Genomic DNA, 230,686 nt, shown 5'->3' with positions numbered 1-230,686 from the left:
AAGTAGATGGCAATTTACCGGCCGATATGTACGATGACTTCCAGCTAGCTATTCAAGAAAAACGTCATGTTTTTTCAAATCAGCATAGTATCTTCTTCTTCCCAGCAACCATTGCTGAAGGCACTCACTATATTACCCTGGTAAAATCAGATAACCCAATTAGTGAAGAAAATGAATATTTATTAAAAGTATTTAGTGAAAACGTAAGTAGCGGGTTTGCTAATATTTCATTATTAAATAGATTAACCGAGCTTGCCTATACTGATGTTTCATTAAATTTACAGAATAGAAACTGGTTAACTCGCGAAATTAAAAATATGAACGTATATGAGCAATCAAAAATGCGTTTGATTATTTTTGATATTTACCAGTTTGATGAAAAAGCTTTTACCTTTGGTTACGATTTTTGTAAAAAAATCATAAAACTCGTTCATAAAAGTATTGTAGATGTTTTTTCAATCTATGACCCCAGAATTGCGATTATTAGTAATCGTAGCTTTGGCATGCTCATCAATGTTGATTTTGATATTGCCGATGATATTACGCATTTTCATAATAAACAAAAGTACGAAATTGAAAATGTTAAGCAATTTATTGACGTAAGAGTATTGGAGTTAAAGTTAAGTTGCGCATCAAATATTACTCCCGAAAAAGTAATTAGCCTAGCAGAGTCGAGTTTAAATTACATGCAAGTAACTCAAACGAAGTTTATTTTGCATACTGATGAAAAGACAGTGGCAATAACAAGGCGTTATGAGTTGATGGCGCACCTTAGGACGGCTATTAGTACCAAAGAATTGCGTATCGCTTTACAGCCAAAAATGTGCTTGAAAACATTAAAACCAATTGGTTTTGAAGCGCTAGCTAGATGGCAGTTGGCTGATGGCAGCTTTGTAAATCCTGAAGAGTTTATAGAGCTTGCTGAAACCGCTGGTTTAATTAATGAGCTTGATAATGTTATTTTTGAAAAAATACTACAAACTATTAATCAACTAAAAAGCTGTGGCATAAACTTACCCATTGCATTTAACGCATCATCTTATGACTTGATCGAGCCTTCTTACTTTGAGTCTATCAAGAGTCGGATTGAGGAATATAAAGTATCCCCCTCGATGCTGGAACTTGAAGTGACAGAAACGCAAGCGATCAGTAATTACAACTTTATTAAAGAGGCTTTATCACGATTTATGGCATTGGGTATTAAAGTGAGTATTGATGACTTTGGTACGGGTTATTCATCATTAGCACACATTAATGAAATACCGTCGAATGCGATAAAAATTGATCGCTACTTTGTCAGCAACCTTGAGCATAATATAAATAATCAATACATGATAAAAATGATCATCAGTCTCGCAAAGCAATTTGATTTTAAAGTTATTGCTGAGGGTGTTGAAAACGAATTTGAGGTGCAATGGTTAAAACAAGCTGGTTGTGAAATGGCCCAAGGTTACTTTTTTCAAAACCGCTGTTTTATGATGATTTACTGATCTGGTTAGCACAGTTTGATAATGTAAATGACTAAAAAAAGTAACTCATTTTATAGCGACAAAAAAGGCGTACTCATAAAGTCGCTGTTCATTTTATTTGTTGCGATATTAATTGGCTGGCTGGTATACGAGCAAGTTTATCAGTCAAAAGTAACCATAATAAAAGAGCGCCAAGATGAAAAACTAGTGCTTGTGAGTACTGATTTATCTAAAGAGCTAAGCAGTATTAAAAAACTCACTCAGCTGTTAGCAAATGGCCAAGTATTAAAAAGTAATACAGGTTTAAATACATTGAGCGCTCAACAAAGCGACAAGCTCATAAATGATTATTTTTTAAATTTTGCTTCTGTATCAACCAATATCTCACAAATACGTTGGCTTGAACGCAGTGGTAAAGAACGTTATAGAATTAATTTCAGCAATAAAAAAAGCGAAATTGTTGAGGTATCACAATTACAAAATAAGCAAAATCGTTATTACTTTAAAGAAGGGATGTTAGTTGCACCACCGAATACATTTATTTCAGAAATTGATTTAAATATTGAGCGTGGAAAAGTTGTTGTCCCGCATGAGCCAACAATTAGGGTGACTTACAGAACGCAAGGTGGTGATTATTTAATAGATGGCTTGTTAGTAGTGAATTTTAATCTGGATTATTTATTTAGTAATATTCGACAATATGATGAAAAAAACACCCAAGTAAATATTCTAAATCATGATGGTTATTGGTTGTATAATAAGGATCCCGCATTACAGTTTGGGTTTATGTATAATCAAGTTAATAACTCGCTAGCAAATAACTCTCCAGCGCTTTGGCAGCATATCATTGAACATGACGTACAAAGCACCTCACGTATTTTTCATGACAGTTTATATACTTTCAGGCGATTCTCTATTGTTTCACTACGTGAATCAACACAAAGAACCGCAGATTCAGATAAAGAGATTATTATACTTATCGGTAGCCCTAAAGAGCTGCTGTATAATGCAAAAATGACTGCTTTTCAATATGCTGCTCTGTGTAGTGTTATTTTATGTATTTGCGGTTTTGGTTTTAGTTACCGTGAATATTTATTCCAACAGCAACTAATTACTTTATCTTATAAACTACAGCGTGAAAAAGTAGAGTTAGATAGCGTCAACAAACAGCTCGATTTAACTATAAGGCAGCAGCAGCAATTACAAACAAGCTTACTCGAAGCTCGAAAACTATCGTCTTTAGGGTTGTTGGTGGCGGGGGTTGCTCATGAGATGAATACACCCATTGGCGGTGCTATTATCTCAGTATCTAACGCGAATGTGGTTATTAATAAGTTGAGTGACGCGATAAAAACCGGATTAACTAAATCGCAATTAGATAAAAGCACACAGAGCATTGAGGAAAATTTAGGGTTAGCTAAAATTAATTTAAATAAGGCAGCGGTATTAGTTAAAAGTTTTAAAAAAATGGCGATAGACCGTCATAATGATGATGTCATCACATGTAATATAAGAAAAATAACTGAAGATTTACTGATCTCCCTTAATTCAAGATTAAAAAACTCAAACGTAAAAGTGAAAACCTTAGTTGATACTGACCAAGATATAAAAAGCCGACCAGGAATTATTTCCCAAGTGCTAGAAAACCTGATAATGAACGCACTAACCCACGGGTTTGCCAAAAATCAAGTCGGTGAAATTGAGATAAAAATAGCACAAGCTGCTAGTCAATCCATTAAATTAACCATTTCAGATAGCGGTGTTGGGATTAAAGCAGAGTCTCAACAGTACATCTTTGAGCCTTTTTACACCTCAGCTCGTGGTATTGGCAATACTGGGCTTGGCTTATATATGGTGCACCAATGGGTTACACACATTTTGCAGGGGGAAATTAAATTACAGTCCAATCCACACTCTACAGAGCGCTTTAAAACTGAGTTTACTATTACTATACCCAAACTATCTTAAGATGCAGAATTCGTTGCTTGGAGTGATAGTCATATAAGCATTTGTGTTTTAACGTTTTAAAAATTGTAGGTATTGCTCAGTCTTAGCTTCTGAAAAGCCATGGCGTAGGAGAACTTGTGCGGCCTCACCATTATTTACAATGGTGTTGAAACCGTTTTCTAATTGTATTAATTGTTGCTTACTTTGCACAGCAGATTTGGAAAAAATAATATATAGGTAGTGGGACGCTAAATGAGGAGGGATATATACGATTGACTGTCCTGTTTGTAATTGTGGATGATTGTTTAACCAGTACTCACCGACTTCTTTGGTACCAGCTACTAAATCAACGCGGCCAAGCTGTAACACGCGTAAGCTGCTGATCAAGTCATTAGTCGCTGTAATAGCTAAATTATGTTCACTACTAAAACCCTCGCTAACTATATAATTACTACCTTTACTTATGCTGTATGGCTGTAATGACGTTAAACTGCCATCGTAATTTATTTTGCTACTTTTTCGTTTAAATAATCCAGTAAATGACTTTGCTAATGGTCGTGAATAGTGGAATGTTTTTTCTCGCTCGGCGCTATAATAAGCCCCTAAAAGAGCTGTTCGCTTATTTTTTTCAAGTAATCTTAGTGCACGAGCCCAAGTTGTAAACTCAATGCTAGCTTCAATATCTTGGCTTGCTAATGCAGTAATAATAATATCAGCTAACCAACCTTGTTGCGGCAGTTGCTCTGAAAAATACGGGGAAAAGGCTCGGTAACAAAAAGCCATTTATCTTGGCTGTATGTATGGCCTGCGTAAAATAAACAAATAAGTATGAAAAATAATTTAAGCATTACGACCAGTACTAAAAACTATCAATATCGTAAGCGTAGACAATATTTTATATTTGTGCGAATGGTTCACTCACTAGTTCTTGTGTCTGTGCGGTAACAACTAAATAAGAGCCTTGAGTATACCAATCACCCAGCACTGTGCGAGTGAGTGTTTGCTTATCTACTTCATAATGATGCACATTAGGGCGATGGGTATGGCCATGGATCATATGTTTTACTTGGTGTTTTGCAAATGTTGCTAGTACCGCTTGTTCAGTAACATCTAATATTTCAAGCGCTTTACCGGTTTGATTTTGCTTTGATTTTTCTCTGGCATTTTGCGCAACTTTACGACGATACCAAAGTGGCATAGCAAGCATTAATCTTGGCCACCACCAACTGCGGCCTTTTTTACGAAACTTTTGATATTCAATATCTTGTGTGCACATTTCATCGCCATGCAAAATGACAGTGGGAGTGCCATATAAGTCAATTACCAGCTGTTCGGGTAATAAAGTCATTCCTGCTTGTTTGGCGTATTTATCGCGCATAATGAAATCACGATTGCCATGCACAAAATATACTGGGGTGCCGTTATCACTCACTACTTTTAAATGCTTTGCAACTTCAGTTGAGAGTGCAGTTACATAGTCATCACCAACCCATACTTCAAAAAAGTCACCAAGTATATATAGCGCGTCTACATCCTTATTAATAATATGCGTATTTAAAAACTGATAAAAAGCTGCACTGATATCTGGGCGATTTTCACTTAAATGGAGGTCGGCAATAAAGTAGGTTTGGCGAGTCATAGGTAAGTCTTTTAAAAATAAATAAAGCGGGCATATACGTATAGCATAGATACCCGCTAAAACGCCACGTTACGTGGGTAAGCGTACTATTAGTTTACAGTTACGCTTGTGATGATAACGTCATCAAGAGGTACGTCTTGATGAAAGCCTGTGCTACCTGTAGCAACGGCTTTAATTTTTTCTACTACGTCCATGCCTTCAACAACTTCAGCAAATACACAGTAACCCCAGCCTTGAGATGTTTCGCTGTTGAAGTTTAAGAAGTCATTGTTATTCACGTTAATGAAAAACTGTGCTGTTGCTGAATGTGGATCAGGAGTACGTGCCATAGCAAGTGTACCAATCTTATTAGAAAGGCCATTGTTTGCTTCATTTTGAATAGGATCATGCACTTCTTTTTGTGTCATACCTGGTTCAAAACCACCGCCTTGTACCATGAAACCATCAATTACACGGTGAAAAATAGTGCCGTCGTAAAAGCCTGCGTTAGCATACTGTAAAAAGTTTTTAACTGTGTTTGGCGCATCTTCTTTGAGCATGTTAATGGTGATATCACCAAAATTTGTGTGTAGAACAACCATGTGGTTTCCTATTAGCTGATTTATTTGCCGCTATTTTATCTTAGTTAGCTAAGATTAACAAAGTGCTTATTCAATTGATAAAGCGCTAGAGCAGGGGCTTTTCAAGTGTTAACATAGCGATTCAAGTAAATAGTCAAGGACTTAAAATAAATGGTAAATATATACAACACACTCACGCGTCAAAAAGAGCAATTTAAACCTATGGTCGACGGCAAGATCGACATGTATGTGTGTGGTATCACCATTTATGATTATTGTCACATTGGTCATGCCCGCACATTTGTTAGCTTTGACGTGATCGTACGTTATCTTCGTCACATTGGTTATGATTTAAAGTATGTACGCAATATCACCGATGTTGATGACAAAATCATTAAGCGTGCGAATGAAAATGGCGAAGCGATTAATGACTTAACTGTGCGTATGACAAAAGCAATGCATGAAGATTTTGATAGTCTAAACATGTTGCGTCCAGACATTGAACCTACAGTCACAGGTCATATGGACGAAATTATCGAAATGGTTGAACGACTAGTTACTAAAGGCCACGCCTATGTTGCAGCCGACGGCGATGTTTTATTTGACGTCTCAACGTTTGAGCAATACGGTGCATTGTCACAGCAAGATTTAACTATGCTACAAGCCGGTTCGCGTGTTGAAGTAGCACAAGATAAAGATGATCCACTTGATTTTGTGTTATGGAAAAAAGCCAAAACGGGTGAACCATCATGGATATCACCGTGGGGCGAAGGTCGTCCAGGTTGGCATATTGAATGTTCGGCAATGAGCTCAAAGCATTTAGGTGAGCATTTTGATATTCATGGCGGTGGTTCAGACTTACAGTTTCCACACCATGAAAATGAGATTGCGCAATCATGCTGTGCAAATAACGGCAAGTACGTCAATACCTGGATCCATACGGGTATGGTACAAGTAAATAAAGAGAAGATGTCAAAATCATTAGACAACTTCTTTACTGTTCGTGATGTACTTAAAGAATATGATGCTGAATCGGTTCGTTATTTTTTAATTTCTGGTCATTACCGCAGCCAGTTAAATTACTCGCAAGAGAACTTAGATCAAGCACGTTCGTCGCTTGAGCGTATTTATACGGCACTTCGTGGTGTTGAGCCTATCAGTTGTGATTTAGCAACAAATGAACATGTGGCTAAATTTAGAAAAGCAATGGATGACGACTTTAATACACCAGAAGCATTACCGGTGTTATTTGAATTAGCCAAAGAGCTAAACCGTGTAAAAGACGTTGATGCTGAGCAAGCGGGTAAGTTAGCATTTGTTCTGCGCAGTCTTGGGGAAGTTTTAGGGGTTGCTCAACAAGCACCAGAGGCATTTTTACAAGGTGGCCAAGCAGATGACGAAGTTGCCCAAATAGAAGCGTTAATAGTTAAGCGTAATGAAGCGCGCGCGAGTAAAGATTGGGCTGCGGCTGATGAAGCGCGTGATGCTTTAAATGCACTTGGGGTGATACTGGAAGACTCTGCAGGTAAAACTACATGGCGTAAAGCGTAATTAATTACCTTACTAGTGCCAGTCAAATAGGCATTGCTAAATAAGACATATTTTAGTAAGTATTATTTTAGTAAGTATTTTATTAGTAAGTATTACAAAGGGTTGCCAATTTGGCAGCCTTTTTATTTTTTCTAGCTTGACCTCAACTTAACCTTAGGTTTTACCTTTGCGTTTCTTAGTTATTTTGAAAGGAATGAAATGAATATTTTTCTTGCCATGATCCCTGCTTTTTTATGGGGCACCACCTATGCGGTCACTAAATATGCCACCCCAGATTGGCCGCCAATATTACTTGGCGCGTTACGAGCATTACCTGCGGGTTTACTGTTATTTGTGCTTAAACCATCATGGCCTAAAGCAAAACAGTGGCGCGGTTTAGTATTATTAGCTGTGGTTAATATTGCCCTGTTTTTTAGTTTTATTTTTATTATGGCGGTTAATTTACCAGCGGCAATTGCCGGTGTTGGTATGGTCTCTGTGCCTGTGGTTGCGTTGATTTATGCGTGGGTTTTTAAAAGGCAGCGTCCAGCGTTTTTGCAATCGGTGTGCGCACTTATATTAGTGATTTTGGCTTGGCGATTATTTGATCCCCAGCATGTCACGATTAATGCCTTAGGAGTATTCGCTTTAATTGGTGCGTTGTTAACAATTGTTGTTGGTAGTACTTTAGTGCAAAAAATGTCTACCCACACTCATTGGTGGACGGTATTAACATGGCAGCTGATCATTGGCGGATCATTGTTATCATTAGTAGCAATGACTCAAGCTATTTACTTTGATCCACAACAATATCAAGTACTTGCTAATGGTGTCAGTTCAATACAGTGGCTTGCATTATTTTGGTTAATTGTGCCAAATACAGCGCTTGCGTATATCTTGTATGTTTGGTTACTTGGCCGCATGACGGTGGTTGAGTTTACTTTCGGTACGATTGCTAATCCGATCGCAGGTATTATTTGCGCCGTTGTATTACTAAGTGAGCACTATCAAGTTTGGCAATATACGATAATGGTTTTAATGATTTTCTTCTCTGTGCTGCCGCAATTGTTAAAGCTAACACGGCGCCAGCGCTCAGCTAAAATAGTCTAACAAATAACAACAAAGGGTTGCTAAACAGCAACCCTTGTTAATTCTTGATGCGACGTTAGAGGCTAATTAGCTATGGTATTTTTCACAGGCCTCAAGAGTATTTTCAATCAAGCTTGCTACTGTCATTGGGCCAACGCCGCCAGGTACTGGCGTGATGAAATGTGCTTTTTGCTCAGCGATATCATACTGTACGTCACCGACTAATTTGCCGCTATCTAAACGATTAATGCCTACATCGATCACAATTGCACCTTCTTTAACCCAATCCCCAGGAATAAACTCAGGTTTACCAACTGCCACAACTAACAGATCAGCACGGCGTACATGAGTTTCTAAATCTTGCGTAAATTTATGACACACAGTGGTTGTACAACCAGCAAGTAATAGTTCCAATGCCATAGGACGACCAACAATATTTGAAGCGCCAACAACAACTGCATGCATGCCTTTGTATTTTACACCGGTCGAATCAAGCAGTGTAATAATACCTTTTGGCGTACAAGGGCGAAGAGCAGGCATACGCTGTGCTAAACGGCCAATGTTATAAGGATGAAAGCCGTCAACATCTTTGAGTGGAGTGATATGTTCAAGGATTCTTTCAACATCAAGACCTGCGGGAAGAGGAAGTTGTACTAAAATACCATCAACTTGTGCATCGTTATTGAGCTCATCAATTAAATCTAATAATGCTTGCTCGTTTGTATCTGCTGGTAAATCAAATGATTTAGAAATAAAGCCAACTTCTTCACAGGCTTTACGTTTTGAACCTACATAAACTTGGCTTGCAGGATCTTGCCCTACAAGTACAACTGCAAGTCCAGGTGCTCGCAAACCGTTTGCAACACGTTCACTTACTCTTTGTGCGACTGCACTGCGTACTTGTTTAGCTATTGCCTTACCATCGATGATGTTTGCCGTCATGGGTGACCTTTAATTGGGGTTAGTTAACTTAATACCGATACTTTAAAAACGAATGCATACAGAAATAGGGGTAATATAATGCTAATAAAGAACACGTTCTTTATTATTCGTTTTTAATATGCTTACTATTTTCGCAGAAAAGCGCTAATGCGCCAAGTTGCTTTTCTGATATACCCGCTAATTATATAAAACAGTTGAAATTTTAGTTGATCCTCACAATATTTAACCATTATGAACTAAAAATGACCGATTGATTTATTTTCTTAAAAAAAGGTTTGACCTGACACGGTCAAATCACTATTATGCACCCCGTTGTCAACGAGGTCACTCGCTAACAATAGTAAGCATCGGCGATTAGCGCAGTTTGGTAGCGCACTTGGTTTGGGTCCAAGGGGTCGCAGGTTCAAATCCTGCATCGCCGACCACTTTCTCAATTATAAAGAATGGTAGTGATTGGTTTGGGTATGTCCCATGCAGTCACAGGTTAAATGCTGAAAAGCAGACCACTTTCTATTATAATAGATTGGCTTATTGGTAAACTATGAAGTTTTCGATGCGCCCATAGCTCAGCTGGATAGAGCAACGCCCTTCTAAGGCGTCGGTCGAAGGTTCGAATCCTTCTGGGTGCACCATTTGAAAACATGTAAATATAGCGGTGGTTGTAGCTCAGTTGGTAGAGCCCTGGATTGTGATTCCGGTTGTCGTGGGTTCGAGCCCCATCAGTCACCCCATTTACAAAAGAATATCGGCGATTAGCGCAGTTTGGTAGCGCACTTGGTTTGGGTCCAAGGGGTCGCAGGTTCAAATCCTGCATCGCCGACCACTTTCTCAAAAAGTGGTCTCAAATACAAAGTTTGAGTGTTCAATGAAAACGAAGTTTAATACTTCAATATCGGCGATTAGCGCAGTTTGGTAGCGCACTTGGTTTGGGTCCAAGGGGTCGCAGGTTCAAATCCTGCATCGCCGACCACTTTCTTAAAATCTATAAAAATTCTAAAAATTATTTATTAACTTAAAATTTCATTTATTCTCTTCTTGATAGCTGATAGCTGATAGCTGATAGCTGATAGCTGATAGCTGATAGCTGATAGCTGATAGCTGATAGCTGATAGCTGATAGCTGATAGCTGATAGCTGATAGCTGATAGCTGATAGCTGATAGCTGATAGCTGATAGCTGATAGCTGATAGCTAAAACGCCTACTTTTCATTCGCTATGCTTGCTTAATCCGCTATCTGACCAAATAATTGCCCCCTAGACTCGACTATCATAAATATTAGGTTATAATGCCGCGTCTATTGTTTAACATAGTGCCCGAAGGGCAGAGCAGCATTGGTATCTTATAGTGAAGATGGGGTTGATAAGTCGCTTAAATGACTTTAAACGTGCCAAAACGCATAGTGATTACCGTGTTTGTAAGGAAGGCGAACAGTCGCCAAAATTGAAGATTGAGGTATATCATGCAAGTTTCTGTTGAGACGACTCAAGGCCTTGAGCGCCGTCTGACCATCACCGTTCCTGCAGAGAACGTTGAGACCGAAGTAAAAAAACGCTTACAACAACTGTCTAAAACCCAGCGTATTGATGGTTTCCGTCCTGGTAAAGTACCAACGTCTGTAATCAACAAACGTTACGGTGGCGCAGTTCGTCAGGAAGTTGCTGGTGAATTAATGCAACGTAATTACATCGAAGCAATCGTTTCTGAAAAAATTAACCCAGCTGGCGCACCAACATTTGCTCCTAAAGCACTTGAAGCGGGTAAAGATTTAGAGTTCTCAGCAACATTTGAAGTTTACCCTGAAGTTGAAGTTCAAGGTTTAGATAAAATTACTGTAGAAAAACCAGCTGTATCAGTTACTGATGAAGATTTAGCAAACATGCTAGAAACACTTCGTAAGCAACATGCATCATGGGCTGAAGTTGATGTGGCTGCTGGCGAAAAAGACCGTGTAACGGTTGATTTCGTAGGTACTATCGACGGTGAAGTATTTGAAGGCGGAAAAGCTGAAGACTTCCCATTAGAACTTGGTCAAGGTCGTATGATCCCAGGTTTTGAAGATAACATCGTAGGTAAAAAAGCAGGCGAGGAAGTTGTTTCTGACGTAACTTTCCCTGAAGATTACCATGCTGAAAATCTTAAAGGCAAAGCAGCTCAATTCACTATCACAGTGAAGAAAGTTGAAGCGCAAGAGCTACCTGAACTTAGCGAAGAATTCGCAACTAAGTTTGGTGTAACTGAAGGCGGTGTTGACGCTCTTAAAGAAGAAGTTAAAAAGAACATGACACGTGAACTTGACCAAGCGGTTAAAGCTAACGTGAAAGACCAAGCAATTAAAGGTCTTTTAGCTAACAACGAAATCGAAGTGCCTAAAGCCCTAGTAGATCAAGAAATTGATGCACTACGTCAACAAGCTGCACAACGTTTTGGTGGCGACGCTAAAAACATGCCTGAGCTTCCAGCAGAATTGTTCCATGAACAAGCAGTAACACGCGTTAAGACTGGCCTATTATTAGGTGAAGTAATTAAAGCGAACGAGATCAAAGTTGATGATTCAAAAGTTGAAGCATTAATTGCAACAGTGGCTTCTGCATACGAAGATCCAACTGAAGTTGTAGAATACTACAAAGCAAATGATCAACTTATGCAACAAATGCGTAATGTAGCAATGGAAGAGCAAGCTGTTGAAGCTATTTTAGCTAAAGCAAATGTGACTGACGTTGAAAAAGCATTTGATGACATCATGAATCCACAGCAAGGTGCTTAATAAGTCATTGACTTAAGCCCTCGCTAACGATTAAATGGCTCGTGTTACTCTGTATTATGCAGTGTGCCCGAGCCATTTTAGTTTGTGGCCTTCAATTTCGCCAAAAAATAACTATGCTTCCTTATAATAAGGATAAGTATAAGCGCATAAGGAATTAGATAAATATGAACACTGGTATTACAGATCCACTCAATGCATTAGTACCTATGGTTGTTGAACAAACAGCGAAAGGCGAGCGCTCGTATGATATTTATTCGAGACTATTAAAAGAGCGAATCATTTTTTTAACAGGTCAAGTTGAAGACAACATGGCTAATCTGATCTTAGCGCAAATGCTATTTTTAGAATCAGAAAACCCAGAAAAAGATATCTTTTTATATATTAATTCGCCAGGCGGTTCAGTGACTGCGGGTATGGCGATTTATGACACTATGAATTTCATTAAACCAGATGTAAGCACTATTTGTGTTGGCCAAGCGGCGAGCATGGGGGCATTTTTATTGACTGCTGGTGCAAAAGGTAAACGTTATTGTTTACCTAATTCACGCGTGATGATCCACCAACCATTAGGCGGTTTCCAAGGTCAAGCATCTGATTTTGAAATACACGCCAAAGAAATTTTGTCTATTAAAGATAAACTAAACCGTTTAATGGCAGAGCATACCGGCCAACCATTAGATGTGATTTCAAAAGATACAGACCGTGATAACTTCATGAGCGCCAGCCAAGCTGTTGATTATGGTTTAGTTGATGCGGTATTTACTAGTCGCGACAGCAAGTAACAAATACAAGCTGGTAACTAACGGTGCTAGCTTGAGCTGTTTACACTGTGAAAACCAATATTTTTTGGTATAGTTAAGCGTATTAAAATAGCTGCTAAGTAGTTTGGCAGCCAACGAATAAGATGAGGTAGCTGAATGTCTGACACTCCTACAGACGGCGACAAAAGTAATAAATTGTTATACTGCTCTTTTTGTGGCAAAAGCCAGCATGAAGTTCGTAAGTTAATTGCTGGCCCTTCAGTATACATTTGTGATGAATGTGTTGAGCTATGCAACGACATTATCAGGGAAGAGATCAAAGACATTGCGCCAAAGCACAATACCTCTGATAAACTGCCTGCACCAAAAGAAATTCGTAATCATTTAGATGATTATGTTATTGGTCAAGATCACGCCAAAAAAGTACTGTCAGTAGCGGTTTACAATCACTACAAACGTTTGCGTAATCAAACCGGTAAAACGGATATTGAGTTAGGCAAAAGTAATATCTTACTTATTGGCCCAACCGGCAGTGGTAAAACATTATTAGCTGAAACGTTAGCGCGTTTATTAGATGTGCCGTTTACAATGGCCGATGCAACCACACTAACTGAAGCTGGTTATGTGGGCGAAGATGTTGAAAACATCATTCAAAAGTTGCTACAAAAATGTGATTACGATGTAGAAAAAGCGCAACGTGGTATTGTTTATATTGATGAGATTGACAAAATTTCACGTAAATCTGATAACCCGTCGATCACTCGTGATGTATCTGGTGAGGGCGTGCAACAAGCACTGCTTAAACTAATTGAAGGTACTGTGGCATCTGTGCCACCACAAGGCGGACGTAAACACCCACAGCAAGAGTTTTTACAGGTAGACACCTCTAAAATCTTATTCATCTGTGGTGGCGCATTCTCTGGTCTTGATAAAGTGATCGAGCAGCGTAGCCATAAAAATACCGGTATCGGTTTTGGGGTTAACGTAAAAGAATCTGCGGCGAGCCGTTCTTTAAGTGAAACATTTAAAGATGTTGAGCCAGAAGATTTAGTAAAATATGGTTTGATCCCAGAATTCATCGGTCGTTTACCTGTTGTGGCAACGTTAACTGAACTCGATGAGTCGGCTTTAGTGCAAATATTAAATGAGCCTAAAAACGCCTTAACGAAACAGTACGGCGCATTATTTGGTATGGAAGACGTTGAACTTGAATTCCGTGATGATGCACTGCGTGCTATCGCTCATAAAGCGATGGAGCGTAAAACAGGTGCCCGTGGTCTTCGTTCAATCGTTGAAGCGGTGTTACTCGATACTATGTACGAACTTCCTTCAATGGAAAACGTCAGTAAAGTCGTGATTGACGAAACCGTGATCAAAGGTGAATCAGATCCTATTTTGATTTATCAAAGCGCTAGCCAAGATAAAGCAGCGTCTGAGTAAAATTTACTCATTTTGATAATAAAAAGGAGCCTAGTGCTCCTTTTTTTATAATTTATTTAATCCAGTTGCGTTAAATTGTTGAACTTTACTTAGGTTATCCCCATATACTTGAGTAATCTTTAAAATAAATGAAGAGCGAAGAGAAAAATAATGACGCTTGAGAGAACAGATCGAGTCGAAATCCCGGTGCTAGCACTGCGCGATGTCGTGGTATATCCGCACATGGTGATCCCGCTTTTTGTAGGCCGTGAAAAATCAATAAAATGCCTTGAAGCGGCAATGGATAAAGACAAACAAATTTTCCTTGTTGCGCAAAAAGACGCGACCGTGGATGAGCCTGAGCAAGATGATATTTACCGTGTTGGTACCATAGCCACGGTATTACAATTGCTTAAACTACCTGATGGCACAGTCAAAGTACTGGTTGAAGGCACACAGCGAGCAAAACTAGAAAGCTTTATTGATAATGAAGACTTTTTTGTTGCTAATGCGCAGTTTATTGGTTCAGAAGAAATCGATGAGCAAGAGCAAGATGTATTTATTCGCAGTGCCATCAGTCAGTTTGAAGGCTATGTAAAGCTAAATAAAAAAATACCACCAGAGGTGTTAACCTCGGTCAGTGGCATTGATGAAGCGCCGCGCCTTGCCGATACTATGGCAGCGCACATGCCGCTGAAAGTGCCTGAAAAGCAAAAAGTACTCGAAATCACCAATGTTACAGAACGTCTTGAATATTTAATGGCGTTGATGGAAGGTGAAATTGATTTACTGCAAGTTGAGAAAAAAATTCGTACCCGCGTTAAAAAGCAGATGGAAAAGTCGCAACGTGAGTATTACCTCAATGAGCAAATGAAAGCCATTCAAAAAGAATTAGGCGAGCTTGACGACGTACCAGATGAATTCGAAGCACTGAAAAAGCGCATTGAAGAATCAGGTATGAGCAATGACGCGCAAGAAAAAGCGAACTCTGAACTTGCTAAGCTTAAAATGATGTCGCCGATGTCGGCAGAAGCCACGGTTGTGCGTTCATACATAGACACATTAATTAATGTGCCATGGAAAAAACGTTCGAAAGTGAAAAAAGACTTAGCGGGCGCACAAAAGATTTTAGACAGCGACCATCACGGTCTTGATAAAGTCAAAGAACGCATCATTGAATATCTCGCCGTGCAACAGCGTACCAATAAACTCAAAGGACCAATTTTGTGCCTTGTGGGTCCACCAGGTGTTGGTAAAACGTCATTAGGTCAATCGATTGCTCGCTCGACAGGGCGTAAGTATATTCGTATGGCACTAGGTGGTGTTCGTGATGAAGCAGAAATTCGTGGTCACCGTCGTACTTACATAGGTTCAATGCCAGGTAAGTTGATTCAAAACATGAGTAAAGTGGGCGTTAAAAATCCATTATTCTTGTTAGATGAAATCGATAAAATGTCATCTGATATGCGTGGCGATCCTGCATCGGCACTACTAGAAGTACTTGATCCTGAGCAAAATAGCCATTTTGCGGATCATTACTTAGAAGTCGATTATGACTTATCTGACGTAATGTTTGTTGCTACATCAAACAGCTTTAACATTCCTGGTCCGTTATTGGATCGGATGGAAGTGATCCGGTTATCGGGTTATACCGAAGATGAAAAGCTGAATATTGCCAAAGAGCATTTAATTGTTAAACAAGTTAAGCGCAATGGCTTAAAAGATGGCGAATTAATCATCGAAGACAGTGCAATCATCGGCATTATTCGTTATTACACCCGTGAAGCGGGCGTACGTAACTTAGAACGCGAAATATCTAAGTTATGCCGTAAAGCGGTGAAGAATATCTTGCTTGAAAAAGGCACTAAAACAGTCACTATTAATGCTGACAACCTTGAAGATTTCTTAGGTGTGCAGCGCTATGATTATGGTAAAGCTGAAGACGGCGATCGCATTGGCCAAGTTACAGGTTTAGCGTGGACTGAAGTGGGCGGTGATTTGCTGACCATCGAATGTGCCGCAGTACCAGGCAAAGGTAAACTAAGCTACACCGGGTCACTAGGCGATGTAATGCAAGAGTCGATTCAAGCAGCTATGACAGTTGTACGTAATCGCGCTGATGCATTTCGTATTAACAGTGATTTTTACGAAAAACGTGATATTCACGTTCACGTACCTGAGGGGGCAACTCCAAAAGATGGACCAAGTGCTGGCGCCGCGATGGTAACAGGTTTGGTATCAAGTCTTACAGGTAACTACGGTACGTGCTGATGTGGCGATGACGGGTGAAATCACCTTACGTGGTGAAGTATTACCAATTGGTGGCTTAAAAGAGAAACTATTAGCCGCTCATCGCGGTGGAATTAAAACGGTCATTATTCCAAAAATTAACGAACGCGACTTAAAAGAGATCCCTGACAATGTATTGGCAGGACTTGATATTCACCCAGTTACGTGGATTGATGAGGTTTTAAAACTGGCTTTAGTACACCCAGTTGAGAGTTTTTCAGTCGAAACATCAAAAAACCAGTAAAAAAGCGAAAAAAAGTGCTTTAAAGGGCTTTTCAAATCTAGATGGTATGATAAGTTAAGCACTGGTTTTCAAGCCGAGGCCTTATGTGGCCTAGGCTGAAGAAAAATTACAATCGTATGAGCATGAAAAAGTTTGCTCTAAAATTTTCAAAATAGTGATGTTAGTTTAAAAAACAATCGCTCTTGATAATAACAATGAAAGAGGATGATATTGTGAATAAATCTCAATTAATCGATCAAATCGCAGCTGATGCTGACATTTCTAAAGCGGCTGCGGGTCGTGCACTTGATTCATTCATCGAGGCTGTTTCTGGCGCTCTTAAAGATGGCGATTCAGTAGCATTGGTTGGTTTCGGTACTTTCTCAGTACGTGAACGTGCTGCACGTTCAGGCCGTAACCCACAAACTGGCGAAACAATTCAAATCGCTGCAACGACTATCCCAGCTTTTAAAGCAGGTAAAGCGCTTAAAGATGCATGTAACAGCTAATCACTGCTCTTTAGTGAGTTAGTTTGGTAGTGTAAGAAGTTAATCGCTTTTACAGCTTAATTAACGTTCTTTCTCGCCAACTGCTTCAAGTAAAAAAGCGTATCTGGTAAGATACGCTTTTTTTACATAAGCAAGGCGATTTCTGCCTCGAATAGAATAGAGATAAATAAATGCTTGAGAAAATCAGAGAAGGTTCACAAGGACCGGTAGCTAAAATTATTTTAGGCGCGGTGATTTTATCTTTTGCCTTAGCAGGGATCGGTGGTTACTTAGGTCAAACCACAGAGCAGCCCGTAGCTGAAGTAAATGGAGTTAAAATTAGCCAAACCGAGTTTAGCCGTGCGTTCCAAAATGAACGTGCACGTTTAGAGCAACAATTTGGCGAATACTTTGCACAAATTGCTGCTGATCCAAATTACATGGCACAAATTCGTCAAGGCGTCGTTGACCGTCTAGTACAACAAGAATTGCAAACTCAACTAGCGGCCGAACTTGGTTTACGTGTTAGTGACGACAGTGTTCGTAAAGCGATTTTAGAATTGCCATACTTCCAAATTGGTGGGCAATTTAACAACGATCGTTACTTACAAGTTATCCGTCAAATGAACTTCCAACCTGACGCATTTCGTGAATATTTACGTGAAGAAATGACCCGAAGCCAGCTAATTTCAGCGGTTGCAGGCACCGATTTCGCTCTAAATAGCGAATTGGCTAATGCCGTTGCGCTACAACAGCAAACGCGTAGTATTGACTATGTCGTGATCAGCAAAGAGTCTTTACAGCAAAACGTGACGGTAACAGAGCAAGAAATTGCCGATTACTATGACCTAAATATGTCGCAGTTTTTAGCGCCTGAGCAAGTATCAGTAAACTACATTGATTTAAATGCAGCTAACCTAACACTTGAAACTCATGTTAGCGAAGCTGACGTTAAAGCATATTATGATCAAAACAAAGCACAATACGCCGAACCTGAAAAACGCCGTGTGTCGCATATCTTAATTGATAACAGTGAAGACGATGATGCAGCAAAAGCCAAAGCAGAAGACTTGTTAGCACAATTACAACAAGGCGGTGACTTTGCAGCGTTAGCAGAATCATCATCTGATGATATCGTTAGTGCTGAAATGGGCGGTGATTTAGATTGGATCGAACGTGACATGATGGATCCTGCTTTTGAAGATGCGGCATTCGCATTGGCAAACAAAGGGGATTTTTCAGACGTTGTACAATCTGAGTTTGGTTACCATATTATTCAGTTAACTGATATTCAGAGCCAACAAGTAAAAGCGTATGACACTGTTAAAGCTGATTTACGTGCTGAGCTTGAGCGTACTGAAAAAGTAAATGCATTCTATGAAAAGCAAACAGAAATGGGCGCTATTGCATTTGAAATTTCAGATACCTTAGTTGATGCTGCAGAAGTTGCCGGTGTTGAAGTACAAACAACAGCATTAGTTGACCGTAATTCTCTACCTGCGCCGCTTAATACACCAGCGGTATTAGCTGCAATCTTCTCACCAGATGTGCTTGAAGATAAAATGAACTCTGAGGTTATCGAAGTGGGCGATGAGCATGTTGTGTTAGTGCGTGTTAAAGAGCATGTACCAGCTGCAACAAAAGCACTTGCTGATGTATCAGAGCAAATTAAAGCACGTTTAGTTAGTGAAAAAGCATCAGAGCTTGCGAAAGAAAAAGCAACAACGCTGTATGCTGAGATTGAAGCTGGCAAGAGCTTAAATGACCTAGTAACTGAGCAAAGCTTAGAACTTCGTCAAGAAGCGGCACTAACCCGTCAAGCTTACACTGTTTCGCCTGCAATCGTTCAACATGCCTTTAAAATGGCACACCCAACTGACACACCAGTAGTTGAAAAAGTTGACCTAAACAACGGTGATGCGGCAATCGTAGCACTTAAAACAGTGACTAACGCTACTGTTGAAGGCGAAATTGACGCACAGCTTAAGCAAAATATTACTATGGCCCAAGTTAACAAAAACTACATGGTATTCATTGAAGCTTTAAAAGCAAATGCAGAATTAAACTTACCTAAAGCGCAAGCCGCCACAGAGTAATGCTTAATTAAATAATGAAAAGGCGCCATTGGCGCCTTTTTTTATTTTTTAACAGGCAGATATCTGAGTTCAAGTATAAATAAATTCCCCCCCAATCTACCGAACCTATTTTGATTACTTTTTAGCAGACTTAGTATAAGCTCAATAGCATTACCTCTATATTATTAAGGGAACATCATGAAATTCGAGCAGTTATTAAATAACTTTGATATGGGTATCTGTGTTGAACAGTTACAAAAAGAATCACTGTTAGACCTTGCGTTATTATTTGTCGCTGTTGATGGCTCTATTGCACAAGAAGAGTTGAGAGTCGTCGAAACCTGGGCACATAAAATTGAGTGGAATTCTGTCATTGCTCTTGATAACTATATAATTGATATGACAAGCAAATGTGTTTTGGCAGTGCAAAGTGGTGACATCGAGTCATTTATTCAGCATCGAATGACACATATTGTCGATCAATCCATGAGGGAGTTTGTATTAGAGCTGCTTAAACAAGTCATTGAAGCTGATGGTATTACCGATGAAAATGAAATTAAAGCGTTAAAAATTGTTGAATCATTAATTCAACCGGCTTAACGGGGATATTTCTGTTTCTGCGCGGGACATCTCGCGCTTATACCATTGAGTAACGGCATAAAAATATTTTATTGCTATATATCAAAACTTTGCATTGTCGGTTGTTTTAATTATTCACAAAGAGGTTAAGAAACGTTACGCTTAGAAGAAGATATTAAATACTCACAAAAGAGTTAGAGATTAGACATTTTTGTGCCATGAACGGGCATTAAAGTGACTTGTTATATGTTCGCTTTTAGCAGTTTGGGTTTCGTTGCTATCAAGCCAACCAACGCGATAAATTTAATGCCGAGCTACTCTGGCTTTTCCTAGAATCTAGCACCTATACAATTCTTTTCGCTAAAACTTACCGCTTAAAGTTCTACCTTCAGCAACTTAGCAACTTCTGAGTGACTTTTGATTGTGGCTTTTGGAATACATCCTCTGTTCTACCGTATTCAACAATTTCACCGTGATCGAGTACTACAAGTTGATCGCTGATGTGGCGTACTAAACTTAAGTGGTGAGTGATCAAGATATAACTGAGACCCGTGTCCTGTTGAAGCTTGAGTAGCAGGTTGACGGTTTGTGCGCGTACAGAAGGGTCCAGAGATGATAATGCTTCATCAAGTACTACAACCTTAGGGTCGAGTATTAATGCACGTGCTAGAGCGACACGTTGCAGCTGGCCGCCACTAAACATATGTGGGTAGTAATACTGATGGTCGTTTAATAAACCTACTTTAGACAGTGTTGCGGTGATTTTTTCAGCGCGAGTTACTTTATCCAAAGAAGTATTATATTGCAGGCAATCGTCGAGCATATCGCCGATCGTTAAACCTGGGTTTAGCGAGGCTTCGGAGTCTTGAAAAATCATTCTAATATGGCGGCATTGCTGATCGCGAACGCCTTTGTTTTCGATGATGTTGCCATCGAGTAGGATTTGCCCAGCATCTGCGCTGTCTGCTCCAGCGAGTAATTTTGCTAGGGTACTTTTACCTGAGCCAGTTTCGCCAATAATAGCCAGTGTTTCACCTTGCTCTAAACAAAACGAGATGTTTTTTAATACCTCAAAACGCTTACGTGAAAATAACCCTGCACGCAGGTTAAAGCTCTTTGACAAGGCTTGCACTTTTAACAGAGGTTGCATTATTTCATCACCTTAATGAGAGGGAAATGACACGCATAACTATGACCATGTTGTTTAGTTAAAGGCGGTGTTACCACACAAGCTTTTTGTGCCTGCGGACAGCGAGGACCAAGGCGACAGCCTATAGGTAAATGCTGTAAGGTTGGGATTGTCCCTTTTAGTGCATAAAAAGGTTCTTTATGGGCAAGCCCTTGCTCATAATCCGGTAAGCTTTTTAATAATGCTTGTGTATAAGGGTGGCGAGGCTGGGCAAAAATACGCTGGGTTGGACCTGCTTCAACCATTTGCCCGCAGTAAAGTACATGCATGCAATGAGACCAATTAATGATTTCTTCAAGTTCATGGGAGATCATTAAAATTGACATGTTTTTAAGTTGATTTAAACTTTTTAATAACCGGAATACCTGTGCTCGTGTGGTACTTTCAAGAGCTGTAGTTGGCTCATCGGCAATCAGTAACTTAGGTGTACGAGCAATGGCCATAGCAATCATGACCTTTTGACAAACGCCTTCTGAGAGCTCGTGAGGATAGCTCGATAGTACTTTTTCGTGATCTTTAATGCCCACTTTGTGGATCAGCGCTTTTACTCGGTCCTTACGTTCACGGTTTCGCTTTAAGAAAAACCCGGAGCCTGTTATTTCTGGGAGCGTTTCGGCTATTTGCTCAAATATTTTTGCGGTAGGATCAAGACAACGACTAGGATCTTGATAAATCATTGCGATGTCACTGCCTACAATTTTACGCCGTTGTTCGCTTGATAAGCGCATTAGATCCACACCGCGCCAATGCATACGGTCGGCGGTGATGTGCCAGCGTTTATTTAATACACCCACAATGGCTTTAGCAATTAAGCTTTTACCTGAGCCAGATTCGCCCACTAATGCATGTACTTCACCTTCTTTGAGGCTCAAGTTCACTCTATCTACGGCGCGAATAACGGTATCAGAGGTGCGCAGCTCTATGGTCAGATTTCGTATATCAAGTAATTGCATTTAGTCAGCCTTACGTGCTTTGAGCACTTGGCGTAGTCCGTCGCCCACTAAGTTGGTCGACAGCACCGCTAAAAAGAGTAATACCCCAGGCAAGCCAACGGTCCAAGGTGCTAAATAAATTAAACCCAGATTTTCAGCTAAAATTGCACCCCACTCTGTGGTTGGTGGTTGTGCCCCTAGTTTTAAAAAGCCCAAAGCGGAAATATCTAAAATAGCGGTTGATAATGCCATAGTAAAAATAACCACAATATGCTCATAAATATTTGGAAAAATCCCTCTGGAGAGAATATGCCAGTTCGATGCGCCATCAAGTTTAAATGCAGTAATGTAATCTTTATTAAGCTCAGTGACGATGAGGTTGCGCACCGAGTGAATAAATTGCGGTAATAGCGCTAAAATAATTGCCCACACGGTATTCATCAGGCCTGGGCCTAATATCGCAATAATAATAATCGCTAATAATAAAGACGGTATTGATAAGGTTATATCAAGTAGATGATTTAAAAAGCTTGAGCGAATACCTCGGCTAATGCCGGCAAATGTGCCTACTAACACACCTATGATGGTGGTGATCAGCGCAGCAATGACTGATAAGCCAAAGGTATAAGTTGCGCCATTCATAAGCCGTGAGAGTACATCGCGACCTAAGTCGTCAGTACCGAGTATAAAACGTACATCGCCCATTTCATGCCACGATGGAGGAATAAGTAACGCATCACTGTGTTGCTGGTTTACCCCATATGGTGCAATCAGTGGTGCAGCCGCAGCTAAAATAGCAAAGGCGATAAAAATCCATAACCCCACTAAGGCAGGATGATTGGATTTAAATTTGCGCCAAAATCGCGCTAATGGCGATTTGTTTGACTCTTCTGAAAATAAATTAAACTTTGCCATGCGCTTGATTCCGTGACAGCGGGTCGAACAAGGTATAGGTTAATTCTGCAATAATAGTCGCCAGAATTACAAACATCGATACCGCTAATAAGCCACCTTGAATAGCAGGGTAGTCTCGTTGATAAATACTATCAATTAACCAACGGCCAACACCGGGCCATGAAAAAATCACCTCGGTGATCATCGCCAGAGTGATCAAGGTACTAAACTGCAAACCAATTTGTTTTATAACCGGTAATAAGGCATTACGTAAGGCATGATGCATAATTAATTGGGCACGGTTTAAGCCTTTGGCTCGGGCAGTTTTAATAAAACTTTGCTCAAGCACATGCAACATTGACTCTCGTGTAAAGCGCACTAATACAGTGGTTGGGTACATTGCCAGAACAATGGTCGGCAGGGTTAAATGATGCAGAGCATCAAGCATAGCCAGACCAGAATAAGGAAAGTCTGCTAATACAATATCAATCAAAATAAAGCCAGTTTGGGAGGGGATCTCGTACAGTAAGCCCATTCGCCCTGACATCGGGAACCAACCTAGTTGTAATGAGAACACCATGATCAGCAGCAAAGCTAACCAAAATACCGGCATTGAGTAGCCCACTAACGTTGTGGAGTTAATCAGTTTATCTGGCCAGCGCCGATGATAGGCCGCCGCCAAGATACCTGCCGGAACGCCAACCACAACAGAAATAATTAACGCATAAATACTCAGCTCTAACGTGGCTGGGAATAGCTCGATAATATGAGTAAATACGCTGTCGCCCGAAGCGAACGACACGCCCCAGTCGCCTTGCACAATACGCGCAATAAAAGCAAAATATTGCATTAAATAATTATCGTTAAAGTGATATTTTTCTTGTAGTTCACTGGTTTGTGAAAAACTGGTATTACTGATACCACTTAAATTACTAAGCGGATCGCCAGGAAATAAATAACTGAGTGAAAATGTAAATACACTCAAGGTAAACATCATAAATAACAGTAAGCCTAAACGGCGTAAAATATAATTTAACACCATTATTTTTTCCTCGCGTTGGCTAAGGAAATTGCGCCAAATGGGCCAAGTGGAATACCTTCTACATCGGCACTACTTGCTTGAAAACGCATACCGTGGGCAAGTGGTAATAAAGGTAGTTCACGCACTATCATCGCTTGTGCTTGTTGATAATAGGCTTTTCGTTTGGCTAAATCGGTGGTATCAAGCGCTTGTGTCAAGAGTAAGTCAAACTCAGGATCACACCAATTCGCAGGGTTTTTACCACTAAATGCCGCGGTGCAACTGAGTAGCGGGCTAAAAAAGTTATCTGGATCCGGTGTATCTGCAGCCCAACCTAATAACACGCTGTCATGGCGGTGTTCACCTATTCGTTGAATAAAGGTGTTCCACTCATACTCAACGATACTGACGTTTACACCAATTTTTCGTAAATCGCTTTGCATTAGCTCGGCCATTTTACGTGCGTTAGGATTATAAATTCGGCTCACTGGCATAGCCCAAATGGTCATATCAAAGCCATTAGGAAGGCCAGCCTCAATCAGCAGTTTTTTAGCTAGATCAGGGTTAAATCCGGGTAGTTTAGCTTGTGGTTGATATGCCCATGATGTTGGCGGTAATAACGATTGCGCACGAATACCGTTGCCGTAATAAACTGCTTGCATGATTTTTTCAACGTCAATGGCATGGGCCAGTGCTTGACGTACTCTTAAATCGTCAAATGGTGGGCGCTCGGTATTAAACGCCCAATAACCTACATTAAGATTGGTTTCTTTTTGTACGTTAATGTCGTCGCGTTGGGCTAAAATACTTAACTGTGCGCTACTTGGGTGTGCGGTTACATCGCACTCTTTAGTGAGCATTTTTGCAATTCGGGTGGTGCCATTTGGGGTGATGTCGTAAACCAACTGCTCCAGCACTACATGGTGTTTCCAATAGTCAGGATTACGATAATAACGTACTAAGTGATCGCGACGATACTCTTTATAAACATAGGGGCCAGTACCAACAGGGTATTGATCAAAAAGATTAACTTGGTCGCGCTGTTTTAATTGCATGGCATATTCGCGAGACAAAACCACTGCAAAATCAGTTGCCATATTGGCTAAAAAGCTGCTTTCGGCATTAAATAATTCAAAGCGCACTTGGTAGTCGGACACGCGAACAATTTGCCGAATTAGCTGGTCAATGCCGACACTTTGAAAATAAGGGTAATTGGCATCCCCAACAAAGTGATAAGGATTATACACATCGAATAAACGGCTAAAGGTAAAGATTACATCATCAGCGTTAAACTCTCTGCTTGGGGTAAAGTATGCAGTAGTATGAAACTTCACTCCTTTGCGCAAGGTAAAGGTAACTGACTTGCCGTCTTTACTTATTTTCCAGTCAGTGGCCAGTTCACTTTTAAATTCAGCGGTCACGGGATCGATACTGATCAAACGGTCATACAATTGATTTGCAATAATATCGATCGTCGAACCTGTGGTCGTCACTTGGGGATTGAACGACACAGGGTTAGCCTCAGCGCAATAAACTAAGCCCTGATTCTTTTCTTCTAGTGTTTTTTCTTTGGTATCTAAGCAACCCGTTAGGCATACCGTTAAGATACCAAGTAATAATTTATACACTCGTTTAGCCTCTGACTATTATTGTTGATCTAACAAGTTGTATTTTTTCAAATAGCCTCGTAGTTGATGATACGTTAAACCAAGTACTTCTGCAGTTTTCTTTTGATTAAATTGACTATATTCAAGCGCTTTTTTTATTAAATCAATTTCAAATTCATTTGAGAGGTCTTTTAAGCTACATGGAAACTGAAATTGCGGGGTACTTGTTGCAACTATCGGTTCATTGGCGACAACTGCAACAGGAGCTGCTTCTACGGCTTTAGTGGGGAGTTTTTTAATTCGTTGCTTGGGTCTAAAGCGGCTTTCAAATGGGTCTAAAATAATCTGGTGAACGGGAATATGTTCACTGCCATGGCGATATAAACTTCGTTCCACGACATTTTTAAGTTCACGTATATTACCTGGCCAATCATGCCCTTGCAGTATTTCCACAGCACTGCGGGTGAAACCACTGAATAGTTGCCAGTCCAAATCACGGGCCATATTCATCGCAAATTGCTCAGCGAGTAACATGATGTCTTCCTGACGTTCGCGCAGTGGCGGTAAAGTGATTACATCAAATGCGAGCCTGTCGAGTAAATCGCTTCTAAATTCACCTTGCTCGGCTAAATAAGGAAGGTCTTCATTGGTTGCGCAGACTAAGCGAGTATCGACCTTGACGGTTTGTTTGCCACCGACTCGCTCAAATTCACCGTATTCAATTACCCGTAATAGTTTTTCTTGCACCATGGCAGAGGTATTTGCTAGTTCGTCTAAAAATAGCGTACCGGCATTGGCACGTTCAAAGCGTCCTTCGTGGCGTTTACTTGCGCCGGTAAAGGCACCACTTTCATGGCCAAACAATTCGCTTTCAAGCAAGTTTTCGTTAAGTGCCGCGCAGTTGAGCTTAATGTAGCTTTGCTCCCAGCGCTTTGATAAAAAGTGTAAACGGGCGGCGATCAGTTCTTTACCTGTGCCACGTTCACCAATAATCAGTACTGGTTTATCTAAACTTGCCAGCTGTGAAACTTGATCAAGTACCGCTAAAAAGCTGTCTGATTGGCCGAGTAAATTATCTTGTTGGCGAAATTGGCTCATATTCCCTAACTCTTAGTCATTTTTACTAACAGTTAGTGTATTTCATAATTAGGGAGAACTAAAGGAATTTGTATTTTTAGTTTAACATTATGAAAATATTACTGTATTTTATGTTTTATAAAGTTGGCAAGCATATTGTAACAGTAACAGCAGACCAATTAAGTTAAACACTACAGAGGTAAATGTTATGGGAATTTTTTCGCGTTTTGCAGATATTGTTAATTCTAATATCAATGCCATTTTAGATAAAGCAGAAGATCCTGAAAAAATGGTACGTCTGATCATCCAAGAGATGGAAGACACATTAGTTGAAGTACGTTCAACCTCTGCGAAAACATTAGCAGAGAAAAAAGAATTAGTACGTCGTGTCGATACATTAAAAGAGCAAGTCGCTCAATGGCAAGATAAAGCCGAGCTGGCATTGAGCAAAGACCGTGATGATCTAGCCCGTGCTGCATTGCTTGAAAAGCAAAAGTCAGCACAAGCGGTTGCTGCTGTTGAAGATGAACTCAGTCACATAGAATCTCACATTGATAAGCTGCAACAGGAAGTAAGTACGCTACAAGACAAGTTAGCGGATGCAAAAGCACGTCAAAAAGCGATTATTTTACGTCAACGCTCAGCTGAGTCACGCCTAGAGGTGAAAAAAGCATTAGACAGCTCTAAAGTTGAAGATGCATTAAATCGCTTTGAGCGCTACGAAACTAAGATTGATGGACTAGAATCACAAGTAGAATCGTACGACTTAGGCAAAAAGTCATTGGCTGATGAAATTGCTGAGTTACAGCAAAACGAAAAAATCGATGATGAATTAGCAGCACTTAAAAAGAAGCTTGCTGATAAATAAAGATAATAAATAAAGGGGGAGTCATCCCCCTATGCTTGATAAATTAATGGATGTGTAGGAGAGGGTTATGTTTGATGCAGAAGTGTTTGTTGCTCCAATTATCATTTTTATGGTTGTGGTAGCACCCCTTTGGTTAATTTTACATTACCGAAGTAAAAAGCAAGTAAGCCAAGGCTTGAGCGAACACGAACACCGCCAGTTACTTGAGCTTGCTCAAAAAGCAGATAAAATGGCTGACCGAGTAGAAACTTTAGAAGCACTACTTGATCAAGAGGCCCCACAGTGGAGGCGTAAGGTATGAGTGCTAAACGTGAACTGCTAAGAGATCCTGCACGTGGTAAAATAGCCGGTGTATGTGCAGGGCTCAGTGATTATTTCAATATGGAATTGTGGTTAGTACGTATTATCGTAGTAACGGCAGTGTTACTAGCTGGTGGCCCGTTGTTTGTTGTGGCTTACATCGCAGCGTGGTTTATTTTAGATAAAAAACCTGCCAATGCACAAAGCAAAACTGATGCGGCAAAACACGAAGATCCTCTTGAAGTAAAATTTAAAGTATGGCAAAAAGGTGAGCCACCACGTCGTGCTTTACAAGATTTAAAAGACCGTTTGGGACGTGTTGATATACGTTTACAAGATATGGAACGTTATGTTACTTCAACCGAGTTTACGGTTAGCCGTGAAATCAATAAGCTGTAAAGGACTTAATAGCACTTTAGCCACCTAATTTATAATGGCGCTGAAGTGCTAGCTCATTATGATAAACACTTCATCTGCAAAAAACGCCTTTAATAAACTCAAAGGTAAGGCTGAAAAAGCTGTTCACCGTAGTTTAGATCAACACGTAAAATTAGCGGTAACTGGCCTCAGTGGCAGTGGTAAAACCGCTTTTATTACCGCTTTAGTAAAGCATTTAACCAGCCAAGCAACAGACAAAAACTTACCGTTTTTTGATGTTATGCAGCAACAGCGCCATATCGCCACAAAAATAGTGCCACAACAAGCGCTGACCATTCCTACATTTGATTACCCTAAAGCCCTGAGTGCTTTATTGCCGCTTGAAGGGCAACCACACTGGCCTGCATCAACCGAGCGCATAAATACTTTACGTCTAGCAATTAAATACCGGAGTGACGCAGGCTTACGTGGTCACTTTGCACCGCAATCAACCTTGTATTTAGACATTATTGATTACCCTGGTGAGTGGCTGCTTGATTTACCCATGCTAGAGCAAAGCTATCAACAGTGGAGTGAGCAGCAATATGCATTACTACAACGCTCGCCTCGGGTTGAAAAGTCGCAGGCATTTTTAACTGCACTGAGCGAGCTTGATTTAACAGCACCAGTAGATGAAAGTGCGCTAAGCGCTATTGCTACGCACTATCAAACACTGTTAGTGAGTCTTAAAAAAGACACTAAATTGGCGATGCTACAACCTGGACGCATGCTGATGCCAGGTGAATTACAAGGTGCACCGTTATTACTGTTTTTCCCAGTTGCGCAGGCTAATGATGAGATGGTTGCAGGGTCTAACTTGGCGCACTTGCAAAAGCGCTTTAATGCTTATGTGAAAGAAGTGGTTAAGCCATTTTATACACAACACTTTCGCAACTTTGATCGGCAAATAGTGCTTGTTGATGTGCTCAGTGCGCTCAATGAAGGGCCTGAGACGTTGCAAGAGCAAGGAGATGTGATCAAACAATTACTTGCGCATTTTAACTATGGCGAAACTGGCTTTTTAAAACGCTTGTTTAAACCCAATATAGATAAACTATTGTTTGCTGCGAATAAGTCAGATCATATTAGTAGTGCACACCATAAAGATTTAGCGCTGTTGTTGGACTCATTAGTGCACGAGCAAAGTAATCACTTAAAATTTGATGGCGTTAAAATAGAAACTATGGCGATGTCATCTATTACGGCAACCATGCCAAAACAAGTGGTTGAGCAAGGTAAAACCCTCAATTGTATTTATGGTAAGCCGTTATCAGAGTCGCAATGGTTGACCTACTTACCACCGCAGCCACCAATGCGCATGCTCAATAAAGATGAGTGGCCAAGCCATGGTTTTGAGTTTTTATCGTTTGCACCAATGCCAAGTCCAGACAAGCAACTAAAACACATTCGTTTAGATCATGTCATGCAGTACCTTTTAGGAGACAAACTAACATGAGCAAGACCGCTTCAGGCTTTCAAGCCGGCAGACGTATTGATACTAGTGAACAGCCAATAGACAATGAACTTACCTTGACCCCAGCTAAAGTGATCGATCAAGGGGAGTATGAATATGAGCACGTTATCGATGAGCCCCAAGATGAAGAGATTGATTTAACCCCTGTTTATAAAAAGTCAAAATGGCAAACTCTGAAAGGGGTGTTTGCGATTAGCTTTATAACTTTAGTGTTAGCTGAATTTATATTTTCTATGGTTGTGACATTTCAGCAATCCATCATCTTAGGCAGCGTATATTTAATTGCAGTGCTCAGTGGCGTGTTGTTATTGGGGCGCTTGTTATGGCGCGAATATAGAATGTTGCGCAGCTTAAAGCGCAATCAATTACATCGTCATGAAGCGGATCGCTTGCTCAATAGCGAACAGGTTGGTGGGGCACTACCTTGGCTTGAAAAACTCAATAAACATCAGCAGTTAACCGGCTTTGATGAGTTTAAAGCAAGCATTGATAGCCATCATAGCGATAAAGAGATCATGACCTTGTACGCCGATAGTTTGTTAGTGAAACAAGATACTCAAGCTAAAAAGCTGATCAACCGTTTTGCCACTGAATCAGGCTTGTTAGTGGCATTAAGTCCATTAGCGCTGGTGGATATGATGGCAGTGCTTTGGCGGGGCACAAAACTGATTGAGCAAATAGGTAAGATTTACGGTATCGGATTTGGTTATGCTAGCCGGATCAAGCTCTATCGTATGTTGATCAAGCAAGTGATGTTTGTTGGCAGTGCTGAGTTAGTATCGGATTTAGCTGCTACAGCGCTCAGTGCTGAATTACTAGGTAAATTATCAGGACGTGCAGCACAAGGCTTAAGCGCGGGTATATTTACCGCACGCATTGGTTATAAAGCGATGGAACTAAGCCGTCCTTTACCACGACTTGAGCATAAGCGCAGCTTGCTTAAAGGTACTGCGCAATTGATTGCCAGCAAAATTATGAGCCGCAAAGCTTCGCCGTCAGGAGCTGGCACGAAAGAAACGAGCTGACAATAAATCTGTACAGTGGTGAACGGCCACTGTACTAACTACATCCAAATTTATAGCCATCTGAGCATCTGGCATGCTTGTGCTTTATCCTGCGATACGTTTTGATTATGGGATCAATAATAATCAAAAAAGATCAGACAATGAACAAACTCCACATCGACAGCCAATGTATCCATGGACCAGAAAAAGCCAATGATCCGCATGGTGCACTTACTGCTCCTTTATACCAAACTTCAACGTTTCATTTTAGCAGTGCCGCGCAAGGTGCAGCACGTTTTGCTGGTGAAGAACCGGGCTATATTTATACCCGTTTAGGTAACCCGACGACGACAGAGCTTGAACAAAAAGTCGCACAACTTGAAAGTTGCGAAGCCGCTGCAGCAACAGCCACAGGAATGGGCGCGGTTTCTGCATCGGTATTAAGTTTTTTATCGCAAGGCGATCATTTAGTCGCATCAAGCGCTTTGTATGGCTGTACGTTTGCTTTCTTCGCACATATGTTGCCGCGTTGGGGGATTGAAGTGACGTTTGTAGATATGACCGATGAGCAGCAATTACGCGATGCAATTAAACCAAATTCAAAAATGATTTTTGCCGAAACCCCAGTTAATCCAACTATGGCGGTAATTGATTTAGCGTTAATAGGACAAGTGGCAAAACAACACAATTTGATCAGTGTAATAGATAACACCTTTCTCACGCCGTTACTGCAAAAGCCAATTGATTATGGCATTGATTTAATTGTTCACAGTGCTACTAAATATTTAAATGGTCACGGTGATGTTGTGGCTGGTTTGGTGTGTGGCAGTCAAGAGCACATTACATTAATTAAAATGACCGTACTTAAAGATATTGGTGCAACAATCAGTCCACACGATGCATGGCTTATTAATCGTGGTTTAAAAACCTTAGCGATACGAATGCAGCGTCATTGTGAAAGTGCGCAAATTATTGCTGAATTTTTAGAGCAGCATCCCCAAGTTAATACCGTTTATTACCGGACTTGCATCTCACCCAGGGTTTAAGTTTATCGGTAAGCAAATGAAAGCCTCTGGTGGCGTTATTGCCTTTGAATTAAAAGGCAGCCTAAAAGATGGCGAGCAGTTTATTAATAATACCCAATTGTGCACACTCGCCGTGAGTTTAGGAGACGCCGAAACACTCATTCAACATCCGGCATCGATGACTCATTCACCGTATTCACCCGAAGAAAGAGCAGCTGCGGGTATTAGCGATGGTCTGATCAGACTATCTGTTGGCCTTGAAGATGTTAACGATATAATTAACGACCTTAACCGCGCTTTTACTTTTATTGTATAGGCTGTAAATTTAATCTTACAATTTACATTGCTTCTAGCCCTTTAAAAATAGCACTGTAAACTTTTTGATCTTAAGGTGTAATGTTTGGTGTACAAAAGGCGGTTTGGTGCTAATAGCTGATATTGTCTCAGCTATTAAACTTTGCCTTACATTTGCTTAGTATCTCCTTAACAGGTTGACACCGATATCGGTTTAACACTAAGAAGGTTATTATGGCTAAAGCAAGTAAATACACCTCCAAGACACCAGATGAAAATGGCGTTATCCATTGGAGCGAAGCAGAAAATAAAATATGGTCAGAACTAGTCGCACGCCAACTAAAATGTATTGCAGGCAAAGCTTGCAATGAATACATGGAAGGGCTTGAAAAAATAAACCTGCCTCATGACCGTATTCCGCAGTTAAGTGAGCTTAATGAAGTATTACTAGCGACTACCGGCTGGCAAGTTACGCCTGTGCCAGCTTTAATCGACTTTGATGAATTCTTTCGTTTATTAGCAAATAAGCAATTTCCAGTCGCAACCTTTATTCGTAGCCGTGAAGAGTTTGATTACCTGCAAGAACCTGATATTTTTCATGAAATATTTGGTCATTGTGCAATGCTTACTAATCCTGATTTTGCCAAGTTTACGCATAAATATGGCCAGTTAGGTTACGCTGCCGAGAAAAAAGATCGGGTTTACCTTGCCCGTATGTATTGGTTTACGGTTGAGTTTGGCCTAATGCAAACAGATGATGGCCTGCGTATTTATGGTGGCGGTATTTTATCAAGTCCAGGTGAAACACAATACGTGTATTCAGATAAGCCCGAGATCAACCCGATGAATGTATTGGATGTATTACGCACGCCGTACCGAATTGATATTATGCAGCCTTTGTACTACACCATTAATTCTATCCATGATTTATTTGATATTTCACAGCTGGATATTATGGCGTTAGTTGCGCAAGCAAAAGAATTAGGGTTACATGACCCAAAATTTCCTCCTAAAGAAAAATTAGCAAGTTAAGGATTTAAGATGTCATCATTAAGCGCACAAAAATGTGAAGCCTGTCACGTAGACGCTCCACAAGTATCAGATATCGAGTTAGCTGAATTAATTAAAATGATCCCAGATTGGGTGCCTGAAGTACGCGACGGTATTATGCAATTAGAGCGTGTTTATAAATTTAAAAACTTTAAACAAGCCATCGCTTTTACTAATAAAGTAGGTGATATGGCTGAAGATGAAGGCCATCACCAGGGCTTGCTAACAGAGTGGGGCAAAGTAACGGTAACGTGGTGGAGCCATTCAATTAAAGGCTTACACAAAAATGATTTTATTTGCGCTGCCAAAACAGATGAAGTTTTCGCTGCTCTATAAATAAAACACAGCAATTGTTCTGCCCAAAGAACATGAAAGGCGCTTAATTAGCGCCTTTTTTATTGTTTTAAGCTTTGGTTATTACATTTTATATCGCAGCAAAGTTAACCCCTGCGGCGAAGTTTGCTACAATCGCTCGTCTTTACTCAAATTTTATAAGGTAGTCGCGGGTGGTTAACCTAGGTCAATTGTTTGGTGAACTAAAAACGTGTTTAAGAAAAGATCAATTCATCTTTAAAAAACGCCTTCACGGCATAAAAAAATAACCGATGAAACAAAACAAGCAGCCGTGATTGAAAAAATCACTGCAGATATAGCACGTAGCCAACAATTGCGAGAGGTGCGCTTAGCTCAGTTACCTAAAGTAACTTACCCTGAGCAGCTCCCCGTCAGTCAGAAAAAAGACGACATTAAAGAGGCTATCGCCAATAACCAAGTGGTTATTATCGCGGGTGAAACCGGCTCAGGTAAAACCACGCAAATTCCTAAAATGTGTTTAGAACTTGGCCGTGGCGTTGATGGTTATATCGGTCACACCCAACCAAGACGTTTGGCTGCGCGCAGTGTCGCGGATCGGATTGCTCATGAAATGCAATGTGAACTTGGCCAGCAAGTGGGTTTTAAAATTCGTTTTAGCGATCAAGTATCAAATAACAGCTATATAAAGTTGATGACTGACGGTATTTTACTGGCGGAAATTCAACAAGACCGATTTTTAAACCAGTATGACACCATTATTATTGATGAAGCTCATGAACGTAGTTTAAACATTGATTTTATTTTAGGTTATTTGAAAAACCTATTACCAAAGCGTCCTGATTTAAAAATAATTATTACCTCTGCGACCATTGATCCAGAGCGATTCTCAAAGCATTTTAATGATGCACCGATTATTGAAGTGTCAGGACGAACATTTCCGGTGGATGTGCGTTATCGTCCTTTGGTTGAAATTGATAAAAATGATATGGAGGCTGAAGGCGACCAGCTGCAAGGTATTTTTGATGCCGTTGATGAGCTGTGCCAAGAAGGCCCAGGCGATATTTTAATCTTCTTAAATGGTGAACGGGAAATACGCGATACTGCTGATGCCCTTAGTAAACGTAATTTAAAAGGAGCGGATGTTTTACCTTTGTATTCGCGCCTTTCTAACGCAGAACAAAACCGTATTTTTGCTCCCCATAGTCGTCGTCATATTATTTTATCGACCAACGTTGCTGAAACCTCACTTACTGTGCCGGGTATTCGATACGTTATTGATCCTGGTACCGCGCGCATTAGCCGTTATAGTTATCGTACTAAAGTGCAGCGTTTACCGATTGAGCCAATATCACAAGCCAGTGCCAATCAGCGAAAAGGCCGCTGTGGCCGTGTGGAAGCGGGTATTTGTATTCGTTTATATGCTGAAGATGATTTTAATTCGCGCCCAGAGTTTACTGATCCAGAAATACTACGTACTAACTTAGCCTCCGTTATTTTAAAAATGCTTGGCTTAGGGTTGGGCGATATGGCCGAGTTCCCATTTGTACAAGCACCAGATAGCCGTAATATCAACGATGGCTTAACGTTACTAGAGGAACTTGAAGCGGTTAAACCCACTCGTCATAATAGCAATACACAGCTTACTAAATCGGGTATTGAACTGAGCCGCTTACCGGTTGACCCGCGTTTAGCTAAAATGGTACTAACAGCACAAAAGCTGGGTGCGCTGCGTGAAGTGATTATTATTGTGGCGGCGTTATCGATTCAAGATCCACGCGAGCGCCCGCAAGAAAAACGCGCTGCTGCAAACGAAAAGCATGGCCGTTTTGACGATCCTGATTCAGATTTCATCGCCTTTTTAAATTTATGGAATTACTTAGAAGAGCAGCAAAGTGAGCTAAGTAACAGCCAATTCAGAAAGCTGTGCCAAAAGGATATGCTCGCTTATATGCGTATTCGTGAGTGGCAAGATATCGTTTATCAGCTCAGTACTGTGTGCAATGAAATGGGCATGAAAGCGACCAGCAATGTTGCCGATGGCGATAAAATCCATCAAGCGCTATTGAGTGGCATGCTCAGTCACATTGGTTTTAAAGATGAAAAGCAAGTATATAAAGGCGCTCGCAACAGTCAGTTTCATGTATTCCCAGGCTCTGGATTATTTAAGAAAAGCCCAAAATGGTTGATGTCGGCAGAGCTGGTTGAAACCAGTAAATTATATGCACGTATTAATGCCAAAATTAACATCGATTGGGTTGAACCATTAGCACAACACTTAGTAAAACGCAGTTACAGTGAGCCGCATTGGGAGAAAAAGCCTGGCGCAGTGATCGCTTTCGAACAGCAGGTATTATACGGGCTGATCATAGTGTCAAAGCGTCGCTGTGTGTACAGTAACATTGACCCGAAAGTTAGCCGCCAGTTGTTTATTCGCAGTGCCTTAGTAGAGCAAGATTTAGGTCAAAATGAAGGGTTTTTGCAGTTTAATCGCGAACTGATTGAAGATATTCAAACTCTAGAAAATAAAAGCCGCCGTCGTGATATTTTAGTTGATGAGCAAACCTTATATGAGTTTTACGATAAGAAAATTCCTGCTCAAATAAACAGTCGTGCAGCATTTAATAAATGGTATAAAACGCAAAAGCAGCAGGATAAACATTACTTGCAAATGACACGTGATGATTTAATGCAACACGGTGCTGATAGTGTTACTGAGTTTGATTACCCCGATGTATGGCAACAAGGTAATTTAATGTTGCCGTTGAGCTATCATTTTGATCCAGGCCAAGCGGTCGATGGGGTTGCAGTGCAAATTCCGGTGGCCTTACTAAACCAAGTAGAAGAAGCTGGCTTTGACTGGCATATTCCTGCATTTCGTCATGAGTTGATCACCGGTTTAATTAAATCTTTACCTAAATCACTACGTCGTAATTTTGTGCCTGCGCCAAATTACGCAGATGCGGTTCTTGCAGCAATCGAGCCTATGCAAGGTAACTTCATTGAGGCACTCAGTACGCGTTTATTACGTATGACAGGTGTAAAAGTTGATCCAGAGGCCTGGGATTTAACCACCCTTGCGACTCACTTAAGACTGCAGTTTGAAGTTCGTGATGAAAAAGATAATGTACTTGCCCGAGGTATGGATTTAGCGAAACTCAAAGCGCAATTGCAGGGTAAAGTGACGCAAACGCTGTCTAAAGTGGCAGATAAAGGCATTGAAAAAGCTGACCTATTGCAATGGGATTTTGGCAAGTTACCGGTATCCTATGTGAAAAAACAAGGCCAGTATGAAATCAAAGCGTATCCTGCGCTGGTAGATAAAAAATCATCGGCGGCAGTGGAGCTATTTGATAACGAAGTTAAAGCGCAAACTGCCCATCAGCAGGGGTTACGCCGTTTGGTATTACTGAATGTACCTTCGCCGATAAAATATTTGCAACAAAACTTACCCAATAAGGCTAAATTAGGTCTATATTTTAATCCGTTTGGTAAGGTTGCTGATTTAATTGATGACTGTATTGCCGCAGGTGTTGACAGTTTATTGGTAAAATTAGGCGATGTACGCACCGAACAAGCGTTTGAGCAAGTAAAAGAGCACGTGCGCGGTGAGCTCGGCGATGCGGTTGTTGCTATTGCAACCCAAGTTGAGCAAGTGTTGAGTATTGCGCATGCGTTACATAAAAAAATGAAAGGGCGAGTTGATTTAACCATGATCACTGCACATGGAGATATAAAAAGCCAACTGGGATCTTTGGTATTCAAAGGCTTTGTTTCAAATCATGGCGCAGACAAACTTAGTGATTTAATTCGTTACTTAAAAGCAATAGAAAAACGCTTAGAAAAGTTGCCAGTTGATCCAAATCGTGACAGATTATGTGTACTTGAGTTAGAAAAGGTTGCTCAAGAGTATCAAAAACAGCTGAAAAAAGTGCCGCCTGGAATGCCTGCTCCGCAACAATTGCAGGATATTTTTTGGATGCAACAAGAGCTTAGAGTATCCTTGTTTGCGCAAACGTTAGGGACACCGTATCCGATTTCAGCTAAGCGTGTATTGAATGCTCTGAAAGAAATTGATTGAGTTTGGTATTTAGTAAACATCGAATACCTTGGAAGGAAATATTTGTTAGATGAGAAGGAACTGATATTAACCATGCGCTCATCCGCTAATACACACCCGCGTTTACTAGTTGTAGATGACGAGTACTTTAATTTTGAAATGCTCAAAGTCGCTTTATCAGCGGATTTTGAGCTCAGTTATGCTGAATCAGGTAAGAGCTGTTTATCGTCGGCTATTGCAAATCCACCGGATGCGATTTTACTCGATGTATGTATGCCTGGCCTAGATGGTTACGACACGTGTCGAATGTTGAAGAACACCCCTGAAACTCGTAATATTCCTGTTGTTATGGTGTCAGGCTTAGAATCCGTACAGGAACAACAAGCTGGTTTTGATGCCGGTTGCGATGCCTATGTGGTGAAGCCTTTTTCGGTCGTGGGGTTATTAGAAAAAATCAATACGGTTGTTTAGGAGTTATTATGCTAAATGAAGATAAACGTAATTTTAGACGTATGCAATTAAATGCACAGGCAAAATTAACCACACTTGAGCCAGTCGCTGATCAACATTTTGATGCTGTATGTGTCGATTTAAGTGCAACTGGGTTGTCACTGCAGTTGGATGAATTACTTGAACTGGGCACCATTGTGAAGGTGAATATTGATTCGACCAGCCCTGCCATTGCACCACTTGATGCAACAGCAAAAGTCGTTCGTGCCAGCAAAGAAAGTGATGGCACGGTAACCGCTGGGCTAGAAATAATGCAGTTTAATTAACCTGATGAACTCAGGTTAATTAGTTGCAGTCAGTTTAGTAAACTTTACAGATCAGGCCTTTTAGGTAAAAACCTTCAGGGTAACTGCCTGCGATTGGATGATCAGCAGCTTGGTTTAAACGCTCCATGATCAACAAATCCTTACCAGCATCAAGGGCTGCATCAGCAACCACTTTTTGAAATAAATTTTGCTCCATTAAACCTGAACATGAGAACGTAAGCAACGTACCACCTGGTTTAAGAATTTGCATGGCAATCATATTGATATCTTTATAGCCACGACACGCACCCGTTAGTTGTGCTTTGTTATCAGCAAATTTAGGTGGGTCCATAACGATAGTATCGAATAACACCCCATCTTCACGGTATTGGCGTAGTAATTTAAATACATCTTGTTTTATGAAGTCAACTTTATCTAAATCAAGATTATTGTGCTCGACATTACGTTTTGCGGTATCAAGCGCGGGTTGCGATACGTCAACGTTAGTAACATGCTCGCAGCCGCCACGCAGTGCATACAATGAAAAGGTACCTGTGTAGCTAAAACAGTTAAGTACTCTTTTATCTTTTGAAAAACGCTCTAATGCAGCACGGCTATCACGTTGATCAAGGTAGAAACCGGTTTTATGACCTTCGAGAATGTCTACTTCAATTTTAAAACCATTTTCTTCAATTAATACTGGCTGCTCAGGCTTATTACCCCATAACACGCCCATAGTCGGCTCTAAGCCTTCTTTGGTGCGCACATCGACATCAGAGCGCTCATACACGTTACAGCCTGGGAAAATAGCGATTAAAGCGCCAACTATTTCACCTTTATGGCGCTCAGCACCGGCACTTAATAACTGACACACTAAAAAGTTGTCAAATTTATCAATGGTTACACCTGGTAAAAAATCAGACTCGGCGGCACATAACCGAAATCCCGTTAAGCCACCTTCAGTAATTACTTGCTCGCGTGCCGCAAAGGCACGACGTAAGCGACGTTCAAAAAAAGCTTGGTCGATGATTTCTGTTTCATCAAAGCTCCAAACACGCGCGCGGATCTGTGAGTGCGGACTGTAAGCCGCTGTAGCTAAAAATTTACCATTACTATCGTGAATGGTCACTGTGTCACCTAAACCTGGCTTACCTTTTATTTTTTTGATGGCTTTTGAAAACAACCATGGGTGTTTTCTTTTTAGTGATTTTTCACGACCAGCTTCTAGGTATACGACAGATGACATTAGGCTTCTCATTACGGATAAATTAAGAGCGTATTTTAGTGAAGCAGGCTCGAACATACAATGAATGTTTTGCACAACAGCCTATAACCGCGGTAAAGTAACAGTAATTCAATGCATTAATTTGAAATTACAGGATTTATGGAACAACGTTTGCCCGTTTTAGTATTATCTGAGCCGTTGCAACAGCTAGAAAATCATTGCCGTGCTTTTATTTTGTCGTTAGTGAGTGCTGATGTCGCCCACGATATTACCCATATTGAACGAGTCGTGCGTGTTGCAAAACAGCTCTGCTTTGCTGAAGATGCTTCGATGGACGTGGTGTTACCCGCAGCATGGTTGCATGACTGTGTTGCAGTGGCTAAAAACCACCTGGATCGCGCTAAAGCTTCAACAATGGCCGCAGATAAAGCAATTTCATTTTTAGCGTCAATAGGGTATGACTCGCAATATTTTGATGCCATTCATCATGCTATTGTAGCCCATAGTTTTAGCGCTAACATTGCAATTGAAAGTGTGGAAGCACAAATCGTTCAAGATGCTGATCGTATGGATGCCTTAGGAGCAATTGGTGTCAGCCGCTGTATGAAAGTAGGGGGCTCAATCGGACGCAATTTATATCACCCTGACGATCCATTTTGCGCCCACCGCAGTCCGGATGACAGCTTGTATACATTAGATCACTTCTTCATCAAGCTATTACATATTGCACAGAGTATGAATACACCTTCAGCAAAAGCAGAAGCGGTGCGTCGTACTGAATATATGCAGGTATTTATTGAACAACTTAAGTCGGAGATTGGCTAATGGCAATGCCTACTTTATCTGGTGTCGATCATTGCCATTTAAATGTGACTAACCTTGCGCAAGCCGTCACGTGGTACAAAACAGTCCTTGGATTTAATATTGTGCCAGAGCTTGCTTTTTGGGATGAGGGTACTGGGCCTTTAACACTAGAAGATCCTGCGGCAACTATTCGCTTAGCGTTATTTGAGCGAGAGGGCAGTAGTAAAGGGATTGCATTTGGCGCATCTGGAGAGCAGTTTATCGCTTGGCTTAAGCATTTGGCTGACTTAAATATTAAAACCGTGGTTGCTGATCACAAAGTTACATACTCTGTTTATTTTCAGGATTTAAGTGGTAATAGTCATGAAATCACCTCTCATGACTATGCATATATCTCGGCCAACATCTAGCATATGGTTAGCCTTGGTAGGCAGAGTACACTGCTAAAACAGCATCTAGCTGGCCTTCAAATAGTGCGATAAGCTGAGGATCAAAGTGTTTACCAGCTTGCTCGCGCATATGACTTATGGCTTCATCAACGCTCCAAGCTTGCTTATAGGGACGTTTAGAGGTAAGTGCATCGAATACATCGGCGATTGCCACAATACGTCCTTCAATCGAAATTTCCTCACCTTTAAGACCGTTTGGATAACCTGATCCATCCCATTTTTCATGATGCTCCATCGCAAGTATATAGGCGAGCTGCAATAACGGCGATGACGAGTTTGCCTAAAATTTTAGCGCCGATTTTGGCATGCTGTTTCATGTGTTCAAATTCTTCGGCTGTTAATTTCCCTGGTTTAAGCAAGATTGCATCGGGAATGCCGATTTTACCAATGTCATGCATCGGTGCTGCTTGTTTGAGAAGCTCAGCATGTTGTTCAGTCATTCCATAGGCTAGTGCTAAAATTTTACTGTATTTACTCATGCGCACAATATGCTCGCCAGTATCGGTGTCTTTATACTCGGCAGCGCACCCTAAACGATGGACTAAATCAACGTGAGCCAACTTTAGCTGCTCAGCCTGAACTAGGGATAAATGAGTTTTAACACGCGCTCTTACGATTGCAGGACTAATAGGCTTGGTTATGTAATCTACCGCGCCAATTTCAAAACCTTTAAACTCATCACTTTCATCCGCAAGTGCAGTCACAAAAATGACTGGAATATGCTCAGTAGCAGGGTTTTGTTTAAGCAGCTGACATACTTCAAAACCACTCATATTTGGCATCATAATATCGAGTAGAATGAGTTTGGGTGGCTCTTTTTCAACTAACGCGAGCGCGGCATCACCCGATTTAGCAAAAGAGAGGCGATATTGATTCCCTAATACTTCGCGCATGACTTTAAGGTTGGCGGGTTCATCATCAACAATAAGAATTCGTGGGCGTTCGGTTATTAAGTCCATCAGTGTGTTTCCAAATTTGCTGCCTGACTGAGCAGCTCTATTAATGCAATAAGAGTACTCTGGGCATTGTCAAAGTCAAACTGGTCGAAATATTCGATTAATGCATCCACATCACTTTGATAAGTAGCGGGGGCATTGTCTGCTAATGTTGCTAACAACTCATCATTGAGCTCTGCATTTTCTGCGTCTTTACGCAGTTGTTCACACAGTATTTTAAATTCGCTGAGCGATAGTACTTGGGTATTTTTTTCGCTGCTTTGCACTGCTATACAGCTGCTGGTTTTTCTAGCTAACAACTCATTGACCGCATTAAACTCTATCTGCAATTGCTGAATTATTTGCGCCTGCTGCTCAGGGGCTTGGCTGTTTTCTAAGGTTGAAAGTAGGGCCATCATAGTCGGTAAACCTAAATTACCAGATAAGCCTTTAAGGGTATGTAATGTGCCATTAATATCTTTTAAGGCATTTAGTCCATCATTAAAGATAATGTCACATGTTGCCTGCTGCTCTTTAAAAAAACGGTGTATTTCGCTCAGCTGTTTACACTTACTGCCCCAAAGTTGCTGTCCTTTTTTAAAATCAATATGCTGTGCTGCGGGATCAATGTGAGCAATTTGCGTTTCTATATTTAAACCAAAGCCAAGCACTTGCGCAATCTCTTGATTCAATTGATTGATATCAACAGGCTTATTGGCGAAGCCATTCATACCCGCTTTTCTAGCCGTTAATTTATCTTGCTGTAAGACACTGGCGGTGAGCGCAATGATCGGAGTCTTTTTTAGCTGTCGTTGTTGCTCAATTTCACGAATTTTTTCGGTCGCGGCAATACCGTCACATTCAGGCATATGGATATCCATTAAAATGACATCAAAATCTTGTTTTTCAAAAATAGCGATCGCTTCTAAGCCGTTGCTTGCAGAGCTAATCGTATGCTGATCTCGCGACAATAATAACTGTAGTAGCTCAACATTTTGTGCTATATCATCAACGACTAAAATGCGCAGCTTAGGTAATTGCGTATGCAACTTATCAAAGTAATTGACTTGGGTTTCATCACCGACCTCTAAAGGCAATGAAAAATAAAAGCAGCTGCCTTTATCTTCTTCACTGACTACGTTGATTATGCCACCCATCAGCTCAACGAGTTGCTTACTGATAGTAGTACCAAGTCCAGTGCCACCAAAACGACGTGTAGTAGTCCCGTCAGCTTGTTCAAAAGGCTGAAATACCGCTTTAAGACGATCTTTAGCAATACCAATACCGGTATCTTGTACTTCAAAAAATAAGTAATTATTTTGTGTCGTACTGACAGTGACATTCACTGAACCCTGAGCTGTAAACTTAACTGCATTACCAATTAAATTTGTTAAAACTTGGCGAATTCGGTCTGGATCACCGTAATAAGTAGGGTGAACAGACTCTTTGATGGTAAGTGTTAGTTCTAGATCTTTCTTTTTTGCTTCTAACCAAAATGTAGAAATAATACTATCAAGCACCGCTTGAAGATTAAAATGCACTAATTCAATGGTCAGCTTACCTTTTTCAAGTTTTGCAGAATCCAATATTTCATTTAATAGCCGTAACAGCGAGCGAGCCGCATTATTTACGATAATTAAGTGCTTTTGTTGGTCTTGATCAAGTGGGGTATCCATCAATAAATCACTAAAGCCAATAATCGAATTCATCGGTGTGCGAATTTCGTGACTCATATTCGCCATAAATGACTGTTTGGCTTGAGCTGCATCTTCGGCGGCTATTTTCGCCAACTTTAATTTATCTTCGTATTCACGACGTTCACTAATATCGATAATAACGCCGTCGATCCAAATCGCTTCACCTTGCTTGTTGAACTCAAAGCTACCTTTCTCAAGCACCCAAATTAGCTTGCCACTTCGATGACGTAGTCGGTATTCAATTGAGTATTGCGATTTAGCAGCGATCGCTTGCTCGACCGATTTATTGATGCGTTTGTTATCATCTTTAAAAATCAAATCACTAAACTGAATATGCTGATTGATAAATTCCGATGGGACATAGCCAGTTACTTCATTAATGCTAGGGCTAATAAAAATCATGCTCCAGCTTTTATCCAACTGGCAGCGAAATACCACGCCAGGCATATTATTCATCAGCGAGCGGTATTGTTGTTCTTTCGCTATGAGGTTTTGTTGTAGTTTGCGTTGCTCAGTCAAGTCAGTAATAAAGCCAACAAATATTGACTCTTGTCCTGGCTGGTTTGCTTCACCAATACCTAAGCGAATAGGAAATAGGTGACCTTGTTTATGTTTAGCAAGAACATCACGATTGACGCCAATGACTTTACCTAAATCGATGTGATGTGCCTTTAATAGATATTCATCATGCTCGGCTGCGATATCATCTGCCATCAGCATTTTTATGTTTTTACCCTTTACATCAGTGCTATGCCAGCCGAAAATATTCTCTGCAACGTTATTAAAGCTTAAGATAATACCGCGATTGTTAATTGTTACTATGCCATCTATAGCGGTCGATAAAATAGCCTCTAAGCGAGATTCATTCCCTGTTTTTTCTTCAAGTAACATGCGATAGCGTACCATACCGTTAATGATAGCAACTATCGCGGTTAGAATAATGGTGGCGAACACTACGCTAATAGCAACAAATGTAAGTTCTGAGCTGGCGCTGTCATTACCAATTAATGGCGAGGTTGCAACAAACCGTGTTGCCGCCATTCCCATGTAATGCATACCTGCAACAGCAAAACCCAAAATGATTGCGCTGATCAACCGCGTCTGCAAAGAATTTAGTGTTGGGAGGTGCTTTTTAATATTAAAGCGAGCATATAAAGATATAAACGCCAGTACAACGGCAACGATAATTGACAACCCAAACATCAATGGATCGTAGCGTAGCAGCGGGCTCAATTCCATTGCTGCCATACCACTGTAATGCATAGTGCCGATACCTGCGCCGAGTAGTACCGAGGGCAGTATTAAACTGAAAATAGTGGCGTTATTTTTTACTAATAATGACACGCCAGTTAGGCAGGCTAAAAATGCTGGAATGAAAGATAAAAAGGTGAGTGTTGGGTCGTAGCTGATATTTGTACACAGTGAAAATGCCAACATACCAATAAAATGCATACTCCAAATACCGCCAGAAAGTACCAAGGAAGCCGTTGAGTTGGCTAATTTTTGATAACTTTTGAAGCGTGTTTCTTTGGCCAGATCGATCATGTAAGTTGCAAAAAATGCAGAGAAAATAGCCGTTAAAACAGACAGAGCGACTAAAAATGGGTCATAAACACCATTAATAAGAAGGCTCGGATCGTGATCGGTAATAAAAAAAGCGGTAAGCATAACGGCTCAATACACTGTTATTTCAGTAATAACTAATATCACCTGAAATATATGTTAAGACAATTAATTAATTTTGCGCAAATGCCTGTTATTTGTTTACATATTTAGCTGCAAAATTTAACAAAATCAAAAACTTTTTAAAATCAATTCGCTAAGTTTCATTGTGCGTAATGATAGCATCATTTATAACCAGTTTTATAGCAGGTATTTAGCTGAACTATTTATTTTCGCAGATAAAGTAATCGGTAATTATCGGGTCATACGTTTGACAAATACGACTACGAATAGTGCCAGAGAGAAACTCCCGCAAAACGCTTCAACTGCAGCAACGAATCGGGAGAAACCAACCGGAGTAATATCGCCATATCCTAAGGTTGTAAAAGTAACCACGCTAAAATAAAAGCTATTAAGTAGGGCTAATAAATTATCACTTAATGTTGCCGCCGGATTGAACTGCATAATACGACCAGCATCCATCACCCCAAAAATAAAATAACACAGGGCGCAGCAGATGATCAGTGACAAACTAAAACGGATCACATTTTCAGGCTTTTCACCATACCCGCACAACATATCAATACAGCTCGAGGCTAATCGTTTTTTTGAACCCCGTGGATATTGTGCGTGACGCATCCGCAGTTCTTTGTACGTGAAATTACCCGCCAGTTCAAATAAGCCTTGTTGTTCTGATGCTTTACGTAAATTGCGAAATATTTCTTCTGATTGTTCAAATAAGTCAAGGGCTGCGCTTTTATCTGTATGTTTAAGCGCTGCTTTAGCTTGTTTTTCCTGTAATAGTTCAGCGCCTAGCTCAATGTTATCAATACGGGTGTTGTTTAGTTTTATACCCAATAAATTTGTATCTTGTAGGTTGCAGTAATGCAGGCTTGCTTCGTGCAAGTTGGCTTTCATCAGTGAACTGTGGGCTATTTTATTATTAAACAGGTGAGCGTTGGTGAGCGTTGCACGATAAAAATTACTGTAAGATAAATCAAAACCATCCTCATCATCTTGTTTTATCAAATTAAGCCCATTGAGGTTAGCGCGTTTTAATTGCAATCCCTGTAATAATCCTCCCTTTTTTGCATAGCGCTCTAATTTTTGGGTCAGATCTAAGCCTGACTTATCAAATTTGGCATCATGCCAAAAACAAAAACCTGAGCCCATGTCTGTTTCTTGACAATGATGGCCATCGGGAGAGGTATAACGACAACAAGGCTTATCAGGCATGTTTGATATCGCTTTATTTAATTCTACTTAGTTATAGATTAGCAGTTATTTTGCAAGGTATTATAGTGACCTGTTAATTAGTTCAATGACTGTCGGTCAATTACAAGAGTTAGGTTTGTTTGAATATACATTAAAACGTAGTCGCCGCCGCAAAACTGTCGCTATCAAAGTCCAGCAACAAAGTGTCACAGTTTATGCGCCTGTTGGGGTTGCTAAAAAGGAACTTGAAAGCTGGCTGCTAAGTAAAACTGACTGGATCAATGCGCAAATTAATAAGCAAAGTCAAATGCTTGATACTCGCCAATACCCATTACAAGATAATCGCGTACTGGTTTTTTCACAACCTATGATACTGACTTATGGTGTCAGCTCGCGCAGCGCATGGCAGCTAGTAAAAAATCAGCAGGGGAATGTGTTACAGCTAAATCTTTCTGGACGGGTTAAGCATCAGCAGCCAATGTACCAAACCTTGCTCGAAAGTTTTTTACATGAGCAATTAGAAAATTATATTGAAATGCGTGTACATGCTTATTGCCTAAAAATGGCAGAGGCTTTACCTAGCAGTATTCGCATTCATACTTATAAGCGTCGTTGGGGCAGTTGTAATCGACGACGAGAATTGACCTTTAATTTGTTATTAGCCAGTGCGCCGCAGAGTATTATTGATTATGTAATTGTGCATGAACTAGCTCACTTGAAATATTTAAATCACAGTGCCGCATTTTGGCAGCGCGTCAGTGAGTTTTATCCTGATTATAAGCAAGCAACAAAATGGTTAAGGCAACACGGTGCGAGTTTACAATGGGTAGTCGAATGAGTTAGCGAGGATAAAGTTACCGAGGGTAAAGTTAGCGAGGATAAAGTTACCGAGGATAAAGTTACCGAGGATAAAGTTACCGAGGATAAAGCCCCCTGTGTCAGGATAGTTGTCGCCTCTAACTTTTTAATAGAGGCAGATAAAATGAGACGTCGATTTACTCAAGAATTTAAAGTTCAAGCTGTTGAAAAAGCATTATCTCAATGTGATGATGTTCGTCTAGAAGATATTGCTGATGATTTAGGCGTCGGCTATTCAACACTACAACGGTGGATTGCACTTGCTAAAAACCATGAACTTGAAACTAAAAATAACGGTAGTCACATGACAACAGAAAAACGCCCTCATGACTGGAGCTTAGAAGACAGGCTCAACGCCATTATTGAATGTGCGAGTTTAGATGAAACAGCTCTTAATGAATATTGTCGTGCTAAAGGACTTTACCCGCATCATATTCAACAATGGAAGCAAGATTTTGCTAAAGGGCCAGCAACGAAGCCTGTAAAATCAGACAGCAAGCAGCTCAAACAAGAAATTAAGCAGCTTCAAAAAGAGCTTAATCGTAAAGATAAAGCATTAGCAGAAACAGCCGCTTTACTTGTACTCAAAAAAGCAGATGCGCTTTGGGGTTTCAACGAGGACGATTAACCAGCTCAACTGAACGCCATGAATTGATAAAGCTCATTAAAGACGCTCAGAAATCAGGGGCAAGGCAAGCAAAAGCATGTGAGTTACTTGGTTTAACGACAAGAACAATCCAACGCTGGATTGAAGCTGAAGATATGATAGATAAGCGGACAAGTACGATAAAACGACCACCTAATAAGCTAACTGAATTAGAGCAACAGCGTATAATTAAGACGGTTAATTCAATAGAGTACGGGCATTTACCACCCTGCAAGATAGTCCCTAAACTATTGGATAAAGGTGTGTGGATAGCATCAGAAAGTTCGTTTTATCGCGTTATGAAATCACATAACTTACTAACACACAGAGAAAAAGTAAAACCAAATAAAAAGATAAAAAAGCCAAAAGCGCTCAAGGCAACACGTGCAAACGAAATTTATACATGGGATATCACGTATTTGCCGACAGCAGTTAAAGGTCAGTTTTTATACTTATATTTAGTGATGGATATTTATAGTCGAAAAATAGTTGGTTGGCAGGTTCATGACACACAACTAAGCACACTGGCGGCTGATTTAATGGTAGATATTTGCAGGCGAGAGCAGGTAAAACCTGAGCAAGTCACGTTGCACTCAGATAATGGCAGTCCAATGAAAGGAGCAACGTTATTAGCGACATTGCAGGAGTTAGGGATTGTGCCTTCATTTAGCCGACCATCTGTGAGTAACGATAATCCGTATTCTGAGTCATTATTTAAAACATTAAAGTATCGCCCAGAATACCCTGAAAAAGCCTTCGAAGATATCGCGAGCGCAAGGAAATGGGTTAACGGATTTGTAGATTGGTACAACGATGAACATTTACATAGCGGTATTAAGTTTGTCACGCCAAATCAGCGTCATTTAGGTTTAGATAAAGCGATCCTAGCGGAACGTCATCGGGTTAATGAAATAGCGAAATTACAGAATCCAAGTCGTTGGTCAGGAAAGTCTCGAAATTGGACAATGATCAATGAAGTAAATTTGAATCCAGAGAAAAAAGAAGAAGTGCGGGCGGCATAAAATTTAACTTGATGCGACAACTAACTTGAAAAACTCCGAAAGTTACCGAGGATAAAGTTACCGAGGGTAAAGTTAGCGAGGGTAAAGTTAGCGAGGATAAAGTTAGCGAGGATAAAGTTACCGAGGATAAAGTTACCGAGGATAAAGTTAGCGAGGGTAAAGTTAGCGAGGATAAAGTTACCGAGGATAAAGTTACCGAGGATAAAGTTACCGAGGATAAAGTTACCGAGGATAAAGTTAGCGAGAATAAAGTTAGCGAGAATAAAGTTAGCGAGAATAAAGTTAGCGAGAATAAAGTTAGCTAGAATAAAGTTCGAAGAATGAAGTTTTGCTGATAGATAAGAAAAGTGGTGGAGGGAGCTGGATTCGAACCAGCGAAGGCTGAGCCGTCAGATTTACAGTCTGATCCCTTTGGCCGCTCGGGAACCCCTCCACACTAATTTTGTCGCATTTGGCCCACTTAACTTAGCGGTAAGAAAAGTGGTGGAGGGAGCTGGATTCGAACCAGCGAAGGCTGAGCCGTCAGATTTACAGTCTGATCCCTTTGGCCGCTCGGGAACCCCTCCAATGCAACGGCGCTGATAATAGCAAAGTGAGCATTTAAGTAAAGAAAAAGCTAAAGAAATATTAAATAAAGCCGATAAATATCTATTACTAACTGCAATCGGCTAAAGTCTATGCAAATCGATGATTTGTTAATCACAGAGAGTCAACTTAACAATCGTCTTGCCAAAAGTGTCTCAGAACACCGTCGTGGCGAGTTTGCATTATTATTGGCAATGCTTTCTCATGACGTGTTAGATTTTAGTCAATTTCATCTCCCTAAAACCCCATTTGATGCACATGCTTCAACACCAAATGAAGCGCAATTACGTGAACAATTAGGGGCAGGGCCTGAGCAAGCATTGGCTCCAGATGAATTTGATATGCTCATTGGCCAACATAATGCACAGCTATTACAACAAGGCAGCATGGCAGATATTCGTTTACGTTCGTGCCTTGCGCCGGAACCATTAGTGATCAGAGATGATAAAAACCATATTCCACTAATGGTGATTGATAATTGCGAACTAGTCGTGCGAAAGCGTCATTTAGATAAAGAAACACAGCTGGATCATCCGCAAATGGATGCGGCTGCATTTTACGATAGCCTTAATAATGCAGATCTTCATCAACCCTTACACCTTGCCCAAGCGTGATATTAAGCTGTAATAATTATCGGTAAAAATATTTTATTTATTTTAGTGTAAAAAAAGCATCCACAAACTAAATGCAATTGCTATAATGACCCCAAATGGCATTTCCAATTTACTTGGTATTATTGCCATCATCATTAAATCAAGGTAATTAGGAACGTAATGAAGAAAACATTCACGCTGAATCACGAGAAAATCAAATACCCTCGCATGGTAGATGCTGCAAAGCATGAAGTAAAAAAGTATTTGAAAAGAGAGCGTAACAAAACGTTGCCAATTGATGCTGATTACTGGGCATTTGATTGTAAATTTGGTAACACAGCTGAAGATGCCCAAGTGGTGCACGTTGCTGAAATTAGCAACTCAATCAGCGAAATTGAAAAACAAGGCTTAGAGTCGTTTTATGTTGAAATCATTGCTAGAGCTGCACAACGTCAAGTGCAAGACTCTGATGATGAAATTTAAAAGTAATTGATTTAATGAAAGAATGGGCTAAGTAGCCCATTTTTTATGCTTGCAAAAAAGTAAGTCCAGCAGTTTATTTTGCACCTGGTTGGTGCGAAATAGATTTTTTATTTTATTTAAATAATGCAACTAATTGATTTATAAGTTTTTGTAAAGTTGGTTCTGTAATTGCTATTACTTTTAATTATGCAGTTAGGAGCAAACACATGGCAAGAATGAGTTATATCAGTAGCGTCGAACGTTACCAAGAATATCAAACCGTGATCCACGACTTACTTGACTCAGTGCTAGCAAGCTTAGAAGACGGTGTTAAAAAACAACAAGATAATCGTTATTTAATCGCTCAATACCCATTTTTAGAATTACAATACTGTTTAGATAAAAATGGCGTGCAGCTAGGTAACAATGTCTGCTTTAAACGTCAGTATATGAAAACCTTAAATAATCGTGGCGATTCACAGGATTTGAGTGAACGGCCGTATTTTCAAGGTATCCAACAACAGCAACATACTCGTTTTACGCCGCCCTATATTTCGATCGCGACCAATCACTTATGTATTTCAGCAATAAAATCGTTACATGCTTCATATGGCGAAAATCGCTATTTAGTGATTGATGTATGTCTAACGCAATTAATCGAATTTATTATGGGGGATCGTACTCGCGCCACGATGACGCCATTTTTTAAAGCGGGTTATGGCATTATTGTCAGTTGCTTATTTATCTTAGTGTTATTTTTACTTGGTAGGGTGTTTGGTGATATTTATAGCTTACTGTTTGTCCGCTCTATAGAAAATGATCCGCTCGAACCGTTTACGATCATCATTTTTATCACCCTCGCGTTAGCAATATTTGATTTAGGTAAAACGATTCTCGAAGAAGAAATTTTAATGCATAAAGATATCTTTAGGCACAGTTCAACGCGGCGCACTATCACACGGTTTATTTCAACTATTTTAATTGCAGTGTCTATTGAAGCGTTATTAACGATGTTTAAGGCAGCGCTGGGGCAGTCGCAGTATTTATTACCGGCAATTTATATGATGTTGGCGGTTGTAGGGCTATTGATTGCGTTGGCTATTTATGTGTATTTAGGGGCAAAAGCCGAAACCTTATTATTGAGCGCACAACGCAATAAGAAAGGGCATTAATAAAAATGGGGTAGGCGATGAATGCCTACCCCAACTCAACTTAATTTATTCTGCGCGGTCTTGGGCGCGACGAGTTTTAAAATCTGAATCGGCTTGCCATTTTGGCCAATCACCGTTGTTTGCCAATTGTGATGCGATATCAACAATTAACTCGATGTCTTGTTTTACACCACCTAATGACCACTGAGCAGAGTAATCATCAGCTTCTTTATGGTATTTATGAGCAATATAATCTGGATCTGTATCACCTAAACTCATAAACAGTAAACCAGGTACGCCTTGTTTAGCTAGTGAGAAGTGATCTGATCGGAAGAATAGGCCGTTTTGTGGCACGGGATCCATTTTTACATGACGGCCTTGTTTGCTTGCGGCTTTGCTAAGGTAGTCTTCCATTTGTGATAAGCCTTTGCCGTATTGCAGTATGTAATCGGTGCCATCTAGCACATTCATACCATCAATATTTAACAGAGCGACCATCTGCTTGGTAGGGATAAGTTCGCCACTGGCAAATTGCTCTGAGCCAATTAACCCTGTTTCTTCGGCGGTAAAGTTTGCAAAAATAATCGAGCGCTTAAACGGTTTTTGTTTATGCATGTTACTTAATATACGAGCGATTTCAATTGTGGCAGCACTGCCTGAGGCATTATCAACTGCACCATTATAAATTTTTGGCCCGCTATCAGTTTGCTTAGTGCCAAAATGGTCCCAATGTGCGCTGACCACAATATATTCATCAGGCGCTTCACTGCCCGTTAATTGCGCAACAACATTGTGTGATTTAGCGTGTGACACTTCGTTTTTAAATGCAAGGTTTGCTGTTAAATTAAGCGCAGTAGCTTTAAAGTCGTCGTTAAGTGCTTGTTGCTTTAATTGTTGATAGCTCAAGTTTGCTGATTTAAATAGCTGCTCGGTTGCATCGAGTGTTAGCCAACCCATTACCGGTAGTTCTGATGCGTTTAGGTTGTTATCCATCAAGGTATATTTTGTGCCTGTATTTGAGCTTTCAACTACGCCCCAAGGATATGCAGCTGGCGCTGTTTCGTGCACAATAAATACTGCGGCTGCGCCTTGGCGAGCGGCTTCTTCGTATTTGTAAGTCCAGCGACCGTAGTAGGTCATGGCGTTGCCGGTAAATAGCGCATCGTTTTGCGTAGCAAACCCAGGATCATTTACTAACACAACAACCGTTTTACCCGTTACATCAATATTTTTATAATCATTCCAATTATACTCGGGCGCATTAATGCCATAACCAACAAATACTACCTCTGAATTACGAACATCAATAAGTGGCTGTAATTGTTTCGTTCGCGCCGTAAAATCTTTTCCAGCGGTAAAGCTCAAGTCGCCAATTTTTAATTGCATGTTTTGATCAGCGGTTACCATCGCCATTTTTACCGGCTGTAAAAACTTATTATTATATGCGCCAGTTAATCCAAGCGCTTGGTATTGGTCACTTAAGTAACCCACAGTTTTTACTTCACCGCGCGTTAATGGACCGCGTCCTTCAAATTCGTCTGAGGCAAGGGTTTTAATATGTTGTTTAATATTGCTTAAATTTACACTGGTTGTATTGTCAAGCGTTGCCTGTTCTTGAGTAGGCTCTGAACAGCCAGTTAAGCCCAATAATAGAGTTATACTGAGTGATTTAAAAAGAGGAGACATAATTGCAGGTTTTTAAGGATACATACTGTGACTATATGGGGTGTCGGTTTTGCTGTCTAGTTTTTTGCCATGAAGCGCAGATATTTTTATAAAATACAATTAGTTGATTTTGGGTACTATGATTTAGTGATTGAATTAAATTTCGTTGGGTGAAAGGGACTGGCGCAGAAGTTGTGTGGGGAAAAGCTAAAAGCCAGCGAAGAGTGCTGGCCTTTTGCAACAAAATAACACGTTTAAGCGTCAGCTTTCTTTACGCGGATCTTGCTTTTATCAACAGTACTTTGATTCAATGCTTTTATTGCTACAGCAGCTTCTGCATCGTTTGGCATTTCTACAAAGGCAAAGCCTTTCGATTGGCCGGTTTCTTTATCTAGTACTAAATTACAATCGGCTACTTTACCGTGTTCAGTAAAAAGTACGCGGATCTCATGTTCAGTGATAGTACGTGATAAGTTTCTAACTAATAGTTTCATAAAGAACCATGTTTTAAAAATAACAGTGTGGATTGTCTCAAGGAAAAGCCGTTTGACCTAATGATTAATTGCAAACCGCAAAAATAGTTTTAAGCTGATAGCCAAAGAATAAAAAACAATTGAGAATCGCGTAATGAGAGCAGCGACGAATAGCGAAATTAAAACGGCACTGATTGTTTTAGGTGGGCCAAATAACAACGATGGTAGTTTATCAGTAATAGCAAAAAGCCGTTGTCAGCGAGCTTATCAAATATACCAAGCAAACCCCTCTGTTAAGGTATTGTGCACTGGCGGGTTTGGCGCACATTTTAATACCACTAACCACGCCCATGGTGAATATACTAAAAGTTACTTAATTGAACTTGGCATACCCGAATCTGCTTTTTTACCGGTGGCACTAAGCCGCTTTACCTTTGAGGATGCGTTACTCACTAAGCCAATACTTATAGCGGAACATATAACCGCGGCCATTTTAGTCAGTTCAGAATTTCATATTGCGCGAGTTCATTATGTATTTAGTCATGTGCAGCCTAATTTAGAGCTAACTCTGGTAAGTGCTAAAACGCCATTGTCAGAGATTAAATTAGCGCAGTTGTATGCCCATGAACGTCAGGCAATGCAGCGTGAGGAAGCGAATGTGCTTAAGCTGCTCAGCGCTTAAATAAGTCCGTTAGTTACTTGTAATCGATTGAAGAGCCTCTTTATTTGATGTTTATTCATAATCAACTATGAATTTGTCATGCAAGTTTCATTGAAAGTTCAAGTTAGTAATTATTAGGCATTAATTGCTGTCATTTTTACTGCTTACTATGACCACTCTAATTATAAAAAGTATAAATGGAGTTGTTGTGAAAAAATTTAAACTAAACCTATCGTTCGTTTTAGTAACAGTATTACTAGGCGCATGTAGTGATGGTAAAGACGGTGCTAATGGGACAGATGGCACGAATGGTAATGGCGGTATAGACGGTGCTGTTGGATTAAACAGCTTAGTTATGCAAACAGAGTTGAATATGGGCGATAGCAACTGTTGGATGGGCGGCATAAAAATTGATTCGGGTTTGGATGCCGACCGCAATGGTGCTTTAGCCACAACAGAGGTTACAAGTACGTCCTTTCTTTGTAACCCTGATAATTTTGGGAGTACCGGTGAGCGTCTATCTTATACCGTAATGCGCAACGAACTAGAAAATTATTATTACCCAGGATCTACTTTTGAGGTACGCAATGGTGGTTACGGCTCTGATATGGATGGTCACCCGATGAATACGACACAATTTTATGCTTTAACTGATCGTGGTCCTAATTCTAATTATCGAACCTCTCAAGAGGGCGCACCTCACGGTAATGGTAAGAAGTTCCCAACACCTGACTACACGCCGCGTATTGGTTTATTTGCAGTTCAGTCAACGGGTGATATCGCTAAGATTAAAGATATTTTGCTCAAAGATCGTGATGGTAACAATATTAGTGGCCTACCAAATTCAGCTGCATTAGGTGGAACAGGTGAAGTACCGTATACGACTGATGGCGAAGTTATTCGCGCAGATATGACGCAGCCGTATGACGAAGTTACTAACCCTGCAGTTTATGATGATTATGGTTTGGATGCCGAAGGTTTAGCTGCTTTAAAAGATGGTACTTTCTGGGTTAGCGATGAGTATGGTCCACACATGGTGCATTATGATGCTAACGGTAAAGAAATTGGCCGTATTAATGCATTTACCGCAGACATACGTACAGATGCTATTAATACTGATTACGGTTTGAAGATTAACTTACCAGCAGAGTTTGCTAATCGATGGGCTAACCGTGGTATGGAGGGGTTAGCGATCACACCTGATCAGAAAACATTAGTCGGCATTATGCAATCAAGCTTGGATAATCCGAGTAAAAACCGTACAGATTTAACTCGTATTGTCACTGTTGATTTAGAAACTGGCAATATTTCGCAATATTTGTATCGACAGGTTAAAGGGTCGAATTCTAACTCAGCAATTAAAGCGCTTAGCAACACGAGCTTCTTAGTACTTGAACGTGACGGTGCTTTTTATAACAAAGGTGATGAGACAGCACAAAAGCATGTTTATAAGATTGATATCAGCGGTGCGACCGATTTAGAAGCAGTTGCAGCAATGGGGGATATTGAACAAAATAGCAATTTAGGTTTAATCATTGCAGGTAAAACAATAGAGCAAGTTATAAATGATGCAGTTGATTATGATGCAGGTTGGGCTGAACTAGCTGCAAAGAATATCTTACCAGTGACAAAAAGCACATCGCCAGTTGTTGATATGGTTAACGAAGTTTCTTACCCACATGACAAGATGGAAGGTTTATGGCTTATCGATAATACGCGTTTGGGGGTGATTAATGATGATGACTTTGCTACTTGGTCTGAAGCCACTATTGGAGGGCCGTTAGGGCAAAAGTATTTAGATACTAATAATACTGTCGTTGATGGTAATACCTTGTATATAGTTGATGGTCTGGATTTATCACCTATTCAATAATCATAATGAATTCAAGCCGATTCACGTCGGCTTTTTTTATTACAATTTATAAAGGTTAGTGATGAAACATAAAAGCGAATTTGTCAGTGGTTTGTCATTATTATTAATTTGTAGCGCTGTTAGTGCCGATAATCCTGATGTGATTTCTCGATAGTATAAGGGTTTACTCGAGCCTAGCAAACTCACTTATAGTAATGAGTCGGCTAACGTAGACAGTTATTTTAGTGCATTTAAAGCCATAGTAGAGACGGCAATCTTACGATGTAAATGGCTCATTATCACTTGATAAGAACCGTACAGTTAAGTTTTTCGATACTCTAGGTAGCTGTCAGCTGCAAAATTTAGGTTATTCGTTTCGTGAACGAATCGAAAATGGTAATTCAGAAGTGACATTGAAATTTCGCAGTCGGGATCGCTATACCGCTAATTTCGAAGATTTATCATCAGCGACTAACGGCACCAAGACTAAGCTAGAGGCTGACTGAGGAATAACCAATTCTGATTACCAAGTAGTTTATAGTCATTCAACTAAAGCACCAAATACTCGTAAAATCAATGGCTTTAAAGATATAAATACGCATGACTCTGGCTTTGAATTAGAGTTTAGTTTTAATGATAATTTGATGCTGGCACAAGTCGGCAACTTAACTATTTACGAGCGTGTTTATAAAGGAGCACAAATTGACTTAGGCTCAATTGATGCACAAGTCAGTGTAACACTATGGTACAGCGGTATTCCCTCGGCTGGTCAACAGCTAATCATCGCGCAGCCATCGTTTAAATATGAAGACTTCATGGCTAATTATACGCAAAAAGTAGTGCAACGAGCTTTGATTGCGTTCGATGGTATGAATAGTTTAAGTAGTTTGAACCTCACAGGGGGGCTGACTAAATCACAAGCCGTTTATCAATATAATCCTAGCTTTAGTAATTAAAGACATGCGAGATGAGTGTCGGTATCGATATAAATTGCACGTGATTAAGAAAACAAAAAGCCGTTAGTGATTTAATCCATTACTAACGGCTCTTTCAATTCTGTAAAAATGATTACTTCACTTCTTTACCCGCAGCTTGTTGATCAGCATGGTAGCTTGAACGAACAAATGGACCTGATGCGGCATGAGTAAAGCCAATTTCATCAGCGTACTCTTTAAGCGCGTCAAACTCTGCTGGTGGCACGTAGCGTTTTACAGGTAAGTGATGCTTTGATGGCTGTAGGTATTGGCCAACCGTTAGCATATCGACATTATGCGCGCGTAAATCACGCAGTACTTCTTCGATTTCGCTAATTTCTTCGCCAAGACCAACCATTAGGCCTGATTTAGTTTTCACTTCAGGGTGTGCTTCTTTAAAGCGACGCAGTAATTCTAATGACCATTTGTAGTCAGCACCTGGGCGCGCAAGTTTATATAAACGCGGTGCAGTTTCAAGGTTATGATTGAATACATCTGGTGGCGTTTCTATTAAGATTTCAAGCGCTCGGTCCATGCGACCACGAAAATCAGGCACTAAAATTTCGATGGTGATTTTTGGGTTATACTTGCGAATTTCACGAATACAATCAGCAAAATGTTGTGCGCCGCCATCACGTAAATCATCACGATCCACAGAGGTGATCACCACATAGCTTAACTTCATATCGCGAATAGTAAGAGCCAACTTTTCAGGCTCTGCGGCGTCTGGTGTTAACGGACGGCCATGGGCAACATCACAAAATGGGCAACGACGAGTACAAATTGCGCCTAAAATCATAAAAGTTGCTGTACCGTGATTAAAGCATTCTGATAAGTTAGGGCAAGAGGCTTCTTCACACACTGAATGCAGTCCGTGCTTACGCATGGCTTGTTTAATGCCGTCGATCCGCTCGGTTGATTTAGGTAAGCGAATTTTTAGCCACTCTGGCTTGCGTAACATTTCGTTTTTTTCAGTGGGTAATACTTTTACTGGGATCAACGCCATTTTTTCAGCGTCGCGTAGTTTTACCCCTGGTTCCATCTTGACTGGTTTATTCATTCGTTTTCAAACCCTTCAGTATACTTAACCTGTGTCGCATTAAGTTTTTTAATCATATGTTTTACGAGACCAGCACCTGCTTGCGCAAGGTTTTCTGGGCCGTTCAAGTCGGTTGTTTGCACCATGTTCATACCGGCGTAACCACATGGGTTGATACGTAAAAACGGACTCATGTCCATGTTTACATTCAATGCTAGACCATGAAAAGAGCAGCCACGGCGAACACGAAGTCCTAATGATGCTATTTTGCTATCGTTAACATAAACCCCTGGGGCATCAGCTTTTGCGTAGGCTTTAATACCGTAATCATTGAGTGTATCGATAATACACTCTTCAAGCCATGTGACCAATTCTCGTACGCCAATTTTCAAGCGACGTAAGTTAAATAATACGTACATCATTTGCTGGCTCGGTCCGTGATAGGTTACTTGACCACCTCGGTCAACCTTGATCACTTCTATGTCGCCAGGGGCAAGTAGGTGTTCATCTTTACCTGCTTGGCCTTGCGTGAATACTGGCTCATGTTCAACGAGCCATATTTCATCCGCATCATGCTCAGTTCGAACATCAGTATAGTTTTGCATTTGTTGCCAAATTGGCATGTAACGCTGTTTACCAAGTTGACGGACGATTAAGGTATTTTCGCTCACAGCTTACTCCGCTTAGCGTTTAAAGCATGTGTCGTACGTCATCAATCGCACTTATCACGTTATAAATTTCTTCAATATGAGTGCCGCTGGTCACGGTAACGACTAAGCTAACTGACTCATAATTACCTTTGCTGCTAGGTTTAACTTTTGGCGCGTAATCGCCAGGGGCAATAGGTTGTAACTTAGTTAGAATTTGGTCAGTTAAGTTGACGTTTGCCAACCCCATTACTCTAAATGTAAAAGGGCAAGGGTATTCTAAATATTCATCAAATTTAGTATTTTTTACCGGTGTAGCCACGACGTTGACTCCTCATACTTATGTGCGTTTAGTACTATTTTACTAAACAATAAACCGATTAGATAACCTGTTCTCGACCTTTATAGCAATTGAATTAATCGCTTACGTAAGACAATTGGTATTCTGGTTATTTGCGGGTTAGATATGGGGCGCATTCTACCATCTTTAAAGCAAAAAAAACGCCTTGCTTTGCAAGGCGCTTATATTATTTGGTAGCGTTTTACATTATTTGTAAACGTAGGTAATCATAAATTTTACTAAAGAAGCTACCTTCTTCAACTTCTTCAAGCGTTACCAGAGGATACTGAGCAATTACTTCGCCTTCAAGTTGTAAAGATAAAGTACCTACGGTAGAGCCTTTCGCTAATGGCGCCTCTAAAACTTTATCAAGTTTAAAGTCGGCTTTTAAATTTTTACGTTGGCCACGCGGAATAGTGATCGGCGTATCAACTAAAATGCCTAACGATACATTTTCTTTGTTACCCATCCAAATACGTTGCTCGGCAAAACTGTCGCCGGCTTTGTAAGGTGTGATTGTTTCAAAAAAACGAAAACCATAGTTAAGTAATTTTTTACTTTCTACTTTACGTGCACGTTCACTCGAAGTACCCATAACCACGGCGATTAAACGCATATCATCTTTAGTCGCTGAACTTACTAAGCTGTAACCGGCTTCCGATGTATGACCGGTTTTTATACCATCAACGTTTAAGCTTTCATCCCATAACAGTGAGTTACGGTTGTATTGCTTAATGCCGTTAAAAGTAAATGATTTTTGTGCGTAAACTGCATACTCGTCAGGCACATCACGAATAAGTGCTGCACCTAAGGTGGCCATATCTCGAGGGGTTGTGAAGTGTTCGTTGGTATCTAAGCCATGGCTGTTAATGAAGTGGCTGTTACTCATACCTAATTTCTCAGCATGGGCATTCATTAAGTCTGCAAATGCGCTTTCGCTACCGGCAATATGTTCTGCCATAGCCACACAGGCATCATTACCTGATTGAATAATTATACCGTGGTTTAAATCATCGACAGTGACCTGCTTACCGACTTCGATAAACATTTTTGATGATTCAGGAAAGTTTTTAGCCCACGCTTTTTCGCTCACTGTGACCATATCGGTTGGGGCAATGTTACCCGCTTTGATTTCGGTACCAATGACATAGCTGGTCATCATTTTAGTTAAACTGGCAGGTGCTAGGCGAGTATCAGGTTCACCTTCAGCTATAATTTTACCTGTAGTAAAATCAACAAGAAAATAACCTTTTGCATTAACTTGAGGTGGGGCTGGGATGATTTGGGCGGTCGCAGAAAAAACGGCAGCAGAGCAAACAACGCTACACACACCGCTAATAATTTTGGATTTAATAGATTTCATCATACTCATTAATGGTTAAAGTTAAAGATTCGCGTTTACCTCATTCTAAAGGTGTTATTCACTATAAAGCAAGAACGCGTTTTGAAATTGATCCTGTTTTAATTTTTCAAGTACTTGCTGAGCTTGCTCAGCATTTTTAATTGGCCCTAAACGCAGCCTATAAATAGCATCTTTTTCCACAATATTAGTGGGTAATTGATATTGCTGGCGTAGGGTGTACGCTAATGCTTCAATATTTTCTAAGGTACTGCCTGCAGCGACTTGAATATAACTCAAACGCGCAGTCGAATCGGGCATTGTGATAGCCTCAAGCTTAACCTTGGCTGTACCATGATGATAGTAACCAAGTTTATACGCTGCTGCATAGGATAAATCGATTAAGCGGTCATCATGAAATGGGCCACGATCATTTACACGGACAATCACAGACTTGCCATTACTGGTGTTGGTTACTTTTACAAAGCTTGGTAAGGGTAACGTTTTATGAGCGGCAGTCATCGCGAACATATCATATATTTCGCCATTTGAGGTGTGGTAACCATGAAATTTGCGCCCATACCATGAGGCGATACCTTCTTCGCTATAGCCAGTTTCATCCAGCATCGGAGTATAGTTTTTGCCATTAACGGTGTAAGCGCGGCCAGCACTGGCACTTTTGGTAACTTTAGTGACTATGGCATCTTGCATTTCTAATTCAGTTGGCGCGCGAAGTGGTGCAGAATCATGGCGCATACTATACCGGTCACTGTGATTTATGCCTGAGGAACTACAAGCGCTTAAAACAATCATTAACCATGAACAACTGAACAACTTTAGACAGTAACGCATTACTTTAATAGCATCCTTTTATCAGTTGCGATAGACATAATAATGCCAAATCCAGCCATTAAGGTAACCATCGATGTACCGCCATAACTTATTAATGGCAATGGTACACCCACTACAGGCAGTAACCCTGATACCATGCCAATATTTACAAATACATAAACAAAAAAAGTCAGGGTCAGTGCACCTGCCAGTAATTTACCAAATGCATCTTGGGCATTAACCGCGATATATAAACCGCGACCAATGATGAATAGATACATGCATAATAAAACACATACACCAAAAAGACCAAACTCCTCACTAAGTACAGAGAAGATAAAATCAGTATGGCGTTCGGGTAAAAATTCTAATTGTGATTGGGTGCCTTGCAACCAACCTTTACCTTCAATACCACCGGAGCCGATAGCTATTTTTGATTGAATAATATGGTAACCAGAGCCAAGAGGATCGCTTTCTGGATTGAACAAAGTTAGTACCCGCTGTTTTTGATAGTCATGCATACCGTAATGCCAAAAAGGCCACGCAGCTAAAGCAACCAAAGCGCTCAAAAAGCCGATTAATCGCCAGCTTAGACCAGACAAAAATAATACAAATATCCCTGAACTGGCGATTAAGATAGATGTGCCTAAGTCGGGCTGCTCTTTGATCAGGAGTGTGGGAACCATAACAATGGTAAAACCAACAACTAAGTGTAGTGCTCTAGGCGGTAAATGATTACGGCCAATATACCAAGCCACCATCATAGGCACGGCTATTTTCATTAATTCAGCAGGTTGAAAACGGGTAATACCTAAATCTAACCAGCGCTGAGCGCCTTTGGAGCTGACGCCAAATAACAGCACCGCAACTAGCATCAGTAATCCAGCACAATATAAAGGAATAACTAAACGCTTTAAGGTCGCTGGTGAAAGTTGCGCCAAAATAAGCATGCCTAAAATTGCGCCGCCCATCCTGGTAATATGGCGGATCATCATTGCCAGGTCTTGACCACTGGCGCTATAAACAACGGTTACACTGCCTGCCATCATTAATAGCAATGCCAGTAGTAGCGGCAAGTCAAGATGCATACGCACCCAGATTGAACGACCATCATGTAGAGTAGTCATGGTGTGTTATTCCTGGCAAGATTAACGGGATTTGCAGCAAAGTAGTAATCCATTAGTTGGCGAGCAATTTGCACACCGCCATGATTGTTTTCTAGAACAACAGAAACAACGATTCTGGGATCCTCATAAGGTGCAAAGCCTACATAGATAGTGTTATCACGTTGACGCTCTTTGAGGGATTTTGCATCGTAGCGTTCACCTTGAGCAATACTGACTATTTGTGCGGTGCCTGTTTTACCTGCTGAATCGTAATTTGTTCCTTTAAATGCTTTGTGAGCGGTACCAGAGGCTTTTTGTACTGTGTTATGCATAGCATCTAAAGCGATTTGCCAATGGTGAGGTTCTTTTAAAAAAATCGGGGGTTTTTCTTCATTATTGATTTGTGTAACTTCATCGTCTTTTTTCACAACTTGTACTAAGTGTGGTGGGTGGTTAATTCCACGGTTCACTAATATATTCATCGCGTTTGCGATTTGTAGGGGGTTGCGGTCCAATAACCTTGGCCAATGCCAACTGAGATTGTATCGCCACGCCACCATGATTCTTTAAAACGGCCTTCTTTCCATTCTTTTGAGGGCAAAATAGCCGTGGTTTCTTCATGAATATCAATGCCGGTTAAATCACCGTAGCCAAACTGTGCCATAAAATCACTGATTTTGGTGATCCCTAATCGATAAGAGACATCATAAAAGTAGGTATCGCACGACTCTTCAATGGCTTTGTAAACATCAACATGACCATGGCCCCAACGTTTCCAATCTCGCCATTTATGATCAACATTCGGAATTTGAAAGAAGCCAGGATCCCACATTGACGTTTGCTCGGTAACGAGACCTTCTTCAAGAGCAAGAACTGCCATGTGAGGTTTTACCGTCGATGCTGGTGCATAACGTCCTTGTGTGGTTCTATTTATAAGAGGTCGGTCAGGGTTTAATAGGGCTTTATAGTTTTTACTGCTAATACCGTGAACAAATAAGTTCGGATCATAACTGGGATTAGAATACAGCGCTAACACGCCACCGTCTTTAGCGTCCATGACGACTACAGCGCCACGCATATCTTTAAGTGCATGTTGGGCAATCTGCTGCAAGCCAACATCAAGGGTGAGCACTAAATCATTACCTGGTTGCGGAGGAGTCATGCTTAAGGTACGAATGACACGACCACGATTATTGACTTCAACCCGCTGCGAGCCTACTTGGCCATGCAGCAGTTGTTCATAATATTTCTCAATACCGAGTTTACCAATATCATGGGTTGCACGGTAATTAGTACCTTGCTCTTGTGATTCGAGCTGAGCCAGTTCTTTTTTATTGAGTTTAGCGACGTAACCTAACGCATGAGTTAGGGTGTCTGCAAACGGGTAGTAGCGTGCCAAACGTGCTTCGATACTAAACCCAGGGAATTTATACTGATTAACTGAAAAGCGCGCTACTTCTTGTTCGTTTAAACGTGCTTTTAATACTTGGCTCTTAAAGCGACGGTTATGCTTTATATCATCAAGAAAATCGTTTTTTTGTTGCTCTGAGATATCAATAAATTGTGTCAGTGCTGACAGTGATGCATCAAGATCGTCAACTTCTTCAGGAATGACTTCTAAATTATAAACCGGTTTATTTTCAGCAAGCAACACACCATTGCGGTCATAAATAAGGCCTCGGTTAGGAGCAATAGGAATAACTTTAATGCGATTGTCGTTAGAACGTGTTTGATAATCTTGGTGATCATCAACTTGAATGGTATATAAATTGGAAAGTAAAACCGCGACTAAAATAGTAACAAATACAAACCCCACAAAGGCGCGACGAGCAAATAGGTTAGCTTCTGCTGAGTGGTCTCTAATTGTGGGTCTGTGTTTGCGCATGAGTAAATGTTACTCGCGATGATACGGGTGGTTATTGTTTAAGCTCCAGCCTCTATATAGACTTTCAGCAACAATAATACGCACCAATGGATGTGGTAGGGTCAAATTTGATAATGACCATTTTTGCTCTGAGGCAGCAATACATTCTGGTGCTAAGCCTTCAGGGCCGCCAATTAGCAAACTTACATCGCGGCCATCCAGTTGCCACTTCTCCATGTCTTTTGCTAATTGGTGAGTATCAAGCGCTTTGCCTGTTACCTCAAGCGTAACAATACGATTGCCTTTAGGGATAGCGGCTAAGGTTTTTTCGCCTTCAATATGCAAAATACGTTTAATATCTGCATTTTTACCACGTTTACCTGCGGGAATTTCAATTAACTCCAGCGCCATATCTTTTGGAAAGCGGCGCTGATATTGTGCAAAACCCGTTTCTACCCACGCTGGCATTTTGGTGCCAACGGCAATCATCTGTATTTTCACGTGTTACATCCAAGCTCTAGTAAAATTAGTGAGCAATTAGCTCCATAGTTTTTCGAGGTCGTAATAGCTACGTGCTTGATCTTGCATTACGTGTACGATTACATCGCCTAAATCAACCAGTGCCCATTCACCATCGCTTTGGCCTTCATAACCTAGAGGCTCTTGACCTGCGTGACGAGCTTCTTTTGCTAAATGATCAGCAATTGACAATACATGACGTTTCGAAGTACCAGAGCACACGACCATAAAATCGGTGATGTCTGAGCTTGCGCTTACATCAATATTAACCACATCACGTGCTTTCATATCGTCAATTTTGTCTATTGCAAAGGCGAGTAGTTGTTTCGTATCCAAGGTGTTATCTCATTTAAAAGTGAATAGCTGTTATTTTATCACGCAACTGGTATTTATTCATCACTTAGATAAAGTTGCTGTGATTGAATATACTGACTCACGCCAGTAGGAAGAAGTTCATTGTAATCTATGGCATTTTTAATCGCCTTGCGAATATCGCTTGAGGCAATAGCCATTTCTTCGCCAGCTAAAAAATATAATTTTCCACCAGCTTGCGTTGTAAGCTCTGCGCTATTACTACATTCTGCGGCTTGTTGGTATGCGAGTAACTCGCCATGGGCAGTGCATTTTAGGCCCGGGCGTTGAAATACCACAATATGACAAAGCTGAGTAATTGTTTGCCACTCAAACCATTTATCTAAGTTATTAAACGAATCCATGCCAATTAAAAATAATAATGGTTGATCTGGAAATTGTGTGCGGATCTCTTGCAGGCTTAATAATGAATATGACGGGCCACTGCGATTGAGTTCGCGTAAATCGAGTTGAAAATATGGGTAAGGTGCAATCGCTGCATTGAGCATTGCGATGCGATGCTGCGTACTTATCCCAGGTGCAGTCTTATGAGCTGGAATAGCACAAGGCATAAAGTATAAAGTCGCTAAATTAAAGTGTTTTACACAGTGCTTCGCCATATTTATATGGCCTAAGTGAACGGGGTCGAAGGTGCCACCAAACAGTGCAATCATTATAAACGCCTAATAATTAGTTAAGTGGGTGCGCAGGCAGTGGGATCACCAATGGCTGACAAAACACCAAACAAATATGTGCCAAAGCTTGATAAGGCTTGATTAAGTTACCTTGTTTATAGCTGGCATCAAATTGTGCGAGCAACTGGGTGATTTGCTCTAAAGTATGTATCGACAAACGATTAAGTGCTTGTTGAATCGGCCCTTGCTGATTTTTCCAGATGGCTTTTTGTTTAAATAGCGTTGCCAGTTGTTCACCTTGTTGTAAGCCTAATTGTAGGCTTAGTAAGGTATTTGCTTCTTTAGTAATGGTCCATAAGATACTCACAGCTTCAGTGTTATCGCCAGCGAGTTTATTTAATACTTTAATTGCTTGGCGACTATTACCTTGTAGCAGTGCATCACTTAAATCAAAAATATCAAACTTGGCTTGATTAAGTAGGCCTTGTAAAACCTGCTGTTGATCGATCATAGCAGTGCCATGCAATAACGACAGTTTTTCGAGCTCTTGAAAACACGCTAACAAATTACCTTCAGTAGCATCAATTAGGGTGCGTTTGGCATCTGCTTGCATATTGATTTTTAAGCGCTGGCACTGCTCATCAAGCCAACGGCTTAAATGATTGCCGGTCAGGGGTAGCAGGGTACAAATACGCCCAGTTTATCTAACGACTTAAACCAAGCACTGCGCTGAATATCTTGACTGGCCTTGGCCCCTTTTACAATAAGTACGGTGTCGGGGTTATTTAGTGCTACGAGCTGTTTAAACGTTTGGCTACCAACAATACCTGGCTTTTGAAAATTAAGATCTAGCTCGATTAAAGTGCGAGCACTAAATAACGACATACTTTGATATTGCGCTATTAGCTCTTGCCAATCAAAACCAGGCATTAAGGTAAATTTAACAACCTCATCAAAACCTTGCTGTTTCGCAATCTGACGAATTTGTTGAGCGCATTGTGCTACTTGAAAGGGTTCTTCACCAAATACTAAATAAAAAGGCTGTAAGCCTTTTTTTAATTCATTGGGTAATTGATTCGCATAACAGCGCATTATAGTTGCGACAGCTCTCTAACAATACGACGACTAGCTTGCATGCGAATTTCATTCAGTAGCAACTCTAACTCTTTTGCTTTTGCTAAAGCGTTATCTGGGTCGTCTTGATAATTACGATAAAGCTCAAAACGTTGTTCAATTGCTTCTTTGCCTGGGCGCTTGAGTAAGTAGCGAACACTATAAGCTAACTCGTACTCGGCAACCTGACCATTTTTAAATAATGATAAGGTTTGGCGTTCAAGACGATCTTTATATAAATACAGCTGAGCGACGTTTTTCTTAGGCGTGTCGAGTAACTCAACTTTGCTCAATGTGAGTTCTTTGCCAAGCATCGCAAATAACGCTGATTTTTCATCATCACCGTTTAAAGTTAAGGTGGCCAAGTCATCAGGCAGACTTGAGGCTTTTTTAAGGTGAAAGCCGCAGCTAGATAACAAAAAACAGACTAGCGCTAAGGCTAGTCCGTTTTTAATGGCATGAATAGCAGCCATAATTAGTTAGCAACCACGTTAAGTAGTTTACCAGGTACGTAAATAACCTTACGGATTGTTACGCCATCAGTGAACTTAGATACGTTAGGTTCAGCAAATGCTAGTGCTTCTACTTGCTCTTTAGTAGCATCAGCTGGCACCGTTAATTTTGCGCGTAGTTTACCGTTAACTTGCACGATGATCAGTTTTTCATCTTCAACAAGGGCAGACTCATCAACCACGGGCCAAGACGCATCTAAAATATCGCCTTCTTTACCCAGTTCTAGCCACAATTGATGTGACAAATGCGGCGTAATTGGTGCAAGCATAATTAACAGCGCTTCAAGCGCTTCGTTGGCAATCGCTACATCTTGTTTGTCAGCTAAAGGTGCTTTTAACAATTTGTTTGAGATTTCCATGATTGCCGCAATGGCAGTGTTGAATGTTTGACGACGTTCAACATCATCAGTCACTTTTGCAATTGCTTTGTGCAGCTCACGACGAAGCACTTTTTGCTCGTTGTTTAATGCTGATTTGTCTAATGCTTGGAAACCAACAGTGTTCACATCAACCGCATATTTCCATACACGTTTAATGAAACGATGTGCCCCTTCAACACCTGAATCAGACCATTCAAGCGTTTGCTCTGGCGGTGCGGTAAACATCATAAATAAACGTACCGTATCAGCGCCGTATTGAGCGATAACTTGTTGCGGGTCGATACCGTTATTTTTTGATTTAGACATTTTGCTCATGCCTGATGAGAATACTGGCTCGCCGTCAACTTTATGCCATGCTTTAGTCACGCGGCCTTTGTCGTCGGTTTCAGTATTTACATCACTAGGGGAAATCCAAATGTCGCCACCTTTTTCATCTTTACGATAAAATGTTTCGGCAAGTACCATGCCTTGGCATAATAAGCGGTCAAATGGCTCATCTGAATTAACTAAGCCAAAATCACGTAATAATTTATGGAAAAAGCGCGAATACAATAAATGTAAAATAGCGTGCTCAATACCACCAATGTATTGGTTTACTGGTAACCAGTAGTTTGCCGCAGCTGGATCTAGCATACCTTTGTCATGGCGTGGACTACAGTAACGTGCGTAGTACCAAGATGATTCCATAAACGTATCAAAGGTGTCAGTTTCATGAAACGCAGGTGCGCCATTAACTGTGGTTTTAGCCCATTGTGGATCTGCTTTGATTGGCGATGTTACACCGTTCATTACCACGTCTTCTGGTAAGCGCACCGGCAGCATATCTTCAGTCGCAGCAAGTTCGTTACCGTTTTCATCGCTTAACATTGGGATTGGTGAACCCCAATAACGCTGACGGCTAACACCCCAATCACGTAAACGGAAGTTTACTTTACGCTCACCAACACCCAGTGCTTCAAGTTTGTCAGCAATAGCCTTAAATGCGCCATCAAAATCAAGGCCATCAAATTCAGCTGAATTTACCAGCACACCTTTTTCAGTGAATGCCGCTTCATTTAGGTTTACTTCAAGATCTGAACCTGCGACAGGTGCAATGACTTGTTTGATGTCTAAACCGTAAGCGGTAGCAAATTCAAAGTCCCGTTGGTCGTGCGCGGGTACGGCCATTACAGCACCTGAGCCATAATGCATTAATACAAAGTTGGCAACCCAAATTGGTACTTGCTCACCGGTAAGTGGGTGAGTAGCAAAAAAGCCCGTTGCGATGCCTTTTTTCTCCATCGTCGCCATATCAGCTTCAGCTACTTTGGTGTTTTTGCATTCATCAACAAAGCGTGCCACAGCGTCGCTATTTTTAGCTGCTTCTTGTGCGATAGGGTGTCCGCCTGCAACAGCAACATAAGTCACACCCATAAAGGTATCAGGGCGAGTGGTATAAACGCTGAATGTTTCGTTGTTATCGGTGCGTTTAAACTCAATATCTAACCCTTCAGAGCGACCAATCCAGTTGCGCTGCATGGTTTTAACTTGCTCTGGCCAATCTTCTAACTTGTCTAAGTCGTCAAGTAGCTCTTGCGCGTAGTCAGTGATTTTAATAAACCACTGTGGAATTTCTTTTTGTTCAACTACAGCACCTGAACGCCAACCGCGACCATCAATAACTTGCTCGTTAGCAAGTACTGTTTGGTCTACTGGATCCCAGTTTACCGTTGACATTTTTTTGTACACTAGGCCTTTTTCGTAAAGCTTAGTGAAGAACCACTGTTCCCATTTGTAATATTCTGGATGGCAAGTTGCGATCTCACGATCCCAGTCATAACCAAAACCTAATTGCTTAAGTTGGGTACGCATGTAATCGATGTTCTCGTAGGTCCATTTTGCTGGCGCAGTTTTATTTTTAATTGCCGCATTTTCAGCCGGTAGACCAAACGCGTCCCAACCCATAGGTTGCATTACGTTTTTGCCTTGCAAGCGTTGGAAACGAGAAACAACATCACCAATCGTGTAGTTACGCACATGACCCATGTGGAGTCGGCCGCTTGGGTAAGGGAACATAGAAAGGCAATAATACTTTTCTTTGCTCTCGTCTTCAGTGGCTTTAAATACTTGGTTTTCTTCCCAGTAGGCTTGGACTTTTGACTCTATGTCTTGCGGGTTATATTGCTCTTGCATCTACGGTTCCAGACTTCTTGCAAACTAATAAAAAATTGCCGTTAGGATACCCCAAAAAAAGCACTAATCACAGCGTCAAATCAGTGGATTTTATATGAAATTAGTTTTCAGGGCAGGTTAACCTATACTTGTGTAAGGTATAGGTTCGCTAAACACAGTTCTGAAGGAGTAAACAATGGCTGATTATAAGACGTGGTTAACAGATTTGAGCACATGGTTAAAAGACGTAAAAGATCATGAGCTAAAAGATGCGATGGATAAGTTTATTGAATCTGAACAAGCGCTAAAAGATTTAGGACAAGAAAAATTAACTTTATACAGTGAATATTTAAAGCGCGATATTGAGCACATCCAAGAGCACGATCAACACTATGGTTCCCTTGCATGGCAAGAGCTTAAAGAGTCTTTGTGGTTTGAACTTTCACATATCGAAGACAAAACTCAACTTGAGTGGCAAGCATTAAATCAAGATTTTAAGCACAATGGGGTATATCACCAAGGCGAATGGATAGCCATGGGCACATTAGTATGTAAGAATTGCCAATATAGTTATGATATTTACCACGCTACGCAAATTACAGCGTGTTCGCAATGTGATGGTATCTACTTTAGCCGCAAGGCACTACAACCTTAAATAGTTAGTGAACAGTGCCTTTTAGTGCACTGATGCCACCTTACAAAATCAACGAATATGTTGGTATAAAAAGAAGTTAGAATGACGAAGAAACTGCTGCCTTTATCTGTGTCGGCCCTTGCGCCGACAATTTCACTTAATCATGTACAAACGTGCATGAACAATCCATATCCTGAAACCTTGACTTTCATCGGTCAACAGCGGGCGCAAAGTGCGCTTGATTTCTCGTTAGGGATGGAATTACCTGGTTACAATGTGTATGTAATGGGGGAGGCCGCGCATGGTCGGTTTACCTTAGTCAAAGATAAACTTCAAGCACACAGCAAAGGCCGGCCAACACCAAATGAGTGGTTATACGTTAATAATTATGACGACCACCGCGAGCCTATCGCAATGTTTTTACAAGCAGGTCAAAGTAAACAGTTAGCTGATGATATTGACTCATTTATTGATGAAGTACTCGACACCTTTCTTGCAGCGTTTGATAACCCAGCGTACCAGCGTAAAAAGAAAAAATCGACCGTGAATTTAACGACGCTTACGATAGCGCAATTACTGCTGTGGAAATTGCCGCGCTTGAGCAAAGTGTTGCCTTAATTGAAGAAAAAAGTGTGGTTGGATTTGCCCCGCTGATTGATGGCAAACAACTAAGCGATGCTGAATTTGCTGAGCTTGATGATGAATTGCGTGAACAATTTTATGAAGTAATTGAAAAACTCGAAGATGCACTCATTGAGGCACTGATTGAGTTGCCTCGTTGGAAACGTGAATCATCTGAAAAACTCCGTAATTTAAAAAAATCCACCGCAGAGCTGGCTACTAAGCCATTACTAAAAGATCTTGAACATAAATATGCTGCGCACATTGGAGTATTACGCTATCTAAAAGACATCCGCGTGGAAATTATTGATGCGGTACTTGAGTGGCTCGATGATGAAGATGTTAGCGACGAAAACAAAGAAGATTTTGACCGTAAAGGGATGCTTACCGACTTTTTGCACCTAATATTTTAGTTGAATTTAAAGAAGGTGATGCTGCCCCTGTGGTGTATGAGCCAAATCCTACCTTTGGTAATATTTTTGGCAAAATTGAATATGCTACTTCACAAGGCTCATTGATCACCAGTTATCGATCGATTCAGCCAGGGGCACTGCATCGCGCTAACGGTGGTTATTTGATTATGGACGCTGAAAAAGTGATGGCTAATCCACAAGTGTGGGATGGTTTAAAGCTGTCATTAAAAACTCATCAAATCAAAAATGATTTACCGTATCAAGATAGTGCTGTTGGCAGTAGCTTTACCTTGCGTCCACAGTTGATCCCGCTTGATGTAAAAATTATTTTACTCGGCTCGCGTGAGTTGTATTACACCATCGGTGAATATGACGAAGAGTTTGCTGAGCTGTTTAGAGTGTTAGCCGATTTTGATTATTACCTGCCAAGCAGTGATAAATTACAGTATCAATTTATCACTAAAGTGATTGAGTACTGTGAGCAGACGCTAAAGTGTAGTCTAACTGAGTCAGCGATGGCACGATTACTGAAATTTAGCTACCGCCAAGCAGAACATCACAATAAGCTTTCAGCTCGTTTTGCTGATGTGTTAGAGCTAGTGGCAGAAGCCAGCTTTTATACCAAGCAAGATAACTTAACTTTAATTGATGCCCATCATATTGATGAAGCGATTGAAGGCAAGCAATATCGTACTGGGCAAATTAGCGAAAATATGCTCAGCGATATCAAAGAAGGGCATACCTTAATTGCCACCGACGGTCATGCTGTAGGTAAAGTAAACGGTTTAACAGTATTACACATTGGCGATACTTCTTTTGGTACTCCGGCACGGATCACCGCCACGGTTTACGCTGGTGCGGATGGGGTAATTGACGTTGAGCGCGAAGCTGAGCTGGGTAAAGCCATTCACTCCAAAGGTGTCATGCTACTGACTGGCTATTTAGGTAATAAATATGCGCAGCAATTTAGTTTAACGCTCAGTGCTAATATCGCCATTGAACAAAGTTATGGCTACATTGATGGCGACAGTGCGTCATTAGCTGAGTTGTGTGCGCTTATTTCTGCAATTACTAGCTTACCTATTAGCCAGTCAATTGCACTGACTGGTTCAATTAACCAGCACGGTGACGTGCAAGCCATTGGCGGTGTAAACGAAAAAATTGAAGGGTTTTTTAAGCTTTGCAAAATGCGTGGTTTAACGTCTGCGCAAGGAGTAATAATTCCTAAATCAAATCAAGTAAACTTAGTGCTTGATGACGAGATCCTCAATGCAGTAGAGCTTGGCAAGTTTCATATTTATGCAGTTGAAACGGTTGACCAAGCGCTTAATTTACTGATGGATATTGCAGCAGGCGAGTTGAGCGACGGGCAATATCCTGAAAACTCAGTTAACGGCATTGCCTTAGCCCGTTTAAGTGAAATTGCAGATATCGTTAATGGCGATAACGACGAAAAAGAACACGAGAAAGAATAATCATGATCAACATTATTTTGGCGATTATCATCGCCATTTTATGCTTTTTGATTTTTCAAAATAGCAAAAAAGTAAAGCAACAAGCGGTCGCTAATGCGCAAATCGAAGCCGACTTTTTAGTGGCAAACAGCAAGGTTGAAGGGGTTATTGAGACCGCATCTAGTCTGCAATATAAAGTTGTTAGCAGCAGTGGTAGTGAGGCAAGACCAAGCCCAACTAGCATGGTGAATGTGCATTATCACGGTACTTTGCTAGATGGCAGTGTATTTGACAGTTCTGTTGAGCGTAATAGCCCAATCAGTTTTGGTTTAAATCAGGTAATAAAAGGCTGGACTGAAGGCTTGCAACTGATGAGTGAAGGCGATAAATACACCTTTTATATCCCTCATCAATTAGCTTACGGTGAAAAACGTGTTGGCAGTATTCCTCCAGCCTCTTTACTTATATTTGAAGTTGAATTACTTAAAGTAGAGTCTTAGTTGAAAAAATGGCGAAATAAATACATTCGCCATTTTAAACAACTTTTACATGGCTTCTAGCTTGATACCACGTGTTTCTTTTATATATTTAACAATAAAAAATACGCTAATAAAGGCCGAAATAGCATAAAACCCATAGGCACCAGCTAAACCAATACTACCGAGCATAATCGGGAAGGTCATGGTAATTGTAAAGTTGGCAAGCCATTGCGCACTTGCTGCAACAGCTAAAGCAGCCCCTCGAATACGATTATTGAACATTTCGCCTAATAGTACCCATACAACAGGTCCCCAGCTTAAGCCAAAAAATACCACAAAGAGATTAGCCATGATAAGTGCAAACGTGCCCATACTGTCAGTTAATGCAAGTTTACCTGCCGCATCGAGGCCTGCGCTACCAAAGGTATAAGTTAATGCACTTAAACTAATAAACATACCAATACTACCTACTAGTAATAATGGTTTTCTGCCTACTTTATCGATAAGCGCAATTGCTATAAAAGTAGATAAAATATTGGTAGTACCCGCTAATACATTGATGAATAAAGATTGTGATTCATCAAAACCCGCTGCTTGCCAAAGCTCAGAGCCGTAATAAAAGACCACATTAATGCCTACAAATTGCTGAAAAACAGACAAAGCGATACCAACCCATACAATTGGGTGTATTTTCTTTTTACCGTCAATAAATAAGTCACGAATACTTGGTTTTTTATCGCCATGAAGTGACTGCTTAACATCGTTTATTTGTGATTGGGCATCATCATTAGATATTTTTTTAAATACAGCTTTGGCTTTTTCTAATTGGCCTTGGGCAACTAAATAACGCGGCGACTCTGGTATAAATAATACTCCCAACAGAAATAATCCTGCAGGTACAAGTTCTGCCCAAAACATCCAGCGCCAAGCCGCCAGCTCAAGAATAAAAATACCTTCAGCGCCGTTTGCCGCCGAAGCGATCAGGTAGTTACTTAAAAAAGCAGCAAATAAGCCAAGTACAATCGCTAATTGTTGCAGTGTTGCTAATCGTCCACGCAAAGCCGCAGGTGCGACTTCAGCAATGTAAGCGGGTGCCAATACAGATGCAGCGCCAATACCGAGACCACCAAATAGACGATAAAAAATAAATTCAGCGGAGCTGTCTGCAATGCCTGAACCAAACGCGCTAATGGCAAATATTACTGCAGTGATGATCATAATTGAGCGGCGGCCAAATTTATCAGCAAGCGGGCCCGCAATCAGCGCACCAAGAGCACAACCCAGTAAAACCGACGCAACATTAAACCCTGTTGCGACGCTGCTTGAGTTAAATGTTTTGCCAAGCGCCGACACAGTTCCGTTGATAACCCCGGAGTCAAAGCCAAATAAAAAGCCACCAATTGCTGCAACGCCAGATATAAATATAACGTAAAGTAGAGAATGGGTGTTTGTTGATAAAGAGTGATTCGGGCTATTAATCTTGCCCGACGATAAAGGTGTTGTCATGGTGATATACCTGGTTATTGTTGTAACGAATTATATAGTAGTGTGAGGCGACGCATATTTTAACATGATTTTATCGGGGCTGACTCTTTCATAGCTAATATTAAAGTTATTATTAAGCACTTCGAGTAGACCTTTAACGTCGCCAGTTTTGAACATGCCTGCAACGTGTACTTGCTTCAAACGTTCGTCATCAGCAAGCTCAAAGTTAATATTGGTATAGCGGCTAATTTCGGTCATTGCGTCGCTAAGTGATTCGCCTCTGAAAATGATACTCCCTTGACGCCAAGATAAGTTTGCTGCCACATCAATCGCGTCAATTTTTTCAACTTTTTTGGTAATTTCACCCTTAAAGTCTAAATTGAGTTTCTCACCCTTTGATACCGGCGTGGAATGCAGCGATACATCTTTTGCAACTCTAGAAGTGCCATTATTTGAGAGGTTAGGTACAGCGGTTGTATACTGCTGAGCAACTAATACTTTTCCATCGGTAACAATAAGTTCTATTTGTTTATTGTTTACCTCTACATTAAACGCAGTTCCAACGGCTTGGATTATTTTATTACCAGTGACGACACTCAAAGGCCGTGAGGTATCATGTGCGACATCAATATGGATCTCACCACGAAGAAGATTGATTACTCGGGCTGATGGAGTGTATTTAATATGGACAAAACTATTTGTATTGAGTGTTATTTTACTTTGGTCAGGCAAAATAATATCTTTACTTTCTCCAATCGCAGTTTGAAAGTTTAATTGTTTTGCTACTACCGCAGATTTATTCGCTTGGTTAAACAGCGAAAAATTAAATGTTTCTTGAAAAAAGCTAAGCGCAACAGCCAATAAAATGGATGCTGCTATTGCGCCTAACCACACAGGGAGTTTTTGTTGTTGTTTTGATGCTTGTGGAAATAAGTCTGATAAACGACTTAACTCACTCATTTTATCCCACAATTGTGCAACTTCTAGCAGAACCTCAACATTTTTGTAAGAATCTCCAAGCCAAGCTTTAAGTGCTTCTTTTTCATCGCTGCTAAGGTTTCGGTCAAGTTTGGCTAGCCACTCACTCGCTTGATCTAAGCGTTCATCTTCAACTTGATTACTATCTTGGGAAGATTGATGGATCTGATGAATGTTACTCATATTTGCCTCCTGCACTGAGGTTTGCTGAAGGGGCTGGCTCATTATAGGTGCTTTTATTTGATTGACGCATAAACAGCGTACATCTTTTCATGCCTGTTGCAATATGCTTTTCCACGGTACTTTCACTAAGCTCCAATTGTGCAGCTATTTCACGCTGCGAATAGCCATACACTTTTTTTAATACAAATACTTTTCGACACTGTATCGGAAGCAATCTTACTGCTTCACAAAAATTCGAAAATTCATTATCGGTAAGTGTGCTCTCATACATCTCATCTTTGTATTGTTCACACAGAAGTTGCTCAAGCGCTTCCATATTATCAATACCGTCGACCAAGCGTATATTGGCCTGTTTTTGATAATCTAATGCTAAATTACGCGCAGTTTTATAGATAAATGACTTGGGAGAGTTAATATTGTCGCTGTTTTCAATTTTGCATATGCGCACATACGTTTCTTGCACAATATCTTCAATTTCATGAGGTGGCACAATTTTAGCCACAACTCGCGAAATGCTTTTTCTTGAGACTAAATAAGCCTTGTGAAGTAGTGTGTCTTTCGTCATTAACGTTTTCTCATCGGATTTAGCTCTGCTGTTATTATTTTTATGCCAATACTTAGTAAGACGATTGAGATAAAAAAATCCACTAGGCAAAAACCATTTAATCGCATTTTTTTAATATAACGTTACCCATTGCCCTTTACCGGTCCATTTCTCGTTTTGCTTAAAGCTTGTAATTACAGTGTTAATTGTACTACAGTTTTTAGCAATCAAGAGTTCGGGTCTTGGCGCTAAGCTACTTAGCATCGTATGGTGCTTCTTTGGTTGTTAAAAAAACAGCGTAAAAATTATCTTAATTTACATCACTAAGTACTTAGATATTTACACCCAAATAGATACTTTAAATACGATTTAAACTTTTTAATTACTTGTTCTAATTGACGATATGCAGCAATTTTAGAAATGGGTTTAGCGGATAAAAACAGCAATTACTTTGCAAGCGAAACATTATTCAAAATTGAATATTTCGCCGTTGTATTTTAGTAATAATAAAAACAAAAAGGCTTAGCAATTTTCAGTATGACTAGTCAAAAATATATATTATTTGTAAATAATCGAAAATATTTATGGGGGAAAATAAAAACTCACTCGTCTTTGTTTTGTGTATGGCGAAAAACCATGCACATGAAATATCAAACATCTCAGCTTCATTTTTGTGTACTGGTTTTGGTTTTTACTTTGTTTAATACAGAGGCTCAAGCAAATACCAAAAATGGCAAGATTATGTTTGATATTCCAAGACAAAGGGCTGATCTATCGCTGATTAATTTTGCAGAGCAAGCTGATATTACCTTGTTGTTTCCGTTGGATAAAATCCAACAGTTGCAGACTAATAATATTACTGGTGAGTATTCAATAATAACTGCATTAAATAGTTTACTTGCAGGGACAGGCTTGCAATCACATGTCAGCGAAGATGGGCAAATATCTATTTCGATAGATCCACGCTTCGAGAGAAATGACAACATGACTAATTATAAAAAAACGGGGTGGCGAGTGCCGTACTCGCAGTGCTTAGTAGCGTTACACTACCTGCAGTAGCCGATACCGCAGAACAAGGACCTGAAATAATTGAAGTAAGAGGAATAAGAGGATCACTTGGACGCGCAATGGATGCTAAACGTGAAGCGGGTGGAGTCGTCGATTCTATTTCAGCAGAAGATATTGGTAAATTCCCCGATACTAACTTAGCTGAGTCATTGCAACGTATCACCGGTGTTTCGATTGACCGTTCCGGCGGGGAAGGGCAATTAATCACGGTACGGGGATTCGGCCCGCAATTTAATACCGTGTTAGTCAATGGCCGCCAAATGGCATCTGAAAACCAAAGCCGAGCATTTAGTTTTGATACTATCGCGTCGGAGCTGGTAAAGAGTTTAGATGTATTTAAAACATCAACCGCAACAAAGCAGTCAGGCGGTATAGGCTCAACAATCAATGTAAATACCGCTCGTCCATTTGCTATTAATGGCTTTAAAGTAGCCGGCAGCATAAAAGGTATTTATGACGACAATAGTGAAGAAACAACGCCAGAGGTATCAGGATTAATTAGTAATACATTTAATGACGATACCCTAGGTTTGTTATTTGCTGTGTCACGTCAAGAACGTAGAACCCGGTTAAATCAAGCACAAGTAGATGGCTGGTTAGAAAATGTTGGCGTGCCTAAGCCGCAAACACAAAGCGGACAAGCTTATACTGGCAATATTTTTTCTCCCCGTAATTATGATCATAAAGTAACCACAGAGACGCGCACTCGCACCAATGCTAATTTAGTTATTCAATATGCCCCGTCTGATGATGTAGTGATTACTGGCGATGCACTGTATTCTGATTTTGATGTTGAAGCCGATACAACGTCTTATGGACACTGGTTTACTGCACCCAATTTAGAAGGGTTTGGTAATGCTGATGGACCAACTGTTGACGAAAATGGCACGGTGATTGATCTTTATCAAGAAGTCGGGCTTGCAACGGATATGCACGCTAAAAAATTCGATCGTTTAACAAACTCCAGTGCGCTTGGGCTTAATTTACAATGGCACGTAAACGATAATTTAAAAATGAATTTTGATTTAAGTCATTCAAAGGCTGAGCGTGAAGCAAATAATGGCCGAGGTGATCAGTTATCTTTGATTGGTTATGCAAACCGTGTGCGCTTTCAAGTTGATCAAGGGATCTTACCTTATGCGAGTGAGTTTGCATCGGCTGATGACAGTATTTACAGTGGTCAACAGGAGCTAGATGGCAGCGCATATAACCCGGCAATTAGCCCTGATGGGGTCTCAAATCATTTAGATCCGGCAAATAGCCGAGCTCATGTTATGTTGCGTCGTGGCTGGGCGGTCGAAGATACCGTTGATCAATTTCGTTGGGATAGTACATGGTACAACGATGGTTATACGGGTCTTGTAGCCGTAAAATTTGGCGCAATGTATTCATCCGAAACTAAAAGTCTTGAACGTTGGGATAATGAAGGTGTAGGTATACATTGTACTTTCTGTGGTTACCCAGATATGCCTAGTATGGACGGACTCGCACAGTTTGTATTTGATGCCGGCGATGACTTTTTAGATAACGTCAGTGGCAGTGGTCGTATGCCAACATCTTGGCTTGCACATGATGGTGAAGCAAACTTTGCTTATCTTGAGCAATATGCCGCTGCAAATGGGCAGCCAATTAGCTTTGATGCAGTAAAGCGTAATAAGTCATTTGAAATAACAGAAGACACAATTGCTTTGTATAGCGAATTTGATTTTGAATCAGAGCTTGCGGGTATGCCCTTGTTTGCCTCAGCTGGGTTTAGGTATGAAACGACTGATGTTGAAGTGAACGGAAGCGATGAACCAGTTAACTCATTGTCAATTTTAGATAAAACAGAAATGTTAGCTAATTATGGCAATGTTCAATCTATTTCAGCTAATTCTGACTATGAAGCCATTTTACCTAATTTTAGTCTTAAGCTCGAAATCAATGATGACTTAATTGCCCGTGCTGCGGTATCACAAACAATCACTCGACCGACGCTCGATAGTATGTCACCGGTAACAGTGATAGAAACAACGCGGCAAGGTGGCAATTTAACATCCAGCTCTGGTAATCCAGCGTTAGCTCCTTTTACTTCTGATAACTTAGATCTATCTCTTGAATGGTACTACGGCAATGCAAGTTATGTATCGGCAGGTTATTTTAGAAAAAATGTTGCTAATTTTATTATCAATACCACTGAAGACTTAACCTTTGAACTGCCCGGTGGCGGTCTACTTACTGATCCTTCCACAGGTAATGATGTTGATAGTCCAGATCCAGCAGACACCACGGCGGTGTTTACCAATACCATACCAAATAACAGTGAATCAGCAATTGTTGATGGGTGGGAGGTTGCTCTACAGCATACTTTCGACAGTGGCTTTGGTTTTATGGTTAATGCCACTATTGTAGATAGTAACAAAGAGTTAGATGCTGCAGATATTACTCAAGTGTTTGCTCTTACAGGCTTAAGTGATTCATATAATGTGGTAGGTTTTTATGAAAATGATTCTTTTCAAGCTCGCTTAGCTTACAACTGGCGAGACAGCTTTGTGCAATCGTTAAGTCAACTTAATGGTGATGGTGTAACTATTGTAGAAGACTATGCACAGCTTGATGCGAACATTAGTTATGATTTAACAGAACACGTCACAGTCTTTATTGAAGGCATTAATCTAACTCAAGAGTATGTTCACAAACGAGGTCGTTTTGCTAATCAAATGCTACAAATTGAAGACAGCGGTCGACGTTTCATGTTCGGTATTCGCGGTAATTTCTAGGCATTAATCGGGTAAATAAAGTGACTTTTATGTATTGATTAAAAGTCACTTTTAATTGTAATCCACGCGAGTATTAAAATGAAACAACAAGAAAAAAGCATAAACACAGTGATTGTTGTGGGTGGTGGTATTGCGGGTTGGTTAACTGCGGGGCGATTGGCTGCAGAGCATAAGAGTAATACGGACGTTGGCGTCAAGGTCACGTTAGTCGAATCGCCAAACGTACCAATTATTGGCGTTGGTGAAGGTACTTGGCCAACAATGCGCAGCACTTTAATCGCTTTGGGTATTAGTGAAACCGACTTTATCCGTGAGTGTGACGCTAGTTTTAAACAAGGTGCTAAGTTTGCACAATGGGTGGATGGTGGCGAAGATGATTATTATTATCACCCATTGCTTTTACCGCAAGGATTCACTAAAACAGATATGGCAGGATATTGGTTAAACGATGGCGAGCAATCATCATCGTTTTCTAATGCGGTATGTTTTCAAGAAGCACTTTGCGAGCAAGGTCTTGCGCCAAAGACGATCAGAACGCCTGAATATGGCGCTGTCGCCAATTACGCTTATCATCTAGATTCAGCTAAATTTGCAGTGTTTTTACAAAAACACTGCATCGAAAACTTAGGTGTAACCCATATTTTAGCTGATGTTACTAAAGTTAACAGCATCGAAAATGGTGATATAGGTAGTTTAACAACAAAGCAGGCCGGAAATATAAGTGGCGATTTATTTGTTGATTGCAGTGGTTTTTCATCGTTATTGCTCGGAGGTCATTATCAAGTGCCGTTCAAATCCTATCGTGATGTTTTATTCATAGATACGGCTTTAGCCGTACAGGTACCCTATGAAAATGACAGTAGCCCAATCGCTTCACATACCATCTCGACGGCGCAAGAAGCAGGTTGGATCTGGGACATAGGTTTACAACATCGCCGTGGTGTTGGTTATGTGTATTCGAGCAAACACAGTACTGAATCGCAAGCAAGGGCAAGACTTGCCGACTATATAGGCGATAAGATTGATTCACTGACAATCAGAAAAATTCCGATAGAAAGTGGCCATCGCAGTCACTTTTGGCAAAATAATTGTGTTGCTGTTGGATTGTCTGCTGGCTTTTTAGAGCCACTTGAAGCGTCTGCTCTTGTGTTAGTTGAGATGTCAGCGCAAATGATTAGCGAGCAATTGCCAACGACTCGCGAGGTAATGGATATTACAGCGAAACGCTTTAACGATACATTTCTCTACCGCTGGGGGAAAATAATCGACTTTTTAAAGCTGCACTATATTTTGAGTAAGCGCACCGATAATGCGTTTTGGATAGATAATCGCGATCCACAAACGATCCCACAAAGCTTGCAAGATTTAATGCAACTTTGGCAATATCGCGCTCCTGCTGATTATGATTTTGCGAGTAATAATGAAGTGTTTCCTGCTGCAAGCTATCAGTATGTCTTGTATGGAATGGGCTTTAAAAGTGATTACAGCAACTCACCTCACTTATTAAATGATAAAACATTTGCACAGAGTCAATTTGCTAAAAATAAACATATGATTCAGCAAGCAGTTTCAACATTACCTAGTAACAGAGAGTTACTTGATAAAATTAAGCTGCATGGGCTTAGTGCAATTTAATTGTACTGTGAAATATAAAGAATAAAGAGAACAATATGACTAATTTAGTTGCAATTAATTACAGTGCTCACAAACATTTAAAAATTGATATCGCGAAAACTCAAGAACACAGTGCCACGCAAAATATGCTTCCCGTTGTGGTTGCTGAATTTAGCCAAGTATCTGTGCAACATCCGATCGTACTTGCTAAGAGTGGTGAAACAGGCGAATTTACCTTAACGGCATTATTAGGTTTTGAGCAACATGAAAATTTATTTTCGAAAGACGGTCAATGGCAAGGAGTTTACATACCATTACAGTTACAAAGGCAGCCATTTTTTGTCGGTGATATACAAGCTGAAGAAGCGGGAGATTATGCGGTTTGTATAAACTTAGACAGCCCATCGATAGTTCGCGACTCAGCGCAAAATAACGTCAATGACATCCAGGTATTATTTACTGACAGCGGTGAAGATAGTGATTATTTTGTTAAAATGAAACAATGCTTAGGGTATTTATTGCAAGGCGAAATAGAAAATAAAGCACTGATCGACACATTGTTAGCACTTAATTTAGTGCAGCCTCTTTCCCTTGACGTTACCTTTTGCAATAAGCAAAGTTCACGTTTAAACGGTCTATATACGGTAAGTGAAGAGAAAGTAGCGGCACTAGGTCCTGAACAAATAGGGCGTTTACATAAAGCCCAACAGCTTAAACCAATCTACACGATGATCAATTCATTGGGTCAACTGTATCCACTTATTGAACGTAAAAATCAGCAGTTAGTTAGTGTACATGACTAGTGCTACTTTTTTAAACCCGGCAATGAAAGTTACACGCTTAGTTGTTGGTAATGAGCGCATACCTGTTTTAGTGATTGATGATTTAAGTTTAAACTATAATGAACTCATCGCCTGTGCTTGTGAAAACGTTAATCATAGCTCGGCATTTACTGCATCTAATGGAGATTTATACCCAGGGGTTCGCAAACCATCACCGGCTAACTATAGTGAGCAACTTAAAGAGTTACTCCCTATCTTAAAATCGTCGTTCAATTTTATCGATAGCAATGGCATGAAAGTGGTTTTTTCTGCGTTTTCAATTGCCACAACACCGGTAACAAAATTAAGGCCCATTCAAATGTTGCCTCACTTTGATACTCCTAGTGTTAACCAGCTTGCTGCTGTGCATTTTTTATGTGCAAAAGCATATGGTGGAACGTCCTTGTATCGGCATAAAGCATCTGGCTTTGAACGTATAACACAGCAGCGACTCGCACCGTATCGTGCAATGATCAAACAGCAAGCCATTGCTCAAAGGCTCCACGAACGTCCTAGTTATATTTCCAGTGATACAACATTGTTTGAGCAAATAGCCTCACTAGAGGCGAAACCGAATAGGCTTATTGTATATCCAAGTAATGCCTTGCATTCTGGTAATATTAATCCTGATTTAGGACTATCTAGTAATCCATCAACTGGCCGTTTAACCATTAGTAGCTTCCTAGCCTTTGGGTAATAACAAAGGCTAGGAAGCTAAAGTAACCTGAGCGCAGATTTAGTATTTTGATTGAATGGCTGAGTTTGTAGATGTTATATCTAAAGTAGAAATATAAGTTATATCGTTTGTTTATTGGTAATACTGTAAAATAAACATGTACTTAAAAAGCTTGTGTAAGATAATTCATATAATTTTCGCGCTCAATGCTTTAAGTACTGCGCGGGTTCTATCGCGGGTATTGAGCTTTGCCAGTAAGCTTGATACATGATTCTTAACGGTTCCTTCAGCTAAAAAAATGGCTTGAGCTATTTCTTTATTAGATAGTCCAGCTGCGATCAGTTTTAAAATATCAGTTTCGCGTTCACTCAGCGGTTCAATTTCATTATCCCCAAAGGTCGACAGCTGTGCTGCATTTAGCTGATTTAATAACACTGGCTCTGCTAAGGTTTGTCCGTTGTACACACGATGGACTGCATGATGAAGCTTTTCGGTGTCGACATCCTTGAGTAAGAATCCATTAGCTCCTGCTTGCATTGCATCGACAAATAACTGCGGATCATCAAAAGTTGTTAAGATAATTACCTTGCAATCAAAATGCTGTTTGCGAAGTTGGGTTAGTGCTTCGATACCATTGACGCCAGGCATCCTAATATCCATTAATAGTACATCAATGGGATCAGAGGATAGCTGCTCGCATACTTTGATGCCTGAGTCGAGTTGCCAACAGACGGTAAATTCGTCCGCTAAAGAGAGTAAATTGGCGATCCCCTCGCGGATCAGTGCTTGGTCGTCGACAATGGCTAGTCTGATCATAATGTGTCCTTAAGGGGGAGGGTGACATGTAAGCAAAAACGCTCTGGCGTTTGCTTGATTTCCATACAGCCTTGATATTCACTTACCCGCTCTTTGATTGAGTTTAAACCACAGCCGAAATTCAAATCACTTTGTTGGGATTGCTGATTAATAATATCTAAGGCTAACATTTTGTTGGTCTGTGATAGTCGCACTTCAATGTGTTTAAATTGGCTATGCTTAATCGCATTGGTAATTGCTTCTTGACACACTCTTAATATACATTCGGCTTGCTTATGGGAATGGATCTGCAGCGCATTGTCGATGTTAACAGCAAAATTGTAACCAGGTAACCGATCTGCAATTTCATTGAGTGCTGTTTTTATATCAATATCACCGTCGGTACGAATACTGCGAACCATGTTGCGGATCTCACTCAGTAATGCTTTTGCTAAGTCGCGTGATTGGATCAATGTAGCATGAGAAGAGTCATCTTTTGAGTTGGCTGTTTGCTGTGCGGCAAACTCTAAATTTAAAATTAATGCGGTAAGTTGATGGCCACAAATATCATGCAGGTCACGACTAATCTCAAGGCGCTCACCATGACGAATACTATCGGTTAGTAAACTTCGTGTAGAAGCAAGGTGTGCATTCATCAGTGTTAATGCTTTATTTGTTGCAGCTTCTTTGACGGCAACTTTACTGGCGGCAAACGAAAAAATCTCAAAAGCCAAGTAGACACTACTTAGTGTTAATTCATGCCACAGAGAAATAGCATTTTCTTTACTAAAAAAGAGCACCAGCACAAGTGAGCTATGAGCAGCAACCATCGGGACTAAAGCGTATCTCGAGCTAAAAATGAAAGGCAGTTGCCCTGCTATAATCACCAATAAAATATAAATTAATGGGGTGTGTAATATCCAGCCTAATATTAAAGTTGCCAGTATTTGTAAAAATATAAAACAGCTTAAACTGCGAGGATTTTGGTTTACACCATTTGTCAGTGTAATCACTAAAAAGCTTAGTATATACAGCATATAAGCGAGAAAACTGCTTAATAGCGATGTGGCTTGACTAGTTACTAAAGTAAGCGCCATAACTGTGGCGCAGCCTAGTAAGCCCGCTAATGTTAGTTGCCAGTTAATAGGTTTTTTAGTGTCAATAAAGAGGGCGACTGCATTTCGCTTCCAGCAAAAAAACAAAGTGCTTTAGTTTACGTTAGCTTGTCTTTAAATAGCAATAAAACAGCAATGACTCATTAATTTAAATCAATAAAACAGTATGCGGGTTTTTAAACGCGATGTTAATAAATTTGCTTAATACTAAGACATAAACAAACTAATTTCAAAAAACATGACTTTTGGCACCTGTATTATATGTGGGACTTTTCTACAGTAGCTACATCAGCTTAGCAATAGGTGTTAAGCCACATTAGAAAGAGCTTGTTATGTTTAAAAAATTAGTTTTTACCAGTGCATTTGCAATCAGTAGCTTAGCTGCACAAGCTGCCGAATTAACGGTCGATATTGCGGGGATCACACAGCTTGAAGGTGATATATATGTGGTGCTTTATGACTCAGTCTCTGCTATGGAGTCAAATAAAGCCACGCTAGCATATAAAGGGGCCGTGACTAAGTTACAGACTACAGTAACATTTAGCGATTTAAGCGCCGGTGATTACGCCATTTTGGCTTACCAAGATTTAGATAATAATCAAAAGCTCAATCGTAATATGATTGGTATTCCTAATGAGCCATATGGTTTTAGTAATAATCCTCGTTTAATGGGGCCGCCAAGTTTTGACAAATTACGCTTTGCTGTCGGTGATGTTGATCACACTATTCAAATTTCGATTGATTAAGGATATTGCTATGTTACGTCGTGAATTTTTAAAAAAATCAACATACTTAGGCACATGCGCAATTATCGCTAGCCAATGCCCTGCGGTATTTGGAGCAAATGCAAAGCCACAGCCAAGTCATTCTTCTGCTATACAGTCTTCTTTTTTAGGTTGGCAAGGGGTAACGGATAATATTGATCCACATTTTGAACCTTGGCAAGGTGAGCTACCCGTTCAGTTACAAGGTATAACATTTTTCCGCAATGGCCCGGGTATGCAAGAGCGGGCAGGGCAGCGTTACAGCCATTGGTTTGATGGCGATGGGTTTGTTAATCAATTTAAATTTTCACAGCACGGTGTCACTCATCAAGGAAAATTTACACAAACACAGAAGTTTGTCGAAGAGAGTAAAGCAGGAAGGTTTTTATATAATGGTGCAGGCTCAATAATTACTAATGCAAAACCGGCAAAAAATACCCAAGTATTCAATACTGCAAATACGGCATTGTTACCAATGGCCGGTGAGCTTTGGGCTATGTGGGAAGCGGGTACGCCGTATCGCCTTGATCAAGAAACACTCGCAACCAAAGGACAGGTTGATTTTGGGTCTGAATTAAATGGGGTTCCTTTTTCAGCTCATCCTCATGCTGATACCGATGGTACGATTTGGAACTTTGGTGATATTTCTTTTACAGGTAAACCTTGCATTGTAGTGTATCAACTGACGGCGCAAGGAGGCATAAAACGCTATAAACTTTTACCACTGCCACATCATAGTTATATTCATGATTTTGCAGTGACAGAGCAGTATTTAATATTTTATCTGCCACCCATGTTACAGCAACTGGGAGAAACTTATATAGAACGATTTAAATGGCAAAAAAAATTAGGCAGTCGGGTATTAGTGGTTGATAAGCATAGTTTGCAAGTAGTTAACCAGATGGAGCTTGAAGCTGGATTTGTTTTTCATTTTGGAAATAGTTGGCAACAAAATAATGAACTAGTTGTTAACTTATGTCTGTATCCAGATGCAACTGTAATGACTGATGTAATGGCTAATATAGACAATAACCAAAATCGTATTGCGCATGAACCAGCTAAAGCAGCGCAGCTTAGGCTTAATCTTGTTACTAACAAGGTATCGATTAACTGGGCTGAACCATATATGGAATTTTTGCAATTTGATAAGCGTTTCGCTGCTAAGTCATCGGCTTTGCAGTATGGCGTAGGAATAAGCAAAAATAATCCACATAAAGAGTTTAATGCAATCACAAGATTGAACACGCAATCAGGCCAAAGTCAAAGTTATAGTTTTGGTGATACAGCCCATGTTGAAGAGCCTTTATTTATAGCCAAAACAAATAGTAATAGAGAAGGGCAAGGTTATATCATTAATACGTGGTTGGATTATGGATCGGCTAAAAGTGGTGTTGCTGTTTTTGATGCGGAGAAAATAGGTCAAGGGCCGTTGGCTTCAATGCAATTACCCTATCATTTACCGCTGGGTTTTCATGGAGCAATAGTATAGCAAAAGCTAATTTACAGTTTGCAAAGCAAGTGTGTTTAATTGTTGCTTGGAATCTAACGGTAAAACTCCTTTGCCAGTGAGTTTAATACCGGCGCTTAGGTGCTTAACCATTAGTAGCTTCCTAGCCTTTGGGTAATAACCAAGGGTAATATTTTTGCAAAAGAAAGCTAAAGTCTTATTATTTTGTGCCGATATTATTACCAGGATAATTTTAAGGATGAAATATGAAGATCTTACCTGTTATTACTATTCCTGAAGCTCATGGGTTTCAAAGTAAATACGACAAACGACTTGAAGAACAAGCAGCGCAAACAGAACAGCCTGAATATATTTTGTCTGAGTTTTTAGATGCTAAAGCGCAAGAGTATAGCGAAGATGATGTGAATTTTGCTGAACAGTATAACAATTTACAAAAAGTGTATGAAGATTTCGCTCAAAAGATCATCGTGCTACAAGAACAAATTAATAAATTAAAACAAGATCCAATTCAGCGAAATCTCAAGCTTGAAAGCCACAATAGCAACTTTATACAGCTGGAAAAAAATACCGAAGCGCAAAATTTAAAAATAGATCCTGATCATACTGGTGCGAAAAAATACCGAGATTCTCAACAGCAAGAGCAAATTGATATATTAGTTCAGCAACTTAATGAGCTAAAGTCCAACCACGCAGAAATAAAGAAACAGATGATAGAAATGGTTATCACAGAGCTTAAAAAGCGAGATAACGAAGAATATGATTTTAAAAAATAATTTTAATATTTCCAATATAGCCGCTTAATTTACGCTATTTATGCTCAAAGTTAATATGCGCTAATTCAAGTTTAAAATTACCTTGCTGCTTTTTGGCGATCATAAGGCCCAATTGTTGTACATCTTTGAACGTTAACTCTGGTTGCTGCTCTAAGGTTTTACCACGGTAAGTGAGACTAAAGTCAGTTGGTGAGAATGTAACGACTTGCCATTGATCTTTTATCGTTTCAAATGAGGTTGTATACGCTGGTCCGTCTAGGTACTGACTCGTTCTTAAGCGAAGTTGATACGTTTTACCATCTCCTTTGAACCGTAAAGATATGAGATTGGCGTTTTCTTTATTAGTGTTTATTGTTGTGCGTATTGAAGCAAAGCCTCCATTATTTTCAAGAGAAACGTTGCCTGTAAAAATTAAGCTATTGTCCTTCTCATAAGCTTGGCTGGTCGATAAACCGCCCATTACTGAGTCATTAATGATGTACCAACTTTGCGCGGCGTTAAGCAAACCTGAAGGTAACAACAAACTAACTGCTACAGCGGATGCAATATGGGTTATTTTCACGTGTATTCCTTAAAACTTTAACGATAGGCTATTTAATACGTATGGTTGAGAGAATTGTTCAATCATTTTTAAGTTCATGGCAAATATATAAATGTTTAGTCTATTATTGTGGTGATTATTTACACTCTGTTACAGTTATTCGCCGAACAAAGCTGCAATCCATTTTTATGTTGTTATGATGATATAAAATAACAACATAAGGATGGTTAAGTTGAAATTACGTACTTTTTTAACCGCAATAGCGATTGCGGTTGCGCCTACATTCTCACCCATGGCCGCGGCTTATGATACTCAAGATACGCGATTATTGCGTTTCCCTGATATTCATAAAGAGTCGGTTACTTTTGTTTATGCCGGTGATATTTATATAGCAAATATCAAAACGGGTAAAAGCACGCGCTTAACAGATCACATTGGTTTTGAAACATTCCCTAAGTTTTCTCCAGATGGGAAAAGAATCGCTTTTTCAGCACAGTACAATGGTAGCCGCCAAATATATGTAATGAATCGCGATGGCAGTGATCTAAAGCAGCTGACTTACTATAACGATGTTGGTGTGATGCCGCCTCGTGGTGGCTATGATTATCGTGTCCTTGATTGGACGCCTGATGGTAAACATATAGTGTTTCGAGCAAACCGTACACCTTATGGTAAGCGTGTGGGACGTCCTTACATGGTCCCTGCTGATGGTGGCTTAGAGCAGCCATTGGCCATACCTGAAACGGGTGGCGGCATGTTATCGTCTGATGGTAAGCAATACGTATATACACCAATTGATCGCGAGTTTCGTACCTGGAAGCGCACGCGAGGGGGCCGCGCACAAGATGTATGGATCTATGATTTAGAGCACAACAAGTCTACGCAGTTAACTACCGATAGAGCCACAGATCAGCAGCCTACTTGGGTGCATGACAATATTTATTATGTCTCAGACAGAGCATACACCTTAAATTTATATAAGCATCAAGACGGCAAAGCACCAGTGAAAGTGACCAATCACACGGATTTTGATGTGCTTTGGCCATCGGCAGGGCCAGATGCCATAGTGTATGAGAATGGTGGTTATTTATACCGTTTTGACGATGCAACGCAGCGTGAAGAAAAGCTGACTATTAACGTACAGGAAATCGTGAATATACCATGCCTTATAGCAAAAATGTGGCTGGCTTTATTGATTCGATGGATGTATCCCATGATGGTAAGCGCGTGGTTTTTAGTGCTCGCGGAGAGCTGTTCTCAGTACCCGTTAAAAATGGCCCAACACGCAATTTAAGCCATACGCCTAAAGGGCGTGAAATTGCAGCTTCGTGGTCACCAAATGGCCGATATATTGCGTATATGAGTGATGAAAGTGGTGAGTACGAAATTTATATCCAAGACCGAGCTAATAACAACAAGGTTAAACAACTGACAACTAATGGCACTATTTGGCGTTTTGACCCTGTTTGGTCACCGGACAATAAAAAGCTATTGTTTGCAGATCTAAATCACACCTTATGGTGGCTTGATATAAAAACTGGCAAGCAGCATAAAATTGATACCGCCAAGTATGAAGAAGACGGCTTAACTACGTATATTTGGTCACCTAATAGTGAAGATGTTGTATTTGTTAAAAATAACGAAAATCGTTATGCCTCATTATGGCATTACAATTTAAAAGACAAACAAGTTACACGTCTGACCGACGATATGAGCAGTGAACGAAATCCTGCGTTTTCTCATGATGGTCAGCAATTGTATTTTACTTCAGAGCGCGACTTTAACTTAACTTTTAGTAGTTATGAATTTGACTACATGTTTAATAATGCCACGCGAATTTATGCTGTTGCTGTCAATAGCAAAATCAAACCGCTGAATACGCCACTGACTGATGAAATAAGTATTGTTGACTCGAAAGCGGATAAAGACGATGACAAGTCAGCTAAACCGTTAAGCACTTATATTGAAAGTGATGGTTTTATGGACCGCGTTGTCGCTCTAAATGCTCCGGCCGGAAATTACAGTGCTTTAACTGCTGTAAAAGATGGCGTATTAACACTCTCTGCGGGTGGGCTAAAATTAATACCTATTGCCGTCGATGGCGAAATTGCCACCGTAGCGAAGGGGTTAATAGCTATAAAATATCAGCGAATGCGCAGCATATCATTGCTCGCTCAGGTGATAATTACAGTGTAATTAAGCCAGCCGCTGAGCAAGATTTAAAAGCCACCCAGTTAGACTTGCAAAATATGATACTAAAAATTGACCCGCAAATAGAGTGGGCGCAAATGTATCGTGAAGGCTGGCGGACATTACGTGATTGGTTCTACGATGAAAATCACCACGGCCAAGATTGGGATGCTATTTTAAAACGCTACCAACCAATGGCTGATGCAATCGCACATCGCGCCGACCTTGACTATGTGCTAAGCGAAATTGCCGGCGAGATTAACTCCGGGCATATTTATGTCAACTCTGGCGATATGCCAACTGCAACACGTTTACAGCATGGTTTATTAGGCGTAGAAATTAGCGCGCATAAATCCGGTTTTGTAAAAATCGAAAATATCTTTAAAGGCGAAAACTGGCACGAGAACTTCCGCTCACCACTCAACGGGGCTTGGCGTTAACGCAAGCGTTGGTGACTATATTGTTGAGGTAAATGGTCGTTCAGTAAAAGATGTGGTTAACTTTTATGAATTACTTGAAAACACCCAAGGTAAATCGGTTGAGTTATTGCTTAGTAAATCCCCGAGCCTGAAAAAAAGTTGGAAGGTAACAGTTAAACCAATCGCAAGTGAAACCGGCTTACGTTATTTACAATGGACGCATAGCCGTGCTGAATATGTAAATAAACTATCCGACGGTCGTATTGGTTATGTACATTTGCCAAACACACATTACGAAGGTAATCGTTCGTTATTTAAAAACTTTTTACCGCAAACTAGCAAAGAAGCAATGATCATAGATGATCGCTACAATGGCGGTGGTTTTATCCCAGAGCATATGATCACTTGGCTGGCACGTAAACCGCTTAACTACTGGAAGCGTCGTGGCGTTGAGCCAACTAAAACACCACAGTTTGCCCATGATGGACCAAAAGCCATGCTGATCAACGGCTACTCCAGTTCAGGTGGTGACGCACTACCGTATTACTTCCGCCAAGCAGGTTTAGGTAAACTAATTGGCACTCGCACTTGGGGTGGGTTAATAGGTATCTCTGGTAACCCAGGGCTTGTGGATGGTGGTTCAGTTATTGCTGCCACCTTTAGAATACTCGACAATGACGGTAACTGGATCATCGAAAATGAAGGCGTAAGCCCAGATATCGAAGTGATTGACCGTCCAGAGCTTATTCAAGCTGGGCAAGATCCGTCGATTGAGCGTGCCGTAAAAGAGCTGTTAAAAGAGCTTAAGGCAAACCCGAAAAAACCCTTGATTGTGCCGCCAGCTCCAACAGAGTTTGGTAAGTAGTAAGGTTAATAGGTATTAAAAACTGAGCCAGCATTTGCTGGCTTTTTTATAGCTTTTTGCGCTGAAGTTCGTACTTAAATTTGTCGGTCGCCATTTATGGTGAAAAGGAACGTATAAGATATGTACTGAATTTTAACTGTTAAATAGTTCATCTAATCTAAAATATTCAACACCATCACCTGATTGTTTACTGATATTACACATTTTTATGGCAACTTGTTTGCCCGTGATAGGGCGATACTTTCTTAAACCAGGCAGCATACATAAAATTGGTAACAATACACTGCCAAGCTTTTCACCAATACGAAATTCGTTATTACGCTCGCCAAGTAATAACGATGGCTGAATAATACTAATGCGTTTAAATGGCAGTTCTTTGACAGTATTTTCAAGTTCACCTTTCATTTGTAAATATGCGTTACCACTATTGGCATTTGCACCACTGGAGGATACTAGCAAGTAATGGTGTACTTCGTGTTTTGCAGCAAGTTCAGCGACTTTTAACTGATAATAAAAATCAACCTTACGCTGAGCGGCTATAGAGCCAGCTGCTTTTTTTGTCGTGCCTAAACATGAAAATAATATATCCGCTTTAAAAAGCGCAGCGTGTTGAGCTAAATGGTTAAAGTCCACTACATGATTAACGACTTTGTCACTGTTATAACTAATAGGGCGACGCGTTAGGGTGATAACTTTACTGATATGAGTTGCCACAATTAATTCTTCAACTAAGTGACTGCCCACTAAGCCAGTTGCACCGACAACAATAGCGACTTTATTAAGCATAAGTATCCTCAAGTATTAATTTTATTTGTGAGAACTGGGGGTGATTATAATATCACTTATCAAAAGTCTAATAGTGGCTAAAGTTATAGCTTACTATTAGACTGATAACTATTAGATTTCTTTTTTTAACAAGACGATAGGGGATAAAATATGTTTTATCACTTGTTCATATTTACTGTCATCGGTTAAATCTGGGGCATGAAGATCTAGACCAATTTCAAAGTCATAATTTTTGCCATCAGGAATGTAGTACTGTACGGCAAGGCTTATTACCGGCCTAAATTCGACTGACTTTTGAGGTATTGTTACGATATGTTGCTCAACACCATTCCAATTAGCAGTGCCATCAATAACTTTTATTGAGGTTTCTTGCGGCTGAATAACTAACAGAGTATTAATATTTGGATATGCGCTTTTAACGTTATTAAACGTGTATTGCATTGCTGTTTGTATTAGTTCTAAGTTAAGTTTACCTGTTTTTGTGTTGAAAGCACCGCCTTGTTTCATAATAAAACTATCAAAAAATCTTTGTGCCTGCGGATTTAGGTTAGTTAAATTATATTTTTTTGAGAAGTTGACCACGTTATTGTCAAATGCTTCTCGGTATAATACTTTGCTACCGGTATTGGAGGTTGGCAACCATATATAGGCAAGATCGCTATGGGTAGGTGCGTTGACTAATGTGATTGCACTAATCCTCACTTCAGGATCGCTATTATATTGAATCAGTTTACACCCGACTAAATTTAGTAAAGTCATGATGATTAAAAAAGCTTCATCATTTTTTTGTTTTCCAAGTGTCAATTGTCTTTAGTGCAAATTGTAACGCGTTGTCTAATTTTGTAGGATCTTTAAATAATTTATCAGCATCTTTAACAATAATTTCTTCATCGCTGTTAAATTGTGCAACTAATTCAATACCCCCAGAACCTGTTGTTAACAGTGTATCGTGTTCATCTCTAATACGGATATATAGTCGGCTCCCAGGAACATAACCTTCTTCGTTCTGAAATAACGATACAAATATATCTCCACCATCAGCGCCGCCTTCAAGGTAAGACTCTTCCTGACCATACCATTTTGCCACATGTCCTAATAGAATACTGTTAGTAAATTCTGCTCTAACAGTATCTACGCCCGCAAATACAAACGCACTTATACCTAATTTAGCTTTTGTTTTAGCAAGCGCTTTTTTCCAGATTTCATTACGTAGGTTTTCATTTTCCTGACCTGTAAGAGGGTCGTACAAATTATCAGCATTGTCTAATAACTGATAATAAAGATCATAAACCTCGCTGGCATCGACTACTTGAAATCCGCGATCTTCAAGTGCTTTTTTTATAGGTGTTTTATAATGATCTGCCAACTGTTGTTCAAAATAACTGAGCTCTTCTTCAACATAAAAACCACCAAGCCCAAGTATCTGATGGTTTGATTTTAGTTGTGCAGTATTCATGTAATTGGGTGAAGAGTTACACCCACTTAATGTTATAAGGATAAAAATAGTATAAATATATCTCATAATAATTCCTGAAAATGAGTGTTAAGTTAAAGTAATTTGATTCCGATTTTAGCGAACGAGGTGAGGGTCAGGTATCTATATTCGCTACCTCCAACTTGCGAACGCCAGTTGATCGTAGTTTTTATTATTCAAACCGCTATCAGTATAAAAAATTAGGTATTTTGCCTCGCTTGGCAGAGTAAACTGTGTTTTGTAGTAAAGCTTACCGTCCAAACCTAAGATTGTTGGTAAACCATTTTGCCATGCTTCATAGGGTTTGAGGTGTTGAATAATCTGTTTTGACTTATCCAAAAGCAATAACTGAGGATAGACAAGCGTTGCATTTTGAATAAATACGCCATTAGCGTAGCTAAAAACTTGGGCAAAACGACTATCGCTAGGTTTTTCAATTGCAATAAATGGACTTTTCGCATCGCCAAAAAGTCTTACAGGCTGCTTTTTCAAATCAAAATGAATAAACTGCTTTGTTTGTTGCGCTACGAATGTAATATCGTTTAAGTTAATACAACATACCGTGTGATTCTTTAATATTGCGAGATCATTTTTAGCCGAATTCGCGCAGCCTGATAACAAAAGAAGTAAGAGCAATACAATTGTTAACTTTTTCATAAGTATTTTAATTATTATTAGTATATAGATAGTATCTAATATGCAATAAGACTGAAATATATAAATTGCTAATATGTGACACAATGTAAATGAAATGAAAGGTGATGAATTTAAACTGGTTTATTACAGGCTCAATGGTTTGTAATTAAACAGATAAACTAAACATCGGTCTGCGTTTAAACGAGCAATAATCTTTTTAAAAAACTATAAAATTGAAGAGGGACTTTATGAGTATCATCTCCTTAACCACTCAACATAACGTTGCGGTGTTAACCTTAACAAACGGCGAAAACCGCCAAAATCCACATTTTGCACATCAACTAAAACAAGCGTTAGCAGAGGTTGTTGAAAACCAAAACCACAAAGCGCTAGTCATCACCTCAAATGATGATAAGTGTTGGAGTTTAGGCATTGATACTGATTGGTTGTTACCTGCTATGCAAGCAAAAAAGGCCGATGAAATACGTGGTTTTATGTACGACATGGACGATGTATTTAAAACCTTACTGCTTTTTCCTATGCCAGTGATCGCTGCCATTAATGGTCATGCTTTTGGTAACGGTGCAATTTTAGCGTGCGCGTGTGACTTTAGATTTATGCGCGGCGATCGCGGCTTTTTTGCTTCCCTGAAGTGGATTTATCAATCCCATTTTTACCTGGCATGATCGCCTTTGTGAAAAAAGCGATCCCTTACTATCGCTTTAACGAAATGAAACTGACAGGGCGTCGCGTTTCTGGATCAGAGCTTGCAATTGATCACGTTATAGAAAAAGCCTCAACAGACCAAGATAGCCTATTAGCGGACGCAATGGCGTTTGCCGCTGCATTTGATAAAAAGCGCGCCATTTTTGCTGAGCACAAAAAACGTTTACACAAAGAAATAATTCGTGTGATAGATGAAGAAAATAAACCATTTATAGATAATCTAGCCTTGATGGTTTGAGCTATAAGCTGCTCTCAATAACAATCTAAATAAAGATGCTTATTTAATTTTAAGGATAAAGGCGTAAATGAAAGCGAAACAAATAGAACAATTAGCATTAACAGCTGCTGAAACTAAGGAAGTTATTACGCCCTATGCATTTAAAATAGATCAAGCGCTATTGGGACTACCACTTGCTTCACCGACTCGCCGCGCGCTCGCGATGGTAATCGATGTAGCGCTAATTTTTCTCGCGGCTAAGATCAGTGCTGCTGTAATCGCATTTGTAGCTGCAATGGCTTTTTATAAAGGCACAGCGCAAAAATACTTACCAACAATGTCGACTGTTTGGCGAAGAGTATTAAAAATAACTGCTGCCAGTATATTATTTATAAGTTCACTCTCAGTGCTTGCAATCGCAATCGATTTTTTTGAGGATGATACTGCGATTCAAGGGATAAGAATTAAACGCGAAACACCATTAAATGCAGAGGAAAAACAACAGATAAATACTTATTTAACGCAAACAGCACCAAGTCAAAATTGCAATCAGACTTGTCAAAGCAATGCACTTGCCAATTTAGTTGCTCAAGTGCCACAACTGGCTGAAATAGATGAGTTTGATAATGCTCAGGTTGCCCGGTTGTTATTGAAAGTAATGGTTGATGATGAGCAGACGGCTGAACCTGAAGACGCACCGGTTAAAGCTGCACCTGTGAATAGTATTTTACAGTGGGGCAAAGGAATCATTCAAGATTTAGGTCTTGGCTTTGGTTGGGCCGCGGTGTACTTCACATTATTTTCGCTTTTGTGGCGTGGCCAAACACCGGGTAAAAAACTATGCAATATCCGAGTTGTCGCACTTAGTGGCGAAGATTTAAGTTTATGGGATGCGTTTGGCCGATACGGCGGCTACGGCGCAGGGTTTGCAACTGGTTTACTAGGTTTTTTACAAGTTTATTGGGATCCGAACCGCCAAGCCATTCAAGATAAAATATCAGCAACTGTGGTTATTAAAGGCAGTATAAATCAGCTAATAACTGAAGAGACAGTTAAAGCGATTGTTAAATAGATAGTTAGACTCTAAGCAAGTTTTATAGAAAGGATTAATATACAGAAAATGCCCTATTTATGAAAAATAGGGCATTTAGGGAGGTTCACAGTCCTAAAAACTCTAAATAAGGCATAATAACATCGATATTTGATTTTATGAGTGCGCTAATACCGGCAAAAAACAGCGCGAATAGTGTACACGCTGAAACATAGCTAACATGTTTATAAATCAGACGATAAAACTTGTCCAAGAAGTTCCACATCAAAAATAATGCGGCTATCCAAAACATGGTATCAAGTTTATATAACAGCGCAATTGTGACTACCGCTATTTCACTAATTAAACCGATAAGCTCAGCGCTAAAACGTAGCCAAGGTTTTTCTTTCAATAAGAAAAAGCTAAGTTGGGAGATCCCTGAAAAATAAGCAAGTGGCAGTAAGGTGAGCATACCAAGTTCAAAAGATTGCAGAGGCTGTCTTAATTCGAGTAAAGGTGCGAACCAATCGGTATAAAATACTAACCAAGCTAATAGAGTTAACGTAAAACTAAGCGCCGTTAAATAAACAGATTGTGCAACGCGTTCATCTTGGCTGCCGACGGTTACTCTGCCTGGAGCAACTAATATCATAAAACCAAAAGTTGATAACAAAGCTAATACACTGCAAAACCCAAATATGCTGTTATCAAATATTAAGGTTAGCGCAGCAAATGTAATTGCTAAGGGCCATCCTACCCATTTAGCTTCTTCTTTATCGTCACTAATACGACTTAGCACTGAATAGCTAATAACGCTGCCTAAAGAGAATCCTGCAACCAGTAACCAATATTCGTAATGTAAAAAATGAGTGAAAAAATAGACGCGCCGTAAATCAAAAGTTCGTTGAGTAATGGTGGGAAATGTGACATCACTTTGCCAATTAAGGCCAATAATAACAAAGCTGAAATAGCATATAGCGCGGTGGTGAAACTATCAATACGCTGCTCGGTGTCAGATATTGGTGAAAGTTGTTTGCTAATTTGATGGGCATTACCAATCGGTATGTCGGAGGTGTATGTTCCACTGTCTAAGTCAAAATGAAAGTTCGTTTGCGCTTGTTGATGTAAAAAAGTAGATTTTTCAGTATACACATTCTCTGAAACAGCATTTTCAGCTTTTAACTCTAGTAATAACTGATATTGAGCTTGTAACTCATTCTTTGAACTGACTTCATATTGAGCGGCTAAACCCAAGGAGGGGATAATAAGCATCAATACGAACAGAATAAAATGCCTGATTCTGACCATGTGCTGTGTAATTGATTGTTTGCATTGGGTGTTAATTAACAACATACAACTTCCTTGTTATTATGTTTACGACAATTGATGTAGATGAAATATATCAATTGTGTGATTACTTTTTAGTGAATATATTTAACGGTGATTATCTTTATATTTAAATTTTACGATTAATGCTGCGATTGTAATGCTAAAAATAAATAACCACACAGGCAAGTTACCGTATTGACTATAGATGCTGTCGCCTTGGATTAGCTTGATATTAACTTTAAGTGTGTCGGCTTTAAATTGTGGCATGCGGACTTGAATTTGACTGATTGGGTCGTATACGCCGCTGATGCCATTGTTGGTCACACGAATAAGCGGGCGTTGTAATTCAAGGGCACGCATACGGGCTATTTGCATGTGCTGGTGGGGACCGTGGGAGGCACCAAACCAGGCATCATTACTTACAGTAAATAAAATATCCGAATCATTGTGGTAATTACCACGCACTAAATCAGCAAAAGCGATTTCGTAGCAAATGGCCGGTAATATATTTAAGCCATTAGCACGTAAGTTATTTTGAACTTGGTCGCCGCGAGTGAACGATGACATGGGTAGGTCAAATAATGGCGCGATTGGGCGCAATATATCTTCGAATGGCACAAACTCACCAATGGGTAGTAATTGATGTTTTTGATAACGATTTTTACCTAAGTATTGATAATGACCGTGCTCGTCGCTGTGCTCTTTATTGCCAAGTACAATAAGGGTGTTAAAAATAGTTTTGGTGTCGAGTTGGTAATCAACAATACCGGTGATAAGTGCGGTGTTGTTAAATGACGCTGCGCTATCGAGGCCGGCCAAAAAGCTGTCGGCAAGGGCTTCAATTTCAGGAATAGCTGCCTCGGGCCAGACGATCAAGTCTGCATCCCAGTGGGGGCGAGTCATGTCTTGATATTTACTCATAGTGGTCCAAAACTCACTAGGCTCAAAACGCAGGCTTTGTTTGATATTACCTTGCACTAATAAAGCACTAATGGTTGTTTCGCTGTATTGATTGCTGCGGCTAACAACACCCATACCGCTGATAACAGCGATGATAGCTGCGGTTGCTATCGTTAGTTTAAAGTCTTTTGCAATAATAAGCCTATAGAGTGCAAATGCGATGGCTATGCACACTAACGTTAAGCCAAATTCACCGATCAGCGGCGCTAAAAAGTTAAGTGGGCTATCGGTTTGAGTATAACCAAAGCTTAGCCAAGGGAAGCCGGTGAGTACCACACCGCGTAAGTATTCGGTGACAGCAAAGCCTGAGAGTAATAATAAACCGTAGCTACTAGGGCCGCTGGCAAAGCGTGTGGCAAACATAAAGGCTAAAGCCGGGTAGATAGCTAAATAAGCACATAACAGCACCATCAGTAACACTGAGGCTACCAGTGGCATACCGCCGAAGGTGGCAATGGAGACATGCACCCAACTGATACCTGCGCCAAACCAACCGAGGCCAAATATAAAACCATATTTGGCGGCGCGTTTACTGGCTAGTTTGCCATATTGCTGCCCAGAATTATGTGTGTGGGTACTGTATATCGCTAATGCTAAACAGGCGAACGTGAGGGGCCAAATCTCAAAAGGGGCATAACACAAGGTTAAAAAGAGGCCCGCAACCAGTGCGAGCCATGCTTTTTTATCTTTTGCTAAATGCAGGCAGTTAGTCAGAAGTGTCTTCACTGTCGTTATCATCAGCCTTTGGCACTGTAACCTGTAATTGCAATAATCGACGATTATCGGCATTGGTTACTTTAAATTGTAAGCCATCTATATCAATTATTTCACCACGGCCAGGCATATGCCCAAAGGCGTGTAAAACAGTACCACCGATGGTATCAGCGTCTTGCGTGCTGTAGCCAGTTTTAAAATATTCGTTAAAATCATCAACAGGAGTAAGTGCTTGAACAACAAACACATGCTTTGCAAGTTGACGAATATCTAGTTGCTCTTCTTCGTCGTGTTCATCTTCAATTTCACCGACGATGAGCTCAAGAATATCTTCTATGGTTACTAAACCAGATACACCGCCGTATTCATCAATTACTAACGCCATATGGTAACGCTGTTGGCGAAACTCATTAAGTAGCGTATCAACACGCTTACTTTCAGGCACAACAACGGCTGGGCGTAAATAATCACGTAATGATGGCAGTAGATCATCTTTATTGAGGATCAGTGGTAATAGATCTTTTGCTAGTAAAATGCCTTCAATGTGGTCTTTATCTTCACACACCACTGGAAAACGTGAATGCGTTGAATCGACCATCATTGGAATGAGTTCTTCTAGTGGCGCTTCCACTTCGAGCGTGATCATTTGTGAGCGCGGGATCATAATATCTCGCACTTTTAACTCTGACACACCGAGCACACCTTCGATCATCTCTTTGGTTTCAGGATCAATGACATCCCGAACTTGCGCATCGGCAATTACTTCAGCCAGCTCTTCTCTATTCTGGGGTTCCCCTTGCAACATTTGGGTAATTCTACCCAACCAGGTCTTGCCAGAAGAACCCTGGCTAGTCTGCGAGTTATCGTCGCTCATTGCGTCTACTTGCTCCGTAAATTTAAATATCGTCCCGATATGGGTCTGCTATGCCTAATTCGGCAAGCAATTGCTTTTCAATGCTTTCCATTTCTGTCGCATCTTCATCCTTTATATGGTCAAATCCAAGTAAATGCAAGCATCCGTGGATCACCATATGGGCAAAATGGTCATGAAATGACTTTTCTTGCTCTATTGATTCAGCTAACACTATGGCTGGGCAAATAACTAAATCACCCACCAAAGGTAGCTCTATACCTGCTGGCGCTTCAAATTCAAACGACAACACATTGGTTGGTTTATCTTTACCACGGTAGTCATTATTGAGTTGTTGGCTTTGCTCTTCATCAGCAATAACAATACTCAGCTCTGATTCATCACGGTATTGACTAAGCACTTTATTAGCCCACAGCGCAAACTGCTCAAGACTAGGCAAGTTATCAAACTCGCAGGCTATTTGTAAATCAAGTTCAGTGTTCACTGCATCACTCTTTAGTCGAAGGTTGCGCTTGCTCTTGGTTTGCGAGCAAGTCTTTAGCACGTTGTTTTTCGGCGCGTTTGAGTCGTTCTGCTTCATCGTTACGTTCGTAGGCTTCAACAATGCGTGCCACGACAGGGTGGCGTACCACGTCCTGTGATTGGAAGAAGTTAAAGCTTATTTCGTCTACATCGCTAAGTACTTCAATGGCGTGACGAAGCCCTGAGCGCGCACCACGGGGTAAATCTACTTGGGTAATGTCGCCAGTGATCACTGCTTTTGAATTAAAACCAATTCGGGTTAAGAACATTTTCATTTGTTCAACCGTGGTATTTTGGCTTTCATCTAAAATAATAAAGGCATCGTTAAGTGTGCGACCACGCATAAAGGCAAGTGGAGCGACTTCAATGACATTTTGTTCCATCAGCTTTTCGACTTTTTCAAAGCCGAGCATTTCAAATAAGGCATCGTACAATGGGCGCAGGTATGGGTCGATTTTCTGACTTAAATCACCTGGTAAAAAACCCAGTTTTTCACCGGCTTCAACAGCAGGGCGGGTCAATAAAATACGCCGTATTTCTTGACGCTCTAAAGCATCAACTGCTGCGGCGACAGCTAGGTAGGTTTTACCTGTGCCAGCAGGCCCTATACCAAAGGTGATATCGTGACGAAATATATTCGATACATAATGACCTTGATTGTCGTTACGTGGTTTTATTACGCCACGACGAGTTTTGATCATCACTTCTTTGCCATATTCGTTTAGCTCATCTTGCTCTAATGCATTTGACTCACTAATGGCTAAATGTACGGTATTTGCTTCAATTTCAGTAATAACACCGCGTACTGGCTGAGTTTCGACATATAAGTCTTTGAGGATTTCCATCGCTGCAAACGCGCTGGTGGTTTTACCGGTGATTTTAAAATAGTTATCGCGATGAGTAATTTCAACACCTAAGCGGCGTTCAATGTGTTTGATGTTTTCGTCAAACGGGCCACATAAAGATGAAAGACGTTTGTTGTCGGAGGGTTCTAAATAAATCTCTAATTTTTTTAATTGATTACTCAAAATTGCTTCCTGTTTTGATGTGCCAGCGAGGCTGGCACAGTAAGTTTCGCCTAAGGAACGAAAGTTGCAACACCTAATTCATCAGGGGTGGCTTGCGGCTCTGGTTGTGCTGCTTTACTTAAAATATCAGCAGGAGCAACCGCACGGCGTAAGTTCATTTGGGATTCTGTACGAATTAAGTCACCGCGTAAAGAGTTTGGCAGTGCCTCAGTTATACGTACATCAACAAACTGACCGATCACTGTGTGTGGACCAATAAAGTTTACTACGCGGTTGTTTTCAGTACGGCCACGTAGCTCCATCGGATTTTTCTTGGATGGACCTTCAACTAGGATGCGTTGTTCAGTATCAAACATTTGACGACTGATCTGTTGCGCCATTTGAGTAATACGGTTTTGTAGTAGGTATAAACGCTCTTTCTTTTCTTGCTCGCTGACATCATCAGGCAAATCAGCCGCTGGCGTACCCGAGCGTGCGCTGTAGATAAAGCTAAAGCTCATATCAAAACCAATATCATTGATAAGGTTCATCGTCGCTTCAAAGTCAGCGGCGCTTTCACCTGGGAAACCAATAATAAAATCTGACGACATACTTAAATTAGGGCGAATTTTACGTAATTTACGAATCGTTGATTTGTACTCAATAGCAGTGTGACCACGTTTCATTAAATTAAGAATACGATCCGAACCGCTTTGTACAGGTAAATGTAAGTGATCGACTAATTCAGGTACGTCGGCATAAGCGTCAATGATGTCTGGTGTAAACTCTACCGGGTGCGACGTGGTGTAGCGAATACGGTCAATCCCGTCGATAGCTGCAACATAACGAATTAAATCTGAGAAGTAACAAATTTCACCATCGTGAGTTTCGCCGCGATAAGCATTTACGTTTTGACCTAGTAGGTTTACTTCACGAACATTTTGCTCTGCAAGTTGAGCAATTTCTAATAATACATCATCAAGCGGGCGGCTGACTTCTTCACCGCGCGTGTAAGGTACTACGCAGAAGGTACAGTATTTAGAGCACCCTTCCATAATAGATACAAATGCAGAAGGACCGTCTGCTTTTGGCTCTGGTAAACGGTCAAACTTTTCAATCTCTGGGAATGAAATATCAACCACAGAGCTGCCTTTGTTACCTTGCACTTGTTTGATCATTTCAGGTAAACGGTGCAATGTTTGAGGGCCAAAAATAACGTCAACAAATGGTGCGCGTTGGCGAATTGAATCGCCCTCTTGTGACGCAACACAGCCACCAACACCGATGATCAGATCGGGTTTGTCATCTTTGAGTAATTTCCAACGGCCTAGTTGATGGAATACTTTTTCCTGCGCTTTTTCGCGAATTGAACAGGTATTGAGTAGGATAACATCTGCATCCCCAGCTTCATCAGTTAACTGGTAGCCGTTGGTTGCATCGAGAAGATCAGCCATTTTCTGAGAGTCGTATTCATTCATCTGACAACCCCAGGTTTTAATATGCAGCTTTTTACTCATTGAAATATAGCCTCGTTTTCAATTCGGTAGTGGCACGGTTGTGCGCTAAACAGGATAAGCGGCACTTTCGCTTACTTAAAGGACGCGTATTTTAGCTGGATACCCGTCTAGATCCAAGTATAGTTTTTATGTTTGTGAATTGAAGTCAAACAAAGTGCGTTTTATGGTTGATTAAGATGAAACTCACTCGCACTTGTAAACAGAAGTACGATACAATCAAGCGCACTGAAAATAACCAAATTAGTGACTAAAAATGATGAAAAACAAGGTTATTGTTGTTGGCGGCGGCATGGTTGGTGCAGCCACAGCAGTTAAACTCGCTAAACAAGGATGCCAAGTAACAGTGATTGAGCAGCAGATAATTGATGCTGATGCTGTATTGGCAAGTGAAAAAGTTGATATTCGTGTATCTGCTATCAATCGTTTTTCAGAAAACTTATTAGATGACTTAGGCGCTATGCCTATTTTACGAGTGCATCGACATGCCCCATATCAACAGCTCGAAGCGTTTGAACGAACGGGCGATAACCTTTTGTTTGATTGTCACGATATTAATACCACTCATTTAGGCCACTTAATTGAAAATAATTTAATTCAAGCGAGTATCTGGCAACAGTTTGCACAGCACAATATCGAAGTGATTGAAACACCTCAATCATTGTCCGCAATTGAACAAAGCGAACAGCAAGTGACATTGCATTATGGTGAGCAGCAATATACAGCTGATTTAGTTGTTGCTGCAGATGGTGGGCAATCGTTATTACGTCAACAGGCAGGTATTGGTGTTACGGGTTGGCAATATGGCCAGCATTGTATGGGAGTATTAATAAAACTAGACGCTGCGCAACAAGTAAAAACATGGCAGCAGTTTAAGCCCACAGGTCCGGTAGCTTTTTTACCTATGCAGGCGCCATACGCCAATTTAATTTGTTACCACGATGCAAAGCAGTTAAAGCAATGGCAGCAACTCTCAGCAAGCGAATTAAAACAGCAACTGCTTGCACATTTCCCGCCCTTAGCTGGGGACTTTGATATCATAGAGCATGCTGTTTTTCCGTTAGCCCGCCAACATGCCAACAGCTATTCAGATGGCCGTATCGTGTTGGTTGGTGATGCAGCGCATACGATTAATCCGCTCGCTGGGCAAGGGGTTAACTTAGGTTTTCAAGATGTCGTAGCGCTTGCTGATATATTAAAAAATGCAGACGATATAGGTGCTGCACAATATCTTAAACAATATGAGCAAACTAGACGCAAAGCAAATTTGTTAATGATGAGTATGATGGACGCTTGTTATTTTGGTTTTTCTAATCAACTAACTCCATTGCAGTGGGCACGCAGTCAGTTTTTGAAAATGGCAAATAAAACCGGACCGGTAAAGCATTGGGTATTAAAATATGCGATTAGCGGTGAAATCAGTTAAGAATTCTCATTTTATTAAAAATATTATTATCATAGCGAATTATACCAATCGTGTTAAGTTACTGACCATTTATAGCGACAGATAAATGGAGTGATAACAAGGCGTAAATTTTGACATGTAGTTGTTCTACTTGAAAAAATTAGAACGCAGTTAGCGCTTTATTTAGCTCGCTAGAATGGTTAAATATTTAAGTCGATTGGTATCAAATAGCTAACTAATTTAATGTAATTGGTATTAATAGAATGGCTAGGGTGGGCGAAAGCTCACTCATATAATTTTTTGATAAAAGATAAAAGATAAAAGATAAAAGATAAAAGATAAAAGATAAAAGATAAAAGATAAAAGATAAAAGATAAAAGATAGAGAAGGGAATTGATAAAATTGGCTGGGATACCAGGATTTGAACCTGGGAATGCCAGGATCAAAACCTGGTGCCTTACCGCTTGGCGATATCCCAACTTTAAATTTTATTAGTTTTAGTTCTAGGTAAGAACATGGTGCGGAAGGAGAGACTTGAACTCTCACATCCTAAGATACTGGAACCTAAATCCAGCGCGTCTACCAATTCCGCCACTCCCGCATAGTCTATATAATTATATACGTTTTTGCTGTTTATACTCGTAGCTAGAGTTATTCTTTAACAACATTCTTTGGTAGAAGAAGTTGGCTGGGATACCAGGATTTGAACCTGGGAATGCCAGGATCAAAACCTGGTGCCTTACCGCTTGGCGATATCCCAACAAAGAAACAGTTGATAGTTTTAATTCTTATCAAGAACATGGTGCGGAAGGAGAGACTTGAACTCTCACATCCTAAGATACTGGAACCTAAATCCAGCGCGTCTACCAATTCCGCCACTCCCGCATAGTCCGTATAATTATATACGTTTTTGCTGTTTATACTCGTAGCTAGAGTTATTCTTTAACAACATTCTTTGGTAGAAGAAGTTGGCTGGGATACCAGGATTTGAACCTGGGAATGCCAGGATCAAAACCTGGTGCCTTACCGCTTGGCGATATCCCAACAAAGAATCAATTGATAGTTTTAGTTCTTATCAAGAACATGGTGCGGAAGGAGAGACTTGAACTCTCACATCCTAAGATACTGGAACCTAAATCCAGCGCGTCTACCAATTCCGCCACTCCCGCATCGAACATACAGGTAACAATATATTAGAACCTAAATCCAGCGCCTAATTCAAGACAACTGTTAATTCCGCTACTCCTGCATACTTTGTGTAATAAAACACTAGGTAGTTATTTTAAACTCTTTATTGAGTGTAGTTTATACTCCTACAGAGCCATTTCAAAAGAAATGGTGGCTAAGACGGGATTTGAACCTGTGACCCCATCATTATGAGTGATGTGCTCTAACCAGCTGAGCTACTTAGCCATTGTTGGCTGGGATACCAGGATTTGAACCTGGGAATGCCAGGATCAAAACCTGGTGCCTTACCGCTTGGCGATATCCCAACAATAACAATTGATAATTTTAATTCTTATCAAGAATATGGTGCGGAAGGAGAGACTTGAACTCTCACATCCTAAGATACTGGAACCTAAATCCAGCGCGTCTACCAATTCCGCCACTCCCGCATACGTTGTGTAATAAAACACTAGGTAGTTATTTTAAACTCTTCATTGAGCAACAAAAAATAATGGTGGCTAAGACGGGATTTGAACCTGTGACCCCATCATTATGAGTGATGTGCTCTAACCAACTGAGCTACTTAGCCATCTTTTTTGTTAGCACTTCATCGCTGAGTGCGGGGCGTATTATGCTGATATGACCCAAATCCGTCAACACCTTTTTTGCAAAAAAACACGTATCTTGGTTTGTTTGCGGGAAAAATAGGCTAACAGGCTAAATTTTAATAAAAATGGTGTTTTTTTTAACTGCTTTATTGTGACTTATTCACAACAGCTGATATTTAATGATAGTGCAAAAATAAAAAAGGCTCGTAAAAACGAGCCTTTAAAAATCACTAAAGGTGATAGGTCACACTGGGATGGTGTTAAACATTGAACAAGAAGTTCATTACATCGCCATCTTTAACTATGTATTCTTTGCCTTCTTGGCGCATCTTACCTGCTTCTTTTGCACCACTTTCACCTTTATAGGCGATGTAGTCATCAAAAGCGATGGTCTGTGCACGGATAAAGCCACGCTCAAAGTCAGTGTGGATTTTACCTGCAGCTTGTGGCGCAGTTGCACCTACTGGGATTGTCCATGCACGTACTTCTTTTACACCTGCAGTAAAGTAGGTTTGTAAATGAAGTAACTCATAACCACCACGGATCACTAGATTCAAACCTGGCTCATCCAGACCAAGATCGGCCATAAACTCAAGTTTATCTTCTTCATCTAGTTCCGAAAGCTCAGATTCAATCGCGGCACATACAGGCACAACAACAGCATCTTCAGCAGCAGCAATTTCGCGTACACGGTCAAGATATGGGTTATTTTCAAAACCATCTTCAGCTACGTTAGCAATGTACATAGTTGGTTTGATTGTTAAGAAGTTAACAGAGCTAATAGCCGCTTTTTCTTCTTTAGTTAATGCTAAAGAACGTAAAGTTAAGCCTTCATCAAGGTGTACTTTTACTTTTTCAAGTACGGAATTTTGTTCTTTTGCGTCTTTATCGCCACCTTTGGCTTTTTTCGCGTTACGGAAAAGGGCTTTTTCAGCGCTATCCATATCAGCAAGTACTAACTCGGTGTTGATCACATCAATATCATCAGCAGGATCAATGGTACCTGCAACGTGAATGATGTTGTCATCTTCAAAGCAGCGCACTACGTGGCCAATTGCATCGGTTTCACGAATGTTAGCTAAAAACTGGTTACCAAGACCTTCCCCTTTCGATGCGCCTTTTACAAGACCCGCAATATCCACAAATTCCATACTCGTTGTAAGAATACGTTGTGGTTTTACAATCTTTGCAAGTTCGTCTAGACGAGGATCTGGCACCGGTACCACGCCCGTATTTGGCTCGATGGTACAAAAAGGAAAGTTAGCGGCTTCAATACCCGCTTTGGTTAATGCATTGAAAAGTGTTGATTTACCAACATTAGGCAAACCGACGATGCCACATTTGAAACCCATAGTTAAGATACCTTGTTTAGATCCGCTTAACCAATTATGGCTTAAACGAATGTAGTCTGTTTTGTGCTTTTAACACACCGTCTTTTGCAAGTATTTCCATACAACGAACTGCTTCATCTACTGCGGCATCCATTTTCTCTTGGTCTTCTTTGGCTGCTTTTCCAAGCACCCATCCGGTCACCATTTCACGGTGTCCTGGATGACCTATGCCAACGCGCAAACGCATGAAATCTTTTTGATTTGCCATCTTTGCAATAATGTCTTTTAAACCATTATGGCCACCGTGTCCGCCACCTTTTTTTAATTTGGCAACACCTAGGTTCTAAATCCATTTCGTCATGGGCAACTAGGATGCTCTCAACAGGAATTTTGAAAAAGTTGGCTAAACTACCGACAGCTTTACCACTTAAATTCATATAAGTAGTAGGGATCAGTAATTTGAATTCTTGACCTTGGATGATCACTTTGCCGGTAAGGCCGTGATACTTAGGATCGTGTTTTAGCGTACAGTTGTAGCGTGCAGCGAGTTGCTCGATGAACCAAGCACCTGCATTGTGGCGTGTGTTTGCGTATTCGGGGCCTGGATTAGCCAGGCCCACAAGCATTTGAATAGAATTCAAGGTGCAAACCTTAAAATTTATTCTGCAGCTTCGTCTTCAACTGGCGCAGCTTTGTTAGCTTTGATAGTTACGATAGACTGGTCGTGATCAGCACCTTTCGCTAAATCAACAGATGAAACACCTGCTGGAAGTTTAACGTCAGAGATGTGTATTGAGTCACCAGCAACTAGGCCAGCTACGTCAACTTCTACGAATTCAGGAAGTGACTTAGGAAGACACGTGATTTCGATTTCTGTTAATTGGTGAACTACAGTGTTACCCGCTTTAGTTACCGCTTCTTCACCGATGAAGTGAACTGGTACTTTAGTGTTAAGTTTGTGGGTAGCATCTACACGTTGGAAATCAAGGTGAGTGATTTTAGGCTTGAACGGGTGACGTTGGATATCTTTAAGGATAGCTTCAACTTTTTCACCAGCGATATCAAGAGTAAGGATGTGAGTGTAAAAACCTTCACTTTCTTGTGCTTTGATAATATCTTTGTGTTCAAAAGTAAGTGATGCAGCTTCTTTGTCAGCACCGTAAAGGATCGCAGGGATTTTATCTTCACGACGTAGGCGGCGGCTCGCACCTGTACCCGTAGCTGTGCGTAATTCTGCATTAAATGTATATGTTTCGTTAGACATGATGTCTCCAATAATTAAATAGTGTAGGGCCTTTGCGACCAAGGTCCCTAGCCAAAAGGCGCGCTATCATACCACCGCGACTAATTAAAAGAAACATGATACATAAAAAAAGCGCCAACGAGGCGCTTTATTACATCAGGATATTTTAACTAAACCAAGTTTAGTGTTCGAACATCGCTGAAATAGATTCTTCATTGCTGATACGGCGAATTGTTTCAGCTAGCATGTCTGCAAGTGTTAACACTTTAATTTTATCAATTGCTTTTAATTCAGCAGACAGTGGAATTGAGTCAGTTACAATCACTTCATCAATTACTGAGTTACGAATGTTTTCTAATGCTTGGCCAGAAAGTACAGGGTGAGTAGCGTAAGCGAATACTCGCTTAGCACCGTGTTCTTTAAGTGCTTCAGCTGCTTTACATAAGGTACCGCCAGTATCGATCATATCATCAACGATGATACAGTCACGGCCTTCAACGTCACCAATAATGTGCATTACTTGAGAAACATTCGCTTGTGGGCGACGCTTATCAATAATGGCAAGATCGGTATCGTTTAATAACTTAGCAATAGCACGGGCACGAACTACACCGCCGATATCAGGTGATACAACAACAACATCATCAAATTGACGCTCTTTCATATCTTCAAGTAGCACTGGGCTACCGAACACATTATCAACTGGTACATCAAAGAAGCCTTGGATTTGCTCAGCGTGTAAATCAACCGTTAGAACTCGGTCAACACCTACACTTGATAAGAAATCGGCAACAACTTTTGCTGTGATTGGTACGCGAGCAGAGCGCACGCGGCGATCTTGACGTGCATAACCAAAATAAGGAATGACGGCTGTTATACGACCTGCAGATGCACGACGTAAGGCATCAACCATTACAATAAGCTCCATCAAGTTATCGTTAGTAGGGGCACAGGTTGATTGCACAATAAAAACATCCGAGCCACGAACATTTTCATTAATTTGAACACTGATCTCACCGTCGCTAAAACGGCCAACAACAGCATCGCCAACTTCAATATATAAACGTTTTGCAACTTTTTGAGCTAACTCAGGTGTTGCGTTACCAGCGAAGAGCTTCATGTCAGGCACGGTAGGGTTCCTCAGGCACTGAATTTTTGACTAATAAGCGATAAAAAAAGTATAGCTTATTAACTTAAACTTTATTTACTTGTACGTTACTTCATTGCTTCAATGTATAGCGTCCAACTGCGTATGAGCAGGAGAGATATTAACGCTGCTGGCAATAAAACCGTCCCAGTTATGGGGGAGATTTTCAAGAACATGTTGCGCTTCTTTTTGCGTGGCAAATTCAACAAAACAGCATGAACCTGTGCCAGTCATCTTCGACGGAGCGTATTTTAGCAACCACTGGAGGGTCTTTTTCAACCTCAGGGCAGAGCTTTTTAACTAAAGGCTCGCAATCGTTGGCTAATGTTTGTTGCTGCCAGTGGCCTTTTAGCTTCGGTGTATTGCGTTTTAAATCTGGGTGAGTAAAAATTTTCGCGGTGCTGACATGTTCACTTGGATGCACTACACAATACCATTTTGACGGCAGCTCTACATTCACTAACTTCTCGCCAATGCCTTGAGCTAGGGCGCTTTTGCCGTTAATGAACACCGGCACATCTGCGCCTAACTGCACGCCAAGCGCTGCTAATTCAGACAGTGATAACTGGCATTGCCATAATTTATTAAGCGCTAAAAGTGTGCTGGCCGCATCTGAAGAACCACCACCAACGCCGCCTCCCATTGGTAATATTTTAGCTAAATTTATTTTTGCGCCAAAAAGGGAATTTGTGTGTTTTTGTAATAAAACGGCCGCTTTATAGATCAAATTATCTTTTAGGGGGATATCGGTGGTGTCACCAGTGACTTCAATTTCAGTTGTTTCAGTCAAAGTAAATGTGAGTTGATCGCCATAATTTAAAAAAGTAAATAAGGTTTCCAGTTCATGATAGCCATCTTCACGACGGCCATTAATGTGTAAAAATAAATTGAGTTTGGCAGGAGCCAATAACGAAAATGAAGTCATAGTGTGCGTAGTCATGTTAGTTAAAGTGCCACTCGTAAAGTTGAATTTTTATTTTAATATCTTGGTGTTTTAACGTGAGCTTTTTAGGTAACCAAAATCCGGCGTATTGTTGGTAATCAGCATAGCTTATTTGCCATTGATCGCCATCGGGTGCATGCCAAGTTACATTTTTTGCTCGGCCTAGTTCATCAACTTGCAAACTTGGATCGTCAACAGTGCCTTTTAACCAATTATCGGCGCTGTCCATCGGTATATTAAAACCAGTGAGCCTAGCAAGCAGGCGCGATGCATTAATGTCATGGTAAATGTGATCATCGTATTCAAGTTCAGCGCCGTTAGTATTTTGTGTTAATGCTAAAACACGGGTACCGATAAAACTCGTTAAAATAAGTTGGTTTAACTGTTCTTGTTGTTGCCAATTTAAGTTTGCTGATTGGCGTTCATCTGGACTAATAAAAGCCAGTTTTCCTTCAACTTGCCAATTGGTTTGTTGTGATAATTGCGACTTCCAATCGTCATAAAGAGCTGTTTGAGGGCTAATTTGCTGCGCACAACCACTTAAAAATAAAAAATATGAGTAAAATCAAATATAGTCGAATCAAATGTCGTTCCTTACTTTCCATATTCCGCTGATTTTTGGTAAAATTATCGTCTTTCGAGCACGGCTTAGCAATATTTGGCACATATGACCATAGTAGCACTTGGTATTAATCATAAAACCGCATCTGTAGAATTACGCGAAAAGGTTGCCTTTTCGCCTGAGCAATTGTCAGAAGCATTACAGCAACTGAGCGATCACGATCAGTTTAATGAAGCGGTTATTGTGTCCACATGTAACCGAACAGAAATCTATTGTAGCCTCGCTCAGCAAAATTCCCAAATACTGTTGCAATGGTTAGCTAGTTTCCACGGTTTGGATGAATACGAACTGAGCAGTAATGTATATTGTCATCAAGATAATGATGCTATCAATCATTTAATGCGTGTGTCATGTGGCCTAGATTCTCTGGTGCTAGGTGAACCGCAAATTCTTGGTCAAATAAAGCAAGCTTATAATAGCGCCAAAAATCACAATTCGGTGAGTGTGGTATTTGACCGGTTATTTCAAAAAACCTTTTCGGTAGCAAAACAAGTAAGAACGGAAACCGATATAGGCGCCAGTGCGGTGTCTGTTGCTTATGCTGCGGTTAATTTAGCTAAACATATATATGGCAAGTTAGATAAAACCAAAGTGCTATTAATTGGTGCCGGAAACAATTGAGCTGGTAGCGAAACATCTATATCAAAATGAACCACAACAGATCACCGTGGCGAATCGCACCATAGAGCGTGCACGCCTACTGGCAGAAGATGTTAATGCCGACGTTATTGCGTTAGCGCAGTTACCTGAACGCTTACATCAGGCGGATATAGTGATCAGTTCGACAGCAAGTACTTTGCCAATTATTGGTAAAGGGGTAGTTGAACAAGCGCTAAAACAACGCCGTAATAAGCCAATGTTATTTATTGATATTGCAGTACCGCGCGATATTGAAAGCCAAGTTGGTGAATTAGATGCGGCCTATTTGTATTCGGTTGATGACTTACAGGCAATAGTAAGCGAAAATATCGCTTCAAGAGAACAAGCCGCCGATGAAGCGCAAGTGATTATTACCCAGCGCTGTGCGGAATTTGTGATGTGGATGCGTTCACTCGACTCTGTCGATCTGATCCGTTCTTATCGCCAAGATGTACACGATATTAAGTCTGAGCTGGTTGATAAGGCAATAAGCCAATTAAATACCGGTAAAGACGCAGAAAAAATTATTTTAGAGCTGGCCAACAAGTTAACCAACCGCCTAATGCACGCGCCTACCCGTGCAATTCAAGATGCGGCTAAAAAAGGTGAAGTTGCTCAGTTAAGCCAATTAAAGAAAATGTTAGGTATTGATCAGGAATAGCAGTTACATGAAAGAGTCCGTTTATCGTAAGTTAGAAACCTTAGTAGAGCGTTATGAAGAAGTACAAGCGCTGCTAAGTGATCCGTCAGTTATTAGCGACCAAAATCGTTTTCGTGCGCTTTCAAAAGAATATTCTGAGTTGGAAGAAATTGTTAAAGCATTTTTAGGCTATCAGCAAACACAAGATGATGTTGCTACAGCAGAAGAAATGCTAAAGGATTCGGATCCTGATATGCGTGAGATGGCGCAAGAAGAATACAAAGAAGCCAAAGCGCAAATCCTTGCTATCGAAGATCAAATACAAGTGTTGATGCTACCAAAAGATCCGCGCGACAATAATAATGTGTTTTTAGAAGTACGTGCCGGCACGGGAGGCGATGAAGCGGCCATTTTTGCTGGTGATTTATTCCGTATGTATACCCGTTATGCTGAAACTAAAAAATGGAAAGTAGAGATTGTGAGCACCAATGAAGGTGAGCACGGTGGTTACAAAGAAGTCATTGCTAACATTAGTGGTGAAGGCGTGTATGGGCAATTGAAGTTTGAATCTGGTGCTCACAGGGTACAACGTGTGCCAGAAACTGAATCGCAAGGACGAGTACATACCTCTGCGTGTACTGTTGCGGTAATGGCTGAAGTGCCAGAAGCTGAAGCGATTCAAATTAATACCGCTGATATTAAAGTTGATACGTTCCGTGCCTCAGGTGCCGGTGGTCAGCACGTTAATAAAACTGACTCGGCAATTCGTATTACCCACTTACCAACAGGTGTAGTGGTTGAGTGTCAAGATGAACGTTCACAGCATAAAAATCGCGCGAAAGCGATGTCAGTGCTTGCTGCACGTTTACAACAAGCGGAAGATGAAAAACGCCACGCGGCTGAAGCATCAGAGCGTCGTAACTTAGTCGGTAGCGGTGACCGTTCGGAACGTATTCGTACTTATAACTATCCGCAAGGACGTATTACAGATCACCGTATCAATCTCACTTTATACCGTTTAAATGAGGTAGTTGCCGGCGACTTAGGTTGTGTGATTGAGCCGCTAATGCAAGAGCATCAGGCTGATTTACTAGCCGCTATGGGTGATGAGTAATCGTGACCGACACGATTGAAAGTGCTGTTTCGCGTGCTACTTTGCTGCTGCAAAGTAGCAGCGATAGTGCCAAATTAGACGCTCAAGTATTATTGCTCGACGTATTACAAAAACCACGTAGCTACTTATTTAGCTGGCCAGAACAAAAGTTAACACCGCAACAACAACAGCTATTCGAAAGTTATTGTCAACGTCGCTTAACAGGTGAGCCAGTGGCTCATATAACGGGCACGCGTGAATTTTGGAGTTTGCCACTGCAGGTTAATCCCACTACGCTGATCCCCGTCCAGATACCGAAACACTGGTTGAATATACGCTCAGTTTACCTTTACCTGTGGCCGCTAAAGTGCTTGATTTAGGCACTGGGACTGGTGCAATTGCGCTTGCACTTGCCAGCGAAATGCCACTTTGGCAAATCACAGGGGTTGATAGGGTTACTGATGCTGTAGCGCTTGCGAATACAAATAAGCAGTGGTTAGGCTTTATTAATGTAGACTTTGTGCAAAGTGATTGGTTTAGCCAAGTTACAGCACAAAAGTTTGATCTAATAGTTAGTAATCCGCCGTATATCGAATATGATGATATTCACTTAAATCAAGGTGACGTACGTTTTGAACCACTTTCTGCGTTAGTTGCCGATGATGACGGTATGGCTGATATCAAGTATATTATTACTCAAGCACGCAATTTTTTAACGTCAAATGGTTACCTTGTTATTGAGCATGGATATCAACAAAGTACTAAAGTGCATAGTTTTTTTGCACAAATGGCGTATACAAATATACTTACAGTTAAAGATTTAGCAAATAACGATCGTGTAACGCTCGCACAGTGGCCGGGATAACTATAACAATTACAGTGCGAGAGCAAAATAAACGCTTTGAGGACTCAGTATGATGGATGATTTTTGTTTTCGGATGAACCACAAGAAGTAGAAAGTGATGTAGTTAAGGGGACATGGAAAGTCATCATTGTTGATGATGAGCCTGAGGTTCATGCCGTCACGAAACTGGCATTAAGTGATTTTGAGTTTCAAGACAAGCGTTTAGAGTTTATTAGTGCATACTCAGGGGCTGAGGCTAAAGTACAAATAGATAATAATCCCGATGCTGCAATAGTACTGCTTGATGTGGTGATGGAAACCGACGATGCAGGCTTGAAAGTCGCGCAATATATTCGTGAAGTCGCTAAAAATAATCATATCCGTATTATCCTTCGTACTGGTCAACCCGGCCAAGCGCCAGAGCGCCAAGTTATTGTTAATTACGATATCAATGACTACAAATCAAAAACAGAACTTACCGCACAAAAACTATTTACTGTAGTGATGTCGAGCTTACGTTCTTATCGCGATATTTTATCGATTGAACAATCTCGTCAAGGGCTTGAAAAAATCATTAAAGCATCTCGAGATATTTTTTCAGCGCACTCACTTGATCATTTTATTGAAGGGGTGATGCAACAATTAACATCGTTGCTCGGCACCGTTGATCAAGCAATGTACGCCACCAGTTTAGTGGCAGGTAATCCACAAGATAATCAGCATAAATTAGTGGTATTTTCTGGGCGAGGCGATTTTGAACGCAGCGAAGGTAAAGCAATTGAAGAGGTCTTGAATACCGAGCAGCTATCAGCATGTAAGCAAGCATTTAGAGATAAAAACATTGTTTATAAAGACAATTATTTGTTTGCATACTGTTGCAGCGAACATAATCATAATTCAATGCTTTTTATATCTGGTATTCCACACGACTTATCGGATACACAGCGCCATTTGATTGAAATATTTTCGCAAAATGTACAGTTAGCGTATGAGAATGTACAATTACAATCCGAGGTCGAAGCTACTCAGCAAGAGTTAGTGCTTCGTTTAAGTGAAGCTCTGGAGCAGCGTTCAACCGAAACAGGTAATCATGTTAAGCGGGTTTCGCATATATGTAATACTTTAGCACTGGCGTATGGTTTATCGAAACGTGAGGCTGACTTAGTTCGTTTAGCGTCGCCACTTCATGATGTTGGTAAGGTCGGTATTCCTGACGCTATTTTAAATAAGCCGGGTAAATTGACCTCCGAAGAGTGGGAAATCATGAAAACGCACACTCAAAAAGGTTACCTTATCTTACAAGGCTCTCGTCGAGAAATCGTTAATGCGGGTGCTCAAATTGCACGTGATCACCATGAAAAATGGGATGGTTCAGGTTACCCACAAGGAAGGCAAGGACAAGACATTCATATCTTTGGCCGTATAGTGGCGCTTGCAGATGTGTACGATGCGCTGCGCCATAAACGTTATTACAAAGAAGCGTGGACGCTTGATGATGTCGTTAATGAAATCAATCAGCAAAAAGGCAAACATTTTGAGCCTAAACTGGTCGATGCATTTAACGACAACCTAGCGGAGCTTGAAGAAATTTTAACCCGTTTTCCAGATTAAAAAATAATACCCAGTGCATTGAACTGGTGAGTTATTTAACGCATTAGAATGAGTATGTTTAATAACATTGGTACAATTTCTTTTTTAACATTAATGAGTAGTTAGGGGCATATGGATTATTTAGCAGTCAAACACACACACATGGCAATTGCAGTTTTAAGCATTGTTCTATTTTATGTACGTTCATTTTCTCGCCTCGGCAGTGGTGCAATCGCTAAAAATAAATTGGTATTTATTGGTAGTCACGCAACCGATACGTTTTTACTTATTTCAGCTTTCGCGCTGATGGCAATTGCAAAAATTAATCCACTAGAACAAACCTGGCTGCTTGAAAAGATTATTCTTGTAGTGGCGTACATTGTACTGGGTATTATTGCCAGTAAACAGCAAAAAACCAGTATAAAAATTGTGTTTTTAGTTGTTACGACTGCGGTCATTGCCTTCATTGGTAAGCTGGCGGTTGCCAAAACAGCGTTTATTTTGTAACTAAACGTGTTCAAAGGCTGCACTAAACAGTCTTTGAACGTTAATCTAGCGCGCTACGTTGGTATCTGTGTAAAAAAATAGGTAAACTAGTCATTCATTTTCTATTAAAGATGTTGCCGTATTAATGACCACCCCTTGGTTTGAAGATCAAAATGAATCCTATCAAGATGAGGCTTTTGACACATTCGTTCCCCAAGCGTTGTATCGTTGTATAAGCGCTGGAAGCGAAGTGGGATCCTCAAGCTGATTTAAGTGATAGCTTTGCCACACTGAGCGACTTTGAAAATCAAGTCACCGAACTATGCCAACAATACCCTGATATTCACGAACGGTTTGATGCGTTGGTTGACATGTTTTTTACTCAGTGGTTATTTAGCGTATCCAGTTTAAAAGTCCCAGAATACACCTTAAATAGTTTTAGCTATATGCTGAGTATGCGCAGTGGTTCTGAAACAACACTGGGTATTTTATTATGCCATTTGCTGAACCATGCAGGTTTTGATGCAAATGTAACGATTAATAATAGTGAAATAAATGTCCATGTTGCTATTAGCGATGAGGAAGGTTATTTACTTGAGCCGAGTTCAGGTCAACAAAGTTGGTATATTATTCCTGAAAACGCCAGTGAAGAAAATGGTGATGAGCAAGAGCCGCTTGAGCTCATTTTTGACGAAGAAGTGTATAAGCTTTATCTAGCACAACAAAAGTGGGCCTTTATTAGCAGTAATAAATTTGGTCATGCTTTGAGCTGTGTTGAGATGCTGATGGAGCTAATAGGCGATGATCCGTACGAAAGACGCGACAGAGGCTATTTACTTAACCAGCTTGATTGTCCGAAAATGGCACGTGACGACTTACAATTTTTTATCGATGAGTGTCCAGATGATCCTGCAATTGATATTATTCAGCATCAACTTGAAGAACTCGAAGATAATCACAAAACTCACCATTAACTTTTAAGGAATTTACATGGCTGACGCCCATACTGCCCTGATCACCAATGACGCGGTTGTCTTTGGTTTATTAGCAGTAATATTAGGCTTTATTTTTAAAACATCGAACAGTCAAAATAGCGCACTGAAAAAGTTTTACAAATATGTCCCAGCATTATTACTGTGCTATTTTTACCTTCACTATTGAATACTTTTGGCATTGTTGATGGTCATTCATCTAATGTGTACTTTGTAGCATCACGTTACTTGCTTCCGGCGTGCTTAATTTTACTGACCATTAGTATTGATTTACGTGCCATTATTAATCTTGGTCCGAAAGCATTAATTATGTTTTTAACCGGTACTGCGGGTATTGTGATCGGCGGCCCGTTGGCCATTTTGATCATGAGCGCAGTGTATCCAGAAGCAGTCGGTGGTCATGGCCCTGATGCAGTATGGCGTGGCATGACCACGATTGCTGGAAGCTGGATTGGTGGTGGTGCAAACCAAGCATCGATGAAAGAAATGTTTGAAGTTGGCGGAGATATATTCTCAGCAATGGTTACGGTAGATGTGATTGTCGCTAATTTATGGATGGCAGTATTACTGTTAATGGCTGCCAACCATAAAGCCATTGATGCGAAAACAGGCGCGGATACTAGCGCGATTGAAGAGTTAAAAAATCGCGTTGAAAAATACCAAGCCGAGCACGCACGTCTGCCAACACTCAATGATTATATGCTGATCATTGCAATTGCATTTGGTATTACCGGTCTTGCGCATTTTTGTGCAGACTTTTTAGGACCTTACTTTGGCGCTAATTTTCCATGGGCACAAGAATATAGCTTAAACAGCAAGTTCTTTTGGTTAATTGTTATTTCGACGACCATAGGTATTGCATTGTCGTTTACTAAAGTACGTCATATTGAAGCCTTTGGCGCATCTAAAGTAGCCTCCAGCTTTTTGTATATTTTAGTGGCATCAATTGGCCTTCATATGAATATTACGGCTATATTTGAATCGCCTATGTATTTCGTCATTGGCTTAATTTGGATGCTTACCCACGCCAGTTTAATGTTAATTGTGGCAAAAATAATTAAAGCGCCGCTATTTTATATGGCCGTTGGCTCACAAGCGAATGTGGGCGGTGCGGCATCGGCACCTGTGGTTGCTTCGGCATTTCACCCATCGCTTGCGCCAGTTGGGGTATTATTAGCCGTTCTGGGCTATGGCGTAGGCACGTATATGGCATATATTTGTGGTTTAATGATGCAAGCAGTTGCACCTTAAGGAATAAAAATGAACAACCATTTAATTAAAATTAATGATATTGAACTGGCAAACGAAAAACCGTTTGTATTGTTCGGTGGCATGAATGTACTTGAGTCTCGTGATTTAGCAATGCGTATCGCCGAGCATTATGTAGAAGTGACCACTAAGCTTAATATTCCTTATGTGTTTAAAGCGTCATTTGATAAAGCAAACCGTTCATCAATTAATTCATACCGTGGTCCTGGCATGGAAGAAGGCTTAAGGATTTTTGAAGAAATTAAAAAAACGTTTAATGTTCCTTTGATCACTGACGTCCATGAGCCGCATCAAGCAGCGCCTGTGGCAGAAGTGGTTGATGTGATCCAATTACCAGCATTTTTGGCGCGCCAAACAGATTTAGTGGTCGCAATGGCGAAAACGGGCGCAATTATTAATGTTAAAAAGCCACAATTTTTAGCCCCGCACGAAATGCGCCACATCATTACTAAATTTAATGAAGCGGGTAATAACAATGTTGTATTGTGCGAGCGTGGCTCAAGCTTTGGTTATAATAACTTAGTCGTTGATATGCTGGGTATGGATGACATGAAACCAATGGCTCCGGTTATTTTTGATGCCACTCATGCTTTACAACGTCCAGGTGGGCGCAGTGATTCTGCCGATGGTCGTCGTGCACAAGCGGCAGAACTTGCTCGCAGCGGCATGGCATTAGGGTTAGCGGGTTTATTTATTGAAGCGCATCCTAATCCTAATGAAGCTAAATGTGATGGCCCATGTGCACTTGCATTAAGTAAGTTGGAAGGCTATTTAAGTCAAATGAAAGCCGTGGATGATTTAGTTAAAAGCTTTGGCCCATTGGATACCAGCGCCAGCGACTTGTAATCGCAAAGCGTGATAAGAAAAGCGACGAAAGTCGCTTTTTTTATGTCTTGAATATACACTTCCTTGGCATGTGTATATAATCTTATCCATAAGAAAAACTAATTCTAAGTTTGATCACTATGTCTCGACGTGTTCCGCCACTAAACGCATTAAAAGCATTTGAAGCTGCTGCTCGGCATTTGAGTTTTACTAAAGCGGCTGAAGAGTTATACGTCACACAGGCGGCGGTAAGTCATCAAATAAAAACTTTAGAAGAGCATCTTGGCTTAAAACTATTTTTGCGAAAAAACCGTTCTTTATTACTCACCGAAGAAGGCCAAGGTTACTTTTTAGATATTAAAGAAATATTTACTCAGCTAATTGATGCTACCGAAAAGCTATTAGCCCGTGGTGCAAAAGGCTCATTAACCGTGAGTTTAACGCCCAGCTTTGCTATTCAATGGTTAGTGCCACGCTTGAGCTTATTTAACGAACTGCACCCTGAGATAGATGTACGAATAAAAGCCCAAGATCAAGACGAAAACTCACTCACCGATGATGTTGATGTGGCTATTTATTATGGCCGTGGTCATTGGAGTGGCGTGCAAACGCATAAACTGCATACCGAATACTTAGTACCTTTGTGTAGCCCCATGCTATTAACAGGGCCAAAGCCGCTGGATCAGCCAAGTGATTTGGCAAACCATACTTTATTACACGATACCACTCGTAAGAACTGGAAAACGTGGATGAAAACCGCCGGTGTACGTAATGTGCAAGTAAACCAAGGACCAATATTCAGTCACTCATCAATGGTGCTGCAAGCAGCTGTGCATGGTCAAGGGGTTGCTATTGGTAACAGTGTGCTTGCTAAACCTGATATTGATGCAGGACGTTTAGTTATTCCGTTTAACCACAGTTTAGAAAGTAAAAATGCGTACTATTTAGTAAGTCGTGAAACGCAATCTGAATTAGGAAAAATAGTATCGTTTAAGCAGTGGATGCTGAGTTTAGTCGAACAAGAGCAAGAGTATTAATATGACTATCGAATGGATTAAAAGTGACCAACAACCCGCTTTGGCACAATTTATTTTTGCCCATGGTGCTGGAGCCGCTAGTGATTCAGAATTTATGCAGAAAATGGCAAGCTTGCTGGCAGAGCAAGGTATTGATGTTGGCTTATTTGACTTTGAATATATGCAAATAGCCAAGCAAACCAATAAGCGTCGCCCGCCAGATCGTGCGCCTAAATTACTGCAATACTTTGAGCATATATTAACCGTTGTACAGCCAAGCTTACCGTTATTTATTGGTGGCAAGTCAATGGGCGGGCGGATGGCATCAATGCTTGTCAGTGAAGAGCGAGTAACAATGCCAACAATTTCAGGCGTATTGGCATTTGGCTATCCATTTCATCCACCAGGCAAGGCTGATAAATTACGCATTGATCATTTTGGTAAAATACCATGCCCGTTTATGGTGCTCCAAGGCGAGCGCGATACATTTGGTACCCGTGACGAATTAACACAGCTACAACTGGATAAACGCCCAGAGTTTGTGTGGCTAGCTGATGGCGATCATTCCTTAAAACCACGCAAACGCAGTGGCTTTACAGAGTTAGGTAATGTGCAAACTGCCGCTGAGCACGCTGCTAGTTTTATTAAACAGCATATTTAAAGGCATCTTTAGCAGGAAAAAAATCATGATTAAACTATTTTTAATGACTGGCAGTTTATTTTGCATGCTATCAGTGGTGTTGGGCGCCTTTGCGGCTCATGGTTTAAAAAGCCGTGTTTCTGAATATGCTATTGGCGTATTTAAAACTGCGGCAGAGTATCAGATGGTGCATGGCCTTGCGTTAATTGCGATTGCCATTTTAATAAAATGGGGAATTAACCTCACATCGGCTGGTTGGTTTATTATTGCTGGTATTTTGTTGTTTAGTGGCAGTTTATATTTATTAGCAATCACCGGTTATAAGTGGCTTGGCCCCATCACACCCGTTGGTGGTTTATGTTTTATTATTGGTTGGACTATTTTATTAGTGCAAGTAGCACGGTTTAAATTTTAATAGAGAATATCGCTCAAAAGAGCAATTAAAGGGTTTTATGTCAAGTGTAGTGATTTACTGCCGTAGTGGTTTTGAAAATGATGCCGCTGCAGAAATAACATTTCATGCCGCAAGAGCAAGGTTTTGCTGGGTATGTAAAAGCAAAGCCAAATACCGGCTATGTTATTTACGAATGTTTTGAAGCGCAGCATAGTGATGAAATCATCAAAAAGGTTGATTTCAAAAATATGGTATTTGCCCGTCAGTGGTTTGCCGGCACTTTACTTGAAAACATGCCCGTCGAAGACCGTGTTGGCGAAATAGTAAAAGCAGCGGTCGATTTTCCACTTTGCTCAGAGCTGCGGGTAGAAACACCCGATACCAATGAAGGCAAGGAGCTGTTAACTTTCTGCAAAAAAATCTCTACCCCACTTAAAAAGGCTTTAGAGAAACAAAACACCGTGTTACGCGAACCTAAAGCCAATCGCCCCGTAATGCACATCATGTTTTTAACTAATAACACAGCGTTTGTTGGTCATTCATATAGTTATAATAATTCCCCATTTTTTATGGGAATATTACGACTAAGAATGCCAAGTGATGCACCGAGTCGCTCGACCTTAAAACTGGATGAAGCGTTTAATGTGTTTATTGCGGAAAAAGATCGTGAAGCGCGAGTTCAAGCCGGTATGCGCAGTGTTGACTTAGGTGCCTGCCCAGGTGGTTGGACGTATCAACTAGTGCGTCGCGGTATGTTTGTTAGCGCCATTGATAACGGCCCAATGAATGATGATTTAATGCAAACAGGTCAAGTTAAGCACTTTCGTGTTGATGGTTTTAAATACCGCCCTGAGAAAAGAAATATTACTTGGTTAGTATGCGATATGGTAGAAAAACCAACTAAAGTAACCAGTCTTATGATTGATTGGGCGGTCAACGCATACGCGAAAGAACTTATCTTTAACTTAAAGCTGCCAATGAAAAAGCGCTTTGACAGTGTTTATGAGTGCTTAACGATGATCAAAGAAGATCTTAATAAATACGGTATAAGCTATGAATTACAAGCTAAGCATCTTTATCACGATAGGGAAGAAGTAACTGTTCATTTGAACGTTACGAAAGTGCCACAAAGTCTATATAGTTAATAAGCTTGTAAAGTTTAGATATATAAAAGCACAGCATTAGCTGTGCTTTTTACGTTATGGCGTAAGTCTACACTAACATAGCATTGCAAGTTACTGCACATAACGCGTAATATAGGGTTTATGGAGAATTAGTTAAGTTGCGGCATGAATGCACAGCATAATAAAAGGTAAATATAAATGTACAAAAACCAAAAAGTAATCTTGCGATTACGCGCTAACATTCCATCGTTTGAATGTGTTGAAGGTTGCCATGATTGCTGCGGTCCAGTGACAACATCATCTGAAGAAATGTCGCGATTACCGGTAAAAAGCGATGCAGAGCACGAAGCGGCATTAAATGAATTTAATTGTGTACACTTAGGTCCAAAGGGATGCACTGTATATGATGAACGGCCATTAATTTGTCGTTTGTTTGGCACAACTCCAAGGATGCCATGCCCAAATGATCGCGCTCCAGAGCAGCCAGTTGATCCTAAAATTGAGCGCGAAGTGCATCATTTCATTGCTAATACACGGCAAGTTTTAGTGTAAAAAGTGCTGCAAATAGGGGACTTAATAATGGCTTATATTGTCGTCCCCTCTGAGCTTTTTATTCGCGGTAGTTAGGGCGGTATTGATCAACCCACAAGCGAGTTGCGCCGCACACAGCGACAGGCATAACAATTAAATTCACGATAGGAATGGCTGTAAGCAACAATACTGCTAAGCCGAATCCATACGAGAGAGTTTGTTTTTGTTTTAAGTCTTCTTTCATTTCTTTAAAGCAAATTTTGTGATTATCAAACGGATAATCTTTGTATTGCACTGCATACATCCAACAGGTAAACATCACCCATAACACTTGGCCGATAACAGGTAATATCCATAGCAAGATAAAAAAGCCAATGGCACGTGGTAGGTAATAGCACAACTTAGTCCACTCACGGCCAAGCATTCGTGGCACATCTTTCACTATCTCCGCTAAGCCATCATCATTAATTTTTTGCGGTTAAATACAGCTCTACTTTTTCACTGAGTAAGCCATTAAAGGGCGCGGCAATGAAATTAGTGATCACCGAAAACAGCATACTGTAGCTAAATAAAATCACTAATACTGCAATAGGCCACATCAGCCACTCCAGCCAACTTAACCATGTTGGTAATAGAATCATTTAAATAAGCAAACCCATCGGTAAGCCAGCCATATAAAAAGAATAATGAGCTACCAAAAAGCACGATATTGATTAATAAAGGAATAAATACAAATCGCTTCAAGCCTTTTTGGGTAATTAATTTGAAGCCCGAAAAAAAATATTCCATACCTTGTGTAAACTGCACGCTAAAACCTCTGATCATATCGACATTGCCCTCAGTATAAATTGCTCAGATATTTTGAACAGTATTTTTGCGTAACAAAGTGTTTAATATCTAATGAGCAATAGAGTGTATGGTCTAAAAAGCATTATCTTTATATTGATAGAAAAATCGGAGTTACTGATTGAATCGCAACAAACACTGGGATATGGTTTATATATCAACAATAATAAATTAAACGAGAGATGTTATCGGCTCGTTTATTACGCAGAAGCTTTAAATGACTATGAAAAAGTTATATCTGTTTGCATTGTTACTAATGCCGCTGGTAAGTCAGGCTGATGTTACTGATTTGCAAAGTAAAATGATGCGTTTAGATACAGGACTTTTTGATTCTTTTAATCATTGTAATAACCCAGTACAACTTGCTAAGCACGCGAGCTACTTCGCGGAAGGTGTTGAGTTTTATCATGATAACGGTGGAGTTACCTGGGATCGCAATTCCATGATAGCTAATACTAAACAATATGCATGTGGCAAGTATACGCGGGAGTTGGTCAGCGGCACGTTTGAAGTGTTTACCATTAAAGATTTTGGTGTGATGACCAAAGGAACTCACATATTTTGTCAAAATGGCGGCAATAAATGTGACGGTAAAGCTGATTTTGTGATGCTTTGGCATGACTTAGGCGACAAATTAGAAATTACTCGAGTATTGAGTTATGGGCACCGTAGTAATATGGATAATAAATAAGGGAGCTTGCGGTTAAACTACCGCTTAACTTTGTTGTTGCTCTGTGGGTGATGCTGTCATTTAGGTATATACTAACGGCCTTTTAAAAATGAGTGACGTTAGATGTCTAAGATATTTATTATCGGTCTGCCTCGAACCGGCACCACGAGCATCAGTGTTGCGTTGTTAGAAATGGGCTTGTTGGTTGCGCATACCGCGTTTACTAAAAAAGCGTTTGAAATAGCTGATGCTATATCTGACGCACCGTGTTTTAGTGACTATATGCATTTAGACGGGTTATTTCCTGGTGCTAAGTTTATTTATTTAAACCGAGACCTAAAAGCATGGTTGCCATCCATCACGATGCTGCTTGAAAAAATGGCGCCACATCTTGATCTTAAAACAGGGCACTTTAGCCCGGTTCTAAAGCGCAGCTTTCATCAAACGTTTCCCTCTATTTACCCGTTGAGTGAGCGCGATTTGGCTGCTTGTTATACTAAACATCAACATGCAGTGTTTCATTATTTCAAAGGCCGTGATGATTTTTTATCTCTTGATGTCAGCGAACCTGGCGGCCTGTTGAAGCTAAAACAGTTTTTGGGAATGTCGCCTGAGGGCGATACTGACTTTGCGAAATTAAATGTTGGCCGTAATGTGGCAAACTGGCGTGAGTATAAACACCCTAATAAGGTGAATGCCAACTTAGCCGGAGCAGAGCATCGCAAGTTCTTTGACTACAGTTGATTGATTTAGAATTAGTCAGTTTTGGGCTCTTTACTATCAGCTGAACTGCCAATATTGCCGCTGCTGTAAAAGGTAAGTTGGCCGATCAAGTCAGGCACGAGTCGCTCGCTATTATAATCATAAATTTTATTCATTTGTTTTACGTGAAATGCACCTTCTATCCGAGCAATATTATTTATTGCCCATGCCTCAACCGAATCTGAGCGAGTAAATTGCTCTGGCAGTTTTTCTTTATGATCAAGTAGTGTTTGCCATAATTCGTTTTGGATCTGTGCTGGAGTCCCAGTGAATTGCTCTAGCGTATCGTTAATCCAGCCCATACCAATGTCGTTATAGGCATTTAAGATAGTGTTATACAGCTCACGTCTATTAGAGTCAGAGCTAATATTATCTTGCTGTGCAATAAACCTACCATTATCCATTTGGTAATACTGCTTATTGGCTTGATAATTAGTTTGCTGTGCAAGGTAATGTAATAAGTTAGCTTCACTGTCTTTATCAACTTCATTGAGCATTGCCAATACATCATCGTTTTGGTGAGTTTTCACTAGGTTCATCATGTCGATAATACTATTGCTTTGCTCGAGGGTACTGGCAGATAAGTGGTCATTTAACTGCATAAGTTGATCTTCGCTGAGGTTTTTTTCTATTAATAAATTGGTGTAGTCATTTGCCAATTCATATTTTGCACTGTTAGCCTTATAGTTTGATTTAAACCAGTTTATGGTTTCAGGCATACTGATCATTTCGACTCTTTCATTACCATGCTCATTTTCACCTAATGGTGACACCGGCTTCTTATAATCATTCCCTTGTTGTAATAATTTATCCATTGTTGCGAGGGTACTGCTCAAGGCATCATCTGACAGTTTGCTTAAAGCTGAAATTAACTGTGCACTGCTGTTGTTGTTTTCTGTGCCAAAGTGATAGCTAGATGTTGTAACAACAAATTGACTAAATACAGCAAGCTCTTCATCACTCATTTTTTGCACCAAATCAAGTAGTTCTTGTGTTGGTTTTAGGTGTTGGAACATAAATTTATGTTCACCTTCAAGCCGGTCTACTTGATCTAAAAAAGCATTTATATCATCGGGATCTGTAAAGTCACCATAGCGATAGGTCGGTTCTTTAATCGGTTCACCTATGTTAATGGTGGTGCTAGAGGTGACTTTATAACGGTTCATACCAATGTAAGAAGAGGGGTGTAATCTTGATTAAGTTTGCGGCCTTTGAATGGATCATAAAGGGGCGTACTTGCTGCGTCTTCGAGCGTTGAAAGGAGGTCTTGTGGTTCGACAAGAGAAGCGGCGGCTTTAAACTCCGTGGCGCGATTGGCCGACACCGTTTGCAAAGCTATTTGCTGCGCTTGACCAAGATTGGGGAGTTTCATTGTTATTCCTTTAACGTTAACTTAGCTATTTATCGACGCAGGGCGTTAAAGCTTTAGTCGTTAATTTATTTTTTAACCCGTATTTTTATAAAAGTCGCTAACGTTTAACACCACAGCAAACTATTATCTTGACGTGTTTGCTACTTTTTAGAAAATAGCTAAATGCTGTTATTTTGACATACGACAAAGTCGTGACTAATAAGACAGCAAATAAATGAAAAATCCATAGTTCTGGGTTGTTCATTTGCAACAATTCGGTATAGTTTGTTATCAAACAATAAATATAATTAGAGCTTTTATGCAGTTAGTCGACTTAACCCCTGATGATCCGGATGTGATTAATGTTTTTTCTGATATCGATAGGCTTATAAATTCTCTGTACCCAGTAGCCACGGCGCAATCGCTGTCGGTGAGTGAGCTTGGTCAAGCTAATGTGTACGCCATTGGCTTAAAAAGCGAGGAGGGTATTGTTGCATGTGGTGCGATTGTCAGACAGTTCGACACAGTACCTTATGGTGAAATACGCCGTCTATATGTCAAACCAAGTCATCGTGGTAAAGGCTTGTCTCGGCGTATAATGCAAATTTTATTGCATCATGCTGGCGAAGAAGAGATCCCTTTGATCCGGTTAGAAACAGGCCCGAAACAGGCTGAATCGATTAGTCTGTATGAAAATTTAGGTTTTAAACGCTGTGCAAGTTTTGGTAATTATACCGATAATCCACATAGCTTGTTTATGGAGTTAGGGCTCAGTCAATAAGGCTGATTAGTAGCTAGAAACTGTCTACGCTTTGTGTTTTAGTTTTTGAGTACTTCATCGATTTAATCTCCTACACAACTACGGCTTATACACGGATATAAGTCGACATTTATATGCTTAAATGGCCTTGGTCAGCGCCACTTTTATCATTGAGAGTCACGTTTTCGGCTAACTTTTATATATATATTCCCTTTTAAGCCTTCTATTTTTTATACTAAATACTCCAGTGCCCAACAAATAAAAGGGCCGTTGTTATCAACACTAAAACTCACTCGTTACGAGCAAAAATACTTGTTGGACTTGATAAGCTATTTTTCCTTTAATGCGCGCAACAGCCGCAAGGCATTCATCAAATAAAAGAGAAAGATAAATGAAAGAGACAACATCACTAGAACAAGCTCGCACGAGTTACAATGTTCGTCATTGGAGCCAAGGTTTTTTTGGTATTAATGATCAAGGTGATGTGTATGTTGCGCCCAAGGCTGATGCCCCAGAGCAAACCATCGCACTTATTGATATTGCAAAACAACTTGAAGATAAAGGCTTGAGTTTACCTGCGTTGGTTCGTTTTCCACAAATTTTGCATCACCGCGTGCACAGCTTATGTGCTGCATTTAATACTGCGATTGAAAGCTATGGTTATCCAAAAGATTACTTGCTTGTTTATCCAATTAAAGTAAACCAACAGCGCGAAGTGGTCGAAGAAATTGTTGCAAGCCAAGCGAACGTAGAAAAGAAACAACTCGGTTTAGAGGCGGGCAGTAAGCCTGAGCTATTAACAGTATTGGCATTAGCTGAAAAAACCAGTGCAGTGATTGTGTGTAATGGCTACAAAGACAAAGAATATGTGCGCTTAGCATTAATTGGCGAAAAGTTAGGCCATAAAGTGTACATCGTACTTGAGAAACTGTCTGAGCTGGACATGGTACTAAGCCAAGCTAAAGAGCTGAACGTAAAACCGCGTATTGGTATTCGCGTGCGCTTAGCGTCGCAGGGTAAAGGAAAATGGCAAGCTAGCGGCGGTGAAAAATCAAAATTTGGTTTATCCGCTTCACAAGTATTACATGTTGTTAATCGTTTAAAAGAGACTGATCAACTTGATTTAGTTCAGTTGGTGCATTTTCACTTAGGCTCGCAAATGGCGAATATTCGCGATGTGCGTTTAGGTGTTAGCGAAGCGGCGCGTTTTTATTGTGAACTACGCAAACTCGGTGCACAAATTGAATGTTTAGATGTCGGTGGCGGTTTAGCGGTTGATTACGACGGCACACGGAGCCAGTCTCACAACTCGATGAACTATAGCTTAGCTGAGTATGCAAATAATATTGTCTACACCATTGGTGATATTTGTAAGCAGTACGAGCAACCATTCCCGACTATTATTTCTGAGTCTGGGCGTGCATTAACAGCGCATCATGCAGTGCTTATCTCTAATGTGATTGGCACTGAAAGTTATGAGCCGGAAGAAATTCAAGCGCCAGCAGATGACGCGCCATTATTGCTTAATAACATGTGGCTGTCGTGGCAGCAACTTCATGTGCTGACAGACGACCGTGCATTAATTGAGATATATCATGATAGCCAAGGTGATTTAGCTGAAGCACATAACCAGTTTGCGATGGGATTATTAGATTTAACTCAACGCGCCTGGGCTGAGCAAATAAATTTACGTGTGTGTTATGAGCTTAATAAACACATGGATAACAAAAACCGTTTTCATCGCCCGATAATAGATGAACTTAATGCCCGTTTAGCGGATAAGTTTTTTGTTAATTTCTCATTGTTTCAGTCATTGCCTGATGCGTGGGGAATCGACCAAGTATTTCCGGTATTGCCATTGAGTGGCTTAACTGAGGCACCACAAAGACGCGCAGTATTGTTAGATATTACCTGTGACTCTGACGGTGCACTAGATCATTACGTTGATGGGCAAGGCATTGAGAGTACCTTACCAGTGCCGGCATTTAGTGCTGAAAAACCCTATTTAATGGGCTTTTTCTTAGTGGGGGCATACCAAGAAATTTTAGGTGACATGCATAACCTATTTGGCGACACCCACAGTGCAATGGTACACATGGATGAGCAAGGCGACGCAAGCATTGTAGAAATAAACCAAGGTGACACTGTAGCTGACATGATGCGCTATGTTCATCTTGATGTAGAAGGTTTTCAATCATCGTACGCACAGCTAGTGGCTGCAAAATTACCAGCAGATGAGCAGCAAAGTGTGCTTGATGAATTGCAAGCAGGTTTAGACGGTTATACTTATTTAGAAGAGCTTTAATATGACCACTTTGTTTGATCATCCAGATCACTCATTGTATTCCAATGGCATGACGTTCTTACGTCAGCCAATGGTACAAAATATTACTGACATCAATGCTGATGTTGTGGTGTTAGGTTTGCCATTTGATATGGCAACCTCAGGACGTCCAGGTGCGCGTTTAGGCCCTGATGCGATTCGTCGTGCATCAGTGCATTTAGCATGGGAAGAAACAAAATACCCATGGACGTTCAAATTGTTCGAACGCCTAAAACTGGCTGATGCTGGAGATTTTACTTACCCTGTCGGTGACGCTGAATACTTTACCGCTAAGCTTGAACAAGCTGCGACGGGTATTTTAAGCCAAGGTAAAGCAATTTTAGGTTTAGGGGGCGATCACTTTGTAACTTTACCGTTGTTACGTGCTCACGCTAAGCGCTTTGGTAAAATGGCGTTGGTGCATTTTGATGCCCATACTGATACTTATAGTAATGGCTCACGCTACGACCACGGGACCATGTTTTACCATGCGCCGATGGAAGGGCTGATTGATGTTGATCATAGTATCCAAATTGGTATTCGTACTGATTTTGATCAAAGCAAACACGAGTTTGCAGTGATTGATGCGATGGCCGCCAATGATTTATCGGCGCAAACGATTGCTGAGCAGATTAAAGCGAGAGTAGGTGATTTACCTGTGTATATCACTTTTGACATTGATTGCTTAGATCCGGCGTTTGCCCCTGGTACTGGAACACCGGTATGTGGTGGATTAACATCAGATAAAGTACTTAAGATATTACGTGCCCTTAAAGGCATTAATATGATTGGTATGGATGTTGTTGAAGTATCACCTTCGTACGACCAAAGTGAGCTTACTGCGATTGCTGCAGCCACTATTGCTAGTGAGCTACTGCATTTGTGGGCATTAAAGCATAATTATAAATAGAGTTTTACAACAAAGGGTATGCCAACGCATACCCTTTTGTTTTACAGGCTCGTATTATTTGTAATAGTTATTTCTTTTAACCAAATAATACTTAACACAATAAGTGGTAAGTTAGTTGTAACAGGGTTAAACGCTTCAATAAGTAGTTGTGGTTGCATTATTATCACAGCAAGCAAGAGTCCACTAAGCGCTAAAATGTTTAAAATAACTAAGTATTTATTTTTATAAAATAAAGCTAAACACAGGCCAAAAATAATTTCTCCAACACCTGCTGAGCGGGTAATAAAATCAGACACCTCAGTTGAAAAACCCGCACTGCCGGTCATAAGCTTTTCAAGAGGGGCTATATGATAAAGCTTTGGGAAAAAACCATGATATATCCATGTTAATGCTACTACACCGCGGGCAAGTTGCATATAAAGTAAGTTATTCTCTGGCATTATCTATTCGCTCTTGTGCACTTGGGTGGCTAGATAAATACTCGAGTAAATTATTCACTTTTTTAAGGTGCTCGTTTTCACTGGTATGGCTATATTGGAGTGTCTCTATTGCATCGGCAAAGTCGTTACTTGAGTACCCTAAATACTCCAATTGCGTTAACGCAAAACTGTCGGCCTCGCGTTCCATATCCCTTGAAAAACCTTGCTGTGCAAATGACGCGCCAGTCCCCAGAGCAACTTCTGCAATACCTTCTAAGTCACCAAATATTACCGCTAATACAATTGTACTTGCAGCTGATTGCGCAGTAATGCGCACACTATGCTGGTGTACTATATGGCCTATTTCGTGTAGTAATACTGCTTTTAGGGCATTGGGTTGATCGACAAGTAAATTAACAAGCTCATCTGTTATCACAATACGTCCATGCGGTAGTGCAAATGCATTAGCGCCAAAATGTTCAGATTTATAAAAAGATAATCGATATATCGATTTATCAAGTGATAGTTGCTCAAGCATGGTATTAAAATGTTGTTGTATCTTAGTTTGTTGTTCAACCGGCAATTCGCTATCATCGAGCGCTAACTTTTTAATCACCGTAAAGCTTTGTTCACCCATTTGATTAATCACATTATGCGGCAGTGTATCTATGCTATAAACCGCAATTGCTGGCACTGCTTTGTAAAGCGCTAGCCACATAAACAGTGGTGTAACTATAACGGCAGCTAAAATAGCCCATTTACTTTTTTCTAGGCGTTCCATTATCTGATGATTATTTGATTTAAATGGCCACCTGTAATTTACATCTAGTGGAATAAATCGACTGCCATCGGTAAAGCTTAACTCGTCGGCAAGACCAGCCATACCTGAATTTAAATTAAGTTCAGTAATGGCGTGGCGAGTTATAATGTATTCATCGTGTTTTATGTCAATATGTGTGTCGCTAATACTTGCGACACACTCTTGATAATTACTCGATACCTTAGGAAAGTAATGTCCTTTTACATGCATGATGAGCTCTTAAGTTAATGAAAGGTCTATATCAAATACATTTGCAGCTTCTTCAGCGAAAGATGATTGCTGTGCTTGTTGAGTATCGATTAAGTTTAATGCGCCAGAATAAATATTCACCGTAGTTACATCAGCGAGCATTTTTGATGTACGTACTTTTGTCCACGGGTAAGCAAGTCCTAAAGAAAATACAATAGCGAGCATGTTTGTTAAAAGTAACATAGCAAAAGGTACAGGTTTTAGTTCTGACTTAAACGTTGCTACACCTTCAAACTGGCTATTATCAATAATATGGTTACGGATAGCAGCTTTCCACACAGCAGTTACTATAGTAATCATAAACACATAAGCGGCCATTAAAGCAGCAAACATAATTATCATCGCAGATGGGTCTTGTATATTTTGTTGGTTTTCTGCGTTTAGTAAATCGAGACCAAAAAAACCTAAAATGGCCATAAATATCACCATAGTGATAGAACTAACTACAAAACAAATAAGTGCTGTGAGGTAATAGGTTTCACCTTTTAAGTTCACCGTCAGTGGTTTGTCGCCGTAGCTAATGTTACTGTGAATATAGCTGTCGATACGCTTTAAAACATAAGGCATTAATAAATATAAAGTAAATATGCTTGCAATCGGCAGTAGGATAAAGTTAACAAAGGCTTCGCCATAATTACCTTGAAACGAAAAACACACATTTCGGTGGCGAGTCATACGCATATTAAACCGTAGGCCTTGGTTAATAATCCATGGCATTAGAAATAGAAATCCAATAGCAAACAATAAACCAATAATAGGTAAGAAGCTGGTGGCAAAGGTATAAATTAAAAAACCGCCACCGCTAAAATACGGCCTTTTAAAATTTGCATCGGTGTTGCTAAGTAGTCAAAGCCGTGTCCGTCTATACGTGTGTGACCATAAAAGTAGCGGTATGTGCGTACTTTTGCCCATGCTGAGTAAATACCGAGTGTAATAACGCTGAGTAAAATATTGACAATCCAAATACCAAAATACTCAGCAGCTTTACCCTTAAATTGTACTTTCCCGCTAAAAATTGGCGATGCACTTTGGGTGTTTGTTTTGTTAGGCTCGTCTGGGGTTGGGTGTGTTGATTCCATTAAAAAAATATATCCATGCTGTTTTTTGTAAATTTACCTTTTTTTGGTAATGAAAACAATCTTTATCATTATCCTAGCTTGTTGTTTGTAGTGTGATTTTATTGGTTTTAATGTTTGTAGGGCTGCACTTTAAATCATCTCTGGTATACTGAGCAGATAATTTAATGGGGCTATTATGATTTCAAAAAACCAACTCAAACTTATTCGCCAGCTTGGCCAAAAAAAGTACCGTAAACAATATAGTCAATATCTTGTTCAAGGTGAAAAAAACGTATTAGAGTTACTAAATAGTCCATTAAAAGCCAAAGACGTTTTTGCAACGCAAAGCTTCATCGATAGCTATCAAGATAAGTATCAACACGTTAACTTAATTGCAGCCGATGAAGATGTGTTAACTAAAGCAAGTACTTTAGTGAGTAATAATGCAGCTATTGCGATAGTTGACATGCCAACAGCGAGTGCACCGCAGGCAAGCGGTTTAATCTTAGCCCTTGATGGCGTATCTGATCCAGGCAACTTAGGTACCATTATCAGAGTAGCTGATTGGTATGGGATCAAGCATATTGTCACCAGCACAGATAGTGCCGATGCTTATAACCCTAAAACTATTAGCGCCACTATGGGCTCGTTTGTTAGAGTCTCAGTGAGTCAAGTTGAGTTGCCTGCGTACTTAAGTGGTTTAAACTTACCTATTTATGGCGCTTTTTTAGATGGAAAAAGCGTGCATAAAACTCAATTTACAGGCCAAGGTGTTTTGTTAATGGGTAGTGAGTCTCATGGAATACGTCAAGCTTGCGCAGCATTGGTAACAGATAAGATAACCATCCCCGCTTTTGGTGGTGCAGAATCTCTCAATGTAGCCATGGCAACGGGTATTATTTTAGATAATTTTAAACGCCAAGCTTAATCTCTGTACTTACTTTTATCGTCAAGAACGGTTAAATTAAATACTCAAGCTATAACAATAACAATCGGTAAACCAATTAGATGCGTTTGAGCACCATAAAATTAGCGGGTTTTAAATCTTTTGTAGAGCCCACTAAAATTCCATTCCCAGATCAAATGACCTGTGTCGTTGGCCCAAACGGCTGCGGTAAGTCTAATGTCATCGATGCTGTGCGTTGGGTGCTTGGCGAAAGCTCTGCTAAAAATCTGCGTGGCGATGCCATGACCGATGTTATTTTTAATGGCTCAACCAATCGCAAACCTATTTCTCAAGCGTCGGTAGAGTTGATTTTTGATAATACCCAAGGGCACTTACCGAATACTTTTGCCGATCGAAACCAAGTGGCAATTAAACGTTTGGTAACACGCGACGGGCAATCGCTGTATTTTCTCAATGGCAGTAAATGCCGCAAACGAGATATTACCGATATATTTTTAGGCACAGGTCTTGGTCCGCGTAGTTATGCGATTATCGAGCAGGGCATGATCTCGCGTTTAATTGAGAGTAAACCGGCAGATTTACGGGTGTTTTTAGAAGAAGCTGCAGGCGTTTCAAAATACAAAGAGCGCCGTCGTGAAACGCAAACCCGGATCAAAAGTACCCGCGAAAACCTTGAACGCTTACTCGATGTTCGCCAAGAGCTGCAAGCACAAGTTGATAAACTGGCAGTACAGTCAGTTGAAGCAAAAAAATACCGCGAGTTAAAAACCCAAGAACGCACTTTAAAAGGGCAACTAGCGGTCTTAAAATGGCAAAAGCTACATCAGCAACAAGTGACTAAAGCCGACAAAATGGCCAAGCTGAATGAGCAAATTAGTTTTTTTAAAACCGCTCATTCAGGTCATGACGATGTACTAGCAAGTCTTGAAAACCAAGTGCAATTGCAACTTGAAAAACTCAATGATGCGCAGCAAGCCCAGCACCAAACGCACACTGAATTGACTCGTGCTGAGCAACAGCAAATAAACTTAAAACAACAACAACAAGCGTTTAGTCACAACCTGATCAAACAACAACAGTTGCAGTTACAAAATCAGCAGCTGCAACAACAACAAAAAGACCATACTGATGAGTTACAAAATGCGTTACAAGAGGCAATTGAACATACTTTAATATGTACAGAGCAAGTCACTGAGATGGCCGACGCGGCGGCACAGTTGCAAAGTGCCAAGCAGCGCAGTGCTTCGGATTGGCAACGAGTTAATGAGCAGTTTCAGGCTATTAATACGCAATATAGCAAGCAACAAAATATAGCCGAACAACAGCTGCAAAATTTGCACTATATTAAAAACCAGCAAACGGCATTAGAAAGCGAATTAATAGAGCTGGCAGAAAATCCAATTGCTGAACAAGTAGCGCAGCAGCAGCAGTTAATGCAGTCACTAACGCAAGAGTTAGCAGCAAAACAAACTGCCTTAAACAAAGTAAATAGTAATCATCAACAAGCTCAAACCGTGTTACGCACCTGCCAAGATGCACATCAAACACTAGCACAACAACAAAACGAGAATAAAGCCAAAATAGCAGGCTTGAATACAATACTCGCAGATACTCCAGCGCAAAGTAGTGGCGATGTTTTGGCACAGTTAGTTGTACGTACTGGATTTGAGCATGTGGTTGAACAAGCATTACAAGGGCTTGAACAATTAAATGTGACATCTACAGCAACACCTAACGGAGTATGGCCAACTACCGACACCGCACCGCAAAGCTCATTAGCGGTGTTTATAGAGCAAGGGGTTTACCCTGATTTATTACATCGCATTAAGTATAAAAATGATTTTGCTCATAACGATTTAGCGGATGAGTATTGGCTTGCAGTGATTGATCGCCAAGGTAATATTCAGGGCCGCAATTGGTATCAACAAGCCAGTAAAAGTGCGGAAAATTCGTTGCTGATCAAACATAAACAGTTGGCCGAAGCAACCCAGTTAGCATCTCAACTCAGTGACGAACTAGCTATACAAAGCAAGAAGCTTACAGAACAACAGCAAGTCTGTGAGCAATTGAAGGCACAAAGCGAAGAGTTAAAAGCAGCGGTACATCAGCTTGCTCAACAAGTGGCCTCAGGAAGCACTCGTCGCGATATGCTCAAAGAGCAATTACAGCAGTTTCAGAATCAACAACATAAATTACAAGCAAAGCTACAGCAGTTAAACGTTGAACACACGAGCATAGAGAATAAAGTGGCTGAACAACAGCAACATATAGCAAGTGTGGTAAAACAGCGTGATGAAATAAGTGTTGCGCTTAATGATGCTCAAGTGCAGCAGCAACACACTGATGAGCAATATAAACAGGCAAACGCTCAGCTTGAACAGTATAAAACGCTTGCCCATCAGGCGACGCTAAGTGAGCAAAAAGCGCGCAGTGAATGCCAACTCAGTGACACTAAATTACAGCATGCAACGACCGCCAGCGAAACCGCCAGTGAAGCTGTCAGTGAGTTAACCGCGCAAATTGAAGAGTTGGTGATCCCATTAGAAGAGGTCGCAGAGCAAATAATATTATTGTTGGAGCAACATCAACAAAGTGACATTGAACTCAAAAATTTGCAAAGTGCATTGACGGAAGCTAAAACAGCTTTTGTAGATAAACAAACAACGCTTAAAGCGTCGCAGGGGGAGCTGGTACTTTTACAAGAACAATTACAACAACTTGCCCTCGAAGAGCAGAGCTTATTAATTAAAGCACAGGCAGCTCTTGAACCTCTGGGTGAGTTACAGCAAAACTTGAAAGAAGTATTGGCACAGCTCCCTGAAAACGCCAATATAAACACTTATCAAGGACAGCTTAATAAAGTAGGACAAAGTTTAAGTGACTTGGGCGCGGTAAACTTAGCGGCGATTGATGAGTTTGAACAAGCGCAGCAGCGTAGCCAGTATTTAGATCGTCAAGTCGAGGATTTAAGCAAAGCATTAACGACACTTGAAGGTGCAATTGGAAAAATTGATCGCGAAACCAAAACGCGTTTTAAAATGACTTTTGATCAAGTGAATCTCGATTTTGGTCAGTTATTTCCTAAAGTATTTGGCGGCGGCAGTGCATATCTTGAATTAACCAGTGATGACTTACTGGAAAGTGGTGTTAGTATAATGGCACGCCCACCGGGCAAGAAAAATTCAACAATTCACCTTTTAAGTGGTGGAGAAAAAGCGCTGACCGCATTATCATTGGTATTTTCAATATTCAGGCTCAATCCAGCTCCGTTCTGTATGCTGGATGAAGTTGATGCACCATTGGATGATGCGAATGTTGGGCGATTTTGCCGATTAGTGGAAGAAATGTCACAATCGGTGCAATTTATTTATATCAGTCATAATAAAATTGCCATGGAAATGGCTGGCAGGTTGACGGGTGTAACAATGGCTGAACCGGGCGTTTCGCGTGTGGTCGCTGTAGATATTGAACAAGCGGTGCAAATGGCACATGCATAAATATTAATATTTGAGTAGATAAATAATAAAGGTGAGGGGATGGCCGAACAATTAAGATGGGTTTTAATCATTATCAGTGTAATTGTCATTGGTGGATTATTAATACATGGCCTATGGTCAGTTCGTAAAAAAGACGCACCCGTTGCGACTAATGATGAGCGGGTTGAGCCTGCAGATCAGGCGTTTACTGAGCGTCAAAGCGAAGCTGAGCCAGCATCTCTTACTGAGCGTGATGAACCGCAGTTTGGGGATTTAAGCTTTAGTGCTGATGAAAAACATCCACACACTTTTGCAGCGTCAGATGACGAACTTGCCGCTGAGGTTGATGATGTGACTACTGCAACAGATGCAAGCGTAGAGGATGAAGCTGAGCAACCGGCTGCAAGTGATTTTATCATTGTGCATATTCAAATGCCTGAAGGCTTGAATATGGAAGGCAGCAAATTATTGCCAGCAGTAAATACACTTGGCTTTAAGTACTCTGAAGAAGGCTTTTTTAATCGTCATTTAGATCCAGCTGGCCATGGTCCAGTGCTGTTTAGGTTAGTGAACATGTACAACCCTGGTACTTTCGATATAGATAATATGGAACAATTTAGTACAGGTGGGATTAGCTTGTTTATGACCTTGCCGTGCGATGGTGACGGGCTTGCTGCATTTAACATGTTGCACAGTGCGGCTAAAAAATTAGCAGATGAATTTGGCGCCGTTATTTTAGACTCACAACGAGAAGAAATGACCGTTGACAGTGTGCGCAATTATGTTGAAAAAGTGAGACGCTTTTCAGCTTAATCACCTGCAATATACAGTTAATTAATTAAGAATTTTATAAGCCACTTGGCGATAACTCGTTTAAGTGGCTTTTTTATGTTTTTTGAGGTCAGTATGTCCACTTTAGTGTTAGCGCAAATAACGCAACTTCGTCAGCAGTTAGAAGATCACAATCATAATTATTATGTACTTGATAACCCAAGTATTCCTGATGCAGAGTATGATCGTTTATTACAACAATTAAGTGCGCTTGAGGTAGCAAACCCTGAGTACTTGAGTACTGATTCACCGACCCAGAAAGTAGGTGGTGCGGCGCTTGCTAAGTTTGAGCAAGTCACTCATCAAGTGCCGATGTTGTCACTTGATAACGCTTTCAGTGAAGAAGAGTTCAGCGCTTTTAATCGCCGCATTAAAGAACGTTTGATGGATAACAATGAGCTGACCTTTTGCTGTGAACCAAAACTTGACGGTTTAGCGGTGTCGATTTTATACCGTAATGGTGTGTTAGTGCAGGCGGCAACACGTGGCGACGGGCACACCGGCGAAAATATTACCACTAACGTTAAAACGATTCGTAATATACCGCTTAAATTACGTGGCGATGACTTTCCTGAGGAAATTGAAATTCGTGGTGAAGTGTTCATGGATAGCGCCGGATTTGACAAACTTAATGCTGAAGCCGAAAAGCTTGGCGACAAAGTATTTGTTAATCCACGTAATGCAGCCGCAGGCAGCTTGCGTCAACTCGATTCAAAAATCACCGCCAAGCGACCTTTGATGTTTTATGCCTACAGTATTGGTGTTGTTACAAATGGCGAATTACCAAGTGATCATTACCAGCAATTGGCTAAGCTAACTGACTGGGGGTTACCACTTTGCCCGGAAACAAAGTTAGTCGAAGGTCAGCAAGCTGCTTTGGATTACTATCAAGATATACTTGAGCGCCGCAGCAGCTTGAAGTATGAAATTGATGGTGTGGTGATCAAAATAAATAACAAAGCACTACAAGAGCGGTTAGGTTTTGTGGCGCGAGCTCCGCGTTGGGCCATTGCGTATAAGTTTCCTGCGCAAGAAGAAATCACTCAGCTACTGGATGTTGAATTTCAGGTAGGGCGCACTGGTGCAATTACCCCTGTGGCTCGTTTAGAGCCGGTATTTGTTGGTGGTGTCACGGTTTCAAATGCAACGTTACACAATCGTGATGAAATAGAGCGTTTGGGTGTAAAAATTGGCGATACTGTGATCATTCGCCGTGCTGGTGATGTGATCCCACAAATTACTCAAGTGGTATTAGAGCGCCGTCCAACAGATGCCAAAGAGATTGAGTTTCCGGCTACTTGTCCAATTTGTGACTCCCATGTTGAACGCATTGAAGGCGAAGCCGTAGCGCGCTGTACAGGAGGTCTGGTGTGCCAAGCACAGCGTAAAGAAGCGATCAAACACTTTGCTTCACGCAAAGCACTCGATATCGATGGCCTTGGCGATAAAATTGTTGAACAGCTGGTGGACAGAGAGCTCATTAAAACGCCAGCAGACTTATTCATACTTAAACAAGGACATTTTGAATCGCTTGAGCGCATGGGGCCAAAATCGGCGAAAAACCTAGTAGCTGCACTTGATGATGCAAAACAAACGACGTTGGCTAAGTTTTTATACTCATTAGGTATTCGTGAAGTCGGTGAAGCGACGGCGCAAAATTTAGCTAATCACTTTTTAACGCTAGATAAAGTAACTGCGGCAACAACTGAAGCGTTAGTCGAAGTTAGTGATGTTGGGGAAATTGTAGCCAAGCATGTGCGTGGTTTTTTTGCTGAGCAACATAATTTAGATGTCGTAACTGCCTTGCTGGAGCAGGGTATTCATTGGCCAGAACTCACGCCGCCAAGTGAAGACTCACAACCGTTAGCAGGCTTAACCTATGTGTTAACGGGTACTTTGAACGAGCTTAATCGAAATGATGCAAAAGCACGCTTGCAGCAGTTAGGGGCGAAAGTTTCAGGTAGTGTATCAGCTAAAACAGATGCGTTAATAGCGGGTGAAAAAGCCGGTTCTAAGCTCACAAAAGCACAAGATTTAGGCATTGAAATATTGACCGAAGATGATTTAATTGCATTACTGGCGCAACATAATGGATAGCATTATTACGCTTTTTCAGGATTTAGCACTGACCTTTGGTCAGTGGCTAAAGCCTTACTTATATAATATCGCATTGTTACTGGTGGTGTGTTTGGTGTCTTTGTATGCAAATGAGATTATTAAAACCACGAAACGCTTTGTAGCAAGGCGCCACTTTATACTCAGAGTATGTGCATTTGTACTAGTAACCGGGTTTGGTTTTGGCTTATTAGTAGTATTTGTCACTCCATTACTAAGCCAGTTACTGATGTTTTTGGTGTGCGCTGGTTAGGTGTTACAGCCGTGGCTGCATTTATATTACTTGGCGTAGTAGCCGAGAGGAAAAACCAGTTATGAAGCGTTATGGACCAGAGTATTGGGACAAATATGGCACCTATCGCACTCCAATCGCGTTTCATTTGAGTTTATTGGTATTACTTCGTGCCTACTTTATTTGGATCATTGCGGCACTGAGCAGGCGTCCTGAGCTTGATTTAATGTCATTAGTGTTTAGATCTAAAGCTGACTTTTTCAGTGCGTTGGCTATTGGTGCAATAGCCATTATTCCTGCCGTAATTTTTTGTTTGCGCAGGCCACAAAAAAGCGCAGACAGTGCAGCATGGTTAGCGCGAGTGTGGCGTTTTATGCGTTGGCCATTATTAGCATGTGCAGCGATAGATTTAAGCTGGCTGATTATTCAAGCCGCCCATAGTTATTATCAGTTTTCGATGTTTTTAGCGCTGCAAATGGTGACGGTATTGTGGGTATTATTATATTTAGCAAAAAGTCGTTATTTAACGGTGTTTTTTAATGATTGGCCCGATCCTGAAACCGATGAAAAAAGTTCAAGTAAGTAATTTAGGTTAACGTTGCAATGAGTCTTTGATGCGTAAAATTAATCAATTACTGGCGCTGATAGTCGGCTGTTTCGGTATCGTGTTATTATTGTTGAGTGTATTTACCATGTTATTTCAGCAAGCGTGGTTTGTATTTCTAATTGCTCTGTGGCTATTTGTATTTAGCTCATGCTGTTATCGGCTAACACCACTATTTAAAGCACGTAATGGCCTAGATAAGTTTATTCGACGCGAACAACAGCACCTTTTGTTATTTTCCCTTTCAGGTTTTTTTGACCGCACTCACGGCCCGCAATGGCTGCCTATAAATAGTATCAAGAAAATACAGTGTCATGATGACCAATTTTTAATTATCTTCAGCGAGCAGCATCAATGCTCAATAGGCTTACCGGCAACTAAAGCGGAGCTAATACAATACTTTAATGCACTATTGACTAAAAATGAAAAGAAATTAATTACAATTGAATGAAACTAAATAGTGAGCAACACGGTATATATGTCAGCGCCTTAAAAAGCATAGTGGGTATGAAATATAGTATGCAACAGCAAATAGGCTTAGGAGTGAGCTGCCATTAGTGTACTGGAAGCGATAAGATTTAGCTTTGATTACGCAAATATTATTAGCCAGTGAGTTTAAACATTCCCCTAGCCAGTATCGAAATTATTATTTTTCAACCCCTACAAAACCATTTTGTGCAGTGCGGATAAATCCAGAGCTGACAATGTTATTAGCGCGATACCATGATAATGTGGATAGCAGTAAATTAACCTATCTTACTCAATGAGGTCAGTTATGTTGAATTGGAATGATATTCTAAACTTTGCCAATAAAGGCAATCCTGAGCCGAGCCGTAAAGTAGTAAAAACCGAGCAGCAATGGCGTGAACAATTAACCGAAGAAGCCTTTTATGTGACTCGTAATAAAGGCACAGAGCGCCCGCACAGCTCAGATAGCTGCACCTTGTTTGAACCTGGTAAGTACGCCTGTGTATGTTGTGATAACTTATTATTTGATGGTGATGAAAAATTTGATAGTGGCACTGGCTGGCCATCATTTACTCAACCCGCGCAACTAAACTCGATTGCTTATAATGGTGACAAGACCCATGGTATGCAAAGAATAGAAACTGTGTGTAATGTATGTGATGCACACTTAGGTCATGTATTCCCTGATGGGCCAATGCCAAGTGGTTTGCGTTATTGTATAAACGCGGTCTCATTGAAGAAGGTGTAATTTATTAGCTCGTAATTGACAATAACCAATGCCTTACTGAATTTACATGATACGATTCCAGTAAGGCTGGATTTTAAAAGTCATATCACCGCTTATCAGCGATATTTTTAATTTCGTATTCCTCATTCTTATAAACAACACCTTATCTAAACTATTTATTTAGCCTGCTCTTTGCTGAATAATATTTATTATTCTATTTGGTTTTGCCAGGCTCTTCTAGATTAGCAAGTGTTAGCCCCATACTCGTTGCTTGTTGTACTATTTTATTAAAGCGTTGTTGCTGCTCGTTGTCTAATGGTGTCGTATTGAGTAACGCATAGCATTTTTTTGCCATCATTAGGTTTAAGGTTTGGCCATTTTGCTTGGAATTATCAAATAGACACTGCAATAAATTTAAAGCAATACTAGGATTACGAGGCATTACTCTAAATGCTTGTGTGAATGCTTCAAGAGCGGTATTTAATTGACCACGATTAAACTGTGTAACTGCATGGTTATTCAGCTCTTTAGGGCCCATTTTTATATCACGGCGTTCACTTTGTTGTTGTTGAATATAACGTAAATAAACAGCATCACTGACTGTTGGATGACGTTCACAATGACTGATAATTTGGTTAAATAACGATTGTGCTTTGTGATGAAACCCTAGCTCATGAAATGCCTTTGCTTTATCAAGTGCGCCGTCTACAGAGCGAATGTGGCTATCGTCATCGTCGAGCTGCTCAATCAACTTTTTCGCTTTTTGATGTTCGTCTTTTAGATAGTGTAAACGGGCATTTAAAACATCTATTTGCGCCTGATTGTGACTATTTGGAAATTGGCTTTTTAAATCAGTTAAGTATTGATTAGTTTGTCTTGAAATCCTTTGAATCTGATCGCTCTGATCTGTTGTTAAAGCAAAATCGATACCAGCACGTGCAGCATTTAAATATACGTCAGGATGATCGTGAATCGAATGTTTGGCAAAGTTGGCGATATCTTTTTGTGTTAGATAATTTTTTTCATAATCATGATTTACCAGCGATACATGGCTAAGTGATTTTTGGCGTTCGATATTGCGTGGAGCAATATCAACAGCTTGGCTTAAAAAACCTTGCGCTAATTCAAATTGGTTTAATTTAATCTCCAGTTTACCAAGTAAATCGAGTGCGACTAATCGTGTTTCATGACGTTGCAGCATCGTTTTCAGCATTCTTTGCGCAAGAATATGCTCATTATTAGCAATTAATGCTTCAACTAAACCTACCTTTGCCCATGTGAATTTTTGAATATCAAGAACTGATTTAAAGAATGCTTTTGCAGTATCTACTCGTTTTAAGCGAAGTAGGGCGTCACCTTTTAAACGCAATAATATTGCACTATAAGCATTGCCTTTTTTATCAAGCGCGGCATTGATTGCTTTTAGTGCTTTAGAATCATTACCATCGTCAATGAAATTATATATTGCTTGTAAATGATTTTTACGCAGTAAAATTCGTTCTATACGCGTTTTAAGGTCATGTATTGTGAATGGCTTGACCAAAAAGTCATCGGGTTGCAGTTCAAGCACGCTGTGTACCAAAGAGCCACTGGTTTCAGCTGAAATAAAAATGAATCCTGTAGAGTTTTTTATTAAACGCTTAACGCGTAACTCTTCATATAGCTGATAGCCATCTTGGTGCTTACTCAAATTAAAAGAGCAAACAATCAGATCAAACTGTTCACTGGTGCACTGCTCTTTCGCTGAATTTGCATGTTCAGCAAAGCGCAGCTGTCGAAAGCCAAGTTTTTCGAGCGACTGTTTCATATAGCTTTGAGCAAGAGGCTGCTCTTCAACTATAAGTATTTTTGCATTAGAAAAAATCTTTGCTGGCATTAGACTTGTGACCACATGAACGTATCAGAGACTATAATAAACAGTCTAGTCGCTGACAAGGGAATTTAAAATTTAATACCGCAGACTTCGTTTATTTGATCAGTTATGGGTTTTAAAGTAGCTTGATTATCCAAATTTAGGTAGCGCTAGTTATTGCTTGAGGATTTTTATAGAGATAGGAGACCCTAGGTTTGTAAAGCGCCTAGGTTGATGCTTTTCAAACTTAATTATCCCCTGTGTCAGGATAGTTGTCGCCTCTAACTTTTAATAGAGGCAGATAAAATGAGACGTCGATTTACTCAAGAATTTAAAGTTCAAGCTGTTGAAAAAGCATTATCTCAATGTGATGATGTTCGTCTAGAAGATATTGCTGATGATTTAGGCGTCGGCTATTCAACACTACAACGGTGGATTGCACTTGCTAAAAACCATGAACTTGAAACTAAAAATAACGGTAGTCACATGACAACAGAAAAACGCCCTCATGACTGGAGCTTAGAAGACAGGCTCAACGCCATTATTGAATGTGCGAGTTTAGATGAAACAGCTCTTAATGAATATTGTCGTGCTAAAGGACTTTACCCGCATCATATTCAACAATGGAAGCAAGATTTTGCTAAAGGGCCAGCAACGAAGCCTGTAAAATCAGACAGCAAGCAGCTCAAACAAGAAATTAAGCAGCTTCAAAAAGAGCTTAATCGTAAAGATAAAGCATTAGCAGAAACAGCCGCTTTACTTGTACTCAAAAAAGCAGATGCGCTTTGGGGTTTCAACGAGGACGATTAACCAGCTCAACTGAACGCCATGAATTGATAAAGCTCATTAAAGACGCTCAGAAATCAGGGGCAAGGCAAGCAAAAGCATGTGAGTTACTTGGTTTAACGACAAGAACAATCCAACGCTGGATTGAAGCTGAAGATATGATAGATAAGCGGACAAGTACGATAAAACGACCACCTAATAAGCTAACTGAATTAGAGCAACAGCGTATAATTAAGACGGTTAATTCAATAGAGTACGGGCATTTACCACCCTGCAAGATAGTCCCTAAACTATTGGATAAAGGTGTGTGGATAGCATCAGAAAGTTCGTTTTATCGCGTTATGAAATCACATAACTTACTAACACACAGAGAAAAAGTAAAACCAAATAAAAAGATAAAAAAGCCAAAAGCGCTCAAGGCAACACGTGCAAACGAAATTTATACATGGGATATCACGTATTTGCCGACAGCAGTTAAAGGTCAGTTTTTATACTTATATTTAGTGATGGATATTTATAGTCGAAAAATAGTTGGTTGGCAGGTTCATGACACACAACTAAGCACACTGGCGGCTGATTTAATGGTAGATATTTGCAGGCGAGAGCAGGTAAAACCTGAGCAAGTCACGTTGCACTCAGATAATGGCAGTCCAATGAAAGGAGCAACGTTATTAGCGACATTGCAGGAGTTAGGGATTGTGCCTTCATTTAGCCGACCATCTGTGAGTAACGATAATCCGTATTCTGAGTCATTATTTAAAACATTAAAGTATCGCCCAGAATACCCTGAAAAAGCCTTCGAAGATATCGCGAGCGCAAGGAAATGGGTTAACGGATTTGTAGATTGGTACAACGATGAACATTTACATAGCGGTATTAAGTTTGTCACGCCAAATCAGCGTCATTTAGGTTTAGATAAAGCGATCCTAGCGGAACGTCATCGGGTTAATGAAATAGCGAAATTACAGAATCCAAGTCGTTGGTCAGGAAAGTCTCGAAATTGGACAATGATCAATGAAGTAAATTTGAATCCAGAGAAAAAAGAAGAAGTGCGGGCGGCATAAAATTTAACTTGATGCGACAACTAACTTGAAAAACTCCGTTATCCATCAAGGAACATATTAAAAGAGTTTAAGGTTTGGAAAAGAATTAGCGTATTTAGAGGCTTTTTGAATTTTATTTTTAACAGAATTACTAAGAAGTTTTATATGTGGTCGGTGATACTGGACTCGAATTAGTGACCCTCGCCATTATTTGTGAAGGGTGGCGATGCTCTTTTTTCAGCTGAGCTAATTATCGATTAAAGAATATAACGTAAGGTTTGATTGAGGGTTTTAAAAGGTTTTATATGTGGTGGGTGATACTGTACTTGAACTAGTGACCCTCGCCATTATTTGTGAAGGGTGGCGATGCTCTTTTTTTCAGCTGAGCTAATTATCGATTAAAGAATATAACGTAAGGTTTGATTGAGGGTTTTAAAAGGTTTTATATGTGGTGGGTGATACTGTACTTGAACCAGTGATCCTCGCCATTATTTGTGAAGGGTGTCGATGCTCTTTCTTTTAAGCCGAGCTAATTATCGATTTAACGTGAGGTTTTATATGTGGTGGGTGATACTGGACTTGAACCAGTGATCCTCGCCATTATTTGTGAAGGGTGGCGATGCTCTTTCTTTTCAGCTGAGCTAATTATCGATTTAACGTGAGGTTTTATATGTGGTGGGTGATACTGGACTTGAACCAGTGACCCTCGCCTTGTAAGGGCGATGCTCTCCCAACTGAGCTAATCACCCACATATAATTTTGATTAAATGGTGGGTCGTACTGGACTTGAACCAGTGACCCTCGCCTTGTAAGGGCGATGCTCTCCCAACTGAGCTAACGACCCCAAATAATCAATTACTAACTTTACGATAACCATTTTATAAATGGTGGGTCGTACTGGACTTGAACCAGTGACCCTCGCCTTGTAAGGGCGATGCTCTCCCAACTGAGCTAACGACCCGTAAAGTTTTATATCTAAATGGTGGGTGATACTGGACTTGAACCAGTGACCCTCGCCTTGTAAGGGCGATGCTCTCCCAACTGAGCTAATCACCCATCTAGATATCATGTAATATGCACCATTCTAAGAATGGTGGGTCGTACTGGACTTGAACCAGTGACCCTCGCCTTGTAAGGGCGATGCTCTCCCAACTGAGCTAACGACCCATATTACAAATTTAAAACGCTACTATTAAAATAAATAGTACTGGATTTTAACCAGCGAACCTCGCCGTTAGTTGTAAATAGCGGTGATGCTCTCTTTTCTTTTAACTGAGCTTGTGACCCATATTACAAATTTAAAACATGCAACTACTAATATAATAACAGGTTTTATATGTGGTGGGTGATACTGGACTTGAACCAGTGACCCTCGCCTTGTAAGGGCGATGCTCTCCCAACTGAGCTAATCACCCACATATAAATTAAAACGCTACTATTAAAATAAATAGTACTGGACTTTAACCAGTGAACTTCGCCGTTACTTGTAAATAGCGGTGATGCTCTCTTTGTTCCAACTGAGCTTGTGACTCATATTACAAATTTAAAACATGCAACTACTAATATAATAACAGGTTCTATATGTGGTGGGTGATACTGGACTTGAACCAGTGACCCTCGCCTTGTAAGGGCGATGCTCTCCCAACTGAGCTAATCACCCACATATAAATTAAAACGCTACTATTAAAATAAATAGTACTGGACTTTAACCAGTGAACCTCGCCGTTACTTGTAAATAGCGGTGATGCTCTCTTTTCTTAGAACTGAGCTAATCACCCACATCTAAACAACAACTCATTGCTGCGTTGTTGTGGGGCGCTATTATAGATAGAGTTGTAAATGTGTCAACACTTGAATGAGGAAAAATGTTTTAGATGCAGGTTTTATAATCAATGAAGTAAGATTGAGATTGTTTTATAGCCAATTTACTTACATTCAATCTATATGTGCAATCAATTTACTCATTATTTAATGCAATACTTTAATAGCTAGTGGTGCCTGTTAGTCAAAAGCGGATTTGTTTTTAATCATGAGGGAGGAAGGTTATAGTCAATCGCATTGAAAAATCCAAATACCGTTAGTTAAATACGATTGATATAAAACACCGACTGTAACTAATGGAGCCTCTGTGATCATATAAATAACTGACAATAGAGTAGGGGCGTTGCAGTTAATTGCTAGTATGTTCATCTTAAATTCGTTTTACTTGGTGATGAAAACGTTGTTGTGAAAAACAAGAAAAGACTCCGACTTTATTTTGCATATAAATGTATACCTTATTTTTTTGATGTTTTAGAATATATTTCACCTCAGTTAATCTAGATTGTGCGCCTTACAGTCCTAATTTTTGTTTTGAAACAGGCTCCCTTGCATGTATTTTGAGCGCCGCGGTTTATTCATTATTCAGTTTGTTGAAAATTAAACCGTTTAAAGAAAGTTACTGAAAAAAATGTTGACATTATTTTGGTGGCTGCATAGAATGCGCCCCGCACTCAGCGATACACAGCACGGTTTAACTGCGCAAGTGTTTAGCAAAATAAATTGGGGCTATAGCTCAGCTGGGAGAGCGCTTCGCTGGCAGTGAAGAGGTCTGCGGTTCGATCCCGCATAGCTCCACCAATTTATTAAAGTGTTTGTCCTAGGGTAGCAGTTTTCTGTGTCCCCATCGTCTAGAGGCCTAGGACACCGCCCTTTCACGGCGGTAACAGGGGTTCGAATCCCCTTGGGGACGCCACTTAACTTTTATAAGTTAAAGGCGGGTTAACCGAGAAAATAGCGAACAAATTAAGCTCGAGTCTTAATTTGTATTAATCGCAATTACCTTAAAAACTCATGATGTGAGTCTAACTAATCAATTGTCCTAGTGATACATTTATGTGTCCCCATCGTCTAGAGGCCTAGGACACCGCCCTTTCACGGCGGTAACAGGGGTTCGAATCCCCTTGGGGACGCCACTTACTATTTCTATAGTAGGTGTAGTGTTATTAAGATAGCTCGCCTGAAACGAGTTAAACCATTCAGTTGTCCTAGTGACACATTTATGTGTCCCCATCGTCTAGAGGCCTAGGACACCGCCCTTTCACGGCGGTAACAGGGGTTCGAATCCCCTTGGGGACGCCACTTAATTATTTTAAGTAATGTATAAAGCAGTGTGACACCGCACTCTCTATGCACGACGTTAACAAGAGTACTAATCTCTTGGGGACGCCACTTACTTATGTTAAATAAGGAAGTGCAGTGTTATTAAGCAGCTCGCCTGAAACGAGTTAAACCATTCAGTTGTCCTAGTGACACATATTCTGTGTCCCCATCGTCTAGAGGCCTAGGACACCGCCCTTTCACGGCGGTAACAGGGGTTCGAATCCCCTTGGGGACGCCACTTACTATTTTCATAGTCAGTGCAGTGTTATGAAGCAGCTCGCCTGAAACGAGTTAAACTATTCAGTCGTCCTAGTGACACATATTCTGTGTCCCCATCGTCTAGAGGCCTAGGACACCGCCCTTTCACGGCGGTAACAGGGGTTCGAATCCCCTTGGGGACGCCACTTACTTATTTTAAATAGGGAAGTGCAGTGTTATTAAGCAGCTCGCCTGAAACGAGTTAAACCATTCAGTTGTCCTAGTGACACATATTCTGTGTCCCCATCGTCTAGAGGCCTAGGACACCGCCCTTTCACGGCGGTAACAGGGGTTCGAATCCCCTTGGGGACGCCATTTACTTTTTTAAGTAATGTGCAAGGAAGTGTGACACCGCACTCTCTATACACAACGTTAACAAGAGTACTAATCTCTTGGGACGAAACTTACTATTTATTAGTAAGATGGCTTTTATTAAAAAGCCTGTAACATCAATTTAACTGCATTTCTATAGTTACTTCAGAATTATTCATCCAAGTTAAAATCTAAAAATTAAATCTTTTATATAATAATTCCTAAATTTTATTAGTATCTTTCCCTTTCTTATATTCAGCTTAAATAAACTTCATCTATGTTAGCGTACATATAAACGTCCAAATAAATAGGAGGTTATATGGCAAGTGGATGGGCACGAGAGGGTGCAATTCAAGATCAAATTGATGCCAGCGTTAATGATGCTGTGCAATATGCTAGAAGTAATTTAGTTTCTGGAGCTAGTGCCGAGCTATGTGAAGAATGTGCTGAACCAATACTACAAGCACGAAGGCTCGCGTTACCTGGTGTGAAGTATTGTGTAAGTTGCCAAGCTGAACTAGAAGGTAAAGGCACGCTTTCTAAAGGGTTTAACCGACGTGGCAGTAAAGACAGTCAATTACGATAAAAAGGTGCATACAGCACCTTTTTTAATATCGTATCAGAGTTGAGCTTAAATAAATAAAAAGCGGATTAGCAAACCTATTACATATATTTGCTAAAATTTACTCATATTTTCTTTCTTCTGAATTAATTCAATTGAGTAGCCATCTGGATCTTTTACAAAAGCAATTTCTGTTGTGCCGCCTTTAACAGGTCCTGGCTCACGGCTAACATTGCCGCCAGCGGCCTTGATATCAGCACAGGCTTTATAGATATCATCAAACTCAATGGCGATATGACCATAGGCATTGCCTAAATCATAGCTGTCGGTATCCCAGTTATAGGTCAGCTCAAGTACTGCTGTGTCTTTTTCATCGCCATAGCCTACGAAGGCTAGGGTATAGCGATACTCTTCGTTATCAGCACGGCGTAACTCTTTCATGCCGAGTACTTGAGTATAAAACGCAATTGATTTATCTAGATCAGCAACCCGTAACATGGTGTGTAATAAACGCATTTAAACCCTCTTTAAAATTCACATAAATTTTTGATAACGCAGCTACTCTGTAGCTACTGCTGCGCTGTTAAAATATCAATAATCCGATTATAAATTATTTCTGTGAGCAACACAGTATCATTGCCATTAGTATTTATAAACTGCACAACGACTGTATCGATATCTTTATAATAACGAGCAATGCTTGAATACCCTAATACCCAACCTGTGTGCTCATATTTATAGAGTGATGCGTACAAAGCTTGCTCTTGTTCACTAAAAAATGTGCCATTATTTAATGCCACAATAAAGTCGCCCACATCTTGTGCTGTTGCCACATACCCTTGATCGAGTGCTTTAAAGTCATTCTCATAACCTACGTAGTAACCACTCATCAAATCTACTAAATTGATTTCATGTACAGATGAAAACGTATGCGTTAGGCCCAGTGGCGTTAAAATTACATCTTTAATATATTGGTTATGATCATAACCCAGCACGTTAGACATAATTTTTCGCAGCAACAAATAATTGGTATTAGAATAGCTGTAATCAGCATCAGGGCTAAAATCAGCGGGTTTATCGAGTACTAATGCAAGTGGGTCAGGGTAGGTGATTGACCAATCGAAATTATCAGTGTCTGTGTAATTGGGTATGCCACTTTTTGTGTTTTACCATCATTCGTAGTGTTATTTTATCTGCGTTTTCAATGCGTCCAATTAATGATGGAAGATAATCAGCTAGTGTTTTATCTACATCAATACGTCCAGCGGCTGAAAGTTTGGTTAAAGCTGCTGCATCATATAACTTTCGAATGCTGCCAATTTTAAAAAGTGCACTAGGGTAAGCGGGGATTTTTTGATCTCGATTATGCCAACCGTTTGCAAAAAATTCAGGTTGCTGTCCTTGTCTATGAATATACACAATAATGCCATCGACTCCTTGTTCAATAGCCTCTTGTGTTTGTTCTTTGATCGTCGCCGGTAGCGGTTGCAAGTAATATAAAGCAAATTTCCAAGGGGCAAAAAAGTATATGCTCATGATGGTGACAATAAATGCAGCAATGCGCATTAAAGTAAGCGTTTTTTTGTTCTTAACTAGCATTATTACGCATCCGCTTCATTTATTTTTGTAGTGTCAGGGTCAGTTCTTTAATCTACTATACTTCGTATTATTTACTCTGTCTTATCTTTAAATTCTGACGTGATATTACCTAATACTAACATGAGCTTAGCACACCAAGTTCTATTAAAGTGGCCTAGAATTATAACGCACTAAACAGCAATATCGTGTGACATTGCTGTTTAGTTATAAGGAGTTCGACTGTATTAAAGTATATTTTTACTTTTGAACTTTGCCCTTAAGAACATAGATTTCACCATCAAAACTCCCTTGAATCGTCAAACCTTGTCCTGCTAACTCTTTAAGGTACTCTATATGTTCCTCTGTAATATGCTGTCCCGGCACCAAAAGAGGAATGCCTGGCGGATAGGGGGTAACTAAACCGGCACAAATACGGTTGTTACTTTTACCGATAGGCACAGATTCGCGCTCGCCATAAAAAGCATCACTTGGAATACAGGCTAAGTCTATAGCAGGTAAATTCTCCGGCAAGCGTGAACGTCGCGTCGATTTTGACAACTTCACCTTACCGCTATCCAGCTTTTTCAATGCATTGTATAAACGAATGATCTTTGAACGGGTGCCGCCAAGCGTAAGTAAAACTAAAATGGTACTGTGGGTGTATTTTTCTATTTCTAGGCCAATTTCATCCAGCAGGTATTTATGAATATCCTTTAACGAATAAGGTAATTCGCTAATATCGATGAGAATTTTTAGCGGATCGTGACCCATGTTATCACCACTAAAGTGCGGAAATATTTCCATAAAGTCTTGCTTACCTAGCACTTTAATTTGCTTAAGTGAAGCCATCTGTTGTTTAAATTCTTCCACATGGTTCAACAAAGCATTGAGTAACTTATAGCCTTCCATCTCTAATTGCTTTTGGCACACATCAAGCGACGCGATAAGCTGATATTTTGGCGATGTACTGGCGTAAATACTGTAAATCTCACGAAAGAAATCAGCATCGAAATCAGGGTCGTTAACATGAATATAAGACGCTTGAGAAAACGCCGATACCACTTTATGCGCCGAATGAGTGACGTAGTCAGCGCCAGCATGAATGGCGGAATAGTATCGTAGGCTTGGATGAAACAGCGAGTAAGCAAACCATGCCTCGTCAATAAATACTTTAATACCATGTTGATGGGCAAAATCGACCACCTGTTTCAGATCGCTCAGTAGGCCATCGTAAGTACAACCGGTGAGAACCAGCAATTTTGCATCGGTATTTTGTTCTATCGCTTGTTTTATATCGGCCAACGACGGCGGCGCAAAAATGCCATATTTAGGATTTAAAATACTCGACAAATAAACAGGTAAACTCGCTGATTGTAAAATGCCATAGTGCACAGACTTATGACAATTGCGGTCGATAATCACTTTATCGCCCTTGCGCAGCAATGTCTGCAAGATGATTTTATTTGAGGTAGACGACCCATTGGTAACGAAATAGGTATGCTTAACCTCAAACGTCGCCGCTGCTGACTCTTGCGCACGGCCAATGGTATTGGTGCTATCTGACAATGAACCTAACGAATCAACAGAAACCGACAGATCGCCAACGAACACATTACGACCATAAAACTGATAAAAGTCTTTGATATAAGGGGAATTTCTAAAGCTAGAGCCACCGCTGTGTCCCGGTGTATGCCAAGAGTCGTTCGCTTCGCCAACATAACGGCGATACGCAGTCCAAAATGGGGTTTCTGAGCGGTCATCGAAATCATTGATCATATAGCCTAAAATTGCTTCAGGATCAGAAATTACCTCATCTTTAAAAAAGAAAGACTCAATCTCCTCCGACTCATTAACGATTTCTAGCCCTTTCGTATCATCGCCAATAACATAAACGGGCAACTCAAGGCGGATCCCCTTTAACTGCTCGATAAAGCGACTATAAGTGCGTTCGCCAACCTTATTTTGCAAATCCCAGCTAAGCACTACAGCCTGAATATCACCATCTTCCTCTACAATGTCCAACGCTTGTTTTAGCTCAAGACGCTCAATAATATCGATATGAATATCATCTCGCTCAAAATTGACAATGGTCTTCGATAGATTCGTTGAAAGCTCTTGTAAGGTGACTGGATCTTGCTCAATTAACAAGATACGAAGTATTGGTAGCATAGGAATTCTCGTTATAAAATTTCATAATGCTCAACAGCATAACTAAAGGATTGACGCTTGTGAAATTAATACTTTGAAAATGTTCTAAAAATTACGCCAAATCACGAATAAACAGATTTTATTTAAATTGATTTATAAGGTATGGAAAATGAAAGGTGCCAAAGTTAGGCACCTACTTTAATAAACAGAAAAAAAGACTGGAATGCGAATTAATCACTGAGCTTATTCTTATAAGCCTGATAATTGAGGTTTAAAATTAATAATCGTTTAAAATGAAGGTGTTTTATCTACAGGATCTAATCTGTTTTATCTTTAAACTCACACAAGTCTTCAATAATACAACTGCCACATTTTGGTTTACGTGCTACGCAAGTATAACGCCCGTGAAGAATGAGCCAATGGTGTATATCAAGTTTAAATTCTGCTGGTACAACTTTTAAAAGTTTTTGTTCAACCGCAACCACGTCTTTACCCATAGCAAGCTTAGTACGGTTTGATACACGGAATATATGCGTATCTACAGCAATGGTTGGCCAACTTAAATATAAGGAAGGCAGATTAACTAGCTTTCAAAATGTTGGTAGTTGAAATCCTAAAGAGCAAAGATCATGTGTTTGCATTAGGCATCATCGGAACTTTTAGTTACAAAGTTAATTTGGTAACTCATATTAACTGTGTTGTAGTTGATATAATTACAGCACGAGATAGGGAATTATGTATGAAAGAGGATATTGATGAGCTAAAAAGTGAATTTCAAGCAAAACTTCTATCTTGGAATAATATAAAAAGTAAAAAAATTAAAGTTACATTTATATTCATATTTTTCGGTTTGATTGGATTAAAGGTTTTTACTACTATCTTAACTGTTGATTGGCTTGCAGGGTTAATATGATGATGACTTTTCGCCCACTTAACAAACATGATTTTAACTATTCAAAAGTTATAGACCTTTTTTCGAAGCTTTTCCAAAAGTTCACAGACTACCAGAATGGCTTGTTAAATACAGAATGAGGAATGGAAAAAATGGCTTTGATATTATTTATGATCATAATAAATGGGTTGGTTTTCTCTACACTAAAGAATATAAACAAATTATCTGTGTAAAGTTTTTTGCTATATCTGAATTGCTCCGCTCAAGTGGTTACGGAAGCAAAGTAATGGATTCTATGAATGAAAAGCATTCAAATAAAAGAATAGTACTCACTATTGAGGAGCTTGATGAAAAGACAGAAAACTATCAACAAAGAGTTAAGCGCAAAGCGTTTTATGAAAAAAATGGGTTCAGTTCTACCGGGTTTATCATAAAAGAGCCAGCTGAGCGGCAAGAAGTCCTTATACGTGGTGGAACTATATCTAAAGAAGAAATAGAAGCTATGTACAAGCATTTTTTAGGAAATTTATTGTTTTCTTTACTTAAAATCGAAGTACTAAAAATTGAATAAGAATACCGTCATTTTAATGTAATTTGTTAGCCATTAGCAGTTAAATAATGCATGCAAAAAACCAACAGCAAAGATAAAAATTTAAAGTTTACTTATTGGCTCAAAAAAGAATAAACATTATTCAGTCTTGTCTTTAAACTCACATAAATCTTCAATAATACAACTGCCACATTTTGGTTTACGGGCAACACAGGTATAACGCCCGTGCAGTATGAGCCAATGGTGTACGTCTACTTTAAATTCTTTGGGGATCACTTTTTCGAGTTTTTGCTCAACGGCTACCACGTCTTTACCCATGGCAAGCTTAGTACGGTTTGATACACGGAATATATGCGTATCTACAGCGATGGTAGGCCAACCGAATGATAATTATCGTAGATAGGCATTAAGACTTACATACGTATTCATGTTAATAGTTTATTGAAAATAATTTCACTACATCGCATATTGTTAAAACTTAATCGTTTAAGGGGCTTTATAAATGAAAAACCTTTCAATAATATTACTATTTTTAGGGCTGTGTGCCTGCACTAATATAAGTAAAAAAACTAAGACAACAAATATTTCCTCTAATTATGTTCCACAAGAATATGTGAAGTTAACGCATCCTCAGTGGAGTAAGAACGCAAGTTTTTATCAAATTAATACGCGACAGTTCACACCTGAAGGAACATTTGCAGCCGCTGAGCATCAACTACCACGATTAAAAGAACTTGGCGTCGATATTCTTTGGTTAATGCCGATTCATCCGATTGGCGAAGAAAACAGAAAAGGGTCGCTGGGTAGCCCTTATTCAGTAAAAGATTACTACGGTGTTAATCCTGAGTTTGGTACCTTAGATGACTTAAAAAGCTTTGTTAACGCTGCTCACGAATTAGGTATGTACGTTATTCTAGATTGGGTAGCAAATCATAGTGCTTGGGATAATGAATTAAGACATAAGCATCCAAATTGGTATACAAAAAATTCGCAAGGTAATTTTCAACCTACGCCGTGGTGGGATTGGTCAGACATAATCGACTTTGATTATAACGTACCAGAAATGCGTGAATACATGACTGATGCAATGAAGTATTGGGTCAAAGAAGTAAATATTGATGGTTATCGATGTGATGTAGCTGGTTTTGTTCCTCTCGATTTTTGGGAAAACGTTAGGGCGGAGCTAGACGCGATCAAGCCCGTTTTTATGTTAGCTGAATGGGAAATGCGTGATTTACATGCTAAAGCTTTTGATGCTACTTATGCATGGTCTTGGCAGGAAGCTATTCATGATATTTTAAGTGGTCACGCTGATTTAAATAGATTGTTTGTATACTATTCATGGAATGAGGGAGCGTATCCGAAAAATAGCTATCGGATGACGTATGTTTCAAATCACGATGCTAATTCATGGGAAGGAACCGTGTTTGAGCGTTATGGTAGCGAAGAAAAAGTAGCGACAGCAATCGTATTGTCTATTGTCGGTGAAGGTATGCCATTAATTTATAATGGACTTGAAGCTGGGAATATTAAGCGGCTTGAGTTTTTGAAAAAGATCCTATCGAATGGAAAGAACATAAATTTAAGCCATTGATTCAGAAGCTCTTAGCTTTGCAGAAACAAAATAGTGCGTTGTGGCATGGTAAATATGGCGCGACAATGGAGCGTATTTATAATACTAATCCGACAGAGGTGTTTAGTTTTATCCGCGAAAATACCAAAGATAAAGTGTTTGTTGTGATTAATTTTTCTGATAAAGAGCAAGATATTCAATTTATGGGTCCACAAACAGCTGGAGTATATACAGAGCTATTTAGCAAACAAAAGGCAACGCTTACTGAAGACGCAAGCCTTAAGTTGGCGCCTTGGGAGTATAGAGTTTATGTCCGGTAATGTTTAAAGGTTAAGCGTTTATTTGAGGTTTTCAAATTAAGATAATCATACGTAGGGCACATATCGTATGATTATCTTAATATTTCAATTAAAAATTAGTTACTCAGTCTTTTCTTTAAACTCACATAAATCTTCAATTATACAGCTGCCACACTTTGGTTTACGCGCTACGCAGGTATAGCGACCATGTAAAATGAGCCAGTGATGTACGTCTACTTTAAATTCTTTGGGGATCACTTTTTCAAGCTTTTGTTCAACCGCGACCACGTCTTTACCCATAGCAAGCTTAGTACGGTTAGAAACACGGAAAATATGCGTATCAACTGCAATTGTCGGCCAGCCGAAGGCGGTATTGAGTACCACATTGGCAGTTTTACGGCCAACGCCAGGTAGGGCTTCTAGGGCTTCACGATTCTCAGGCACTTTGCTGTTGTGCTTATCAACTAAAATTTGGCACATTTTGTATACATTGGCTGCTTTAGAATTAAACAAACCGATGGTTTTAATGTAATCGCGAAGTTTATCGTGACCTAAATCTAAAATAGCTTGCGGCGTATTGGCGACGGGAAAGAGCTTACGGGTGGCTTTATTTACCCCAACGTCAGTTGCTTGTGCTGATAGCGTTACCGCAACTAACAGTTCAAACGGGCTTGAATATTCAAGCTCGGTTTCTGGATGTGGGTTTTGCTCGCGCAAGCGAGAGAGTATTTCGTATCGTTTTTCTTTATTCATGCAACTTAAACGCACAGTAAATACTGTGCGCTTCCCCTTAAGTTAAACTGGTGACCCTTGCTCGTGGGCCTTTTTCGGCCACTGGTGGTGCTACTTGTTTTGCTTTTATTTGCGCATCAATGACATTTTTAGCAGCAATCAGTAAGCCCAAACCTAAAAATGCACCGGGTGGTAAAATAGCGAGCAAAAATTGATTATCAAAACTAAATACTTCAATGCGTAAAACCGATGCCCATGGGCCCAGTAGTAAATCGGCGCCATCAAATAAGGTACCTTGGCCAATAAGCTCACGCATTGCGCCAAGCACAACCAGTACTACCATAAAGCCAGAGCCCATCATTAAACCGTCAAACGCTGATAAATGAATCGGGTTCTTAGAGGCATACGCTTCAGCGCGGCCGATAATAGCGCAGTTAGTAACTATCAGTGGAATAAATATTCCTAGCGATTGATATAAGCCAAACGTATAGGCATTCATTAATAGCTGCACTATGGTTACAAAGCCTGCGATAAACATCACAAATACAGGAATGCGGATATCTTTTGGCACGAAATTACGCACCGCAGAAATTGTGACGTTCGAGCCAACTAATACCAGCAGAGTGGCTAAACCGAGGCCCATCGCATTGGTTATCGTTGATGTGACGGCCAGTAGTGGGCACAAACCGAGTAATTGCACGAGGGCAGGGTTGTTTTTCCACATTCCTTCGTTAAACAGTTCTTTTAATTGGCTCATGGCTCACCTACTTGGCATGCGTTATCAGCACTAAATACCGCATCGAAATTGTTTTTTGAGAATAACACAGCGTGTTTTACTGAGCCAACCACGGCACGTGGTGTAATGGTAGCGCCAGTGAATTGATCAAAGTCTCCGCCATCTTTTTTTACTGCCCAGCGAGTATCGTCGTCATCAAGTACAGTTTTATCTTTAAATGAAGTGATCCAAAGAGATTTTTTCATTTCTACTTTATCACCAAGACCAGGCGTTTCTTCGTGTTTAGTAACACGTACTCCGGCAACGTCCCCGTTTGCAAATACGGCAGTTAATAAACTTATATCGCCGCTATAACCTTTTGGCGTCACGTGGCGCATTACTAAAGCAACAGGTTGGCCACCCTTGCGAGCACGATAAACGGTTTGTGGTTTATTACCAAGTAGTGGATCATCAATGATGGCACAATCTTGATAAAGAGTATTATCGTAAAAATTAGGGGCGAGTACATCTTGCAGCTGTAATGAAAGTTGTGTGCGCTCTTGCTCTGCAATACTGTCAGCCGTGAGGTTATGGATAATACCAACAGCGCCGGTAGTGAGCAGGGCAAACAGGGCTAAAATAGCGCCATTTTTTGTCATTGATGAAATAATCATTTATTCACCCCATGGCCATAAGTACGTGGTTGAGTGTAATAGTCTATCAGTGGCACGGCCATATTGAGTAGTAACACAGCAAACGCCATGGCATCTGGGTAACCGCCAAAAGTACGGATCAAATAAACTAATAAACCAATCAATGCGCCGTAAATTAACCGGCCGCGATTAGTGGTAGCTGCCGAAACCGGATCCGTGGCTATGAAAAAAGCCCCTAACATGGTTGCGCCACTAAATAAATGAAATACCATACCAGGCTCAGTACCAGGTGCTGCGATATAACCAATTGCGCTGCACACAGCAATTGATGCAATTACACCAACTGGGATATGCCAATTTATAACTTTGGCTTTAATAAGGTATAAGCCACCGATTAAAAAGCCAAGATTTACCCAGCCCCAACCTTGTCCTAACCAACTATTAAAAATAGCGGCTTGCATGCTTTCAGATACGGTTAAACCATGAGCGATATCAGTCTTGATGGTATCCAAAGGTGTGGCCATTGTTACGCCATCAACCCCAACTCTAAGTTGATCAACACTAAAACCTGCACTGGTAAAGCCATTAAAAATAACGCTAAGCTGTTGAGTAAGACTAATTGGGTTTGCCAGTAAGTCACTAACTGGCATCCAAGTGGTCATTTGCACAGGGAACGAAATAAGCAATAACACGTATGCAGCCATGGCAGGGTTAAATAAATTGAAACCAAGGCCACCATAGAGCTGTTTAACAATGACGATGGCAAAAAAGCTACCGATCACAATAACCCACCATGGGGCGAGTGGCGGAATACTTAATGCTAATAAGACCGCAGTAAGCCATGCACTGCCATCTCCAAGCGCAGGCCATACAGGGCGCTTGCGAATAAGCATAATAATGGCTTCACTGATACTAACCGTGACTAACGCTAAAATTAGCTGGATCAATACACCCGTACCAAAAAATACAGTTGTGCGATAAGTCCAGGAATACAGGCTAAGATCACTGTTTGCATCAACCTGCTAAGTGATTTATGACTGTGGCTATGCGGCGAACTGGCCATCGTTAGCTTCATTACTTATCACTTCCTTCTTGTTGTAATTTTTTAGCCTTTGCACGGGCAATCGCAGCGGCAACAGCGGCCTTTTTCTTATCTTGTGCGGTCTGTTCTGGTTTATCTTCAGCGATTTCAGCTTCGTTTATCGCTGTAGCCGAAGTTTCATTTTCAGCATCGTCGTTTTCTTCGCTAGCCGCTTGTTCAGCTTTTGCAGCCTTTTTCGCTTTTGCACGAGCAATAGCAGCAGCGACAGCGGCTTTTTTATCATCGGCAGGTGAGGCTGTAGTGATTTCACTTTCAGAGTTGTCGTTTTCTACGCTTGCTGCTTGTGCTGCCTTTTTCGCTTTTGCACGAGCAATAGCAGCAGCGACAGCGGCTTTTTTATCATCGGCAGGTGAGGCAGTAGTAATTTCACTTTCAGAGTTGTCGTTTTCTACGCTTGCTGCTTGTGCAGCCTTTTTCGCTTTCGCGCGGGCAATGGCGGCAGCGACAGCGGCTTTTTTATCATCGGCAGGTGAGGCAGTAGTAATTTCACTTTCAGAGTTGTCGTTTTCTACGCTTGCTGCTTGTGCAGCCTTTTTCGCTTTCGCGCGGGCAATGGCTTCAGCGACAGCGGCTTTTTTATCATCGGCAGGTGAGGCTGTAGTGATTTCACTTTCAGAATTGTCGTTTTCTACGCTTGCTGCTTGTGCTGCCTTTTTCGCTTTTGCACGAGCAATAGCAGCAGCGACAGCGGCTTTTTTATCATCGGCAGGTGAGGCTGTAGCGACTTCACTTTTAGAGTTGTCGTTTTCTACGCTTGCTGCTGGTTCAGCCTGTGCTGCCTTTTTCGCTTTTGCACGAGCAATAGCAGCAGCGACAGCTGCTTTTTTATCATCGGCAGGTGAGGCTGTAGCGACTTCACTTTCAGAGTTGTCTTTTTCTACGCTTGCTGCTTGTGCTGCCTTTTTCGCTTTTGCACGAGCAATAGCGACAGCGGCTTTTATCATCAGTAGGTGCAGCCGTCGTGTTATCGCTTTCATCTTCTGATGCCGCCGCTTTTTTCGCTTTAGCGCGGGCAATCGCAGCGGCCACGGCTGACTTTTTATCATCCGGATCAACAGCTGTACTGCTTGCGGCTTTTTGCTCTTTGTATTTGCGAGCTTGCTCTTTGCGCGCTGCGCGCTCTAATGCTACGTCACTGTTATCTGGTTCAAGCGTTGCTTCTTGATTTTGTTTTTTAGCTTTGGCGCGAGCAATTGCAGCGGCCACAGCTGATTTGTCGTCATCTTTTGCTGGTTTGTTTTTAACGCGTGCTAGAGCATCGGCAATTTTTTGTTTTTCGTCAGCCGATTTTTCAGCAGCTGGTTTGCGTTTATGGCGATTTTGTCGTGCTTCTTGCTCCCGCTCTAGGCGTTGTTTTCGAAGTTCAAAGCGCTCTTTCGCACGTTCAGCTTTAACTTGCTCAGCTCGCTGTTCTTTTATTTCAACTTTAGCCACACGGTAATACTGCACCAGCGGAATTTCACTTGGGCACACATACGCGCAAGCACCGCATTCAATACAATCAAACAGGTTATGCTCTTTCAGTTTGTCGTATTCTTTTGATTTAGCAAACCATTGTAATTGCTGAGGCAACAGTGAAGCAGGGCAGGCATCAGCACAAGCACTACAACGAATACAGGCTTTTTCAGGGCCGGGCTCTGCCAGCTCATCATGATCTGGGGCTAAAATACAGTTAGTGGTTTTTACCACGCCGATACGCACCGTTGGCAAAGTAAAGCCCATCATAGGGCCGCCCATTACAACGCGTTGCTGTGGCACTGGTGAAAAGCCTTGGCAATCAAGTAGATGTTTTATTTCAGTGCCTAATAAAGCCCATACATTACCCGGATTATGAATTGTATTACCTGTTACCGTAATAACACGTTCAATTAGTGGCTTACCTTCATAGACAGCTTGATGAACAGCAAATAAAGTGCCGACGTTTTGTACTAACACACCGATATCTGCTGGAATTCCCCCACTAGGGACTTCTTTATTGGTAAGTAGCTTAATTAATTGCTTTTCACCACCAGAAGGATAAACAGTAGGAACTGTTTGAATGATTATTTTGTCATTATACTCAGCCGCTGCCTGCATGGCTGCGATGGCCTCTGGTTTGTTATCTTCTATACCAACGATAGTAAGTGTTGGTGTAAGCAATTGCTGCATGATCTCTATGCCAGCAATAATGCCTGCAGCATGCTCACGCATTAGTACATCATCAGCAGTAATATAGGGCTCACATTCCACTGCATTAACAATAAAATACTCAATTGCTTTGCGACTATCTGCTTTAATATAAGTTGGGAATCCTGCACCGCCCATACCGGCAATACCACGGTCATGAATAATATCGATAAGTTGCTCGTGAGAAAGCTGGCTTGGTGTTGTCACCGGTGCTAACGCACACCAGCTATCTTGGCCATCGGGCTCAATAATTACACACAATTCAGGCAATGCCGATGGATGCGCAGACGGCATTTGGCAAATATCAGTAATAGTACCAGAAGTCGGGGCGTGTATTGGCACCGACCAATTCGCAACAGGCTTTGTAAGTGCTTGCCCTTTAAGTACCTGTTGGCCTTTTTCGACGATCAGTTGACCGTTAGCACCAATATGTTGTTTTAATGGCACAACGAGTTTGTCAGGCAAAGGTAAACGGGCGATTGCTTGACTGTTGGAAATTGTTTTTTGTCCCGGTGGATGAATGCCACCTGGAAACGGCCACACTTTACCTTGTTTTATCTGTGCGATTAGCTTTTCCATAGGGAGCCCTTAATCAATCTGTGTTACTGGGATTGCATCTAGTTGCCATTTCCACGTTTGCTTAGTGGTTTCTACAGGCAGCATATCAATACAGTCAACAGGACAAGGTTCAACACATAAGTCACAACCCGTACATTCATCAATTAAAACAGTATGCATTTGGCGCGTGGCACCAACAATGGCATCGACAGGACAAGCTTGAATACATTTGGTACAACCAATACATTCATCTTCACGTATATAGGCAACGGTTTTTATCGGTTCAGCTTGTTCGCCACCGGCAAGGGTTTAGCTTCAACACCCATTAAGTCAGCTAATTTTTTTACTGTCGCATCGCCACCTGGTGGGCATTTATTAATTTCATCGCCATTGGCGATGGCTTCTGCATAAGGGCGACAACCCGGATAGCCACACTGGCCGCACTGTGTTTGCGGTAATATAGTATCGATCTGTTCAACAATCGGATTACTTTGCACTCGATAGCGCACAGCAGCAAATCCTAAGATCAAACCAAAAATGAGTGCTAGGGTTCCCAGCGCAATCAAGGCATAAAACAAGGTCATGTTAAAACTTCACTAATCCTGTAAAGCCCATAAAGGCCATCGACATTAAGCCTGCGGTGATCATCGCAATCGATGCGCCTTTAAAGGGGTAGGTACGTCAGCAGCGGTTAAGCGTTCACGAAGAGCTGCAAATAAAACCAGTACCATAGAAAAACCAACAGCAGCGCCAAAGCCATATACTGCAGATTGTAAAAACGTATGATCCTCTTTGACATTTAGTAACGCAACACCTAAGACCGCACAGTTTGTGGTGATCAAAGGTAAAAATATACCGAGTAAGCGATACAGCGTTGGACTGGTTTTTCTGACTACCATTTCGGTAAACTGAACCACCACCGCAATCACTAAAATAAAGCTTAGAGTACGTAAATACGTGATATCAAGTGGGATCAAAATATATTGATTAACTAGATAGCTTGTTACAGAGGCAAGTGTTAACACAAAAGTGGTCGCAAGTGACATGCCTATAGCTGTATCCAGTTTGCCAGATACACCCATAAACGGGCATAGACCTAAAAATTGTACTAACACAAAGTTATTAACCAGTACTGTGCCGATCAACAGCAATACATATTCTGTCATGTTCGCCTCAAGCTATAATAAACGCCGACATTATCCTTTTTTATTGGCTGTTTAACAACACGTAGAAGGTAAATAAACGGCTCATTTAATAATGATAGTGAATTGCATTTAGAATTTTATAGCATGATAAATAAAGATTAACTGTTCATTAACCTAGTTACTGACATTTGGAATGATAAAGCAGATCAGGGGAGGGGAAATAAACTACTAGAAAACTAAAAAGGTGCTAAAAGCACCTTTTAGATTGATTAAATATCTTTTGGCTTTTCGATGTAATAACCTTGCACACCATCAAGACATAAAGTTTCAATAATGTGTTTTTCTTCTTGGCTTTCAACACCCTCAGCAAAAACACTAACACCAATTCGATGTGCGAGGTCGACCATTAAACGCATAAAGTATTGGTTATTTTTATCTTCTTCAAGGCCGCGAGTATAGCTTGCATCCATCTTGATAAAGTCAGGTTTTAAATCGCGGAAAAACTTAAACGAGGTTAAACCAACACCAAATCGTTCTACCGTGATCCGAGCACCAACACGGTGGATCATATCTATAAAGCGTTTACTGGCTTTAATATTTTGCTGTAAGCCAAATTCACTCACTTCGAATACCAGTTTTGAGGCAATATTTGTGTCTTTTAATAAACGTCGCTCTAGCCAAATTACAAACTGATCATTGTGTGCGCTTGAGGCGGTAACATTCAAACCAAAGAATTTTTCAGAGAAATTACGGCTCTTAATTTTTTCCAGTGATGAATTAATGATTAACTGATCAATTTCCATCGCCATATCAAGCTTTTCAGCCATAGCTAAAAATGAAGCGGTAGGCAATACTTGGTTTTCTGTTGTTTTAAAGCGCACTTGAATTTCAGCGTAGGCCTTCATGCTTTTACCAATTGGCATAATGTTTTGCATTACCAGATGTACACGCTCAGCTTCAATGACTTCATTAATCACTTTACGCCAGTTTTGATTGCCAAATCCTGCACTTACATTATTAACTAAATCAGTTTCGCGTTGTATATGCCAGGCGTTAGCTTGTTTTGATTGGGCCATGCTCATAGCATTGTCTACTATCGAAAGTAGCTCACCTAAGGGTTTGCCTTTTTCATAAGCGACGATCCCAGTATTTGCTACTGAGCTTAATTCTTGGTTTTGCTGATATTGAGTAAATCGAGATTGTAAGTTATCACCAAAACGTTCAGATTCCTTGAGAGGAGTGTTAGGCAGCACAATCGCGAAATCTGAGCTATTCAAACGAAAAACTTTACTGCCTGTATATGTGCCGCTGATATGTTTAATAATATCAGCCACAGCTTTGACATACTCGTCACCTTTTTGGTAACCACGAGTTTGGTTGATTGCTTGTAATTCACTACAACGAACCATCGCCAAAGAGCCAAAGGTGCTTTTTTCACTGCTTTCAATGTACTTCTCATAATATTCAACAAACATATTACGGTTGCCAAGTTCAGTAACTACATCTTTATAAGCTTCTTGCTTGATAGAATGTGCGGCATTTTGAATATCATCATGCTTACTTTGTAAAAAGTGCGACAGGCGATTAAAGCTCGGCACTAGGTCAACGCCCAGTTGTTTTATTTTGCTGCTATTAATTGCTGTTTCAAGACCGTTGTTGACTTGATTTTGATTGATATAAACATCAATTATCTCAGCCACTGTCATGCTTATATTTCTATTTAGCTTACTAAACATGGTTTTCATAAACACAATGGGAATAATTGCCATTAAACCTGACACTAAAATAACAATAAACAACGCTTGTTGGAGTATCAACCCAAGGTTATTGGCATTAATAGTAAATTCAACTTTGATATCAGACGCTTGATTAACAGCAAATTGAGGACGGATAGAGTTAAAGCTGGTGTTAACTAATTGCGCAATGGCTGGTAATGAAGTAGGGGATGTAATATTTATAAGTTCTTTACCTTGCTGATCACGCAAAATAAATGAAGAAAAAGTATTACCGTCAGCAAGCACTTGCTGAAGTTTATCTGGTGCTATATCGACAATAGAATGTTTACTAATATAGTTGTTTACCACTGATTGCGTTTTATGTTGTGCATCGCTTACTGCGTTGTCAAACGCTGACGCAACAAAATAGCCACCAATACTTGCAAACAACAGCCAAGATATTAATTGAATAAATATGAGTTTTTTGAAACCAGCCATGTCTTATTCTTTTTAGTAGATCAAAGGGAAGGAATCAGATCCTTGATTAATCAAATTATTTTACACTTATTAAATGTGTATTAAAAAGAAATATTTTGATTGTAGTAGAGTAGTGGAATTGTTTAGGAAAGTCTAATTGATTCTTTAAGTTGGCTCCCCCTCCCCGACTCGAACGGGGGACCTGCGGATTAACAGTCCGTCGCTCTAACCAACTGAGCTAAGGGGGAACTACAATACTTAAATTTTATATGATTTGGCTCCCCCTCCCCGACTCGAACGGGGGACCTGCGGATTAACAGTCCGTCGCTCTAACCAACTGAGCTAAGGGGGAACAATAATCATATTACATAAACTTGGCTCCCCCTCCCCGACTCGAACGGGGGACCTGCGGATTAACAGTCCGTCGCTCTAACCAACTGAGCTAAGGGGGAATCGTTTATGGTTGAAAAGACTGGCTCCCCCTCCCCGACTCGAACGGGGGACCTGCGGATTAACAGTCCGTCGCTCTAACCAACTGAGCTAAGGGGGAAGCGTATGTGCCTTTCAACGGGGCGAAATATTAATGACCGCGCTGCAAAGTGTCAACACATAAAACCGGATAAACAAAAAAAGCAGTCTGTTCGATGTTTTTATGTTCGATCTGGCTGTTTTGTGGCTTTTTTCTCCCTATTTGAGTCGTGTAGATCGAGATGTGGCATAAAATTATGGTTTTTAACGACTAAAAAACAAACAAGTTAACCGCCAAGCAAATTATAAAAGTGATCATTTATCTAGTTTTGTACGAATAAATTTATGAAATGTACTTTTTTAACGTTAGCTAATAAAAGCGCAAATTCGCAATAATTAAATTTACTTATGCATTTAATTAGTCGTTAACGAAAAATGCCGAGAAAAAAATGACATACAGATCTGAACCCTTAGTTTAGCGACTTAATACCCATGAGAATAGCAAGGAAATATATATATATTGTTTTATTTCAATTGGTTAAGTTTATTTTTTCATATTGAATGGGCGTTTAAATAAATGTGACAGGTCATTGGTACAGGGGTTAAGTATGTTTTATGAGCTATTTAACTCAAATTGTCTAAAGTTAGTATTTGCCAACATTGCCGTTAGCGTGTTTAAGCCGCCCCTTTGCACGCCTTTATTAACGTGGCTTTGCAAGAGTTATCCACGGTTTCTGTGGATAACTCTGTTTATGAAACTTTAAGAACGTTGGCAGAGCCATATTTTTAGGGCACTGTGAGGATATCAAGCATTTAAAACAGTTTTTTTATCTCATTTTAAAACAATGACTTGAAAAAATAAGCTGAAAAGAGCTTCGTTGATGAGTAAATTTATTCGTAACGATTCGATTAGCGCAATTTTTGTGTAAAAATGCAGCACCAGTCGCGATGTTTTTGTGATAAAGGTTATAAAAATGTATTTTTATTGTTTTTAGTAGAGGTTCGAAGTGAAATCGTCGCTAAACACGTAAAAAGAACACTTTTCTATGCTTTTTTAGGCGTTTTTGTAATCAATTTATAATCACTTGATAAATGCGTGGCTTGAAAAGCCCTGATGCTTTAAAATACCACGCTTAATAAAAGAGGTTTATTTATTCCCATGCGCGCAACTTTGCAGAGCAACTCAGCTCCCGATTTATTAAACGATCCAATAGTACCGACCTTGAAGAAAATGACTGTGCCGATGATTTTCGGCATGATCACGTTAATGATGTTCAATATTGTCGATACATTTTTTATTAGCTTATTGGGAACTGAGCCATTAGCTGCTGTCAGTTTTACTTTTCCGGTAACCTTTACCGTGATCAGCCTAGCTATTGGTTTGGGTATCGGTACGTCAGCGGTTATTGCCAAGGCATTGGGTAGTAATAATATTGAAGAAGCACGCTTTGACGCCAGCATCGCATTATTAATTGCAGTGGTGATGGTGGTATGTTTATCGCTATTTGGTTATCTGTTTATTTCCCCGATATTTAAATTGCTGGGAGCAGGGGAGCAAGTGTTGCCGCTGATCCATGAGTATATGAGTGTGTGGTTTTTAGGCAGTGTATTTTTAATTACCCCTATGGTTGGTAACTCAGTGTTACGTGCCAGCGGTGACACCAAAACACCTAGCATAGTGATGGGTGGCGCGGGGCTTATCAATGCCGTGCTCGACCCAGTATTGATTTTTGGCTTTGGGCCAATTCCTGCATTTGGCATTAAAGGCGCTGCGATTGCCAGCGTCATCGCATGGTCGGTAGCCGTTGTCATTATTTTATATTTGCTAGCAGTAAAAAAAGGCTTGCTGAGCCTAAATGCAAATAACCAAACCCCATTAAGCTCTATTCGAAAAATTCTTAAAATTGGTTTGCCAGCGGCAGGTGCAAATATGTTAACACCAGTTGCAATGGCGGTGATGATTGCCATGGTTGCCCATCATGGACCTGAGGCTGTTGCTGCTTTTGGCGTAGGCAGTCGTATTGAATCAATTGCCAGTCTGGTGGTGTTAGCTTTATCGATGACGTTACCGCCGTTTATTAGTCAAAACTTTGGTGCTGGTAAACTTAACCGTGTTAAAGAGGCGTACACCACAACATTAAAATTTGTGATGATTTGGCAGTTTATTATTTATTTACTGCTCATTGCATTTTCAGGAGTGATCAGTGAGTTGTTTGGTAAAGAGCAGATGGTTATCGATGTGATCAAATTATTTATTTTTACCTTGCCGCTAAGTTACGGTTTGCAAGGGATAATTATTTTGTCTAATTCATCGTTCAATGCCTTACACAAACCAATGAATGCATTAATTCTAAGTGTGATCCGATTATTTATTTTTTATATTCCATTTGCTTATGTCGGTAATTTATATGCCGGTTTACCAGGCTTGCTGATCGGCGCAGCGCTGGGTAATTTATTTACTGCAATAATAGCTTATAAATGGTTTATCAAAGAGCTGAATATGATCAGTAACCAAGCTGTACAGGAGTGCCAAGCATGAGCGACCATTTTCAACTGGTATCTAAATTTAAACCTGCGGGGATCAACCCACCGCGATTGCGCAGTTATGTGAAGGGTTAGAAGCCGGACTTGCTCATCAAACATTATTAGGGGCAACAGGTACTGGTAAAACATTTACCATGGCTAATATTATCAATGATTTGAATCGCCCAACGATTATTATGGCGCATAATAAAACCTTAGCAGCGCAGTTATATGGGGAAATGAAAGAGTTTTTTCCGCACAACGCGGTTGAATATTTTGTTTCGTATTATGATTACTACCAGCCAGAAGCGTATGTTGTTGCAAGCGATACCTTTATTGAAAAAGATGCCTCGATAAACGAACACATCGAGCAGATGCGCCTAAGTGCTACCAAAGCGCTATTAGAGCGTAGGGATACAATTATAGTGGCATCAGTATCAGCCATATATGGTTTGGGCGATCCAAAATCATACATGAAGATGATGCTGTTGTTAAAAGTGGGCGAAAAAGTTGATCAACGCGATATGCTGCGCCGACTAGCTGAAATTCAATATACGCGAAATGATATTGATTTTAGCCGCGGTACGTATCGGGTTCGCGGTGAAGTTGTGGATATATTCCCTGCTGAGTCAGACACTTTTGCAGTGCGTGTAGAAATGTTTGATGACGAAATAGAACGGCTAAGTATTTTTGACCCGCTTACCGGCGCGGTTGAAAAACACATAGTCCGCGCAACTATCTACCCTAAAACGCACTATGTGACACCCAGAGATAAAATTCTTGATGCGGTTGAGCATATTAAAGCTGAGTTAAAAGACCGTCGTGCGCAGTTACTCAGTGCTAATAAACTGGTCGAAGAGCAACGCGTGGCACAACGTACACAATACGATATTGAAATGATGACCGAGCTTGGTTATTGCTCTGGCATCGAAAACTACAGCCGATATTTATCTGGTCGCACGCCGGGCGATCCACCGCCAACCTTGCTTGATTATCTTCCTGAAGATGCGTTAATGATTATTGACGAATCTCACGTTACGGTATCGCAAATCGGCGCTATGTATAAAGGCGATCGTAGCCGTAAAGAAAATCTCGTGGAATACGGTTTTCGTATGCCGTCGGCGATGGATAACCGGCCACTACGCTTTGAAGAATTTGAAGCCATAGCACCGCAAACAATTTATGTATCAGCAACCCTGGGGGATTTTGAACTTGAACGTTGTGGAGATGATATTGCCGAGCAGGTTATTCGCCCCACAGGATTACTAGATCCACAAATTGAAGTACGCCCAGTGGCAACTCAAGTTGATGACTTATTGTCAGAGATATATAAACGCGTAGCAATTGATGAACGCGTGCTAGTAACCACACTTACTAAGCGCATGGCTGAAGATTTAACGGATTACTTATCTGAACATGATGTAAAAGTGCGTTACTTGCATTCGGATATCGATACCGTTGAAAGGGTCGAAATTATTCGTGATTTTCGCGCTGGGGTGTTTGATGTGTTAGTGGGTATTAACTTACTGCGTGAAGGTTTAGATATGCCAGAAGTATCGCTAGTTGCAATACTCGATGCTGATAAAGAGGGCTTTTTACGTTCAGCTCGCGCATTAATTCAAACCATTGGTCGTGCGGCTCGTCACTTAAATGGTCGGGCAATTTTATACGGTGATCGAGTCACTAAATCAATGGCCAAAGCTATTGATGAGACTCAGCGTCGCCGCGATATTCAACACGCTTACAATATTAAGCATGGCCTTGAACCACAAGCCCTATTGAAGAAAATTACTGACATTATGGATGTTGGTGAGCGAGCCGGCCCACAAGATAATTTACAGCTGATCCGAAAACAAAGTAAGCAAGTGCTCAGTGCAAAAGAGATCGCAGTGCAAATTAAGCAACTCGAAACCAAAATGCATGCATACGCTAGTGATTTAGAATTTGAAAAAGCCGCATCCGTTCGTGATGAAATCCATGAATTACAACAACAGTTAATTAAAAATGCATAATTTTACGCCCCTTATTACAGCACTTGAAAGTGCGCCCTTAGCAGACAATGAACTTTGTCGTGTGTTTCATGGCCGCGGTCACACTACTGAGCATTTGAGTCATCTAAATATCGACTTTTACCCACCGTGTTTATTTTTAGTGTCGTACGACGAAGTTGACTCACAAACGCTAACGCAATTAAGTGAGCAGCTTTGGCAATGGGCACAACAACACGCTAAAGAATTAATCACCTCGTTGGTATTTCAACAACGCGCCGGACAACAAACTGAAAATAAACTGTTATTTGGTCAACTACCGAGCCCGCATAGTGTTAAAGAAGGTGACAGTGAGTTTTTAGTGGATTTAATGAGCCGTCAAAATACCGGTATATTCCTGGATATGCGCCGTGGTCGGGAGTTTGTGCAAGCCCATAGTAAACACGCTAAGGTATTGAATTTATTTTCATATACCTGTGGGTTTTCGGTTGCTGCAATGCGTGGCGGTGCCGATAGTGTGATCAACATGGATATGAATAAAGGGGTACTGCGCACCGGTAAGCAAAATCATCAACTTAATGGCTTTGACCGCAGTGTGAGCTTTTTACCGCACGATATATTAAAGTCGTTTGGTAAACTTAAAAAGGCTGGCCCTTTTGATTTAATTATTGTTGATCCGCCAAGCTTTCAAAAAGGCAGTTTCATTTTAACTAAAGATTATCAAAAAGTGCTGCGCCGCTTACCTGAACTGCTCAATGACCATACTCAATTGCTGTTATGTGCTAACAGTCCAGAGCTAAGTGAAGCGTCATTTAAAGCGCTGATAGACGAACACACTCAAGGTGCGATTGAATTTGTAGAGCGCCTAGCGCCGACCCATGGTTTTGTTGATGTTGATAGCGACCGTAGCTTAAAAGCATTGGTCTATAAAACGGCTCAAGTTTAGCTTTAAATGAAACTAAGTAGCCGACTCAGTGCAATCGATTCGTTGATCTGCGCGCCGTATGATGTAATTTGGGACTGTTGTTGTGACCACGGTTTGCTTGGTATGGCGCTTTTAAAGCGTGCAGCCGCCAAACAAATAAACTTTGTTGATATAGTGCCTACGTTAATGGACGAGCTTGAACACACGCTTACGCGTTTTAGTGATCAGCAAGCAGCTTGCCAATGGCAAGTATTATGTCAGGATGTAGCTACAATTGAGCTGCAGCCATCAGCCAAGCAGCTGATCATTATCGCCGGAGTCGGTGGAGAATTACTGCTGAGGCTAGTACAAAAAATGGTTGCTAATTGTCCTGAAAAGCTTCGTGAACAACTCAGTTTTATTGTTTGTCCCGTGCATCATACCTATACCTTACGACAAGGTTTACAGGCGTTAGGTTTAGGACTTATTAAAGAGCAACTGGTGCAAGAAAACAACCGTTTTTACGAAGTGATACAGCTAAGTTTTACCAGTAACACTGCGTTGAGTGTTACTGGCAGTCAGATGTGGGACAATGCTGAGCAAATGCACGAATTGTATCTGCAACAATTAGTTGCGCACTATACTCGGATGTTGAACAAAGACCGTACATATTTTCAACATGTGCTCGATGATTATCAAAAAATATCGCTAAATTAAACGCAGCACTGTGATCTATCGACTAGCGTTACAGCGTAAATAACTCATCTTCAGCGCTTTGTGTTAGCGAGTTTACTTGGTTTAGTTATGTCAGATAAAAATAACCACTTTACATCAGTCAAATATACTCATAATGAGCTGCTATATAATTGTGAGCAGCCAATTGCTTATGCACCCATCGTGCAATTGAGTAACGCGAGCTGGGTAGTGCCGCAACATTTTTTACGTTATCAACATACCCTCGAAAGCGTGAACGAAACCCTTGATAAAATTGAGTTTTCAACTCACTTTCGGGTGCTCGCCGCAAAGCAGAATGAGCAAATTTATTTACAAGTGGCCATTCTTAGTCCAGATAATTACCGCAGCACCAAGGCAAAAAAGTTATTATTTGGCCGGCGCTGGTTTGTGGAAGAAAACTTACCTACCTCGGAATTGATCCAAACCGCTTTTTTAGCGTTAAAAATAGCCCGTGAACACGAAGTAAGAGAACTATTTCAACTCGATAGTGAGCAGGGCAGCAGCACGCCGTTTAATAACCATCATGATTTACCTTTATTAGCACAAAACCCGCAATTAACCATGGCTGCTGATCATCAACCGCAAAGTGTCATAAAGTTACTTGCTAGATGTTTATTTGCTGGAGCTGCACTGACTTTAATTACACAACAAAAAATTGCCGATGAGCACATACTTTACACTCTGCGGCTCAATTGTACTGACTGTCAGTTAAGCGAATTTAACGCAAAAACAGTGATTTTTTTAGCCGCAGATACATCTGCAAATGCTTTTTTGCATGGCTTGATGACCGCGTTGGTAGCGATCAGTAATGATTATGTGAATGAACAATTTAAATATGCAGGTTTTGCGCGCTTTAGTAAAAACGTTAATGTAGAGCAAATCGGGGCATTGAGTATTGTGTTGCGTTCGCAGCATGCGTTGCAATTATGCGAACTTGGCAAACAACATGCCGATCAATTAAATTTTGAAATTGACAGCTCTCGTGCTCCACAAGGGTGCGGGCAAGTGATCTGTGGGTTTTTAGCCGCTCATGGAATTGAGCAGCCAGAAAACGCGCATTTATATCCAGATTACTTGCAAGCGCTTTAAACGCGGCGAATTTAAAGTTTATTGATTTCCTGTTTTACGCTGTAACTTGGATCAGTCACGATAGCTTCTAATGTTTGTACACGCTCTTTTAACGCAAGCATTTCAGCATTAACAGCAGCAATTTGATTATTCGACTCTTTATTATCGGTGAGTGTGCGATGTTTAAACTCTAAATGTTTTTTATACATATCGTACATTACCCCAAACCCAACAGAGATAAATACGATCATGACTACCATAGTAGTTCCTGACATGGTGTATTCCTTATTATTTTATATAGTGTGTAAAGTATAACCAGAATGCGCAAATGATGAAGCTGACAATTGTAACTTTATTTGTATCAACATGACCCTCTGCGGTATATTCATCAGTGATACAGTGTGATGAGTGTTTAATTGCATTAACTAATTTTAACAACAACAGTGAGTTACTATGCTAAATAATAAAATCCCTCCGATTATTATAGTGCTTTTTTTTGCTGTGCTGATGGCGGTAATTGCCCATTACAGTGTGATTGATTTCACCACATTTATTTTTTATGTTGCGGTTATTTTACTCACCACAGGCTGTATTTTTTGTATTGCTGGGGTGGTTAGTTTTCGCTTAGCAAAAACCACTGTAAACCCAAATAAACCAGATCAAGCGTCAGCACTGGTTACCACGGGTGTGTACAAAATTTCACGTAATCCAATGTATGTTGGTTTTGCTTTTATACTGGCAGGTTGGGGAGTGTGGTTAACATCACTGTGGGCGTTATTGTGTGTGCTGGGCTTTATTTGTTACTTAACTTGGTTTCAAATTATTCCAGAGGAGCGGGCTCTATTAAAAATATTTGGTCAAGGGTACAGCGATTACAAGTCTCGGGTAAAACGTTGGCTGTAAACTTATCTCAGTTAATAATAAAAAGGCTATCGCGATGATAGCCTTTTTTAATGTGGGTTATTCGTACTCGATTGGATCGGTAATGTTATTAAGGCTAAATGCCTCTAAGCGCTCTTGGCAGGCACCACATTTACCACAGGCTTTTTCACGGCCATTATAGCAAGTCCACGTTTGGCTGTAGTCCAAGCCCATTTTTAAACCATCAGTAAGAATGTCAATTTTGGTGTCATTTAAATACGGGCTGAAAATTTCCACCGCGTCGTAATTAGCAATACGACATAAATCATCCATCTTTTGCACAAATTCAGGACGGCAATCAGGGTAAATAGCATGATCCCCAGAGTGAGCACCGTAATACACTTGGCTTGCTTTGAGTGATACAGCGTAACCCACAGCCAGTGACAGCAAAATCATGTTGCGATTAGGCACTATGGTGCTTTTCATGTTTTCGGCTTCGTAGTGGCCTTCTGGGACATCAATATCATCAGTTAACGATGAGCCACCAATTAACTGATTGATCGCAGAAATATCAACTATCTTATGCGGTACGCCAAGCTTTTCACACACACTGGCTGCAACTTTAAGCTCTTTTACATGACGCTGACCATAGTCAAATGACAGGGCATATACCTCGCGGCCTTGCTGCAGGGCTTTATTTAATACGGTAAATGAGTCCATACCGCCGGAGTAAATCACAACTACTTTTTGCGTCATAACTGTTTTGCTCTTAGTTTTAATAGAGGTTTATATCAGGGCGCGATATACTACACGGCTGGGGCATAAATAACAATTTTCGACCGTGTTTTTTGATTTTTTAAACTATGTTTATGCTCGTAATTAATGCCAAGTAGTGAGTGAGACTCTTTTGTACAAAATTAATGAAATATTTGAAACCATTCAAGGCGAAGCGAGCTTTACCGGCACGCCTTCAATATTTTTACGTTTACAAGGCTGCCCCGTAGGTTGCGCTTGGTGTGACACTAAGCAAACGTGGGAAGTTGATAATGTGTATAAAGTATCACTGGACGACACGGTTGAGAAAAAGGCTGATTCAGATCACTGGGCGGACGCATCAGCTGAGCAAATATTTAACTTGTTTGTCGATCGTGCTTATCGTGCCAAGCATGTAGTGATCACCGGCGGTGAGCCATGCATGTACGACTTAAACCCGGTGTGCGAATTACTTCATGCTAACGGCTACAGCACACAAATAGAAACCAGCGGCACTTTTGAGATTTTAGCCCCAGCACAAACATGGGTGACGGTATCACCGAAAATTAATATGCGTGGCGGCTACGACGTACTTACTTCAACCATGCAACGCGCCGATGAAATAAAACACCCAATCGCGATGCAAAAACACGTTGTAGAGCTTGAAGAGTTATTTGCAAAAACAGGCGTTACCCCCAAGCTTGTTTACCTGCAACCAATTAGCCAAAAAGTCTCTGCAACTAAGTTGGCAATTGAAACCTGTATTGAAAAAAACTGGCGCTTATCAGTGCAAGTACATAAGTATTTAGGGATAAACTAAAACTGCCAGCGGTAAGCTTTAAGTTAATGTGTAAATTAAAAGTTGGGTTGAGTAAAACGAAACCCAACAAATCTCTTTTCGTTCAATCAGCTTCGTTAATGGTGATAATTAGTTTATTATGCGCGGCTTAACGTACCCTCCTACAAATAATTAGGCCTAATATGTCCGCGAACGCGCTATACACAGACCTTTCTGATTACTATGACTTAATGTGCGCAGATATAGATTATCAAGCCCAAAGCTATTTTATTCATAGGCTACAGCAAATCTTTGGTAATAAGGGAAATACGCATCTTGATTTAGCATGCGGAACAGGCCCACATGTTCGTTATTTTATTGATTACGGTTATCAAAGTAGTGGGCTTGATATAAATCAACCCATGCTAGATAGAGCAACTATTCGTTGCCCAGAAGCGCAATTTTCGTTGCAAAATATGAGTGAGTTTGTGATCCCTGAGCAAGTGGATTTAATTACCTGCTTTTTGTATTCAATCCATTACTGCGACGGCATTAATAAATTAGCAGACTGTATTAAAAGCGTACACCATGCACTAAAAGCCGGTGGTATATTTTGCTTTAACGTTGTTGATAAAAATCACATCGATAACGATTCATTTGTAGAGCATAGCGCTGAAAACGCGGGCAGCTTATTCACATTCCGCTCTGGTTGGAATTACAGTGGCAGTGGCGAAAAACAGTCATTAAAGCTCAGTATAAATAAAGCAACAGCAGACGAAACATTTGTATGGCACGACGAGCACCCAATGGTCGCTGTTAGTTTTGCCCAGTTAAAAGAAGCCCTAAAACCTTATTTTGAAATACATGTGTTTGAACATGACTACGAAAAAATAACCCCATGGGGTGAAAGCTCTGGCAATGCCGTTTTTGTGTGCGTAAAAATTTAAATTAGAAAGTTAAGACAATGATTCACAAAAAGATTAAGGGTTAAGAGACGCCGCGTTTTAGAAAAATTCATATAAAGCAAGGAGCTTACAAATAAGCATTGTCCTGTTGAGTGACTCGCTCGTGAGACTGATCAGGCAGCTGATATATATCCCTAGCTAAACCATCAGGGAGTGCTCTGCGGTCTATTTTTTTGCCCTTCTAACAGCAGCAAATCCACATAAGATTATTATCGGGTTTTTGTATTCCCCAAACGCGATACTCCAATAGATAATAAGAACCTAAAGTAGCTGCGACAACGGGCTTTTTACGCCACTGGCACCACTGTTAAGTACATGCGTATAAATTTGCGTGGTGCGAACATCGCTATGGCCGAGTTGTTCTTGCACGGTGCGTATATCTGCACCGGATTCAAGTAAATGGGTAGCGAACGAGTGCCGTAGTGTATGGCAGGTAACATTTTTTGAATTTTTGCCAGCTTTGCTGCCAGCTTAATTGCTTTACGAACCGTTGTTTCATCAATATGGTGGCGTCGCAGCTTTTTACTTTCTGGGTCCATGCTTAACTGGGCAGAAGGAAACAAATATTGCCAGCTCATTTCATAAGGAGCCGCTGGGTATTTTCTAGCTAGTGCATTCGCAAGCCAGACACCGGCATAGTCTGTTGCTTGTTTGTCTCGTTGCCAGTAGTCATTTACCAAGTGACTTTGGCTGCGCAACAACGGCAGTAGTTCGAGTGCTAATGTTACTCTGCGGTTTTTATTGCCTTTGCCCTGCCAAATCATTAATGAGACATAGTCATAATCGACATCTTGTACCCGTAGCCTTACAGCTTCCATTAAACGTAGACCACTACCGTAAAGTAACTGAGCGATAAGTTTATACTTTGGATCCATTGCCAATAATAAACGCTGCATTTCTTCACGGGTCAGTACTACAGGTAATTTAGGTGGCACGAGTGATTTATTAAAATTCATCTCAAGTGATAACGGCCGCTGAATAATATGACGGTATAAAAATACTAAAGCATTTAAAGCCGTTGCCTGAGTTTTCATTGCAACATTACGCTGATTACTTAAATAAGATAAGAATTGCTCAACCTCCGACTCTGCCAATTGCGCTGGATGTTTTTTAGCATGGTATAAAATATAAAATTTTATCCAATATTGGTAAGTGTCTATAGTGCGTTTGGCATAACGACGCGTTGTCATAAAGTCACGGATGGATTCTAAAAATACAGAAGCCATGATCTGCTCCAGTTCTAGCTGTATATATAAACAGTAGTTGTATTTAGTTTTTTTCAACAACTCGCGGGATTATTTCTTGTATTTTACAACAACAAAAAAACAACAAATATAAATCCCTTGATTTACATTTAGATACAGAGTTAGACTGAAAGTATTAAAAAACTCAAAGGATTTTCTGTCTGCAACTTGTGGGTTTAGATCCTTTGAATAAGCTGTTATACGTAAGGAGAATTATGCGCACTATAGTGAGAATATTATCAGTTGTTGCACTAGGTATCGCTGGAACTTGGTTGTATTTCGACCGTAGTTTTGAACCCGCATTAACTACTGTGGTTTCACTATCTGCGCTGATAACATCATTCTTTTTAGGTAGTCCAAAAAGTCACGAAAAACAGTCTCAGAAACTCGGTGACGGTTCAACGGGTATCCAGGCGGGAGGAAATGTAAATATCTCCATGGGCGAAAGAGAGAATAAGGAATTGTGATGCTAGGGGATAAACAAAAACAGGAAGTAGGAACGGATGGTACTGCTATCCAAGCTGGCGGGGATGTAACGTTAACTCAAAATAACGGTTTATCCGTTTCCGAAGTAAAAGAGCTTTGTTTGCTTTTCCTTCGGGATAATTTTCCCGCTTTGAGAGAAGAGGCCATTAATGCCGCTGAGCTTAACGTCCAAAAATTTGCTACTAAACTCGAAGCCAAAATAGTTGAAAATGCACGTGAAATTGATTTGGCGAAATTTACAGATCCAGATGTACAAGCTGCTATCAATGACGCGGTGCAATCCAGTGCGCGAAAAGGGGAGAAATCGAACCCGTCTGTACTTGTGGATTTAATCGCCGAAAGAGCATCAGCTTCAGCTAACGATTTTAAAGATATAGTGCTTTCGGAAGCAGTCACTGTCGTACCTAAAATTACAAGCGAACAGATAGCATATTTATCGTTTATCCACTACATGACCCATGTTGGTATAAATGGACTTCAACATATATCTCAACTTGAACCATATTCACAACGCGCTCTGGCCTCCGTGCGGTCTGGCCTTAATCTTTCTGACTCACAAAAACGTCATATTCAGTATGCTGGTACTTGTTCAATTGCCTCTATGATGGGTATGGATATATATGATGGTTGGATGAGCCAACTATACAAATATATGGGGTATACAGATATTAATACCTTCAAAAGCGACATTGCTCAATTTACACCTACAACAAAACTGCTGCTAGAAGCCTTTGACAAAGATATAAAAGGTGGCCAAGTAACCTTGACCAGCGTTGGGCAGGCTATAGCAATCGCAAATTTATCAACAACATTGGGTAAAATGGATTACTCAATTTGGTTAAAGTAGAAGCGCGTATAACAAGGGGCTGCAATCTGACTCCGCAACCTGTCACTTTTTTGTGCAAAAAACGCACAAAAAGCGCCAGGTCGCTACGCAGTTGAGCCTGGCGTTAGGTCTAAGGAGTAACCTATGCACGATATGTATATCCCAAACAATGAGCTTTCAGAATGGATAAACGAAAGTGATGCAATTAAGAATGCGGTCTTAAGGTGTTATAAAGAAACCATTTCGGATATGACAAATGATGTATTAAATGATCCTCGTTCTCGTCATAACCACCATATTGTTAACCCTGATTTTAACCAAAACCCTAAATACATGATGGGCTTTTTTCCTGATATGGAGAACAATCAATTCATTTTATCTTCGTTATACGTTTTTCCAGAAGAGCGCGGGAAAGGTTTTGGCACAAAATTAGTAAATGCAGCTCAATGTTACGTAACTGATAAAGGTTTTATTCAAGTTGCAGTTGAAGAGGCTGAAATCAAAAATTTAGATAATTTTTATAAGAAACTTGGTTTTATTACCACCGGCGACAAAATACCTAATGACATAGGCAAGGTATACCAAGACTATTTTTGGTCAGGAAAAAAATTGCCCTTAAAAGAGTTGGCAACCGTATTGGTGTGCAACCTCTTTAGACCTAACAAGTCATTTCAGCAGGACAAAAAACAGCTGGTTTTTGCTCGTGCCTCGCTAATTTTAACCAGCTATTTTATTGCCTCTGAATGAGGCGTTAAATGCCCCAAGGAAGTATGAGCATAATATTTAAGAAAGCAGTATTAATCATTTTGTTTATTCCTGCTAGTTTTCATTGGTTAGGGATGTGCTTGCTTGGTTTGACTATTTTTGCGCATGGTACTTTCCGTGATTTCCCTTCATTTTTTATAACCGCAGTAATTTTGGTTGGATTATTTTCACTATCAGTCGCAGTAATAGCTGTGATTCGCTACCCTCAAATAAATAAATTTACCATTTACTCTGTCGGCGCAGGTTGTGCTTCATTATCAATAGCGTTGTACATGGGACTATACGCAGAGCCTTGGTTTTTAGTGTCGGCAATTAGCTTGTGTTTGGGTAGTTTTTTGATTATGGTTGAGTATGTTAGGGGCACTTAACAAGCTAATAAATAAGGACAAAAAACAGTTTGCTGTTTTCGTTCCTCAACATTTTAGCAAACAATATTTTGCCCATTAACAGGGCGTTGAGGCTGTAGAATTACTCTTTTTAGGAACTGGTTCTACACAATTGACTTGATTGTTTTTTGACCTTGAACCCACAGGGTTACTGTGATCTAATAGATATTATTCACCCACGGTAAATTGTTATGGCCAACTACAAGCCTGACTTATCCTGCCAAAATAAATTCATTCCAATCAATTTTGCTGAGCAAATATTGCCAGGTACATTTGAGTATGCGCTTTGTTATATTGTCGAAAATAAACTCGATTTGTCGGGCTTTGACGCGTGGTATAACAATGATAAAACGGGCGCCGCTGCGTATCCTCCTTCAGTGATGCTAAAGATTATTTTACTTGGTTACGCACATGGTTTGGTTAGTAGCCGCCGTATTGCTAAGGCGTGTGAGACGAATATTTTGTTCATGAGTGTGTCGGGTGATATTCAACCTCATTACACATCTGTAGCGGGATTCGTGGCCAAAATGCACGAACAGATTGAACCGCTGTTTACGCAAGTACTGATGATATGCGACGAAGAAGGCTTGATAGGTCGTAACATGTTTGCCATTGATGGATGCAAATTGAAATCGAATGCGAGTAAAGAATGGAGCGGCACATTCGATGAGCTAGGGCGTAAAAAAGCAAAACTAGAACGCGCGAGTAAACGTATTATCGAACGTCACCAATCACAAGATAGCCTGAGCGAAGAGTTGATAACACAGGATTTAAAGCAAAAAGAAAAGCTGGATAAAAGTGCAGATAAAATCACGGAGTTCTTAGCGACCCACGAGGAAAAAACGGGCAGCAAAGGCAAGCCCATTAAAAGTAATATTACCGACCCTGATAGCGCGAAAATGACCACGTCAAAAGGTACAATCCAAGGCTACAACGGGATAGCGATAAATGACGATAAACATCAAATTATACTGCAAGCACAGGCATGGGGTACAGTGGGCGAGCAGCAAACCTTACAGCCAGCGGTTAAGCAATTAAAACAACAGCTCACTAAACTCAATACAAAAAAAGAAGCAGATAATCACACCATAAAGTTTACCGCAGACAGTGGGTTTAACAGCGAAGTGAATCTTGAGTTTATGGCGAAAAGTGGCTTTGATACTTACATTGCGGATAACCAATTTAGAAAACGAAATCCGCTGTTTAAAGAAAGTGAAACTTATGAGACAGAGCAAGAAAAGCGCCGACTAAAACGCAGTAAAGGCAAGCCACGGTTATTTACCTCAGACGACTTCCATTATGATGAGACGACACAAACCTGCCGCTGTCCCGCAGGCAATGAAATGTGGCGAAACGGTATAAATGTAAACAGCCACAACCAAAAATATACGCGATTCTGCGGTTACTTAAAAGATTGCAAGGTATGCCCACTGCAACAGCAATGTATGCGAAAGCCACCTATAAAAACAGGACGGCAAGTTCAGTTTAAAAATGATGAATCGCGTAAAAAGCTAAGCTACATCGACAAAATGAAGGTCAAAATAGACAGCCCAATCGGGCGACGACAGTACAGCAAACGACTTGGCTGTATAGAGCCAGTGTTCGGGAATATTACAGTTAACAAAGGCATGAATAAATTGACCTTACGCGGTCAAACGAAAGTGAATGCCCAATGGCAACTGTATTGCTTAGTTCATAATATAGAAAAGCTGCAAAACAGGACGCATTAATAAAGGTAAGCTGCTACCTCTCCAAATAAGCCACTTAAACACCTGTCATACCTTCCAAAACGCCCATTAAAGCAACAGCAAATCCTCTTTTTATATTTTACGTAAAATCGAAGTAACCGATTGAATCAAAATAGGAACTCGGCTATGGTTAATACATCAATAAAAATAAATTAAAAACGAGTTATTCTACAGCCTCGTTAGCATCCACTATAACTACGGCGTCAACATTAAAGATGTATGGATTAAAAAATGAGTGATACAGCTGATTGGTACCAGTTTCAGGAAGAGATTTGCAGCTACTTCACTTCAATTGGCGCGGTCGCGAGCACCAATGTGACTATGCAGGGAGTAAGAACTAAGCATGACATTGATGTTTTAGTAACCACGAAGTTCTTAGGTGAAGATTTAACCTGGATAGTAGAAGCGAAGAAATGGAAAAAGAAGGTAAACAAACTTCAAGTTCTTGGCCTTAGAACAATAGCAGAAGATATTGGTGCCGATAGAGCATTTATTATCTCCGAGGCTGGCTTTCAAAGTGGTGCATATGAAGCGGCAGAAAATACAAATGTTAAGCTTAAAACCTTTGAAGAACTAAAAATAGATACTCGTGAGTTAGTCGAAGAAGAAATCATAAAGACTTATAAAAAACGTCTTGAAATCCTAGAAATACGATATTGGTCACATAGTAAAGCAACCAGAAAAGAATATGGGCTCCGAGGTGAAATTTGGGATTACCCTATTAATTTTTCAGGCCAAGGTCTTTTGCGGACAGCTCACTGCGCAGTTATAGAGGCTATTAGAAAAAACTACCCTATCGACCTAGAGACGTATTACGAGGAAAAGAAAGGTGAGCTAGTTGCGCATAATTTCCAGCAGCTTATAAATTGGCTAAACCTTAACCTCAACCATCTAGACGAAAAGATCTTGAGGGCAGAAGCCCGCATGATTCAGGATAATAAGTTTAATCCTGATATCTGGTTTAAAGAAAACGGCGAAAAATCTACAGTAGAAATGATTGCTGGAAGCTATGACAAAAGCCTCAGATGAATAATGCTAACAAGGCGCTGCTGTCGGACAAATTTTCCGCTGCGCTCCAAATTTGCCGCAGAGCGCGGCGTTAGGGTTTTCTCAATGTTCAAGCGTATACCGAAACAATGGAGTGAATATCGGCGACGAAATTGGATAGCCTTAGCCTATTTAATATTTGGTCTTCCGCTCAACTTTGCGATTGCCGCAATTCTAAGTAATTTTATAAGTTCGGCAATCGTTGCTGTTTTAGCTTTTTTACTTTGGGTGTTTTTCTTAGGTAGATTTGCTTTCAAAATTACTCGTTTTCCATGTCCTCGCTGTTCCTTACCGTTTATCGCAAATCAAAATGTTTCATTTGTTAAAAAACGATGTTGTAATAACTGCGGGCTTGGGTTGTATGAAAAGCCCTAACAAGTCGTGAAAGCAGGACAAAAAAGAAAGTAAAAAAGGACAGGCACATTTTTTTGCAAAAATCATAGCATCAACTACTGTTATTACATGGCTATGTTGTATTTCAGTGTTGGTGAACTATATTCAATATACTGAAACCTAAAAACGGTAGGTGCAACATGGCTTCCAAGCAGTTTCAAAATATACTACATCACATTACCAACTTAAATTACGCTCAACTTAAAAAGCTTCGCCACGAAGTTGAATCAAATATTGCCACTAACCAAGTAGGTCAAGCTATTGCCGACCATGAGGAATCAATATCTCATTGCCCCCATTGTGATTCACATAATCTAAATCGTTGGGGAATGACAAAGCAAGAATTCAGCGCTTTAAGTGTAAATCATGCAACAAAACATTTAATGCACTTGCAGACTCACCACTTTACCGAATGAAAAAGGCTGAGAAGTGGATCGAATATACCAAATTAATGTGGGAAGGCGTATCCCTTAGAAAATCAGCTAAAGCTTTGGATATAACACTTAGAACGTCATTTCGTTGGCGACATATGTTTATTAAAGCCCCTGCCAGCTTTAATCCTTCAGTACTAACGGGTGTTATTGAAGCTGATGAAACATCTTTACCAGAATCTTTTAAAGGTAAGAGGGCTATTAACCGTAAGTCACGTAAACGTGGTGGTGGAAAAATCGAAAAAGTTCCTATTTTCATTGCTCTTGATCGTAGTGGTGCTATATCTCACAAGGTTTTAGAACGAAATACAAAAGAAAATATTCAAGCACAATTGAAGCCTTTATTATCATCAGGCTCAGTGCTTTGTACCCCCTGTGTCAGGATAGTTGTCGCCTCTAACTTTTAATAGAGGCAGATAAAATGAGACGTCGATTTACTCAAGAATTTAAAGTTCAAGCTGTTGAAAAAGCATTATCTCAATGTGATGATGTTCGTCTAGAAGATATTGCTGATGATTTAGGCGTCGGCTATTCAACACTACAACGGTGGATTGCACTTGCTAAAAACCATGAACTTGAAACTAAAAATAACGGTAGTCACATGACAACAGAAAAACGCCCTCATGACTGGAGCTTAGAAGACAGGCTCAACGCCATTATTGAATGTGCGAGTTTAGATGAAACAGCTCTTAATGAATATTGTCGTGCTAAAGGACTTTACCCGCATCATATTCAACAATGGAAGCAAGATTTTGCTAAAGGGCCAGCAACGAAGCCTGTAAAATCAGACAGCAAGCAGCTCAAACAAGAAATTAAGCAGCTTCAAAAAGAGCTTAATCGTAAAGATAAAGCATTAGCAGAAACAGCCGCTTTACTTGTACTCAAAAAAGCAGATGCGCTTTGGGGTTTCAACGAGGACGATTAACCAGCTCAACTGAACGCCATGAATTGATAAAGCTCATTAAAGACGCTCAGAAATCAGGGGCAAGGCAAGCAAAAGCATGTGAGTTACTTGGTTTAACGACAAGAACAATCCAACGCTGGATTGAAGCTGAAGATATGATAGATAAGCGGACAAGTACGATAAAACGACCACCTAATAAGCTAACTGAATTAGAGCAACAGCGTATAATTAAGACGGTTAATTCAATAGAGTACGGGCATTTACCACCCTGCAAGATAGTCCCTAAACTATTGGATAAAGGTGTGTGGATAGCATCAGAAAGTTCGTTTTATCGCGTTATGAAATCACATAACTTACTAACACACAGAGAAAAAGTAAAACCAAATAAAAAGATAAAAAAGCCAAAAGCGCTCAAGGCAACACGTGCAAACGAAATTTATACATGGGATATCACGTATTTGCCGACAGCAGTTAAAGGTCAGTTTTTATACTTATATTTAGTGATGGATATTTATAGTCGAAAAATAGTTGGTTGGCAGGTTCATGACACACAACTAAGCACACTGGCGGCTGATTTAATGGTAGATATTTGCAGGCGAGAGCAGGTAAAACCTGAGCAAGTCACGTTGCACTCAGATAATGGCAGTCCAATGAAAGGAGCAACGTTATTAGCGACATTGCAGGAGTTAGGGATTGTGCCTTCATTTAGCCGACCATCTGTGAGTAACGATAATCCGTATTCTGAGTCATTATTTAAAACATTAAAGTATCGCCCAGAATACCCTGAAAAAGCCTTCGAAGATATCGCGAGCGCAAGGAAATGGGTTAACGGATTTGTAGATTGGTACAACGATGAACATTTACATAGCGGTATTAAGTTTGTCACGCCAAATCAGCGTCATTTAGGTTTAGATAAAGCGATCCTAGCGGAACGTCATCGGGTTAATGAAATAGCGAAATTACAGAATCCAAGTCGTTGGTCAGGAAAGTCTCGAAATTGGACAATGATCAATGAAGTAAATTTGAATCCAGAGAAAAAAGAAGAAGTGCGGGCGGCATAAAATTTAACTTGATGCGACAACTAACTTGAAAAACTCCGGTACTGATGGAAACTTATCGTATAAAGGTATTGCTAAAGAACTCGACATTGACCATAAACGTTTGATTGGGTTGGATAACCAAAGAGTGGTAGAAGGTATTTACCATATCCAAACACTTAATAATTATATGATGCGATGGAAGGCATGGTTAAGACGTTTTAATGGCATTGGTACAGACTACATTGAGAATTATTTAAGCTGGTTTAGGTTTATGGAAGATAACACTGAGTATTCAGATCAAACATGGATAAAAGAGGCATTATGATATGAATTTTTAATACCCACACTCAACTACAACATAGCCTATTACATACAGTATCTGATGAAGTTGATATATTATGACTCGCGCAAGAAAAAAGCTTATTGATTTAGCATCGACATCTTATTATCACTTAATCTCACGATGCGTGAGACGTGCATTCTTGTGTGGTGATGATAAATACACAGGTAAAAACTTTGATCATCGTAGGGAGTGGTTAGTAGAGCGAATTAAGTTATTAAGTAGTGTGTTCGCCATTGAAGTTGCTGCCTACGCGATTATGAGCAATCACTACCACCTTGTTGTGAACGTCAATAGGCGTCAAGCACTTGATTGGTCCGATGATGAAGTAATTAAACGCTGGTATCAGCTTTATAACGGCCACTTTTTAGTCGACCGCCACTTAAAAGGTGAGCAGTTAGATAAGCCAAGTTTGCTCTTTTTTAATGAGATCATCGCTAAATGGCGAGAAAGATTGTATGACATCAGCTGGTATATGAAAAACCTCAATGAGTACATTGCCCGCGAGGCCAATAAAGAAGATAACTGCACGGGTAAGTACTGGGAAGGGCGCTATAAGTCGCAAGCATTATTAGATGAAACCGCAGTGCTCAGTTGCATGGCCTACGTTGATTTGAACCCTATCAGAGCAAACATAGCCGATACGCTTGAAGACAGTGATTTCACCTCAATTCAAGAACGTATAGCGCACTTTAAAGCCTTTACCACAGACACGGTTAAAGCGAATAAGCTTCTCAAACAAAAAGATAATATTCAGCATGAAAGCCAACCAGCACAGTTAAAACCATTTGGCGGCAATCACATTAAACACACGATCCCCTTTGCCTTACTGGATTATATTGAATTAGTCGACTGGAGTGGCCGCCACATAGATCCAAAGAAAAAGGGCATATCAACAAAACTATGCCAAAAGTGCTCCTGACTTTGAATATAGAAGAGGCACAATGGCTTGAATCAATTCAACGTTTTAGGCAGCAGTACTCAAATTTTGCAGGCAGCAAACAACGGTTAAAGCAGCAAGCCGCCAGTAATGATGTAAAATGGTACAAAGGCACAGGCTGAACAGTTGCATCATTATTAGGTTGTTTTAAAAATACACTATTGAACAAAGCGACGGCCTAGCTTCGCCTAAAATTCTTTCCAAGCACCTCAATTCTAAGCTCTGTAACTAACACTAATAGTGTGCAAAAAATAATGATACGGTTACCTATGACGGGAGAGGTGCTAAATTCTCTGACACAAAATATGTGTCTGTCCTTTTTATTGTTTTCACCTCTGCAAATAAGCCACTTAAACACCTGTCATACCTTCCAAAACGCCCATGAAAGCAACAGTAAATCCTCTTTTTATATTTTACGTAAAATAGAAGTAACCGATTGAATCAAAATAGGAACTCAGCTATGGTTAATGCATCAATAAAAATAAATTAAAAACGAGTTATTCTACAGGCTCGTTATGTTTACATTCGTAGCTTGATGGCTATGTTGATATCAAAGAGAGAAGTATGAAATTATTATATGTATTTATGTTATTTATCATTACTGGTAATTCACAGGCAGAAGAATTAAAAAAAATCGAAGCGCTTGGTGGAAAAGTGTCAATTCTTGCCCCACAAAACTTTGGGAAAATGCCTTCTGATATCCTAGAAATAAAATACCCGGCATCAAGAAGACCTAGTGAAGTATTAAGTGATAAAACGGGAGGTGTAACATTAGCCTTTAATCACACAAACAACGCAATGCAACCATCACAAGTTAAAGATGCTCACAAATCCATATCCAAAATGTTTCATAGCATGTACCCGTCAGCAACTTGGTTAAGAGATGAGGTAATTGTTCAAAATGGTAAAACCTTTATGGTTATGGAATTAATCACTCCCGCAATAGATACCAAAATCCATAACATTATGTACGGCACTTCTGTTGATGGGCGTTTTTTATTAGCGGCATTTAATACTACCACTGAACAGGCTGACGAGTGGTTACCTATAGGTAAGAGAATAATGACTTCACTGTCTATAAAGTAAACATAACACATATGAGCCTTAACTCTATCAATAGGCACTAGTATTTTATTTGACCGTTTTTATTCAGTGACGGTCAATTCTAAACCAATAAACAAATTCGTTTACTTCGTCTGTCGATGTGGCTGTTAAGCAAGTAGCTTATGGCAAATACATATAAGGGGCGCTGCGCAATAATCCTTACGTTATTAGCACAGCATTTACTTATACTCCTTTAAAGCGCAGCACCTCTTAACCTATTTGTGAATAATTCAATTAAAAGTTTTTTGCACAAAGAGCAGAGAAAGAGAAGTAAATGAGGGTTATTTTAAAGGCTAATATCAGCATGCGTAAAACACGATGCATTAATAAAGGTAAGCCCTGATCACCTCAATAAGCCACTCAAACACTTTTCAAAACGCCAATTAAAGCAACAGCAAATCCTGTTTTATATTTTATGTGAAAGTCAGTTGTCGATTGAATCAAAATAGGAACTCGGCTATGGTTTATGCATCAATAAAAATAAAAACGAGTAATTTTGCAGGCTCGTTAACCTTACTGAGATTATTTATCAGAATTATGCGAAATTTTTCTAAAATTCATCTACTAACAATACTTGTATTTGGGATATTGTCATTTAAAACACTTGCCCACGACCAACCAGGTGCCTACGAAATAATTAATCTTGCTGATGATTTTTACTCTGTATATCAGTCAAGCAAAAAGTTATCCCCTGAAAAGAGAGCAGAGCGGTTTTCACAATATTTTACCACTCAGTTTGAACCCTTTTATAGTAATAAGAACTTTGTTAAATCCATTGAAAGTTTCAGTGAGATAGAAAAAGTATACTTATTAAAAAGCAATCAGCTATCTAAGGATTTAAATGGCAGCATGAAGTCATTTATTGCTACTTTTGCAGATTTTAAATCTGAAACACCAATATATATACTTCATTCGCTCGGTAGGTTTAATGGTGCAACACGTGATTTGAAGGGTAAGTCTTACTTAATGTTTGGTGTAGATCTAATGGCTAAATACCATAACTGGAATAATGACACCCCATTTTTTCATCATGAGTTATTTCATGTCTATCATGAAAACTTTTTTCAATGTAATGATGAACTCTGGTGCTCGCTTTGGACTGAGGGCTTAGCAACGTACGTGTCACACCAGTTGAATTCGTCCGCGAGTAATGATGAATTGATGCTAAACATACCTGACAGTATGATTAAAAATGTCCGCTCTAGACTGCTTTATTCGCTTACTGATCTTAAGAGAAAGTTTTACTCCAAAAACCCTGAAATATATTCCTCATTCTTCAATTTCAGAAAGGATGAGACAAATTTGCCATATCGCAGAGGTTATTACTTAGGCTATATTTTAGTTAAAGAAATAGGCAAAGATTACAGTATAGAAGAGTTGGCTAAAATGGAGAAAAAGACCGTAGAGCTATTATTACTAAAAGAACTTGATTCATTCATTGAATCGGAAGGCTAACAAATAATTAAACTGGGACTTAAAACAGTTTATTTTCTTCGTTCCTCAAAATTTTAACAAACTATTTTAAGCTCGTTAATGTCGATATTGGTGCGTCAGGCTAGGCTTGATCCATCTTACATAGTGTAAGGCCCTGTCGGGTAAGGTTTAACCAACCACCTGTATTGAGTTTTGCGCATTTGGCGGAGTGCGGCATTAGCAATGGCTTTTCAGCTGTGAAGACTGCACCACACGAACAAGATTGGTGAAGCGTACACAGAGAATTATGCAGGCCATAGGGGTTATCGTGATCCTGAAGTGCTGGTATCGCTCCGATAAATATTAGATCTGACTGACGAGGTTTGCAACCCCATCGAAGTCCATGCAAAACAGCCGTATTGGTAAGGCTATGGCGAGTCAGCGGGTTTTAAAGCCGTGGCATGTATAAAGAGATGGTTTGAGATGTTATGGCTCTTTCATTAGGTAAGGAGTCAAGTCTGACTTATCCTGCCAAAATAAATTCATTCCAATCAATTATGCTGAATAATTTTAGCCTTGCTAATTTATCATCAACCTCCATATCTATAAAACCGTAAGGTGGTTTTTTTATGCCAACACGCTACAAAAAAGGAGATAATAATCGTTCGACAAAAAAACAAACCTAGTCGTATTGAGCCTGATGAATGTATCCAAGTTAGAGGTGCACGGGTTCACAACTTAAAAAACATCGATGTTGATTTGCCCCGTAATGCCTTGGTGGTTTTTACTGGTATTTCTGGCTCAGGAAAGTCGTCATTGGCCTTTGGCACTTTGTTTGCTGAATCTCAGCGTCGTTACCTAGATTCTGTTTCGCCTTATGCCCGTCGCTTGATTGATCAAGTAGAGGAGCCAGATGTTGATTCAATCGAAGGGTTACCGCCAGCAGTAGCACTGCAACAGCAGCGAGGAACTCCATCGGTGCGTTCATCTGTTGGTAGTGTTACCACGATTTCTAATGGCTTGCGCATGCTTTATTCCCGTGCAGGGCAATATCCAACAGGTCAAAATATACTTTACGCTGACGCCTTCTCGCCAAATACCCCAGAGGGCGCTTGTGAGCGATGCCATGGTATAGGTCGTGTATTTGAAGTGACAGAGAAGTCGTTGGTACCAGATGACAGCAAGACCATTAGGGAACGCGCTATCGCGGCATGGCCGCCAGCATGGCAAGGGCAAAACTTATTGCGTATTTTGATTGCATTGGGCCATGAAGTTGATATTCCCTGGAAAAAATTGCCGCAAAAAACGCGGGATTGGATCTTGTTTACCGATGAAACCCCTGAAGTGCCGGTTTATCGAGACTACAATATTAGCCAAATACGAGAGGCAATTGATAAAGGGGAAAAGCCCAATTACATGGGGACCTATACAAGCGCCAAGCGTTTTATTTTGCAGTCATTTGCTACTACGCAAAGCCCGCGCACCAAAAAGCGGGTGTCGCAGTTTATGCAGATTTCTCAATGCCCCGAATGTCAGGGGAAAAAACTCAAACAAGCGTCACTGTCGGTTAAATTTGCTGGACTTGATATTGGTGAATTGTCGCAATTGACGCTGACTGAGTTGGCGTTGCGGTTAAAGGATACTGCTAATAGCAAGCCCGACGATAACACCGTTAATCGAGAAAAAGCCATCGTCGCACAGCGCATTGCCAGCGATATTCTTACTCGTGTTGAAGCGCTTACTCGACTTGGTTTGGGTTATTTGTCGCTTGAACGTGGTACGCCCACGTTATCTCCGGGCGAACTACAGCGCCTGCGCCTTGCAACGCAGATCCGCTCTCAATTATTTGGTGTCGTTTACGTATTAGACGAACCCTCAGCCGGTCTGCATCCCGCTGATACTCAAGCATTGCTAGGTGCCTTAGATGAATTAATCGCAGCGGGTAATTCAGTATTTGTGGTAGAGCATGATGTTAGCGTTATTCGCCATGCAGATTGGATTGTTGATGTAGGTCCCAATGCTGGAACCCATGGCGGAGAAATTATTTACAGTGGTCCGCTTGAGGGCTTACGCGAGGTAACCGAGTCTCACACTGGTCGATTTGTGTTTAATAAAGATGACAGTGCAGCACATAGGCCAAGACAGCCGAATGCTTGGCTCAAATTAGTTCAGGTTAAGCGAAACAACCTGAAGAATATCGACATTGAGTTTCCGCTAGGGCTTATGACTAGCGTTACCGGTGTATCGGGTTCAGGAAAATCGAGTTTAGTCAGTCAGGCGCTGGTGGAGCTTGTGTCTGATGCCCTTGGTCAGCAAAATACCGTCGAGGCACCCAATGATGAGACTGATTTACTTGAGGAAGAATTAGAAATCGCCACCAGCGGTAAAATTGTTGATGGCATACAGCACATCCGACGTTTAGTGACCGTGGATCAGAAAGCTATTGGCCGCACACCACGCTCAAACCTTGCCACTTACACCGGTTTGTTTGATCATGTACGTAAGCTATTCGCCGCCACACCCAAAGCAAAAGCGAGGCGCTACAACGCAGGGCGTTTTTCGTTTAATGTAGCTAAGGGGCGTTGTTCGAATTGTGAAGGTGTAGGATTTGTGAGTGTCGAATTGTTGTTTTTGCCTAGTGTTTATTCGCCTTGTCAGGTATGCCAAGGGCAGCGTTACAATGACGAAACGCTCGATATTACTTATCGAGATAAAAATATCGCTGAAGTGCTTAATTTAACCGTTGAAACTGCCCGTGAATTTTTTATGGATGAGCCTTTAATAGCGCGCGCTTTGGATGCCTTGTTGCAAGTGGGGCTCGGCTACTTAAGGCTTGGTCAGCCTGCTACCGAATTATCGGGCGGTGAAGCGCAACGGATAAAATTAGCTACTGAGTTGCAACGGGCGCAACGCGGTGACACCTTGTATATTCTCGATGAACCCACTAATGGCCTTCATCCCGCAGATGTTGCTATGTTGATGTTGCAATTAAATGGTCTGGTAGACGCAGGTAACACCGTAATCATGGTTGAACACGATATGCAGGTCGCGAGCCGTAGTGACTGGGTCATTGATATTGGTCCTGGTGCGGGCGATGAAGGTGGGAATATTGTTGCTCAAGGACCACCGGCCAATGTCGCTAAGTCAAAGGCCAGCCAAACAGCACCCTTTTTGTCGCCTTAGCATTAGCCTGACTTTAGGTTATCGACGTTTTTCTTTACTTAAGTTGGTGATTAATTGCGATGTTGCGCTGCCCCGTATACCACCATAAATAGGCATGGTGTTTTCGGGGGGCGCTGGACGCGACAGCAAAGTGGGTATTATCAGTCAAAATACCATGGTTGGGGTTAAAACCTAACCAACCTGTACCAGGTAAAAAACCTCTGCCAAGCGTGCAGTTCATCGAAGGGGTTTCCATATCAAAATAGAAATAGCCGCTGACAAAACGCACGGCAATGCCAAAATGGCGCAGCAGATTAATTTGCATCTAAGACAATTCACTACAAGATCCTTTGTTAATTTTAAAGGTTTTATTAGCGGGTAATGGTGGGCTATCTTCGCGATATTCAATACTAAAATCTTGGTGTATCTAGGTGATATAGAGCTTGAACGTCTCACTAAAAATCAGTGATATCTACTCATTTAAAAACGTTGTGTGAGTGATGATATAAAAAGGGATGATTTTTAATCTAAAAGAGCAAGCTTGGTAACACAGTTTTGGTTGCTCAATAAAAGTGGCTGTCTAGTTTGATTTTTATGTTTTCTAAAAGAGTTGACTGAGACTATAACAACTAAAAGATAACCCACACTTACTATACAAAAAAGCTTCTGTACTAGTACAAAAGCTTTTCTTATTAAGATAAATTGAATCGAACTAAGCTGAAAATTCGATAAAGGTTTATCAAGCAAGCTTTAATCATTATGGGGTGAGCTGGTCACAGACTTCAAATGTGTGCTCAACAACATCATTTGAGTTAGCACGTAAATCTAATTGCCATTGTTCCTTACTATCATAATCTCCTTTTTCGGTGTTTTTTATCCAAGTAACAGGATAATCATCTGTATCAACACGATATAAAAAGGTGCGAATAGTGAAAACTCACTGGTTTTGCCAATGGTAATTGTTTGAGAGCTATAGACGCGCTGATCTAATTCTCCCCTTCTAACGTGAAATCTAATGCGTTAAATCTAAGCTCAAGCTCAGTAGGGCCACTATATCCTCCACAAGCAGTTATACCAATACGGACATTCTGCTTAATAAATGCTGTTTTTGTTCCTAAGTCAATAATAAAGTGGTTGGCAGTTACCTGCTGATCTGTCACAACGTTAGCAGACATAAATGGAGAGCTAAAACCCATAATGCTAAATTTCTTCTCTGCTCCTACGCCTATTACTGTTTGATAATAGCCATTATCATCCGTAGAGAAATATAAACTGTCTGTTATTGCTTCACTTGAAAAGAGAGCGACATTAGCGAGGCCGCGCCTTAAAGAATCAAGCAAACGACCGCTAACAGTGCCAAGCCAGCTAACATCATGCATAGAAACAGCAATTAAAATCTGCTTTACAACCGTATTACCTGCATAGTCCGTTACACTAACCGAAGCAGTATAAGTACCAAAGGTTAGTGGCGTAAATGAGGTTATCGCTTCAGTGGTATTCGCTAGAGTTGAATTACTAAGTCTTGGTTTACTCAACAATAAGCAAGACAATAAGCAAGACACTCAGCCTAAAATTTGGTCATTGTATTCCCCTGTGTGTACGCCGTACTGTTTTATGCGGTGAAGACCGTTTTACAGGTCAGTCCTACGAGCACCGCAGAGGCTGGGTAGAAGATAAACTACTCAAATTGGCTAAGTAAGGTAGTTGCATTGATGTGTGTGCGTATGCAGTGATGAGTAATCACACGCATTTAGCACTTAAGTTGATGATAAAAAGCAAATAGACTTAATGACAAAGCTATAATTCTACGCTGGCATAAGCTGTGTAAAGCTACGTTATTGACGAAAAAGTATTTGCAAGATGTAAAATTGAGTAAAACAGAGCTCACCTTTTTGAATCAAACGATTGAGCAATACCACGAGCGTTTAAGTAGCATTAGCTGATTTATGCGCTTATTAATTTTAAGTTATTTATATTTTTAAGTGTCTGTTTTTTCAAAATGCGCAATTAGGCGCTCGAGTAACTTTCTAATCGCGATAGATTGATGTTTGCGAGAACGGTATATGGCGTAAATACCTAAGGACGCTGGCTCATAGTTGGGGAGCACATGAACCAGCTTTTTATCATTGATCAACTGTTGTACGGCATGTTTAGGTTGCAAAGAGATACCGCGTCCTTTGAGTGCTGATTGAAGTAAGAGCATTGATTCATTCGCACTGAAGTTGCCGGCGACTGAAGTAACAACCGCGAGTTCTTCTTTGCTGAAATGCCACAAACTTTTTCCAAAATTAGAATAAATTAAGCAATTATGTTTGGCCAAATCATCAGGGTAAACAGGGTAACCAAAACGATTTAGGTAATCTTCGGTGGCGCATAACACTGAGCGGCAACGACCCAGCGGGCGTGCAATGATATTGGGGTCTAAGTCGTTGGTAATACGTATTGCTAGATCGATTCTATCTTCAACTAAATTAGTTACTTGGTTACTGATATGAATATCTATATGTACTTTGGGATACTCATCTAAAAACTGATCAATTACTGCTGGCAATAAATTAGCGGCGACAAATTGAGAGCAAGAAATACGGATCGACCCTTCAGGTTGTGCGACATGATCTTGCTCTAAAGGGATAGACACTTGTTTGGCTAAATCTAATAACGACAGACAATTTACAAAAGCTTTTTCACCTGCGGCGGTGAGCGTGAGTTTACGCGTAGAGCGATGTAATAACTGACTATTCGCCCAACTTTCCATTTCGCTTAAGTACCTAGTTACCATCGAGCGCGACATATCTAACGAATGCGCTGCGCTGACCATACTACCTTGCTCGACAATTCTAACAAAGACTTGAGCTGCGGTGATCCTGTCCATTTTATTTCCTATATGTTCGATATATGCAATTAACTATTGCCTGTTGTGATGTTTATTGCAACATATTTGCAATTTATACTTGTTTCATAAATTTAATACTGCTGACAGGAAAATAAAATGAAGACCTTGCATTTCATTATGGATCCGCAGTGTGGTTGGTGTTATGCCGTCGCACCGCTGATTGATGAACTCACTCAATTAACAACAATAGATATTAAGCTGTATGGCGGCGGCTTATTTTCAGGGGCTAATAAACGTCAGTTATCAGCTGATTTTCATCAGCAAATAATCGCCATGGATAACAGGATCACGAGTTTAACGGGGCAAGTATTTAGTCCAACTTATTATGAAACGCTATTAGATGATAAGCAGCGAATTTTAGATTCAGATACGCCGATCACGGCGCTATTAGCTGGTGGATCTTTAGGTCTTAATACTGTTGCCATGCTGCATAGAATGCAAGTTGATCAATTTGTACTTGGCCGTTCTCAGTCTGATATAGCTAATTTAGCTAACATAGCCACTCAACTTGGTGCTAGCTCTAGGGCTTTTTTAAATGCGTTTGACCTTTTTAGTGGCGAAAAAACGCAGCAGCAAATAATTAAAGCGCGGCAGATGTTGAATTTAGTTGGCGGTAGTGGGTTTCCAACACTTGCGTTTGAGCACAGCGATGGCGCATTTACTAAATTAGACCACTCGCGTTATTACGGTCAGCCACAGCAGTGGTTAGCTTATGTAAAACAATTAATTAATACGATTGATTAACCAATAATTTTACACGTTTAAAAACACCCAATTTACTCGCTAAATGAGCGACATTTTAGAGGCTACTATGACATTTTTATCTAAATTAATTCAGGCAAGCACGCTTGCTACAATGATGGCAGTATCTGCCAATGCGGTTAGTGCAACACTTGAAACCAGTGTGTTTAATCCACAACAAAAAAGCACGTTCCCAGTTAGTTCGGTGTTGATCAGCGGTCCAACCGAAGCGGTTTTAGTTGATGCGCAATTTCAGCGTAATGACGCACAATCAGTGGTTGAGTTGATTAAAAAATCAGGTAAAAAATTAACCACTATTTACATTAGTCATGGTGATCCTGACTATTATTTTGGCTTAGACGTGATCACCGAGGCCTATCCTGATGCTAAGGTATTATCAACTGCTAAAACCCGAGATTATATTAAAGCGTCAATGGCGCCTAAAAAGGCTTATTGGGGGCCAATTCTTAAAGAAAACGCACCGCAAAAACTAGTTTTGCCAGAAGTATTGCAAGGCGACACCTTATTGGTTGATGGTGAAAAAGTGAATATTGTTGGTCTTGACGGTCATGATCCAAAACATACTTTTGTATGGATCCCTTCGACTAAAACTATGTTGGGTGGTGTTGTGGTATTTAACAACATGCATGTTTTTTTAGCAGATACGCAAACACCTGAATCACGTCAAAGTTGGTATAAAACCCTTGATGTTATTAAGCAGCTGCATCCTAAAACTGTGATCTCTGGTCATATGTTAGGTGATAAGCCATTGACTATTGAAGCGGTGCACTTTACTCGCAAATACATTCAAGACTTTGAAGCTGCAGCCAAGTCTTCAGCTAATTCAAGTGAATTGATGAGTAAAATGAAAGCAAGCTATCCAAATATTGGCGGCGATAGCGTATTGGCGTTAAGTGCCAAAGTTATTATGGGCGAGATGCCTTGGGGCTAATTACTACAGCTTAAATTTATTTAGGGCTTTTCAAGCTGCTTGCAGTTTGAAAGGTCTGTTCAACTCTTTGTACAGGCTTCATTTCATGTGGGAAATTCAGCGAGTAATCACGATAGTAATGGCTTTGGCTATGCTTCAAGCATGCAGTACCCACTGCCAAAATATCGTCATTAGAACATTACAATAGTTTTAATCTGGAGACTAAATCGATGACCAATCTTGATATTGTAAAAAGTACTTATGAAGGTAAGACCTCAGAAGAAAATGGTAAAAACCTCAAGCGTTATATAACAAACGAAACACAATGGACGGAAGCCGCTGGTTTTCCATATGCCGGAACCTACCAAGGCTTTGATGAAATTGAAAAAAATGTATTTGTACGGTTAGGCAGTGAATGGAATGGTTATAATTTTGCGGTAGAAGACTATGTTGCTGCTGGCGACAAGGTGTTTGCTTATGGCAGCTATAGCGGAACCAATAAAGCCACAGGCAAATTTTTTAAGGCCAGAGTCGCCCATTTATGGATACTCAAAGAGGGTAAGATCATCAGTTTTGAACAATTTGTTGATAGTAAAACCGTTAGCGATGTCATGTAAAAAAGTAGTTTTTTAATAACAACTACAAGTATGTTGTAGGTGCGCTTTTATTTCGTAATCTCGTGCATAAAAAAGCGTTGCCAATAGGCAACGCTTAAGTTCAACTCTGTAGCACCTAGCACCTAGCACCTAGCACCTAGCACCTAGCACCTAGCACCGATTATTTAGTCAAATAATCCAACACCACTTGATGATGGTCTTTGGTTTTAAATTTATCGAAAAAGTGCTTTATTGTTCCGTCTTGGCCGATCAAGAAGCTTAAACGGTGCTGATTTATACCCCTAATAAAATGCACACTTAACTAAAATCTTTGCGTATAGCTAGATTTTATTGTGTGTGTAGGTTAATTTAAGCACACTTTCATTTCATAACTAAGAAACTTCCATTTAACTTGAACTTGTAAGTGTACGCATATTTTAAGAAATGTTGCTTGTAGAAGTAGGTATTTGAAAATGGGCTCAATTATTTGAGGCTCTATGGAAAAATTGGTGATAAAAATGTTTAAAGAAATAACAGTCATTTTGACCTCCTATCAATTGTTATTGTATCTATAGGGTAGGTTTATTGGTTTCACACTGTGAAACCTGACTATGTCTGTACCGTGAAATTTTGCACTGTAATATATGGATAGAAAAAATTGAAGGAAAGGCTTATGAGCGGAATAATTACTATAACTGCACCATACAACTCAGAACTGAGTTACATCAGACCACTAATCAAAAATGTACTGGAGACAATTGAAGAAACATACATAAAAAATACTAAAATTCCATGCTGTTTGTTACCAACATCTGGCAGAGAAATTTCAATTACCCCATTGTTTTACCATGCAGCTTTTGAGGCTTATTCGGCAAAAAAGATTAGTTATATTCCATCAGCAGAAATACAAGTCAATAGAGGTAATAATAAAGGCCGCCTAGATTTAGCTTTGATTGGCAAAACACATATTGAATTAATTGAGTTAAAAGCTAGTAGGGTTAAGCTATTTGGCCATATTACAACTATTACTAATAAAATTAGAAACAAGCTGAAAGAAGCAAGCGGTCAGCTGAGAGCAAATTGAGCAGCACGAAATATTACAGTCTACAAAGTTAAATCTACAAGGGCTCGCTATTGTGAATATTTTTTTATTAGTTCCTGAATCCAAGTCTAGTAATGCTGATTTAATACATGCAAGAGTAAATGAAATCATGAACGAAATAAAAGGGACTTCACATACGCTTTAAGGGCCTCTCTAATATATAGTTATCAACATCATATTAATTTGGACAGTAGTAAAGGAAAGGGTGAAAGTTCTATTGGTATGATTACTGTAGCTTCTCGTAAAGAGAATATAGATCAAATGTAATTTAAGTGGGCTGTTTATTTCAAGTTAACTTAATTCAAGATTTACTGTTTAGATACTTCAGCAACAAATTTATAGTTTCGAAATAGGTACATAGAGCCTCGAGGGTATCTAGAAGTGTTTACAAAACGTAGCATTAATAAATCACTATAAGGATATTGTTTGAAGTAATGTTTGCAATGGAAGAATATCATTCAATAAGAGCTTTCAAACTTTATGGTTTAATTAACTCACATCAAGAATAAGTTCATATGCAAGAAAAAATTACAGATTTAGTGCTTAGTCTAAAGCTTTCGAAAGAAATCCAAGAGTCTTATATCACAGCTTTAGAGTTTATAACTGCAAACCCTGACTATGCTCTTCAAAAATTTAGAGAAATAGTTGAAATGTTAGTTTCAATGCTTGAGAAAAGAAATCACCTTGAACCTGATGCCAAAAATTTACAAGACCGTATCAAAAATCTTAGTGCGTGCCAAGTCATTAGTAACCCACATCAATATCAGCTTCATGAAATAAGGAAACTTGGTAATAAAGCTGTACATTATTCCAATGGAAACTCTAATGATAGTAACTTTATTAAAGAGAGGAAACAAATCCTAACAGAAAAAGCTTTCGAAGCTAGGAAGTTTCTAATATCAGCGTTTGAAAACGTTTACTTTTGTATTAATGGTCATATTGCTGCAAAAGAAACAGAAGCAGTAGCTGCAGGACAGCAAGAGTATAAAGAGCTTATCTATAGTGCTTTAATAACCGATTGCTATAAGACAAAACTTAACGCAGGGGTAATATGCGAATCAATATATAACGAGATCCATGCTGACTCCCCTTTATTAGTATCAGAATCAATAGCTTTACAACTCGAAAGCATCGAGAATCACGCAATCCAGTTTTATGATTCTGCTTGCAGATTATCGGCAAATTTTGACTTGCAGTTTGAGCTTGACTTTAACTTAAATGATAAAGAGAAAATAATTCAAAATAAAGGCGATGTAGAAGCACTTTTTAGGTTTGCGTCATTATCTTTAGGTAGAGAGAATTGTGTTGATGAAAACTTATCGGTGGATAGGCTTAAATCAGCAGCAGAGCGAGGGTATATTCCTGCGAAAGCTTTTTTAGGTGCGTATTATTATTCTATTTGTGAATATGGACTTGCAATAAATTATCTAAACGAAGCTGGAGCTCAAGATGAGCCATTAGCTCTTAGGTATTTATTTTATTATTACTCTGAGGGAATTGCATGTGATTCGAACATAGATAACGCGTTAAGTTTTCTTTCTCGAGGTATTGAGTTAGGTAATGCCGATTGTGAAGCTATATTAGGTTCAGAATACCATAAAGGAAGTTTAATAAATAAAGATGACTTAAAAGCAAAGGAATACCTAGAAAAGTCTATATCTGGAGGAAGTGTTATTGGCAAAAACTATATGACAGTTCATTTTAATGATCTCGCTAAGAAATTAGCAATTGAGGCATCAAAGCTCGGTGAACTAATTCAAAAAACTATTGAAGAAAGAAAACAGAAACCTTACAGAGCACAGAGTAAAATTCCACCCAACTCAATGTGTCCATGTGGTTCTAATTTAAAGTACAAAAAATGTTGTAAGAATGGCCGATCAGAGAAAAGTTCTGATTTACACCTTCTTTGGGCTAAATAGAGCTGCTGGTTAGTCAATTCTTTTGCAGTTATATGTCGTGGTAATCTTTCTAAAGTCAACTAAACTACTAAATGTTCAGTTGACTTTAGGGAAAGCAAAAATAAATTATTGGTATTAATAGAACAATTGCATATCGATTTAAACGTCATTAGGTAATCGATTATTATTTTCTTTGAGTTTACGAATTAATTCGTCTTTATCTGCTTCTTTGAGATTTTCAATTAGGCAAATCAACTCAGCTGTCTTTTCTGATTCACATAAAAAATAAGGTAAAGGCACTCCTAATTCATCCGCTACTCTTTTAAGAGTTGGAATATCAGGGGTATGTCTACCTTTTTCATAGTGGTTCATACGACTACTTGCAGAACTTTGGTCAAGCCCAATTCTAATGCCGAGCTCTTTTTGAGAGATCCCTTAGAAACTCGTACCTGTTTAATTCGCCCAGGGATTGGGTTAATTGAAATTTCCAAGAACTCATCTTAATTCACAATATCAATACTTAGATTCTCTAAGTTTATGCTAATGTTGTATACTTAGGAATACTAAGCTTGGATTTTTAACTTTAATATCGGTCATCGTTGATTATGAAAAAATTAAATGAAGCCATGTACTTGCTTTTAGTGGAAAAAAGAATAGATAACTTTTCTGTTTCTGAATTAGTTGAAACCTATATGCGTTTGTATTGTTCTACAAAAAATGATTTTAAAGCAAGAGTTTTTATACATCGACAGCTTTATCGACTTGTTAATCATGGATATTTACTAAAGCTTGGAAAGAAAAACACACAAAAAATTAGATATATTCATACGGAAAAGTTTAAACAACATTTTTATAATTTAAGTAATTCGAAGAGTGGAAATTACTTAATACCTGAAGAGGAGTTTAAGGCTATTTTAAATGACAGACTTACAAAGTATAGATATAACTTACTTATCAGCATTTCTGAAATGGAAGAGTACCAAAGTTACATGGATGAATATCCTGCAATTATAGCTTTACTGAAGTCAAAGTTTGATTTGGCCAAAGAGAAAAAATATAGCTATTTAGGTCGTATAGCGGCGGTACAGAATATTTTAGGGGAGTGTCTTGATACTAGGAAAGGGGATAATGCGGTTGGGTACTAATTTTAGCTTGCCACTTATTGCCCTGATTTGTAGTAGCTCATATCTGACCTAGCAGTTTTGACTGAATAGGTTTAGGTTTTTCTTGCACACCTGTATGAGCTAGAATCGAACGATCGCACTAGCTCGTTCTGGACAGAAACCATTTAGGTCAATCGCTCTAATTGGTATCTGTCAGATTAGGAAAAGTATGCAGGCCTAATTGATTGTTTTCCATGCTAATTTACTTTTTTCATAAAATTCGTTTTAAACTTAAGCAAATATGTTGCATATAATCCTAATAAAAGCCATAAAAATCAATTCATATTAGTATGCTTGATAGTTACTTTCATTCTGGAAATATTGAATGGCTTCAAACTCCCTTTTTGCTTAGTAATCAAGTTCTTTGATGCAGCTTCAAAGCATTCACTCATCAACTCTTCTCTTTTCTGTTTCGCTTTAGCGATATCGCTAGTTTTAATAATTTTCTGAATATTTTGAAATAAATCTTGAGTACGCATAACGGGGCGAGGAAAGCTATTTGGAGAATAATACTCATCTAAAATAGCAAAAGCCCTTAATATAAAGTTAATCGTAACCTTGAAATCACTCCAACCAACACTTAAAACATATTGGTTATGCGCTATTGATTTATTTCTAAAGTTAGTGAAATTTCTCATTTCTGAAGGTAGAACATTATGATCTCGGCGAAGTACCTGGGTTATATAGTCAATTTCTTCATTGTCAGTAATATTAGACAGTTTCAGTTCTTTTAAATGCTCTTCCCATATATTTGTTAAGGAAAAATCATCTGAATGACGACTTAAGAGCTTAGCTAGTTCACAACTAATCATGGTATTAATACTAACGTTAATTAAGTTATGAAAGTAATTATCTTGAACAATAAAATTGTCATCGCTAACCTCATGTAAAGCATGCCAAAATGCATAACTTTCTATGATTTGAAGAACTATAGCTTCTAATCCTCTAGGAAGCTTTCCATCTTGAAAGTTGGGGTCGCTTTTTAACCTTTTTATATAGTTCAAATTATCTATGAATGGACTTTGAAGATCATCACCAACAAGCTCTTCCCAGTATTTTAATTGTTCATCAATATTCTCTTTACTCGGAATGTTGTATAACAAAAACTTATAGTTGCTTGGTATTTTTTCCATATTTTTAAAGTTGAGATTAGTACAACCTGACTTCAATGAGATCACTTATGTTTTTCCTTAATCAAAGTTATTCTTTCTTCCAGCTGAAAATTGAATGAGACAGCATTATTCAACTACACACATATTCTTATCATAAGATAAATTGGGTCAAACTGGAATTGTGGGAGATGTTAAAGTGGTAATACTAAAAAGGTTTGGGGCAGAAACGAGTTACGACTGATAGCACTAAACCGAACTTCGGCAAAGAGCGTGAAGCAGACACTGAAAAAGTTAAACTGATTACTGTTTTGATGAGTGGACCCTAATTTATCCTATAAACATTATTAACCACCGTTTTGGTGCAAAAGAACAAACTTTGAATTCGTGCTATTTAATTACTTGTTTACAAAAGTAATTATTGGTGAAATTATCAGAGTATGTATATATGACGTTTTGGTAATTTATAAACCACCAAAATGGTGTTCAATAAGCTGTTACATGCCCGAAGCGTGCACACCCTTGCTGTACTATTTGTGAAATTATGAAGAAGGATTTACATGACAGATTTAAAATATAATCGTGGTTCCGAATGGCGAAAATGGGACCTTCATATTCATACTCCTGCATCGTTCCATTGGAATGGACAAAAGTTTAAGTCTGATCCTGATTGCCCAGAAAACATAGCCCTTGTCGATGAAATGATTAGCGCATTAAATGCCGCAGAACCAGCGGTGTTTGCGATTATGGATTATTGGACTTTTGATGGTTGGTTTGCACTGAAGCGTCGGCTGTCACAAGCTGATTCCCCAAAGCTAGAAAAAACGGTTTTTCCTGGTATTGAATTGCGCTTAATGGCTCCAATGAAGGGGCGACTTAATGCTCACGTTTTGTTTTCTGACAAAATTGATGATCAAGATTTAGTGGACTTTAAATCAAATCTCTTGGTCGAATTTCCAGGTCAAGACGCAAGAAATCTGTCGAATACAGCATTGATAGAATACGCTCGTTTTGTCCCTGCTGACAAATTGAAACACCATGCTTTAGATAGAGCTAAAGTCATTGAAGATGATAGTTATGCTCTAAAAGCTGGTTCGATAATGGCCGAGCTTAATTGTGAGAGCTATAAGCAAGCTATAACTAAGGTCAAAAACGATAAAGCTATTGGCTTTATGCCCTTTGATACTAGTGATGGTTTAACCGAAATTGAAAGAAACGAACACTATGGCTATGTGTTAGGTTTATTTAAGTCATCGCCTATTTTTGAAACCAGAAATATTGGCTTGTGGGAGGCATTTTCTGGCACAAAGACAGACCGGAATGCCGGTTGGATTGATGAATTTCAAGCAGCTCTTAACAACACTCCGAGATTGGCCGTATCGGGTAGTGATGCTCATTGCTTTATTGGAGAAACTGGTAACAATGACAAAAGAGGCTATGGGGATTACCCGTCAGGTAAAATCTCTTGGATTAAAGCTAATCCAACTTTCGAGGGGTTACAGCAGGCAATCAAAGAGCCTGCAAAGCGTTCGTTCATTGGGGAGCAGCCGCCTAAGATAAAACTGTTCAATGAAAATAGAAGTTTGTTTATTGATACATTAGAAGTTAGCAAGGTTGCCGGATCAATACTGACTGAAGAGTGGCTTAATCAAACTAAGTTGAGTTTGAATCCTGATTTGGTTGCAATTATTGGAAATAAAGGAAGTGGTAAAAGCGCGTTGGCTGATATTACTGCCTTATTAGGTAACTCTAAGCAAAACCACCATTTTTCTTTTTGAAAGAAAATCGGTTTCGGGGAAAAACTGGTGAACCAGCCAAACACTTCGTTGCTAAGTCTACATGGGCTGACGGTAAGGAGTTGGAGAAAAACCTTAATGAAAACCCAGCAACAGAAAATGTTGAGTTTGTTAGATATATCCCTCAAGGACATTTTGAAGACCTTTGTAATGCGCATGTTTCCGGAAAATCTGACGCATTTGAGAAAGAGCTTCGCGCAGTAATATTTTCTCACGCTGACGATACAGTTCGCTTAGGAGCACTTGATTTTGATCAGTTAATTGAGCAACAGGAACGATCTTTAAGAAACCGAATCGATGGATTGAGAGGCGAATTACATAATGTAAACCAGCAAATTGACTCGATTGAAAGACAAATGCTGCCAGAGACTAGAAAAGCAATCGAAGAGTTACTTACTCAAAAACGTAGGCTTATTGATGAGCACAATAAAATTAAGCCTGAAGATGTTGAACAGCCGACAAATGAACTGTCAGAAGAGCAGCTAAAGGCTTCAGACCAGCTTGTCGAGATAGCGGAAGCACTAAAAAAAGCAAAAGATCAGAAAGAAAAAAATCATGATGAATTAACAAAGTTGGCGGCTAAGAAAAAAGCTGGTCGTAATATCCGTGAAGGTATAGATGTAGTAAATCGAACGATTCAACACTTTTATACATCATTTAACGACGATGCAAAATTATTAGAGGTAGATATAAATGAGATCATCCAACTAAAAGTCAATGAACAGCGAATTACTGATATTGAGAGCGTAACATTAGCTCGTGAAACTGAGATTAGAAATGAAAGTCAAAAGCTGGAAGAGCATGAACGGACGATAATTACGAAGCGAGAGCCTCTGAGTGCTAAGTTAAACTCTCCGCAACAAGCTTATCAAAATTATCTTGATCAGTTAAAAGAATGGGAAGAAAAAAGAGCTAGCATAATAGGAAGTAGAGATTTACCTGATACCCTGAAAGGCTTAGAGCATCGAAAGGAGCAGCTAGATAGCTTGCCTACAAAAAGGGATAGTTTACAGGCAGATAGGCTGGGGAAAACCTCTCAAATTTTTGATTTATTAAATGAGCAAAGAGCTAATAGAGAGACACTATTTAAACCTGTTCAGCAACTTATTCAGAATAATAGTCTTATTAGAGATGAATATAAGTTGCAGTTTAAAGCTGAACTAAGTAGCACTACAGAGCTGATTGCTGACAAATTATTTTCCCTTGTCAAACAAACATCAGGTGAATTTAGAGGTGAATCAGAAAGTCTGGCTACCATAAAGGAATTAACTGATAGACACGACCTAAATAATAGGCAATCTCTCCTCGATTTTTTGACTGAATTACACGATAAACTTGTGAGCTCTTCGAGTGGACAGGTAGGTATTGAATCAATGCTACGAAAAGGACGTTCTCCAAATGAAGTTTATGATTTTCTATTTGATTTAGAGTATCTGGAGCCTAGATACACTCTAATGTTCCAAGATGCTCATATAGGGCAACTTTCTCCAGGGCAAAGAGGCTCTTTGCTTTTAATCTTTTACCTTCTAGTGGATAAAGGTAATACTCCGATTATTTTAGATCAACCAGAAGAAAATCTAGATAATGAAACGATTGTAAGCTTATTGGTACCTGTACTAAATGAAGCGAAACAAAAACGACAAATTATAATGGTTACGCATAATCCAAATTTGGCGGTAGTCTGCGATGCAGAGCAGATAGTCCACTGTGAAATTGACAGAAAGAATGCACAGAAAATTTCTTATACCCTAAGTGCTATTGAATGCAAAGTAATAAATCGTAAAGTTGTCGATGTACTTGAAGGTACAATGCCTGCGTTTGATAACCGAAAAATGAAGTATCATTAATTCACATGTACAAGTCACTGCACTCGTAAATTTAACTCGCTTCGCTCCCTAAATTCTGGTGAGTGAGGCGTTGAGGATGTAAAATTACCCTTTTTTAAGAAAAAACTTGTTTTATGGGTTCCAAATACTTTACCTAATGTTTTAAAAGCGCTTAGAGTTAATTATAGGAACTCGTTTTTCAATTGAGTTTGGCTGTTGGAGTTATTCTACAGCTTCGTTATGTAGCCAATAAAATTAAGGATGATATATGCTTTTGTATCGAGGGTTTTCGGACTCTGTAGACAGTAAAATACTTGAAAATGGTTACTTGAAAACCCCAAGAAAACCAAGAGATAGTTACACTTATGTTCATAAAGTAGCTGATGATTGGTTTGAAAACAAATTTGGCGTGAAAGCAAGGAGTCAAACTATTTTTTGTACTCCAGATATAGAGCAAGCGGCAGAGTATGGTAAACCGTATGAAGTATCAATTCCTCAAACATTAGACGTTAAACTTATCTTTAGTATTGATGTAAAAGATTTCATTGAAATTGAAAAAGATATTTGTGATGTAAACTGCAAAGAAGAAATAATAAACTGGCTGGAAAGTAAGTCATACTCGATGGTGACTAGTAGCCTAAAATTACCAATAAATTTTGACGGAGAGGTAATGCTGTACTGTGAAAAATATGAGGTTTCAGAAGTTTAATGGAAAATACAAAAGAGTTACTGGATCAATTAAACTTATTAAATATTGATGGGTTTCAATTTTACAAAGAATTAGGAGGAGGAAGCGCCCTTACTAGTCTGTATATCTGTGGAGAAGAGAAAGTAGTTTTCAAATTCTTAGTCTCACCTAGAAATCGAATTGAACTCGAGCGCTTTAAATTAGAATATTCAGTTTTGGAGAAAAATCGAGCCAATTCAATTCGCACAGAAGATGGCTTTGAACTAGATTATAGAGCCTTCATTGGGCCAGAGACTAGTTATCCTCTACCCGTTATTAAGTTCCCTCTAACATGTATTTTATCTGAGCAAGTATTCTATTTCGCCTACTCCTATGAAGATGGTCAACTATTGTCTCAAATAGATACTAGTAACTACGATATTGAAAAAAATTTTCTCTTATATCGATTAGCATCTGGGTTAAGCTATTTTAATCAGACTGGTTATTCACATCGAGATTTACATCCTGAAAATATTTTATTATTTGATGGATATAATATGCCTAATAGTGAACGATACGGGGCAATAAATGACCCAAGAATTAAATTCCTTGACATGGGTAATTGTCAGCGTATCAACCTTGAGCATGATTGGATTCGCCGTATAGATAGGAATGTAGATGAAGATGCTGTTTTTCAGGATAATAATAGGCGAATATTGGCATCATTTGTATCAATGCCTCCAGACTTCTTGGAAAAAGGCGAGGAAACAAAGCATTACGACACTTGGTCATTTGGTGTATATGCATACAAATTGCTTTTCGAAGAAATGCCATTTGAAATGAAGCAAATTGGTGACATTACCACGCTTCGGAATGAACGAATCCTTTCTGATAACTACAAAGCTAATTTAAATTCAGTACCTCTTGGTTTAAAGCTGATTTTAAATCACTTGTTGTCTCCCACTGGTGATCAACGACCTTCCATTGATGCGATTGTTCGTTTGTTTAGTTGGTTAGTGGATCGAAGAGAGCAATTTCAAGATCGCACATTTATTTGTCGAGTTATTCATGAGGGTGGGTTCGACCCTGATCATGACCCTAGAGATGATTTCTAGCTATTGCTTCTAGCTACATAACAAAAGCCGCCAGAGGGACAAATTCTTTGCCCCTCTGGCAGGCGTTTTACCAATGTCTGCTCATGGCACATGTGCGACTATCAGATTTGATTGAGAGCTGTTAGTTGAATCTGGCGAACCAAGTTAAGACTATGAAGTCCAAGGTAAAGGAAATGCAGTAAGCCATTTGAGCCCACTACATTGCTTTTTTAAATTTATTGGTTCAAATAGTTTAAAACTACTTCATGGTGATCTTTAGTTTTGAATTTATTGAAGACATGTTCTATATCACCATTCTCATTTACTAAAAATGAAGTACGAACTACGCCCATATTTTCACGGCCCATGAACTTCTTCAGTTGCCAAACTCCGTAAGCTTCGCAAACTGCATGATCTTCATCGGCAAGCAAAGTGAAATTAAGATCTTGTTTGTTAGTGAAGTTAGTCAGCTTTTTTGGTGTGTCGGGGCTAATACCCAAAACAACGACATTTAACTCATCAAGTTCTGATTTAGAGTCTCTTAATGCACATGCTTGAACTGTGCAGCCAGGAGTAGATGCTCTTGGGTAAAAATACACTAACACCTTTTTGCCATTAAAAGAGGCAAGAGATACAGATTCATCGTTTTGATCTTGTAGTGTAAATTTTGGGGCTTTTTGGCCAACTTCTATCATGAAGGGCTCCTATTAAAATAATAATTTGTCATCAGACTAATTCTAACGGCTATTACTGTTCAAAATCCACTTATGTGGATGAACACATTAAACATAGCATGTACGATTTTCTATCGGAAAGAAATTGAAATAGAACTTATCATTTTTATGTTTAGGCCATACAACTCTATGATTAGTTTTTATTAGGTATTTTCTAAAGTTAAAGTTATTGTATTTTAGGGTTAGTGTTTTAACGAAAGGAGGCGGAATGAATATAGAGAGTCTTTGGGTAAAAAACTTCAGGAGCTTTGGGTCTGATGGTCAGCATCTTTCAATAGAGCCTGATTTAACGGCATTAGTTGGAGCGAATGGTGCAGGTAAAACGGCTTTAATGCAGGCTTTGCAGCGAATGTTCGGAATATCCAATGAACAGCGGATGATTCGTCGTCAGGACTTTCATATTCCTGCTTCAGAGAAGGTATCACCAAGTAAAAGAGCTCTTATACTCGAAGCTATCGTTGCCTTTCCTGAGTTAGATAATGAAGAGGGAGATCATTCTGCAATACCAGATTTCTTTCATAATATGAGCGTGACAGATGATGAAGGCAAGCTAAAGTGCCGCTTACGTTTGGACGCAGAATGGGAGGATGATGGCTCTATAGATGGGTACATTACTAGCAATTTCTGCGCAGTTACAACATTGGGGAAGCCAGAAGAAGCTGATTTTCGCAATGTGCGTCCAGTGGATCGTTCTCGAATTCAATTAATTTATATACCTGCTACAAGAAGTGCGTCATCCCAAGTCTCAGCATTCTTGAAAGGCCGACTTTGGAAAGCTATTAACTGGTCAGAGCAAGTTCGGTCATCATTTACTAAGAAAGCTACTGAATTAAATGAGGCTTTTGAAAAAGAAAAAGCAATTAGTACTGTCACAAGAAAGCTGACTGAACGCTGGCAGGAGCTTCACTCCGCAGGAACAGATAGCACACCGAAGTTTCGTCCAGTAGATCTGCGCTTTGAAGAGTTTGTTCGTAAGGTAGAGGTACTGTTGCACCCAGATGAAAGTGGCCGAGATAGGAGTATTGATGAGTTAAGTGATGGTCAAAGCTCGCTTTTTCACATCGCAATGACTTCTGCCACACTCGATGTTGAAAATGAGATTTTGGTTCAACCAAAACGAGAGGATTTTCTTGGTACAGACTTACCTTTACCTTCTTTAACTATCTTGGCGCTTGAAGAGCCGGAAAATAATCTTGCTCCATATTACTTATCGCGAATTGTAAGCCAGCTTGATAGTTTAGCGAGTGGCCTAAGGGCACAAACTGTATTATCGAGTCACTCACCTAGTATTCTTGCCAGAATCCAACCAAAGCATGTAAGGCACTTCAGGATAAAAACGGAATCAAACAGTACCGTAGTCCGTCAACTGACTTTACCCAATGATGAGAATGAAGCTGCAAAATACATCCAGCAAGCGGTGAAAGCCTTTCCCGAGTTATATTTCGCTAAAGTTGTGGTTCTCGGTGAGGGGGCTTCTGAGGAAGTAATTCTTCCTGCTATATCTGAGTCTATGGGTGTAACAATTGACAAGTCTTTTGTTGCTATGGTTCCTTTAGGTGGGCGTCATGTAAATCATATGTGGCGTTTGCTTACAGATCTCAACATCCCTTATATTACATTGCTTGATTTGGATTGGGGGCGACATGGCGGTGGCTGGGGGAGGATTAAGAACACAGTTACAAAATTGATAGAATATGGAGTACCTGCGGAGCGTATCTTTACTGCTGGAGTTCATGCCAATGGGGTTTGTGAAAATTTGGCTGAGTTTGATAGTTTCAGGTGTGATGATTATGAATTTATGAGTAAATGGGTGAGCTATCTTCGTGCTCCCTGCTTTAATGTGTACTTCTCAAGTCCACTAGATATTGATTATTCAATGTTAAAAGCATTTCCTCAGCAATATAAAGTTGCCCCAGACGAAAATTCCACGGGGCCATCTAACAGTAGTATGCCTGGTAATGCAGTCCTCGGTGATGAGGGAAACTCTGCGTTTTATGCTCACGATTTACTAGATTTACGCTGGTACAGATATTTATTCTTAGGGAGAGGTAAGCCTAGTACGCACATTCGAGTACTTGGAACTATTGCGTCAGAACAGTTAGCTCAGAATGCACCAGAAGAGCTGAGAGCTTTGGTGCAGTCTATTCATTCAGCCATTCAAAGCTAGGTGGCGCAATGAAATTTATCCAACCTGAACTATGGCAACCTAAAGGAATTTTTGACCTGGAACCAAATGCTTGGTTAGCATTAAGACAGCTTAGTTCAACAAGTGTTATTGCAGGTCCAGGAGCTGGAAAAACGGAATTTTTAGCTCAAAAAGCCGCATACCTACTAGAGACAGGGCTATGCCCACCAAATAAGAAAATTCTGGCCATTTCATTTAAAACTGATGCAGCAAAAAATCTCGCAGATAGAGTTAAAGAGCGTTGCCCTGATAAACTTAGCAATCAGTTTATTTCGATGACTTTTGATGCTTTTACTAAGAACTTAGTTGATCGGTTTCGTATGGCATTACCTGAAAAGTATCGCCCATCAAAGGGATATGAAATTTATTTTCCATCTACTCGTCAAGATAGACAACTTATTTATAGCTTCAGGAGCAACTTTTACAATGCAGTGGGTATTTATAATTTTACACAGAGGCTTCAAAGTATTGAACATTTCATTGGAAGCGTTCGGCTAGGTGATCCTAACTTGCAATGGTTGGAGGAGGAGTTTTTAGCTTTTTGGTTAGGTCAGCAAATAAATCATGCAGATGGTATATCTAGAGTATCATTTTTGTTATTAAATCGGCTTGCTGAGTACATTATTCGGACTAATTGTTATGTGCGTAGAGCTATTTTAGCTACTTACCCTTTTGTTTTTATAGATGAATTTCAAGACACGACACATTCTCAATATGATTTCTTATACTCCTCTTTTGGTGAAAGTAGAGTATCTATAACATCTGTTGGAGACTATAAACAAAGAATTATGGGATGGGCGGGAGCCAGAGGTGATGCGTTTCATCAGTTTGAGTCGGACTTTCTAGCAACTAGATACCCTTTGTTACTTAACCACCGTTCTTCACCAGAGCTAGTGAGGATACAACATGTTATAGCACATGCAATTGATCACGAAGTGAGAGATGTTCAAGCAATCAAGAATAGACAAATAACAGGTGATAGTGCGTTAATCTATATTAGTCATACATTAGATTGTGAGACTTGTTATTTAGCAAAACAGATTGCGAGTGACATGTATAGCAGATCTTTAAAGCCAAGGGATTATTGTGTTCTTGTACGTCAAAAACCAGAGGATTATGAACAACCGCTATCTTTTTATTTAGCTCATCACGGACTGAGTTTACGAAATGAAAGTGAAAAAATAGGTAAAACATCACTCCAAGATTTACTTAGTGAAGAGTTGACTTGTTTGTTTTCTGGTTTAATAAAGTTAGGTCTTGGCAAGCCAAATGCGAAAGTTTGGAGTGAACTCTCAGTATCTGTACAGCAGCTAAGAAATATAAGCCCAGAAGATGATAAAGCCATGAGGCGGGTTGAAAATAAATTAAAGAACTTTATGGCTGAACTGAGAAGTTGTATGAAGAAACCCTATATATATAAGAATATACACCTTGTTTTTGAGCTTATTATTGACTTTATAAATTTAAATGACCTTCGAAAGGCGTATCCCAAATATGCTACTGGAGACTTACTCGATATAAATTTGTTTGCATTAAAAGAATTTTTATAAAATGTACTCAGGCTCAAAATGCTTGGGAGGATTTTATAGATGAGTTTGATGGGATATATCATATTCCTTTGATGACGATTCACAAAAGTAAAGGGTTGGAATTTGATACAACTATTTTTATGGGCGTAGATGACAATGCTTGGTGGTCTCACGAGCCTGGAGGTGTAGAGGGGTTATCTACATTCTTTGTCGCACTCTCCCGAGCGAAACAAAGGGTAGTTTTTTCTTATTGCTCAGAGAGAGGGACTAGGTTTAAGGTCTCTGACTTTTATGCTCTTTTAGCATCTGCAGGAGTCTCGTGAGTATGAGATCTAACTCTAAAACTCATTTTTAGGATATTAGCTCTCTTAATAGGTTGTTCTTTTTAGTAAGCTCCTCCGTTTTTAACCTTTCTTGCTTGAGCATTGCTTCATAGTCATTACGCGCTAATGACATTCGCTCTAAGTTTATTTCTAGCTGCTTAATTTGCTTTTCGTTATCAAGATTTTTATTAAACCAATACACAAGCTCATTTTTTGCATTGTCTAATTTTTCTTCCAAAACTTTTATAGGGTTTTTATTTATAGTTGGTTTGGTTTCAGCCTGTTCTTGGGTTTTTCTTTTTTCTTTTATAAGCTTTAATTTTTGATTTGGCCAGCCTCTATTACTTATTGCATTACGGTGAAGGCCTGTTAATCTAGAAAGCTCAGCTATAGTTGCTGGCAGGGAATGCGTATTATTTATTTTATCTATTGCAGCAACTAGCTTTTCAGTATTTTCATCAAAGTCACGTTGATTTTTGATGTCAAAGGGATTACTCATTGAGCACTCCATGACCAAGTAGTGTTAAAACACCTTTAGCTTCATTGATGACTTCTTTGATTTGCTCTTTATTGTCTGCAAAACTAGGGTTATTAAGGTTAGCTAAATTGGTCGAATAAACCTCTCTCCAGTATGGTGCGTTTGCTTCACTAACTATGGCGTTTGAACACCTGATGGGGTTACATCTTAGTGAGCCTATACAGGGGAGATTTTCATTTTTACTATCTGAACCATAACAGTAACCTAATCCAACGTTTATTACACCGAGCCCTTGTTCAGCCATCGCTTCAAAAATCTCTTCTTTTGAATATCCGCTTGCCATGTAACCCTTAAATGCTGTTTTAAGACGCTCTTTATGCTCATCAGCTTTACCTCCAAGGTAATTACCCCCTGTGTCAGGATAGTTGTCGCCTCTAACTTTTAATAGAGGCAGATAAAATGAGACGTCGATTTACTCAAGAATTTAAAGTTCAAGCTGTTGAAAAAGCATTATCTCAATGTGATGATGTTCGTCTAGAAGATATTGCTGATGATTTAGGCGTCGGCTATTCAACACTACAACGGTGGATTGCACTTGCTAAAAACCATGAACTTGAAACTAAAAATAACGGTAGTCACATGACAACAGAAAAACGCCCTCATGACTGGAGCTTAGAAGACAGGCTCAACGCCATTATTGAATGTGCGAGTTTAGATGAAACAGCTCTTAATGAATATTGTCGTGCTAAAGGACTTTACCCGCATCATATTCAACAATGGAAGCAAGATTTTGCTAAAGGGCCAGCAACGAAGCCTGTAAAATCAGACAGCAAGCAGCTCAAACAAGAAATTAAGCAGCTTCAAAAAGAGCTTAATCGTAAAGATAAAGCATTAGCAGAAACAGCCGCTTTACTTGTACTCAAAAAAAGCAGATGCGCTTTGGGGTTTCAACGAGGACGATTAACCAGCTCAACTGAACGCCATGAATTGATAAAGCTCATTAAAGACGCTCAGAAATCAGGGGCAAGGCAAGCAAAAGCATGTGAGTTACTTGGTTTAACGACAAGAACAATCCAACGCTGGATTGAAGCTGAAGATATGATAGATAAGCGGACAAGTACGATAAAACGACCACCTAATAAGCTAACTGAATTAGAGCAACAGCGTATAATTAAGACGGTTAATTCAATAGAGTACGGGCATTTACCACCCTGCAAGATAGTCCCTAAACTATTGGATAAAGGTGTGTGGATAGCATCAGAAAGTTCGTTTTATCGCGTTATGAAATCACATAACTTACTAACACACAGAGAAAAAGTAAAACCAAATAAAAAGATAAAAAAGCCAAAAGCGCTCAAGGCAACACGTGCAAACGAAATTTATACATGGGATATCACGTATTTGCCGACAGCAGTTAAAGGTCAGTTTTTATACTTATATTTAGTGATGGATATTTATAGTCGAAAAATAGTTGGTTGGCAGGTTCATGACACACAACTAAGCACACTGGCGGCTGATTTAATGGTAGATATTTGCAGGCGAGAGCAGGTAAAACCTGAGCAAGTCACGTTGCACTCAGATAATGGCAGTCCAATGAAAGGAGCAACGTTATTAGCGACATTGCAGGAGTTAGGGATTGTGCCTTCATTTAGCCGACCATCTGTGAGTAACGATAATCCGTATTCTGAGTCATTATTTAAAACATTAAAGTATCGCCCAGAATACCCTGAAAAAGCCTTCGAAGATATCGCGAGCGCAAGGAAATGGGTTAACGGATTTGTAGATTGGTACAACGATGAACATTTACATAGCGGTATTAAGTTTGTCACGCCAAATCAGCGTCATTTAGGTTTAGATAAAGCGATCCTAGCGGAACGTCATCGGGTTAATGAAATAGCGAAATTACAGAATCCAAGTCGTTGGTCAGGAAAGTCTCGAAATTGGACAATGATCAATGAAGTAAATTTGAATCCAGAGAAAAAAGAAGAAGTGCGGGCGGCATAAAATTTAACTTGATGCGACAACTAACTTGAAAAACTCCGTTACCGTCTGGGTCTGCTGTTGCTTTGATTACTTCAATCTCTGATTGTTTTCTAAGCTTTTGCGCAGTTTGACTTTCAACAAGGCTATCAGCAATTCCACCATAACCCATAGTTACATCACTTGTTGAACCCCTTGATAGAAACTTATCTACAGTATTTACTAAGTGTTTAAGCTGGAATGAGATTAGTGGCAAGCCAGCTTCTAACCTATAAAGTTGATATGCAAGTGTGTGACGCATCATGGAATTACTAAAGCCAAGATCATCGTCTGGCGAAACTAGCTTTATGAATATTTTTATCTGGTGACGGATCATAACTGAGGTTTGGAGTTTCTCTTTCTCGTTGTTTTTCTTTGTGTGGAGAGAGCTAAACATCAAGCTTCTTTGTGTAATTGTGCTTAAAATTTTTATCGCTCTTATCGCATCTTCAATAATAGGGATAACAACCCATTTATCATCAAAAAGGCCTTTAGTAGAAGTATCTTTTCCTTTGAAAACATGAGAGCGAAGAAGCTTTATGCCACTTTCTTCGGTGAGGCAAGAGTGTAATTCTATCACGGCTAATTCTGAAGGTCTCATTCCTGTATATTGACCAATTAGATACTTTGCAGCACTTGATACTAACATTAAATGTTTGTTAACTTTTGATAGTGAGAAATTAAAACCATCACACCTAGCGAGATAGGAGGTCATATCTTTTAAATTATATTTTCCTCTGGAATTACGTAATTCATCTGGGATGCCATACTTTGAATCAATATAGCTATCTTCATAGCCTGCACTCAAAAGGCGGAAAGCCCGATAAAGTTGAAATGTATACTTGGTAATTCCAGCTTTGTTACAGTATTGAGTTTCGGTTTGTGATGCATATCTGCTTACGTAAGAGTCTAATACTTCCTCTTCCATAGTTTGTAAAAAATCGTGTACGATTAAAGATGAAGCTCTGATAAGTTTATCAAAAGTTGCGTTAGGTATCACTTGGTTTGATACTTTCTTCTTATATCTTTTTTCCAACTGAATTGGTCTGGATCAAAGGCAGGAATATTTTCTCCAAAAATGTGCTCTGAAGTATATGGGTTTAGTAAATAAGAAAAAAACTGTCTCAAGTCATCATTGTAGGTATTGGTATGAACTTGGGCTGTTTCTCTGTAATCGATGGCTTGAACTTGAGTAAGAGAGGAATATATTTTTTCAATATGCTCATTACCAAGTTTAACTTTTAAAACTCTAAAAAGTGTGTCTAAGAATCTAAATCCTGATTTAAAGTGCCCTAAGATAGTGTTTGTAGCAAGCTTAGTAATATTAGTCTTTTTGGCTTTTTTACGATTATTAATAAATACTTCAGGTGTTAACTGAACACTAAGTAGCATGCACTTTAGCTCGATTATCACATATGGTGGGATGTTTTTATATTTACTAAAGTTAATTTTTAATTTACTACCTGTGATGTTTGCAGATGCATTAGGATTTTCTAAGTTAAAATCCCACTCAGTGTCATCGAAGATTGATATACTGGAAACTGGTAGATTTAACAACTTGGTTAGATATAACGTACTTTTATTGTCGGTAACTCTGTCGGGATCAGCACTTAAGAAATCCAGCTTATTTTTTTTGAGCTCAGCAATAGTACTTAGTAAACTGTAATGTTTTGGTAGCCTTTCCATTTCAAACTCCTAAATAAGCTCTGTGGTTTCTATATAAAGAGATACTTTTTCAGCATCATTGAGCTCTTCGGCACTAAATTCGGACAAGTTCGAATCTAGAATCGAATTCAAAAGTGTTAGGTTACTTTTTATAACATGTCCAAATGGAGTATCTAATACTCTACTATTTTGAATTTTAATAAGGTAATCACGTTTCATCGCAAAGAGCTTTGGCAAATCAGTTTTGGTTATGATTACATTAGGGCAACTAAGGCACATGTTGTAAGTACTACAAGGCTTTCCAGGTGTGTAGTTAGATAGACTTTTCACAGACTCAGGTGGGTCAAAAATATTTTTGCACGTCGCTAATGGGGTTGATATGGGTAGCGACTCTTTGTTGCCTACCTTTTTATGAGGTTTACTACTAACTGAAGAGCTAATGTTACTGTGAAGTTCTATCAATTTATCTTTAATTTTTATTCTCGCGGTCTGCCCAAAATCATGAATATCTAGGTAGCGCATTGTTGTATTGAGATTTTTATGACCCATTAGTAGCTGTACTTCCCTAATTGAAACTCCTTCCCCTATTAGGTCGCTGATAAATGTAGGCCTAAACCTTGTTGTCTCTAAAAGTAACTCGTTACTATTTTGTTTAAAAAGCTCGTGTTCGGCAGAAAAGGTTTTTATAGCCATTGAAAGGTGATACATAACAGGAAGGCATTTGATTAAACCGTTGTATGTTTCAAATAACCATAGTTTACTTTTATGCTCTAAAGGTGCTTTTTCTCTTACTTTTGATGTTAGCAACAAAACATTATTAAATATTTCTTTCACTTGTTCACTTTGGCTAAGGGTTAGCCATTGAAGGTCAGCCTTGAATATATCTAAGTGATATAACTTCTGGCCATCAGAGCGGTTCTTCCAATACCTTAAACAAGGTTTCCCAGTTGCAGGGTGTGAGTCTACTAGGTCGTCAATTTCAAGGTTATAAATTGACTCAACATTCATACCTGTGACTTTTAACAGTTTCAGCAAAAATGGAAGTAAATGTTTCATTGTAACCTTACTTAAAACTCCCCAAGATTCATATACATTTTGATAATATGCACCATTGTCTTTAATGATTTGGTAGAAAGCTCTATAGGCTCGTTTACCTCGAAAACCATAACTATTAGTAACGGGAATACATCCCATTTTATTCTCAAAAATCCAACGAGCATCATCTAGTGTTAAGTTCTCTACACCCTCTAAGAGCATACAGTCATCATCGAGAATAGCTCTACCTCTTCCTGTTTTCTCATAAGGAATAAGGAGTTTTAAAGCTTTGTCGATTCCAACTTCAATAGCCTCATCAATTTTTCTTCTCTCATTCTTACTATATGGTTTGTAGCGTTCGGTTACTCTTGTTTGGTAGCAAAAAGAACTTGGTAAATAAAACCTTTTAAAGTTTGGAACTTTGAGCTCTATAGCTTTATTCAGAACGTTCTTATAGGTACTTTGCAAAACGTTTGCATACCGATTATGTATCTTGTCGAGCAACATGCAGCTTTTCAAATATGCATGAAAATCATCTAATGAAAATTCATTCAGTACTTTAGTCAAATAAATTGGTTGATTACCAAACTTTTCTTTCATAAGTTCAGTAACATGAGAGTGTGTAGCATGAACATCATCTTTATAGGAGCGGCTTACCTTTGTTTTATAAACTGATGCAAATAAATGTGTCAATTGTCGATAAGGTAAGGCTTGGGAGGGCAGCGCTAAATCTTCAATGCAAGTTAAAGGTGTATCAACTAGTGTATCCCATTCACTTAAGCTTGTTTTTCTTTTGTCATTTCTTGTCCTTAAGTGATATTTTTAAGTTGTGTGCTTTTGACAAGCCTTTCCATTCTATCCGCTTTAGTTAATAACTCACCGTCGCTATTAGTTATTGTTTTATATAGTTCAGAAGGTATTTTTGTGTAAACCTCAGTACTACTTAAGAATGCATGGCCAAGTGATTTTTGCACTACAGCAAGCCTGTCCACGTAGGTTTGTCCTATGTCAGGTGATTGAAGTAAATCGTATGCGTAACCATGCCTTAATTTGTGCGGTGACATAGGCTTGGATAGCATACCTTTTTTTAATGCACGCTCTGATAGTCTATCCAGTAGCTTAGACAGGCATTTGGGGGTAATCGGGCGTCCTTCGGCATTAAAGAATGCAGGGGTATCTGATAGGGATGAATACTTTCTTGAATGCTTTTTGTATAGGGGGAGGCATGGTATCTCATTATACGGTTTAAAACAGCTCGACTTACCAAGGTCATTCTTTGCTTAGTATTGTTATGTCTGCCTTTCACACCTTGTATAGAAAGTGGGGCGTAGGGTGATATTACTGGCATGTCCGTATTTTGGTGTATCAACTTTTGACTATTAAACTCTATAGCATCTTCTATATCTTGTTTGGTTATGTTTAGTAACTCTGATCTTCTAACCCCAGAATCAAAAATAAACTGAATAATGAGCCTTTCACGCTCAGAGCCGGTTTGTATTATTAATTTTGTTAACTCATCTAAAGAGCATGAAATGACAAGCTTTTGCTTTACGGGCCCACTTATTAACCCATTTGAATACGGGCTTTTCTCAATATATGCGTTTCGTAGCTCGTGATTTTGATAGAGGAATTTGTGGATGAATGCTTGAAGTGTTGCATCTCGATTTCGCACTGTTGCAGTAGATAAATCATATTTAGTTCTTAATTCCGCTAAATATTCTTCGATAACAAATTTTGATACCGTAAGGAATGCTTCATCAAGGTGAGTTTTTTGAAATTCTTTCCTATTTTTAAGATAAGCCAAAAAATAACTCAGATTCTTAGCGTACGTTTTTGCCGTGTGGCGGCTTATTTTGTTGTTTCGGAAGCTATAGGATAGAAATTCAGAAATTAATGGGAGTACTCTCATTTTTTCATCTAATGCAACTACACCACTATGAAGCTTGCTTACAGATAACCAGACTCCTTCATCTTCATTTAATAAAGACTTTGATAGATCAACGGATTCATTAGCGACAATATAAGAACTGAATTGATCCATAAAAACGTACTTTATCCATTAAGACTGTGCAGTTTTTAATCGTAGTAGTAAAATTGAGTTTTAGAAAGGAGGGATTAACTTTTTAGTATGTAGTGTGCATAATATTAATGGGGGTATAAATGAATACCGTCGTACTCTTTACCCATAAACTTTTTGTAGCCCCATACGCCGAATGCTTCTGCAATCGCGTGATCTTCGTCTGAAAGTAGGTCAAAGTTTAATTCTTTTTTGGTTTCAAAGTTCTTTAATTTTTTTACCGGATCAGGGCTGATACCAACCACGCGGGTATTTAGCTGTGCTAACACGGCTTTTTCATCACGTAAGTTTTCAGCTTGCACGGTGCAACCAGGTGTTGATGCTTTTGGATAAAAGTACACTAATACTTGCTGCTCTTTTAATAGCTCTGCAAGGACGATTGTTTCGTCATCTTGATTTTGTAGGCTAAAAGCGGGTGCTTTGTCACCGGCTTGTAATGGATTAATTGTGTTCATGCTTTGCTCCTTAGCGAATGCGTCGAAATATGTAATCTACGTTTAGAGTACGCGACAGATCTTCAAATTGGACTTTAAACGTATCAATGTCAACCTCAACAGGAATGTTAAACTCCAGTTCACAGCGCATTTTTGTATTTTTTTCTTCGTCATAGGTATCTGACTTTAAAGAACAAATACTAATGTGGTTGTCGGCAAAAAAGCGGGTAACTTTACTTAACGTGCCAGGTGTATCGATACCTGTATATTCGAGGGTGTAGCCAGCACAAAATTCACTTTGAGTATGACTGGCTGTCCGCTTCATCATAGTGAGTAAGCCCAGCTCCATGCCTTTGAGGGGCAGGGTGTGTTCAATGCGGCTGATTGCCGACATATCACCTGATAACAGCATAATAAATGTAAATTCATTGCCTAAGATGGCAATGCGACTATCAATAATATTACAGTGACAGTCACTGACTAATTGGGTTAATTCACTGACAATACCAGGGCGATCATCGCCAATAGCAGTTAAAACGATCTGATGATTTGAAAAAGCAGTCATGAATTCAAGTACCTAGGTTATATTATTAATAACAATCAGAGTAAGCTGAGCCGGCAATTACCACCACACGGCGGCGAAGTTTAACACAAAACAATCGCTAAACTACAGGCCGAGATAATTAAGCTGTTATTAAAGCACGGTGTTTCTTGTTTTTAGTGGCATGGGAAAGTACCATAGTTAAAATTTTGCATATAGACTGGCTTACATTTACGTTTAGCCGTGCCCTAAAGTAACGGGGTTTGCATAAAAACAAGATACGTAAAGTTAATATTGGCTTTACACTGAACCAAATCGGCATAACCCACTCATATATTTGTTAAAACAATTAAGGGTATGCTAAGGAGAATTATCTGTGCAGTATTGGATCCCAAAAGCGCTTGCTGTAAGCGTATTGGTTAGCTTGTCAGGATGTGGTGTGTTCACTGACGAAGCGCATCAAAAACGTAATTACCGTGCCAGTGAGCCGGTACAAGTGCCAGGACAATTGGCTCAGCCAGCTTTAGACCCCATTTATAAAATGGATGTGGCAGAATATAATAATGATCCGGATTCAACAAACTATCGTCCCCCAGCACAAGTATTAACTGTGGCAAAAGGCAGTTGGGTTGAAGAAGGTGATAAACAAGCACGCGTTTATTTTGATAAAAACGATGGTATTGCAAATTTAGATGAGTTTATTTGGGATTCAGTACACGCTGTGTTAACTGAGCATCAAACAAAGGCAATCAAACAAGATAAGTCATTAGGTTCGATTGAAACTGACTGGTATGCGATTATCAAACCCGAGGAAGGTTGGTTGTGGAATAGCGATACCGCTGTATCTGAGCAACGTTTTATTTTTACTATTGAAGAGAAGTCACATCAGCGTACTGCTTCGTTAAGCGCTAAGCTAGCGGAATACAATAGTAAAGATGTGCCATTGACGCCAATTTTGCAACAGCAACTAGAAGTGCGTGCACTAAATCAAGTTGTGGCTGAATTTGATTATCGTTATCGTCAACTTGAAGTTGAAATTCGCAAACAACAAGGCATTATTTCGTTGGAAATGGGCTTTGACAATAAAGGTAATGCGGCGCTGGTAACGGAACAGGATTACTCATTAATATTTGATCGTTTCTCAGGGTTCCTTGAGCGCTTGTCGTTTACGATTGTTGAAATTGACCAAGATCGTGGTTTGATCACAGCTGATTACAACAAACCTGAATCAAGTGTTTGGGATTCAATTTGGGGTGAAGAGCTTGCTGAATTACCGATTGAAAATGGCCAATATCAAATTTTAGTCAGTCGCACCAAAGAAGGTGGTACTAGCTTAACGTGGATGGACGATGAAGGCACAACGTTAGAGCCTGGTACGATGAATGACTTACAACAAGCGTTAGAAAGTGCTTTGCGTCAACGCGGTATTAAAATTTAATAATAAATAATAATAACACCACAAAAAGAGCTTTTGCTCTTTTTGTGGTTTTTACAGGTTGAAAACAATGTCTAATCTAACTTCCTCTCACCCGCAGTTTGACTTTAAGGTATGGTTTAATTTTTTAGTTCCTTCATTGATTGGCGTCCTCTTATTCATGACTCCAGTGCCAATGGACGGGGCAATGACTATTCCTATCGCTGTTATGGCAAAAGCGGTGCAAGCTCATATTACATCGTATGCCGATACGTTGATTACATTAATTATTTGTACTACAGGTGTTTTATCATTGATATTCAAGGTTTTTAAGCCTGAGGTATTAATGAAATCTACTATTTTAAAGCATCTTTTTGATGTGCATTGGCTTTGGCTAGTGATCCGTTTATTTGGTATGGCGTTTATTATCTTAACGGTTTTAAGCATTAATAATCCGGATTTTAAATCGACATTACCAGAGTTTTTAATTCCGCTTTTCGATGGTATTACATCAGGAAGTACCGGTGGCTTAGTGCTAAAAGATTTATTACCAGTGCTATTTTCGGTGTTTATTTTAGCGGGCTTATTACTGCCTTTATTGTTAAATTTTGGTTTGCTGGAGCTAGTAGGCACGTTATTAACTAGAGTAATGCGCCCGTTATTTGGCGTGCCAGGACGAAGTGCTGTTGATTGTGCAACCTCTTGGTTAGGCGATGGCAGTGTGGGTATTTTAATGACCGCGCGCCAATATGAAGAAAAGCATTACACTCAGCGTGAAGCGGCGATTATCGGTACTACATTCTCTGCGGTATCAATTACGTTTTGTTTGGTGGTATTAGGCCAAGTCGGACTAGAAAAATTATTTGCCCCATTTTATTTAACGGTTTGTTTAGCGGGAGTTGTTGCTGCGCTGATTGTGCCACGTATACCGCCATTGAGCTTTAAGAAAGATATATATATTGATGGTAGTCAGCCTGATCAGCACAAAGAGCGCGTGCCGCATGGCAAAAATGTGTTTAAACATGCCCTACATGTCGCGCTGCACAAAGCTAAAAACTCACCGGGCTTTGCAGGTACCATGAAAGAAGGCATTCACAACGCATTGGATATGGTGTTTGCAGTATTACCTGTAGTGATGGCTGTGGGCACATTCGCATTAATTATTGCTGAATATACGCCGATATTTGCTTATTTAGGTAAACCGTTCATCCCATTTTTAGAGTTATTACAAATACCAGAAGCAGAAGCTGCCGCGCAAACGATCATGGTTGGCTTTGCGGATATGTTTATTCCATCAATCTTAGCTGCTGGCACGATTGAAAGTGATGTTACTCGCTTTATTATTGCGGCAATGAGTGTAACCCAGTTAATTTACATGTCAGAAGTGGGCGCGCTTTTATTGGGTAGTAAAATCCCAGTAAATATATTTGAATTGTTTGTAATATTTATTCTCAGAACCTTGATCACGTTACCCGTTATTGCTCTGATGGCACATTGGTTGGTTGGCTGATTCTGCCTGTTTTTTATTTGCAAGAAGCCCTGATTAATCAGGGCTTTTTTATGGTTGTTTTAAAGTGGTTTATCAATCAATAAAATTGCTTGAGCGGCGGGCAGGGGTTTGGCTTTTAAGAAGCCTTGGCCAAAATCACATTGAGTTTTTTGCAATATGGCTAGTTGCTCTTGCGTTTCAATTCCTTCGGCTACAACATCTAACTTAAGTGATGATGCCAATGACAAAATGGCATCAACTAATGGCGTGGCGGTGTCTTTAAGACGGTCAATAAAGCTCTTATCAATTTTTAGCACATGAATTGGCAGTTGGTGTAAGTAACCCAAAGAAGAGTATCCGGTGCCAAAATCATCTAAACATAACTTTACTTTTAATGGCGCTAACCCTTCAATTATCTTGGTTGCTAATTCTAAGTTTTCGATCAAACCTGATTCGGTGATCTCTAAACATAAGGAGCCTAATGCTAGCTCATATTTATTATAAATAGCATGAATTTGCGAGATAAAGTCTACACTTGCAAAGTGTCGTGAGGAAACATTCACCGTCACACGCAAGAAACGTTTACCTTGTTGTTGCCACGCAGCTATTTGTTTTCCTGCCAGATCTAATAAATGCAGGTCGAGATTAATTATTTGCCCAGTGTTTTCTGCTATTGAAATAAAATCATTAGGTGAAACAAAGCCTTTGCGTGGGTGGTGCCAACGAACGAGCGCTTCAAAACCTACAACGTTACATTGCTGTATAGCAAAGATCGGCTGATAATATAACTCAAATTCATGATGCTCAATGCCATGTTGTAGATCATTTTCTATATCTGCGTGACTTTTAAGCTTTTTACGCATGGTGTTATTAAAAAATCTGACTTGGCCACGGCCTGTTGATTTAGCTTCGTACATTGCAGCATCTGCATGCTGTAATAACTGATAGGCTTTATCATTTTCGTTTTCGCAAAATGCAACGCCAATACTAGTAGAAGCTTGCAGTAAATGGCCATCAATATTAAGTGGTTTAGCGAGTACTTTTTTAATCCGCTTTAATGCATCATTAACTTGGTTTTTATGAGTGATGTTTTCCATAAAAATAGCAAACTCGTCACCACCGAGTCGTGCGAATGTATCGGTATTTCGAATTGTGCCTTTAATTAACTTACAAATGGCGATTAAAAAGTGATCGCCCACTTCATGCCCTAAAGAATCATTGATGCTTTTGAAGCGGTCGAAATCTAGATACAGCAACGCATGATATCGCCCTTTGGGTGTTCGAGTTAGCCGTAAGATGCCCTGCTTAATGCGGTCAATCAGTAAAGAGCGATTAGCAAGCCCAGTTAATTCATCATGCAAAGCGCGATGTTCAAGTGCTTGGCGAGATAGTTGTCTGTCGATAGCCATACTAATTTGGCGGCTGACATACGTCAGTAGAGCGCGGTCATGATCATTATAATGGTGAGTTTTATCGTAACTTTGTACTACGATCACACCACTTATATGTTCGCTTACTTTAAATGGAACACCAAGCCAAGATTCTGACTGGCGGCCTACCATTTTAAAATGGCCATCATTTATATGTTGTTGATATTCTTTTTTATTTAATAGTAATGGCTGTTCGGAATTTAAAAGGTAATAGGATGCGGTATGTTTTAGTTGCTCTTTTGATATTTTTTTATGAGCATTTGAACGTACTCCTTCCTCGACAATGTAAACAATATCGAGGATATCGATATTTTTGTTGTATAGCCCTACCAAAAAGTTATCAGCGCGTAGCAAGTTGGTCATAATGCCATGCAATGCTTCTAAAAAAGTATCTAAGTCATTGGCTTGATAAGTTAAATTTGCTATTTGTAAGAGCGTTCCTTCTAGCTTTTGTGCAGCATTTAATTTACTCACCGTTTGTTGCAAGTTCTCAACAGTATTGACCTGATTTATTTTGGCACTGAGTAAATGCGCAACGGTGGTTAAAATTTCAAGATGGGCATCACTAAAATAGTTACGCACCTAGGTGCTCGCAGTCTATAACTCCTAAAACCTGCTGCTTATAAACTAATGGTACGCATAGTTCAGACATTGCAGGGCGTACATCTGCGATATAACGGCTATCAGTACTGACATCACCAATGATAACAGCGCGACTTGTAGAAGCAACATAACCAGTAATGCCTTGATTAAATGCGATAGTTTTTCGTTCTACGGCATAGTTACTATCTGCAGGTGACACTCCCATTGATGCGACTTCATGTAAGGTTGTAGCACTTTCATCGGCAATATAAATAACACAATCGACAAAGCCTAACCGCTTAACTACTTCAGTGGTCACGTACTCGAATAATTCATCGAGTTTATCTAACTGTAATAAGCTTGAAGAAAACTGATTAATAATACTCAGTTGCTCGGTTTTTGCATCAAGCGCTGAAGATAAGTCTACTTTATTCTGCATATGCCACGCGTGAATATACCGTTTTGTGTCATTGATATACTTATAGATTAACGGAATGTTAACGTTTAGACAAAGAATAAATAAAATTAACGAGGTATGTTTGTAAAGGTAAACGCACGCCAAACGATTGATGAACCAGTGTTTTCATTCTATCTGTTGATAAAAAGCATCAGGAAAAACCGCAATAAAATCTTTACTCAGATAGGGCATATGCATATGATCAACTAAATTCAGCCGAGGAAACAAGTAATGACAAAGCAAGCCTTCGACACTCAGTCAACGTTAACTATCACTCGTCCAGATGACTGGCATGTTCATTTACGTGATGGGGATCAACTAAAAGATACAGTGCGTGATATTAGCCGCTATATGGGACGCGCTATTATTATGCCAAACTTAGTTCCTCCGGCAACCTGTACTGAAACTGCTTTAGCGTATCGCGACCGTATTATGGCGGCCGGGCCACAAGGAAATTTTGAGCCATTAATGGTGCTTTATCTAACAGATAATACGAGCGCGGATGAGATTAAAAAAGCACATGCAACTGGTAAAATTGTTGCTGCTAAAGTGTATCCAGCAGGTGCGACAACAAATTCTGATTCTGGTGTAACATCAATTAAAAAGATTTACCCAGCA

Annotated in this window: 177 protein-coding genes, 35 tRNA genes and 35 pseudogenes (2 of these 247 running past the window's edge); 130 read left to right on the top strand and 117 right to left on the bottom strand. The window is 39.9% G+C overall.

The window, feature by feature from the left end; all coding sequences use genetic code 11:
• Both P4S61_RS03020 and P4S61_RS03015 read left to right on the top strand, forming a co-directional pair.
• Positions 1-1,525, top strand: a pseudogene (locus P4S61_RS03020) (EAL domain-containing protein); it begins 699 nt to the left of the window's first position.
• Positions 1,518-3,437, top strand: coding sequence for a sensor histidine kinase (locus P4S61_RS03015; protein ID WP_145241482.1), 1,920 nt, complete (start codon positions 1,518-1,520; stop codon positions 3,435-3,437). Before P4S61_RS03020 ends, P4S61_RS03015 begins: the two are co-directional and overlap by 8 nt.
• Before the next feature lie 48 nt (positions 3,438-3,485).
• Here the strand turns inward: P4S61_RS03015 and P4S61_RS03010 are convergent, their stop codons facing one another.
• From P4S61_RS03010 to P4S61_RS03000, 3 genes are all read right to left on the bottom strand, one after another.
• On the bottom strand, positions 3,486-4,199 hold the full coding sequence (locus tag P4S61_RS03010) for a substrate-binding periplasmic protein (protein WP_337117745.1): 714 nt from the start codon (positions 4,197-4,199) through the stop codon (positions 3,486-3,488).
• A 112-nt stretch (positions 4,200-4,311) separates the two neighbouring features.
• Positions 4,312-5,055: a UDP-2,3-diacylglucosamine diphosphatase gene (locus P4S61_RS03005; protein ID WP_145241478.1), complete on the bottom strand. Its 744-nt coding sequence runs from the start codon at positions 5,053-5,055 to the stop codon at positions 4,312-4,314.
• Between the two features lie 89 nt (positions 5,056-5,144).
• Positions 5,145-5,636, bottom strand: a complete 492-nt coding sequence (locus tag P4S61_RS03000) for a peptidylprolyl isomerase (protein WP_337117744.1) — start codon at positions 5,634-5,636, stop codon at positions 5,145-5,147.
• A 150-nt stretch (positions 5,637-5,786) separates the two neighbouring features.
• On the opposite strand from P4S61_RS03000, the gene cysS reads away from it, so the two are divergent.
• A complete protein-coding gene (gene cysS, locus P4S61_RS02995; protein WP_145241474.1) occupies positions 5,787-7,166 on the top strand; it encodes a cysteine--tRNA ligase in 1,380 nt (459 codons plus the stop codon).
• Positions 7,167-7,364: 198 nt separating this feature from the next.
• The gene (locus P4S61_RS02990) at positions 7,365-8,255 is read left to right on the top strand and encodes a DMT family transporter (RefSeq protein ID WP_182820237.1); all 891 of its coding nucleotides are present in this window, start codon (positions 7,365-7,367) and stop codon (positions 8,253-8,255) included.
• A gap of 66 nt (positions 8,256-8,321) precedes the next feature.
• Here P4S61_RS02990 and folD read toward each other — a convergent pair whose 3' ends face one another.
• Complete coding sequence (folD, locus tag P4S61_RS02985) at positions 8,322-9,176, bottom strand: bifunctional methylenetetrahydrofolate dehydrogenase/methenyltetrahydrofolate cyclohydrolase FolD (protein WP_145241470.1); 855 nt, start codon at positions 9,174-9,176, stop codon at positions 8,322-8,324.
• Between the two features lie 348 nt (positions 9,177-9,524).
• On the opposite strand from folD, the gene P4S61_RS02980 reads away from it, so the two are divergent.
• From P4S61_RS02980 to P4S61_RS02960, 5 genes are all read left to right on the top strand, one after another.
• A tRNA-Pro gene (locus tag P4S61_RS02980) sits at positions 9,525-9,601 on the top strand.
• A 130-nt stretch (positions 9,602-9,731) separates the two neighbouring features.
• A tRNA-Arg gene (locus P4S61_RS02975) sits at positions 9,732-9,808 on the top strand.
• 23 nt (positions 9,809-9,831) lie between these two features.
• Positions 9,832-9,907, top strand: a tRNA-His gene (locus P4S61_RS02970).
• A 15-nt stretch (positions 9,908-9,922) separates the two neighbouring features.
• Positions 9,923-9,999: transfer RNA gene (locus P4S61_RS02965), tRNA-Pro, on the top strand.
• Positions 10,000-10,069: 70 nt separating this feature from the next.
• Positions 10,070-10,146, top strand: a tRNA-Pro gene (locus P4S61_RS02960).
• 50 nt (positions 10,147-10,196) lie between these two features.
• Here the strand turns inward: P4S61_RS02960 and P4S61_RS02955 are convergent.
• Positions 10,197-10,385 (bottom strand): hypothetical protein, encoded by a 189-nt coding sequence (locus P4S61_RS02955; protein WP_337117742.1) that lies wholly within the window; start codon positions 10,383-10,385, stop codon positions 10,197-10,199.
• Between the two features lie 250 nt (positions 10,386-10,635).
• Here P4S61_RS02955 and tig point away from each other — a divergent pair, with 250 nt between their 5' ends.
• The 7 genes and pseudogenes from tig to P4S61_RS02920 all read left to right on the top strand — a co-directional run bounded on the left by tig (position 10,636) and on the right by P4S61_RS02920 (position 19,795).
• Complete coding sequence (tig, locus tag P4S61_RS02950) at positions 10,636-11,940, top strand: trigger factor (protein WP_145241468.1); 1,305 nt, start codon at positions 10,636-10,638, stop codon at positions 11,938-11,940.
• Between the two features lie 164 nt (positions 11,941-12,104).
• Complete coding sequence (gene clpP, locus P4S61_RS02945; protein WP_145241466.1) at positions 12,105-12,722, top strand: ATP-dependent Clp endopeptidase proteolytic subunit ClpP; 618 nt, start codon at positions 12,105-12,107, stop codon at positions 12,720-12,722.
• A gap of 135 nt (positions 12,723-12,857) precedes the next feature.
• Positions 12,858-14,141, top strand: a complete 1,284-nt coding sequence (clpX, locus tag P4S61_RS02940; RefSeq protein WP_145241464.1) for an ATP-dependent protease ATP-binding subunit ClpX — start codon at positions 12,858-12,860, stop codon at positions 14,139-14,141.
• A gap of 150 nt (positions 14,142-14,291) precedes the next feature.
• A pseudogene (lon, locus tag P4S61_RS02935) lies at positions 14,292-16,653 on the top strand (endopeptidase La).
• Between the two features lie 185 nt (positions 16,654-16,838).
• Positions 16,839-17,141: an HU family DNA-binding protein gene (locus tag P4S61_RS02930; RefSeq protein WP_337118874.1), complete on the top strand. Its 303-nt coding sequence runs from the start codon at positions 16,839-16,841 to the stop codon at positions 17,139-17,141.
• A 170-nt stretch (positions 17,142-17,311) separates the two neighbouring features.
• Positions 17,312-19,216, top strand: a complete 1,905-nt coding sequence (gene ppiD, locus P4S61_RS02925; protein ID WP_182732484.1) for a peptidylprolyl isomerase — start codon at positions 17,312-17,314, stop codon at positions 19,214-19,216.
• A gap of 177 nt (positions 19,217-19,393) precedes the next feature.
• The gene (locus tag P4S61_RS02920) at positions 19,394-19,795 is read left to right on the top strand and encodes a hypothetical protein (protein ID WP_145241457.1); all 402 of its coding nucleotides are present in this window, start codon (positions 19,394-19,396) and stop codon (positions 19,793-19,795) included.
• A 367-nt stretch (positions 19,796-20,162) separates the two neighbouring features.
• On the opposite strand, the gene P4S61_RS02915 is transcribed toward P4S61_RS02920, so the two are convergent.
• The 6 genes from P4S61_RS02915 to pspF are packed head-to-tail and all read right to left on the bottom strand — an operon-like array spanning position 20,163 to position 26,515.
• Positions 20,163-20,924 (bottom strand): ATP-binding cassette domain-containing protein, encoded by a 762-nt coding sequence (locus tag P4S61_RS02915; RefSeq protein WP_145241455.1) that lies wholly within the window; start codon positions 20,922-20,924, stop codon positions 20,163-20,165.
• On the bottom strand, positions 20,924-21,916 hold the full coding sequence (locus P4S61_RS02910) for a peptide ABC transporter ATP-binding protein (protein WP_145241453.1): 993 nt from the start codon (positions 21,914-21,916) through the stop codon (positions 20,924-20,926). Before P4S61_RS02910 ends, P4S61_RS02915 begins: the two co-directional genes overlap by 1 nt.
• Positions 21,917-22,810: an ABC transporter permease subunit gene (locus P4S61_RS02905; RefSeq protein ID WP_145241450.1), complete on the bottom strand. Its 894-nt coding sequence runs from the start codon at positions 22,808-22,810 to the stop codon at positions 21,917-21,919.
• Complete coding sequence (locus tag P4S61_RS02900) at positions 22,797-23,831, bottom strand: ABC transporter permease (RefSeq protein ID WP_337117740.1); 1,035 nt, start codon at positions 23,829-23,831, stop codon at positions 22,797-22,799. The genes P4S61_RS02905 and P4S61_RS02900 overlap by 14 nt, the downstream gene beginning before the upstream one ends.
• The gene (locus P4S61_RS02895) at positions 23,831-25,438 is read right to left on the bottom strand and encodes an ABC transporter substrate-binding protein (RefSeq protein WP_145241446.1); all 1,608 of its coding nucleotides are present in this window, start codon (positions 25,436-25,438) and stop codon (positions 23,831-23,833) included. The genes P4S61_RS02900 and P4S61_RS02895 overlap by 1 nt, the downstream gene beginning before the upstream one ends.
• An 18-nt stretch (positions 25,439-25,456) precedes the next feature.
• A complete protein-coding gene (pspF, locus tag P4S61_RS02890; protein WP_145241444.1) occupies positions 25,457-26,515 on the bottom strand; it encodes a phage shock protein operon transcriptional activator in 1,059 nt (352 codons plus the stop codon).
• A gap of 187 nt (positions 26,516-26,702) precedes the next feature.
• Between pspF and pspA the strand changes: the two genes are divergently transcribed.
• The 11 genes and pseudogenes from pspA (at position 26,703) to P4S61_RS02835 (ending at position 38,074) form a co-directional block, all read left to right on the top strand.
• Positions 26,703-27,362 (top strand): phage shock protein PspA, encoded by a 660-nt coding sequence (gene pspA, locus P4S61_RS02885; protein ID WP_145241442.1) that lies wholly within the window; start codon positions 26,703-26,705, stop codon positions 27,360-27,362.
• A 67-nt stretch (positions 27,363-27,429) separates the two neighbouring features.
• On the top strand, positions 27,430-27,663 hold the full coding sequence (gene pspB, locus P4S61_RS02880) for an envelope stress response membrane protein PspB (protein ID WP_145241440.1): 234 nt from the start codon (positions 27,430-27,432) through the stop codon (positions 27,661-27,663).
• Complete coding sequence (pspC, locus tag P4S61_RS02875) at positions 27,660-28,061, top strand: envelope stress response membrane protein PspC (protein WP_145241438.1); 402 nt, start codon at positions 27,660-27,662, stop codon at positions 28,059-28,061. The genes pspB and pspC overlap by 4 nt, the downstream gene beginning before the upstream one ends.
• Before the next feature lie 58 nt (positions 28,062-28,119).
• Positions 28,120-29,535 (top strand): YcjX family protein, encoded by a 1,416-nt coding sequence (locus P4S61_RS02870; RefSeq protein ID WP_220491307.1) that lies wholly within the window; start codon positions 28,120-28,122, stop codon positions 29,533-29,535.
• Entirely contained in the window at positions 29,532-30,578 is a 1,047-nt protein-coding gene (locus P4S61_RS02865; RefSeq protein ID WP_182718140.1) for a TIGR01620 family protein, read from the top strand. The genes P4S61_RS02870 and P4S61_RS02865 overlap by 4 nt, the downstream gene beginning before the upstream one ends.
• 140 nt (positions 30,579-30,718) lie before the next feature.
• A pseudogene (megL, locus tag P4S61_RS02860) lies at positions 30,719-31,898 on the top strand (methionine gamma-lyase).
• 212 nt (positions 31,899-32,110) lie between these two features.
• Complete coding sequence (phhA, locus tag P4S61_RS02855) at positions 32,111-32,908, top strand: phenylalanine 4-monooxygenase (protein ID WP_145241432.1); 798 nt, start codon at positions 32,111-32,113, stop codon at positions 32,906-32,908.
• A 9-nt stretch (positions 32,909-32,917) separates the two neighbouring features.
• The gene (locus P4S61_RS02850; RefSeq protein WP_337117739.1) at positions 32,918-33,262 is read left to right on the top strand and encodes a 4a-hydroxytetrahydrobiopterin dehydratase; all 345 of its coding nucleotides are present in this window, start codon (positions 32,918-32,920) and stop codon (positions 33,260-33,262) included.
• A 170-nt stretch (positions 33,263-33,432) separates the two neighbouring features.
• A pseudogene (hrpA, locus tag P4S61_RS02845) lies at positions 33,433-37,319 on the top strand (ATP-dependent RNA helicase HrpA).
• Between the two features lie 72 nt (positions 37,320-37,391).
• Complete coding sequence (locus tag P4S61_RS02840) at positions 37,392-37,769, top strand: response regulator (protein ID WP_145241521.1); 378 nt, start codon at positions 37,392-37,394, stop codon at positions 37,767-37,769.
• Between the two features lie 8 nt (positions 37,770-37,777).
• The gene (locus P4S61_RS02835) at positions 37,778-38,074 is read left to right on the top strand and encodes a PilZ domain-containing protein (protein WP_145241426.1); all 297 of its coding nucleotides are present in this window, start codon (positions 37,778-37,780) and stop codon (positions 38,072-38,074) included.
• 34 nt (positions 38,075-38,108) lie between these two features.
• On the opposite strand, the gene P4S61_RS02830 is transcribed toward P4S61_RS02835, so the two are convergent.
• On the bottom strand, positions 38,109-39,299 hold the full coding sequence (locus P4S61_RS02830) for a class I SAM-dependent methyltransferase (RefSeq protein WP_145241424.1): 1,191 nt from the start codon (positions 39,297-39,299) through the stop codon (positions 38,109-38,111).
• A gap of 138 nt (positions 39,300-39,437) precedes the next feature.
• On the opposite strand from P4S61_RS02830, the gene P4S61_RS02825 reads away from it, so the two are divergent.
• The gene (locus tag P4S61_RS02825; protein WP_337117738.1) at positions 39,438-40,103 is read left to right on the top strand and encodes an HD domain-containing protein; all 666 of its coding nucleotides are present in this window, start codon (positions 39,438-39,440) and stop codon (positions 40,101-40,103) included.
• A complete protein-coding gene (locus tag P4S61_RS02820; protein ID WP_145241420.1) occupies positions 40,103-40,492 on the top strand; it encodes a VOC family protein in 390 nt (129 codons plus the stop codon). Before P4S61_RS02825 ends, P4S61_RS02820 begins: the two co-directional genes overlap by 1 nt.
• 7 nt (positions 40,493-40,499) lie before the next feature.
• On the opposite strand, the pseudogene P4S61_RS02815 reads toward P4S61_RS02820, so the two are convergent.
• The 3 genes and pseudogenes from P4S61_RS02815 to P4S61_RS02805 all read right to left on the bottom strand — a co-directional run bounded on the left by P4S61_RS02815 (position 40,500) and on the right by P4S61_RS02805 (position 46,061).
• Positions 40,500-41,490 (bottom strand): annotated as a pseudogene (locus P4S61_RS02815) (response regulator).
• The gene (locus P4S61_RS02810) at positions 41,490-44,831 is read right to left on the bottom strand and encodes an MHYT domain-containing protein (RefSeq protein WP_337117737.1); all 3,342 of its coding nucleotides are present in this window, start codon (positions 44,829-44,831) and stop codon (positions 41,490-41,492) included. Before P4S61_RS02810 ends, P4S61_RS02815 begins: the two are co-directional and overlap by 1 nt.
• Positions 44,832-45,080: 249 nt before the next feature.
• Complete coding sequence (locus P4S61_RS02805) at positions 45,081-46,061, bottom strand: ion channel (RefSeq protein WP_145241414.1); 981 nt, start codon at positions 46,059-46,061, stop codon at positions 45,081-45,083.
• 85 nt (positions 46,062-46,146) lie between these two features.
• On the opposite strand from P4S61_RS02805, the gene P4S61_RS02800 reads away from it, so the two are divergent.
• Positions 46,147-46,878, top strand: a complete 732-nt coding sequence (locus P4S61_RS02800; protein WP_145241412.1) for a M48 family metallopeptidase — start codon at positions 46,147-46,149, stop codon at positions 46,876-46,878.
• 144 nt (positions 46,879-47,022) lie between these two features.
• Positions 47,023-48,566, top strand: a protein-coding gene (locus P4S61_RS02795) for an IS3 family transposase (protein WP_442961540.1) whose coding sequence is annotated in 2 segments (ribosomal slippage) — positions 47,023-47,500 and positions 47,500-48,566 — 1,545 coding nt in all. Because the reading frame shifts where the segments join, the coding sequence is not laid out codon by codon here.
• Between the two features lie 348 nt (positions 48,567-48,914).
• On the opposite strand, the gene P4S61_RS02790 is transcribed toward P4S61_RS02795, so the two are convergent.
• Positions 48,915-48,999: transfer RNA gene (locus P4S61_RS02790), tRNA-Tyr, on the bottom strand.
• A 48-nt stretch (positions 49,000-49,047) separates the two neighbouring features.
• Positions 49,048-49,132: transfer RNA gene (locus P4S61_RS02785), tRNA-Tyr, on the bottom strand.
• A 111-nt stretch (positions 49,133-49,243) separates the two neighbouring features.
• Between P4S61_RS02785 and P4S61_RS02780 the strand changes: the two genes are divergently transcribed.
• The 3 genes from P4S61_RS02780 to P4S61_RS02770 all read left to right on the top strand — a co-directional run bounded on the left by P4S61_RS02780 (position 49,244) and on the right by P4S61_RS02770 (position 51,378).
• Complete coding sequence (locus P4S61_RS02780) at positions 49,244-49,765, top strand: VC2046/SO_2500 family protein (protein WP_149980741.1); 522 nt, start codon at positions 49,244-49,246, stop codon at positions 49,763-49,765.
• A 159-nt stretch (positions 49,766-49,924) separates the two neighbouring features.
• Positions 49,925-50,227: a DUF6172 family protein gene (locus P4S61_RS02775; protein WP_145241408.1), complete on the top strand. Its 303-nt coding sequence runs from the start codon at positions 49,925-49,927 to the stop codon at positions 50,225-50,227.
• A 206-nt stretch (positions 50,228-50,433) separates the two neighbouring features.
• Positions 50,434-51,378, top strand: a complete 945-nt coding sequence (locus P4S61_RS02770; RefSeq protein WP_145241406.1) for a general glycosylation pathway protein — start codon at positions 50,434-50,436, stop codon at positions 51,376-51,378.
• A gap of 45 nt (positions 51,379-51,423) precedes the next feature.
• On the opposite strand, the gene P4S61_RS02765 is transcribed toward P4S61_RS02770, so the two are convergent.
• Both P4S61_RS02765 and P4S61_RS02760 read right to left on the bottom strand, forming a co-directional pair.
• Positions 51,424-53,043, bottom strand: coding sequence for a M28 family metallopeptidase (locus tag P4S61_RS02765; RefSeq protein WP_182735576.1), 1,620 nt, complete (start codon positions 53,041-53,043; stop codon positions 51,424-51,426).
• A gap of 233 nt (positions 53,044-53,276) precedes the next feature.
• Positions 53,277-53,516, bottom strand: coding sequence for an RNA recognition motif domain-containing protein (locus tag P4S61_RS02760; RefSeq protein WP_145241401.1), 240 nt, complete (start codon positions 53,514-53,516; stop codon positions 53,277-53,279).
• 133 nt (positions 53,517-53,649) lie between these two features.
• Here P4S61_RS02760 and P4S61_RS02755 point away from each other — a divergent pair, with 133 nt between their 5' ends.
• The 3 genes from P4S61_RS02755 (at position 53,650) to P4S61_RS02745 (ending at position 56,964) form a co-directional block, all read left to right on the top strand.
• The gene (locus P4S61_RS02755) at positions 53,650-54,177 is read left to right on the top strand and encodes a YdcF family protein (RefSeq protein ID WP_220495326.1); all 528 of its coding nucleotides are present in this window, start codon (positions 53,650-53,652) and stop codon (positions 54,175-54,177) included.
• Between the two features lie 187 nt (positions 54,178-54,364).
• Complete coding sequence (locus P4S61_RS02750) at positions 54,365-56,029, top strand: esterase-like activity of phytase family protein (protein ID WP_310736564.1); 1,665 nt, start codon at positions 54,365-54,367, stop codon at positions 56,027-56,029.
• Positions 56,030-56,652: 623 nt separating this feature from the next.
• Positions 56,653-56,964, top strand: coding sequence for a hypothetical protein (locus P4S61_RS02745; RefSeq protein WP_337117736.1), 312 nt, complete (start codon positions 56,653-56,655; stop codon positions 56,962-56,964).
• A gap of 112 nt (positions 56,965-57,076) precedes the next feature.
• Here the strand turns inward: P4S61_RS02745 and lipA are convergent, their stop codons facing one another.
• The 13 genes and pseudogenes from lipA to leuS all read right to left on the bottom strand — a co-directional run bounded on the left by lipA (position 57,077) and on the right by leuS (position 69,830).
• Complete coding sequence (gene lipA, locus P4S61_RS02740) at positions 57,077-58,042, bottom strand: lipoyl synthase (RefSeq protein ID WP_145240533.1); 966 nt, start codon at positions 58,040-58,042, stop codon at positions 57,077-57,079.
• A complete protein-coding gene (gene lipB / locus P4S61_RS02735; RefSeq protein ID WP_337117735.1) occupies positions 58,039-58,692 on the bottom strand; it encodes a lipoyl(octanoyl) transferase LipB in 654 nt (217 codons plus the stop codon). Before lipB ends, lipA begins: the two co-directional genes overlap by 4 nt.
• Before the next feature lie 19 nt (positions 58,693-58,711).
• On the bottom strand, positions 58,712-58,990 hold the full coding sequence (ybeD, locus tag P4S61_RS02730) for a DUF493 family protein YbeD (RefSeq protein ID WP_145240537.1): 279 nt from the start codon (positions 58,988-58,990) through the stop codon (positions 58,712-58,714).
• Positions 58,991-59,210: 220 nt separating this feature from the next.
• Positions 59,211-60,371: a serine hydrolase gene (locus tag P4S61_RS02725; RefSeq protein ID WP_145240539.1), complete on the bottom strand. Its 1,161-nt coding sequence runs from the start codon at positions 60,369-60,371 to the stop codon at positions 59,211-59,213.
• A gap of 54 nt (positions 60,372-60,425) precedes the next feature.
• Positions 60,426-61,199 (bottom strand): septal ring lytic transglycosylase RlpA family protein, encoded by a 774-nt coding sequence (locus tag P4S61_RS02720; protein WP_145240541.1) that lies wholly within the window; start codon positions 61,197-61,199, stop codon positions 60,426-60,428.
• Entirely contained in the window at positions 61,199-62,305 is a 1,107-nt protein-coding gene (rodA, locus tag P4S61_RS02715) for a rod shape-determining protein RodA (protein ID WP_337117734.1), read from the bottom strand. The genes P4S61_RS02720 and rodA overlap by 1 nt, the downstream gene beginning before the upstream one ends.
• Positions 62,302-64,169, bottom strand: a pseudogene (gene mrdA, locus P4S61_RS02710) (penicillin-binding protein 2). The gene rodA and the pseudogene mrdA overlap by 4 nt, the downstream one beginning before the upstream one ends.
• A gap of 9 nt (positions 64,170-64,178) precedes the next feature.
• Complete coding sequence (rlmH, locus tag P4S61_RS02705) at positions 64,179-64,649, bottom strand: 23S rRNA (pseudouridine(1915)-N(3))-methyltransferase RlmH (protein WP_145240546.1); 471 nt, start codon at positions 64,647-64,649, stop codon at positions 64,179-64,181.
• Between the two features lie 36 nt (positions 64,650-64,685).
• The gene (rsfS, locus tag P4S61_RS02700) at positions 64,686-65,003 is read right to left on the bottom strand and encodes a ribosome silencing factor (RefSeq protein WP_145240548.1); all 318 of its coding nucleotides are present in this window, start codon (positions 65,001-65,003) and stop codon (positions 64,686-64,688) included.
• Positions 65,004-65,056: 53 nt separating this feature from the next.
• Positions 65,057-65,692, bottom strand: coding sequence for a nicotinate-nucleotide adenylyltransferase (gene nadD / locus P4S61_RS02695; protein WP_149980732.1), 636 nt, complete (start codon positions 65,690-65,692; stop codon positions 65,057-65,059).
• Between the two features lie 16 nt (positions 65,693-65,708).
• Positions 65,709-66,745, bottom strand: a pseudogene (gene holA, locus P4S61_RS02690) (DNA polymerase III subunit delta).
• The gene (locus P4S61_RS02685; RefSeq protein ID WP_145240554.1) at positions 66,745-67,239 is read right to left on the bottom strand and encodes an LPS-assembly lipoprotein LptE; all 495 of its coding nucleotides are present in this window, start codon (positions 67,237-67,239) and stop codon (positions 66,745-66,747) included. Before P4S61_RS02685 ends, holA begins: the two are co-directional and overlap by 1 nt.
• Before the next feature lie 2 nt (positions 67,240-67,241).
• A complete protein-coding gene (gene leuS, locus P4S61_RS02680) occupies positions 67,242-69,830 on the bottom strand; it encodes a leucine--tRNA ligase (RefSeq protein WP_337117733.1) in 2,589 nt (862 codons plus the stop codon).
• Positions 69,831-70,005: 175 nt separating this feature from the next.
• Here leuS and P4S61_RS02675 point away from each other — a divergent pair, with 175 nt between their 5' ends.
• The 3 genes and pseudogenes from P4S61_RS02675 to P4S61_RS02665 all read left to right on the top strand — a co-directional run bounded on the left by P4S61_RS02675 (position 70,006) and on the right by P4S61_RS02665 (position 73,431).
• On the top strand, positions 70,006-70,464 hold the full coding sequence (locus P4S61_RS02675) for a zinc ribbon-containing protein (RefSeq protein ID WP_145240558.1): 459 nt from the start codon (positions 70,006-70,008) through the stop codon (positions 70,462-70,464).
• A gap of 81 nt (positions 70,465-70,545) precedes the next feature.
• Positions 70,546-72,952: pseudogene (locus P4S61_RS02670) on the top strand (Lon protease family protein).
• A gap of 2 nt (positions 72,953-72,954) precedes the next feature.
• Positions 72,955-73,431 carry an FKBP-type peptidyl-prolyl cis-trans isomerase gene (locus P4S61_RS02665; RefSeq protein ID WP_337117732.1) on the top strand — a complete coding sequence of 159 codons (477 nt, stop codon included), beginning with the start codon at positions 72,955-72,957 and terminating at the stop codon, positions 73,429-73,431.
• A gap of 45 nt (positions 73,432-73,476) precedes the next feature.
• Here P4S61_RS02665 and P4S61_RS02660 read toward each other — a convergent pair whose 3' ends face one another.
• The 3 genes from P4S61_RS02660 to P4S61_RS02650 are packed head-to-tail and all read right to left on the bottom strand — an operon-like array spanning position 73,477 to position 76,621.
• Positions 73,477-74,916: a sugar porter family MFS transporter gene (locus P4S61_RS02660; protein ID WP_220493069.1), complete on the bottom strand. Its 1,440-nt coding sequence runs from the start codon at positions 74,914-74,916 to the stop codon at positions 73,477-73,479.
• Between the two features lie 30 nt (positions 74,917-74,946).
• The gene (locus tag P4S61_RS02655; protein ID WP_145240565.1) at positions 74,947-76,056 is read right to left on the bottom strand and encodes a FecR family protein; all 1,110 of its coding nucleotides are present in this window, start codon (positions 76,054-76,056) and stop codon (positions 74,947-74,949) included.
• Positions 76,049-76,621 (bottom strand): RNA polymerase sigma factor, encoded by a 573-nt coding sequence (locus tag P4S61_RS02650; protein ID WP_145240567.1) that lies wholly within the window; start codon positions 76,619-76,621, stop codon positions 76,049-76,051. The genes P4S61_RS02655 and P4S61_RS02650 overlap by 8 nt, the downstream gene beginning before the upstream one ends.
• Before the next feature lie 516 nt (positions 76,622-77,137).
• Here P4S61_RS02650 and P4S61_RS02645 point away from each other — a divergent pair.
• From P4S61_RS02645 to P4S61_RS02630, 4 genes and pseudogenes are all read left to right on the top strand, one after another.
• A pseudogene (locus P4S61_RS02645) lies at positions 77,138-80,427 on the top strand (TonB-dependent receptor).
• Between the two features lie 78 nt (positions 80,428-80,505).
• Positions 80,506-82,062 (top strand): tryptophan halogenase family protein, encoded by a 1,557-nt coding sequence (locus P4S61_RS02640; protein ID WP_337117731.1) that lies wholly within the window; start codon positions 80,506-80,508, stop codon positions 82,060-82,062.
• Positions 82,063-82,097: 35 nt separating this feature from the next.
• A complete protein-coding gene (locus tag P4S61_RS02635) occupies positions 82,098-82,844 on the top strand; it encodes a SapC family protein (RefSeq protein ID WP_337117730.1) in 747 nt (248 codons plus the stop codon).
• Positions 82,837-83,559 carry a DUF6445 family protein gene (locus tag P4S61_RS02630; RefSeq protein WP_257325546.1) on the top strand — a complete coding sequence of 241 codons (723 nt, stop codon included), beginning with the start codon at positions 82,837-82,839 and terminating at the stop codon, positions 83,557-83,559. The genes P4S61_RS02635 and P4S61_RS02630 overlap by 8 nt, the downstream gene beginning before the upstream one ends.
• 165 nt (positions 83,560-83,724) lie before the next feature.
• Here the strand turns inward: P4S61_RS02630 and P4S61_RS02625 are convergent, their stop codons facing one another.
• Entirely contained in the window at positions 83,725-84,354 is a 630-nt protein-coding gene (locus P4S61_RS02625; protein ID WP_145240576.1) for a response regulator, read from the bottom strand.
• Positions 84,351-85,430, bottom strand: coding sequence for a sensor histidine kinase (locus P4S61_RS02620; protein WP_337117729.1), 1,080 nt, complete (start codon positions 85,428-85,430; stop codon positions 84,351-84,353). Before P4S61_RS02620 ends, P4S61_RS02625 begins: the two co-directional genes overlap by 4 nt.
• A gap of 350 nt (positions 85,431-85,780) precedes the next feature.
• Here P4S61_RS02620 and P4S61_RS02615 point away from each other — a divergent pair, with 350 nt between their 5' ends.
• The 3 genes from P4S61_RS02615 to P4S61_RS02605 all read left to right on the top strand — a co-directional run bounded on the left by P4S61_RS02615 (position 85,781) and on the right by P4S61_RS02605 (position 88,453).
• The gene (locus P4S61_RS02615) at positions 85,781-86,194 is read left to right on the top strand and encodes a DUF2141 domain-containing protein (protein WP_145240580.1); all 414 of its coding nucleotides are present in this window, start codon (positions 85,781-85,783) and stop codon (positions 86,192-86,194) included.
• Positions 86,195-86,204: 10 nt separating this feature from the next.
• The gene (locus P4S61_RS02610) at positions 86,205-87,701 is read left to right on the top strand and encodes a carotenoid oxygenase family protein (protein ID WP_337117728.1); all 1,497 of its coding nucleotides are present in this window, start codon (positions 86,205-86,207) and stop codon (positions 87,699-87,701) included.
• Positions 87,702-87,925: 224 nt separating this feature from the next.
• Complete coding sequence (locus tag P4S61_RS02605; protein WP_337117727.1) at positions 87,926-88,453, top strand: hypothetical protein; 528 nt, start codon at positions 87,926-87,928, stop codon at positions 88,451-88,453.
• A gap of 34 nt (positions 88,454-88,487) precedes the next feature.
• Here the strand turns inward: P4S61_RS02605 and P4S61_RS02600 are convergent, their stop codons facing one another.
• Positions 88,488-89,015 carry a CIA30 family protein gene (locus P4S61_RS02600; protein WP_310736491.1) on the bottom strand — a complete coding sequence of 176 codons (528 nt, stop codon included), beginning with the start codon at positions 89,013-89,015 and terminating at the stop codon, positions 88,488-88,490.
• Between the two features lie 202 nt (positions 89,016-89,217).
• On the opposite strand from P4S61_RS02600, the pseudogene P4S61_RS02595 reads away from it, so the two are divergent.
• Positions 89,218-92,468, top strand: a pseudogene (locus tag P4S61_RS02595) (S41 family peptidase).
• A 132-nt stretch (positions 92,469-92,600) separates the two neighbouring features.
• On the opposite strand, the gene P4S61_RS02590 reads toward P4S61_RS02595, so the two are convergent.
• From P4S61_RS02590 to P4S61_RS02575, 4 genes are all read right to left on the bottom strand, one after another.
• Positions 92,601-93,254 carry an NAD-dependent epimerase/dehydratase family protein gene (locus P4S61_RS02590; RefSeq protein WP_145240592.1) on the bottom strand — a complete coding sequence of 218 codons (654 nt, stop codon included), beginning with the start codon at positions 93,252-93,254 and terminating at the stop codon, positions 92,601-92,603.
• 111 nt (positions 93,255-93,365) lie between these two features.
• Entirely contained in the window at positions 93,366-94,058 is a 693-nt protein-coding gene (locus P4S61_RS02585; RefSeq protein WP_337117726.1) for a hypothetical protein, read from the bottom strand.
• A complete protein-coding gene (locus P4S61_RS02580; RefSeq protein WP_259397362.1) occupies positions 94,033-94,776 on the bottom strand; it encodes a hypothetical protein in 744 nt (247 codons plus the stop codon). The genes P4S61_RS02585 and P4S61_RS02580 overlap by 26 nt, the downstream gene beginning before the upstream one ends.
• A gap of 84 nt (positions 94,777-94,860) precedes the next feature.
• On the bottom strand, positions 94,861-95,385 hold the full coding sequence (locus P4S61_RS02575) for a hypothetical protein (protein WP_337117725.1): 525 nt from the start codon (positions 95,383-95,385) through the stop codon (positions 94,861-94,863).
• Between the two features lie 227 nt (positions 95,386-95,612).
• On the opposite strand from P4S61_RS02575, the gene P4S61_RS02570 reads away from it, so the two are divergent.
• The 3 genes from P4S61_RS02570 (at position 95,613) to P4S61_RS02560 (ending at position 97,379) form a co-directional block, all read left to right on the top strand.
• Positions 95,613-96,050: an enoyl-CoA hydratase/isomerase family protein gene (locus P4S61_RS02570; protein ID WP_337117723.1), complete on the top strand. Its 438-nt coding sequence runs from the start codon at positions 95,613-95,615 to the stop codon at positions 96,048-96,050.
• The gene (locus tag P4S61_RS02565; protein ID WP_337117722.1) at positions 96,017-96,328 is read left to right on the top strand and encodes a hypothetical protein; all 312 of its coding nucleotides are present in this window, start codon (positions 96,017-96,019) and stop codon (positions 96,326-96,328) included. The genes P4S61_RS02570 and P4S61_RS02565 overlap by 34 nt, the downstream gene beginning before the upstream one ends.
• A 67-nt stretch (positions 96,329-96,395) precedes the next feature.
• Positions 96,396-97,379 (top strand): RDD family protein, encoded by a 984-nt coding sequence (locus P4S61_RS02560; protein WP_337117721.1) that lies wholly within the window; start codon positions 96,396-96,398, stop codon positions 97,377-97,379.
• An 85-nt stretch (positions 97,380-97,464) separates the two neighbouring features.
• On the opposite strand, the gene P4S61_RS02555 is transcribed toward P4S61_RS02560, so the two are convergent.
• The 7 genes from P4S61_RS02555 to miaB form a co-directional block, all read right to left on the bottom strand.
• Positions 97,465-98,136 (bottom strand): hypothetical protein, encoded by a 672-nt coding sequence (locus tag P4S61_RS02555; protein WP_337117720.1) that lies wholly within the window; start codon positions 98,134-98,136, stop codon positions 97,465-97,467.
• Between the two features lie 20 nt (positions 98,137-98,156).
• A complete protein-coding gene (locus tag P4S61_RS02550) occupies positions 98,157-98,690 on the bottom strand; it encodes a hypothetical protein (RefSeq protein WP_337117719.1) in 534 nt (177 codons plus the stop codon).
• Positions 98,691-98,771: 81 nt separating this feature from the next.
• Positions 98,772-100,352 carry an apolipoprotein N-acyltransferase gene (gene lnt, locus P4S61_RS02545; RefSeq protein WP_145240604.1) on the bottom strand — a complete coding sequence of 527 codons (1,581 nt, stop codon included), beginning with the start codon at positions 100,350-100,352 and terminating at the stop codon, positions 98,772-98,774.
• Positions 100,333-101,214 (bottom strand): CNNM family magnesium/cobalt transport protein CorC, encoded by an 882-nt coding sequence (corC, locus tag P4S61_RS02540; RefSeq protein WP_149980717.1) that lies wholly within the window; start codon positions 101,212-101,214, stop codon positions 100,333-100,335. Before corC ends, lnt begins: the two co-directional genes overlap by 20 nt.
• A 22-nt stretch (positions 101,215-101,236) precedes the next feature.
• Entirely contained in the window at positions 101,237-101,695 is a 459-nt protein-coding gene (ybeY, locus tag P4S61_RS02535) for an rRNA maturation RNase YbeY (RefSeq protein WP_145240621.1), read from the bottom strand.
• Positions 101,696-101,699: 4 nt separating this feature from the next.
• Positions 101,700-102,761 carry a PhoH family protein gene (locus P4S61_RS02530; RefSeq protein WP_145240623.1) on the bottom strand — a complete coding sequence of 354 codons (1,062 nt, stop codon included), beginning with the start codon at positions 102,759-102,761 and terminating at the stop codon, positions 101,700-101,702.
• A gap of 50 nt (positions 102,762-102,811) precedes the next feature.
• The gene (gene miaB / locus P4S61_RS02525; protein ID WP_337117718.1) at positions 102,812-104,257 is read right to left on the bottom strand and encodes a tRNA (N6-isopentenyl adenosine(37)-C2)-methylthiotransferase MiaB; all 1,446 of its coding nucleotides are present in this window, start codon (positions 104,255-104,257) and stop codon (positions 102,812-102,814) included.
• A 253-nt stretch (positions 104,258-104,510) separates the two neighbouring features.
• Between miaB and P4S61_RS02520 the strand changes: the two genes are divergently transcribed.
• Complete coding sequence (locus P4S61_RS02520) at positions 104,511-105,680, top strand: FAD-dependent oxidoreductase (RefSeq protein ID WP_182735560.1); 1,170 nt, start codon at positions 104,511-104,513, stop codon at positions 105,678-105,680.
• 382 nt (positions 105,681-106,062) lie between these two features.
• Here the strand turns inward: P4S61_RS02520 and P4S61_RS02515 are convergent.
• From P4S61_RS02515 to lolB, 16 genes and pseudogenes are all read right to left on the bottom strand, one after another.
• Positions 106,063-106,137, bottom strand: a tRNA-Gln gene (locus P4S61_RS02515).
• 38 nt (positions 106,138-106,175) lie between these two features.
• Positions 106,176-106,260, bottom strand: a tRNA-Leu gene (locus tag P4S61_RS02510).
• A gap of 84 nt (positions 106,261-106,344) precedes the next feature.
• A tRNA-Gln gene (locus tag P4S61_RS02505) sits at positions 106,345-106,419 on the bottom strand.
• A 40-nt stretch (positions 106,420-106,459) separates the two neighbouring features.
• Positions 106,460-106,544, bottom strand: a tRNA-Leu gene (locus P4S61_RS02500).
• Positions 106,545-106,628: 84 nt separating this feature from the next.
• A tRNA-Gln gene (locus P4S61_RS02495) sits at positions 106,629-106,703 on the bottom strand.
• A gap of 40 nt (positions 106,704-106,743) precedes the next feature.
• Positions 106,744-106,828 (bottom strand) — tRNA-Leu (locus tag P4S61_RS02490).
• A 167-nt stretch (positions 106,829-106,995) separates the two neighbouring features.
• Positions 106,996-107,072: transfer RNA gene (locus P4S61_RS02485), tRNA-Met, on the bottom strand.
• Positions 107,073-107,077: 5 nt separating this feature from the next.
• A tRNA-Gln gene (locus tag P4S61_RS02480) sits at positions 107,078-107,152 on the bottom strand.
• 38 nt (positions 107,153-107,190) lie between these two features.
• Positions 107,191-107,275 (bottom strand) — tRNA-Leu (locus P4S61_RS02475).
• 63 nt (positions 107,276-107,338) lie between these two features.
• Positions 107,339-107,415 (bottom strand) — tRNA-Met (locus P4S61_RS02470).
• A 279-nt stretch (positions 107,416-107,694) separates the two neighbouring features.
• A complete protein-coding gene (gene ychF, locus P4S61_RS02465) occupies positions 107,695-108,786 on the bottom strand; it encodes a redox-regulated ATPase YchF (RefSeq protein ID WP_337117717.1) in 1,092 nt (363 codons plus the stop codon).
• 34 nt (positions 108,787-108,820) lie between these two features.
• Positions 108,821-109,406, bottom strand: a pseudogene (gene pth / locus P4S61_RS02460) (aminoacyl-tRNA hydrolase).
• Between the two features lie 17 nt (positions 109,407-109,423).
• Positions 109,424-110,029 (bottom strand): 50S ribosomal protein L25/general stress protein Ctc, encoded by a 606-nt coding sequence (locus P4S61_RS02455; RefSeq protein ID WP_145240633.1) that lies wholly within the window; start codon positions 110,027-110,029, stop codon positions 109,424-109,426.
• A gap of 160 nt (positions 110,030-110,189) precedes the next feature.
• A complete protein-coding gene (locus P4S61_RS02450; protein WP_145240635.1) occupies positions 110,190-111,137 on the bottom strand; it encodes a ribose-phosphate pyrophosphokinase in 948 nt (315 codons plus the stop codon).
• Between the two features lie 99 nt (positions 111,138-111,236).
• A pseudogene (ispE, locus tag P4S61_RS02445) lies at positions 111,237-112,080 on the bottom strand (4-(cytidine 5'-diphospho)-2-C-methyl-D-erythritol kinase).
• A 16-nt stretch (positions 112,081-112,096) separates the two neighbouring features.
• Complete coding sequence (lolB, locus tag P4S61_RS02440) at positions 112,097-112,621, bottom strand: lipoprotein insertase outer membrane protein LolB (protein WP_337118873.1); 525 nt, start codon at positions 112,619-112,621, stop codon at positions 112,097-112,099.
• A gap of 144 nt (positions 112,622-112,765) precedes the next feature.
• Between lolB and hemA the strand changes: the two are divergent.
• The 13 genes and pseudogenes from hemA to P4S61_RS02375 all read left to right on the top strand — a co-directional run bounded on the left by hemA (position 112,766) and on the right by P4S61_RS02375 (position 124,824).
• Positions 112,766-114,020, top strand: a pseudogene (gene hemA / locus P4S61_RS02435) (glutamyl-tRNA reductase).
• Positions 114,021-114,027: 7 nt separating this feature from the next.
• A complete protein-coding gene (prfA, locus tag P4S61_RS02430) occupies positions 114,028-115,113 on the top strand; it encodes a peptide chain release factor 1 (protein ID WP_145240641.1) in 1,086 nt (361 codons plus the stop codon).
• A 2-nt stretch (positions 115,114-115,115) separates the two neighbouring features.
• Positions 115,116-115,957 (top strand): annotated as a pseudogene (gene prmC, locus P4S61_RS02425) (peptide chain release factor N(5)-glutamine methyltransferase).
• 63 nt (positions 115,958-116,020) lie between these two features.
• Positions 116,021-117,547: a DUF3369 domain-containing protein gene (locus P4S61_RS02420; RefSeq protein ID WP_337117716.1), complete on the top strand. Its 1,527-nt coding sequence runs from the start codon at positions 116,021-116,023 to the stop codon at positions 117,545-117,547.
• A gap of 111 nt (positions 117,548-117,658) precedes the next feature.
• Positions 117,659-118,033 (top strand): SirB2 family protein, encoded by a 375-nt coding sequence (locus P4S61_RS02415; protein ID WP_145240645.1) that lies wholly within the window; start codon positions 117,659-117,661, stop codon positions 118,031-118,033.
• A gap of 124 nt (positions 118,034-118,157) precedes the next feature.
• Positions 118,158-118,986 (top strand): annotated as a pseudogene (locus P4S61_RS02410) (tetratricopeptide repeat protein).
• Between the two features lie 16 nt (positions 118,987-119,002).
• Positions 119,003-120,255: pseudogene (locus P4S61_RS02405) on the top strand (DUF819 family protein).
• Positions 120,256-120,264: 9 nt separating this feature from the next.
• Entirely contained in the window at positions 120,265-121,119 is an 855-nt protein-coding gene (gene kdsA / locus P4S61_RS02400) for a 3-deoxy-8-phosphooctulonate synthase (protein ID WP_145240651.1), read from the top strand.
• A 119-nt stretch (positions 121,120-121,238) separates the two neighbouring features.
• Positions 121,239-122,135, top strand: a complete 897-nt coding sequence (locus P4S61_RS02395; protein WP_145240653.1) for a transcriptional regulator GcvA — start codon at positions 121,239-121,241, stop codon at positions 122,133-122,135.
• Position 122,136: 1 nt separating this feature from the next.
• Positions 122,137-122,775, top strand: coding sequence for an alpha/beta family hydrolase (locus P4S61_RS02390; RefSeq protein ID WP_337117715.1), 639 nt, complete (start codon positions 122,137-122,139; stop codon positions 122,773-122,775).
• Positions 122,776-122,800: 25 nt separating this feature from the next.
• Positions 122,801-123,169 carry a DUF423 domain-containing protein gene (locus tag P4S61_RS02385; RefSeq protein ID WP_179959144.1) on the top strand — a complete coding sequence of 123 codons (369 nt, stop codon included), beginning with the start codon at positions 122,801-122,803 and terminating at the stop codon, positions 123,167-123,169.
• Between the two features lie 37 nt (positions 123,170-123,206).
• Positions 123,207-124,293, top strand: a pseudogene (gene rlmM / locus P4S61_RS02380) (23S rRNA (cytidine(2498)-2'-O)-methyltransferase RlmM).
• A 177-nt stretch (positions 124,294-124,470) separates the two neighbouring features.
• Positions 124,471-124,824 (top strand): YkgJ family cysteine cluster protein, encoded by a 354-nt coding sequence (locus P4S61_RS02375; protein ID WP_145240659.1) that lies wholly within the window; start codon positions 124,471-124,473, stop codon positions 124,822-124,824.
• Positions 124,825-124,882: 58 nt separating this feature from the next.
• Here the strand turns inward: P4S61_RS02375 and cysZ are convergent.
• Positions 124,883-125,592: pseudogene (gene cysZ / locus P4S61_RS02370) on the bottom strand (sulfate transporter CysZ).
• Between the two features lie 280 nt (positions 125,593-125,872).
• On the opposite strand from cysZ, the gene P4S61_RS02365 reads away from it, so the two are divergent.
• Together P4S61_RS02365 and P4S61_RS02360 are read left to right on the top strand one after the other, a co-directional pair.
• Complete coding sequence (locus P4S61_RS02365; protein ID WP_145240768.1) at positions 125,873-126,340, top strand: DUF4440 domain-containing protein; 468 nt, start codon at positions 125,873-125,875, stop codon at positions 126,338-126,340.
• 108 nt (positions 126,341-126,448) lie between these two features.
• A pseudogene (locus tag P4S61_RS02360) lies at positions 126,449-127,063 on the top strand (sulfotransferase); the annotation flags it as partial.
• Positions 127,064-127,074: 11 nt separating this feature from the next.
• On the opposite strand, the gene P4S61_RS02355 reads toward P4S61_RS02360, so the two are convergent.
• Together P4S61_RS02355 and P4S61_RS02350 are read right to left on the bottom strand one after the other, a co-directional pair.
• Positions 127,075-128,247, bottom strand: coding sequence for a hypothetical protein (locus P4S61_RS02355; RefSeq protein WP_337117713.1), 1,173 nt, complete (start codon positions 128,245-128,247; stop codon positions 127,075-127,077).
• Positions 128,244-128,453, bottom strand: a complete 210-nt coding sequence (locus tag P4S61_RS02350) for a hypothetical protein (RefSeq protein WP_337117712.1) — start codon at positions 128,451-128,453, stop codon at positions 128,244-128,246. The genes P4S61_RS02355 and P4S61_RS02350 overlap by 4 nt, the downstream gene beginning before the upstream one ends.
• A gap of 298 nt (positions 128,454-128,751) precedes the next feature.
• Here P4S61_RS02350 and P4S61_RS02345 point away from each other — a divergent pair, with 298 nt between their 5' ends.
• The 3 genes from P4S61_RS02345 to speB all read left to right on the top strand — a co-directional run bounded on the left by P4S61_RS02345 (position 128,752) and on the right by speB (position 132,425).
• Complete coding sequence (locus P4S61_RS02345) at positions 128,752-129,213, top strand: GNAT family N-acetyltransferase (RefSeq protein WP_145240665.1); 462 nt, start codon at positions 128,752-128,754, stop codon at positions 129,211-129,213.
• A 370-nt stretch (positions 129,214-129,583) separates the two neighbouring features.
• A complete protein-coding gene (gene speA, locus P4S61_RS02340) occupies positions 129,584-131,497 on the top strand; it encodes a biosynthetic arginine decarboxylase (RefSeq protein ID WP_145240667.1) in 1,914 nt (637 codons plus the stop codon).
• A 1-nt stretch (position 131,498) separates the two neighbouring features.
• A complete protein-coding gene (gene speB, locus P4S61_RS02335) occupies positions 131,499-132,425 on the top strand; it encodes an agmatinase (RefSeq protein ID WP_337117711.1) in 927 nt (308 codons plus the stop codon).
• Between the two features lie 41 nt (positions 132,426-132,466).
• Here speB and P4S61_RS02330 read toward each other — a convergent pair whose 3' ends face one another.
• The 3 genes and pseudogenes from P4S61_RS02330 to P4S61_RS02320 form a co-directional block, all read right to left on the bottom strand.
• Entirely contained in the window at positions 132,467-132,865 is a 399-nt protein-coding gene (locus P4S61_RS02330) for a DoxX-like family protein (RefSeq protein ID WP_337117710.1), read from the bottom strand.
• A complete protein-coding gene (locus P4S61_RS02325) occupies positions 132,852-133,874 on the bottom strand; it encodes a M48 family metallopeptidase (protein ID WP_337117709.1) in 1,023 nt (340 codons plus the stop codon). Before P4S61_RS02325 ends, P4S61_RS02330 begins: the two co-directional genes overlap by 14 nt.
• Before the next feature lie 9 nt (positions 133,875-133,883).
• Positions 133,884-134,992: pseudogene (locus tag P4S61_RS02320) on the bottom strand (YjgN family protein).
• Between the two features lie 175 nt (positions 134,993-135,167).
• Here P4S61_RS02320 and P4S61_RS02315 point away from each other — a divergent pair.
• The 8 genes from P4S61_RS02315 (at position 135,168) to msrB (ending at position 144,352) form a co-directional block, all read left to right on the top strand.
• On the top strand, positions 135,168-135,899 hold the full coding sequence (locus tag P4S61_RS02315; RefSeq protein WP_145240683.1) for an RNA methyltransferase: 732 nt from the start codon (positions 135,168-135,170) through the stop codon (positions 135,897-135,899).
• An 80-nt stretch (positions 135,900-135,979) separates the two neighbouring features.
• Positions 135,980-139,375 carry a chromosome segregation SMC family protein gene (locus P4S61_RS02310; RefSeq protein WP_182735433.1) on the top strand — a complete coding sequence of 1,132 codons (3,396 nt, stop codon included), beginning with the start codon at positions 135,980-135,982 and terminating at the stop codon, positions 139,373-139,375.
• 39 nt (positions 139,376-139,414) lie between these two features.
• Complete coding sequence (gene zipA / locus P4S61_RS02305; RefSeq protein WP_145240687.1) at positions 139,415-140,167, top strand: cell division protein ZipA; 753 nt, start codon at positions 139,415-139,417, stop codon at positions 140,165-140,167.
• A 93-nt stretch (positions 140,168-140,260) separates the two neighbouring features.
• Positions 140,261-142,282, top strand: a complete 2,022-nt coding sequence (gene ligA, locus P4S61_RS02300) for an NAD-dependent DNA ligase LigA (protein ID WP_337117708.1) — start codon at positions 140,261-140,263, stop codon at positions 142,280-142,282.
• Positions 142,275-142,553: a DUF3392 family protein gene (locus P4S61_RS02295; RefSeq protein WP_337117707.1), complete on the top strand. Its 279-nt coding sequence runs from the start codon at positions 142,275-142,277 to the stop codon at positions 142,551-142,553. Before ligA ends, P4S61_RS02295 begins: the two co-directional genes overlap by 8 nt.
• A 61-nt stretch (positions 142,554-142,614) precedes the next feature.
• Entirely contained in the window at positions 142,615-143,118 is a 504-nt protein-coding gene (locus P4S61_RS02290) for a DUF2919 domain-containing protein (protein ID WP_145240693.1), read from the top strand.
• 28 nt (positions 143,119-143,146) lie between these two features.
• The gene (locus P4S61_RS02285) at positions 143,147-143,587 is read left to right on the top strand and encodes a hypothetical protein (protein WP_182732419.1); all 441 of its coding nucleotides are present in this window, start codon (positions 143,147-143,149) and stop codon (positions 143,585-143,587) included.
• A gap of 324 nt (positions 143,588-143,911) precedes the next feature.
• On the top strand, positions 143,912-144,352 hold the full coding sequence (msrB, locus tag P4S61_RS02280) for a peptide-methionine (R)-S-oxide reductase MsrB (protein ID WP_145240697.1): 441 nt from the start codon (positions 143,912-143,914) through the stop codon (positions 144,350-144,352).
• A 193-nt stretch (positions 144,353-144,545) separates the two neighbouring features.
• Here the strand turns inward: msrB and P4S61_RS02275 are convergent, their stop codons facing one another.
• Positions 144,546-146,207: a response regulator gene (locus P4S61_RS02275; protein ID WP_337117706.1), complete on the bottom strand. Its 1,662-nt coding sequence runs from the start codon at positions 146,205-146,207 to the stop codon at positions 144,546-144,548.
• Between the two features lie 282 nt (positions 146,208-146,489).
• Here P4S61_RS02275 and P4S61_RS02270 point away from each other — a divergent pair.
• A protein-coding gene (locus P4S61_RS02270) for an IS3 family transposase (RefSeq protein WP_442961540.1) occupies positions 146,490-148,033 on the top strand; the annotation gives its coding sequence in 2 pieces (ribosomal slippage) (positions 146,490-146,967 and positions 146,967-148,033; 1,545 coding nt in all).
• A 652-nt stretch (positions 148,034-148,685) separates the two neighbouring features.
• On the opposite strand, the gene P4S61_RS02265 is transcribed toward P4S61_RS02270, so the two are convergent.
• From P4S61_RS02265 to P4S61_RS02235, 7 genes are all read right to left on the bottom strand, one after another.
• Positions 148,686-148,761 (bottom strand) — tRNA-Val (locus P4S61_RS02265).
• A 19-nt stretch (positions 148,762-148,780) separates the two neighbouring features.
• Positions 148,781-148,856 (bottom strand) — tRNA-Val (locus P4S61_RS02260).
• 41 nt (positions 148,857-148,897) lie between these two features.
• Positions 148,898-148,973: transfer RNA gene (locus P4S61_RS02255), tRNA-Val, on the bottom strand.
• Between the two features lie 19 nt (positions 148,974-148,992).
• A tRNA-Val gene (locus P4S61_RS02250) sits at positions 148,993-149,068 on the bottom strand.
• Between the two features lie 35 nt (positions 149,069-149,103).
• Positions 149,104-149,179 (bottom strand) — tRNA-Val (locus P4S61_RS02245).
• Between the two features lie 172 nt (positions 149,180-149,351).
• Positions 149,352-149,427 (bottom strand) — tRNA-Val (locus P4S61_RS02240).
• A gap of 169 nt (positions 149,428-149,596) precedes the next feature.
• Positions 149,597-149,672, bottom strand: a tRNA-Val gene (locus P4S61_RS02235).
• 883 nt (positions 149,673-150,555) lie between these two features.
• On the opposite strand from P4S61_RS02235, the gene P4S61_RS02230 reads away from it, so the two are divergent.
• The 8 genes from P4S61_RS02230 (at position 150,556) to P4S61_RS02195 (ending at position 152,309) form a co-directional block, all read left to right on the top strand.
• Positions 150,556-150,631 (top strand) — tRNA-Ala (locus P4S61_RS02230).
• A 39-nt stretch (positions 150,632-150,670) separates the two neighbouring features.
• Positions 150,671-150,746: transfer RNA gene (locus tag P4S61_RS02225), tRNA-Glu, on the top strand.
• A gap of 144 nt (positions 150,747-150,890) precedes the next feature.
• A tRNA-Glu gene (locus tag P4S61_RS02220) sits at positions 150,891-150,966 on the top strand.
• Between the two features lie 90 nt (positions 150,967-151,056).
• Positions 151,057-151,132 (top strand) — tRNA-Glu (locus P4S61_RS02215).
• A gap of 183 nt (positions 151,133-151,315) precedes the next feature.
• Positions 151,316-151,391, top strand: a tRNA-Glu gene (locus P4S61_RS02210).
• Between the two features lie 90 nt (positions 151,392-151,481).
• Positions 151,482-151,557 (top strand) — tRNA-Glu (locus tag P4S61_RS02205).
• A 93-nt stretch (positions 151,558-151,650) separates the two neighbouring features.
• Positions 151,651-151,726: transfer RNA gene (locus P4S61_RS02200), tRNA-Glu, on the top strand.
• A 316-nt stretch (positions 151,727-152,042) separates the two neighbouring features.
• Positions 152,043-152,309, top strand: a complete 267-nt coding sequence (locus P4S61_RS02195) for a DksA/TraR family C4-type zinc finger protein (RefSeq protein ID WP_337117705.1) — start codon at positions 152,043-152,045, stop codon at positions 152,307-152,309.
• A 90-nt stretch (positions 152,310-152,399) separates the two neighbouring features.
• On the opposite strand, the gene gloA is transcribed toward P4S61_RS02195, so the two are convergent.
• From gloA to P4S61_RS02175, 4 genes and pseudogenes are all read right to left on the bottom strand, one after another.
• Positions 152,400-152,801: a lactoylglutathione lyase gene (gene gloA / locus P4S61_RS02190; RefSeq protein WP_145240703.1), complete on the bottom strand. Its 402-nt coding sequence runs from the start codon at positions 152,799-152,801 to the stop codon at positions 152,400-152,402.
• 53 nt (positions 152,802-152,854) lie between these two features.
• Positions 152,855-153,887, bottom strand: a pseudogene (locus P4S61_RS02185) (serine hydrolase domain-containing protein).
• Positions 153,888-154,121: 234 nt separating this feature from the next.
• On the bottom strand, positions 154,122-156,032 hold the full coding sequence (locus tag P4S61_RS02180; RefSeq protein ID WP_182740329.1) for an aminotransferase class V-fold PLP-dependent enzyme: 1,911 nt from the start codon (positions 156,030-156,032) through the stop codon (positions 154,122-154,124).
• Positions 156,033-156,328: 296 nt separating this feature from the next.
• Positions 156,329-156,568, bottom strand: a pseudogene (locus P4S61_RS02175) (endonuclease III); the annotation flags it as partial.
• Between the two features lie 38 nt (positions 156,569-156,606).
• Here P4S61_RS02175 and P4S61_RS02170 point away from each other — a divergent pair.
• Both P4S61_RS02170 and P4S61_RS02165 read left to right on the top strand, forming a co-directional pair.
• Complete coding sequence (locus tag P4S61_RS02170) at positions 156,607-156,924, top strand: hypothetical protein (RefSeq protein WP_149980691.1); 318 nt, start codon at positions 156,607-156,609, stop codon at positions 156,922-156,924.
• Positions 156,925-157,039: 115 nt separating this feature from the next.
• Complete coding sequence (locus P4S61_RS02165) at positions 157,040-157,474, top strand: GNAT family N-acetyltransferase (RefSeq protein ID WP_337117704.1); 435 nt, start codon at positions 157,040-157,042, stop codon at positions 157,472-157,474.
• 117 nt (positions 157,475-157,591) lie between these two features.
• Here the strand turns inward: P4S61_RS02165 and P4S61_RS02160 are convergent.
• Positions 157,592-157,840: pseudogene (locus P4S61_RS02160) on the bottom strand (endonuclease III); the annotation flags it as partial.
• 196 nt (positions 157,841-158,036) lie between these two features.
• Between P4S61_RS02160 and P4S61_RS02155 the strand changes: the two are divergent.
• Positions 158,037-159,346: pseudogene (locus P4S61_RS02155) on the top strand (alpha-amylase family glycosyl hydrolase).
• A 99-nt stretch (positions 159,347-159,445) separates the two neighbouring features.
• Here P4S61_RS02155 and nth read toward each other — a convergent pair.
• The 12 genes and pseudogenes from nth to P4S61_RS02085 form a co-directional block, all read right to left on the bottom strand.
• A complete protein-coding gene (nth, locus tag P4S61_RS02145; RefSeq protein ID WP_337117701.1) occupies positions 159,446-160,078 on the bottom strand; it encodes an endonuclease III in 633 nt (210 codons plus the stop codon).
• 37 nt (positions 160,079-160,115) lie between these two features.
• Complete coding sequence (locus P4S61_RS02140) at positions 160,116-160,814, bottom strand: electron transport complex subunit E (protein WP_145240717.1); 699 nt, start codon at positions 160,812-160,814, stop codon at positions 160,116-160,118.
• Complete coding sequence (gene rsxG, locus P4S61_RS02135) at positions 160,811-161,446, bottom strand: electron transport complex subunit RsxG (protein WP_337117700.1); 636 nt, start codon at positions 161,444-161,446, stop codon at positions 160,811-160,813. Before rsxG ends, P4S61_RS02140 begins: the two co-directional genes overlap by 4 nt.
• Positions 161,443-162,500, bottom strand: a pseudogene (gene rsxD, locus P4S61_RS02130) (electron transport complex subunit RsxD). The gene rsxG and the pseudogene rsxD overlap by 4 nt, the downstream one beginning before the upstream one ends.
• Positions 162,500-165,272, bottom strand: a pseudogene (gene rsxC, locus P4S61_RS02120) (electron transport complex subunit RsxC). The pseudogenes rsxD and rsxC overlap by 1 nt, the downstream one beginning before the upstream one ends.
• A gap of 9 nt (positions 165,273-165,281) precedes the next feature.
• Positions 165,282-165,835: pseudogene (gene rsxB / locus P4S61_RS02115) on the bottom strand (electron transport complex subunit RsxB).
• A gap of 1 nt (position 165,836) precedes the next feature.
• Positions 165,837-166,417 (bottom strand): annotated as a pseudogene (gene rsxA / locus P4S61_RS02110) (electron transport complex subunit RsxA).
• Between the two features lie 248 nt (positions 166,418-166,665).
• Positions 166,666-168,609, bottom strand: coding sequence for an EAL domain-containing protein (locus P4S61_RS02105; RefSeq protein WP_145240729.1), 1,944 nt, complete (start codon positions 168,607-168,609; stop codon positions 166,666-166,668).
• A gap of 150 nt (positions 168,610-168,759) precedes the next feature.
• Positions 168,760-168,836: transfer RNA gene (locus P4S61_RS02100), tRNA-Asn, on the bottom strand.
• Between the two features lie 27 nt (positions 168,837-168,863).
• Positions 168,864-168,940, bottom strand: a tRNA-Asn gene (locus tag P4S61_RS02095).
• A gap of 23 nt (positions 168,941-168,963) precedes the next feature.
• Positions 168,964-169,040 (bottom strand) — tRNA-Asn (locus P4S61_RS02090).
• A gap of 21 nt (positions 169,041-169,061) precedes the next feature.
• Positions 169,062-169,138 (bottom strand) — tRNA-Asn (locus P4S61_RS02085).
• A gap of 1,077 nt (positions 169,139-170,215) precedes the next feature.
• On the opposite strand from P4S61_RS02085, the gene P4S61_RS02080 reads away from it, so the two are divergent.
• From P4S61_RS02080 to P4S61_RS02060, 5 genes and pseudogenes are all read left to right on the top strand, one after another.
• Positions 170,216-171,595 (top strand): MATE family efflux transporter, encoded by a 1,380-nt coding sequence (locus tag P4S61_RS02080; RefSeq protein WP_145240731.1) that lies wholly within the window; start codon positions 170,216-170,218, stop codon positions 171,593-171,595.
• Positions 171,592-173,591, top strand: a pseudogene (gene uvrB, locus P4S61_RS02075) (excinuclease ABC subunit UvrB). The gene P4S61_RS02080 and the pseudogene uvrB overlap by 4 nt, the downstream one beginning before the upstream one ends.
• Entirely contained in the window at positions 173,584-174,513 is a 930-nt protein-coding gene (locus P4S61_RS02070; RefSeq protein WP_337117696.1) for a class I SAM-dependent methyltransferase, read from the top strand. The pseudogene uvrB and the gene P4S61_RS02070 overlap by 8 nt, the downstream one beginning before the upstream one ends.
• A 6-nt stretch (positions 174,514-174,519) precedes the next feature.
• Positions 174,520-175,188 carry a tRNA (adenine(22)-N(1))-methyltransferase gene (locus P4S61_RS02065; protein WP_145240737.1) on the top strand — a complete coding sequence of 223 codons (669 nt, stop codon included), beginning with the start codon at positions 174,520-174,522 and terminating at the stop codon, positions 175,186-175,188.
• 87 nt (positions 175,189-175,275) lie between these two features.
• Positions 175,276-176,295: a hypothetical protein gene (locus tag P4S61_RS02060; RefSeq protein ID WP_182732467.1), complete on the top strand. Its 1,020-nt coding sequence runs from the start codon at positions 175,276-175,278 to the stop codon at positions 176,293-176,295.
• An 11-nt stretch (positions 176,296-176,306) separates the two neighbouring features.
• Here P4S61_RS02060 and P4S61_RS02055 read toward each other — a convergent pair whose 3' ends face one another.
• Complete coding sequence (locus P4S61_RS02055; RefSeq protein WP_182732466.1) at positions 176,307-176,549, bottom strand: hypothetical protein; 243 nt, start codon at positions 176,547-176,549, stop codon at positions 176,307-176,309.
• A gap of 178 nt (positions 176,550-176,727) precedes the next feature.
• On the opposite strand from P4S61_RS02055, the gene P4S61_RS02050 reads away from it, so the two are divergent.
• Positions 176,728-177,177 (top strand): methyltransferase family protein, encoded by a 450-nt coding sequence (locus P4S61_RS02050; protein ID WP_182732465.1) that lies wholly within the window; start codon positions 176,728-176,730, stop codon positions 177,175-177,177.
• A 57-nt stretch (positions 177,178-177,234) separates the two neighbouring features.
• Here P4S61_RS02050 and queC read toward each other — a convergent pair whose 3' ends face one another.
• Positions 177,235-177,915, bottom strand: a complete 681-nt coding sequence (gene queC, locus P4S61_RS02045) for a 7-cyano-7-deazaguanine synthase QueC (RefSeq protein ID WP_257326361.1) — start codon at positions 177,913-177,915, stop codon at positions 177,235-177,237.
• Positions 177,916-178,042: 127 nt separating this feature from the next.
• Here queC and queE point away from each other — a divergent pair, with 127 nt between their 5' ends.
• Both queE and P4S61_RS02035 read left to right on the top strand, forming a co-directional pair.
• The gene (gene queE, locus P4S61_RS02040) at positions 178,043-178,708 is read left to right on the top strand and encodes a 7-carboxy-7-deazaguanine synthase QueE (protein ID WP_337118872.1); all 666 of its coding nucleotides are present in this window, start codon (positions 178,043-178,045) and stop codon (positions 178,706-178,708) included.
• A gap of 161 nt (positions 178,709-178,869) precedes the next feature.
• Positions 178,870-179,613 (top strand): class I SAM-dependent DNA methyltransferase, encoded by a 744-nt coding sequence (locus P4S61_RS02035; RefSeq protein ID WP_337117695.1) that lies wholly within the window; start codon positions 178,870-178,872, stop codon positions 179,611-179,613.
• 279 nt (positions 179,614-179,892) lie between these two features.
• Here P4S61_RS02035 and P4S61_RS02030 read toward each other — a convergent pair.
• A pseudogene (locus P4S61_RS02030) lies at positions 179,893-180,821 on the bottom strand (integron integrase).
• A 269-nt stretch (positions 180,822-181,090) separates the two neighbouring features.
• On the opposite strand from P4S61_RS02030, the gene P4S61_RS02025 reads away from it, so the two are divergent.
• From P4S61_RS02025 to P4S61_RS02000, 6 genes are all read left to right on the top strand, one after another.
• On the top strand, positions 181,091-181,342 hold the full coding sequence (locus P4S61_RS02025; protein WP_337117694.1) for a hypothetical protein: 252 nt from the start codon (positions 181,091-181,093) through the stop codon (positions 181,340-181,342).
• Positions 181,342-182,208 carry an LPO_1073/Vpar_1526 family protein gene (locus tag P4S61_RS02020; RefSeq protein ID WP_337117693.1) on the top strand — a complete coding sequence of 289 codons (867 nt, stop codon included), beginning with the start codon at positions 181,342-181,344 and terminating at the stop codon, positions 182,206-182,208. The genes P4S61_RS02025 and P4S61_RS02020 overlap by 1 nt, the downstream gene beginning before the upstream one ends.
• 123 nt (positions 182,209-182,331) lie before the next feature.
• Positions 182,332-182,934 carry a GNAT family N-acetyltransferase gene (locus tag P4S61_RS02015; protein ID WP_337117692.1) on the top strand — a complete coding sequence of 201 codons (603 nt, stop codon included), beginning with the start codon at positions 182,332-182,334 and terminating at the stop codon, positions 182,932-182,934.
• 23 nt (positions 182,935-182,957) lie between these two features.
• On the top strand, positions 182,958-183,320 hold the full coding sequence (locus tag P4S61_RS02010) for a hypothetical protein (RefSeq protein WP_337117691.1): 363 nt from the start codon (positions 182,958-182,960) through the stop codon (positions 183,318-183,320).
• 209 nt (positions 183,321-183,529) lie between these two features.
• Positions 183,530-185,068: an IS1182 family transposase gene (locus tag P4S61_RS02005; protein ID WP_337117690.1), complete on the top strand. Its 1,539-nt coding sequence runs from the start codon at positions 183,530-183,532 to the stop codon at positions 185,066-185,068.
• A 249-nt stretch (positions 185,069-185,317) separates the two neighbouring features.
• The gene (locus tag P4S61_RS02000; protein WP_337117689.1) at positions 185,318-186,115 is read left to right on the top strand and encodes a restriction endonuclease; all 798 of its coding nucleotides are present in this window, start codon (positions 185,318-185,320) and stop codon (positions 186,113-186,115) included.
• A gap of 146 nt (positions 186,116-186,261) precedes the next feature.
• Here P4S61_RS02000 and P4S61_RS01995 read toward each other — a convergent pair whose 3' ends face one another.
• Positions 186,262-186,390 (bottom strand): hypothetical protein, encoded by a 129-nt coding sequence (locus tag P4S61_RS01995; RefSeq protein WP_259395715.1) that lies wholly within the window; start codon positions 186,388-186,390, stop codon positions 186,262-186,264.
• Positions 186,391-186,666: 276 nt separating this feature from the next.
• Here P4S61_RS01995 and P4S61_RS01990 point away from each other — a divergent pair, with 276 nt between their 5' ends.
• From P4S61_RS01990 to P4S61_RS01955, 8 genes and pseudogenes are all read left to right on the top strand, one after another.
• Positions 186,667-186,942, top strand: coding sequence for a hypothetical protein (locus P4S61_RS01990; RefSeq protein ID WP_337117688.1), 276 nt, complete (start codon positions 186,667-186,669; stop codon positions 186,940-186,942).
• The gene (locus tag P4S61_RS01985; RefSeq protein ID WP_337117687.1) at positions 186,939-187,364 is read left to right on the top strand and encodes an IS1595 family transposase; all 426 of its coding nucleotides are present in this window, start codon (positions 186,939-186,941) and stop codon (positions 187,362-187,364) included. The genes P4S61_RS01990 and P4S61_RS01985 overlap by 4 nt, the downstream gene beginning before the upstream one ends.
• A 14-nt stretch (positions 187,365-187,378) precedes the next feature.
• Positions 187,379-188,922, top strand: a protein-coding gene (locus P4S61_RS01980; RefSeq protein ID WP_442961540.1) for an IS3 family transposase whose coding sequence is annotated in 2 segments (ribosomal slippage) — positions 187,379-187,856 and positions 187,856-188,922 — 1,545 coding nt in all. Because the reading frame shifts where the segments join, the coding sequence is not laid out codon by codon here.
• Positions 188,923-188,947: 25 nt separating this feature from the next.
• Entirely contained in the window at positions 188,948-189,226 is a 279-nt protein-coding gene (locus P4S61_RS01975) for a hypothetical protein (protein ID WP_337117686.1), read from the top strand.
• Positions 189,227-189,299: 73 nt separating this feature from the next.
• Positions 189,300-190,303 (top strand): annotated as a pseudogene (locus P4S61_RS01970) (transposase).
• A 442-nt stretch (positions 190,304-190,745) separates the two neighbouring features.
• Positions 190,746-191,267, top strand: a complete 522-nt coding sequence (locus P4S61_RS01965) for a hypothetical protein (RefSeq protein WP_145241529.1) — start codon at positions 190,746-190,748, stop codon at positions 191,265-191,267.
• A 477-nt stretch (positions 191,268-191,744) separates the two neighbouring features.
• Positions 191,745-192,740, top strand: a complete 996-nt coding sequence (locus P4S61_RS01960; RefSeq protein ID WP_182731886.1) for a DUF2268 domain-containing putative Zn-dependent protease — start codon at positions 191,745-191,747, stop codon at positions 192,738-192,740.
• A 612-nt stretch (positions 192,741-193,352) separates the two neighbouring features.
• Positions 193,353-195,881 carry an excinuclease ABC subunit UvrA gene (locus tag P4S61_RS01955; RefSeq protein ID WP_337118871.1) on the top strand — a complete coding sequence of 843 codons (2,529 nt, stop codon included), beginning with the start codon at positions 193,353-193,355 and terminating at the stop codon, positions 195,879-195,881.
• A gap of 34 nt (positions 195,882-195,915) precedes the next feature.
• Here the strand turns inward: P4S61_RS01955 and P4S61_RS01950 are convergent, their stop codons facing one another.
• A complete protein-coding gene (locus P4S61_RS01950) occupies positions 195,916-196,185 on the bottom strand; it encodes a transglutaminase-like domain-containing protein (protein WP_145241534.1) in 270 nt (89 codons plus the stop codon).
• Positions 196,186-196,846: 661 nt separating this feature from the next.
• Positions 196,847-197,395, bottom strand: coding sequence for a hypothetical protein (locus P4S61_RS01945; RefSeq protein WP_337117685.1), 549 nt, complete (start codon positions 197,393-197,395; stop codon positions 196,847-196,849).
• A gap of 2 nt (positions 197,396-197,397) precedes the next feature.
• Here P4S61_RS01945 and P4S61_RS01940 point away from each other — a divergent pair.
• Positions 197,398-197,800 (top strand): annotated as a pseudogene (locus tag P4S61_RS01940) (transposase); the annotation flags it as partial.
• A gap of 38 nt (positions 197,801-197,838) precedes the next feature.
• Here P4S61_RS01940 and P4S61_RS01935 read toward each other — a convergent pair.
• On the bottom strand, positions 197,839-198,732 hold the full coding sequence (locus P4S61_RS01935) for a LysR family transcriptional regulator (RefSeq protein WP_145241538.1): 894 nt from the start codon (positions 198,730-198,732) through the stop codon (positions 197,839-197,841).
• A gap of 117 nt (positions 198,733-198,849) precedes the next feature.
• On the opposite strand from P4S61_RS01935, the gene P4S61_RS01930 reads away from it, so the two are divergent.
• The 3 genes from P4S61_RS01930 (at position 198,850) to P4S61_RS01920 (ending at position 201,042) form a co-directional block, all read left to right on the top strand.
• Positions 198,850-199,497, top strand: coding sequence for a DsbA family protein (locus tag P4S61_RS01930; RefSeq protein WP_182731890.1), 648 nt, complete (start codon positions 198,850-198,852; stop codon positions 199,495-199,497).
• Between the two features lie 67 nt (positions 199,498-199,564).
• Positions 199,565-200,446, top strand: coding sequence for an MBL fold metallo-hydrolase (locus P4S61_RS01925; protein WP_182731891.1), 882 nt, complete (start codon positions 199,565-199,567; stop codon positions 200,444-200,446).
• A 209-nt stretch (positions 200,447-200,655) separates the two neighbouring features.
• The gene (locus P4S61_RS01920) at positions 200,656-201,042 is read left to right on the top strand and encodes a nuclear transport factor 2 family protein (protein WP_149982971.1); all 387 of its coding nucleotides are present in this window, start codon (positions 200,656-200,658) and stop codon (positions 201,040-201,042) included.
• Between the two features lie 160 nt (positions 201,043-201,202).
• On the opposite strand, the pseudogene P4S61_RS22880 reads toward P4S61_RS01920, so the two are convergent.
• Positions 201,203-201,310: pseudogene (locus P4S61_RS22880) on the bottom strand (thioredoxin-dependent thiol peroxidase); the annotation flags it as partial.
• Between the two features lie 384 nt (positions 201,311-201,694).
• Between P4S61_RS22880 and P4S61_RS01915 the strand changes: the two are divergent.
• Positions 201,695-202,105: a hypothetical protein gene (locus P4S61_RS01915; RefSeq protein ID WP_337117684.1), complete on the top strand. Its 411-nt coding sequence runs from the start codon at positions 201,695-201,697 to the stop codon at positions 202,103-202,105.
• Positions 202,106-202,638: 533 nt separating this feature from the next.
• Positions 202,639-204,042, top strand: a complete 1,404-nt coding sequence (locus P4S61_RS01910) for a DUF4145 domain-containing protein (protein WP_337117683.1) — start codon at positions 202,639-202,641, stop codon at positions 204,040-204,042.
• A gap of 138 nt (positions 204,043-204,180) precedes the next feature.
• Here P4S61_RS01910 and P4S61_RS01905 read toward each other — a convergent pair whose 3' ends face one another.
• A complete protein-coding gene (locus P4S61_RS01905) occupies positions 204,181-204,426 on the bottom strand; it encodes a helix-turn-helix domain-containing protein (RefSeq protein WP_337118870.1) in 246 nt (81 codons plus the stop codon).
• 200 nt (positions 204,427-204,626) lie between these two features.
• Here P4S61_RS01905 and P4S61_RS01900 point away from each other — a divergent pair, with 200 nt between their 5' ends.
• Positions 204,627-205,166 (top strand): hypothetical protein, encoded by a 540-nt coding sequence (locus P4S61_RS01900; protein WP_337117682.1) that lies wholly within the window; start codon positions 204,627-204,629, stop codon positions 205,164-205,166.
• A gap of 293 nt (positions 205,167-205,459) precedes the next feature.
• Here the strand turns inward: P4S61_RS01900 and P4S61_RS01895 are convergent, their stop codons facing one another.
• Positions 205,460-206,362, bottom strand: coding sequence for a hypothetical protein (locus P4S61_RS01895; RefSeq protein WP_337117681.1), 903 nt, complete (start codon positions 206,360-206,362; stop codon positions 205,460-205,462).
• A gap of 491 nt (positions 206,363-206,853) precedes the next feature.
• Here P4S61_RS01895 and P4S61_RS01890 point away from each other — a divergent pair, with 491 nt between their 5' ends.
• The 4 genes from P4S61_RS01890 (at position 206,854) to P4S61_RS01875 (ending at position 211,697) form a co-directional block, all read left to right on the top strand.
• Positions 206,854-208,071 (top strand): hypothetical protein, encoded by a 1,218-nt coding sequence (locus P4S61_RS01890; RefSeq protein ID WP_337117680.1) that lies wholly within the window; start codon positions 206,854-206,856, stop codon positions 208,069-208,071.
• A complete protein-coding gene (locus P4S61_RS01885; protein ID WP_337117679.1) occupies positions 208,068-209,936 on the top strand; it encodes a TrlF family AAA-like ATPase in 1,869 nt (622 codons plus the stop codon). The genes P4S61_RS01890 and P4S61_RS01885 overlap by 4 nt, the downstream gene beginning before the upstream one ends.
• Before the next feature lie 247 nt (positions 209,937-210,183).
• The gene (locus P4S61_RS01880) at positions 210,184-210,624 is read left to right on the top strand and encodes a hypothetical protein (RefSeq protein WP_337117678.1); all 441 of its coding nucleotides are present in this window, start codon (positions 210,184-210,186) and stop codon (positions 210,622-210,624) included.
• A complete protein-coding gene (locus tag P4S61_RS01875) occupies positions 210,624-211,697 on the top strand; it encodes a protein kinase domain-containing protein (RefSeq protein ID WP_337117677.1) in 1,074 nt (357 codons plus the stop codon). The genes P4S61_RS01880 and P4S61_RS01875 overlap by 1 nt, the downstream gene beginning before the upstream one ends.
• Positions 211,698-211,912: 215 nt before the next feature.
• Here P4S61_RS01875 and bcp (P4S61_RS01870) read toward each other — a convergent pair whose 3' ends face one another.
• The gene (gene bcp, locus P4S61_RS01870) at positions 211,913-212,371 is read right to left on the bottom strand and encodes a thioredoxin-dependent thiol peroxidase (protein ID WP_337117676.1); all 459 of its coding nucleotides are present in this window, start codon (positions 212,369-212,371) and stop codon (positions 211,913-211,915) included.
• A gap of 247 nt (positions 212,372-212,618) precedes the next feature.
• Between bcp (P4S61_RS01870) and P4S61_RS01865 the strand changes: the two genes are divergently transcribed.
• The 3 genes from P4S61_RS01865 to P4S61_RS22875 are packed head-to-tail and all read left to right on the top strand — an operon-like array spanning position 212,619 to position 216,447.
• On the top strand, positions 212,619-214,577 hold the full coding sequence (locus tag P4S61_RS01865; RefSeq protein WP_337117675.1) for an ATP-dependent nuclease: 1,959 nt from the start codon (positions 212,619-212,621) through the stop codon (positions 214,575-214,577).
• 8 nt (positions 214,578-214,585) lie between these two features.
• Positions 214,586-216,145, top strand: coding sequence for an ATP-dependent helicase (locus tag P4S61_RS01860; protein WP_337117674.1), 1,560 nt, complete (start codon positions 214,586-214,588; stop codon positions 216,143-216,145).
• Positions 216,088-216,447, top strand: coding sequence for a 3'-5' exonuclease (locus P4S61_RS22875; protein ID WP_442961585.1), 360 nt, complete (start codon positions 216,088-216,090; stop codon positions 216,445-216,447). The genes P4S61_RS01860 and P4S61_RS22875 overlap by 58 nt, the downstream gene beginning before the upstream one ends.
• A 28-nt stretch (positions 216,448-216,475) precedes the next feature.
• Here P4S61_RS22875 and P4S61_RS01850 read toward each other — a convergent pair whose 3' ends face one another.
• Positions 216,476-216,946, bottom strand: a complete 471-nt coding sequence (locus P4S61_RS01850; RefSeq protein ID WP_337117673.1) for a hypothetical protein — start codon at positions 216,944-216,946, stop codon at positions 216,476-216,478.
• The gene (locus P4S61_RS01845; protein ID WP_337117672.1) at positions 216,939-217,268 is read right to left on the bottom strand and encodes a hypothetical protein; all 330 of its coding nucleotides are present in this window, start codon (positions 217,266-217,268) and stop codon (positions 216,939-216,941) included. Before P4S61_RS01845 ends, P4S61_RS01850 begins: the two co-directional genes overlap by 8 nt.
• A gap of 116 nt (positions 217,269-217,384) precedes the next feature.
• Between P4S61_RS01845 and P4S61_RS01840 the strand changes: the two genes are divergently transcribed.
• Positions 217,385-218,929 carry an IS3 family transposase gene (locus P4S61_RS01840; RefSeq protein WP_337117671.1) on the top strand — a complete coding sequence of 515 codons (1,545 nt, stop codon included), beginning with the start codon at positions 217,385-217,387 and terminating at the stop codon, positions 218,927-218,929.
• On the opposite strand, the gene P4S61_RS01835 is transcribed toward P4S61_RS01840, so the two are convergent.
• From P4S61_RS01835 to P4S61_RS01810, 7 genes and pseudogenes are all read right to left on the bottom strand, one after another.
• Positions 218,877-219,980: a hypothetical protein gene (locus tag P4S61_RS01835; RefSeq protein ID WP_337117670.1), complete on the bottom strand. Its 1,104-nt coding sequence runs from the start codon at positions 219,978-219,980 to the stop codon at positions 218,877-218,879. The genes P4S61_RS01840 and P4S61_RS01835 overlap by 53 nt on opposite strands.
• Positions 219,941-220,630 carry a hypothetical protein gene (locus tag P4S61_RS01830; protein WP_337117669.1) on the bottom strand — a complete coding sequence of 230 codons (690 nt, stop codon included), beginning with the start codon at positions 220,628-220,630 and terminating at the stop codon, positions 219,941-219,943. Before P4S61_RS01830 ends, P4S61_RS01835 begins: the two co-directional genes overlap by 40 nt.
• Before the next feature lie 9 nt (positions 220,631-220,639).
• Entirely contained in the window at positions 220,640-222,244 is a 1,605-nt protein-coding gene (locus P4S61_RS01825) for a site-specific integrase (RefSeq protein ID WP_337117668.1), read from the bottom strand.
• 209 nt (positions 222,245-222,453) lie between these two features.
• Positions 222,454-222,771 carry a tyrosine-type recombinase/integrase gene (locus P4S61_RS22870; protein WP_442961584.1) on the bottom strand — a complete coding sequence of 106 codons (318 nt, stop codon included), beginning with the start codon at positions 222,769-222,771 and terminating at the stop codon, positions 222,454-222,456.
• Positions 222,732-223,685: a tyrosine-type recombinase/integrase gene (locus P4S61_RS01820; RefSeq protein WP_337117667.1), complete on the bottom strand. Its 954-nt coding sequence runs from the start codon at positions 223,683-223,685 to the stop codon at positions 222,732-222,734. The genes P4S61_RS22870 and P4S61_RS01820 overlap by 40 nt, the downstream gene beginning before the upstream one ends.
• Positions 223,686-223,804: 119 nt before the next feature.
• Positions 223,805-224,176 (bottom strand): annotated as a pseudogene (bcp, locus tag P4S61_RS01815) (thioredoxin-dependent thiol peroxidase); the annotation flags it as partial.
• A 10-nt stretch (positions 224,177-224,186) separates the two neighbouring features.
• A complete protein-coding gene (locus tag P4S61_RS01810; RefSeq protein ID WP_337117666.1) occupies positions 224,187-224,720 on the bottom strand; it encodes a glycine cleavage system protein R in 534 nt (177 codons plus the stop codon).
• A 352-nt stretch (positions 224,721-225,072) separates the two neighbouring features.
• On the opposite strand from P4S61_RS01810, the gene bamC reads away from it, so the two are divergent.
• Positions 225,073-226,134, top strand: coding sequence for an outer membrane protein assembly factor BamC (gene bamC, locus P4S61_RS01805; RefSeq protein WP_145241551.1), 1,062 nt, complete (start codon positions 225,073-225,075; stop codon positions 226,132-226,134).
• A 67-nt stretch (positions 226,135-226,201) separates the two neighbouring features.
• The gene (locus tag P4S61_RS01800) at positions 226,202-227,620 is read left to right on the top strand and encodes a YjiH family protein (RefSeq protein ID WP_145241552.1); all 1,419 of its coding nucleotides are present in this window, start codon (positions 226,202-226,204) and stop codon (positions 227,618-227,620) included.
• 59 nt (positions 227,621-227,679) lie between these two features.
• Here P4S61_RS01800 and P4S61_RS01795 read toward each other — a convergent pair.
• A pseudogene (locus P4S61_RS01795) lies at positions 227,680-230,050 on the bottom strand (bifunctional diguanylate cyclase/phosphodiesterase).
• A gap of 249 nt (positions 230,051-230,299) precedes the next feature.
• Between P4S61_RS01795 and pyrC the strand changes: the two are divergent.
• Positions 230,300-230,686, top strand: the start of a protein-coding gene (gene pyrC, locus P4S61_RS01790) for a dihydroorotase (RefSeq protein WP_145241556.1). Its footprint extends 666 nt past the window's final position; 387 of the gene's 1,053 nt are visible here — the first part of the coding sequence; it begins with the start codon at positions 230,300-230,302; its stop codon lies off the right edge, out of view.

Source organism: Pseudoalteromonas sp. B160 (assembly GCF_037162485.1).
Classification (GTDB): Bacteria; Pseudomonadota; Gammaproteobacteria; order Enterobacterales; family Alteromonadaceae; genus Pseudoalteromonas; species Pseudoalteromonas rhizosphaerae.
This window is presented reverse-complemented; position numbering and strand designations above follow the sequence as displayed.

What these genes read in the sequence shown, in the direction of transcription:
- P4S61_RS02105 (WP_145240729.1), bottom strand. Translation starts at nt 168,609, where the DNA reads ATGGCTGGTTTCAAAAAACTCATATTTATTCAATTAATATCTTGGCTG.
- leuS (WP_337117733.1), bottom strand. Translation starts at nt 69,830, where the DNA reads ATGCAAGAGCAATATAACCCGCAAGACATAGAGTCAAAAGTCCAAGCC.
- P4S61_RS02590 (WP_145240592.1), bottom strand. Translation starts at nt 93,254, where the DNA reads ATGCTTAATAAAGTCGCTATTGTTGTCGGTGCAACTGGCTTAGTGGGC.
- P4S61_RS02615 (WP_145240580.1), top strand. Translation starts at nt 85,781, where the DNA reads ATGTTTAAAAAATTAGTTTTTACCAGTGCATTTGCAATCAGTAGCTTA.
- P4S61_RS02180 (WP_182740329.1), bottom strand. Translation starts at nt 156,032, where the DNA reads ATGCTACCAATACTTCGTATCTTGTTAATTGAGCAAGATCCAGTCACC.
- P4S61_RS03015 (WP_145241482.1), top strand. Translation starts at nt 1,518, where the DNA reads ATGACTAAAAAAAGTAACTCATTTTATAGCGACAAAAAAGGCGTACTC.
- P4S61_RS02755 (WP_220495326.1), top strand. Translation starts at nt 53,650, where the DNA reads ATGAGAGCAGCGACGAATAGCGAAATTAAAACGGCACTGATTGTTTTA.
- P4S61_RS02365 (WP_145240768.1), top strand. Translation starts at nt 125,873, where the DNA reads ATGAAAAAGTTATATCTGTTTGCATTGTTACTAATGCCGCTGGTAAGT.
- phhA (WP_145241432.1), top strand. Translation starts at nt 32,111, where the DNA reads ATGGCTAAAGCAAGTAAATACACCTCCAAGACACCAGATGAAAATGGC.
- speB (WP_337117711.1), top strand. Translation starts at nt 131,499, where the DNA reads ATGACCACTTTGTTTGATCATCCAGATCACTCATTGTATTCCAATGGC.
- lipA (WP_145240533.1), bottom strand. Translation starts at nt 58,042, where the DNA reads ATGAATAAACCAGTCAAGATGGAACCAGGGGTAAAACTACGCGACGCT.
- P4S61_RS02065 (WP_145240737.1), top strand. Translation starts at nt 174,520, where the DNA reads ATGAAACTAAGTAGCCGACTCAGTGCAATCGATTCGTTGATCTGCGCG.
- P4S61_RS02650 (WP_145240567.1), bottom strand. Translation starts at nt 76,621, where the DNA reads ATGACGAAAGACACACTACTTCACAAGGCTTATTTAGTCTCAAGAAAA.
- P4S61_RS02025 (WP_337117694.1), top strand. Translation starts at nt 181,091, where the DNA reads ATGCGCACTATAGTGAGAATATTATCAGTTGTTGCACTAGGTATCGCT.
- P4S61_RS01930 (WP_182731890.1), top strand. Translation starts at nt 198,850, where the DNA reads ATGAAGACCTTGCATTTCATTATGGATCCGCAGTGTGGTTGGTGTTAT.
- clpX (WP_145241464.1), top strand. Translation starts at nt 12,858, where the DNA reads ATGTCTGACACTCCTACAGACGGCGACAAAAGTAATAAATTGTTATAC.
- P4S61_RS02660 (WP_220493069.1), bottom strand. Translation starts at nt 74,916, where the DNA reads ATGACAACACCTTTATCGTCGGGCAAGATTAATAGCCCGAATCACTCT.
- P4S61_RS02835 (WP_145241426.1), top strand. Translation starts at nt 37,778, where the DNA reads ATGCTAAATGAAGATAAACGTAATTTTAGACGTATGCAATTAAATGCA.
- P4S61_RS02165 (WP_337117704.1), top strand. Translation starts at nt 157,040, where the DNA reads ATGAGGAATGGAAAAAATGGCTTTGATATTATTTATGATCATAATAAA.
- P4S61_RS02725 (WP_145240539.1), bottom strand. Translation starts at nt 60,371, where the DNA reads ATGAAATCTATTAAATCCAAAATTATTAGCGGTGTGTGTAGCGTTGTT.
- P4S61_RS02575 (WP_337117725.1), bottom strand. Translation starts at nt 95,385, where the DNA reads ATGAAAAAGTTAACAATTGTATTGCTCTTACTTCTTTTGTTATCAGGC.
- P4S61_RS03000 (WP_337117744.1), bottom strand. Translation starts at nt 5,636, where the DNA reads ATGGTTGTTCTACACACAAATTTTGGTGATATCACCATTAACATGCTC.
- corC (WP_149980717.1), bottom strand. Translation starts at nt 101,214, where the DNA reads ATGAGCGACGATAACTCGCAGACTAGCCAGGGTTCTTCTGGCAAGACC.
- kdsA (WP_145240651.1), top strand. Translation starts at nt 120,265, where the DNA reads ATGAACAACCATTTAATTAAAATTAATGATATTGAACTGGCAAACGAA.
- P4S61_RS02870 (WP_220491307.1), top strand. Translation starts at nt 28,120, where the DNA reads ATGATAAACACTTCATCTGCAAAAAACGCCTTTAATAAACTCAAAGGT.
- P4S61_RS02830 (WP_145241424.1), bottom strand. Translation starts at nt 39,299, where the DNA reads ATGTCATCTGTCGTATACCTAGAAGCTGGTCGTGAAAAATCACTAAAA.
- P4S61_RS02685 (WP_145240554.1), bottom strand. Translation starts at nt 67,239, where the DNA reads ATGGCTGCTATTCATGCCATTAAAAACGGACTAGCCTTAGCGCTAGTC.
- zipA (WP_145240687.1), top strand. Translation starts at nt 139,415, where the DNA reads ATGGCCGAACAATTAAGATGGGTTTTAATCATTATCAGTGTAATTGTC.
- P4S61_RS01800 (WP_145241552.1), top strand. Translation starts at nt 226,202, where the DNA reads ATGTCTAATCTAACTTCCTCTCACCCGCAGTTTGACTTTAAGGTATGG.
- P4S61_RS02920 (WP_145241457.1), top strand. Translation starts at nt 19,394, where the DNA reads ATGAAATTCGAGCAGTTATTAAATAACTTTGATATGGGTATCTGTGTT.
- P4S61_RS02675 (WP_145240558.1), top strand. Translation starts at nt 70,006, where the DNA reads ATGGCTGATTATAAGACGTGGTTAACAGATTTGAGCACATGGTTAAAA.
- P4S61_RS03010 (WP_337117745.1), bottom strand. Translation starts at nt 4,199, where the DNA reads ATGGCTTTTTGTTACCGAGCCTTTTCCCCGTATTTTTCAGAGCAACTG.
- tig (WP_145241468.1), top strand. Translation starts at nt 10,636, where the DNA reads ATGCAAGTTTCTGTTGAGACGACTCAAGGCCTTGAGCGCCGTCTGACC.
- P4S61_RS02655 (WP_145240565.1), bottom strand. Translation starts at nt 76,056, where the DNA reads ATGAGTAACATTCATCAGATCCATCAATCTTCCCAAGATAGTAATCAA.
- P4S61_RS02800 (WP_145241412.1), top strand. Translation starts at nt 46,147, where the DNA reads ATGACTGTCGGTCAATTACAAGAGTTAGGTTTGTTTGAATATACATTA.
- P4S61_RS02050 (WP_182732465.1), top strand. Translation starts at nt 176,728, where the DNA reads ATGCTAAATAATAAAATCCCTCCGATTATTATAGTGCTTTTTTTTGCT.
- P4S61_RS01925 (WP_182731891.1), top strand. Translation starts at nt 199,565, where the DNA reads ATGACATTTTTATCTAAATTAATTCAGGCAAGCACGCTTGCTACAATG.
- P4S61_RS01840 (WP_337117671.1), top strand. Translation starts at nt 217,385, where the DNA reads ATGAGACGTCGATTTACTCAAGAATTTAAAGTTCAAGCTGTTGAAAAA.
- P4S61_RS02020 (WP_337117693.1), top strand. Translation starts at nt 181,342, where the DNA reads ATGCTAGGGGATAAACAAAAACAGGAAGTAGGAACGGATGGTACTGCT.
- P4S61_RS02010 (WP_337117691.1), top strand. Translation starts at nt 182,958, where the DNA reads ATGAGCATAATATTTAAGAAAGCAGTATTAATCATTTTGTTTATTCCT.
- msrB (WP_145240697.1), top strand. Translation starts at nt 143,912, where the DNA reads ATGTTGAATTGGAATGATATTCTAAACTTTGCCAATAAAGGCAATCCT.
- P4S61_RS02570 (WP_337117723.1), top strand. Translation starts at nt 95,613, where the DNA reads ATGAGTATCATCTCCTTAACCACTCAACATAACGTTGCGGTGTTAACC.
- P4S61_RS02805 (WP_145241414.1), bottom strand. Translation starts at nt 46,061, where the DNA reads ATGCCTGATAAGCCTTGTTGTCGTTATACCTCTCCCGATGGCCATCAT.
- P4S61_RS02350 (WP_337117712.1), bottom strand. Translation starts at nt 128,453, where the DNA reads ATGAAACTCCCCAATCTTGGTCAAGCGCAGCAAATAGCTTTGCAAACG.
- P4S61_RS02825 (WP_337117738.1), top strand. Translation starts at nt 39,438, where the DNA reads ATGGAACAACGTTTGCCCGTTTTAGTATTATCTGAGCCGTTGCAACAG.
- P4S61_RS02865 (WP_182718140.1), top strand. Translation starts at nt 29,532, where the DNA reads ATGAGCAAGACCGCTTCAGGCTTTCAAGCCGGCAGACGTATTGATACT.
- P4S61_RS02760 (WP_145241401.1), bottom strand. Translation starts at nt 53,516, where the DNA reads ATGAAACTATTAGTTAGAAACTTATCACGTACTATCACTGAACATGAG.
- pspA (WP_145241442.1), top strand. Translation starts at nt 26,703, where the DNA reads ATGGGAATTTTTTCGCGTTTTGCAGATATTGTTAATTCTAATATCAAT.
- P4S61_RS02820 (WP_145241420.1), top strand. Translation starts at nt 40,103, where the DNA reads ATGGCAATGCCTACTTTATCTGGTGTCGATCATTGCCATTTAAATGTG.
- P4S61_RS02910 (WP_145241453.1), bottom strand. Translation starts at nt 21,916, where the DNA reads ATGCAATTACTTGATATACGAAATCTGACCATAGAGCTGCGCACCTCT.
- P4S61_RS01865 (WP_337117675.1), top strand. Translation starts at nt 212,619, where the DNA reads ATGAATATAGAGAGTCTTTGGGTAAAAAACTTCAGGAGCTTTGGGTCT.
- P4S61_RS02345 (WP_145240665.1), top strand. Translation starts at nt 128,752, where the DNA reads ATGCAGTTAGTCGACTTAACCCCTGATGATCCGGATGTGATTAATGTT.
- P4S61_RS02005 (WP_337117690.1), top strand. Translation starts at nt 183,530, where the DNA reads ATGGCCAACTACAAGCCTGACTTATCCTGCCAAAATAAATTCATTCCA.
- P4S61_RS02610 (WP_337117728.1), top strand. Translation starts at nt 86,205, where the DNA reads ATGTTACGTCGTGAATTTTTAAAAAAATCAACATACTTAGGCACATGC.
- P4S61_RS02625 (WP_145240576.1), bottom strand. Translation starts at nt 84,354, where the DNA reads ATGATCAGACTAGCCATTGTCGACGACCAAGCACTGATCCGCGAGGGG.
- P4S61_RS02355 (WP_337117713.1), bottom strand. Translation starts at nt 128,247, where the DNA reads ATGAACCGTTATAAAGTCACCTCTAGCACCACCATTAACATAGGTGAA.
- pspF (WP_145241444.1), bottom strand. Translation starts at nt 26,515, where the DNA reads ATGAGCCAATTTCGCCAACAAGATAATTTACTCGGCCAATCAGACAGC.
- P4S61_RS02385 (WP_179959144.1), top strand. Translation starts at nt 122,801, where the DNA reads ATGATTAAACTATTTTTAATGACTGGCAGTTTATTTTGCATGCTATCA.
- P4S61_RS02810 (WP_337117737.1), bottom strand. Translation starts at nt 44,831, where the DNA reads ATGCTTACCGCTTTTTTTATTACCGATCACGATCCGAGCCTTCTTATT.
- P4S61_RS01990 (WP_337117688.1), top strand. Translation starts at nt 186,667, where the DNA reads ATGGCTTCCAAGCAGTTTCAAAATATACTACATCACATTACCAACTTA.
- P4S61_RS02665 (WP_337117732.1), top strand. Translation starts at nt 72,955, where the DNA reads ATGATCAACATTATTTTGGCGATTATCATCGCCATTTTATGCTTTTTG.
- cysS (WP_145241474.1), top strand. Translation starts at nt 5,787, where the DNA reads ATGGTAAATATATACAACACACTCACGCGTCAAAAAGAGCAATTTAAA.
- P4S61_RS02550 (WP_337117719.1), bottom strand. Translation starts at nt 98,690, where the DNA reads ATGTTGTTAATTAACACCCAATGCAAACAATCAATTACACAGCACATG.
- P4S61_RS02580 (WP_259397362.1), bottom strand. Translation starts at nt 94,776, where the DNA reads ATGAGATATATTTATACTATTTTTATCCTTATAACATTAAGTGGGTGT.
- P4S61_RS02000 (WP_337117689.1), top strand. Translation starts at nt 185,318, where the DNA reads ATGAGTGATACAGCTGATTGGTACCAGTTTCAGGAAGAGATTTGCAGC.
- P4S61_RS02640 (WP_337117731.1), top strand. Translation starts at nt 80,506, where the DNA reads ATGAAACAACAAGAAAAAAGCATAAACACAGTGATTGTTGTGGGTGGT.
- bcp (WP_337117676.1), bottom strand. Translation starts at nt 212,371, where the DNA reads ATGATAGAAGTTGGCCAAAAAGCCCCAAAATTTACACTACAAGATCAA.
- prfA (WP_145240641.1), top strand. Translation starts at nt 114,028, where the DNA reads ATGAAAGAGTCCGTTTATCGTAAGTTAGAAACCTTAGTAGAGCGTTAT.
- P4S61_RS02775 (WP_145241408.1), top strand. Translation starts at nt 49,925, where the DNA reads ATGAAGAAAACATTCACGCTGAATCACGAGAAAATCAAATACCCTCGC.
- P4S61_RS02310 (WP_182735433.1), top strand. Translation starts at nt 135,980, where the DNA reads ATGCGTTTGAGCACCATAAAATTAGCGGGTTTTAAATCTTTTGTAGAG.
- P4S61_RS02015 (WP_337117692.1), top strand. Translation starts at nt 182,332, where the DNA reads ATGCACGATATGTATATCCCAAACAATGAGCTTTCAGAATGGATAAAC.
- P4S61_RS02605 (WP_337117727.1), top strand. Translation starts at nt 87,926, where the DNA reads ATGAAGATCTTACCTGTTATTACTATTCCTGAAGCTCATGGGTTTCAA.
- P4S61_RS02415 (WP_145240645.1), top strand. Translation starts at nt 117,659, where the DNA reads ATGGATTATTTAGCAGTCAAACACACACACATGGCAATTGCAGTTTTA.
- P4S61_RS02325 (WP_337117709.1), bottom strand. Translation starts at nt 133,874, where the DNA reads ATGCATGTAAAAGGACATTACTTTCCTAAGGTATCGAGTAATTATCAA.
- P4S61_RS02070 (WP_337117696.1), top strand. Translation starts at nt 173,584, where the DNA reads ATGCATAATTTTACGCCCCTTATTACAGCACTTGAAAGTGCGCCCTTA.
- P4S61_RS02900 (WP_337117740.1), bottom strand. Translation starts at nt 23,831, where the DNA reads ATGGTGTTAAATTATATTTTACGCCGTTTAGGCTTACTGTTATTTATG.
- nadD (WP_149980732.1), bottom strand. Translation starts at nt 65,692, where the DNA reads ATGATTGCACTGTTTGGTGGCACCTTCGACCCCGTTCACTTAGGCCAT.
- P4S61_RS01845 (WP_337117672.1), bottom strand. Translation starts at nt 217,268, where the DNA reads ATGGCAAGCGGATATTCAAAAGAAGAGATTTTTGAAGCGATGGCTGAA.
- P4S61_RS02635 (WP_337117730.1), top strand. Translation starts at nt 82,098, where the DNA reads ATGACTAATTTAGTTGCAATTAATTACAGTGCTCACAAACATTTAAAA.
- P4S61_RS02275 (WP_337117706.1), bottom strand. Translation starts at nt 146,207, where the DNA reads ATGCCAGCAAAGATTTTTTCTAATGCAAAAATACTTATAGTTGAAGAG.
- P4S61_RS02990 (WP_182820237.1), top strand. Translation starts at nt 7,365, where the DNA reads ATGAATATTTTTCTTGCCATGATCCCTGCTTTTTTATGGGGCACCACC.
- P4S61_RS02330 (WP_337117710.1), bottom strand. Translation starts at nt 132,865, where the DNA reads ATGCCAGAGAATAACTTACTTTATATGCAACTTGCCCGCGGTGTAGTA.
- P4S61_RS01825 (WP_337117668.1), bottom strand. Translation starts at nt 222,244, where the DNA reads ATGAAAGAAAAGTTTGGTAATCAACCAATTTATTTGACTAAAGTACTG.
- P4S61_RS02195 (WP_337117705.1), top strand. Translation starts at nt 152,043, where the DNA reads ATGGCAAGTGGATGGGCACGAGAGGGTGCAATTCAAGATCAAATTGAT.
- P4S61_RS01960 (WP_182731886.1), top strand. Translation starts at nt 191,745, where the DNA reads ATGGTTTATGCATCAATAAAAATAAAAACGAGTAATTTTGCAGGCTCG.
- P4S61_RS03005 (WP_145241478.1), bottom strand. Translation starts at nt 5,055, where the DNA reads ATGACTCGCCAAACCTACTTTATTGCCGACCTCCATTTAAGTGAAAAT.
- miaB (WP_337117718.1), bottom strand. Translation starts at nt 104,257, where the DNA reads ATGAGTAAAAAGCTGCATATTAAAACCTGGGGTTGTCAGATGAATGAA.
- ppiD (WP_182732484.1), top strand. Translation starts at nt 17,312, where the DNA reads ATGCTTGAGAAAATCAGAGAAGGTTCACAAGGACCGGTAGCTAAAATT.
- P4S61_RS01950 (WP_145241534.1), bottom strand. Translation starts at nt 196,185, where the DNA reads ATGCAAATTAATCTGCTGCGCCATTTTGGCATTGCCGTGCGTTTTGTC.
- P4S61_RS01880 (WP_337117678.1), top strand. Translation starts at nt 210,184, where the DNA reads ATGCTTTTGTATCGAGGGTTTTCGGACTCTGTAGACAGTAAAATACTT.
- P4S61_RS02560 (WP_337117721.1), top strand. Translation starts at nt 96,396, where the DNA reads ATGAAAGCGAAACAAATAGAACAATTAGCATTAACAGCTGCTGAAACT.
- rodA (WP_337117734.1), bottom strand. Translation starts at nt 62,305, where the DNA reads ATGACTACTCTACATGATGGTCGTTCAATCTGGGTGCGTATGCATCTT.
- P4S61_RS02140 (WP_145240717.1), bottom strand. Translation starts at nt 160,814, where the DNA reads ATGAGCCAATTAAAAGAACTGTTTAACGAAGGAATGTGGAAAAACAAC.
- speA (WP_145240667.1), top strand. Translation starts at nt 129,584, where the DNA reads ATGAAAGAGACAACATCACTAGAACAAGCTCGCACGAGTTACAATGTT.
- clpP (WP_145241466.1), top strand. Translation starts at nt 12,105, where the DNA reads ATGAACACTGGTATTACAGATCCACTCAATGCATTAGTACCTATGGTT.
- P4S61_RS02055 (WP_182732466.1), bottom strand. Translation starts at nt 176,549, where the DNA reads ATGTCAGGAACTACTATGGTAGTCATGATCGTATTTATCTCTGTTGGG.
- P4S61_RS01830 (WP_337117669.1), bottom strand. Translation starts at nt 220,630, where the DNA reads ATGGAAAGGCTACCAAAACATTACAGTTTACTAAGTACTATTGCTGAG.
- P4S61_RS02170 (WP_149980691.1), top strand. Translation starts at nt 156,607, where the DNA reads ATGTTGGTAGTTGAAATCCTAAAGAGCAAAGATCATGTGTTTGCATTA.
- ychF (WP_337117717.1), bottom strand. Translation starts at nt 108,786, where the DNA reads ATGGGTTTCAAATGTGGCATCGTCGGTTTGCCTAATGTTGGTAAATCA.
- nth (WP_337117701.1), bottom strand. Translation starts at nt 160,078, where the DNA reads ATGAATAAAGAAAAACGATACGAAATACTCTCTCGCTTGCGCGAGCAA.
- P4S61_RS02905 (WP_145241450.1), bottom strand. Translation starts at nt 22,810, where the DNA reads ATGGCAAAGTTTAATTTATTTTCAGAAGAGTCAAACAAATCGCCATTA.
- P4S61_RS02770 (WP_145241406.1), top strand. Translation starts at nt 50,434, where the DNA reads ATGGCAAGAATGAGTTATATCAGTAGCGTCGAACGTTACCAAGAATAT.
- P4S61_RS02850 (WP_337117739.1), top strand. Translation starts at nt 32,918, where the DNA reads ATGTCATCATTAAGCGCACAAAAATGTGAAGCCTGTCACGTAGACGCT.
- P4S61_RS02035 (WP_337117695.1), top strand. Translation starts at nt 178,870, where the DNA reads ATGTCCGCGAACGCGCTATACACAGACCTTTCTGATTACTATGACTTA.
- ligA (WP_337117708.1), top strand. Translation starts at nt 140,261, where the DNA reads ATGTCCACTTTAGTGTTAGCGCAAATAACGCAACTTCGTCAGCAGTTA.
- P4S61_RS02295 (WP_337117707.1), top strand. Translation starts at nt 142,275, where the DNA reads ATGGATAGCATTATTACGCTTTTTCAGGATTTAGCACTGACCTTTGGT.
- P4S61_RS02290 (WP_145240693.1), top strand. Translation starts at nt 142,615, where the DNA reads ATGAAGCGTTATGGACCAGAGTATTGGGACAAATATGGCACCTATCGC.
- gloA (WP_145240703.1), bottom strand. Translation starts at nt 152,801, where the DNA reads ATGCGTTTATTACACACCATGTTACGGGTTGCTGATCTAGATAAATCA.
- P4S61_RS01910 (WP_337117683.1), top strand. Translation starts at nt 202,639, where the DNA reads ATGCAAGAAAAAATTACAGATTTAGTGCTTAGTCTAAAGCTTTCGAAA.
- P4S61_RS01985 (WP_337117687.1), top strand. Translation starts at nt 186,939, where the DNA reads ATGAAAAAGGCTGAGAAGTGGATCGAATATACCAAATTAATGTGGGAA.
- P4S61_RS02620 (WP_337117729.1), bottom strand. Translation starts at nt 85,430, where the DNA reads ATGGCGCTTACTTTAGTAACTAGTCAAGCCACATCGCTATTAAGCAGT.
- P4S61_RS01920 (WP_149982971.1), top strand. Translation starts at nt 200,656, where the DNA reads ATGACCAATCTTGATATTGTAAAAAGTACTTATGAAGGTAAGACCTCA.
- P4S61_RS01890 (WP_337117680.1), top strand. Translation starts at nt 206,854, where the DNA reads ATGACAGATTTAAAATATAATCGTGGTTCCGAATGGCGAAAATGGGAC.
- P4S61_RS02520 (WP_182735560.1), top strand. Translation starts at nt 104,511, where the DNA reads ATGATGAAAAACAAGGTTATTGTTGTTGGCGGCGGCATGGTTGGTGCA.
- P4S61_RS02765 (WP_182735576.1), bottom strand. Translation starts at nt 53,043, where the DNA reads ATGTCTCCTCTTTTTAAATCACTCAGTATAACTCTATTATTGGGCTTA.
- P4S61_RS01915 (WP_337117684.1), top strand. Translation starts at nt 201,695, where the DNA reads ATGAGCGGAATAATTACTATAACTGCACCATACAACTCAGAACTGAGT.
- pspC (WP_145241438.1), top strand. Translation starts at nt 27,660, where the DNA reads ATGAGTGCTAAACGTGAACTGCTAAGAGATCCTGCACGTGGTAAAATA.
- P4S61_RS01810 (WP_337117666.1), bottom strand. Translation starts at nt 224,720, where the DNA reads ATGACTGCTTTTTCAAATCATCAGATCGTTTTAACTGCTATTGGCGAT.
- P4S61_RS02915 (WP_145241455.1), bottom strand. Translation starts at nt 20,924, where the DNA reads ATGCAACCTCTGTTAAAAGTGCAAGCCTTGTCAAAGAGCTTTAACCTG.
- P4S61_RS02390 (WP_337117715.1), top strand. Translation starts at nt 122,137, where the DNA reads ATGACTATCGAATGGATTAAAAGTGACCAACAACCCGCTTTGGCACAA.
- P4S61_RS01850 (WP_337117673.1), bottom strand. Translation starts at nt 216,946, where the DNA reads ATGAGTAATCCCTTTGACATCAAAAATCAACGTGACTTTGATGAAAAT.
- P4S61_RS02840 (WP_145241521.1), top strand. Translation starts at nt 37,392, where the DNA reads ATGCGCTCATCCGCTAATACACACCCGCGTTTACTAGTTGTAGATGAC.
- pspB (WP_145241440.1), top strand. Translation starts at nt 27,430, where the DNA reads ATGTTTGATGCAGAAGTGTTTGTTGCTCCAATTATCATTTTTATGGTT.
- P4S61_RS01935 (WP_145241538.1), bottom strand. Translation starts at nt 198,732, where the DNA reads ATGGACAGGATCACCGCAGCTCAAGTCTTTGTTAGAATTGTCGAGCAA.
- P4S61_RS02060 (WP_182732467.1), top strand. Translation starts at nt 175,276, where the DNA reads ATGTCAGATAAAAATAACCACTTTACATCAGTCAAATATACTCATAAT.
- P4S61_RS01900 (WP_337117682.1), top strand. Translation starts at nt 204,627, where the DNA reads ATGAAAAAATTAAATGAAGCCATGTACTTGCTTTTAGTGGAAAAAAGA.
- rsxG (WP_337117700.1), bottom strand. Translation starts at nt 161,446, where the DNA reads ATGATTATTTCATCAATGACAAAAAATGGCGCTATTTTAGCCCTGTTT.
- P4S61_RS01875 (WP_337117677.1), top strand. Translation starts at nt 210,624, where the DNA reads ATGGAAAATACAAAAGAGTTACTGGATCAATTAAACTTATTAAATATT.
- folD (WP_145241470.1), bottom strand. Translation starts at nt 9,176, where the DNA reads ATGACGGCAAACATCATCGATGGTAAGGCAATAGCTAAACAAGTACGC.
- P4S61_RS01860 (WP_337117674.1), top strand. Translation starts at nt 214,586, where the DNA reads ATGAAATTTATCCAACCTGAACTATGGCAACCTAAAGGAATTTTTGAC.
- P4S61_RS02955 (WP_337117742.1), bottom strand. Translation starts at nt 10,385, where the DNA reads ATGAAAAGTAGGCGTTTTAGCTATCAGCTATCAGCTATCAGCTATCAG.
- P4S61_RS02395 (WP_145240653.1), top strand. Translation starts at nt 121,239, where the DNA reads ATGTCTCGACGTGTTCCGCCACTAAACGCATTAAAAGCATTTGAAGCT.
- P4S61_RS02455 (WP_145240633.1), bottom strand. Translation starts at nt 110,029, where the DNA reads ATGTCTAACGAAACATATACATTTAATGCAGAATTACGCACAGCTACG.
- P4S61_RS02315 (WP_145240683.1), top strand. Translation starts at nt 135,168, where the DNA reads ATGATTTCAAAAAACCAACTCAAACTTATTCGCCAGCTTGGCCAAAAA.
- P4S61_RS02285 (WP_182732419.1), top strand. Translation starts at nt 143,147, where the DNA reads ATGCGTAAAATTAATCAATTACTGGCGCTGATAGTCGGCTGTTTCGGT.
- P4S61_RS02080 (WP_145240731.1), top strand. Translation starts at nt 170,216, where the DNA reads ATGCGCGCAACTTTGCAGAGCAACTCAGCTCCCGATTTATTAAACGAT.
- P4S61_RS02630 (WP_257325546.1), top strand. Translation starts at nt 82,837, where the DNA reads ATGACTAGTGCTACTTTTTTAAACCCGGCAATGAAAGTTACACGCTTA.
- P4S61_RS02375 (WP_145240659.1), top strand. Translation starts at nt 124,471, where the DNA reads ATGTACAAAAACCAAAAAGTAATCTTGCGATTACGCGCTAACATTCCA.
- P4S61_RS02720 (WP_145240541.1), bottom strand. Translation starts at nt 61,199, where the DNA reads ATGCGTTACTGTCTAAAGTTGTTCAGTTGTTCATGGTTAATGATTGTT.
- P4S61_RS01820 (WP_337117667.1), bottom strand. Translation starts at nt 223,685, where the DNA reads ATGGATCAATTCAGTTCTTATATTGTCGCTAATGAATCCGTTGATCTA.
- P4S61_RS02745 (WP_337117736.1), top strand. Translation starts at nt 56,653, where the DNA reads ATGCTGGCACAAGTCGGCAACTTAACTATTTACGAGCGTGTTTATAAA.
- P4S61_RS02780 (WP_149980741.1), top strand. Translation starts at nt 49,244, where the DNA reads ATGCAAATCGATGATTTGTTAATCACAGAGAGTCAACTTAACAATCGT.
- P4S61_RS01965 (WP_145241529.1), top strand. Translation starts at nt 190,746, where the DNA reads ATGAAATTATTATATGTATTTATGTTATTTATCATTACTGGTAATTCA.